209 protein-coding genes, 7 tRNA genes and 1 riboswitch (2 of these 217 cut by a window edge) are annotated in these 222,341 nt (G+C 67.6%); of the genes, 82 read left to right on the top strand and 134 right to left on the bottom strand.

The annotated features are described in order from the left end of the window. Positions 1-158, top strand: partial view of a DUF3309 family protein gene (locus ACSQ89_RS13145; RefSeq protein WP_093107595.1) — the 3' portion only. It extends 1 nt beyond the left edge of the window; 158 of the gene's 159 nt are visible here — the last part of the coding sequence; the start codon is cut by the window's left edge — 2 of its three bases fall inside, at positions 1-2; it ends in the stop codon at positions 156-158. Between the two features lie 58 nt (positions 159-216). On the opposite strand, the gene hrpA is transcribed toward ACSQ89_RS13145, so the two are convergent. Further along, positions 217-4,092: an ATP-dependent RNA helicase HrpA gene (hrpA, locus tag ACSQ89_RS13140; protein ID WP_436290551.1), complete on the bottom strand. Its 3,876-nt coding sequence runs from the start codon at positions 4,090-4,092 to the stop codon at positions 217-219. Positions 4,093-4,228: 136 nt separating this feature from the next. Here hrpA and argA point away from each other — a divergent pair, with 136 nt between their 5' ends. Further along, a complete protein-coding gene (argA, locus tag ACSQ89_RS13135; RefSeq protein WP_436290474.1) occupies positions 4,229-5,575 on the top strand; it encodes an amino-acid N-acetyltransferase in 1,347 nt (448 codons plus the stop codon). On the opposite strand, the gene ACSQ89_RS13130 is transcribed toward argA, so the two are convergent. The 9 genes from ACSQ89_RS13130 to ACSQ89_RS13090 are packed head-to-tail and all read right to left on the bottom strand — an operon-like array spanning position 5,562 to position 16,192. Then, positions 5,562-7,058, bottom strand: a complete 1,497-nt coding sequence (locus ACSQ89_RS13130; RefSeq protein WP_436290475.1) for a M81 family metallopeptidase — start codon at positions 7,056-7,058, stop codon at positions 5,562-5,564. The genes argA and ACSQ89_RS13130 overlap by 14 nt on opposite strands. 10 nt (positions 7,059-7,068) lie before the next feature. Next, complete coding sequence (locus ACSQ89_RS13125; RefSeq protein WP_436290476.1) at positions 7,069-8,577, bottom strand: M81 family metallopeptidase; 1,509 nt, start codon at positions 8,575-8,577, stop codon at positions 7,069-7,071. A gap of 20 nt (positions 8,578-8,597) precedes the next feature. Continuing rightward, complete coding sequence (locus ACSQ89_RS13120; protein ID WP_093107605.1) at positions 8,598-8,927, bottom strand: AzlD domain-containing protein; 330 nt, start codon at positions 8,925-8,927, stop codon at positions 8,598-8,600. Next, positions 8,924-9,616, bottom strand: a complete 693-nt coding sequence (locus tag ACSQ89_RS13115; protein WP_093107607.1) for an AzlC family ABC transporter permease — start codon at positions 9,614-9,616, stop codon at positions 8,924-8,926. Before ACSQ89_RS13115 ends, ACSQ89_RS13120 begins: the two co-directional genes overlap by 4 nt. Then, on the bottom strand, positions 9,616-11,025 hold the full coding sequence (locus ACSQ89_RS13110) for an amidase (protein ID WP_436290477.1): 1,410 nt from the start codon (positions 11,023-11,025) through the stop codon (positions 9,616-9,618). The genes ACSQ89_RS13115 and ACSQ89_RS13110 overlap by 1 nt, the downstream gene beginning before the upstream one ends. A gap of 37 nt (positions 11,026-11,062) precedes the next feature. Then, positions 11,063-12,718: a dipeptide ABC transporter ATP-binding protein gene (locus tag ACSQ89_RS13105; protein ID WP_436290478.1), complete on the bottom strand. Its 1,656-nt coding sequence runs from the start codon at positions 12,716-12,718 to the stop codon at positions 11,063-11,065. Between the two features lie 10 nt (positions 12,719-12,728). Continuing rightward, the gene (locus tag ACSQ89_RS13100) at positions 12,729-13,601 is read right to left on the bottom strand and encodes an ABC transporter permease (RefSeq protein WP_436290479.1); all 873 of its coding nucleotides are present in this window, start codon (positions 13,599-13,601) and stop codon (positions 12,729-12,731) included. 5 nt (positions 13,602-13,606) lie between these two features. Continuing rightward, positions 13,607-14,548, bottom strand: a complete 942-nt coding sequence (locus tag ACSQ89_RS13095; protein ID WP_093107615.1) for an ABC transporter permease — start codon at positions 14,546-14,548, stop codon at positions 13,607-13,609. Positions 14,549-14,566: 18 nt separating this feature from the next. Next, the gene (locus ACSQ89_RS13090; protein WP_436290480.1) at positions 14,567-16,192 is read right to left on the bottom strand and encodes an ABC transporter substrate-binding protein; all 1,626 of its coding nucleotides are present in this window, start codon (positions 16,190-16,192) and stop codon (positions 14,567-14,569) included. 176 nt (positions 16,193-16,368) lie between these two features. On the opposite strand from ACSQ89_RS13090, the gene ACSQ89_RS13085 reads away from it, so the two are divergent. The 9 genes from ACSQ89_RS13085 to ACSQ89_RS13045 all read left to right on the top strand — a co-directional run bounded on the left by ACSQ89_RS13085 (position 16,369) and on the right by ACSQ89_RS13045 (position 26,037). Beyond that, complete coding sequence (locus tag ACSQ89_RS13085; RefSeq protein WP_436290481.1) at positions 16,369-17,784, top strand: PLP-dependent aminotransferase family protein; 1,416 nt, start codon at positions 16,369-16,371, stop codon at positions 17,782-17,784. Positions 17,785-17,792: 8 nt separating this feature from the next. Then, on the top strand, positions 17,793-18,998 hold the full coding sequence (dapC, locus tag ACSQ89_RS13080; protein WP_093107621.1) for a succinyldiaminopimelate transaminase: 1,206 nt from the start codon (positions 17,793-17,795) through the stop codon (positions 18,996-18,998). A gap of 21 nt (positions 18,999-19,019) precedes the next feature. After that, the gene (dapD, locus tag ACSQ89_RS13075) at positions 19,020-19,844 is read left to right on the top strand and encodes a 2,3,4,5-tetrahydropyridine-2,6-dicarboxylate N-succinyltransferase (RefSeq protein ID WP_093107623.1); all 825 of its coding nucleotides are present in this window, start codon (positions 19,020-19,022) and stop codon (positions 19,842-19,844) included. Positions 19,845-19,889: 45 nt separating this feature from the next. Beyond that, entirely contained in the window at positions 19,890-21,038 is a 1,149-nt protein-coding gene (locus ACSQ89_RS13070) for a PilT/PilU family type 4a pilus ATPase (protein ID WP_093107625.1), read from the top strand. A gap of 15 nt (positions 21,039-21,053) precedes the next feature. Next, positions 21,054-22,235, top strand: coding sequence for a succinyl-diaminopimelate desuccinylase (gene dapE / locus ACSQ89_RS13065; protein WP_436290482.1), 1,182 nt, complete (start codon positions 21,054-21,056; stop codon positions 22,233-22,235). After that, positions 22,232-23,098, top strand: coding sequence for a 50S ribosomal protein L3 N(5)-glutamine methyltransferase (prmB, locus tag ACSQ89_RS13060; protein ID WP_093107629.1), 867 nt, complete (start codon positions 22,232-22,234; stop codon positions 23,096-23,098). Before dapE ends, prmB begins: the two co-directional genes overlap by 4 nt. Next, positions 23,095-25,056 carry an ABC-F family ATP-binding cassette domain-containing protein gene (locus tag ACSQ89_RS13055; RefSeq protein WP_093107631.1) on the top strand — a complete coding sequence of 654 codons (1,962 nt, stop codon included), beginning with the start codon at positions 23,095-23,097 and terminating at the stop codon, positions 25,054-25,056. The genes prmB and ACSQ89_RS13055 overlap by 4 nt, the downstream gene beginning before the upstream one ends. A 25-nt stretch (positions 25,057-25,081) precedes the next feature. Then, positions 25,082-25,648, top strand: coding sequence for a hypothetical protein (locus tag ACSQ89_RS13050; protein WP_436290483.1), 567 nt, complete (start codon positions 25,082-25,084; stop codon positions 25,646-25,648). Positions 25,649-25,812: 164 nt separating this feature from the next. Beyond that, entirely contained in the window at positions 25,813-26,037 is a 225-nt protein-coding gene (locus ACSQ89_RS13045) for a hypothetical protein (RefSeq protein ID WP_139191693.1), read from the top strand. 100 nt (positions 26,038-26,137) lie between these two features. On the opposite strand, the gene ACSQ89_RS13040 is transcribed toward ACSQ89_RS13045, so the two are convergent. The 6 genes from ACSQ89_RS13040 to tolB all read right to left on the bottom strand — a co-directional run bounded on the left by ACSQ89_RS13040 (position 26,138) and on the right by tolB (position 30,240). After that, entirely contained in the window at positions 26,138-26,440 is a 303-nt protein-coding gene (locus tag ACSQ89_RS13040; protein WP_139191694.1) for a hypothetical protein, read from the bottom strand. A gap of 245 nt (positions 26,441-26,685) precedes the next feature. Then, positions 26,686-26,761 (bottom strand) — tRNA-Lys (locus ACSQ89_RS13035). A 48-nt stretch (positions 26,762-26,809) separates the two neighbouring features. Further along, on the bottom strand, positions 26,810-27,613 hold the full coding sequence (locus tag ACSQ89_RS13030) for a tRNA threonylcarbamoyladenosine dehydratase (RefSeq protein ID WP_436290484.1): 804 nt from the start codon (positions 27,611-27,613) through the stop codon (positions 26,810-26,812). Between the two features lie 23 nt (positions 27,614-27,636). Next, entirely contained in the window at positions 27,637-28,386 is a 750-nt protein-coding gene (gene ybgF, locus ACSQ89_RS13025) for a tol-pal system protein YbgF (protein ID WP_093107641.1), read from the bottom strand. A 2-nt stretch (positions 28,387-28,388) separates the two neighbouring features. Beyond that, entirely contained in the window at positions 28,389-28,904 is a 516-nt protein-coding gene (pal, locus tag ACSQ89_RS13020) for a peptidoglycan-associated lipoprotein Pal (RefSeq protein WP_093107643.1), read from the bottom strand. Between the two features lie 19 nt (positions 28,905-28,923). Then, positions 28,924-30,240, bottom strand: coding sequence for a Tol-Pal system beta propeller repeat protein TolB (gene tolB, locus ACSQ89_RS13015; protein ID WP_436290485.1), 1,317 nt, complete (start codon positions 30,238-30,240; stop codon positions 28,924-28,926). A 155-nt stretch (positions 30,241-30,395) separates the two neighbouring features. Between tolB and msbA the strand changes: the two genes are divergently transcribed. Continuing rightward, positions 30,396-32,180: a lipid A export permease/ATP-binding protein MsbA gene (gene msbA, locus ACSQ89_RS13010; protein ID WP_093107645.1), complete on the top strand. Its 1,785-nt coding sequence runs from the start codon at positions 30,396-30,398 to the stop codon at positions 32,178-32,180. Positions 32,181-32,189: 9 nt separating this feature from the next. Here the strand turns inward: msbA and rng are convergent, their stop codons facing one another. The 8 genes from rng to ACSQ89_RS12970 are packed head-to-tail and all read right to left on the bottom strand — an operon-like array spanning position 32,190 to position 39,005. Further along, complete coding sequence (gene rng, locus ACSQ89_RS13005) at positions 32,190-33,716, bottom strand: ribonuclease G (protein ID WP_093107647.1); 1,527 nt, start codon at positions 33,714-33,716, stop codon at positions 32,190-32,192. Positions 33,717-33,720: 4 nt separating this feature from the next. Continuing rightward, positions 33,721-34,326: a Maf family protein gene (locus tag ACSQ89_RS13000; RefSeq protein ID WP_436290486.1), complete on the bottom strand. Its 606-nt coding sequence runs from the start codon at positions 34,324-34,326 to the stop codon at positions 33,721-33,723. Further along, entirely contained in the window at positions 34,323-34,790 is a 468-nt protein-coding gene (gene rlmH / locus ACSQ89_RS12995; protein WP_093107651.1) for a 23S rRNA (pseudouridine(1915)-N(3))-methyltransferase RlmH, read from the bottom strand. Before rlmH ends, ACSQ89_RS13000 begins: the two co-directional genes overlap by 4 nt. Continuing rightward, positions 34,787-35,434, bottom strand: a complete 648-nt coding sequence (gene rsfS / locus ACSQ89_RS12990; protein WP_093107653.1) for a ribosome silencing factor — start codon at positions 35,432-35,434, stop codon at positions 34,787-34,789. Before rsfS ends, rlmH begins: the two co-directional genes overlap by 4 nt. Further along, complete coding sequence (gene nadD, locus ACSQ89_RS12985) at positions 35,434-36,054, bottom strand: nicotinate (nicotinamide) nucleotide adenylyltransferase (RefSeq protein ID WP_436290487.1); 621 nt, start codon at positions 36,052-36,054, stop codon at positions 35,434-35,436. The genes rsfS and nadD overlap by 1 nt, the downstream gene beginning before the upstream one ends. Continuing rightward, complete coding sequence (gene hemF / locus ACSQ89_RS12980; protein ID WP_170855610.1) at positions 36,045-36,959, bottom strand: oxygen-dependent coproporphyrinogen oxidase; 915 nt, start codon at positions 36,957-36,959, stop codon at positions 36,045-36,047. The genes nadD and hemF overlap by 10 nt, the downstream gene beginning before the upstream one ends. Beyond that, the gene (purD, locus tag ACSQ89_RS12975) at positions 36,959-38,254 is read right to left on the bottom strand and encodes a phosphoribosylamine--glycine ligase (RefSeq protein WP_436290488.1); all 1,296 of its coding nucleotides are present in this window, start codon (positions 38,252-38,254) and stop codon (positions 36,959-36,961) included. Before purD ends, hemF begins: the two co-directional genes overlap by 1 nt. Before the next feature lie 25 nt (positions 38,255-38,279). Further along, complete coding sequence (locus ACSQ89_RS12970; RefSeq protein ID WP_093107661.1) at positions 38,280-39,005, bottom strand: YebC/PmpR family DNA-binding transcriptional regulator; 726 nt, start codon at positions 39,003-39,005, stop codon at positions 38,280-38,282. Between the two features lie 171 nt (positions 39,006-39,176). Here ACSQ89_RS12970 and ACSQ89_RS12965 point away from each other — a divergent pair, with 171 nt between their 5' ends. The 4 genes from ACSQ89_RS12965 to ACSQ89_RS12950 are packed head-to-tail and all read left to right on the top strand — an operon-like array spanning position 39,177 to position 43,122. Beyond that, entirely contained in the window at positions 39,177-40,535 is a 1,359-nt protein-coding gene (locus ACSQ89_RS12965; protein WP_436290489.1) for an FAD-dependent oxidoreductase, read from the top strand. Next, complete coding sequence (locus tag ACSQ89_RS12960; protein ID WP_436290490.1) at positions 40,532-41,563, top strand: hypothetical protein; 1,032 nt, start codon at positions 40,532-40,534, stop codon at positions 41,561-41,563. The genes ACSQ89_RS12965 and ACSQ89_RS12960 overlap by 4 nt, the downstream gene beginning before the upstream one ends. Positions 41,564-41,578: 15 nt before the next feature. Next, positions 41,579-42,379, top strand: a complete 801-nt coding sequence (locus ACSQ89_RS12955) for a lysophospholipid acyltransferase family protein (protein WP_436290491.1) — start codon at positions 41,579-41,581, stop codon at positions 42,377-42,379. After that, positions 42,346-43,122, top strand: coding sequence for a glycosyltransferase family 2 protein (locus ACSQ89_RS12950; protein WP_436290492.1), 777 nt, complete (start codon positions 42,346-42,348; stop codon positions 43,120-43,122). Before ACSQ89_RS12955 ends, ACSQ89_RS12950 begins: the two co-directional genes overlap by 34 nt. Here ACSQ89_RS12950 and fabG read toward each other — a convergent pair whose 3' ends face one another. Genes fabG through ACSQ89_RS12900 form a run of 10 tightly spaced genes read right to left on the bottom strand, consistent with a single transcriptional unit; the run spans position 43,123 to position 52,476 of the window. After that, the gene (fabG, locus tag ACSQ89_RS12945; protein ID WP_093107669.1) at positions 43,123-43,854 is read right to left on the bottom strand and encodes a 3-oxoacyl-ACP reductase FabG; all 732 of its coding nucleotides are present in this window, start codon (positions 43,852-43,854) and stop codon (positions 43,123-43,125) included. After that, positions 43,851-44,321: a hydroxymyristoyl-ACP dehydratase gene (locus tag ACSQ89_RS12940; RefSeq protein WP_436296197.1), complete on the bottom strand. Its 471-nt coding sequence runs from the start codon at positions 44,319-44,321 to the stop codon at positions 43,851-43,853. Before ACSQ89_RS12940 ends, fabG begins: the two co-directional genes overlap by 4 nt. Next, positions 44,318-45,073, bottom strand: a complete 756-nt coding sequence (locus ACSQ89_RS12935) for a class I SAM-dependent methyltransferase (RefSeq protein ID WP_093107673.1) — start codon at positions 45,071-45,073, stop codon at positions 44,318-44,320. The genes ACSQ89_RS12940 and ACSQ89_RS12935 overlap by 4 nt, the downstream gene beginning before the upstream one ends. Beyond that, positions 45,070-45,909, bottom strand: a complete 840-nt coding sequence (locus ACSQ89_RS12930; RefSeq protein ID WP_093107675.1) for a polysaccharide deacetylase family protein — start codon at positions 45,907-45,909, stop codon at positions 45,070-45,072. The genes ACSQ89_RS12935 and ACSQ89_RS12930 overlap by 4 nt, the downstream gene beginning before the upstream one ends. Next, entirely contained in the window at positions 45,909-48,299 is a 2,391-nt protein-coding gene (locus ACSQ89_RS12925; protein ID WP_436290495.1) for an MMPL family transporter, read from the bottom strand. The genes ACSQ89_RS12930 and ACSQ89_RS12925 overlap by 1 nt, the downstream gene beginning before the upstream one ends. Next, a complete protein-coding gene (locus ACSQ89_RS12920) occupies positions 48,296-48,892 on the bottom strand; it encodes a LolA-related protein (protein WP_093107679.1) in 597 nt (198 codons plus the stop codon). The genes ACSQ89_RS12925 and ACSQ89_RS12920 overlap by 4 nt, the downstream gene beginning before the upstream one ends. Continuing rightward, positions 48,864-49,844: an acyl-CoA synthetase gene (locus tag ACSQ89_RS12915; protein ID WP_436290496.1), complete on the bottom strand. Its 981-nt coding sequence runs from the start codon at positions 49,842-49,844 to the stop codon at positions 48,864-48,866. Before ACSQ89_RS12915 ends, ACSQ89_RS12920 begins: the two co-directional genes overlap by 29 nt. Then, positions 49,841-51,529: an AMP-binding protein gene (locus ACSQ89_RS12910; RefSeq protein ID WP_436290497.1), complete on the bottom strand. Its 1,689-nt coding sequence runs from the start codon at positions 51,527-51,529 to the stop codon at positions 49,841-49,843. Before ACSQ89_RS12910 ends, ACSQ89_RS12915 begins: the two co-directional genes overlap by 4 nt. Continuing rightward, complete coding sequence (locus ACSQ89_RS12905; protein WP_436290498.1) at positions 51,526-52,164, bottom strand: hypothetical protein; 639 nt, start codon at positions 52,162-52,164, stop codon at positions 51,526-51,528. The genes ACSQ89_RS12910 and ACSQ89_RS12905 overlap by 4 nt, the downstream gene beginning before the upstream one ends. A gap of 3 nt (positions 52,165-52,167) precedes the next feature. Beyond that, on the bottom strand, positions 52,168-52,476 hold the full coding sequence (locus ACSQ89_RS12900) for a phosphopantetheine-binding protein (protein ID WP_093107687.1): 309 nt from the start codon (positions 52,474-52,476) through the stop codon (positions 52,168-52,170). Between the two features lie 100 nt (positions 52,477-52,576). Here ACSQ89_RS12900 and ACSQ89_RS12895 point away from each other — a divergent pair, with 100 nt between their 5' ends. Next, complete coding sequence (locus ACSQ89_RS12895; protein ID WP_436290499.1) at positions 52,577-54,094, top strand: helicase HerA-like domain-containing protein; 1,518 nt, start codon at positions 52,577-52,579, stop codon at positions 54,092-54,094. A 90-nt stretch (positions 54,095-54,184) separates the two neighbouring features. On the opposite strand, the gene ACSQ89_RS12890 is transcribed toward ACSQ89_RS12895, so the two are convergent. Together ACSQ89_RS12890 and ACSQ89_RS12885 are read right to left on the bottom strand one after the other, a co-directional pair. Continuing rightward, positions 54,185-54,880: a hypothetical protein gene (locus ACSQ89_RS12890; RefSeq protein WP_436290500.1), complete on the bottom strand. Its 696-nt coding sequence runs from the start codon at positions 54,878-54,880 to the stop codon at positions 54,185-54,187. A gap of 100 nt (positions 54,881-54,980) precedes the next feature. After that, positions 54,981-55,157 (bottom strand): hypothetical protein, encoded by a 177-nt coding sequence (locus ACSQ89_RS12885; RefSeq protein WP_436290501.1) that lies wholly within the window; start codon positions 55,155-55,157, stop codon positions 54,981-54,983. Positions 55,158-55,342: 185 nt separating this feature from the next. On the opposite strand from ACSQ89_RS12885, the gene ACSQ89_RS12880 reads away from it, so the two are divergent. The 3 genes from ACSQ89_RS12880 to ACSQ89_RS12870 all read left to right on the top strand — a co-directional run bounded on the left by ACSQ89_RS12880 (position 55,343) and on the right by ACSQ89_RS12870 (position 58,792). After that, entirely contained in the window at positions 55,343-56,872 is a 1,530-nt protein-coding gene (locus ACSQ89_RS12880; RefSeq protein ID WP_436290502.1) for a hypothetical protein, read from the top strand. Continuing rightward, positions 56,869-57,645 carry a hypothetical protein gene (locus ACSQ89_RS12875; RefSeq protein ID WP_436290503.1) on the top strand — a complete coding sequence of 259 codons (777 nt, stop codon included), beginning with the start codon at positions 56,869-56,871 and terminating at the stop codon, positions 57,643-57,645. Before ACSQ89_RS12880 ends, ACSQ89_RS12875 begins: the two co-directional genes overlap by 4 nt. A 73-nt stretch (positions 57,646-57,718) precedes the next feature. Then, positions 57,719-58,792 carry a TAXI family TRAP transporter solute-binding subunit gene (locus tag ACSQ89_RS12870; RefSeq protein ID WP_093107701.1) on the top strand — a complete coding sequence of 358 codons (1,074 nt, stop codon included), beginning with the start codon at positions 57,719-57,721 and terminating at the stop codon, positions 58,790-58,792. Between the two features lie 2 nt (positions 58,793-58,794). Here the strand turns inward: ACSQ89_RS12870 and ACSQ89_RS12865 are convergent, their stop codons facing one another. Both ACSQ89_RS12865 and ACSQ89_RS12860 read right to left on the bottom strand, forming a co-directional pair. Next, positions 58,795-59,436: an NrsF family protein gene (locus ACSQ89_RS12865; RefSeq protein ID WP_093107703.1), complete on the bottom strand. Its 642-nt coding sequence runs from the start codon at positions 59,434-59,436 to the stop codon at positions 58,795-58,797. Then, positions 59,433-59,987: a sigma-70 family RNA polymerase sigma factor gene (locus ACSQ89_RS12860; RefSeq protein ID WP_436290504.1), complete on the bottom strand. Its 555-nt coding sequence runs from the start codon at positions 59,985-59,987 to the stop codon at positions 59,433-59,435. Before ACSQ89_RS12860 ends, ACSQ89_RS12865 begins: the two co-directional genes overlap by 4 nt. 175 nt (positions 59,988-60,162) lie before the next feature. Between ACSQ89_RS12860 and ACSQ89_RS12855 the strand changes: the two genes are divergently transcribed. The 12 genes from ACSQ89_RS12855 (at position 60,163) to ACSQ89_RS12800 (ending at position 72,105) form a co-directional block, all read left to right on the top strand. Next, entirely contained in the window at positions 60,163-60,450 is a 288-nt protein-coding gene (locus ACSQ89_RS12855; protein WP_436290505.1) for a BufA1 family periplasmic bufferin-type metallophore, read from the top strand. A 20-nt stretch (positions 60,451-60,470) separates the two neighbouring features. Next, entirely contained in the window at positions 60,471-61,313 is an 843-nt protein-coding gene (gene bufB / locus ACSQ89_RS12850; RefSeq protein ID WP_436290506.1) for an MNIO family bufferin maturase, read from the top strand. Further along, a complete protein-coding gene (locus tag ACSQ89_RS12845; RefSeq protein WP_436290507.1) occupies positions 61,310-62,071 on the top strand; it encodes an HvfC/BufC family peptide modification chaperone in 762 nt (253 codons plus the stop codon). Before bufB ends, ACSQ89_RS12845 begins: the two co-directional genes overlap by 4 nt. Further along, positions 62,068-62,553 carry a DoxX family protein gene (locus ACSQ89_RS12840; RefSeq protein WP_436290508.1) on the top strand — a complete coding sequence of 162 codons (486 nt, stop codon included), beginning with the start codon at positions 62,068-62,070 and terminating at the stop codon, positions 62,551-62,553. Before ACSQ89_RS12845 ends, ACSQ89_RS12840 begins: the two co-directional genes overlap by 4 nt. Before the next feature lie 135 nt (positions 62,554-62,688). Beyond that, on the top strand, positions 62,689-63,999 hold the full coding sequence (locus ACSQ89_RS12835) for a GTP cyclohydrolase II (protein ID WP_244503887.1): 1,311 nt from the start codon (positions 62,689-62,691) through the stop codon (positions 63,997-63,999). After that, complete coding sequence (locus ACSQ89_RS12830; RefSeq protein ID WP_093107715.1) at positions 63,996-65,405, top strand: URC4/urg3 family protein; 1,410 nt, start codon at positions 63,996-63,998, stop codon at positions 65,403-65,405. Before ACSQ89_RS12835 ends, ACSQ89_RS12830 begins: the two co-directional genes overlap by 4 nt. Positions 65,406-65,433: 28 nt before the next feature. After that, positions 65,434-66,063 (top strand): uracil phosphoribosyltransferase, encoded by a 630-nt coding sequence (gene upp / locus ACSQ89_RS12825; RefSeq protein WP_093107717.1) that lies wholly within the window; start codon positions 65,434-65,436, stop codon positions 66,061-66,063. Between the two features lie 26 nt (positions 66,064-66,089). Then, the gene (locus tag ACSQ89_RS12820; protein WP_093107719.1) at positions 66,090-67,091 is read left to right on the top strand and encodes a BMP family protein; all 1,002 of its coding nucleotides are present in this window, start codon (positions 66,090-66,092) and stop codon (positions 67,089-67,091) included. A 146-nt stretch (positions 67,092-67,237) separates the two neighbouring features. Then, complete coding sequence (locus ACSQ89_RS12815) at positions 67,238-68,764, top strand: ABC transporter ATP-binding protein (protein ID WP_436290509.1); 1,527 nt, start codon at positions 67,238-67,240, stop codon at positions 68,762-68,764. Between the two features lie 85 nt (positions 68,765-68,849). Then, a complete protein-coding gene (locus ACSQ89_RS12810) occupies positions 68,850-69,911 on the top strand; it encodes an ABC transporter permease (protein WP_093107723.1) in 1,062 nt (353 codons plus the stop codon). After that, entirely contained in the window at positions 69,902-70,822 is a 921-nt protein-coding gene (locus tag ACSQ89_RS12805; protein WP_436290510.1) for an ABC transporter permease, read from the top strand. The genes ACSQ89_RS12810 and ACSQ89_RS12805 overlap by 10 nt, the downstream gene beginning before the upstream one ends. A gap of 2 nt (positions 70,823-70,824) precedes the next feature. Next, positions 70,825-72,105, top strand: a complete 1,281-nt coding sequence (locus tag ACSQ89_RS12800; protein WP_436290511.1) for an amidohydrolase family protein — start codon at positions 70,825-70,827, stop codon at positions 72,103-72,105. A gap of 2 nt (positions 72,106-72,107) precedes the next feature. On the opposite strand, the gene ACSQ89_RS12795 is transcribed toward ACSQ89_RS12800, so the two are convergent. From ACSQ89_RS12795 to icd, 8 genes are all read right to left on the bottom strand, one after another. Beyond that, positions 72,108-72,629 (bottom strand): N-acetyltransferase family protein, encoded by a 522-nt coding sequence (locus tag ACSQ89_RS12795; protein WP_436290512.1) that lies wholly within the window; start codon positions 72,627-72,629, stop codon positions 72,108-72,110. A gap of 4 nt (positions 72,630-72,633) precedes the next feature. After that, entirely contained in the window at positions 72,634-72,930 is a 297-nt protein-coding gene (locus ACSQ89_RS12790; RefSeq protein WP_436290513.1) for a putative quinol monooxygenase, read from the bottom strand. Positions 72,931-72,945: 15 nt separating this feature from the next. After that, on the bottom strand, positions 72,946-73,350 hold the full coding sequence (locus ACSQ89_RS12785) for a DUF3224 domain-containing protein (protein WP_436290514.1): 405 nt from the start codon (positions 73,348-73,350) through the stop codon (positions 72,946-72,948). Positions 73,351-73,368: 18 nt separating this feature from the next. Then, complete coding sequence (gene sbcB / locus ACSQ89_RS12780; protein WP_436290515.1) at positions 73,369-74,808, bottom strand: exodeoxyribonuclease I; 1,440 nt, start codon at positions 74,806-74,808, stop codon at positions 73,369-73,371. A 2-nt stretch (positions 74,809-74,810) separates the two neighbouring features. Beyond that, positions 74,811-76,268: a cardiolipin synthase gene (gene cls / locus ACSQ89_RS12775; protein ID WP_436290516.1), complete on the bottom strand. Its 1,458-nt coding sequence runs from the start codon at positions 76,266-76,268 to the stop codon at positions 74,811-74,813. Between the two features lie 91 nt (positions 76,269-76,359). Next, positions 76,360-78,681, bottom strand: coding sequence for an ATP-dependent Clp protease ATP-binding subunit ClpA (clpA, locus tag ACSQ89_RS12770; protein ID WP_093107739.1), 2,322 nt, complete (start codon positions 78,679-78,681; stop codon positions 76,360-76,362). Positions 78,682-78,735: 54 nt separating this feature from the next. Beyond that, entirely contained in the window at positions 78,736-79,095 is a 360-nt protein-coding gene (gene clpS / locus ACSQ89_RS12765; RefSeq protein WP_093107850.1) for an ATP-dependent Clp protease adapter ClpS, read from the bottom strand. A 210-nt stretch (positions 79,096-79,305) separates the two neighbouring features. Then, the gene (icd, locus tag ACSQ89_RS12760) at positions 79,306-80,565 is read right to left on the bottom strand and encodes an NADP-dependent isocitrate dehydrogenase (RefSeq protein ID WP_093107741.1); all 1,260 of its coding nucleotides are present in this window, start codon (positions 80,563-80,565) and stop codon (positions 79,306-79,308) included. Positions 80,566-80,757: 192 nt separating this feature from the next. Between icd and ACSQ89_RS12755 the strand changes: the two genes are divergently transcribed. Continuing rightward, positions 80,758-81,075, top strand: a complete 318-nt coding sequence (locus tag ACSQ89_RS12755) for a cell envelope biogenesis protein TolA (protein WP_436290517.1) — start codon at positions 80,758-80,760, stop codon at positions 81,073-81,075. Positions 81,076-81,227: 152 nt separating this feature from the next. Further along, positions 81,228-81,680, top strand: coding sequence for a DUF192 domain-containing protein (locus ACSQ89_RS12750; protein ID WP_436290518.1), 453 nt, complete (start codon positions 81,228-81,230; stop codon positions 81,678-81,680). A gap of 59 nt (positions 81,681-81,739) precedes the next feature. Here ACSQ89_RS12750 and ACSQ89_RS12745 read toward each other — a convergent pair whose 3' ends face one another. Both ACSQ89_RS12745 and xseA read right to left on the bottom strand, forming a co-directional pair. Next, entirely contained in the window at positions 81,740-82,321 is a 582-nt protein-coding gene (locus tag ACSQ89_RS12745) for a superoxide dismutase (protein ID WP_093107747.1), read from the bottom strand. 47 nt (positions 82,322-82,368) lie between these two features. Then, positions 82,369-83,679 (bottom strand): exodeoxyribonuclease VII large subunit, encoded by a 1,311-nt coding sequence (xseA, locus tag ACSQ89_RS12740; protein WP_436290519.1) that lies wholly within the window; start codon positions 83,677-83,679, stop codon positions 82,369-82,371. A gap of 313 nt (positions 83,680-83,992) precedes the next feature. On the opposite strand from xseA, the gene ACSQ89_RS12735 reads away from it, so the two are divergent. The 6 genes from ACSQ89_RS12735 (at position 83,993) to adk (ending at position 87,743) form a co-directional block, all read left to right on the top strand. Next, the gene (locus tag ACSQ89_RS12735; protein WP_093107751.1) at positions 83,993-84,625 is read left to right on the top strand and encodes a MotA/TolQ/ExbB proton channel family protein; all 633 of its coding nucleotides are present in this window, start codon (positions 83,993-83,995) and stop codon (positions 84,623-84,625) included. A gap of 5 nt (positions 84,626-84,630) precedes the next feature. Further along, a complete protein-coding gene (locus ACSQ89_RS12730) occupies positions 84,631-85,056 on the top strand; it encodes an ExbD/TolR family protein (RefSeq protein WP_436290552.1) in 426 nt (141 codons plus the stop codon). A 29-nt stretch (positions 85,057-85,085) separates the two neighbouring features. Continuing rightward, on the top strand, positions 85,086-86,033 hold the full coding sequence (gene lpxK, locus ACSQ89_RS12725) for a tetraacyldisaccharide 4'-kinase (RefSeq protein ID WP_093107851.1): 948 nt from the start codon (positions 85,086-85,088) through the stop codon (positions 86,031-86,033). After that, positions 86,014-86,196, top strand: a complete 183-nt coding sequence (locus ACSQ89_RS12720) for a Trm112 family protein (protein WP_093107755.1) — start codon at positions 86,014-86,016, stop codon at positions 86,194-86,196. The genes lpxK and ACSQ89_RS12720 overlap by 20 nt, the downstream gene beginning before the upstream one ends. A gap of 2 nt (positions 86,197-86,198) precedes the next feature. Then, complete coding sequence (kdsB, locus tag ACSQ89_RS12715) at positions 86,199-86,963, top strand: 3-deoxy-manno-octulosonate cytidylyltransferase (RefSeq protein WP_093107757.1); 765 nt, start codon at positions 86,199-86,201, stop codon at positions 86,961-86,963. A gap of 123 nt (positions 86,964-87,086) precedes the next feature. Next, the gene (gene adk / locus ACSQ89_RS12710) at positions 87,087-87,743 is read left to right on the top strand and encodes an adenylate kinase (protein WP_093107759.1); all 657 of its coding nucleotides are present in this window, start codon (positions 87,087-87,089) and stop codon (positions 87,741-87,743) included. Here adk and ACSQ89_RS12705 read toward each other — a convergent pair whose 3' ends face one another. The 3 genes from ACSQ89_RS12705 to ACSQ89_RS12695 are packed head-to-tail and all read right to left on the bottom strand — an operon-like array spanning position 87,744 to position 89,655. Further along, positions 87,744-88,217, bottom strand: a complete 474-nt coding sequence (locus ACSQ89_RS12705; RefSeq protein WP_436290520.1) for a DUF6152 family protein — start codon at positions 88,215-88,217, stop codon at positions 87,744-87,746. Positions 88,218-88,238: 21 nt separating this feature from the next. Further along, positions 88,239-88,655: a hypothetical protein gene (locus tag ACSQ89_RS12700; protein WP_436290521.1), complete on the bottom strand. Its 417-nt coding sequence runs from the start codon at positions 88,653-88,655 to the stop codon at positions 88,239-88,241. A 4-nt stretch (positions 88,656-88,659) separates the two neighbouring features. Continuing rightward, positions 88,660-89,655, bottom strand: a complete 996-nt coding sequence (locus ACSQ89_RS12695; RefSeq protein ID WP_093107765.1) for an asparaginase — start codon at positions 89,653-89,655, stop codon at positions 88,660-88,662. Between the two features lie 74 nt (positions 89,656-89,729). On the opposite strand from ACSQ89_RS12695, the gene lexA reads away from it, so the two are divergent. From lexA to ACSQ89_RS12675, 4 genes are all read left to right on the top strand, one after another. After that, entirely contained in the window at positions 89,730-90,404 is a 675-nt protein-coding gene (lexA, locus tag ACSQ89_RS12690; RefSeq protein ID WP_436290522.1) for a transcriptional repressor LexA, read from the top strand. Between the two features lie 116 nt (positions 90,405-90,520). Beyond that, entirely contained in the window at positions 90,521-90,829 is a 309-nt protein-coding gene (locus ACSQ89_RS12685) for a hypothetical protein (RefSeq protein WP_436290523.1), read from the top strand. 119 nt (positions 90,830-90,948) lie between these two features. After that, positions 90,949-91,956 (top strand): D-2-hydroxyacid dehydrogenase family protein, encoded by a 1,008-nt coding sequence (locus ACSQ89_RS12680; RefSeq protein WP_436290524.1) that lies wholly within the window; start codon positions 90,949-90,951, stop codon positions 91,954-91,956. Next, entirely contained in the window at positions 91,953-93,125 is a 1,173-nt protein-coding gene (locus tag ACSQ89_RS12675; RefSeq protein WP_093107773.1) for an MFS transporter, read from the top strand. Before ACSQ89_RS12680 ends, ACSQ89_RS12675 begins: the two co-directional genes overlap by 4 nt. Here ACSQ89_RS12675 and ACSQ89_RS12670 read toward each other — a convergent pair. Together ACSQ89_RS12670 and ACSQ89_RS12665 are read right to left on the bottom strand one after the other, a co-directional pair. Then, positions 93,115-94,425, bottom strand: a complete 1,311-nt coding sequence (locus ACSQ89_RS12670) for a type IV pilus assembly protein FimV (RefSeq protein ID WP_436296196.1) — start codon at positions 94,423-94,425, stop codon at positions 93,115-93,117. The genes ACSQ89_RS12675 and ACSQ89_RS12670 overlap by 11 nt on opposite strands. Before the next feature lie 101 nt (positions 94,426-94,526). Continuing rightward, positions 94,527-95,315: a type IV pilus assembly protein FimV gene (locus tag ACSQ89_RS12665; RefSeq protein WP_436296195.1), complete on the bottom strand. Its 789-nt coding sequence runs from the start codon at positions 95,313-95,315 to the stop codon at positions 94,527-94,529. Between the two features lie 83 nt (positions 95,316-95,398). Here ACSQ89_RS12665 and ACSQ89_RS12660 point away from each other — a divergent pair, with 83 nt between their 5' ends. Genes ACSQ89_RS12660 through ACSQ89_RS12640 form a run of 5 tightly spaced genes read left to right on the top strand, consistent with a single transcriptional unit; the run spans position 95,399 to position 100,887 of the window. Beyond that, positions 95,399-96,919 (top strand): 3-hydroxyacyl-CoA dehydrogenase, encoded by a 1,521-nt coding sequence (locus ACSQ89_RS12660; protein ID WP_093107777.1) that lies wholly within the window; start codon positions 95,399-95,401, stop codon positions 96,917-96,919. A 12-nt stretch (positions 96,920-96,931) separates the two neighbouring features. Beyond that, entirely contained in the window at positions 96,932-97,711 is a 780-nt protein-coding gene (locus ACSQ89_RS12655; protein WP_093107779.1) for an oxepin-CoA hydrolase, alternative type, read from the top strand. 55 nt (positions 97,712-97,766) lie between these two features. Continuing rightward, positions 97,767-98,486, top strand: a complete 720-nt coding sequence (locus tag ACSQ89_RS12650) for a Crp/Fnr family transcriptional regulator (RefSeq protein ID WP_093107781.1) — start codon at positions 97,767-97,769, stop codon at positions 98,484-98,486. Between the two features lie 14 nt (positions 98,487-98,500). Continuing rightward, positions 98,501-99,589: a phosphotransferase gene (locus ACSQ89_RS12645; protein WP_093107782.1), complete on the top strand. Its 1,089-nt coding sequence runs from the start codon at positions 98,501-98,503 to the stop codon at positions 99,587-99,589. Positions 99,590-99,615: 26 nt separating this feature from the next. Beyond that, on the top strand, positions 99,616-100,887 hold the full coding sequence (locus ACSQ89_RS12640; protein WP_436290526.1) for an acyl-CoA dehydrogenase family protein: 1,272 nt from the start codon (positions 99,616-99,618) through the stop codon (positions 100,885-100,887). On the opposite strand, the gene ACSQ89_RS12635 is transcribed toward ACSQ89_RS12640, so the two are convergent. From ACSQ89_RS12635 to ACSQ89_RS12615, 5 genes are all read right to left on the bottom strand, one after another. Then, the gene (locus ACSQ89_RS12635; protein WP_436290527.1) at positions 100,888-101,367 is read right to left on the bottom strand and encodes a GNAT family N-acetyltransferase; all 480 of its coding nucleotides are present in this window, start codon (positions 101,365-101,367) and stop codon (positions 100,888-100,890) included. Positions 101,368-101,371: 4 nt separating this feature from the next. Next, positions 101,372-102,706: a phosphoglucosamine mutase gene (gene glmM / locus ACSQ89_RS12630; protein WP_093107788.1), complete on the bottom strand. Its 1,335-nt coding sequence runs from the start codon at positions 102,704-102,706 to the stop codon at positions 101,372-101,374. Then, positions 102,703-103,563, bottom strand: a complete 861-nt coding sequence (folP, locus tag ACSQ89_RS12625) for a dihydropteroate synthase (RefSeq protein WP_436290528.1) — start codon at positions 103,561-103,563, stop codon at positions 102,703-102,705. The genes glmM and folP overlap by 4 nt, the downstream gene beginning before the upstream one ends. A 58-nt stretch (positions 103,564-103,621) precedes the next feature. Further along, positions 103,622-105,535 (bottom strand): ATP-dependent zinc metalloprotease FtsH, encoded by a 1,914-nt coding sequence (gene ftsH, locus ACSQ89_RS12620; protein ID WP_093107792.1) that lies wholly within the window; start codon positions 105,533-105,535, stop codon positions 103,622-103,624. Positions 105,536-105,700: 165 nt separating this feature from the next. Continuing rightward, a complete protein-coding gene (locus ACSQ89_RS12615) occupies positions 105,701-106,369 on the bottom strand; it encodes an RlmE family RNA methyltransferase (RefSeq protein WP_093107794.1) in 669 nt (222 codons plus the stop codon). Positions 106,370-106,389: 20 nt separating this feature from the next. On the opposite strand from ACSQ89_RS12615, the gene ACSQ89_RS12610 reads away from it, so the two are divergent. Together ACSQ89_RS12610 and ACSQ89_RS12605 are read left to right on the top strand one after the other, a co-directional pair. Further along, complete coding sequence (locus ACSQ89_RS12610) at positions 106,390-106,869, top strand: YhbY family RNA-binding protein (protein WP_093107796.1); 480 nt, start codon at positions 106,390-106,392, stop codon at positions 106,867-106,869. Between the two features lie 2 nt (positions 106,870-106,871). After that, positions 106,872-107,636 carry a glycosyltransferase gene (locus ACSQ89_RS12605; RefSeq protein WP_436290529.1) on the top strand — a complete coding sequence of 255 codons (765 nt, stop codon included), beginning with the start codon at positions 106,872-106,874 and terminating at the stop codon, positions 107,634-107,636. Here ACSQ89_RS12605 and ACSQ89_RS12600 read toward each other — a convergent pair whose 3' ends face one another. The 21 genes from ACSQ89_RS12600 to rpsB all read right to left on the bottom strand — a co-directional run bounded on the left by ACSQ89_RS12600 (position 107,637) and on the right by rpsB (position 129,217). Next, complete coding sequence (locus ACSQ89_RS12600; RefSeq protein ID WP_436290530.1) at positions 107,637-108,050, bottom strand: DUF4149 domain-containing protein; 414 nt, start codon at positions 108,048-108,050, stop codon at positions 107,637-107,639. Positions 108,051-108,058: 8 nt separating this feature from the next. After that, positions 108,059-108,538 (bottom strand): transcription elongation factor GreA, encoded by a 480-nt coding sequence (gene greA, locus ACSQ89_RS12595; protein ID WP_093107802.1) that lies wholly within the window; start codon positions 108,536-108,538, stop codon positions 108,059-108,061. A gap of 66 nt (positions 108,539-108,604) precedes the next feature. Continuing rightward, positions 108,605-109,474: a Kdo hydroxylase family protein gene (locus ACSQ89_RS12590; protein ID WP_093107804.1), complete on the bottom strand. Its 870-nt coding sequence runs from the start codon at positions 109,472-109,474 to the stop codon at positions 108,605-108,607. A gap of 10 nt (positions 109,475-109,484) precedes the next feature. Beyond that, entirely contained in the window at positions 109,485-112,721 is a 3,237-nt protein-coding gene (carB, locus tag ACSQ89_RS12585; RefSeq protein ID WP_436290531.1) for a carbamoyl-phosphate synthase large subunit, read from the bottom strand. Continuing rightward, entirely contained in the window at positions 112,714-113,898 is a 1,185-nt protein-coding gene (gene carA, locus ACSQ89_RS12580) for a glutamine-hydrolyzing carbamoyl-phosphate synthase small subunit (RefSeq protein ID WP_093107852.1), read from the bottom strand. Before carA ends, carB begins: the two co-directional genes overlap by 8 nt. Before the next feature lie 136 nt (positions 113,899-114,034). Next, on the bottom strand, positions 114,035-114,814 hold the full coding sequence (locus ACSQ89_RS12575; RefSeq protein WP_093107808.1) for a TrmH family RNA methyltransferase: 780 nt from the start codon (positions 114,812-114,814) through the stop codon (positions 114,035-114,037). Beyond that, entirely contained in the window at positions 114,811-115,518 is a 708-nt protein-coding gene (rnhB, locus tag ACSQ89_RS12570) for a ribonuclease HII (RefSeq protein ID WP_093107810.1), read from the bottom strand. The genes ACSQ89_RS12575 and rnhB overlap by 4 nt, the downstream gene beginning before the upstream one ends. After that, the gene (lpxB, locus tag ACSQ89_RS12565) at positions 115,490-116,635 is read right to left on the bottom strand and encodes a lipid-A-disaccharide synthase (RefSeq protein WP_093107812.1); all 1,146 of its coding nucleotides are present in this window, start codon (positions 116,633-116,635) and stop codon (positions 115,490-115,492) included. The genes rnhB and lpxB overlap by 29 nt, the downstream gene beginning before the upstream one ends. A gap of 8 nt (positions 116,636-116,643) precedes the next feature. Next, entirely contained in the window at positions 116,644-117,432 is a 789-nt protein-coding gene (gene lpxA, locus ACSQ89_RS12560; RefSeq protein ID WP_093107814.1) for an acyl-ACP--UDP-N-acetylglucosamine O-acyltransferase, read from the bottom strand. A 13-nt stretch (positions 117,433-117,445) separates the two neighbouring features. Continuing rightward, the gene (gene fabZ, locus ACSQ89_RS12555; RefSeq protein ID WP_093107816.1) at positions 117,446-117,889 is read right to left on the bottom strand and encodes a 3-hydroxyacyl-ACP dehydratase FabZ; all 444 of its coding nucleotides are present in this window, start codon (positions 117,887-117,889) and stop codon (positions 117,446-117,448) included. Continuing rightward, positions 117,886-118,872 (bottom strand): UDP-3-O-(3-hydroxymyristoyl)glucosamine N-acyltransferase, encoded by a 987-nt coding sequence (gene lpxD / locus ACSQ89_RS12550; protein WP_436290532.1) that lies wholly within the window; start codon positions 118,870-118,872, stop codon positions 117,886-117,888. Before lpxD ends, fabZ begins: the two co-directional genes overlap by 4 nt. Before the next feature lie 14 nt (positions 118,873-118,886). Next, positions 118,887-119,417, bottom strand: a complete 531-nt coding sequence (locus ACSQ89_RS12545; protein ID WP_093107820.1) for an OmpH family outer membrane protein — start codon at positions 119,415-119,417, stop codon at positions 118,887-118,889. Further along, positions 119,417-121,831 (bottom strand): outer membrane protein assembly factor BamA, encoded by a 2,415-nt coding sequence (gene bamA / locus ACSQ89_RS12540; protein ID WP_436296194.1) that lies wholly within the window; start codon positions 121,829-121,831, stop codon positions 119,417-119,419. Before bamA ends, ACSQ89_RS12545 begins: the two co-directional genes overlap by 1 nt. 38 nt (positions 121,832-121,869) lie before the next feature. Continuing rightward, positions 121,870-123,240, bottom strand: coding sequence for an RIP metalloprotease RseP (gene rseP / locus ACSQ89_RS12535; RefSeq protein ID WP_093109253.1), 1,371 nt, complete (start codon positions 123,238-123,240; stop codon positions 121,870-121,872). Between the two features lie 23 nt (positions 123,241-123,263). Next, a complete protein-coding gene (gene ispC / locus ACSQ89_RS12530; RefSeq protein ID WP_093109252.1) occupies positions 123,264-124,451 on the bottom strand; it encodes a 1-deoxy-D-xylulose-5-phosphate reductoisomerase in 1,188 nt (395 codons plus the stop codon). Then, positions 124,451-125,296, bottom strand: coding sequence for a phosphatidate cytidylyltransferase (locus ACSQ89_RS12525; RefSeq protein WP_436292549.1), 846 nt, complete (start codon positions 125,294-125,296; stop codon positions 124,451-124,453). Before ACSQ89_RS12525 ends, ispC begins: the two co-directional genes overlap by 1 nt. Positions 125,297-125,300: 4 nt before the next feature. Further along, the gene (gene uppS / locus ACSQ89_RS12520) at positions 125,301-126,035 is read right to left on the bottom strand and encodes a polyprenyl diphosphate synthase (RefSeq protein ID WP_436292548.1); all 735 of its coding nucleotides are present in this window, start codon (positions 126,033-126,035) and stop codon (positions 125,301-125,303) included. Further along, positions 126,035-126,595 carry a ribosome recycling factor gene (gene frr, locus ACSQ89_RS12515; RefSeq protein ID WP_093109249.1) on the bottom strand — a complete coding sequence of 187 codons (561 nt, stop codon included), beginning with the start codon at positions 126,593-126,595 and terminating at the stop codon, positions 126,035-126,037. Before frr ends, uppS begins: the two co-directional genes overlap by 1 nt. A 14-nt stretch (positions 126,596-126,609) precedes the next feature. Next, positions 126,610-127,332 (bottom strand): UMP kinase, encoded by a 723-nt coding sequence (gene pyrH / locus ACSQ89_RS12510; RefSeq protein ID WP_093109248.1) that lies wholly within the window; start codon positions 127,330-127,332, stop codon positions 126,610-126,612. Positions 127,333-127,425: 93 nt separating this feature from the next. Continuing rightward, the gene (gene tsf, locus ACSQ89_RS12505; RefSeq protein ID WP_093109247.1) at positions 127,426-128,349 is read right to left on the bottom strand and encodes a translation elongation factor Ts; all 924 of its coding nucleotides are present in this window, start codon (positions 128,347-128,349) and stop codon (positions 127,426-127,428) included. A 112-nt stretch (positions 128,350-128,461) separates the two neighbouring features. Continuing rightward, positions 128,462-129,217 (bottom strand): 30S ribosomal protein S2, encoded by a 756-nt coding sequence (gene rpsB, locus ACSQ89_RS12500; protein WP_436292547.1) that lies wholly within the window; start codon positions 129,215-129,217, stop codon positions 128,462-128,464. A gap of 183 nt (positions 129,218-129,400) precedes the next feature. Here rpsB and ACSQ89_RS12495 point away from each other — a divergent pair, with 183 nt between their 5' ends. Genes ACSQ89_RS12495 through ACSQ89_RS12485 form a run of 3 tightly spaced genes read left to right on the top strand, consistent with a single transcriptional unit; the run spans position 129,401 to position 133,511 of the window. Then, a complete protein-coding gene (locus ACSQ89_RS12495) occupies positions 129,401-130,732 on the top strand; it encodes an amidase (protein WP_436296193.1) in 1,332 nt (443 codons plus the stop codon). A 54-nt stretch (positions 130,733-130,786) separates the two neighbouring features. Then, entirely contained in the window at positions 130,787-132,043 is a 1,257-nt protein-coding gene (locus ACSQ89_RS12490; protein WP_093109244.1) for a D-amino acid dehydrogenase, read from the top strand. Positions 132,044-132,062: 19 nt separating this feature from the next. Beyond that, positions 132,063-133,511: an NAD(P)H-hydrate dehydratase gene (locus tag ACSQ89_RS12485; protein ID WP_436292545.1), complete on the top strand. Its 1,449-nt coding sequence runs from the start codon at positions 132,063-132,065 to the stop codon at positions 133,509-133,511. A 6-nt stretch (positions 133,512-133,517) separates the two neighbouring features. Here the strand turns inward: ACSQ89_RS12485 and ACSQ89_RS12480 are convergent, their stop codons facing one another. Both ACSQ89_RS12480 and rnr read right to left on the bottom strand, forming a co-directional pair. After that, positions 133,518-134,279 carry an SDR family oxidoreductase gene (locus tag ACSQ89_RS12480; protein ID WP_093109242.1) on the bottom strand — a complete coding sequence of 254 codons (762 nt, stop codon included), beginning with the start codon at positions 134,277-134,279 and terminating at the stop codon, positions 133,518-133,520. Between the two features lie 13 nt (positions 134,280-134,292). Next, complete coding sequence (rnr, locus tag ACSQ89_RS12475; RefSeq protein ID WP_170855681.1) at positions 134,293-136,548, bottom strand: ribonuclease R; 2,256 nt, start codon at positions 136,546-136,548, stop codon at positions 134,293-134,295. Positions 136,549-136,640: 92 nt separating this feature from the next. Between rnr and ACSQ89_RS12470 the strand changes: the two genes are divergently transcribed. Next, positions 136,641-136,725, top strand: a tRNA-Leu gene (locus tag ACSQ89_RS12470). A gap of 82 nt (positions 136,726-136,807) precedes the next feature. On the opposite strand, the gene rimO is transcribed toward ACSQ89_RS12470, so the two are convergent. The 5 genes from rimO to ACSQ89_RS12445 all read right to left on the bottom strand — a co-directional run bounded on the left by rimO (position 136,808) and on the right by ACSQ89_RS12445 (position 141,792). After that, positions 136,808-138,214, bottom strand: coding sequence for a 30S ribosomal protein S12 methylthiotransferase RimO (gene rimO, locus ACSQ89_RS12465; RefSeq protein WP_436292544.1), 1,407 nt, complete (start codon positions 138,212-138,214; stop codon positions 136,808-136,810). 39 nt (positions 138,215-138,253) lie between these two features. Beyond that, positions 138,254-138,790 carry a polyhydroxyalkanoate synthesis repressor PhaR gene (gene phaR, locus ACSQ89_RS12460; protein WP_436292543.1) on the bottom strand — a complete coding sequence of 179 codons (537 nt, stop codon included), beginning with the start codon at positions 138,788-138,790 and terminating at the stop codon, positions 138,254-138,256. Between the two features lie 95 nt (positions 138,791-138,885). Further along, positions 138,886-139,254 (bottom strand): hypothetical protein, encoded by a 369-nt coding sequence (locus ACSQ89_RS12455; RefSeq protein ID WP_093109239.1) that lies wholly within the window; start codon positions 139,252-139,254, stop codon positions 138,886-138,888. A 179-nt stretch (positions 139,255-139,433) separates the two neighbouring features. Then, a tRNA-Val gene (locus ACSQ89_RS12450) sits at positions 139,434-139,510 on the bottom strand. Between the two features lie 50 nt (positions 139,511-139,560). Further along, positions 139,561-141,792, bottom strand: coding sequence for a RelA/SpoT family protein (locus ACSQ89_RS12445; protein WP_436292542.1), 2,232 nt, complete (start codon positions 141,790-141,792; stop codon positions 139,561-139,563). Positions 141,793-141,907: 115 nt separating this feature from the next. On the opposite strand from ACSQ89_RS12445, the gene ACSQ89_RS12440 reads away from it, so the two are divergent. Further along, positions 141,908-142,678: a 3-hydroxybutyrate dehydrogenase gene (locus ACSQ89_RS12440; protein WP_093109237.1), complete on the top strand. Its 771-nt coding sequence runs from the start codon at positions 141,908-141,910 to the stop codon at positions 142,676-142,678. A gap of 96 nt (positions 142,679-142,774) precedes the next feature. Here the strand turns inward: ACSQ89_RS12440 and ACSQ89_RS12435 are convergent, their stop codons facing one another. Both ACSQ89_RS12435 and ACSQ89_RS12430 read right to left on the bottom strand, forming a co-directional pair. Further along, the gene (locus ACSQ89_RS12435) at positions 142,775-143,446 is read right to left on the bottom strand and encodes an SIMPL domain-containing protein (protein ID WP_436292554.1); all 672 of its coding nucleotides are present in this window, start codon (positions 143,444-143,446) and stop codon (positions 142,775-142,777) included. 104 nt (positions 143,447-143,550) lie between these two features. Beyond that, positions 143,551-143,895, bottom strand: a complete 345-nt coding sequence (locus tag ACSQ89_RS12430; RefSeq protein ID WP_093109236.1) for a hypothetical protein — start codon at positions 143,893-143,895, stop codon at positions 143,551-143,553. Between the two features lie 171 nt (positions 143,896-144,066). Here ACSQ89_RS12430 and ompR point away from each other — a divergent pair, with 171 nt between their 5' ends. Both ompR and ACSQ89_RS12420 read left to right on the top strand, forming a co-directional pair. After that, positions 144,067-144,798, top strand: coding sequence for an osmolarity response regulator transcription factor OmpR (ompR, locus tag ACSQ89_RS12425; protein ID WP_028250078.1), 732 nt, complete (start codon positions 144,067-144,069; stop codon positions 144,796-144,798). 82 nt (positions 144,799-144,880) lie between these two features. Beyond that, positions 144,881-146,353 (top strand): ATP-binding protein, encoded by a 1,473-nt coding sequence (locus ACSQ89_RS12420; RefSeq protein WP_436296618.1) that lies wholly within the window; start codon positions 144,881-144,883, stop codon positions 146,351-146,353. Here the strand turns inward: ACSQ89_RS12420 and ispF are convergent. Continuing rightward, positions 146,344-146,829, bottom strand: coding sequence for a 2-C-methyl-D-erythritol 2,4-cyclodiphosphate synthase (ispF, locus tag ACSQ89_RS12415; protein ID WP_093109235.1), 486 nt, complete (start codon positions 146,827-146,829; stop codon positions 146,344-146,346). The genes ACSQ89_RS12420 and ispF overlap by 10 nt on opposite strands. Beyond that, entirely contained in the window at positions 146,826-147,539 is a 714-nt protein-coding gene (ispD, locus tag ACSQ89_RS12410) for a 2-C-methyl-D-erythritol 4-phosphate cytidylyltransferase (protein ID WP_436292541.1), read from the bottom strand. Before ispD ends, ispF begins: the two co-directional genes overlap by 4 nt. Positions 147,540-147,641: 102 nt before the next feature. Between ispD and mfd the strand changes: the two genes are divergently transcribed. The 6 genes from mfd to ACSQ89_RS12380 all read left to right on the top strand — a co-directional run bounded on the left by mfd (position 147,642) and on the right by ACSQ89_RS12380 (position 156,050). After that, complete coding sequence (mfd, locus tag ACSQ89_RS12405) at positions 147,642-151,172, top strand: transcription-repair coupling factor (RefSeq protein WP_436292540.1); 3,531 nt, start codon at positions 147,642-147,644, stop codon at positions 151,170-151,172. Further along, complete coding sequence (serB, locus tag ACSQ89_RS12400) at positions 151,169-151,882, top strand: phosphoserine phosphatase SerB (protein ID WP_093109232.1); 714 nt, start codon at positions 151,169-151,171, stop codon at positions 151,880-151,882. Before mfd ends, serB begins: the two co-directional genes overlap by 4 nt. 123 nt (positions 151,883-152,005) lie before the next feature. Next, entirely contained in the window at positions 152,006-152,977 is a 972-nt protein-coding gene (locus tag ACSQ89_RS12395) for a tripartite tricarboxylate transporter substrate binding protein (protein ID WP_436292539.1), read from the top strand. A gap of 22 nt (positions 152,978-152,999) precedes the next feature. Beyond that, positions 153,000-153,467 carry a tripartite tricarboxylate transporter TctB family protein gene (locus ACSQ89_RS12390; protein WP_436292538.1) on the top strand — a complete coding sequence of 156 codons (468 nt, stop codon included), beginning with the start codon at positions 153,000-153,002 and terminating at the stop codon, positions 153,465-153,467. Between the two features lie 7 nt (positions 153,468-153,474). Beyond that, on the top strand, positions 153,475-154,980 hold the full coding sequence (locus tag ACSQ89_RS12385) for a tripartite tricarboxylate transporter permease (protein ID WP_436292553.1): 1,506 nt from the start codon (positions 153,475-153,477) through the stop codon (positions 154,978-154,980). Positions 154,981-154,985: 5 nt separating this feature from the next. Beyond that, on the top strand, positions 154,986-156,050 hold the full coding sequence (locus ACSQ89_RS12380; RefSeq protein WP_436292537.1) for an Ldh family oxidoreductase: 1,065 nt from the start codon (positions 154,986-154,988) through the stop codon (positions 156,048-156,050). Positions 156,051-156,054: 4 nt separating this feature from the next. Here the strand turns inward: ACSQ89_RS12380 and ACSQ89_RS12375 are convergent, their stop codons facing one another. Next, a complete protein-coding gene (locus ACSQ89_RS12375; protein WP_093109227.1) occupies positions 156,055-157,242 on the bottom strand; it encodes a PLP-dependent aminotransferase family protein in 1,188 nt (395 codons plus the stop codon). A 75-nt stretch (positions 157,243-157,317) separates the two neighbouring features. On the opposite strand from ACSQ89_RS12375, the gene nth reads away from it, so the two are divergent. Further along, positions 157,318-157,956, top strand: coding sequence for an endonuclease III (gene nth, locus ACSQ89_RS12370; protein ID WP_093109226.1), 639 nt, complete (start codon positions 157,318-157,320; stop codon positions 157,954-157,956). On the opposite strand, the gene ACSQ89_RS12365 is transcribed toward nth, so the two are convergent. From ACSQ89_RS12365 to ACSQ89_RS12350, 4 genes are read right to left on the bottom strand one after another with little or no spacing between them, the layout of a single operon-like run. After that, positions 157,957-158,508: a histidine phosphatase family protein gene (locus ACSQ89_RS12365; RefSeq protein ID WP_093109225.1), complete on the bottom strand. Its 552-nt coding sequence runs from the start codon at positions 158,506-158,508 to the stop codon at positions 157,957-157,959. Then, positions 158,505-159,299 carry an adenosylcobinamide-GDP ribazoletransferase gene (locus ACSQ89_RS12360; protein WP_093109224.1) on the bottom strand — a complete coding sequence of 265 codons (795 nt, stop codon included), beginning with the start codon at positions 159,297-159,299 and terminating at the stop codon, positions 158,505-158,507. Before ACSQ89_RS12360 ends, ACSQ89_RS12365 begins: the two co-directional genes overlap by 4 nt. Beyond that, on the bottom strand, positions 159,296-160,339 hold the full coding sequence (gene cobT, locus ACSQ89_RS12355) for a nicotinate-nucleotide--dimethylbenzimidazole phosphoribosyltransferase (protein WP_436292536.1): 1,044 nt from the start codon (positions 160,337-160,339) through the stop codon (positions 159,296-159,298). The genes ACSQ89_RS12360 and cobT overlap by 4 nt, the downstream gene beginning before the upstream one ends. Beyond that, positions 160,336-161,808: a cobyric acid synthase gene (locus tag ACSQ89_RS12350; RefSeq protein WP_436292535.1), complete on the bottom strand. Its 1,473-nt coding sequence runs from the start codon at positions 161,806-161,808 to the stop codon at positions 160,336-160,338. The genes cobT and ACSQ89_RS12350 overlap by 4 nt, the downstream gene beginning before the upstream one ends. A gap of 144 nt (positions 161,809-161,952) precedes the next feature. On the opposite strand from ACSQ89_RS12350, the gene ACSQ89_RS12345 reads away from it, so the two are divergent. After that, positions 161,953-162,186, top strand: a complete 234-nt coding sequence (locus tag ACSQ89_RS12345; protein WP_093109221.1) for a hypothetical protein — start codon at positions 161,953-161,955, stop codon at positions 162,184-162,186. A gap of 2 nt (positions 162,187-162,188) precedes the next feature. Here the strand turns inward: ACSQ89_RS12345 and ACSQ89_RS12340 are convergent, their stop codons facing one another. The 4 genes from ACSQ89_RS12340 to ACSQ89_RS12325 form a co-directional block, all read right to left on the bottom strand. Beyond that, positions 162,189-163,673, bottom strand: a complete 1,485-nt coding sequence (locus ACSQ89_RS12340; protein WP_436292534.1) for an efflux transporter outer membrane subunit — start codon at positions 163,671-163,673, stop codon at positions 162,189-162,191. 42 nt (positions 163,674-163,715) lie between these two features. Further along, complete coding sequence (locus ACSQ89_RS12335) at positions 163,716-166,985, bottom strand: efflux RND transporter permease subunit (RefSeq protein ID WP_436292533.1); 3,270 nt, start codon at positions 166,983-166,985, stop codon at positions 163,716-163,718. A gap of 27 nt (positions 166,986-167,012) precedes the next feature. Continuing rightward, on the bottom strand, positions 167,013-168,251 hold the full coding sequence (locus tag ACSQ89_RS12330; RefSeq protein WP_093109218.1) for an efflux RND transporter periplasmic adaptor subunit: 1,239 nt from the start codon (positions 168,249-168,251) through the stop codon (positions 167,013-167,015). Positions 168,252-168,392: 141 nt separating this feature from the next. Then, positions 168,393-169,265: an alpha/beta hydrolase fold domain-containing protein gene (locus ACSQ89_RS12325; protein ID WP_436292532.1), complete on the bottom strand. Its 873-nt coding sequence runs from the start codon at positions 169,263-169,265 to the stop codon at positions 168,393-168,395. 168 nt (positions 169,266-169,433) lie between these two features. On the opposite strand from ACSQ89_RS12325, the gene ACSQ89_RS12320 reads away from it, so the two are divergent. Further along, positions 169,434-170,348, top strand: coding sequence for a LysR family transcriptional regulator (locus ACSQ89_RS12320; protein ID WP_093109216.1), 915 nt, complete (start codon positions 169,434-169,436; stop codon positions 170,346-170,348). A gap of 3 nt (positions 170,349-170,351) precedes the next feature. Here ACSQ89_RS12320 and ACSQ89_RS12315 read toward each other — a convergent pair whose 3' ends face one another. The 8 genes from ACSQ89_RS12315 to ACSQ89_RS12280 are packed head-to-tail and all read right to left on the bottom strand — an operon-like array spanning position 170,352 to position 177,992. Further along, the gene (locus ACSQ89_RS12315; RefSeq protein WP_436292531.1) at positions 170,352-171,347 is read right to left on the bottom strand and encodes an aminotransferase class I/II-fold pyridoxal phosphate-dependent enzyme; all 996 of its coding nucleotides are present in this window, start codon (positions 171,345-171,347) and stop codon (positions 170,352-170,354) included. Beyond that, the gene (gene cbiB, locus ACSQ89_RS12310) at positions 171,344-172,300 is read right to left on the bottom strand and encodes an adenosylcobinamide-phosphate synthase CbiB (RefSeq protein ID WP_436292552.1); all 957 of its coding nucleotides are present in this window, start codon (positions 172,298-172,300) and stop codon (positions 171,344-171,346) included. The genes ACSQ89_RS12315 and cbiB overlap by 4 nt, the downstream gene beginning before the upstream one ends. Before the next feature lie 9 nt (positions 172,301-172,309). Continuing rightward, positions 172,310-172,879, bottom strand: coding sequence for a cob(I)yrinic acid a,c-diamide adenosyltransferase (cobO, locus tag ACSQ89_RS12305; protein ID WP_436292530.1), 570 nt, complete (start codon positions 172,877-172,879; stop codon positions 172,310-172,312). 20 nt (positions 172,880-172,899) lie between these two features. Then, positions 172,900-173,688: an ABC transporter ATP-binding protein gene (locus ACSQ89_RS12300; RefSeq protein WP_093109212.1), complete on the bottom strand. Its 789-nt coding sequence runs from the start codon at positions 173,686-173,688 to the stop codon at positions 172,900-172,902. Further along, positions 173,688-174,647, bottom strand: coding sequence for a FecCD family ABC transporter permease (locus ACSQ89_RS12295; protein WP_244503956.1), 960 nt, complete (start codon positions 174,645-174,647; stop codon positions 173,688-173,690). Before ACSQ89_RS12295 ends, ACSQ89_RS12300 begins: the two co-directional genes overlap by 1 nt. A 41-nt stretch (positions 174,648-174,688) precedes the next feature. Beyond that, the gene (locus ACSQ89_RS12290; protein ID WP_093109210.1) at positions 174,689-175,549 is read right to left on the bottom strand and encodes an ABC transporter substrate-binding protein; all 861 of its coding nucleotides are present in this window, start codon (positions 175,547-175,549) and stop codon (positions 174,689-174,691) included. After that, on the bottom strand, positions 175,546-176,118 hold the full coding sequence (locus ACSQ89_RS12285) for a bifunctional adenosylcobinamide kinase/adenosylcobinamide-phosphate guanylyltransferase (RefSeq protein ID WP_436292529.1): 573 nt from the start codon (positions 176,116-176,118) through the stop codon (positions 175,546-175,548). The genes ACSQ89_RS12290 and ACSQ89_RS12285 overlap by 4 nt, the downstream gene beginning before the upstream one ends. Beyond that, the gene (locus ACSQ89_RS12280) at positions 176,115-177,992 is read right to left on the bottom strand and encodes a TonB-dependent receptor domain-containing protein (RefSeq protein WP_436292528.1); all 1,878 of its coding nucleotides are present in this window, start codon (positions 177,990-177,992) and stop codon (positions 176,115-176,117) included. The genes ACSQ89_RS12285 and ACSQ89_RS12280 overlap by 4 nt, the downstream gene beginning before the upstream one ends. 80 nt (positions 177,993-178,072) lie before the next feature. Then, positions 178,073-178,310, bottom strand: a riboswitch (cobalamin riboswitch). Positions 178,311-178,349: 39 nt separating this feature from the next. Here ACSQ89_RS12280 and ACSQ89_RS12275 point away from each other — a divergent pair. The 5 genes from ACSQ89_RS12275 (at position 178,350) to ACSQ89_RS12255 (ending at position 182,397) form a co-directional block, all read left to right on the top strand. Next, positions 178,350-178,574 (top strand): DUF904 domain-containing protein, encoded by a 225-nt coding sequence (locus ACSQ89_RS12275; RefSeq protein WP_093109208.1) that lies wholly within the window; start codon positions 178,350-178,352, stop codon positions 178,572-178,574. After that, positions 178,574-178,909: a cell division protein ZapA gene (locus ACSQ89_RS12270; RefSeq protein WP_093109207.1), complete on the top strand. Its 336-nt coding sequence runs from the start codon at positions 178,574-178,576 to the stop codon at positions 178,907-178,909. Before ACSQ89_RS12275 ends, ACSQ89_RS12270 begins: the two co-directional genes overlap by 1 nt. Positions 178,910-179,185: 276 nt before the next feature. After that, positions 179,186-180,001: a sulfite exporter TauE/SafE family protein gene (locus ACSQ89_RS12265; protein ID WP_093109206.1), complete on the top strand. Its 816-nt coding sequence runs from the start codon at positions 179,186-179,188 to the stop codon at positions 179,999-180,001. Between the two features lie 123 nt (positions 180,002-180,124). Continuing rightward, on the top strand, positions 180,125-180,550 hold the full coding sequence (locus ACSQ89_RS12260) for a universal stress protein (protein WP_093109205.1): 426 nt from the start codon (positions 180,125-180,127) through the stop codon (positions 180,548-180,550). A gap of 155 nt (positions 180,551-180,705) precedes the next feature. Beyond that, a complete protein-coding gene (locus tag ACSQ89_RS12255; protein ID WP_093109204.1) occupies positions 180,706-182,397 on the top strand; it encodes an esterase/lipase family protein in 1,692 nt (563 codons plus the stop codon). Between the two features lie 13 nt (positions 182,398-182,410). Here ACSQ89_RS12255 and ACSQ89_RS12250 read toward each other — a convergent pair whose 3' ends face one another. Next, positions 182,411-183,376, bottom strand: a complete 966-nt coding sequence (locus ACSQ89_RS12250) for a helix-turn-helix domain-containing protein (RefSeq protein ID WP_093109203.1) — start codon at positions 183,374-183,376, stop codon at positions 182,411-182,413. Between the two features lie 97 nt (positions 183,377-183,473). Here ACSQ89_RS12250 and ACSQ89_RS12245 point away from each other — a divergent pair, with 97 nt between their 5' ends. Further along, positions 183,474-183,857, top strand: coding sequence for a VOC family protein (locus ACSQ89_RS12245; RefSeq protein WP_093109202.1), 384 nt, complete (start codon positions 183,474-183,476; stop codon positions 183,855-183,857). Here the strand turns inward: ACSQ89_RS12245 and ACSQ89_RS12240 are convergent. From ACSQ89_RS12240 to ACSQ89_RS12210, 7 genes are all read right to left on the bottom strand, one after another. Continuing rightward, positions 183,854-185,404 (bottom strand): malonate--CoA ligase, encoded by a 1,551-nt coding sequence (locus ACSQ89_RS12240; RefSeq protein WP_436292527.1) that lies wholly within the window; start codon positions 185,402-185,404, stop codon positions 183,854-183,856. The genes ACSQ89_RS12245 and ACSQ89_RS12240 overlap by 4 nt on opposite strands. 2 nt (positions 185,405-185,406) lie before the next feature. Continuing rightward, positions 185,407-186,165 (bottom strand): enoyl-CoA hydratase/isomerase family protein, encoded by a 759-nt coding sequence (locus ACSQ89_RS12235; RefSeq protein WP_436292526.1) that lies wholly within the window; start codon positions 186,163-186,165, stop codon positions 185,407-185,409. After that, on the bottom strand, positions 186,162-187,148 hold the full coding sequence (locus ACSQ89_RS12230) for a Bug family tripartite tricarboxylate transporter substrate binding protein (RefSeq protein WP_436292525.1): 987 nt from the start codon (positions 187,146-187,148) through the stop codon (positions 186,162-186,164). The genes ACSQ89_RS12235 and ACSQ89_RS12230 overlap by 4 nt, the downstream gene beginning before the upstream one ends. 36 nt (positions 187,149-187,184) lie before the next feature. Further along, positions 187,185-188,663, bottom strand: coding sequence for a malonyl-CoA decarboxylase (locus tag ACSQ89_RS12225; RefSeq protein WP_436292524.1), 1,479 nt, complete (start codon positions 188,661-188,663; stop codon positions 187,185-187,187). After that, on the bottom strand, positions 188,660-189,328 hold the full coding sequence (locus tag ACSQ89_RS12220) for a GntR family transcriptional regulator (protein ID WP_093109197.1): 669 nt from the start codon (positions 189,326-189,328) through the stop codon (positions 188,660-188,662). Before ACSQ89_RS12220 ends, ACSQ89_RS12225 begins: the two co-directional genes overlap by 4 nt. A 122-nt stretch (positions 189,329-189,450) precedes the next feature. Next, positions 189,451-190,281, bottom strand: coding sequence for a prolipoprotein diacylglyceryl transferase (lgt, locus tag ACSQ89_RS12215; protein WP_093109196.1), 831 nt, complete (start codon positions 190,279-190,281; stop codon positions 189,451-189,453). A 4-nt stretch (positions 190,282-190,285) separates the two neighbouring features. Then, positions 190,286-191,236 (bottom strand): LysR family transcriptional regulator, encoded by a 951-nt coding sequence (locus tag ACSQ89_RS12210; protein WP_436292523.1) that lies wholly within the window; start codon positions 191,234-191,236, stop codon positions 190,286-190,288. A gap of 95 nt (positions 191,237-191,331) precedes the next feature. Between ACSQ89_RS12210 and ilvD the strand changes: the two genes are divergently transcribed. Then, on the top strand, positions 191,332-193,026 hold the full coding sequence (gene ilvD, locus ACSQ89_RS12205) for a dihydroxy-acid dehydratase (protein ID WP_436292522.1): 1,695 nt from the start codon (positions 191,332-191,334) through the stop codon (positions 193,024-193,026). A 70-nt stretch (positions 193,027-193,096) separates the two neighbouring features. On the opposite strand, the gene ACSQ89_RS12200 is transcribed toward ilvD, so the two are convergent. Then, positions 193,097-193,360, bottom strand: a complete 264-nt coding sequence (locus ACSQ89_RS12200) for a TIGR04438 family Trp-rich protein (protein WP_093109193.1) — start codon at positions 193,358-193,360, stop codon at positions 193,097-193,099. A gap of 105 nt (positions 193,361-193,465) precedes the next feature. Between ACSQ89_RS12200 and ACSQ89_RS12195 the strand changes: the two genes are divergently transcribed. After that, complete coding sequence (locus ACSQ89_RS12195) at positions 193,466-193,771, top strand: c-type cytochrome (protein WP_093109192.1); 306 nt, start codon at positions 193,466-193,468, stop codon at positions 193,769-193,771. An 8-nt stretch (positions 193,772-193,779) separates the two neighbouring features. Here the strand turns inward: ACSQ89_RS12195 and ACSQ89_RS12190 are convergent, their stop codons facing one another. Further along, entirely contained in the window at positions 193,780-194,298 is a 519-nt protein-coding gene (locus ACSQ89_RS12190) for a LapA family protein (protein WP_436292521.1), read from the bottom strand. 169 nt (positions 194,299-194,467) lie between these two features. Beyond that, entirely contained in the window at positions 194,468-196,465 is a 1,998-nt protein-coding gene (gene acs, locus ACSQ89_RS12185; RefSeq protein ID WP_436292520.1) for an acetate--CoA ligase, read from the bottom strand. A gap of 149 nt (positions 196,466-196,614) precedes the next feature. On the opposite strand from acs, the gene ACSQ89_RS12180 reads away from it, so the two are divergent. Beyond that, positions 196,615-197,232 (top strand): TIGR00645 family protein, encoded by a 618-nt coding sequence (locus ACSQ89_RS12180; RefSeq protein ID WP_093109189.1) that lies wholly within the window; start codon positions 196,615-196,617, stop codon positions 197,230-197,232. A 4-nt stretch (positions 197,233-197,236) separates the two neighbouring features. Here ACSQ89_RS12180 and fumC read toward each other — a convergent pair whose 3' ends face one another. Beyond that, positions 197,237-198,622 carry a class II fumarate hydratase gene (fumC, locus tag ACSQ89_RS12175; protein ID WP_436292519.1) on the bottom strand — a complete coding sequence of 462 codons (1,386 nt, stop codon included), beginning with the start codon at positions 198,620-198,622 and terminating at the stop codon, positions 197,237-197,239. Positions 198,623-198,682: 60 nt separating this feature from the next. Here fumC and ACSQ89_RS12170 point away from each other — a divergent pair, with 60 nt between their 5' ends. The 3 genes from ACSQ89_RS12170 to ACSQ89_RS12160 are packed head-to-tail and all read left to right on the top strand — an operon-like array spanning position 198,683 to position 201,827. Continuing rightward, positions 198,683-200,236: a fumarate hydratase gene (locus ACSQ89_RS12170; protein WP_093109187.1), complete on the top strand. Its 1,554-nt coding sequence runs from the start codon at positions 198,683-198,685 to the stop codon at positions 200,234-200,236. After that, complete coding sequence (murI, locus tag ACSQ89_RS12165) at positions 200,233-201,057, top strand: glutamate racemase (protein WP_093109186.1); 825 nt, start codon at positions 200,233-200,235, stop codon at positions 201,055-201,057. Before ACSQ89_RS12170 ends, murI begins: the two co-directional genes overlap by 4 nt. Positions 201,058-201,065: 8 nt before the next feature. Further along, positions 201,066-201,827 carry a hypothetical protein gene (locus tag ACSQ89_RS12160; protein ID WP_436292518.1) on the top strand — a complete coding sequence of 254 codons (762 nt, stop codon included), beginning with the start codon at positions 201,066-201,068 and terminating at the stop codon, positions 201,825-201,827. Here ACSQ89_RS12160 and ACSQ89_RS12155 read toward each other — a convergent pair. From ACSQ89_RS12155 to ACSQ89_RS12095, 13 genes are all read right to left on the bottom strand, one after another. Continuing rightward, a complete protein-coding gene (locus ACSQ89_RS12155) occupies positions 201,794-203,128 on the bottom strand; it encodes an MFS transporter (RefSeq protein WP_093109263.1) in 1,335 nt (444 codons plus the stop codon). The two genes, ACSQ89_RS12160 and ACSQ89_RS12155, sit on opposite strands and share 34 nt — an antisense overlap. A 69-nt stretch (positions 203,129-203,197) precedes the next feature. Beyond that, positions 203,198-203,830, bottom strand: coding sequence for a DUF6806 family protein (locus ACSQ89_RS12150; RefSeq protein ID WP_093109184.1), 633 nt, complete (start codon positions 203,828-203,830; stop codon positions 203,198-203,200). Positions 203,831-203,852: 22 nt separating this feature from the next. Continuing rightward, positions 203,853-203,945 (bottom strand) — tRNA-Leu (locus ACSQ89_RS12145). A gap of 86 nt (positions 203,946-204,031) precedes the next feature. Next, a tRNA-Cys gene (locus ACSQ89_RS12140) sits at positions 204,032-204,105 on the bottom strand. Positions 204,106-204,160: 55 nt separating this feature from the next. Continuing rightward, positions 204,161-204,236: transfer RNA gene (locus ACSQ89_RS12135), tRNA-Gly, on the bottom strand. A gap of 54 nt (positions 204,237-204,290) precedes the next feature. Beyond that, a complete protein-coding gene (gene lon / locus ACSQ89_RS12130) occupies positions 204,291-206,732 on the bottom strand; it encodes an endopeptidase La (RefSeq protein WP_093109183.1) in 2,442 nt (813 codons plus the stop codon). Between the two features lie 123 nt (positions 206,733-206,855). Further along, positions 206,856-208,121, bottom strand: coding sequence for an ATP-dependent Clp protease ATP-binding subunit ClpX (gene clpX / locus ACSQ89_RS12125; RefSeq protein WP_093109182.1), 1,266 nt, complete (start codon positions 208,119-208,121; stop codon positions 206,856-206,858). 138 nt (positions 208,122-208,259) lie between these two features. After that, entirely contained in the window at positions 208,260-208,868 is a 609-nt protein-coding gene (clpP, locus tag ACSQ89_RS12120; RefSeq protein WP_093109181.1) for an ATP-dependent Clp endopeptidase proteolytic subunit ClpP, read from the bottom strand. Positions 208,869-208,962: 94 nt separating this feature from the next. Further along, on the bottom strand, positions 208,963-210,276 hold the full coding sequence (tig, locus tag ACSQ89_RS12115) for a trigger factor (protein ID WP_093109180.1): 1,314 nt from the start codon (positions 210,274-210,276) through the stop codon (positions 208,963-208,965). Positions 210,277-210,304: 28 nt separating this feature from the next. Beyond that, positions 210,305-210,391 (bottom strand) — tRNA-Leu (locus tag ACSQ89_RS12110). Positions 210,392-210,502: 111 nt separating this feature from the next. Next, complete coding sequence (locus ACSQ89_RS12105; protein ID WP_436292517.1) at positions 210,503-213,697, bottom strand: efflux RND transporter permease subunit; 3,195 nt, start codon at positions 213,695-213,697, stop codon at positions 210,503-210,505. A 10-nt stretch (positions 213,698-213,707) separates the two neighbouring features. Next, entirely contained in the window at positions 213,708-214,874 is a 1,167-nt protein-coding gene (locus ACSQ89_RS12100; RefSeq protein ID WP_436292516.1) for an efflux RND transporter periplasmic adaptor subunit, read from the bottom strand. A gap of 103 nt (positions 214,875-214,977) precedes the next feature. Next, complete coding sequence (locus ACSQ89_RS12095; protein ID WP_436292515.1) at positions 214,978-216,891, bottom strand: potassium transporter Kup; 1,914 nt, start codon at positions 216,889-216,891, stop codon at positions 214,978-214,980. 60 nt (positions 216,892-216,951) lie between these two features. Here ACSQ89_RS12095 and hpnC point away from each other — a divergent pair, with 60 nt between their 5' ends. From hpnC to hpnE, 3 genes are read left to right on the top strand one after another with little or no spacing between them, the layout of a single operon-like run. Then, on the top strand, positions 216,952-217,866 hold the full coding sequence (gene hpnC, locus ACSQ89_RS12090) for a squalene synthase HpnC (protein WP_170855674.1): 915 nt from the start codon (positions 216,952-216,954) through the stop codon (positions 217,864-217,866). After that, a complete protein-coding gene (gene hpnD / locus ACSQ89_RS12085; protein WP_093109177.1) occupies positions 217,863-218,702 on the top strand; it encodes a presqualene diphosphate synthase HpnD in 840 nt (279 codons plus the stop codon). Before hpnC ends, hpnD begins: the two co-directional genes overlap by 4 nt. After that, positions 218,699-219,973 carry a hydroxysqualene dehydroxylase HpnE gene (gene hpnE / locus ACSQ89_RS12080; protein WP_436292514.1) on the top strand — a complete coding sequence of 425 codons (1,275 nt, stop codon included), beginning with the start codon at positions 218,699-218,701 and terminating at the stop codon, positions 219,971-219,973. Before hpnD ends, hpnE begins: the two co-directional genes overlap by 4 nt. Here hpnE and ACSQ89_RS12075 read toward each other — a convergent pair. Next, positions 219,889-221,319: a sigma-54 interaction domain-containing protein gene (locus ACSQ89_RS12075; protein ID WP_436292513.1), complete on the bottom strand. Its 1,431-nt coding sequence runs from the start codon at positions 221,317-221,319 to the stop codon at positions 219,889-219,891. The two genes, hpnE and ACSQ89_RS12075, sit on opposite strands and share 85 nt — an antisense overlap. 11 nt (positions 221,320-221,330) lie before the next feature. Then, positions 221,331-222,341: the 3' portion of a SlyX family protein gene (locus ACSQ89_RS12070; RefSeq protein ID WP_436292512.1), read on the bottom strand. The gene runs 288 nt beyond the window's last position; only the last 1,011 of its 1,299 coding nucleotides appear in the window; the start codon falls outside the window, past its right edge; it ends in the stop codon at positions 221,331-221,333.

The raw sequence follows: 222,341 nt of genomic DNA, 5'->3' as shown, positions 1-222,341 counted from the left end.
TGTCGCTCTCAATGATCCTGCTGATCGTTCTGATCCTGCTCCTGGTCGGCGCGTTGCCGAGCTGGGGCTACAGCCGCAGCTGGGGCTATGGCCCGAGCGGCGGCCTGGGTCTGGTGCTGCTGGTGGTGATCGTGCTGCTCCTCATGGGGCGCATATAGGTGGCACGAACGCTTGAAAGCAAAGCCCGCTTCGGCGGGCTTTTTTTGGGGTCCGCGCTCAGCTTTCGAGTTGCACCCACAGCTTGTCGAGCCGCTTGACGCTGACCGGCTGGGGCGTGCGCAGCTCCTGCGCGAAGAAGCTCACGCGCAACTCCTCGAGCAGCCAGCGGAACTCGCTCATGCGTTCGTCGAGCGCGCCCTTGCGCTCGGCCAGGAGGCGCCAGTAGCGCTGCTCCTGCGGCCGCAGCTCCGCGAGCCGCTCTGCATCCCGCGCCGGGTCGGCCCGCAGCTTGTCGAGCCTCAGGGTGATGGCCTTGAGGTAGCGCGCGAAGTGCGCAAGCCGCGGCCAGGGCGTGTCGGCGATGAAGCGCTTGCCGACCAGGCGCTGCAATTGCTGCGCCGCGTCGGCCGTGGCGGCGGGCTGGATCTTCGTGTCCTTGATCTTGCGCACGGCGAGCGTGTACTCGGCAAGGATGGTGCCAGCCAGCCGCGCGACCTCGTTGGCGATCAGCGTGAGCCGCCCGCGGCCCTCGTCCACGCGCTGCTTGAACGCCGCCTCGTCGGCCGGCAGCGGCTCCTGCAGAAAGGCCCGCTCGAGCGCCACGTCGACGATCTGGGCGCGCAGTTCCTCCGCCGTGCCGAGCGGCATGTAGGCGACCGCCATCTTCTGCAGGTCGGGGATGTTCTTCTCGAGGTACTTGAGCGCATCCTTCTGCTGCAGTGCGAACAGGCGGCGCAGGCCGGCACGATGCTTCGCGGCGGCCACCGCCGGTTCGTCGAAGACCTCGATCGTCACCGCGTCGCCGCCGTCGACCAGGGCCGGAAAGCCGATCAGCGACTGCGCGCCGCGCCGCACTTCCATCAGCTCCGGCAGCTCGCCGAAGGTCCATGCCGTGTAGCGCTGGCCTGCCGGCAGCGCGGGCGCCGCCGGCGCCTTGGCCGCGGCCTTGTTCTCGGCCGGCGCAGGTGCATCGGGCTTCTCGACGGACGCCTTGACGTTGAGTCCCGCCAGCGCCTGGAACGCGCCGCGCGCCTGCGCGCCCAGCTCCGCCTTCAGCGCGCCGAGGCTGCGCCCCATGCCGAGCTGGCGGCCGTGCTCGTCGACCACGCGCAGGTTCATGAACAGGTGCGGCGGCAGCATGTCGAGCTTGAAGTCGGTCCGCTTCACGTCGAGGCTGGTCTGTTCGCGCACGCGTTTCAGCAGCGCATCGGTCAGCGAACCGTGGCCGAAGACCTCGGGTGCGGCCAGCTGCTCCGCGAGGCGCGCGGCCGAATCGGGCAAGGGCACTAGGCGGGCGCGCGGCTTCTGCGGCAGGCTCTTCAGCAGCGCCTGCACCTTGTCCTTCAGCATGCCGCTCACCAGCCATTCGCAGCGTTCCTCGCTGACCTGGTTCAACACGAAGAGCGGCACGGTGACCGTCAATCCATCCTTGGCATCGCCGGGCTCGTGCAGGTAGGTCGCGGCGCAATCGACGCCGCCCAGCCGGATCGTCGGCGGAAAGGACTGGGTCGTGATGCCGGCGGCCGTGTGCCGCATCAGCTCCTCGCGCGTCAGGAACAGCAGCCGCGGCTGCTCCCTCGACGCTTGCCGGTACCAGCTCTCGAAAACGAGGCCGCTCGACACATCGGGCGGCAGCTGGGCGTCGTAGAAGGCGTAGATCAGCTCGTCGTCGACCAGCACGTCCTGCCGGCGCGACTTGTGCTCGAGGCCCTCGACCTCGCGCACCAGCTTGCGGTTGGCGGCGAGAAAAGGCAGCTTGCTTTCCCACTGCCCGCCGACCAGCGCCTCGCGGATGAAGATCTCGCGCGCGGCCACCGGGTCGACCTTGCTGAAGTCCACGCGCCGCCCGCTGTAGACCACCAGCCCGTAGAGCGTGGCGCGCTCCAGCGCCGCGACCTGCGCGCCCTTCTTCTCCCAGTGCGGGTCGAGCAGCTGCTTCTTGAGCAGGTGGCCCGCGACCTGTTCCAGCCACTGCGGCTCGATGTTCGCGATGCCGCGGCCGAAGAGGCGCGTGGTTTCGACCAGCTCGGCCACGACGATCCAGCGGCCGGGTTTCTTCTTCAGATGCGCGCCGGGATGGCGGTAGAACTTGATGCCGCGCGCGCCGAGGTACTCCGAAGCCTGTCCTGAGCCTGTCGAAGGGTCCTCCAGCTTCCAGCCGATGTTGCCGAGCAGGCCGGAGAGCATCGAAAGGTGGAGCGGTTCGTAGCCCGCCGGCTCGCTGTTGATGCGCCACTTGTGCTCGGTGACTACCGTGAGCAATTGCGAATGGATGTCGCGCCACTCGCGCACGCGGCGCACGTTGATGAAGTTTTGCCGGAGCAGCGATTCGTACTGGCGGTTGCTGAGCTTGTGGGTGTCGCCATGGCCGCCGCGCGCGTCGTTGATCCACTTCCATAACCGCAGATACCCGCTGAACTCGCTCTTCTCGTCGTCGAACTTCGCATGCGCCTGGTCGGCCTGCTGCTGCGCCTCCATCGGCCGATCGCGCACGTCCTGCACCGACAGCGCGCTCGCGATCACCAGCACCTCTTCGAGCGCGCCGCGCGTGCGTGCCTCCAGGATCATGCGGCCGACCCGCGGATCGAGCGGCAGCCTGGCCAATTCGGCCCCCATCGGCGTGAGCTCGTTCGCGTCGTCGACCGCGCCGAGCTCGTTGAGCAGCTGGTAGCCGTCGGCGATCGCGCGCCGCTGGGGCGCTTCGAGAAAAGGAAAGCGCTCGACGTCGCCCAGCCGCAGCGACTTCATGCGCAGGATCACGCCGGCCAGCGAGGAGCGCAGGATCTCCGGATCGGTGAAGCGCGGTCGGCCTACGAAATCCTTCTCGTCGTAGAGCCGGATGCAGATGCCGTCGGCGACCCGGCCGCAGCGCCCCGCACGCTGGTTGGCCGCGGCCTGGCTGATCGGCTCGACCAGCAGCTGTTCCACCTTGCTGCGGAAGCTGTAGCGCTTGACGCGCGCGGTACCGGCATCGATCACGTAGCGGATGCCCGGCACCGTCAGCGAGGTCTCGGCGACGTTGGTGGCCAGCACGATGCGGCGACCGGTGTGGCCGTCGAAGATGCGGTCCTGCTCGGCCTGCGACAGGCGTGCGAACAACGGCAGCACCTCGGCGCTGCGCATCAGCGGCTGATGGCTCAGATGCTTGCGCAGGTGGTCGGCGGCCTCGCGGATCTCGCGTTCGCCGGGCAGGAAGACCAGGATGTCGCCGGCGTTGTGCGGATCGCGCCAGAGCTCGTCGACGCCGTCGGCGATGGCATTGGTGAGGTCGTAGTCGCGCGACTCCTCGAAGGGGCGGTAGCGCTGCTCCACCGGGAACATCCGGCCCGAAACCATGATCGTGGGCGCAGGAGTCATTGGCCCCCACGCTCCGCGCTGCGCGTCGTCGCTGCCCCCCGAGGGGGCCGCGCCCGCCTTGGGGCGGCCCGGCGCCGGGCGGGCCGACGCGAAATGCTGCGCGAACCGGTCCGCATCGATGGTGGCCGAGGTCACGATGATCTTGAGATCCGGCCGCCGCGGCAGGATTTCGCGCAGGTAGCCGAGCAGGAAATCGATGTTCAGCGAGCGCTCGTGCGCCTCGTCGATGATCAGCGTGTCGTAGGCCTTGAGCAGCGGATCGGTCTGCGTCTCGGCCAGCAGGATGCCGTCGGTCATCAGCTTGACCGAGGCGTCGCGCGCCAGCCGGTCCTGGAAACGCACCTTGAAGCCGACCACCTCGCCCAGCGGCGTCTTGAGCTCCTCGGCGATGCGCTTGGCCACCGACGATGCGGCGATGCGCCGCGGCTGCGTGTGGCCGATCAGGCGGCCCTTGCCAGGGGGCGCATTGAGCTTGCCCCGACCCAGGGCCAGCGCGATCTTGGGCAACTGCGTGGTCTTGCCCGAACCCGTCTCGCCGCAGACGATCACGACCTGGTTCGCCTCGATGGCGGCCATGATTTCGTCGCGCCGGGCCGACACCGGCAGGGATTCTGGAAACTCGATTCGAAGTGGGGACGAAGACAAGGCTGGCAGTTCGGGGAAAATCGTCGATTATCTTGCGCCCGAACTTTTCGCCTGCCCTACCCCGCCAATGTCCACCGTCTTCAATTTCACCTTCGTCCCCTGGTTCCGCTCGGTGGCGCCCTACATCCACATGCACCGCGGCAAGACCTTCGTGGTCGCGATGGCGGGCGAGGCCATCGCGGCCGGCAAGCTGCCCAGCATCGCGCAGGACCTGGCGCTGATCCAGAGCATGGGCGTCAAGGTGGTGCTGGTGCACGGTTTCCGGCCGCAGGTCAACGAACAGCTGCGCGCCAAGGGCCACGAGGCCAAGTACTCGCACGGCATGCGCATCACCGACGAGGTGGCGCTCGACTGCGCGCAGGAGGCGGCCGGTCAGCTGCGCTACGAGATCGAGGCCGCCTTCAGCCAGGGCCTGCCGAACACGCCGATGGCCGGTTCCACCGTGCGCATGATCTCGGGCAACTTCATCACCGCGCGGCCGGTCGGCGTGGTCGACGGCGTCGACTTCCAGCATTCGGGCCTGGTGCGCAAGGTCGATGCCGCCGGCATCCGCCGCGGGCTCGACTTCGGCGCCATGGTGCTGATGTCGCCCTTCGGCTTCTCGCCCACCGGCGAGGCCTTCAACCTCACGATGGAAGAAGTCGCGACCAGCGTGGCGATCTCGATCCAGGCCGACAAGCTGATCTTCCTGACCGAGGTTCCAGGCATTCCGCAGGACGCCAGCCAGCCCGTCAGCGAGGACAACCCCATCGACACCGAGCTGCCGCTCGACAGCGCCAGGAAGCTGCTGGCCTTCTTGGCGCCGCCCCAGACCCCGACCGACACGGCCTTCTACCTGCAGCACTGCGTCAAGGCCTGCGAGGCGGGCGTGGAGCGCAACCACATCATCCCCTTCTCGGTGGACGGCTCGCTGCTGCTCGAGGTCTACGTGCACGACGGCATCGGCACCATGGTGATCGACGAGAAGCTTGAATCGCTGCGCGAGGCGACGGCGGACGACATCGGCGGCATCCTGCAGCTCATCGAACCCTTCGAGCGCGACGGCACGCTGGTCAAGCGCAGCCGCACCGAGATCGAGCGCGACGTCGGCCAGTACACGGTGATCGAGCACGACGGCGTGATCTTCGGCTGCGCGGCGCTCTACCCCTATCCTGAGGCGAAGACCGCGGAGATGGCGGCGCTGACAGTCTCGCCCCAGTCGCAGTCGCAAGGCGACGGCGAACGCATCCTCAAGCGCGTCGAGCAGCGCGCCAAGGCCAGCGGGCTGGAAAGCATCTTCGTGCTGACCACGCGCACCATGCACTGGTTCCTGAAGCGCGGCTTCCAGCAGGTCAACCCCGACTGGCTGCCCGAGGCGCGCAAGCGCAAGTACAACTGGGACCGCAAGAGCCAGGTGCTGGTCAAGAAGCTGTAGCCGAATAAGAAGGCTCGTCGAACGGATACAGCGGTCGCGCGAGCCGCTCGAACGGGAACAGCGAATAGTCCGAACTGGTGACACCCGGGCTGTCGCACTCCACCAGCCCGGCGGCGATGGGCACGAAGACCGGCCGGCAGTACATGCGCGACTTCAGCAGCAGGAAGCGCGCACGGCGCGGATCGAGGCCGACGCTTTCGAAGGTGCCCAGGTCCCAGGGCTCGTGCGTGCGCTCGGTGACGACGATCTGCGCCGCGCCGATGTCGAACACCGCCGAGCGGCCCATGCAGGCGCGCTGGCCGGTGTAGGTCGGCCCCGTGATCACGTACTCCCCGTCGGTGAGCGCGCGCACGGTGCCGCGCAGCCGCACCGGCGGCGTGCTGCGGCCGATCTGCACCAGCGGGCGCTTGTGGCCGAGCAGCAGCTCGATCTCGGCGCCGATGCCGGCCTCGGCGCATTGCGCGACCGCTTGCGGATCGCACAGCAGGCCGGCCTGGATGCCCTGCATGCCGGCCGCAAGCGCCGCCATCAGCACATCCATGGTGTCGCAGCTGCCGCCCGACATGCAGTTGTCGCCGTGGTCGAGCAGCAGCACCGGCCGATCGGCCTGCACCGCCAGCTTGCGGGCGCGCGCCAGCGATTGCGCCAAGGGCTCGGACCGATAGACGAAGTCCGCACGCGCCGCCCAGATGCGCTCCGCCAGCGCGGCCGCCACCCGGTCGGCCGCTGCGGCGTCGCCGTCGCCCACCACCACCACCACGCTGATGCAAGGGTTCGGGATGTCGGCCAGGCTGAAGCCGGCGAGGATCGAGACTGCGGCCATGCCATCGGCTTCCGCCGCGCGCGCCGCCGCGACCGCGTCGCGCATCGCGCCTTCGGCGGTGGCGCTGCGCAGCGTGTGCGTCATCAACGGCAGCCGGCGCCAGGCCAGCACGGGACGGCAAAGTCCGTCCAGCTTGGTGAACAGCAAGCGTCCTGCGTGCTCGCCGGTCTCGTACATGTCGACATGCGGATAGGTCTTGAAGCTCACGATCACGTCGGCGTGGTCGATCATCTTCTGCGTCACGTTGCCGTGCAGGTCGAGCGCCACGGCAACGGGCACGCCCGGCGCGGCAGCCCGAATGCGCGCCAGCAGATCGCCCTCGCCGTCGTCGCTGCCTTGGGCGACCATCGCGCCGTGCAGATCGAGCAGCACGGCATCGCAGCCGGGCAATGCGTCGACGATGCAGTCGCAGATCGCGGCGTACGCGGCCGCCTCCACTCGGCCGCTCGGATTGGCCGATGCCGAGATCGGCGTCACCATCTCCGCACCCCTTGCCCGCGCCAGGTCGATGAAAGCCGACATGGCGGTGCGCCCGCCCTCGGCCTCGCGCCGGGCGGCGATGCCATACAGCGGCCCCTTGTTGCCGAAGGCCGAAAGCGGCGTGGGCACCGGCGAGAAGGTGTTGGTCTCGTGATTCATCCGGGCGATGAGGACTTTCATGCTGCGCTCCTCAATCCGGCACCCGGGGCGATGTCGATGCCGCCAGCCGGGTCCATGGCAGGTCCGACGGATCGGCGGACATCGGGCCCGGCGCGCGCGCCACCAGGATCTCATGCGCGATCGGCGCGAAGTCGGCGCGGAAATGCACCGAGCTCTTGTTGACGAGAATCTTCATCTGCTCAGGCTCGATGCCCACGCAGCGGTACAGCGCGCGGTCGAGCATCTGCTTCTTGCCGCTGGCGACCACGACCAGCACGCCGTCCACGTCCAGGCAGGCGCAAGGGCCGAGCCGGACTCGCACGCCCGTCATCATCGGCCCCTGCAGCACGATGCCGCCTTCATGCAGCGCGCGCACCGTGCATTCGGCTTCCACCGGCGGGTCGCTCCATTGCCCCGACCAGGTGGGTACCGAGCGGCCCAGCGCCAGGCGCAGGCGCGCGCCCCGCCCCGCGGCATGCGCCGCCGCGGCGGACTCGGGGTCGTACAACAGCCCGAGCGCTACCTGCTGCGGAAAGCGCTGTCCTGCGCCCGCGCGACGCAGCGCATGCAGCATGCCGGTGGTGTTGCTGTCGGCGCCGGCGCCGGGGTTGTCCTGGGTGTCGGCGATGACCACCGGGCGTGCGGCCGGCCCCGCCAGTTCGATGGCCTGGGCCACGGCATCATCCGGCGTCCAGGTGGCTACGCGCCAGCGCGCTGCCGGCTCGCAGATGTCGGTGTACAGCGTGTCCACCACGGCTTGGGCCGCGTCGCCGTAGGCCCAGACCATCGGCCCGCACTCGGGGAAATCGGCCGCCGGAAAACCCATCGCCACGCTGGCGATGGTGGCGTGGCGTACGTCCAGCCCGGGCAGCTGACGGTAGACCGCACCGGCCGGCTCGATCATGGTGCAGCCGGCGTTGATCGGGATCAGGAAGGGGATGCGGCGCGCCGCGACAGGCTCGCGTGCGCCACGCGCGAGGCGCCGTTCCAGCAGCTGCGCGGCCAGCCGGCCGGTCGCTTCGGTGTCCACGTGCGGATAGGTCCGGTAGGCCACCAGCGCATCGGCCAGCTCGAGCATTTGCTGCGTCACGTTGGCATGCAGATCCAGGCTGGCGACGATCGGCATCTCGGGCCCGACCAGCGCGCGCAGGCGTGCCAGCAGCTCGCCCTCGGCGTCGTCGACGTGTTCGGCCACGGCGGCACCATGCAGGTCGAGGTAGATGGCATCCAGTCCCGGCCCGGCCAGCGCGCTGCGCGCCGCCTCGACGATGGTGCCCGCGATGCGCTCGAAAGCGTCGCGCGTCACCTGCGCCGAGGGCGTGGCGCCGGCCCAGCAGGACGGCAGCAGTTGCCAGCCGCGCGCCTGCGCCTCGGCGATGAAGCCGCCCGCCGGCAGGCTGGAGCCGGTGAAGCGCTCCAGCATCGCCGGCCCTTCCGCATAGGCCGGGAAGCTGTCGCCGCGCAGAAAGGCGGCCCAGTCGGCACGTGTCGGAGCGAAGGTGTTGGTCTCGTGCTGGAAGCCGGCGATCAGGATGTTCATGGGTGTCCTTGTGTGAAGTGCTACCAGCCCAACCCGAGCCGCAGTGCAAGCAGCACGGCGGCGCCGACGAAGATGGTACCGGTGATGTCGCGCCGCCATGCGTACCAGGCGGTCGCGGCGGCGACCGCAAACCAGCGCGCATCGCGCCAGTCGGTCGGCAGGTGGCCTTGCGACAGCAGCACCTCAGGCACGACCACGGCCACCAGCGCCGCGAGCGGCGCGTGCCGCAGGCTGCGCTGCAGCCAGGCCGGCAGGCGCGGCTCGCGGCGCGGCAGCAGGAACACGCCGCGCGTGAGCACCGTCACCGCCACCAGCGCAAAGACGGCGATCCAGGCGTGCAGGTTGCTCATGCGAGACGGCCCGCGCGTCGGTCGGCCCAAAGGCCCGCGGCCATTGCCGCAGCGATCGCGACGGCCACATTGAGGCCCAGCGGCAGCGGCCAGGCCAGCAGCGCCACCGCGCCGGCCACGGCGGCCGAGAGCCAGGCCGCGCGGTCAGACAGCATCGGCAGCGCCAACGCGAGCAGCGCCAGCACGCCGACGAAGCGCAGCCCCCACTCGACGGGAATCGCATCGGCCAAAAAGATGCCGGCGAGCGAGGACAACTGCCAGACGGCCCAGTTCGTCAGCGCAAGCCCGAGGAAGTACGGCAGCTGCCCGGCCGCGGGTCGCGGATGGCGCTGCACGAAGCGCGCATAGACCGGATCGCCCGCGAGATAGCCCAGCAGCAACCGGTGCCCGAGCGGCAGCCGGCCGAAGTAGTGCCGCCAATGCACGCTGAAGACCACGAAGCGCACATTCAGCATGCCGGCGGTCAGCACGATCACCCACAAGGGCGCGCCGGCCATGATGAGCGGCACGCAAGCCAGCTGCGAGGCGCTGGCGAACACGCCCAGCGACATCGCGAGCACCACCGGCAGCGCGAGCCCGCTCTTGGCCATCGCGACGCCGGTGGCCAGACCCATCGCGACGGTGCCCAGCGCAGGGCCGGCGATCGCGCGTGCGCCCTGCACGAACTCCGGCTGCCAGCGCACTGTCATCAGCGTTCGAGCGGGATGGCGGGCCAGGGGCGCTGGGCCGGACGCATCGATTCCCAGGCCCGCGCGATCTGCAGCACGCCGAGATCGTCGAAGCGGCGCCCCGCAATCTGCAGGCCGATCGGCACGCCGTTGCTGTCGTAGCCGCAGTTGACCGAGGCGGCCGGCTGCTCGCTCATGTTGTAGGGCAGCGTGAAGCCGATGTGGTCCATCGCGGTCGCGACATCGTTGGTCGGGTAGGCCCAATCGGCCGCGAAGCTGGTGTTGGGCGACACGGGCGAGATCACGTAGTCGTAGGGCTGCGTGGCTGCTACGGTTGCGGCGCGGGTCTTGAATGTTTGGGTGTAGCCATGGAAGGCGGTTTCGCCCGTCAGGCCCAGCCCGGCCTCGGCCCAGGCACGCACGATGGGCAGCAGCTTCGCGCGCTTGTCCGCCGCGAGCGCCTGCACGTCCATGCCCGAGCGGATGCGCCAGAAGGTATCGACGCCATGCAGCATCTCGTCGTTCATCCAGGGCGTCATGGGTTCGACGACGGCGCCGGCGGCTTCGAACAGCTTCGCCGCCGCCTCCACCGCCGCGCGCACCTGCGGGTCCACCGGCATGCCGCAGCCGGCGTCGAGCAAGAGGCCGATGCGCAGCCCGCGGATGTCGCGCTCCAGGTCCAGCCAATCGATCTGCGCCGGCGGCAGGCTCATGTGGTCGCGCGCGTCGGGCTGGGACAGCACGGCCATCATCAGCGCCGCGTCGGCGACGGTGCGCGTCATCGGGCCGGCGACGCGGCCCATGTAGGGCGGGTCGATCGGGATGCGGCCCAGGCTGGGCTTGAGCCCGGCCACGCCACACCAGGCGGCCGGCAGACGCACCGAGCCGCCGATGTCGGTGCCGATGTGCAGCGGCCCGTAGCCGGCGGCTGCGGCCGCACCGGCGCCGGCGCTCGAACCGCCGGGGTTCTTGTCAGTGTTCCACGGGTTGCGCGTCAGCGGATGGAAGCTCGACAGGCCCGAGGACAGCATGCCGTACTCCGGCATCGTGGTCTTGCCGAGGAACACCGCGCCGGCCTCGCGCATCCTGGCCGCCGGCGGCGCATCGGCCGCGGCGGGCACGAGTTCGGTCGCGGCCGTGCCCAGCGGCACCGGCACGCCGCGGGTCGCGATGTTCTCCTTGATGGTGGCCGGCACGCCGTCGAGCGTGACGCCGCCGCAGGCCAGCGGCGTGCCGGCTCGCCAGCGCGCTTCGGAGGCGCGGGCCATGGCCCGCGCGCCCTCGGGGTCGAGCGCATAGGTGGCCTGCAGCCGCGGCTCGCAGCGTGCGATCTGGTCGAGCACGGCCTGCGTGACTTCGACGGGCGAGAGCGTGCCGCTCTTGTAGGCAGCGATCATCTCGAGCGCCGGGAGTGCGTGGAGTTCTGTCATGAGAGGGTGGTTCTCTGTTTCTGAAGGAATGGATGGTTCAGGCCGCCAGCGGACTGCGCGCCAGCTCCGCGCGCGGCGCGGCGGCCAGCAGGCGCTGTGTGTAGTCGTGCTGCGGCCGGCGGAACACCTCGCCGGTGGCGCCCTGTTCCACGATGCTGCCCTGGCTCATCACGATCACGCGGTCGCACAGCTGCGCGGCCACGCGCAGGTCGTGCGTGATGAACAGGATGCCCAGGCCGAGGTCGCGCTGAATCTCGCGCAGCAATTCCAGGATCTGAGCCTGCACCGAGACGTCGAGCGCCGAGACGGCCTCGTCGGCCACCAGCACCTGCGGCTGGCAGGCAATGGCGCGCGCAATCGCCAGGCGCTGGCGCTGGCCGCCCGAGAACTGGTGGGGGTAGCGCTCGAGCCCGGCGCGCGGCAGCTGGATGCGGTCCATCAGCTCTTCGGCGCTGTGGCGCGCCTGCTGCCGGTCCATGCCGAAATTCATCGCGCCCTCGACGATCGAGGAGCCGACGGTGCGGCGCGGATTGAGCGAGCGGTTCGGGTCCTGGAACACCACCTGCACGCGCGAGCGCAGCGGGCGCAGGCGGCCCTCGGGAAGCTGCTGCACCTCGGCATCGCCCCAGTGCACGCTGCCTTCGCTCGGATCGATCAGGCGGATCATGCAGCGCGCGAAGGTCGACTTGCCCGAGCCGGACTCGCCCACCACGCCCACGGTCTCGCCGCGGTGCACGGCCACGCTGGCGTCGCGCAGTGCGGTGTTGTGCCTGGCACGGCCCATCCAGTCGCGCCGCGCGTAGGTCTTGCCCACGCCGCGGCCCGCGAGCATCGGTGCGCCGCCCGGCAGGTCGCGCGGCGGCGGCGGCGTCATGCCGGGCACCGCGTCCAGCAGCATGCGCGTGTAGGCCTCGCGCGGCGCGCGCAGCACCTGCTGGCAGAGGCCCTGCTCCACCACCTTGCCGCGGTGCATCACCATCACGTCGTCGGCGATCTCGGCCACCACGCCCATGTCGTGCGTGATGAAGAGCACCGCGCTGCCCTGCTCGGCCTGCAGTTCGGCGATGAGCTTGAGGATCTCGGCCTGCGTGGTCACGTCGAGCGCGGTGGTGGGCTCGTCGCAGATCAGGAGCCGCGGCTTCAGGATGATCGCCATCGCGATCACGATGCGCTGGCGCTGGCCGCCCGAGAGCTGGTGCGGATAGCTTGCGAACATGCGCGCCGGGTCCGGCAGGCGCACGCGCTCGAAGATGGCGAGGATGCGCGCCTTGCGCTCGGCCGCATTCCATGCCGTGTGGGTACGCAGCAGCTCGTCCACCTGCTCGCCGCAGCTGTGGACCGGATTCAGCGCGGTCATCGGCTCCTGGAACACCATGCCCATGCCCATGCCGGTGCCGCGCAGTTCGCGCAGCCGCTTGTCCGACACGTAGCGCCCGCCGGCCAGCAGCATCTCGCCGGCCAGCGAGATGCGGCCGGCCCCGACGCCGAGGCCCTTGGCAAGCAGGCCCATCACGGTGGTGGCGAGCACCGATTTGCCGGAGCCCGATTCGCCGACGATGCACAGCGTGCGGCCGGCCTCGATGCGCACGCTCACGCTCTCGATGGCATAGGGCCGGTCGGCATCGGCCGGCAGCGCCACCTGGAGGTTTTCGACCAGCAGCACGGGCACCGCGGCTTGGGGTTGGGTGGTCATGCGGCCGTCCTCAAACGCGCTTGGAGAACTTGGGGTCCAGCACGTCGCGCAGGCCGTCTCCCAGCAGATTGATGGCCAGCACCGTGGGCACCAGGAACAGGGCCGGGAACAGCACGTTGCCCGGCGCCTGCGAGAACAGCACGCGCCCCTCGGCCATGATGTTGCCCCAGGTCGGCACGTCGGCCGGCAGGCCCAGGCCGAGGAAGCTCAGGATGGCCTCGGTCAGCACCGCCGAGGCGGCGATGAAGGTGCCCTGCACGATCAGCGGCGCCAGCGCGTTGGGCAGGATGTCGCGCCAGAGGATCACGGCATTCGACGTGGCCAGCGCGCGCGCCGCCTCGACGAAGGGCTCGTCGCGCAACCCCATCACCAGCGCGCGCACCAGCCGCGTCACGCGCGGCACCTCGGGCATGGCGATGGCGAGGATCACCGTCGGCAGGCTGGCGCCGAGCACCGCCACCAGCGTGATCGCGAGCAGCACCGCGGGGATCGCCATCAGGCCGTCCATGATGCGCATCAGCACCGCATCCACCGCCCGGAAGTAGCCGGCCAGCATGCCCAGCAGGCAGCCGAATACGATCGCCGCCGCCGCGGTGAAGATGCCCACCACCAGCGAGATGCGGGTGCCGTAGAGCACGCGGCTCCAGATGTCGCGGCCGAAGTTGTCGCTGCCCATCCAGAAGGTGTGCTGCAGCTCGCGCCCGTCGGGCAGCGTGACCAGGCCGGCGCTGCCGGCCGGCACCGAAACGTAGCTCGGATCCATCGCGGCCGGATCGAAGGTGCCGAGCCAGGGCGCCGCAGCGGCCAGCACGACCAGCACCGCGAGCACGATGACGCCCCCGCGCACGGCGCCGTTGCGCCAGAGTTTGCCTAGAGTGCCCATGGTGGTCAGTAGCGGATACGGGGGTCGAGGAACAGGTAGCTCAAGTCGACCAGCAGGTTGACCAGCACATAGAGCAGCGCGAAGAACAGCACCACGCCCTGCAGCACCGGGAAGTCGCGGTTGAGCACCGCGTCGACCGTCAGCTGGCCCAGGCCCGGAATGGCGAACACGGTCTCGGTCACCACCACGCCGCCGAGCAGCAGCGCGGCGCTGACGCCGATCACCGTCACGACCGGCACCGCCGCGTTGCGCAGCGCGTGGTGCTTGAGCACCTGCAGTTCGGTGATGCCCTTGGCGCGGGCGGTGCGGATGTAGTCCTCGGTCAGCGCCTCGCTGACGGCCGCGCGCGTCACGCGCGCCAGCAGCGCCACGTAGGTCACGGCCAGCGTCAGGCAGGGCAGCACCAGTTGCTGCAGCCAGGGCCCGACGCCGCCCGCGAGGCGCCTGTAGCCCTGCACCGGAAACCACTGCAGCTTGAGCGCGAGCACATAGATCAGCAGGTAGCCGACCACGAACACCGGCACCGAGAAGCCGGCCACCGAGAAGGCCATCACCGCCTTGTCGAGCCAGCCGCCCATGCGCCAGGCCGCCAGCGTGCCCAGCGGCAGCGCGATCGCCACCGCCAGCAGCAGCGTGCCGCCGGCGAGCGAGAGCGTGGGCTCCATGCGTTGCGCGATCAGCGTCAGCACCGGCTTGTTGAGGAAGAAGGAGAAGCCCAGGTCGCCGCGCAGCACGCCCTCGCCCCAGAGCAGGAACTGCGTCCACAGCGGCCGGGTGAGGCCGAGCTGCTCGCGGATGCGATCGAGGTCTTCGCTGGTGGCGCTGTTGCCGCCGATGACCGCCGCCGGATCGCCGGGGGTGAGGCGCACGATCATGAAGACCGCGATCGCCACCACCAGCAGCACCGGCAGCGTGGCCAGCAGGCGCTTGGCAAGAAAGCTGAGCATGGATGGACGCCGGCGGCCTTATTGCTTCTTGATGTTCCAGTACACCTGCGCACCGGCCGGCACCAGGCCGCTCACGCCCTTGCGCACGGCGGCCGGCTGACTGTACTGGCCCACCGGGACGTGCGTCACCGTTTCGAAAGCGCGCAACTGCGCCTGCTCGGCCAGCTTCTTCTTGTCGGCCTCGGTCGCGGCCTTGGCGAACTGGGTCTTGATGTCCTGGAGCTTGGCGTCGTCCTGCCAGCCGAACCAGCCCTTGTCGCCGGCCGCGTTCATCATCGCCATGGTCAGCGGGTTGAGGATGTCGGACGAGGTCCACGAGGTCATGAACGCATTCCAGCCGCCGGCGGAAGGCAGGTCCTTCTTGGCGCGGCGCGCCACCAGGGTCTGCCAGTCCATGGTCTGCAGGTCGACCTTGAAGCCGGCCTGCTCCAGCTGCTGCTTGGCCACCAGCGGCAGCTTGGCGATGGCGGCGAGATCGGTCGGGCGCATCAGCACCACGGGCTCGCCCTTGTAGCCGGCCTCCTGCAGCAGCGCCTTGGCCTTCTGCGGATTCGCCACGCCGCTGTAGTCGCCCGTGTTCGTCGACTCGAAGGGCGTGCCGCAGGGGAACATGCTCTTGCAGTAGCGCGTGAGGCCGGGCGCGCCCACCTGCGTCTTGAGGAAGGCTTCCTGGCCCATCGCGATCATCGCGGCGCGGCGGATCTTCTCGTTGTCGAAGGGCGCGTGCAGGAAGTTGAAGCGGAAGATGAACTGGTTGCCGGCCGGCTGCGCATCGATCAGCTGGATGTCGGGGTTGGTGCGCAGCGAGGCGTACTGCTCGAAGGCCGGCTGCTCGAGGATGTCGGCCTCGCCGTTGATCAGCGCATTCATCTGCGTTTGCGCGTCGCGGATGATGAGCCACTCGACGCGATCGACGTAGACCTGCTTGCCGCCGGTGGTGCCCGAAGGTGCTTCGGCGCGCGGCTTGTACTTGGCGTTCTTGACGAACACTGCGCGTTCGCCGGGCCGGAACTCGTCGGCCTTGAAGACGAAGGGGCCGGAGCCGATCGTCTCCTTGATCTGCGTGTCGCCGGGCGTGTCGGCCACGCGCTTGGGCATGATGAAAGGCACGTTCGCCGAGGGCTTGCCCAGCGCTTCGAGCACCAGGCCGAAGGGCTCCTTCAGCACCAGGACGAAGGTCTTGGCGTCGGGCGTCTCGTACTTGTCGGTGACCTTGGCGAGCTGGCCGCCGAAGGTGTCGCGGCTCGCCCAGCGCTTGAGCGACGCGACCACGTCCTCGCTGGCGACGGGCTTGCCGTCGTGGAACTGCAGCCCGTCGCGCAGCGTGAAGGTCCAGGTCTTGCCGTCCTTCGAGACGCTCCACTTGTCGACCATCTGCGGCTTGATCTTGCCGTCGATGTCGGTGCCGAACAGCGTGTCGTAAATCATGTAGCCGAAGTTGCGCGAGATATAGGCCGTGGTCCAGATCGGGTCGAGCACCGTGATGTTCGAGTGCGGAATGATCTTGAGCGTCGAGGACTGCGCCAGCGCCGGCACGGCAGCGCTCGCGGCCAGCGCAGCGGCCACGCACCAGGCGGCCTGCCGGCGCGTGAAGGCGCCGGCGATGCCGCCGGCAAGGGAGCGCGTGAAATTCAGCTTCTGCATGTGCATTTCCCGATGGATGAGACGAGCCGCCGATTGAGTCAGGGAATGCGCAAAGTGGATATATACAGTTCGTGCGATGTGCGCTATATCAGCATGCACGATCACGAGACTGAGCAAGGCGGTGCACGCCCATATACAGTGCACCGACCCGTACCCCACCCTGGATGAACGCACCGATGATTTCCATTGACGGCACCCGGCCCGTACCGCTGGTGCGGCAGGTCTACGAGGCGCTGGTCGAGAAGATCGACAAGGGTGCGCTGCCCCAGGGCACGCGGCTCGCATCGGTGCGCGCGCTGGCCGGCGAATGCGGCATCAGCACCATGACCGTGACCAATGCCTACAGCCGGCTGGTGGCCGAGGGTTATGTGGAGGCGCGGCCAGGCAGCGGCTACTTCGTCGCCGCGAACCGCAGCCGCACCGCGATGCAGCAGCGCCGCAAGCCCTTCGTCGGCCATACCTCGGTCGATTCGCTGTGGCTGATACGGCGCGTCTATGAGGACGACAGCACGCTGCTCAATGCCGGCTGCGGCTGGCTGCCGCCCGACTGGCTGCACACCGACGGCGTGCGCCAGGCGCTGGCGGGCCTGGCGCGCAAGAAGTCCGCCGGCCTGGCGAACTACGGCACGCCCTACGGCTACCTGCCGCTGCGCCAGCAGATCCAGATCCTCTTGGCCGCGCGCGCCGTCGACGCCACGCCGCACCAGATCGTGCTCACCCATGGCGCCACGCAGGCCTTGGCACTCGCCGGCCGCTGCCTGCTGCAGCCGCGCGACACGGTGCTGGTGGACGACCCGGGTTCCACCAACTTCTTCGCCACCCTGCGATCGCTCGGCGTGCGCCTGATCGGCGTCGAGCGCAAGCTCGACGGCCCCGACCTCGCGGCCCTGCAGGCGCTGGCGCAGCGCCACCGGCCCAAGGCCTTCTTCATCAGCACCCACCTGCACAACCCCACGGGCAGCCAGTGTTCGCCGGCCGTGGCCTACCAGATCCTGCGGCTGGCCGAGCAGTACGACTTCCGCGTGGTGGAGAACGACGTCATGGCCGGCCTGGAACCGCCCGGCGCCACCAGCCTGGCGAGCCTGGATCAGCTGCGCCGCGTGATCTACGTCGGCAGCTTCTCCAAGACGATCTCCCCCAGCCTGCGGGTGGGCTTCGTCGCCAGCAGCGAGGAGTTCGCGGAAAAGCTCATCTACGAGAAGATGGTCAGCAGCCTCACCAGTTCCGAACTGGGCGAGAAGCTGGTGCATGCGGTGCTGGTCGAGGGGCGCTTTCGCGCCCATATCGCCCGGCTGGCCGCACGGCTCAGCGCCGCGCAGAACGCGGTGTGCGATGGCCTTGCGGCCGCGGGCCTGGAGGTGTTCACGCGGCCGGCGGGCGGTCCGTTCCTGTGGGCCCGTTTTCCCTCCGAGGACGTCGACGTGCTCGCCGTGGCCCAGCGCGCCGTGGCCGCAGGCATCATGCTGGCGCCCGGCTACCTGTTCCGGCCCGGCCAGCAGCCGACGCCATGGATGCGATTCAACGTCGGCTACGCCGACGATCCGCGTCTCTACGCCTTTCTTGCGGCTGAAACACAGGCGGGCCCGCGATAATCGCAGCCATGAACCCCCTGCTCGCCAAGCTGCAGCCCTACCCCTTCGCGCGATTGCGCGAACTGTTCGCCGGCGTCACGCCGAACCCCGCCTTCGAGCCGATCAGCCTCGGCATCGGCGAGCCCAAGCACGCGACGCCGTCCTTCATCAAGGATGCATTGAGCAACAGCCTCGATACGCTGGCGGTCTACCCCGCGACAGCGGGCGAGTTGCCCTTGCGCGAGGCCTTCACCGGCTGGGTGCGGCAGCGCTACGGCCTGGCGCTCGATCCGGCAACGCAGGTGTTGCCGGTCAATGGCTCCCGCGAGGCGCTGTTCTCTCTGGCGCAGACGGTGGTCGACCCCACGAAGACGCCGGCGCCGGTGGTGCTCTCCCCCAATCCGTTCTATCAAATCTACGAAGGCGCGGCCCTGCTGGCAGGCGCCGAGCCCTATTACGTGCCGAGCGTGGCGGCGCGCAACTTCGCCGTCGACTGGGACAGCGTGCCGGCCGAGGTCTGGGCCCGCGCGCAGCTGGTGTACGTCTGCTCGCCCGGCAACCCGACCGGCGCGGTGATGCCGCTTGAAGAATGGAAGAAGCTGTTCGCGCTGGCGGACCAGCACGGCTTCGTCATCGCCTCCGACGAGTGCTACAGCGAGATCTACTTCCGCGACGAGCCGCCGCTGGGCGGACTCGAAGCCGCAGCCAAGCTGGGCCGCGACGACTTCCGCAACCTGGTGGCGCTGACTTCGCTGTCCAAGCGCAGCAACGTGCCCGGCCTGCGCAGCGGCTTCGTCGCCGGCGACGCATCCATACTGAAGAAGTTCCTGCTGTACCGCACCTACCACGGCAGCGCGATGAGCGGCGCGGTGGCGGCGGCCAGCATCGCGGCCTGGAGCGACGAAAGCCATGTGGTCGACAACCGCGCGCAGTACCGCGCCAAGTTCGCAGCCGTGACGCCGCTGCTCGAGCCGGTGCTCGATGTGCGCCTGCCCGATGCCAGCTTCTACCTCTGGGCGGGCGTGCCGGCAGTGTGGAACGGCGACGACACCGCCTTCGCCCGCGAGCTCTACGCTCAATACAATGTGACGGTGTTGCCGGGCAGCTACCTGGCGCGCGATGCGCAAGGCGCCAACCCCGGCCGGGGCCGCATCCGCATGGCGCTCGTGGCCAGCACCAAGGAGTGCGTGGAGGCCGCGCAGCGCATCGTCCAGTTCGTTCAACGGGGCCGCTGAGCCCTCTTTCATCGATTCCACATGACCCAACAACTCCAGCAGACCATCGACGCCGCGTGGGAAGACCGCGCCAACATCTCCGCCACCAGCGCCCCGAAGGAAGTTCGCGATGCGGTCGAGCATGTGATCGCCGAGCTCAACAACGGCAAGCTGCGCGTCGCCACCCGCGAGGCCGTGGGCCAGTGGACGGTGCACCAGTGGATCAAGAAGGCCGTGCTGCTGTCCTTCCGCCTCAAGGACAACGAGCAGATGCAGGCCGGCTCGCTCGGCTTCTACGACAAGGTGCCGACCAAGTTCTCGCACCTCTCGGCCGGCGAGCTGAAGGAAGCCGGCGTGCGCATCGTGCCGCCGGCGGTGGCGCGCCGCGGCAGCTACATCGCCAAGGGCGCGATCCTGATGCCCTCCTACGTGAACATCGGCGCCTACGTCGGTGAAGGCACCATGGTCGACACCTGGGCCACGGTCGGCTCCTGCGCCCAGATCGGCGCCAACGTGCACCTCTCGGGCGGCGTCGGCATCGGCGGCGTGCTGGAGCCGCTGCAGGCCGGCCCGACCATCATCGAGGACAACTGCTTCATCGGCGCGCGCTCCGAAGTGGTCGAAGGCGTGGTGGTCGAAGAGAACTCGGTGCTGTCGATGGGCGTGTACATCGGCCAGAGCACGCCGATCTACGACCGCGCGACCGGCGAAGTGACTTACGGCCGCGTGCCGGCAGGCTCGGTGGTCATCAGCGGCACGCTGCCCAAGGACAACGGCAAGTACAGCCTGTACGCTGCGATCATCGTGAAGCGAGTGGACGCGCAAACCCGCGCCAAGACCTCGCTCAACGACCTGCTGCGCGACTGAACACTTCGTTCTTAACCAACCACACAACGCCGAGGAGAAATGCCGATGAAGACGATGGAGCGAATTCTTCGCCTGATGGCCGAACGCAAGGCGTCCGACATCTACCTCTCGGCGCACTCCCCGGCGCTGATCCGCATCAACGGCAACTGCCTGCCCATCAATGCGCAGGTGCTGCCGCCGGAGGCGCCGCTCGCCCTGCTCTCCGAGGTGGTGAATGCGGAGCGCATCGCCGAACTCGAACGCACCGGCGAGCTCAACACGGCGATCGCGCTCGAGGACGCGGGCAACTTCCGCATCAGCGCCATGCGCCAGCGCGGCAGCTATGCGGTGGTGGTGCGGCACATCGCCTCGGTCATCCCGTCCTTCGCCGAGCTGAACCTGCCCGAGATCCTGAAGACGCTGGTGATGGAGAAGCGCGGCCTGATCCTCATGGTGGGCTCCACCGGCGCCGGCAAAAGCACCACGCTCGCCTCGATGCTCGACTTCCGCAACGAGAACGCGACCGGCCACATCCTCACGGTCGAAGAGCCGATCGAATTCACCTTCACCAACAAGAAGTCGATGGTGAACCAGCGCGACGTCGGCAGCGACACGCAGTCGCTGCAGATCGCGCTCAAGAACGCGCTGCGCCAGGCGCCGGACGTGATCCAGATCGGCGAGATCCGCGATCGCGAGACCATGACGGCCGCAATCGCCTACGCCCAGTCGGGCCACCTGTGCGTGGCCACGCTGCATGCCAACAATAGCTACCGCGCGCTCAACCGCATCCTGAGCTTCTACCCGGTCGAGGTGCGCGCCACGCTGCTGGGCGATCTCGGCGGCGCCTTGCGCGCGATCGTCGCGCAGCGCCTGCTGCGCACGCCCGACGGCGCCCGCATGCCGGCGCTCGAAGTGCTGCTCAACACGGCGCTGGTGGCCGAGCTCATCGGCAAGGGCGACTTCTCGGGCGTCAAGGAAGCGATGGAGCAGTCGATGGCCGAAGGCTCGCAGACCTTCGAGGAAGACATCGCCCGGTTGATCACCGACGGCTTCATCACCCGCGAGGAAGGCCTCGCGCAAGCCGACTCCCCGACCAACCTGATGTGGCGCCTGCAGAACCGCGCCGCGCCGGCGGCACGCCGCGAAGACCGCGCGCTGCTCGACCAGGTCGACGAACCCACCTTCACGGACATCACGCTCGACGTCCGTCACTAGCCCTTTTCTCTTTCAATGTCCCGAACGCTCCAACTCGCCGAACAACTGATCTCCCGCCCCTCGGTCACCCCCGACGATGCGGGCTGCCAGCAGATCCTCGGCGAGCGGCTGGCGCGGCTCGGCTTCCGACTCGAAAGCATCGAAAGCGGCCCGGCCGACTTTCGCGTGACCAACCTCTGGGCCGTGCGCCCCGGCGCTGCCGAGCCGCAGGCCATGCGCACCGTGGCCTTCGCCGGCCACACCGACGTGGTGCCCACCGGCCCGCTCGAGCAGTGGAGCAGCCATCCGTTCACGCCCACGCACCGCGACGGCAAGCTCTACGGCCGCGGCGCCTGCGACATGAAAACCTCGCTGGCGGCCTTCGTCGTCGCGATCGAGGACTTCCTGGCCACGACGCCCGATCCGCGCCTCACGCTCGCCCTGCTGCTCACCAGCGACGAGGAAGGGCCGGCGCTCGACGGCACCGTGGTGGTCTGCAACACGCTGGCCGCGCGCGGCGAGCGCATCGACTACTGCATCGTCGGCGAGCCGACCGCGGTCGAGCGCTGCGGCGACATGATCAAGAACGGCCGGCGCGGCACGATGAGCGGCAAGCTCACCGTCAAGGGCGTGCAAGGACACATCGCCTATCCGCATCTGGCGAAGAACCCGGTCCACGCCTTTGCGCCGGCGCTGGCTGAACTGGTCGCGATCAACGCGGCCGGGGGTTGGGACGCCGCTGCCAATGCCTATTTCCAGCCGACCAGCTGGCAGATCAGCAACATCCACGCCGGCACCGGCGCCAGCAACATCATTCCCGGCGCGGCGGTGATCGATTTCAATTTCCGCTTCTCGACCGAATCGACGCCCGAATCGCTGCAACAGCGCGTGCGGGCCGTGCTCGATACGCACGGCCTCGACTACACGCTGGCCTGGACCATCGGCGGCCTGCCCTTCCTGACCACGCCGGGCGAACTGGTCGGCGCGGTGCAATGGGCCATCCGCGACGAGACCGGCATCGAGACCGAGCTGTCGACCAGCGGCGGCACCAGCGATGCGCGATTCATCGCCAAGATTTGCAAGCAGGTGGTCGAACTGGGCCCCGTCAACGCGAGCATCCACAAGATCGACGAGCACATCACCGTCGCCGAGATCGAGCAGCTCAAGAACATTTACAAGCGCACGCTGGACCGGCTCGAAACGCTGCAAGGCGTATGAGCAGCGTCATCGAATTGATCGAGGCCGGCGCCACGCAGCTGGCCGATGCGGGCGTGGCCTTCGGCCACGGCACCACCAACGCCTTCGACGAAGCCGCCTGGCTGGTGCTGTGGCGCCTGGGCCTGCCGCTGGACGACCTGGATGCGGTCGCCGATCGCGCGGTCGCGCCGGCGGATGCAGCGCGGGTGGCCGACGTGCTGGCGCAACGGATCGCGACGCGCAAGCCCGCGGCTTATCTGACCAAGGAGGCCTGGCTGCAAGGCGTGCCCTTCTACATCGACGAACGCGCCATCGTGCCGCGCAGCTTCATCGCGGAGCTGCTGGCCGATGGCAGCATCGATCCCTGGCTCGGCGAACACACCCGGCGCGTGCTGGACCTGTGCACCGGCAACGGCAGCCTCGCGGTGCTGGCGGCGATGACCTATCCGGAAATCAGCGTCGACGCGGCCGACCTGTCGACCGCGGCGCTCGAAGTGGCGGCCATCAACGTCACGCGCCACCAGCTCGATGCGCGCATCACGCTCGTCGAATCCGATGGCCTCGCAAAGGTGCGTGGCCCCTACGACCTGATTCTTTGCAACCCGCCCTACGTCAATGCGAAAAGCATGGCCGGGCTTCCCGCCGAATACCGCGCCGAGCCCGAACTCGCGCTGGCCGGCGGCGCCGACGGCATGGACTTCATCCGCCGGCTTTTCGCCGACGCACCGGCGCGCATGAGCGAATCCGCCGTGCTGGTGCTTGAAATCGGCAACGAGCGCTCGCACTTCGAGGCAGCGTTTCCGCAGCTCGAAGTGGTGTGGCTCGCCACCAGCGCGGGCGAAGACCAGGTATTGCTGGTCCCGCGCGAATCACTTCTTCAATGATCACTCTCAAAAACGTCATCCTGCGCCGCAGCGCCAAAGTGCTGCTCGACGGCGCCAGCGTCACCATCAACCCCGGCGAGAAGGTCGGGCTGGTGGGGCGCAACGGCGCCGGCAAGTCCACCTTGTTCGCGCTGTTCAACGGCACGCTGCACGAGGACGGCGGTGACTTCGCCTCCCCAAAGCAGTGGCGCCTGGCGCAGGTCGCGCAGAACATGCCCGAGACCGACGAGTCCGCCACCGACTTCGTGGTCGGCGGCGACACGCGGCTCACCGAGTTGCGCGAAGCCCTCGCCGTCACCGAAGCCGCCCATGCAGCCGACCCCGACGATCACGACATCGGCATGGACCTGGCGCATGCCTATACCGACCTGGCCGACGCCGGCGAGCACGATGCCGTGCCGCGCGCACAGGCGCTGATCCTCGGCCTCGGCTTCAAGGCGCACGAGCTCGACCAGCCGGTCAACAGCTTCTCCGGCGGCTGGCGCATGCGCCTGCAGCTGGCCCGCGCGCTGATGTGCCCAAGCGACCTGCTGCTGCTCGACGAACCGACCAACCACCTGGACCTGGACGCCCTGGTCTGGCTCGAAGCCTGGCTGCAGAAGTACGCCGGCACGATGATCGTGATCAGCCACGACCGCGAGTTCCTCGACGCCGTGACCGACGTGACGCTGCACATCGAGCACGCCAAGCTCACGCGCTACGGCGGCAACTACAGCGCCTTCGAGACCTTGCGTGCCCAGCAGATGGAGCTGCAGCAGTCCGCCTTCGCCAAGCAGCAGGACAAGATCGCCCATCTGCAGAAGTTCATCGACCGCTTCAAGGCCAAGGCCAGCAAGGCCAAGCAGGCCCAAAGCCGCGTCAAGGCGCTGGAGCGCATGGAAAAGGTCGCGCCGCTGCTGGCCGAGGCCGACTTCAGCTTCGAGTTCAAGGAGCCAGGGAACATCCCGAACCCGATGCTCTCGATCAGCGATGCGAGCTTTGGGTACCTGATTGAGGACGAGCCGCCCAAGACCATCCTGCGCGGCGTCAACCGCTCGGTGCTGGCCGGCCAGCGCATCGGCATCCTGGGCGCCAACGGCCAGGGCAAGTCGACCCTGGTCAAGACCATCGCGCGCGAAATGGGTGCGCTCGCCGGCACGGTGACCGAGGGCAAGGGCCTCAACATCGGCTACTTCGCGCAGCAGGAGCTCGACGTGCTGCGCCCGCAGGACACGCCGCTTGAACACATGGTGCGCATGGCACGCGAGCTTGGCTCGAGCGTCAAGGAGCGCACCGGCGAACAGGACCTGCGCGGCTACCTCGGCAGCTTCAACTTCAGCGGCGACATGGTGAAACAGGCGGTCGGCACCATGAGCGGCGGCGAGAAGGCGCGCCTGGTACTGGCGATGATGGTCTGGCAGCGTCCCAACCTGTTGCTGCTGGACGAGCCGACCAACCACCTCGACCTCGCCACCCGCGAGGCCCTGGCCGTGGCGCTCAACGAGTTCGAAGGCACGCTGATGCTGGTGAGCCACGACCGGGCGCTGCTGCGCTCGGTCTGCGACGAGTTCTGGCTGGTCGGCCGCGGCGTGGTGACGGATTTCGACGGCGACCTCGACGACTACCAGCGCTACCTGCTGGACGAGGCCAAGCGCCTGCGCGAAGAGGCCAAGTTGGCGACGCGCGAGGCTGCTGCCGTCGTCGAAAAGGCCGCACCCTCTCCCCAGGCAGCGGCCCAGGACCGCCAGCAGCGCAGCGAGCAGGCGAAGCCGCTCAAGCGCGAGCTGGCGCAGATCGACGAGCGGCTCGCCGCCGCCGGCACCGAAAAGGCCTCGCTCGAAGCGCGGCTGGCGAATCCGCTGCCCGCGCCTGAGATCGCCGAAGCCGGCAAGCGCCTGAAGACGCTGAACGACGAGATCGGACAGCTCGAGGAGCGCTGGCTGGCGCTGTCGGACCGGCTCGAGGCGCTCGCGGCCTGAGCTGGCGTGATAGGCTGCGCCGAATATGCCGTCGGCCATCGAACTCGCTCAGGGTGATCCGCAGCTGATCGCGGCGATCCGGCGCAGCCGGCGCCTGCTCGGCCGCAAGGCGCTGATCGCTGCCGCTGCGAGCGCGGTGCCGCTTCCCGGCGTCGATTGGGCCGCCGACGCGGCACTGCTCTCACGGGTGGTGCCCCAGATCAGTGCGGAATTCGGCCTCTCGGCGGCCCAGATCCAGCGCCTGGCGCCCCATCAGCGCGAGCGCGTGCAGCAGGCGGCCGCCGCCGTCGGCGCCCTGCTGGTGGGCAAGCTCGTGACCCGCGAACTGCTGATCAAGCTGGCCCGCCACGCCGGCATCCGCCTGACCGCGAAGCAGGCCACCAAGTACGTGCCCATCGCGGGCCAGGTCGTCTCGGCCGCGCTGGGCTACGCCGCCCTGCGCACGTTGGGCGAGCTGCACATCAAGGAGTGCGTGCAGGTGGCGCAATCGGTCCGGCACCTGCTCCCACCACCCGAAGGGGCGCCGCGGGCTGAAGAGCCGGCAGCCTCGTCCCGCATCCGCCAGACATGGAATCGCCTCCGGCTGCACTGAAAGGGGGCGTGCCTTTACCCCCACAGGGAGTTGGACTAACACGCCGCAGAATCCGGCGCAATCGTGCTGACGGGTGATAATGCGCCCAAAGCAACAGAGAGCCCCCGACCGATTTAGGGGCAAGCCCCAAAGGCCAAACAGGGACCAAGGTGGGAGATCGAAAGATGAATGAGACAGACCTCGCAGCATCGCTAGAGCGACTCATGGCCCGGGTCGACTACTACCTGCACTGCGAGTTGGACGAAGAGTACGACCACGACCGCCCGGACACGGCGCGCCGTCAGTTGGAGGCGGCCTTGCGGCAGGAGCTGCTGCGTGCGAGCGCCGTCGGCATCGTTTCAGCGATCTCGAGCACTCACCCGGCGCTCGGCGGCAACGAGGCGGCCTGAACCCCTGAAGTTCCCAAGGAAATCAAGCGCTTAGCCTAAGAACTGTTCCGCAATTCGCTTCCCAAAGAGGTCCGCAAGCCAACTGGCATGTGGGCCTTTCTTATTTGACCGGCTTTTGCAACGCGTCCGCGAACTTCAAGACGTTCTTCGATATGGTCTCCATGATCTGCCGGTCTTCAATAAGACTGCCGAGTTGCTGATGAAGCTGCAACAGCGCTGGGGTAGGCATCACGATGGTTTGAACCGGCTTCGGCACCTCACCAGATCGAGCCTCAGCCCCGAAAATGAGCTTGGAGACAAACGGTCCGACGGCAATTTGCGCGATCTGATCCACATACACGGTCGAAGGAGACTGCAGGACCGGTTCCGTCAGGGTGGGTTTCGGTGGCGTTGGTATGTTCATCTTGAGGGTCCTACTGGACTGGTTCGTCAACAAATGGCTGCGTAAAGAGCCGGGTGACTGAGATCCTCCGCGCTGTCAAGTGCGAGCGCGCTGAAGTTCTGCGAGAGCCTCGAGGGATTCGGGACGTGCGTCCTTCATGCTCATGAAAGGGTGCGCCCTCTATGCCAAGTTGCGGAACAACTTCAGGAATCGCGGAACAGCGCTATAAAAGCAATAGCGACGGTTCCACCAACAGAGCGGCTTGGTGGTAGGACGTACAAGATTCGAACTTGTGACCAACGGATTAAAAGTCCGCTGCTCTACCAACTGAGCTAACGTCCCACTCTTTGTTTTTCTTGGTGCCGGCGTCGAGGCCGGCAAAGCCCACAATTATAGCGTGGCGTTGCGCGCGATCCGGTCCAGAACCCAGCCCGCCGCACATTGCCCGAAAGTGGCCGTCACGCTCACCACCGAACCGTAGCCGTGGCAGTTGAGGGAGCCATCTCCCTCCTCGATCGCACAGGAAGCGTCGGGCGGCGCCACGCTTTCGCGGCTGAAGACGCAACTCACACCGATCTTGCGGCCCTCGCGCGGCGCGCCGTGCTCCTTGCGCAGGCGCTGGCGCAGTTGCGCAAGCAGCGGATCGTGGGTGACCAGCGCGAGGTCGTCGATGTCGACCTTGTGGGCCAGGCGCTTGCCGCCGGCCGCACCCACGGTGATGAAGCCGGTGCCGGTCTCGCGGGCCCAGGCCGCCATGGCCAGCTTGGCACGCACCTGGTCGCAGGCATCGACGACGGCGGCCACGGGTCCGTTCGCCGCCTGCGCGCTCGCCAGCAGCTCCTGCCAGTTGCCGGGTTCGACGAACTCGTCGATCGCCAGCACCTCGCAGGCGGGATGAATGTGCGCGATGCGCTCGCGCATGGCTTCGACCTTGGCCTGGCCCACGGTGGTGTCGAGCGCATGGATCTGCCGGTTGATGTTCGATTCGGCGATGTGGTCGAGGTCGATCAGCGTGAGCCGTCCGACGCCGCTACGCGCCAGTGCCTCGACCGCCCAGGAGCCGACGCCGCCGATGCCGGCGACCAGCACATGGGCATCGCGGATGCGGCCCGCACCCGGCACGCCATAGAGCCGCTCGAGCCCGCCGAAGCGGCGGGCCAGATCGGCGTCGTCCAGGGTGACGACGGGAGACATTGCGTTCAAGCCGCTACCCCGGTTTACCGGAGCCGCGAGAGGCGCTCACGCCCGGCCTGCGCGGCTTCGGACTGCGGATAAGCCTTGGTCAGGTCTTCGAGCGTGCGGCGTGCCGCGCGCGTGTCCTTCAGCTCGATCTGGCAGTTCGCGATCGACAGCACCGCCTCGGGCGCCTTCGCGTGATCGGGCGCCAGCGAGAGCATCGACCTGAAATTGGCGATGGCCTCGTTGTAGTTGCGCGTGGCGTACTGCGCGTTGCCGAGCCAGAACAGCGCCGAGGCGTTGTAGCCGCTCTGCGGGTAGCGCTTCACGAATTCGGCAAAGGCCGTCTGCGCTTGCGCGAACTGGCCGCCGCGGAAGATGCCCAGCGCCGCATCGAAGTCGGCCTTCTCTTTCGGGTCGGCCGTGAACTCGCGGCCGTCGACCGCGACCTTCGACGGCTCGTTCTTCTTGAGCCGGTCGTCGATCTCGGCCTGGCGCTGCTGCAGCTCCGTGATCGTGCGCGTGAGCTGCTCGTTCTGGCCCGTCATGCGCTGGAGATCGCCGCGCATCTGCTCGATCTGCGTCTGCAGGTCGAGCAGGCTGCGCCGCAACTGCGCGTTCTCGTCGTTCTGGCGCTGCTCGGCCTGCTGGCGCATGGCCTCGACGCGCTGGCGCAAGTCGAGGATCGCGCGGCGCGCCTCGTCGTCCTCAAACAGCGCGGCCTGTGCACCCAGCGAGGCACACAACAAGGCGGCAGCGAGTGCCGCGCTACGCAAGGAAACTCGTCGCATCATCAACGGTAGGTGATCTCGGCGCGGCGGTTCTGCGCCCAGGCGTCTTCGGTGCTGCCCGGCGCCGCCGGCTTTTCCTTGCCGAAGCTCACGGCCTCGATCTGGCTGTCCGGCACGCCCAGGAGGCCGAGCGAACGGCGCACGGCTTCGGAGCGCTTCTGGCCCAGCGCCAGGTTGTATTCGCGGCCGCCGCGCTCGTCGGTGTGGCCTTCGATCGAGATGCGACGCTGCGGGTTGGCCTTCAGGAAGCGGGCATGGCCATCGATCAGCGACTGGAACTCGGGCTTGATCGTGTAGCTGTCGAAGTCGAAATAAACGATCCGTGCCACGCCGACCGGGCCCTGTGCGGTCTGCGCGCGCGGGTCGATGCTGACCGGCGCGACGCCGCTGGCCGTTCCGCCGGCCCCCCCGGCGGTGCCTGAGCGGTCCACCACCGGCGTGTCGCTCACCTTGGTCCCGGACGAGCAACCGGCGATCAGCGCCACGATGGCCAGCGAATAAATCGTACGTTTCAACATTTCGAACTCCTCAAGTTAATCATTGCTTTTGAAACGGACCCCAGTCCGGTTCCCGGATGTCTCCCGCCTGTCCTGCCAGTCGAGCTTTTATTTTTCCGTCGAGTGTTGTTGTCATCAGCGCTTCGCGGCCTTGCAGCCGGGTGGCATAGACGATCAGCTTGCTGTTCGGGGCGAAACTGGGATTCTCGTCGGCCGTGGTGTCGGTGAGCGCCGTCACGTTGCCCGTCGCCAGTTCCATCACATGGAGTTTGAAGGCACCGCCCACCCGCGAGATGTAGGCCAACCACCGGCCATCGCCGCTGACCGACGGAGAAATGTTGTAGGTGCCGCTGAAGGTCACGCGTGTCGGGTTGCCGCCGTTGGCGCCCATCTTGTAGATCTGGGGTGCGCCGCCGCGATCGCTCACGAAGTAGATGGTGCCGCCGTCGGCGGAGTACACCGGCTCGGTGTCGATGCTGTTGCTCTGCGTGAGCCGGCGCGGTTCGCCGCCGTTCGACGAGATGGTGTAGAGCTGCGAACCGCCGTCGCGGCTCAGCGTGACGGCCAGCGTGCTGCCGTCGGGCGACCAGGCCGGCGCACTGTTGGAGCCCTTGAAGTTGGCCACCAGCCGCCGCTGGCCGTTGGCGACGCTGTGCACGTACACCACCGGCTTGCGCGATTCGAAGGACACGTAGGCGAGCTGCGCGCCGTTGGACGACCAGACCGGCGAGATGACCGGCTCGGGGCTGGCGAGCGCGGCCTGCGCGTTCTCGCCGTCGGCATCGGCGACCCACAGGTTGTAGCGGGTGCCGCCCTTGGTCACGTAGGCGATGCGGGTCGAGAAGATGCCTTTCTCGCCTGTAAGCTTTTCGTAGACATAGTCCGCGATGCGGTGCGAGGCCAGGCGCAGATCGCCTTGCGGCACGGTGTAGCTCTGGCCGCCGAGGTCTTGTCCGCGCACCACGTCCCAGAGGCGGAAGCGCACGTCGTAACGGCCGTCTGCGAGCCGCGTCACGCTGCCCACGACCAGCGAATCGGCCGTGCGTTGCCGCCACAGGCTCAGGTCGGGACGCGAGGTCTCGTCGAGCGACTGGCCCGAGGCGTCGACGCCGCGGAACTGGCCGCTGCGTTCGAGGTCGGCCTGGACGATGGCCGCGGGCTTCTGCGGCGATGCGTCTTCGCCCTTGAAAGGCGCAAGCGCGATCGGCAGCTGCGTCAAACCGACGCCCGACACCTCGACCCTGAACTGGGCGAGCACGGGAAGTACGGGGGAGGCAGCCAATGCCGCGATCAGTGTGCGGCGGACGGAGAACGATGAAGAAGGGGTTGGGGAGAATTCTTGCAACGGCTTTTTCATGCAGTTCGGAGAGGTTTCCGGGATTTAAGTTTCATGCCCGGACGAAACGAGGCCACATGGTACACAAGGCGATGCACGCAAGGTCACAAAACGTGTATGTGCAGGCGTGGTCCTACAGCGGGGGCCGATCGTACGCAACCGTAGAATGCGCCGCCATGCAGCCTTCCCCCGACGCCGAGTCCGCGCGCCCTCCTCTCACGCGCCGGCTTGCGCGACTCATGACCTGGTTCGGAGGCTCGCGCCGCTGGTGGGCGCTCGGGCTCGCCACGGCCCTCGTCGCCGCCTTGACCGAGCCCCTGATGCCCGCGCTGCTCAAGCCGCTGCTCGACCGCGGCTTCACGCGCGGACAACTTGCGCTCTGGATGGTACCGGCGGCCATCATCCTGCTCTTCGCGGTGCGCGGCCTCGCGCAGTTCGTCTCGCAGTACGCGCTGGCACGCATCGCCAACGAAGGCATGCAGCGGCTGCGACGCGTGATGTTCGAAAGGTTGCTTGCGGCCGAGCTCGCCCTCTTCTCGCGCCAGTCGGCGAGCGCGCTGTCGAACACCGTGGTCTACGAGGTCCAGACCGGCGCCATGCTGCTGGTGCAGGCGCTCCTGGGCCTGTCGCGCGACGGCTTCACGCTCATTGCGCTCCTGGCCTACCTGATCTACCTGAACTGGAAGCTGACCTTGATCGTCGGCGTGCTGGCGCCCGGCGTGGCCTGGATCATGAAGGTGTTCTCGAAGCGCCTCTATCGCCTCACGCAACTCGGCCAGCAGGCCACCGACGAGCTGGCCTACGTGGTGGAGGAGAACGTGCTCGCGCACCGCATGGTGCGCTTGCACAACGCGGAGGCCAGCCAGACCGAGCGCTTCGACCGCCTCAGCCACAGCCTGAATCGCCTGGCCGTGAAGTCCACCATCGCCTCGGCCGCAATGACGCCGCTGACCCAGATCGTGGCTGCCGTCGCGCTGTCGGTGGTCGTGATGATCGCCCTCTGGCAAAGCGGCGAGCAGGGCCTGACGGTCGGCGGCTTCGTCGCCTACATCACGGCGATGCTGATGTTGATCGCGCCGATCCGCCGCCTCGCCGACATCGCCGGCCCGATCACGCGCGGGCTCGCGGCGCTCGAGCGCGGCCTGGCCTTGATCGACAGCGTCGCATCCGAGTCACAGGGCCGCTTCGAGACGCCGCGGGCCGAAGGCCGCATCGAGCTGCGCGCGGTGCGGGTCAACTACCGCGGAGAGGACGAGGCCCGGGCGCTCGACGGCGTGAGCCTTTCGATCGCGCCCGGCGAGGTGGTGGCCTTTGTCGGCCCCTCGGGATCGGGCAAGACCACGCTGGTCAACCTGCTGCCGCGCTTCGTGCTGCCGAGTGCCGGCCAGGTGCTGCTGGACGGCCACGACGTTGCCGAGTGGAAGCTGAAAAGCCTGCGCGCGCAGTTCGCGATGGTCAGCCAGGACGTGATCATGCTCAACGACACGCTGGCGGCCAACGTGGCGCTCGGCGCCGCGGTCGACCGCGAACGCGTGCTCGCCTGCGTGGCGGCCGCGAACCTGGCCGTGCACGTCCAGAGCCTGCCGCAGGGCATCGACACCGTGCTCGGCCACAACGCGACGCAGCTCTCGGGCGGACAGCGGCAGCGGCTCGCGATCGCACGCGCACTCTACAAGGACGCACCGGTGCTGCTGCTCGACGAGGCCACCTCGGCCCTCGACACCGAATCCGAGCGGCTGGTGCAGGAGGCGCTGCAGCGGCTGATGCAGAACCGCACCACCCTGATCGTCGCGCACCGGCTCTCGACCATCCAGCATGCCGACCGCATCATCGTGATGGAGCATGGCCGCATCGCCGAGCAGGGCAGCCATGCGCAGCTGATGGCGCTGGAAGGACTCTATGCGCGGCTGCAGACGCATGCAGTACGCAGCGCAACTGCCGGCCAAGACCCGACGCTGTAGCGCGGGCGGCTAGAGCAGCACGATGTCGTACTGCCCCTGCCCCATCGCCGGCTCCGCCTGCAGCGAGATCGGCTTGCCGATGAAATCGCTGAGGCCCGCCAGGTGCTGGCTCTCCTCGTCGAGAAAAAGCTCGATCACCTGCGGCGACGACACGATGCGGAACTCGCGCGGCGTGAACTGGCGCGCTTCGCGCAGGATCTCGCGCAGCACGTCGTAGGCCACGCTGCGCGCGGTCTTCACGATGCCCTGCCCGTTGCAGGCCAGGCAGGGTTCGCAGAGCATGTGGGCCAACGATTCGCGCGTGCGCTTGCGCGTCATCTCGACCAGGCCCAACTGCGAGAAGCCGCCGGCCGTGGTCTTGACGCGGTCGCGCGCGAGCTGCTTGCGAAACTCGGCCAACACCTGCTCACGATGGTCGTCGCGCGCCATGTCGATGAAGTCGACGATGATGATCCCACCCAGGTTGCGCAGCCGCAGCTGCCGCGCGATGGCCTGCGCGGCCTCGAGGTTGGTCTTGAAGATGGTGTCGTCGAAGTTGCGCGCGCCGACGAAGCCGCCGGTGTTCACGTCGACGGTGGTGAGCGCCTCGGTCTGGTCCACCACGAGGTAGCCGCCGGACTTCAGGTCGACGCGGCGGCCCAATGCCTTGGCAATTTCCTCGTCGATCGAATAGAGGTCGAAGATCGGCCGCTCGCCCTTGTAGAGCTGCAGCTTGCCGGCCGCCTGCGGCATGAATTCGAGCCCGAACTTGAGGAGCAGGTCGAACTGCTCGCGCGAGTCGATGCGAATAGTCTGCGTGTCCTCGCTGGTCATGTCGCGCAGCACGCGCTGCAGCAGGCTCAGGTCCTGGTGCAGCAGCGACATGGGCGGCATGCGCGACGAGAGCTCACGGATGCGCGACCAGGTCTTGCGCAGGTAGGCGATGTCTTCGGCCAGCTCGGCATCGCTCGAATCCTCGCCGTTGGTGCGCAGGATGAAGCCGCCGGTGTTCGCGGGCACCGCGCCGCCGCTGTCGGCCGCAGCGGCGGCCTCGATCAGCACCTGCATGCGCGTGCGCAAGGCATCGCGCAGATCCGGCGGAATCTTCTGCGAGACGCCGACATGGTTGTCCTGCGGCAGGAAGACGAGCAGCCGGCCGGCGATGCTGATCTGGGTCGACAGCCGCGCGCCCTTGGTGCCGATCGGGTCCTTGATCACCTGCACCAGCAGCGACTGCCCTTCGAACACCTGCTTCTCGATCGGCACCACGGCGCCGCCGTTGCGGCCGTCGCGCTCCGGCTGCGGCGCGCTCGGCCGCGAACCGGGCGTGAAAGGCGCCACGATGTCGGCCACATGCAGGAAGGCCGTGCGGTCGAGCCCGATGTCGATGAAGGCCGACTGCATGCCCGGCAGCACACGCGAGACCTTGCCGAGGTAGATGTTGCCGACCAGCCCGCGTTCGAGCGTGCGCTCCACGTGCAGCTCCTGGACGGCGCCATGTTCGACCAGGGCGACACGGGTTTCCTGGGGGGACCAGTTGATCAGGATGTCTTGCATGTTTTTAGAGCCTAAAGCCGGCCCGGCGCAGCAGCTGTGCCGTCTCGAACATCGGGAGGCCCATGATGCCCGAATGCGAGCCGCTGATGTGTTCGACGAAAGCCGCGGCCCGCCCCTGGATCGCATAGGCGCCGGCCTTGCCCATCGGTTCGCCGGTCGCGACGTAGTCGGCGATCCGCGACTTGGCGACGGCGGCAAAGCGCACGCGCGACACGCTGAGCGCCGCATGCCGGCGCCTGCCGTGCTGCAGCGCGATCGCCGTCAGCACGCGGTGGGTGCGCCCGGACAGCAGCGCGAGCATGCGCTCGGCATCCCGCGCGCCCTCCGGCTTGGCCAGGATGGCGCGGCCCAGGGCCACGGTGGTGTCGGCGCAAAGCACGGGCGCCGGCGGCAGGTCCAGCTGCTTGTGCCGCGCCACGGCCGCATCGAGCTTGAGCGCGGTGACCCGCTGCACATAGGCCGTCGGCGATTCGCCCGGCAGCTCGTGCTCCAGCGCCTCGGTGTCTTCATCCGGCCCGGCCAGCAGCAGTTCGTGGTGTACGCCGAGCAGTCCCAGCAGTTGCGCGCGCCGCGGACTTTGCGACGCAAGATAGATGAAAGACGGGTTCATTCGCGGTGATAAGGATGTCCTGCATTGACCGACCAGGCACGGTAGAGCTGCTCGACCAGCAGCACGCGCGCCATCGCATGCGGCAAGGTCAGATCCGACAGGCGGATGCGTTCGTGCGCGGCGGCCTTGAAGGCGGGATCCAGCCCGTCGGGGCCGCCGATCACCAGCGCGACGTCGTCACCCTCGCCTTGCCAGGCCTGCAACCGGGCAGCGAGCGCCTTGGTGGTGAGCGCGGTGCCGCGCTCGTCCAGCACCACGATGCGCATGCCCTTGGCGATCGCGGCCTCGATGCGCTCGCGCTCGGCCGCATAGAGCGTTTCGAGCGTCTTGGAGCCGCGCGGCTCGGTCTTGACCGCACGCAGTTCGAGCTTGAGTTCGGGCGGAAAACGCTTGGCGTAGTCGTCCCAGGCGGTCTGTGCCCAGTCGGGCATGCGCTGCCCGACTGCGACCACCAGCAGCTTCATGACCGGGACGAAGCGGTCTTGCGCGGCGCCTTCTTCGCCACCGGTGCGGCCTTCTTCGAGGCTGCGGCCTTTTTCGCGGGCGCCTTGTTCACGACCATGGTCTTGACCGGCGTCTTCCGGGCGGCCGTCTTCTTGGCCGCGGGCTTCTTCGGCTTGGCGGCCTGTTCGGCCGCGCGGATCGCGGTCTTGGCTGCGCTGGAACGGCGCAGCGAGGTGCTGTTCTTGGCCGCGGGCGCCTTTTCCTCGCTCGCTCTGGCGGGGGCTGCGGGCTTCGAAGCGCCCAGCTTGGTGCGCACCGGCTTGTCGCCCCAGATCTCTTCGAGGTGGTAGTACTGCCGGATCGCCGGCTGCATGATGTGCGCGACCGCCGCGCCGCAATCCACGATGATCCATTCGCCGTTGTCCTCGCCCTCCACGCGCGGCTTGCCGAAGCCGGCGTCCTTCACCGCATCGCGCACGCTGGCGGCGAGCGCCTTGGTCTGGCGGTTGGAGGTGCCCGAGGCGACGATCACGCGCTCGAAAAGCGGAGAGAGATGCTCGGTGTCGAATACCTGGATGTCCTGCGCCTTGACGTCCTCGAGGCCGTCGATGATGGCTCTCTGGAGTTTTTGGGTGTCTTTCTTGGCGGCGGCTTCAGTGTTCATCAGGCGGATCGATAGAGATGGTGTTGGTCAATATAGCGTGCAACCGCCGGCGGAACCAGACGAGAAAAGTCGACGCGCGTCGCAGCGCGGGTCCGGATGTCGGTCGCGCTGATGTCCATCGGCGCGAGTTCGAGGGTTTCGACGCGCGCACCGGACGGGAGGGGAGGCAGGATTCTAGGGCCAACAGGATCGGCAGAGCCCGTGGCGCCTGCGCGATACGCTACGGAAACGATAGCAAGAGCCAGAATCTCCTGCCAACCGTGCCATCGCGGCAACGAAGCGGCCTGGTCGGCACCCATGATCAGCACCAGCTGGGCGGCGGGCTGCTCCTGCTGCAGTTCGCGCAGAGTGTCGAGGGTGTAGGTGGGCCCCGCGCGCAGCGTTTCGCGCGCATCGACCACCGTGCGCTGGAATCCGCCAAAGGCCAGCCGCGCCATCGCGAGCCGATGCTCGGCCGCGCTCAGCGCCCGCTGCTTGTGCCAGGCGTCGCCGGTCGGGAAGATGCGCAGTTCGGCCAGGTTCAGCTGCGCCAGCGCGGCCTCGACCAATGCGACATGCGCGTTGTGCGGCGGATCGAAGGCGCCGCCGAAGACACCGACGCGGGGCGCGGTCAGAGCCATTCGCGTCGCACGATGAAGTCGCTGTAGAGCGCGGCCTCGGGCGTGCCGGGCTCCGGCTGCCGGCGATAGGCCCAGCTCGCCAGCGGCGGCATCGACAGCAGGATCGACTCGGTGCGCCCGCCCGACTGCAGGCCGAAGTGCGTGCCCCGGTCCCAGACCAGGTTGAACTCGACGTAGCGGCCGCGGCGATAGAGCTGGAACGCGCGTTCGCGCTCGCCGTGAGCCATGTCGCGGCGCCGCTCGACGATCGGCAGGTAGGCCGGAAGAAAGGCATCGCCGACCGCGCGCAGCATCGCAAAACTCTGCTCGAAACCGAGCTCGGCGAAATCGTCGAAGAAGATGCCGCCGATGCCGCGCTGCTCGTTGCGGTGCTTCAAGAAGAAATACTCGTCGCACCAAGTCTTGAAGCGCGGGTACTTATCCTCGCCGAAGGGCGCCAGCGCGTCGCGGCAAGTGCTGTGGAAATGCACCGCATCGTCTTCGAAACCGTAGTACGGCGTGAGGTCCATGCCGCCGCCGAACCAGCACACGGGCTCGCCGTCGGCCGGCAGCGCGGCCAGCATGCGCACGTTCATGTGCACGGTCGGCACATAGGGGTTGCGCGGATGGAACACCAGCGACACGCCCATCGCCTCGAAAGGCGCGCCGGCGAGCTCCGGCCGGTGCTGCGTAGCCGAGGGCGGCAGCTTGGGGCCGCGTACCTGCGAGAAGCCGCAGCCGGCGCGCTCGAACAGCAGGCCGTCTTCGAGGATGCAGGTCAGGCCGCTGCCCTGCAGCGGCTCGCCCGGTTCCTTCTTCCACTCGTCGCGAACGCAGGTACCGCCATCGGCCGCTTCGAGCGCGGCCACGATGCGTTGCTGCAAACCCCGCAGGTAGTCGCCGACCGCTTGTGGATCCTCGCGCATCAGCCTTGCGAACCGCGCGCGTGGACGGCGCGGTGCCCGATGTCCTTGCGGTATTGCGCGCCGTCGAAATGGATGCGCGCCGCGACCGCATAGGCGCGTTGCTGCGCCTGCTTGACGCTGTCGGCCAGCACGGTCACACAGAGCACGCGCCCGCCGCTGGACTTGAGTTCGCCGTTCTCGAGCGTGGTGCCGGCATGGAACACCACTGCATCCGGCGCTTCGGGCGGAATGCCCGTGATGCGGTCGCCCTTGCGCGGCGAAAGCGGATAGCCGTGGGCCGCCATCACCACGCCGAGCGCGACGCGGCGGTCCCAGTCGAGCTCGATCTGGTCAAGCGTGCCGTCGGTGGCGTGCCAGAACACCTCGAACAGGTCGGACTTGAGCCGCATCATGATCGGCTGGGTCTCGGGGTCGCCCATGCGGCAGTTGAATTCGAGCGTCTTCGGATGGCCCGCGGCATCGATCATGAGACCCGCGTAGAGGAAACCGGTGAAGGGGATGCCGTCTTTTTCCATGCCGCGGATGGTCGGCAGGATGATCTCGCGCATGGCGCGCGCATGCACCTCGGCCGTGACCACCGGCGCCGGCGAATAGGCGCCCATGCCGCCGGTGTTGGGGCCCTGGTCGTCGTCCTGCAGGCGCTTGTGGTCCTGGCTGGTGGCCAGCGCGGTCACGTTGCGGCCGTCGCACAGCACGATGAAGCTGGCCTCCTCGCCTTGCAGGAACTCCTCGATGACGACGCGCGCACCACCCTCGTTGTGCGAAATGCCGAGCTTGTTGTCGACCAGCATGAAGTCGATGGCCTCGTGCGCTTCCTCGAGCGTCATCGCCACCACCACGCCCTTGCCGGCGGCCAGGCCGTCGGCCTTGACCACGATCGGCGCGCCCTTGGCATCCACGTAGGCGTGGGCCTCAGCGGCATCGGTGAAGGCCTCGTACTCGGCCGTCGGGATCTTGTGGCGCTTCATGAAGGCCTTGGAAAAAGCCTTAGAGCTCTCCAGCTGCGCCGCCGCCTTGGTGGGCCCGAAGATGCGCAGGCCGTGCGCGCGGAATTCGTCGACCACGCCGGCCGCCAGCGGCGCTTCGGGGCCGACCACGGTCAATGCGATTTTTTTCTTCAGCGCCCAGGCCCGCAATGCGGCGGGCTCAGAAATATCGATGCACTCGTAGCGCGAATCCGCGCGCGTACCGCCGTTGCCCGGCGCCACATAGACCCGGCTGACCCGAGCGGCCTGCGCCAGCCGCCACGCCAGCGCGTGCTCGCGGCCCCCTCCCCCAATCACCAGTACCTTCATTCGCAGGCTTTCATTGGCGCTTTCCTCATTCGGAGAGCGCTGCGTTGTGATAGACATCCTGCACGTCGTCCAGGTCCTCGAGCACGTCGAGCAGCTTCTGCATCTTCGCGGCGTCCTCGCCCGTGAGCTCGATGGTGTTCTCGGCCCGCATCGTGACTTCGGCCACCTCCGGCTTGAGGCCTGCCGCCTCGAGCGCGTTCTTGACCGTCTCGAAGTCGCCGACTGCGGTCAGCACCTCGATGGCGCCGTCGTCGTCGGTCACCACGTCCTCCGCGCCCGCTTCGAGCGCCACTTCCATCACCTTGTCCTCGCTGGTGCCGGGCGCAAAGACGAACTGGCCGCAGTGCTTGAACTGGAAGGCGACCGAGCCTTCGGTGCCCATGTTGCCGCCGTGCTTGGAGAAGGCATGGCGCACCTCGGCGACGGTGCGCACGCGGTTGTCGGTCATGGTGTCGACGATGATCGCGGCGCCGCCGATGCCGTAGCCCTCGTAGCGGATTTCCTCGTAGTTGACGCCTTCGAGGTTGCCGGTGGCCTTGTCGATGTTGCGCTTGACGGTGTCGGCCGGCAGGTTGACCGCCTTGGCCTTCTCGACCGCCAGCCTGAGCCGCGGATTGCCGCTCAGATCGCCGCCGCCGGCGCGTGCCGCGACCATGATTTCACGGATCGCACGGGTCCAGAGCTTGCCGCGCTTCTCGTCCTGCCGGCCCTTCCTGTGCTGAATGTTCGCCCATTTGCTGTGTCCGGCCATGGCTTTCTATCTCGCTATCTCGTGTTTTCAAAGCAGGTAGCGAGTTTACTGTCCGGCGCGCGCAACGCCCCGTGTCCTACAGCGAGACCATAGATGCTTTTTGGGATAATCCGCCGCTGATGCGCCACGTCCGATCGGGCATCTTCTTGGAATCCATCCCAGTCAAAGCGCATGAACATCCCTACAACAACAGCCGAACCCGCCGCGCTTTCGCCGCAGACTTGCGACGTGCTCGTGATCGGCGGCGGCCCGGCCGGCTCCACGGCCGCCGCCCTGCTGGCGCGGCAGGGCCGCAAGGTCGTGCTGCTCGAGAAGGCGCGCCATCCGCGCTTCCACATCGGCGAATCGCTCCTGCCGGCCAACGTGGCACTGTTCGACAAGCTGGGCCTGCGCGACGAGCTCGAGCGCATCGGCATGCCCAAGTGGGGCGTCGAATTCGTTTCGCCCGATCACGATCACGCGCAAATGGTCGAATTCGCCGAGGCCTGGGACAAGTCGATGCCCTATGCCTGGCAGGTGCGGCGCTCCGAGATGGACGAGATCCTGTTCCGCAACGCCACCACCCAGGGCGCGCAGGCCATCGAAGGCTGCCGGGTGCGCGACGTACGCTTCGACGACGACGGCGCCACCGTCCAGGCCACGCTGGACGACGGCGCCTCCTGCAACTGGCGCGCACGCTTCGTCATCGACGCCTCCGGCCGAGACACCTTCCTGTCGAACAAGTTCAAGGCCAAGCAGAAGAACCCAAAGCACAACAGCTCGGCCCTCTTCGGCCACTTCACGAATGCCGAGCGCCTGCCGGGCAAGCTCGAGGGCAACATCACGATCTTCTGGTTTGCGCACGGCTGGTTCTGGTACATCCCGTTGGCCGACGGCACGACCAGCGTCGGCGCCGTGTGCTGGCCGCACTACCTGAAGTCGCGCAGCAAGCCGCTCAAGGATTTCTTCACCGACACCATTGCGAGCTGCCCGCAGCTGGCCGCGCGCCTCAAGAACGCCGCGCTGGTCGGCGACGCGGTCTACGCCACCGGTAACTATTCGTACACCAGCACCCATTGCAGCGGCGAGCGCTACCTGATGCTGGGCGATGCCTTCACCTTCGTCGACCCGGTGTTCTCCTCGGGCGTCTACCTCGCGATGCACAGCGCCTTCGAAGGCGCGGAGGTGGTGGCCACCGCACTCGACCGACCCGCGCAGGCCGCCCCTGCGCGGCAGCGCTTCGAGCGCTACATGCGCAAGGGTCCGCGCGAGTTCTCGTGGTTCATCTTCCGCGTCACGAACCCGACCATTCGCGAGTTCTTCATGTACCCGCAAAACCCGTTCCGCGTAAAGGAAGCACTCATGTCGCTGCTGGCCGGCGACATCTACGGCAAGACGCCGATCTGGCGCTCGCTGCGAGTGCTCAAGGCAATCTACTACCTGGTGTCGGCCGGGCATCCGCGCCGCACCTGGGAGGCCTGGCGCAGGCGACGCAGCAACATCCGCGACCTCGGGCCGCTTGCCGGCGAAAACATCGTCGAGGCCCAGTGAGCGCGCGCGATTTCAACGGGGTGCCGCCCCTGCGCGTCCAGCGCTTGTCCTTGTCGCAAAGCCTGGCCCTGCTGTCTGCCGGCAACCCGCCCTTCGGCGCGCTGGGCTACGGCACACCGGACGACCTAGCCTGGATGCCCACGGTCAATGCGCGCGTTCTTTCGGGAGCGGGCGCCATGGCCGACGTGTGGCATGCCAGCGAACGCATCGAATCCGGCACCACCGGCGTGGTGCGCTGGCGCTGCGACGGCCACTGGATGCTGGGCGCCATCGATCTCGACGAGGCCACTGAAAAGGTGGGCCTGGCCGCCCTCGCCCAGCGGGCCTATCGCGACCTGTTCGAGTCGCTCGAGCAGACGGGCTGCGCCCACCTGCTGCGCGTGTGGAACTACCTGCCGCAGATCAATGGCGACGGCGGCGGCCTCGAGCGCTACCGGCAGTTCAACCTGGGCCGCCAGCAGGCCTTCTTCGACGCCGGCCAAGCCGCTTTCGAAGGAGCGCCGGCCGCCTGCGCGCTCGGCATCCACCAGGGCGCGCTGTGCATCCGCTTCCTGGCGGGACGCATCGCGCCGCTGCCGGTCGAGAACCCGCGGCAGGTCTCGGCCTACCGCTATCCGCCGACCTACGGCCCGCGCTCGCCGACCTTCTCGCGCGCGGCGCTGGCCGAGATCGGTGGCGGCGACGTGGCGCTCTTCATCTCGGGCACGGCGAGCATCGTCGGCCATGAAACCGTGCACCTGGGCGACGTGGTGGCGCAGACCCAGGAAACGCTGCGCAATCTCGGCGCGGTGATCGCGGCGGCCAACGAGCGCGCGACCACGCGCTTCGATCTCGCGGCCCTCGATTGCGTGGTGTACGTGCGCCATGTCGCCGATGCGCCGATCGTGCGCCGGGTGCTCGAAGAAACGCTGGGTGCAGAGGCTCACACCGTGAGCCATGCGGTCTACCTGGAGGCGGACATCTGCCGCCAGGACTTGCTGGTGGAGATCGAGGCCCATGCGGTTGCCAACGGCTCATTGCGCGCCTGAAAGCGCGAGCACGCCATGATGAACCGGCTGCTGCGCTGGATCCTCTTCATTCCGCTCGCCTTGCTACTCTACGCCCTGCTCCTGCTGCTGGGCAGCATCTCGCTGGCCTGGAACCTGGTCGCGATGCTGCTCTACCCGGTGCTGCCGGCGCGCGTGGGCCGCTCGCTCGGCCGCAGCGTCATCGCCTTCGCCTACCGCTCGTTCTGGGCCACGGCCTCGGCCATCGGCATGATGCGCATCGACGCGAGCTGCCTCGACGCCTTGCGCGACGAACGCGGCGTGATCTTCGTCGCCAACCATCCGACCATGCTCGACGCCCTGCTGCTGGTGGCGCGCCTGCCGCGCAGCGCCTGCATCATGAAGGCCGACCTGATGCGCAACATCTTCCTCGGGGCAGGCGCGCGGCTGGCGCGCTACATCCGCAACGACTCGGCGCGCACCATGGTGCGGCTCGCGGTCGAAGATCTCAAGAACGGCGGCCAGTTGGTGATCTTCCCCGAGGGCACGCGCACCGTGATACCGCCGCTCAATGCCTTTCGCCCCGGCGTCACGCTGATCGCCAAGCTCGCACAGGCGCCGATCCAAACCGTCTTCATCGACACCGATTCGCCCTACCTCGGCAAAGGCTGGCCGCTGTGGCGCGTGCCGCCGCTGCCGATCGTCTTCAGGCTCCGGCTCGGGCAACGCTTTGCGCCGCAGCAGGACAGTGACGCGCTGCTGCACGAGATCGAACAATACTTTCGCCACCCCATGGAACAGCGCGCCTCCGACGCGCAGCCCGCATGCCAGACGTCTCGCGCACCCACCTTGTCCTGATTCCCAGCTACAACACGGGCGAGCGCCTGTTCTCGACGGTCAGCGCGGCCCGCGCGCAATGGAGCCCGGTCTGGGTGGTGGTCGACGGCAGCACCGACGGTACCGGCGAACGCCTGCAGCAGATGGCCGCCTCCGACCCCGGCTTGCGCGTGTGGGTGCTGCCACAGAACCAGGGCAAGGGCGCGGCCGTGCTGCATGGCTTGCGCGCGGCCCAGGAGGCCGGCTACACGCATGCGCTCACCATGGACTCCGACGGGCAGCACCCGGCCGACCTGATCCCGGCCTTCATGCAAGCCTCACAGGCCCGGCCCGAGACCATGGTGCTGGGCCGCCCGGTCTTCGATGCCTCGGCGCCGCTGCTGCGCGTGCGCGGCCGGCGCGTCTCGAACGGCTGGACCCAGCTCGAAACCCTGTTCGCCGGCATCGGCGATTCGCTCTACGGCTTTCGCGTCTATCCGGTGCCGGAGCTGATCGCAGTGATGGCGCGCCAGCCTTGGATGCGCCGCTTCGACTTCGACACCGAGGCCGTGGTGCGCCTCGCGTGGCGCGGCGTCAAGCCGGTCAACATCGATGCGCCGGTCAAGTACCTCACGGCCGAGGAAGGCGGCATCTCGCACTTCAACTACGTGCGAGACAACCTGCTGCTGAGCTGGATGCACACGCGGCTGATGCTGGAGTTCGTGCTGCGCTTGCCCGCTCTCCTGCTGCGCCGGCTGCGGCGAGCGCCGCCGTTTCAGCGTTGATCAGATCATCCCGCCATTGATCGAGATGATCTGCCCCGTGATGTAGGCCGCCTCATCGCTGGCCAGAAACCCCGCCAGCGCAGCCACCTCTTCCGGCCTGCCCGCCCGCTTCACCGGCACCAGCTGATCGATCATCGCCTTGTCGAACACGCCGTCGGCCATCGGCGAAGCGATGATGCCTGGCGCGATGGCGTTGACGGTCACGCCGCGCGCTGCCACTTCGAGCGACAGCGCCTTGGTCGCGCTGTTGAGCGCGCCCTTGGCGGCCGCGTAGTTGACCTGGCCGCGGTTGCCGGTCAGCGAGGCCACCGACGAGATGTTGAGGATGCGGCCCCAGCGCGTGCGCAGCATCGGCAGCAGCAAGGGCTGCGTGACGCGGAAGAAGCCGTTGAGCGAGACGTCGATCACCTTGTGCCACTGCGCGGCGCTCATGCCCGGCAGCACCGCATCGTCGTGCACGCCGGCGTTGTTGACGATCACCTGCACCGGCCCGCCGGCCAGCATGCGTTCGCACGCGGCGCGCGAGGCCTCGTCGCTCTGCAGGTCGAACACATGGCATTCGGCCTGGCCGCCCGCGGCGATGATAGTGGCCGCGAGCTGCTCGACCGCCTCGGGCCGCGAGTTGGCATGCAGCAGCACGGTGGCGCCGTCGCGCGCCAAGCGCTCGGCGATGGCCGCACCGAGAGCGCCGCTGGCGCCGGTGATCAGTGCGCGTCTACCGGTAAGGCTCATGAGGATGCTCCCGTTGCAAGCGGCGTATTGAGCACAACCACCGCGCGGCCTTCTGCCAGCGGCCTGCCCTGCGCGTCCCTCACCGCGAATTCGTAGAGGATCTGGCTGGCGTCGCCCGAGGCGCGCTGCGCATGCACGTGCAGTTCGCCTTCGACCTCGTCGAGGCGCTGCGCGGCAAAGCGCACATTGCGCGCGCTGGCCAAAAAGCCGGCCGAGGGCTCGCTGCCCTCCTCCGCGATCAGGCCGCCATGCAAGGCCATGGCCTGCGCCGCATATTCGATCGCATTCGGCGACAACAGCCCGCTGGCCGTGCGCAAGGGGTTGTCCTCGCGCCGATGCGTCGTGGTGGTGCAGTGGATGGCCTGCGCCTCCCAGGACACCAGGCGCTCCAGCAGGCACATGCTGCCGCTGTGCGGAATGCGCCTCACGATGCCGGCCTGGTCGAGCTGCTGCGGTGCGGTGGTCACGCAGCCTCCCTGCGGTCGGCCACCAGCAGCACGTTGGCGAAGGGCGTGCCTTCGCTCATCGGCATGCTCTGCACCGAGAAGCCCAGGCGCTGCAGCAGCGCCGTCCAGTCCGCCAGCGGCCGGCCCCAGGTCGGCGAGACGCGATGGCCGCGGATGCGCGTGACGGTGCGGTCCACCCATTGGCTGATGGCGAAACCGCGCCGGCTGGCCATGTCGCCGACGCGCAGCAGCAATCGCCCGCCCGGCTGCAGCGCGGCGTGCACGCGCCGCAGCACGCCCTCCTGCGCGGCGTGGTCGACGTAGTGCAGCACGTCGAGGATCACGACCAGGTCGCAGGCCGGCATGGCGGCCGTGCACATGTCGGCGCAGACGAAGCGCGGCGCCGGCTGCAGATGGCCGATGGAGTTTTCGGCGCGCGCCACGTCCTTGGGCATCAGCTCGATGCCGGTGTACTCCGCGGCGGCCGGTGTCGTAGGCCATGCAGGCGGCCAATGGCCCGCTCGAGACTGCATCGCGGCCATCGCCGACAGCAGGCTCGCGAACAGTCCCTGGCCGCAGCCGATGTCGACCACGCGCTGGTGGCTCTCGCCGATCAGGCCGCGTTCGACGAGGCCGCGGAACACCGGATCGCGCTCCAGCTTGCCGCGCGCGAAATGCCAGGCGAAGTTGCCGGCCTTCCTGTACGGCGCAGTGGCCGCTTCATGCAGTCGGCGCCATGCGGCGTCGGTGGTGGTCGATACCTGTGAACTCATGCGGCCAATGCTTCCGGCAAGGTGACTGCGCGCAAGCCGTTCGCATGAATGCGCGCCAACAGGGGGGGCAATACCTCGAGCACGATAGGCCGTCCGGCCGCCGTGCGCGCCGCATGGCCGTCGTGGAGCAGCAGGATGTCGCCTGCCTGCAGATCGCGCGTGAGCCGCGCCAGCACGGTGGCCGCGTTGCGCTCGCGCGTGTCGAAGCCGCGGCGCGTCCAGCTCACGAGCGAAAGGCCCATGCGATGCAGCACCGGCGCAAGAAAAGGATTGCGAAGGCCCGCGGGCGCGCGAAAGCAGGTCGGCCGCTCGCCGGTCACTTCCTGCAGCACCTGTTGCGCGCGCGATATCTCGGCCGCGAAACCGCGCGGCCCGAGAAAGGAGAAGTTGTGCCGATGCCGCGCCGTGTGGTTCTGGATGCTGTGGCCGCGCGCCACGATCTCGCGCGCCAGCGCCGGGTGTTCGAGCACGCGCTCGGCAATGCAGAAGAAAGTGGCGCGCTGGCCATGAGCGTCGAGCTGGTCCAGCACCTGCGGCGTGACCTCCGGGTCAGGCCCGTCGTCGATGGTGATCGCGACTTCGCGGCGCGCGACGGCCGGCTGCGGCAGCCGCGTCACGTTCGGGCCCAGCAGGCTGCTGCGCGGCGTGAGCCCTGCGGCGGTGATCAGCACATGGTTGAGCACGATCGCGCCGATGGCCCACGGCGCCGCCCCCGGCACCAGCACACCGGCCGCGATGGCGAGCAGATGCCAGCCGACGCTGGCGCGAATGATCGGCGGCCAGGGCCAGGACTCGGGAGCAGAAAGAGTTTGGGGCATCGGGAAGGATTTTCCCATCACTGACGGGCCGCCGAAGCCCCGGCAGGCCCGCGCGCAAACGCGGCCGACAGCAGCAGCGCGAGCAGCGCGCCAGGCGCTACCACGCGGCCGATCGCCGACAGCGCGGGAATGTCCGAGATCGCGATCAGCGTGAAGGAAACCACGGTCGTGAGGTTGGCCAGCATCAGCGAAGCCAGCGTGTCTTCGTCGGCGCGGCCGGTCTCGCGCAGCTGGTCGAAGAAGAGCGCGTAGTTCGAGCCCACGGCCACCACCAGCAGCAGGCCCACGAGATGCAGGATGCCCAGCGGCACCTGCAGCACCGCCAGGCCGCCGAGCGTGAGCAGCACCGCGACCAGCAGCGGCTCGCACACGGCCAGCAGCCGGCGCCCGGAGCGCAGGTAGACGCCCAGCAGCACCACCACCGCCAGCGCACCGAGCATCACCTGCACGAAGGCCTCGTGCAGGTAGCGCCGATAGAGACCGCGCAGCTCGTCGCCGACGTTGACCACCTGCACCTTGGGCACATCCGCCAGCGCCGCCGCGAGGCGCCCTGCATCGAAGCGCTCGCCGGGGTGCAGCGAGATCAGCGCCGACCAGTCGCCGCCCGGCCGCTGGAACATCAGTGCATTGACCACGGCGCCCAGCGGCCCGTTCTCGAGATCGGCACGCCGGATCATGGGTTGCGAGCGCGCCTTCTCGACATCGGCGAGGAAAGGCGTGAGCCGGCTCGCCGGCAGCGGCAGGCCCTGGGTCGCTTCGGCCAGCCGCGTCTTCAGCGTCGCGGCATCGGGCAGGCTGGCGATGCGCGCGGCCTGCGCGGCCTCGCTGGGCAGCAGGCGCGTGACGCTCTCGAAGCCAGCCAGTTCGCCCTGGTCCACCAGCGCTTCGAGCTTCGCGGCAGCGGCCTCGGCGTTGCGCAAGGTGGCCTGCTCGTCGGCGCCGCGGACCACGACCAGCGTGCCGCCGTCGCTGGCGCCGATGTCGGCACGCAGTTCCTCGTCGAGCTGCTGCGCCGCCTTGGGCACCGGGCTCATGGCGCTGAGTTCAGCCCGCCACAGATGGCCGCCCTGCCACAGCACCAGCGCCAGTGCGGCCGCGCCCAGGCCCGCGAACAGGTAGCGCAGGCGCGGCAACGCACGGACGATGACGCCTGCGACCTGGGCCATCTGGCGCCGCATGCCCATGCCGGTCGCACCGTCGGGCGCCAGCACCGGCAGCACGTGGCGCGCGACGAGCGCTGCGGCGATCAGGCCGGCCAGCGAGAACACGCCGAGCTGTGCGAGCCCGGGGAAGCCCGAGAACACCAGCGCCGCGAAGCCGCAGACCGACGTCAGCAGGCCCAGCCGCACGGTGGGCCAATGGATGTCGCGCCAGCGTTGCCAGCCGGTGCCCGGCACTGCCGCGCCGCGCGCCTGGATCAGGTAGTAGATCGCGTAGTCGACGGTCTCGCCGATCAGCGTGCTGCCGAAGCCCATCGTGAGCCCGTGCACTTCGCCGAACCACAGGCTGACCGCCGCCGTGCCGCCCACCACGCCGGTCGCGACCGGCAGTACCGCGATCACCAGCGCGCGCGGCGAGGCAAAGGCCAGCAACAGCAACACGCCCATGACGATGCCGCCGACGGTGGCGAGCTTGATCGCCTCGCCCTTGATCTGGTCGCGGCTCTGCACCGAGAACACCGGCGCGCCGCTCATCTGCAGCCGCGGGCCGGCACTGCCCATTTCGCGCGTGGCGGCCTCGAAGGCGCTGCGCACGCGCTCGACCGCGAGCGCCTGCGCGTCCAGGTCGCTGCCGGCCGCATGCGTGGTCGCCAGGATCAGTGCGCGCGGCGCGCGGCGCGAGGCCCAGACGCCGTGTTCGCTGCGCGGCGAGCTCGCGGGGATCAGGCCTTCGGCGATGCGCTGCGTCTCGCCCGTGGGGTCGCGCTCCAGCAACGGCTTGGTGATGTTGCCGGCCGGCGTGCCGAGCAGCGACAAGGTGTCGACGATCGCATCGCGCAAGCCGGCGGCGGTGAAGCGCTCGGGCCTCACGTCGGGCGCCAGCCGGTAGCGGTTGTCGAAGAGCCAGGTGCCGGACTCCTTCCAGTCGCTGGTGTCGCCGTTCTGCACCTGGTCGAAGAGCTTGCTCTCGCGCATCGCCGCGGCCACGGCGCGCGACACCTCGGCGCGTTGCGCGGCATCCTTGCCGCCCTCGATGCCGATGAAGAGCGTGCGCGATGCGATCCCGCTTTGCACCTGCTCGATCAAGACGCGCTGCCGCTCGTCGGGGCTTTCGGGCAGGAAGGCCGAGAGGTCGGCGCTGAAATGCGTGCGCGCGATCAGCGCGACGCCCGCCGCGAGCGCCAGCAGCCAGATGCCGAGCACCAGCGCGATGCGCCGCCGGCCGGGTGCGGCAGCGTGGCGCGTCACGGCGCGGTGCGCGTGGGTGTGATGCTCATCACCGAGCGGTCGCCGCCGATGAACTCCATCTCGATGCCGAGCACTTCGCCCGCGCGCCCGCTCAGGCGCAGCGTGCGCACCTGGGCCGCGAGCTTCTCATCGATGGGCACGAGGTCCAGCGTCCACTTGTCGGGGGTGCCGGAGACCGAGGTGCGGAAGTAGCGCGCGAGGCTTTGGGTATTGCCGTTCAAGGTGCCGCGCATGGCTTCGACCATGCCGAGCAGCTCGGGCATGCTGTCGAGCGTCATGGTGCGCGTGCGTCCGCCGCGCGACAAGGTCAGCGTGTTGCCGTCGACCGCCATGGTCTCGGGGCGTGGCGTGAGCGTGCGCCGCGTCAGCCGGTCGGGCGCCTGGAAGCTCAGCGTGCCGCTGGCGTCCAGCGGGCCTTCGAGGCCGCGCACGAAGCGCTGCTCGGTGAAGCGCGCCTCGCCGCTCTTCTGCTTGGCGAGGAGGCCCATCAGTTCAGGAAGGTCGAGGGCCCAGGCGGATGATGCGGAAAAAGCCAGCACCGCCAGCAGTCCCCTGCCCCAGCGCTCAAGCCGAATCTTCGAGCCAGAAGTCATGAAAATTGAACCAGTTGTAGGGATAGGCACGGCACAAGGCCTCGAGCCGTGCCACATAAGTTTCGAGCGCGGCGTGGATGCGGCGTTCCCGCTCCGCCGGGTCGGATATGCGCTCGCTGAAGTCGGCCAGCGGCTCGAAGCGGACATCGTAGCGCGCCCCTCCGACATAGAGCCCGGCCATGAAGAACACCTTGCGACGCAGCAGCGCGGCCAGCCGGAACGGGCCATCGTTGATGAGCGCCGGCTGCCCGAGAAAAGGCAGCTCGATGCTGTTGCCGCGTTGCTGGCCCGCCTCGTCCGGACCCGCCAGCGTGCGATCGGCCAGGAGGCCCGCGAGGCCGCCGCCGTCGAGCCAGTCGCGCAGCGCGAGCATCGAATGCGGCCGGCCCAGGGCGATGATGTGGGGCCGCAGACCGGGCAGGCTGATCGCGTCGAGCACCGTGGTGATCTGCTGTGCGTTGTCTTGGTACATCAACATCGCGAGCCGCAGGTCTTCGGGGTTTTGGCTCTGCTGCTTGCAGGCGCCCATCGCCTCGAAGCTGCCGATGTGCGCCCCCAGCAGGAAGGCGCCCCGCCCCGCGTGCGCTTCGGCTTCGACCGGCAGATTGCCATAGACCCGGATGTCGAACAGGTCCAGGCGGCCGCGCAGCAAATAGATGCGATCGAGCACCGTCGAAGCAAAGGCATGGAGCAGCCGATAGCCATCGACCCAACCGGCATTCGGGCCGATCGCCCGGAACAAGTAGCGCTTGATGTGGCGCCGCTGCGCCGGCGAAAACAGCAGGAAGTAGAGGCTGATCGGATGCAGGATGAGACGCGCCAACGGCCGCCCGCATTTGATGGCGATCCAGCAGATCACGCGCAACGCCAGCATGTTGCTGCGCTCGGGCATGCGTGACCAGTCGGCCTGGCGCGGCTTCGCGTCGCCGGCCTCGGGCGGAATGCTGCTCATGCCGTGCTGCCCGGCGTCCAGCGCCCGCTCGCCACCGTCACCCCGGAAGAGTGCACCTCGAAGCGCAGCCCGCGCGAGGCGCCGGTTTCGGGAATGAGGTCGATCACGAGCGTGCTGCCCGGGCGCACCGGCGCGAGGAACTTGGCCGCCGCCAGCGTCGGCTGTGCACCGAGCCGGGCCGCCAGCGCGGGCACGCCCTGCACTGCTTCGAGCACTTCCGACAGCAGCAGCGCACCGGGCAGCAAGGGCTGGCCCGGGAAATGACCCGCAAAAGCCGGATGGTCCGCCGGCACCTCGTGCGTAAGCTGCACCGGCGTGCCGTCGGATGCGAGCTGCGCCAGCGCGAACTCGCGCAGTGCCCTGGCGGTGAGCTTGCCCGTCCCCTCGCGCGGAAAGGCCGTGACGTGCACCACGCGGCGCGGCACGAACACCGCCTCCAGCCGCTCGCGCAGCGCCGCGATGATCGCGTGCGCATCGAGCGCCGGCGCCACCACGAAAGCCACCGGCCGCACCACGCCGTCGGTCACGTCGTCGGGCAGCCAGAAGGCACCGTCCACGACGCCCGGGATGCTGTTGAGATGGTGGTTGAGGTAGCCCAGCGAGCTGCGCCGGCCAGCCACGTGGATCAGGTCGTTGGCGCGGCCCAGCAGGCGGAAGCGGCGATCGTCGACCAGCTCCAGCACGTCGGCCAGCGGCGTTGGCTCGGGGATGAAATCGCCTTCGAAGATGAAGCGCTCTCCGCCCTCGGCGTCGTGCTCGGAATGCACGCGGATCTGGCCGAAGGTCTCCCAGACCTCGCTCTGGGTGGGCCGCCGCGTCGCGACCTGGCCCGATTCGGTGCTGCCGTAGATCTCGATCAGCATGCCGCCCGTGGCCTCTTCGGCCTGGGCCGCGAGCTGCGGCGAGAGCGGCGCGGTGGCCGAGAGAATCAGGTCCACCGGCGGCAGCGCCACGCCCGAGAGCAGCAGGGTCTTGAGATGGAAAGGCGTGGTCACCAGCGCGCGCGGCTGCGGCACCGAGGCCAGCGCCGCCGCGACATCGGCCGGGAAGAAGGGCCGTCCGCTGTCGAAAGCGGCACCGCCCAGCATGGCCAGCAGCACCGAGGATTCGAGGCCGTAGCTGTGCTGCACCGGCACCGTCGCCACCAGCGTGAGGCCGGCCAGCGAGGGGCGCCCGAGCAGGCCGGACAAGCGATCGACCGCCGCGGCCACGTCGCCCACCAGCGTCTGCCACGACTTGGCATGCGGCTGTGGCGTGCCGGTCGAGCCGGAGGTCAGCAGTCTGACGGCATGCAGGTCGCTCGCGATCTCGGGCACAGGCCGATCGCCCGCGTCGGCGACGGGCGCGCGGTTCTCGATCAGGATGCGCGGCATGCCCGGCGTCTCGGCCTGTTCCGCGTCCACGATGGCGAAGGTGTGGCCGCCGGCCTCGACGAGGCGCGCCAGCGTGTCGGGCCGTGCATCGGGCGGCAGCAGGCTGGTCTCGCCGCGCACCAGTGCGGCCGCCAGGCTGACCGCGAAGGCATAGCGGTCGACACAGAGGTTGATCACCGGGCCGCCGGCCTCCAGCTCGGGTGCAAAGCGCGCGACGTCGGCCAGGAACTGGCGCGCGCTCACCGGCACGCCGTGACGCCAAGCGAGCGGCGCTTCAGGATCGCGATCGGAAAGAAGCGGAATCGGATTCATCGCCGGGTGTGGGTATCGACCGGCGCACCGTAGAACGCGCGCACCGTGTCGATCAGGCGGGTGCGCTCGAATTCGGGATGCAGCCGATAGCGCAGAAGGTACTCGCCCAGGAACAGCCCCGCCACCATCAGAGGGGTGAGCAGATTGGCCAGCACCGACCAGGCGGCGAAGGACAGGAAGGCATAGACCGCGATCGAGGCCACGGTCATGAGCGCGAAATAGGCGGTCCAGACACAGGTCACGCGAGCGGTGTAGGCACGCATGGCCGGCGACAGCGGATGGATGCGCTCGGCGAACTGGCCGATCAGCGACAGGCGGTCGCCGCGCAGCGTGCTGCCGAACCATCCGCACAGCAAGGCGTTGATGCCCGCGTGCTGCAACACATAGAGCCGATTGGGGTCCCCCGCCTCGCCGCGCAGCACCAGCGCGAAGCCGATCACACCGGCCGCGCCGGCCACTGCCAGGCCCCAGGCGCCGAAGCGGCTACCGGCCAGGCCCAGCGCTGCCAGCCACAGCGGTGCGAGCAGCACCCCCACCGCCCAGGGCGCGGCGGCGTGGTACAGCATCATCCAATGGGAAACGCCGGCATAGGCCACCCCCGCGAGCAGCAGGAGCGCCATGCGCCATCGAGACATGGATCAGGAAGCGCCGCGATTCTGCGCGACGTGGGCCGCAAGACTGCGCAGCGACTGGAAGATTTGCTGATTGCGCTCGTCATCGGAGCGCAGCTGGAAGCCGTACTTGCGCGAGACCTCGAGCGCGACTTCGAGGATGTCGATCGAATCGAGCCCCAGGCCTTCCCCGTACAGCGGCGCCGTGGGCACGATCTCGGAGGGTGCGATCTCGAGATTGAGCGACTCCACAAGAAGAACAGCCAGCTCGTTCTCGAGGGCTGACTGTTCGGGCGCATCGCCGACGGCGGAAATAGGGGGCTGGGTCGATGACAAATCAAACTCCGAGAACTTTTGAATGAACTATCGCACGGGGTGCGAATTATAGGAGGCCGCTTCGATAGACTCCGCTGCGTACCACTGACCGGGAGCACCCATGGCCGACCCCCTTCTGATCGCCCGCCACGACACCATCGAATGCGCCCTGCTGCCGGGCCTGACCAATCGCCACGGCCTGATCACCGGCGCCACCGGCACCGGCAAAACCGTCACCTTGCAGACCATTGCCGAACAGCTTTCGAACATCGGCGTGCCGGTGTTCATGGCCGACGTCAAGGGCGACCTGACCGGCGCCAGCCAGCAAGGCAGCATCGGCGAGAAGATGGCCGCCGCCCTCAAGGAACGCGGCATCGAGCTGCCCCAGCCCCTCGCCTGCCCCGTCACGCTGTGGGACGTGTTTGGCGAACAGGGCCACCCGGTGCGCGCCACCGTCTCCGACATGGGCCCGCTGCTCTTGGGTCGCATGCTCAACCTCAACGAAACCCAGGCCGGCGTGCTGAACCTGGTGTTCAAGATCGCGGACGACAACGGCCTGCTGCTGCTCGACCTGAAGGACCTGCGCGCCATGCTGCAGCACGTGGGCGAGAACGCGAGCCAGTTCACCACCGAATATGGCAACATCAGCGCCGCCAGCGTGGGCGCGATCCAGCGCGGCCTACTGCAGATCGAGAGCCAGGGCGGCGACAAGTTCTTCGGCGAGCCGATGCTCAACATCGCGGACTTCATGCAGACCGCGGACGGCAAGGGCGTGGTCAACATTCTCGCCGCCGACAAGCTGATGAACTCGCCGCGGCTCTACGCCACCTTCCTCTTGTGGCTGCTGTCGGAGCTGTTCGAGCAACTGCCCGAGATCGGCGACCCGGAGCAGCCCAAGCTGGTGTTCTTCTTCGACGAGGCCCATTTGCTCTTCAACGAGGCGCCCAAGGCCCTGGTCGAACGCATCGAGCTCGTGGTGCGACTGGTGCGCTCCAAGGGCGTGGGCGTGTTCTTCGTGACGCAGAATCCGCTGGACATTCCGGATACGGTGCTGGCGCAGTTGGGCAATCGCGTGCAGCACGCGCTGCGGGCCTTTACGCCGCGGGATCAGAAGGCCGTGAAGGCGACAGCCACGACGATGCGGCAGAAGCCGGGGTTGGATATCGAGACGGCGATCACGGAGCTGGCGGTTGGGGAGGCGCTGGTGAGTTTTCTCGACGGCAAGGGGCGGCCGACGATCACCGAGCGTGTGTATGTGCTGCCGCCGGGAAGCCAGATCGGGCCGATCACTGCTGCGCAGCGGCAGGCGTTGATTGCGAACTCGCTGGTGGCCGGGGTTTATGAGAAGGCCGTAGACCGCGAGTCGGCGTACGAAAAGCTCAAGGGACGGGCCGAGACGGCGCCTGACGCGCCGGCTATCAAAGGCAAGCCTGGCGCTGCAGCCGCGGAGGAATCGGGTGGGCTGATGGGTGGGCTGAACGAGATCCTGTTCGGCTCCACGGGCCCGCGCGGCGGCAAGCGCGATGGGCTTGCGCAGACGATGGCCAAGTCGGCGGTGCGGACCATGGGCACCACCGTGGGCAAGGAGATCCTGCGCGGGGTACTGGGTGGGATCTTTGGAGCTAAGACGCGGCGCTGAAGGGCCCAGTCCTGATCGCCCTTTTTGCCCCGGCATGTGGGTGTCGCCCACGAGCTTCTCGACATCGCATTGCCCAAATGAGCCTCCGGGTCACGGCAGGCGCCAGCCCTGGAAGCCGGCGTCCGGATCGAGCGGCGAAGGCGGCGCCATGCCGCTTTCTGCAGTGAAGCCGGCGTAGTCCACGAGCCTGACCACGGTCGAGAAAGGCTCGGACTCGACCGCAAGGATGGCGGCGCGAAACACAAGGCGAACGCAGCCATTGATGTCCTCGCCGCCACCACGCGCGAAGGCGCGCAGGCCCGACCCCGCATGGGTGAAACCACCGACGTGACGTGTGGGCGGGACCGTGAGGGCGCTCGATGGTGCGGCGCCGAGGGCATCCAGCACATCGCCGCTGCGCAGTTCCACCGACAGCCGCAGCGTGATCGGCTGGGCGGCTCGCGCCAACTCCAGTCCGACCCAGAAGGCTTCGTTGTCGGCCGTCGGCACGATGAGGTCGCCCTGCCGGCCGAGCCCGACCGGCAGCGCACCCAGGCTAGAGGGCAGGCTGCCGGAGGCGATGCGCGACGTCGGGCGCAGGAAGCGCTGGAACGACAGGCGCAACCCCGGCGGGATGCATGCGCCCGCAAGGTCGATCCAGTCGGCGGTCGGCGTGGCGATGGACGTGGCTGGCCTCCTGGCGACTATTCCATTCCCGCCTTCAAGGCCTCGAGCGCGCAGGGCGGCAGGTTCAGCGAGGCCGCGCGGCCTGGTTCGCGCCGCCGACAGCGTCCAGATATCGATCACATTGCAAGTCCAGCATCGCGCGGCCCGAGCGAAATGCCTTGAGGGCCGGGGCCGATTGATCCGACGCCAACGCGCTGGCTTGCAGGTCCTTGGCGAAGGTCTAGGCCGCAAGGTTGAAGACGGTGATGCCTTCCTTGAAGGCAGTGTCGGCGATCGGCTTGCCGGGCGAGGTCTGGTAGGTCGAGCAGCCGGCGATGGCCGCCAGCCCGGCGAGCGCCAGCGCCAGGGCGCAACCAGTAGGTGGCTTCGCTTCGACCGGGGCTTTGCCAGTGTGCATGGATGTCCTCCATCGCGACCACCGGCGACTCTTCTGAGTCTCGACCGGCCCCCGGAGTGTTCGGGAAACGGCATGCAGCGTCATCCACCATAAAAGGTACGACTCGACGGCCGAGGGGGAGGTCTCACCACCAGGGCGGGGATTCCCCCATCAGGAACGGCCATATCCGGCCGCACACTGGATGAATGTCCACGTCGCTGACGACGTCTCATCAAAACGAGCGTTGGGAGCTGGGCGATCAGGTCTGGTCGCGCAATCCGACGACGGGGGCTTTTGACCTCGCGGACTACCGCGGGCTGGGTGCAGCCCCGGCGACGTTCAACCCGCTCGACCTGGCGACGCTGGTCGGGGCGCGCGTCAGCTTCGATGAGGCGGATCGGGGGGCCAAGCCGGTCGCACTCTACCCCGGGGCGTTCAAGTTTTCTCCCATCACCGGTAGAGCGCTGCCTGAACCGCCTATCGCCCATCTGGATACGTGGCTGCCGCCTTTCGGCGGCGATGGTTCCGCTGCCGACCAGCCGCAAGGGCTGGGACGGACAGCCGTTCGCCTGGCGCTGCGGCCAACGCTGAGCGTCGAGTCTCTGCCGGACCGCCATCTGGGGATGCCGCCTGCGGGAAACTACCAGTTCCTTGTGAGCACGTGCCATGCGTGCGAGTCCGGATTGTTCGCCCTCGACGCTTCGCGGGGACTCATCTATCACTGGCTGCCGCACTCGGAGTGCTGGCTGGAGGTCTACCCCAGAGGAGCGGAGATACTCGTCGAGAGCTCTCTCGACGACCACGCCTGGGGCATGGTGGTGCAGAACCCGCAAGGATCCACCAAGCTGTTCATGCCTACCGAGGACGGGCTGGCCATCGTGACCGTCAATCCTGTGGCCCGGACCTACGAATCGCAGCTCGTGGGCAGACGCTGCGCAGGCGCGCCGGTCATGTGGCAAGGCAGGGTCTATGTGCCCATGCTGGAAGAAGACAGAAAACTCGGCGTTTACGCGTTGAATCCAAAGGGCAGTGCTCTTCGCCGTGTCCATGGGCCGAAAGTCGCTGCCGCGACCGCGACCGCGACCGCGACCGCGACAGCGGCATGGTTTCGCCCGCTGGCTGATCACCGGCAGATCATCTGGATGACCTCGATGGGCCAACTGATCGTCAAGCGCGGCAGCGGCACCGCGCTCGAAACGTCCTTTCTGCCATGGGCGTCTGGCATCACGCCCCGCTTCGATCTGGGCAGCCCCTACCTTTCCGACAGCGGCCATCTATGGCAGCAGTGCTTGCTGCAGGACGAGCAGGGAGGGCAAATCGTCTTTGTTCAACTGGGACTGGGCGAACCGGAAATCAGACCGGCAAGCTCTCCGCGGCTCTGCACCGGGGCCGCGTGTTTTCAGCTTGAGACACGCCTGCGGGGCGATCCCTGGTTGGATCCCGATGACGACAGTCCTGTTGCCAGCGCCGACGAAGTGATCTTCCCGTTGCTGGCATCGACTTCAGCATCGACCCTGCTGTGCGCGCGCGTGTCGAATGCCCGCTCGGTGGATGACCTTTTCGCATCGAACGAGACGTACACCACCACCTTCGAATTGCGCGGCGAGCATGACGTGCAGTTCTGGGTCGACAGAATGCCCAGGCCGTGGGCGACGCGACCGTTCGTCTATTCGGGCCACCTGTATCTCTATCACCCCGACAAGCGCCGCTCGCCGGGCTGGCGGATCGACTCATGAGCCGTCTCGTCCAACCGGGCTTGGCCAAATCGGACCTGGACTTCTCGGCGCCTTGCCAGCGCTGCGCTGCGCTGTTGCATGGGCGGGTCAAGTTTTGTCCGTACTGCGGCGAGGATGCGTCCGTCACGTTTGGCGCCGATGCGGCAGAGGCCGCCCTCGAGCCTGAGCTTGAAACCCCTGTCAATGAGACCCAAGAGGATGTGAGCTCCGAGCTTGCGCGCATCGTCCCCGCCCGGCTTGGATGGCAAGAGGAGCTGCCCGCGCAGATTGCCGTGGCGCCGCCTTCCGGCGCTGCCCTCAAGCGCTCGGCAACGGGCAAGGTAGCGGCGCTGGTTCTGGCTGTGCTCGCCCTGGCTCTGGGTTATCTCTATTTCGACAAGCAGAACGAGACGGACAGGTTGCAAGAGTTCACGGCGAAACTGGCGCAAGCGCAGAGCGCCTTGAGCCGCGGCGACCTCACAGCCGCGGAGCGCGCGCTGGTCCCCCTGGCCGCCGCGCATCCGGATCATCCGGACGTGCGGGCGTTGAAGGACGAGCTCGATCAGCGCGTGCGGGAGCAAACGGCCAAGCGTGAACAGCTGCGCGATGCCACCCTTAGGGCGGCCAAGGCGCTCGGGCTTAGCGACCCGGCCCCTGCTCCGGCCCCTGACCCAGCGCCGCCGGCAGCTGAAGTGCCGGCAATCGCCGTCCCTGCGCCGGTGAGCGGCGTGACGGCCCCCCAGAAGACCGAGTGCGATGCCGCGCTTGCGGCACTGGCTCTGTGCGAGAGATGAGATGCGCGGGCAGCGCGGAGTACCGCTAATCGCCCGACAGGACTACCATGACGACTCTTCACTGGAGCCAGCAATGCCAATCAGATCAATCCTGACGGGCCTGATAGCAATGGCCCTCCTGTCCTCGGCCGCCGCGCAGCCCAGGGCGCAGTACAAGATAGTCACCGCATCAAAAACCGGCACTTACATCCAGATCGGCCGCGACCTTGCCAAGTGGGTCGCCGAGCCCGCCGGCATCGAGCTCGAGGTCATGGAGTCCAAGGGTTCGGCGGAGAACGTTCAGCGCATGCGCTTCGAGCCGGGGGTCAAGCTGGCCCTGGTGCAGTCCGACGTCTACCAGGCCTTCCTGGACGAGGCGAAGGCCGGAAACGCCGACGCGGGCAACATCATCCGTCCGCTGCGGCTCATCATGCCGCTCTACGATGAGGAGATCTATTTCGTCGCCCGTGCCGATTCGCCGCTGAGCTCCATCCACGAGATCAAGAACAAGAAGATTGCAGTCGGAGCGCTCGGCAGCGGTACGGCGCTCACCTCGAGAACGCTATACCAGCTGATGTTCGGCGAGCAGATACCGGCTGCCAACGCGCAGTATCTGAGCAACGAGGAGGCGCTCGCCAAGCTCACCGTCGACAAATCGATCGACGTCGCCATCATCGTTGCCGGACAGCCGGCCAAGCTGTTCTCGGACATGAAGCCCGAGGCGCGCAACTACATCAAGATCCTGAAGCTGGACGACGCGGCGCCGGAAACAGCGCGTGCGAAGAAGACCTACTTTCCCGCGACCATACGCGCCGCGAGCTACTCCACATGGCTCACGGCCGACATTCCCACCCTCACCGTGAAGGCCTACCTGGTCACCTATGACTACGGCTTGCAGTCGACGGTCGGAAACCTCGGCCGTTTTGCCGAGTCGCTTTGCAAGAACTTCGACAAGCTCCAGGCCAATGGGCATCCCAAGTGGAAGCAAGTGCGCCTGGAGCTTCCTGCCCTCAGCCAGGGATGGCGCTACTACGCGCCGATGGAAAAGCGCATGCGCGCCTGCATCGCCGGTCAGGCAGCGGCCGGTGCGCCGGCCTGGGCCGTGCAGCAACCCCAAGGGCGTGTCTGCACGGAGCAGGAGTGGGTGCTCGGCCTATGCAAGAGGTGAGTTCACCATCGCAGCAACCGATGCCCAACAGCCGCCCCCGCCACCACAGGCAACACCATCCCCGCCACATACCAGATCGCCAGGAACGGCGCCGCCAGTTCCTGGCAGTGCAAGGCATAGATCGCCGCCCCCACTCCCGCTGACATGGCGCCGGCCGCAGCACCGGCCAGTGCCGGTTGCGTCGGTGCCAGGCTCTTCAGTGCGACCAGCGAGGCCACGAACACCGGCACCGAGATCACGGCGATATTGAAGGCGCAAGTGCGCCAGGTCTGGCCCCAGAGCAAGGCCGTGCGCTCGTCCGCAGGCGCTAGAAACCAGGCCGCGAACCCCATCACCCACAGCGCCAGCACCGGCAGCGCCAGGCCCAGCCATGCGGCGCGGACCCGCGCACCGGGGCGCGCAAGGCGCTGCACCACCACGAAGCCCGCAATGGCGATGCACAGCGGAAAAGCCAGCTTGACCCAGAACATCGGCCAGAACATGGTCTGCACCAGGTCGCGCCGCACGCCGTACTCGATGACCATCCACGCGATCGACAGCGGCACGCCGGCCAAGAGCGCAATCGTGAGGCGCCGTGCGGCCGCATGCCGCGGCACCGGTGGTGCTTCGCGCGCCAGCAGGGCAACGAGCTCGTCTGTTTTCATGATGAGGACTTTCCGATCTTCAGCGCCAGCGCCTTGAGCCCGCGGTGGATGCCGACCTTGACCGCCGATTCCGACATGCCGGTCTTGCGCGCCGCCTCGGCCACCGACAGGCCTTCGAGCTTGACGTGCACGATCGGCAGGCGATGCCGGTCGGGCAAGGTGTCGAGCAGGCCCGCCAGGTCGCGGCGCGCGTCGCTGGCCTCGGTGGCCGATTCGGCGAAGACGGCCAGCTCGTCGTCCAGCGGATCGTTGAGCGCCTCGCGGCTGGCCTTGGCGCGCAGCAGGTCGATCATCTTGTAGCGCGCGATCGCATGCACCCAGGCCGTCAGCGGCTGGTCGCTCTGGTAGGTGTGGCGCTGGTTGTGCATGGCGAGCAGGCATTCCTGGACAAGGTCTTCCACTTCGTCGGGCCAGCCGAACAGCCGCCTGCCCAGGAACGCGCGCAGGTGTGCACTGAGCTTCTGCAGAAACGCGTGATAGGCCTGGGCGTCGCCGTCCAGGCCGCGCACGAACAGGTCGTGCAGCACCGTCTCCGCTTCGCTCTTTGCCATCGGGCTCCCACTTGTCATTCGTGCTTTCGCTCAAGCCGGTTACAGGCGCAGCCAAAAAAAGAAATCCGGCGGATTGTGCCGCGCGCTGTAACCCCGGGCGCGCAGGCCACGAAGTAGAAACGACTGCGCCGAGCGGCGCGGTTGAAAATCTTCACTCACCACTGGAGCTCATTCCATGATCACTCGCCCTCTCGCCATCGCCGCCCTCGCCCTGGGCGCCCTCGCCGCCGGCTCCGCCATGGCGCAAGACAAACCGATGGCCGACAAGACGGCCGCGATGGAGAAGTGCTACGGCGTCTCGATGGCCGGCAAGAACGACTGCGCCGCCGGCCCCGGCACCACCTGTGCAGGCACCTCCAAGGTCGACTACCAGGGCAACGCCTGGAAGAACGTGCCGGCCGGCACCTGCGTGACCATCAAGACGCCGAAGGGCACGGGCTCGCTGACGCCGATCAAGTCCTGATCGATTGCCCTGCCGCCATCATGTCCAGCTCGCTCACCGCAGGCCTCGGCCTCAAGCCCGAGCACTATGACGCCGCGCTGTCGTCGCAGGTCGAAGGGCTGTGGTTCGAGGTGCACCCCGAGAACTACATGGTGGCAGGCGGGCCGCGGCTGCAATGGCTGGAAGCGATCCGCGAGCGCCATCCGGTGTCGCTGCACGGGGTCTCGCTCTCGCTCGCGGGCGATGCCGAGCCCGATGCCGCGCACCTTCAGCGGCTGGCGGCGCTGGCACAGCGCATCCAGCCTGCATTGATCTCCGAACACCTCGCATGGTCGGCCTGGAAGGGCCGGCACTTTCCCGACCTGCTGCCCTTTCCGCGCAGCACCGAAGCGCTGCATCGCATTGCCGCCAACATCGCGCGCACGCAGGACGCGCTGAACACCGCCATCGCGATCGAGAACCCGTCTCACTATCTGCGCTTCGAAGGGCACGCGTGGGACGAGATCGACTTCCTTGCCGAACTCGCGCGGCGCACCGGCTGCACGCTGCTGCTCGACATCAACAACGTGCACGTGTCGGCGTGCAACCTGGGCTTCTCGGCCGCGGACTGGCTGGACCATTTTCCGCACGAGCTGGTCAGCGAGATCCATCTCGCGGGCCATGCGCTCGATCCGACGCTGGGCGAGGCGCTCTTGATCGACTCGCACGATGCACCGATCGCGCCGGAGGTCTGGGGCCTCTATCGCCGTTTCATCGAGCGCGCGGGCGCCCGCCCCACGCTGATCGAACGCGACGGCAATGTGCCGGCCTTCGATGAACTGATGGGCGAGCGGTCGCAAGCCGACGCCGAACTGCGCCGCATCGCGCAGGAGACCGTGACATGAGCACCTCACTCGCACAGTTCCAGGACGCCTTCGCCAAGGCCTTGTTCGCGCCGCAGGACGTCGCGGATCCGGTGGTGCAACAGCTCGCGGCGCAACCTGCCTTCGCGGTCTATCGCAACACCGTGATGAAGGGCTGCATCGACGCGCTCGAAGCCAACTTGCCCGTGGTGGCGCGGCTGGTGGGCAGCGAATGGTTTCGTGCCGCCGCGGCGCTGCATGTGGCGGCCGAGGCGCCGCGCGACGGCCGGTTGCTGAACTACGGAAGCGGCTTCGCCGCCTTCCTGCAGGGCTTCGAGCCGGCCGCCGAACTGACCTATCTGCCCGGCGCGGCACGGCTCGACGCCTTGTGGTGCGAAGCCCATGCCGCGCAGGATGCGCCCGTGCTCGATGCCGCATGGCTTGCCCGCTGCACACCGGAACTGCTCGCGACCCTGGTGCTCAAGCCCCATCCGGCGGCGCGCTGGGCCTGGTTCGACGAGCAGCCGGTCTACAGCATCTGGGCGCGCAACCGCACTCCCGCCGACGATGAAGAAGAGCTCGTCTGGCAAGGCGAAGGCGCGTTGCTCACGCGTCCCGCCGACACCGTGGTCTGGCGCGCGATTCCCCAAGCAGGCTGCGCCTTTCTCGATGCCTGCGCCGCCGGTCTGCCGCTGGCCGAGGCGGCCGAACGCGCCCTGGCCATCGATCCCGATGCCGACCTTGCCGCCCTGCTCGAAAGCCTGCTGCGCGCGGGCGCCTTCATCGAAAGAACACCATGAACTCGAACGCTACAGCCTCCAACGCCCTGGCCTCGAGCGACGGGCACGGCCTTCGCGCACACTGGAATCTGCTGGCCTCGTGGCTCACGCGCATCGTGCCGCACGACCTGCTGGCACTGGCCGCGCGCATGAGCATCGCCGCGATCTTCTTTCTGTCGGGCCGCACCAAGGTCACGGGCTTCCTCACGCTGACCGACAGCGCCTACGAACTGTTCCGCACCGAGTACAAGCTGCCGCTGGTGCCGCCCGAGATCGCGGCGCACCTCGCGGCCTATGCGGAGCATCTGTTTCCGGTGCTGCTGGTGCTGGGCCTGTTCACGCGGCTGTCGGCCCTGGCGTTGCTGGGCATGACGCTGGTGATCCAGGTCTTCGTCTATCCGGACGCCTGGCCCACGCATCTTTCGTGGGCCGCGCTGCTGCTCTACCTGCTCGGTCGCGGAGGCGGCGCCCTCTCAATCGACCGCCTGCTGCGCATCAGCTAAGCCCCCACGCTCCCTCACTTCGTGTGGTCGCTGCCCCCCAAGGGGGTGCAGCGCGGCTTGGGGCGGCCCGGCGCCGGGCCAGCGGCTTGCCAGTCGCAGAAGCCCTCGCTACATTGTGTTTTTTGAGGGCCTGCAATGTCCGTTGACACCGTTCCGACTCCTTCCACGCCGTCTCTTTCCGCGAATCCCGAGCCCTCTTCCGTACCGTCCCAGCGGCCCCACATCCGCCTGACCTCGCACGCGGGCGGCTTCGGCGCCCTGCCGATCCAGTGGGGCGCCGCCACCGCTGCCGAGCGCGGCCCGGTGGTCGGCACCACGACCAAGCGCGCGCATCGCAACGTGATCGGCACGCACAGCGGCTCCTACAGCGTCTACCGCGCGCTGGCCGTCGCGGCCGGTGCGCTCAAGCGAGAGCACAAGGCCGACCTGACCAATACAGCGCCGACCGACGTGATCGGCCCCTATCCGCAGTGGAGCGAGCCCGGCCGCATCGTCTCGCTCGATCCCTGGGGCGCGGTGGTGGCCGAGGCCTTTGCCACCGAGCTGGCGGCCGGCTACGACATCCGCCCCACCATCGCCATCACCAAGGCGCACGTGATCCTGCCCGAGGTGATCGAGGCGCTGCAGACCGGCCGCCTGAAGGCCGACGGCAAGTTCCTCACACCCGGCGGCGCGGCGATGGTCACCAAGGCGGCGATCGAGCCGGTCTGGTACCTGCCCGAGGTGGCCAGACGCTTCGGCTGCTCCGAGACCGACCTGCGCCGCGTGCTCTTCGAAGAAACCGGCGGCATGTACCCCGAGCTGGTGACGCGCTCCGACCTCGAGGTGTTCCTGCCGCCCATCGGCGGCCAGACCATCTACATCTTCGGCAATGCGCGCGACCTGGCCAACCCGGATGTCGAACTCACGGCGCGCATCCACGACGAGTGCAACGGCTCCGACGTGTTCGGCTCCGACATCTGCACCTGCCGGCCCTACCTCACGCATGCGATCGAGGAGTGCATACGCGGCGCACAGCGCGGCGGCGTCGGGCTGATCGCCTACTCGCGCAAGGAAGGCCGAGCTCTCGGCGAAGTGACCAAGTTCCTGGTCTACAACGCACGCAAGCGCCAGGTGGGCGGCGACACCGCCGACCAGTATTTCGCGCGCACCGAGTGCGTGGCCGGCGTACAGGACATGCGCTTCCAGGAGCTGATGCCCGACGTGTTCCACTGGCTCGGCATCCGCAAGATCCATCGGCTGGTATCGATGAGCAACATGAAGTTCGACGCCATCACCGGCTCTGGCATCGAGATCGGCACGCGCGTGAACATCCCCGACGAACTGATCCCGGCCGACGCCCGCGTCGAGATGGACGCCAAGATGGCGGCCGGCTACTTCACGCCTGGCGTGGTGCCGGACGCCGAGGAACTCAAGAAGGCCAAGGGCCGGAAGCTGGATCAATGAGCAAGGACAACTACGGGCTCGATCCCGATCGCCCCACCTCGAACGCGGCCGTGCGCCATGCCGATGCCGACGGCCACGTGGACCCGGCGCTCGAATTCGTGACCGACACCACTCATCCGGCGGGCGCTGCGGCGTTTCTGCGCACGACCCGCGCGGTGCGCATACGCGCGGCCGCATTGCTGACCCGCGCGCGCCGCGGCGAATCGCAGTGGTTCACCATCGGCGACGAGGCCGCGCTCGAAGACACGGCCCGCACGGTGGCGGAGGTGACGCGCGAACGCTATCCCTGGGACACCATTCCTTACCACAGCCGCTGGCGCCATTTCGAAGCGGGCGACGTGAACCGGCTGAAAGAACTCGATCGGCTGCTGGGCCACCTGGACGCGCCCCAGCGGGCCCGCGCCCACATCGACCTGGTGCTGGTGAGCGTGCTGCTCGATGCCGGCGCCGGCCCCGATTGGCACTACATCGAAGCCGCCACCGGCAAGCGCTTCACGCGCTCCGAAGGCCTGGGCGTCGCCAGCTTCCATGCCTTCACGAGCGGCCTGTTCTCCTCGAATCCCGACCACCCGCTGCAAGCCGATGCCGCCGGCCTGCGCGCGCTGGTGACCGACCGGCTGGGTGATGCCTTCCAGGTCAGCGAGGTCAATCCGCTCGTGGGCCTCGCGGGCCGCGCGATGCTGCTGCGGCGGCTCGGCGAGGCGATGAGCGAGCAGCCCGAGACCTTCGGCGACGAGGGGCGGCCAGGTGGCCTGTTCGATGCGCTGGTCGGCCCCTATGGACCCGGCGCCGCGCCGACGGCCGAGATCACGGCGCACGAGATCCTCTCGCTGCTGCTCGAATCGTTGTCGCGGATCTGGCCCGCCGCCAACGCGATCGACAGCCTCGCGGCCGACGGCAGCGATGCGGCCGGCGGCATCGGCTCGGGCGACCCGGCGCTCGCGCTGGGCGACTGCTGGCGCCACAGCGCGGTGCGCGGGCCGGGGCTTACCAACGGCTGGATGCCCTTCCACAAGCTCTCGCAGTGGCTGACCTACTCGCTGCTCGAGCCCTTCGAGTGGGCCGGCGTCAAGGTGCGCCATCTCGATGCGCTGACCGCCCTGCCCGAGTACCGCAACGGCGGCCTGCTGCTCGACAGCGGCGTGATCGTGCCCAAGGACCCGGCCCTGCTCGAGCGCAGTTGGAAGGTGGGCGACGAGTTCATCGTCGAATGGCGCGCGCTGACCATCGCGCTGCTCGACGAGCTCGTGCCCCGGGTGCGCAAGGTGCTCGACCGCAGCGAGGAAGAGCTGCCGCTGGCCCGCGTGCTGGAAGGCGGCACCTGGGCCGCCGGCCGGGCGCTGGCACAGCGCTTGCGTGGCGGTGCGCCACCCTTGCGCATCGAGAGCGACGGCACTGTCTTCTAGACTTCTCCTTTTTCTCACAACAACTCTCATGAGCAACGTCCACCTCGTCGACCACCCCCTCGTCCAGCACAAACTCACGCTGATGCGCCGCAAGGAGGCCAGCACCAACAGCTTCCGGCGCCTGCTCAACGAGATCAGCATGCTGATGGCCTACGAGGTCACGCGCGACATGCCGATGCAGGACATCGAGATCGAGACCCCGCTCGAGACGATGAACGCCAAGGTGATCGACGGCAAGAAGGTGGTGCTGGTCTCCATCCTGCGCGCCGGCACCGGCATCCTCGACGGCATGCTGAGCGTGGTGCCGGGTGCGCGCGTGGGCCACATCGGCCTGTACCGCGACCCCAAGACGCTGACCGCGGTCGAGTACTACTTCAAGATGCCCGGCGGCATGGAAGAGCGCGACGCGATCGTGGTCGATCCGATGCTGGCCACCGGCAACTCGGCGGTCGCCGCGGTGGAGCGGCTCAAGGAACTGAACCCGAAGTCGATCAAGTTCGTCTGCCTGCTCACCTGCCCGGAAGGCATCAAGACCTTCCAGGCCGCGCACCCGGACGTGCCGATCTACACCGCGGCCATCGACCGCGAGCTCAACAGCCATGGCTACATCCTGCCGGGCCTCGGTGACGCGGGCGACCGCATCTTCGGCACCAAATAAATTTCCATATCAACGAGGAGAAGTCCGTGTCCCTACGCCGTCATCTGATCGTCCGTTCGGTCGCCATTGCCGCGGCGCTCGCGGCCGGGGCGCCCAGCCTCGCGCTCGCGCAGGCCAAGCTCAAGGTGGCGGCGGTCTACACCGTGCCCTTCGAGCAGCAATGGGTGGGCCGCATCCACAAGGCGCTCAAGGCGGCGGAGGCGCGCGGCGAGATCGAATACAAGGCCACCGAGAACGTCGCCAACGCCGACTACGAGCGCGTGATGCGCGAGTACGCACAGGCCGGCAACCAGCTGATCCTCGGCGAGGTCTTCGGCGTCGAAGCGGCCGCGCGCAAGGTCGCGAAGGACTTTCCGAAGACGGCCTTCCTGATGGGTTCCTCGCTCAAGCCGCAGGCGCCCAACTTCTCGGTCTTCGACAACTACATCCAGGAGCCCGCCTACCTCTCCGGCATGGTGGCCGGCGGCATGACCAAGACGAACAAGATCGGCATGGTCGGCGGCTTCCCGATTCCCGAAGTCAATCGCCTGATGAACGCCTTCATGGCCGGCGCCAAGGAAACCAACCCGAAGGTGGAGTTCAGCGTGAGCTTCATCAACAGCTGGTTCGATCCGCCCAAGGCCAAGGAAGCCGCCTTCGCGATGATCGACAAGGGCGCCGACCTCATGTACGCCGAGCGCTTCGGCGTCAGCGACGCGGCCAAGGAAAAGGGCAAGCTCGCGATCGGCAACGTGATCAACACGCAGGACAAGTACCCCGACACCGTGGTCGCATCTGCGCTCTGGAACTTCGAGCCCTCGGCCGACCGCGCGATCAAGCTGGTGAAGGAAGGCAAGTTCGCGGCCGAGGACTACGGCCCCTATTCGATGATGAAGCACAAGGGCTCCGAGCTGGCGCCGCTCGGTACTTTCGAGAAGAAGGTGCCGGCCGACATCGTCGCCAAGGTCAAGGCCAGGGAGGCCGACATCCTTTCCGGCAAGTTCACGGTGAAAGTGGACGACGGCCAACCGAAGTCCACGGCCAAGTGAAGCTCTCCCCCAGGCTTCGCGCACTGCTTGTCGCTGCGCCAACCCCCTCACCGGGGGCAACACCAGCGGCCCGGCAAGGCCGGTTCCGCGGTGTTTCCCGAACGAAGGCCGCCGCTGCGCGGGGCCTTTGTCCCAACTGAAAATAATTGTTGGCGACCGTCCTCTCGCTTCGCGGCATCACCAAGCGCTTCGGCACGCTGGTGGCGAACGACGCGGTCTCGCTCGAACTGCAGGCCGGCGAGGTGCTGGCGCTCCTGGGCGAGAACGGCGCCGGCAAGTCGACGCTGATGTCGATCCTGTTCGGCCACTACACGGCCGACGCGGGCGAGATCGAGGTCTTCGGCCGGCCCCTCGCGCCCGGCAATCCGAAAGCGGCGCTGGCCGCGGGCGTGGGCATGGTGCACCAGCACTTCACGCTGGCGGACAACCTCAGCGTGCTCGACAACGTGATGATGGGCACCGAGCCGCTGTGGCAGGGCTTCTCGCGGCGCAGCGCGGCACGCGCCAGGCTGCTGGAAGTTTCGCAGCGCTTCGGCCTGCCGGTGCACCCGGACGCAACGGTCGGCAACCTCTCGGTCGGCGAACGGCAGCGGGTGGAGATCCTCAAGGCGCTGTACCGCGGTGCGCGCATCCTGATCCTCGACGAACCCACCGCCGTGCTCACGCCGCAAGAGAGCGAGGCGCTGTTCCACACCCTGGCGCAGATGGTGGCGCAGGGCCTGTCGATCATCTTCATCAGCCACAAGCTGGCCGAGGTGCTGCGCGTGTCGCATCGTATCGCGGTGCTGCGCGGCGGCAAGCTGGTGGCTGAAGCGCGCACCCCCGAGACCACGCAGGCTCAGCTCGCGCTGTGGATGGTCGGCCATGCGATCGAAGGCGTGGTGCGCAGCCCCGCGCGGCGGGTCGGCGACGCGGTCTGCGTGCTGGACCATGTGCAAACGGCCGGCAGCGGTCAGGACCGGCTGGCGGATGTGACGCTCACGCTCAGGGCCGGCGAGATCACGGCGATCGCGGGCGTTTCCGGCAATGGCCAGGTCGCGCTGGCGGAGCTGCTCTGCGGCACGCGCCGCGCGATCGGCGGCACGGTACAGCTGATGGGGCGGGCCTTGCCGGCCTCGCCTGCGCGGCTGGTCCAGCGCGGCGTGGCGCGCATTCCCGAAGACCGGCACGCGGTCGGCGTGGTGGGCGACCTGCCGGTGTGGGAGAACGCGGTGTCGGAGCGACTGCGCAGCACGGCCTTCTCGCGCTGGCTGTGGGTGCGGCGCGCAGCCGCACGCGCCCATGCGCGGCGCATCGAGAAAGCCTATGACGTGCGCGGCGCCGGACTCGAATTGCCTGCGCGCACGCTCTCGGGCGGCAATATGCAGAAGCTGATCCTCGGGCGGGCGCTGCTGGCGCCCGATGCGACCAAAGGCCACGGCAAGGCGACGCGGCTGATCGTCGCGCACCAGCCGAGCTGGGGACTGGACATCGGCGCCGTCGCCTATGTGCAGCAGCAGCTGATCGCGGCGCGCGATGCGGGCGCCGCGGTGCTCTTGATCTCCGACGATCTGGACGAGGTGCTCGCGCTGGGCGATCGGGTTGCCGTCATGCACGGAGGCCAGCTCGGCGAGCCGCGACCGGCCTCGGCCTGGACGCGCGAAGCCATCGGGCTCGCGATGGCGGGCTCATGAGCGCAGCGCCGGGCCGCCTCAAGCAAGCTCGCGCCCCCTCGGGGGGCAGCGAGGACACGCAGTGCCGAGCGTGGGGGCCACATACATGAGGCTGGAGCGCCGCCATGAGACCTCGCGCGCGGCACTGGTGCTGGCACCCTTCGGCGCCGTCGTCTTCACCCTGCTGGTCAGCGCGCTGCTAGTGCTCTGGGCCGGCGCGCCGGTGGGCCGCACTTATGCGCTGCTGCTGCAGGGTGGCTTCGGCTCGGTGTTCGCCTGGAGCGAGACGCTGGCGCGCGCGATTCCGCTGATCCTGACCGGGCTGGCCGCCACCGTGGCTTTCAAGGCCCGGCTCTTCAACATCGGCGCCGAGGGCCAGCTCTACGGCGGCGCGCTGGCGGCCGTGGCCGTGGGCGGGCTGCATGGCGGCACGGGCTTCGCGCTGCCGGTCTGGCTGCTGTTCACGCTGATGATGCTAGCCGCCGCAGTCGCCGGCGCTCTGCTGCTGCTCGGCCCGGCGCTGATGAAGAACAAGCTCGGCGTCGACGAGGTGGTGACCACGCTGCTCTTCAATTTCATCGTGCTGCTCGGCGTCTCGGCGATGCTCGACGGGCCGATGAAGGACCCGACCGCGATGGGCTGGCCGCAGAGCGTGTCGCTGCAGCCCGAGCTCGAACTGGGCCGGCTGATCGCGCAGACCCGCGTGCACACCGGCCTGCTGTGGGCCGGCGCGCTGTCGGTGCTGGTCTGGGTGTTGTTCAAGTACACGGTGATCGGCTTCGACATCCGCGCGGTCGGCGCGAATGCGCGCGCCGCGGCCTTTGCGGGCGTGCCGGTCACGCGCACCGTCGTGCTGGTGGCGTTGCTCTCGGGTGCGCTGGCCGGGTTGGCGGGCGCGATCGAGGTGGCGGGCCGCACCAGCTACGTCACGCTCGACATGTCGCCCGGCTACGGCTACAGCGGCATCGTGATCGCGATGCTGGCCGGCCTGCATCCGCTGGGCGTGCTGGCGGCGGGCGTGTTCGTCGCCGGCGTGCTGGTCGGTGCCGACACGATGAGCCGGGCGATCGGCGTGCCGACCTATGTCGCGGACGTGATCGTGGCTGCCTCGCTGATTGCGGTGCTGGTGGCGACCTTGCTCACACAGTATCGAGTGCGATGGAAGTAGTCGACATCCTCGGCAATGCCTCTTTCTGGGTCGCGGTGCTGCGCATCGCCACGCCGCTGATCTTCGGCACCCTGGGCGTGCTGCTGTGCGAGCGCGCGGGCGTGCTGAACCTCGGCATCGAAGGCATCATGGTCGCCGGCGCTTTTGCCGGCTGGCTCTCGGTCTATGCGGGGGCGCCGCTGTGGGTGGGCGTCGCGGTGGCGGCGTTGACGGGCGCGGTCTTCGGCCTGCTGCACGCCTTCCTGACCGTGGGCCTCGCGCTCTCGCAGCATGTCTCGGGCCTGGGCATCACGCTGCTGGCGACGGCGCTCAGCTACTACGGCTACCGCGTGAGCTTTCCGAAGGTCAACACGCCGCCGACCGTCACGCCCTTCGCGCCGATGGAATGGTTGCACATCCCGGTGCTCGATGCGCAGACGCCGCTCACGCTGTTCGCGCTGCTGCTGGTGCCGGTGCTCGCGTACATCCTCTACCGCACGCCGCTGGGCCTGGCGCTGCGCATGGTCGGCGAGAACCCGCAGGCGGCCGAGGGCCAGGGCGTCTCGGTCGCAGCCACGCGCAGCGGCGCCATCGTCGCCGGTTCGGCGCTGATGGGCGTGGCGGGCTCCTTCCTCACGCTGTCGGCCTTCAACGCCTTCTTCTTCAACATGGTCAACGGCCGCGGGTGGATCTGCGTCGCGCTGGTGGTGTTTGCCTCCTGGCGGCCCGGCAAGGCCCTGCTGGGCGCCCTGCTGTTCGCTTTTTTCGACGCGCTGCAGCTGCGGCTGCAACAATCCGGCGATGCCGTGCTGCCCTACCAGCTCTACCTGATGCTGCCCTATGTGCTGTCGATCGTGGCGCTGGTGCTGGTGGCGCGCAAGGCCAGCTATCCGCAAGCCCTCATGAAGCCCTATCGCAAAGGCGAACGTTAGCCATGCTCGATCTGCTCGTCCACAACGCCACGCTACCCGACGGTCGCAGCGGCATGTCGATCGCGGTGCAGGGCGGCCGCATCATCGAAGTCACCGCAGGGCTCGATGCGCCGGCTGCTGAAAAACTCGACGCCCAGGGCCTGCTGGTCGCGCCCCATTTCGTCGACCCGCACTTCCACATGGACGCCACGCTGAGCTACGGCCTGCCGCGCGTCAACCAGAGCGGCACGCTGCTCGAAGGCATTGCGTTGTGGGGCGAGCTCAAGCCGCTGCTCACGGCCGAGGCACTGATCGAGCGCGCACTCGCCTACTGCGATTGGGCAGTCGCCAAGGGCCTGCTCGCGATCCGCAGCCATGTCGACACCAGCGACCCCAGCCTGCTCGCGGTGGATGCGCTGCTCGAAGTCAAGCGGCGCGTGGCGCCTTACCTGGACCTGCAGCTGGTCGCTTTCCCGCAGGACGGTGTGCTGCGTTCGCCCGGTGGCGTCGACAACCTGAAGCGCGCGCTCGACTTGGGGCTAGACGTGGTCGGCGGCATTCCGCACTTCGAACGCACCATGGCCGACGGCGCCGCGAGCGTGAAACTGCTGTGCGAGCTGGCCGCCGAGCGCGGCCTGCCGGTGGACATGCACTGCGACGAATCGGACGACCCGCTTTCGCGCCACATCGAGACGCTGGCCTTCGAGGCGCAGCGCCTGGGCTTGCAGGGCCGGGTCACGGGCTCGCACTGCACCTCGATGCATTCGATGGACAACTACTACGTGAGCAAGCTGCTGCCGCTCATTGCCGAGGCCGGCGTCAGCGTGATCGCGAATCCGCTGATCAACATCACCCTGCAGGGCCGCCACGACAGCTACCCCAAGCGGCGCGGCATGACGCGCGTGCCCGAGCTGATGGCCCAGGGCGTGAACGTCGCCTTCGGCCACGACTGCGTGATGGACCCCTGGTACGGCATGGGTTCGGGCGACATGCTCGAGGTCGCGCACATGGGCCTGCACGTGGCGCAGATGACCAGCCAGCGCGGCATCCGGCAGTGCTTCGATGCAGTCACGGTCAATGCCGCCAAGGTCTTCGGGCTCGACGGCTATGGCCTCGAAACGGGTTGCGATGCCAGCTTCGTGCTGCTGCAGGCGCGCGATCCGGTCGAGGCGATCCGGCTGCGCGCGACGCGGCTCAAGGTGTATCGCAAGGGCCGGCTGCTGGCCGAGACGCCGGCTGCGACGGCGGCCCTGCACCTGGCGGACCGGCCGGCGGCCACCGCCTGGATGCATCCGAAGAACTGATCTCAGGCCGGCGCAGCGACCGCGCGCCACATGTGGACCTTCGACAGGAAGGTGCCGCCCTGCGCGATGGCGAACGGTTCGACGCCGAAGGCGGCAAAGCCGCAGCGCTCGTAGAGGGCCTGCGCGGCATCGTTGCCCTGGGTCACCGTCAACTGGACCAGCCTGACGCCCTCGCGCGCCGAGGCCTCCGCGAGCAGGCCCAACACCAGCTCACGGCCGAAGCCGCCTTGCCGGGCGGCCGGCGCGACATACATGCCGAACAGGCTCGCCTTGTGCCGCGACTTCTCGCGCGACTCGAACAGGATGCCCGCTGCGCCCGCAAGAAGGCCCTTGTGGTCGAACGCACCCAGCACGATCTGCGGTGCCGTCGGTGAAACATCGAGCCGCGACGTCCACCACGACAGCGGCAAGGCCTCGCGCTCGGCCACCGTGGAGGTGAAGGCATCGGGATGGCGCCCGTAGGCTTCGAGCATCAACGCCCGGTAGGCCTCGGCGTCGTCGGGGGTCAGGCGGCGAAGGCTCACGGTCTCACAGCTTGACGGGCTCGGCCTCGTAGATCTGGATCGTGGGCGCCGCCGCAGCAAGCCCGCCGGCCGCCTTGGCGAAGGCACGCGAGGCCGGGACCGCAAAGTGGGCCAGGAGTGCCGCGCGATCTACCCATTGCTCGACGAAGACCAGGCGCAGCGCGTTTTCCGCGTCGCGGTGCACGGCATGCGAGATGCAGCCCGGCTCGGCGCGCGAACGGCGCACGTGTTCGAGGCTCAGCGCGAGGACTTCGTCCACGGTGTCGCTCTTGGCGAGGATGTCGCCGGTCACAAGAATCATGAGACTCTCCTTGGGTCACGCGCCTTCGGGCAGGCTGTAGTCGAAATCGTAGAAATGCTTGCCGTCGGCGATGCGGATCGCCAGCCTGCCTGCAAGGCCGGCGAGCTGGCCGGTGGCCGAATCCGGCACGACGGTGATCGACAGCTGCTGCTCGCCGCGCGTCATGGTGCCCGTGTGCTGCAGGACGAAGCTGCCCTCGCGGCCGTGCAGCGTCGCCGCCACGCGCTCGATGGCCACGTAGCCGGCCGATCCCTGCGTCGTCGTGACGGCGCTCAGCATCTCGCCCTGGCCGGTGCCCGCGAGGTCGCCGCTGAACTGCTTGTCGAGCGACATCCTGCCGAGCGTCGCGCCTTCGGTCTGCTCGCTCTGCCAGAGCGGCTGCATCTTCACTTCGAAGGTGCCGCTTGCCTTTTTGTTCATGGGTGCTCCCTCTCTTCCTCAAACCGCGGGCGCGATCGCCTCGGCGTATTCGTAGAGTGCGCCGAGGATCTCTTCGCCGCGCTCATCGGCCGTCTCGGCCAGCACATCGATCTCGGCAAAGAGCTGGTCGACGTTGCGCACCCCGCCCTCGCCTTCGAGCAGGCGCGCGACGCGATGCGCCTCCCAGCGTTCGGTTTCGTCTTCGTCGAGGGTATCGGGAAAGTTGCGGGCCCGGTAGCGGAACAGCAGCTCTTCGAGCCGTGGATCGTCGAAGCCGGTGCGCGAATGTGCGAGCTCCGCCGGCGACAGGCTGCGCAGCTGGGTCAGCCGCCGGCGATCGCCATTGCCGACGAAGCCGCCGTAGAGGTCTTCGTCGACGTCCGGCGCTGCTTCGCGCGGCCGCTCGTAGACCTGGGGCCAGATCGCGCTCATGTCGGGCAAGGCGGCCGCCAGCGCGGCGTTGCGCAGCGCCGCTTCGAGGTCGATGCTCCAGCGCGTGGCCATGGCCGGCGCCAAGGTCTTCAGGTTGCCGACCACCATCGGCGACTTGTTCAGGTGCACGCTCTTCACCGGCAGGCGCAGCACGCCTTCGGGCAGATCGGCGCTTCGCGTGAAAAGGCGTTGGCGCAGCGTCGCCACGTCGAGGTCGCGCAGCTCGCTCGGGTCGTGCGCCAGGTCCCAGGCGATCAGCTCGTTCTTGTTGGTCGGATGGCTCGCGAGCGGCCACATCACGGCCAGGCAGCCGCGCTCGGCCGGGAACATGCCGGAGACATGCAGGAAAGGCCGTGCCGACTCGCGCGTGGCCGGCAGGCCCAGTTCGCTCGCGACCCGGTCTTTCCTGTGCAGCGCGAAGGCGAAGTCGAAGAGCTTGGGCTGCTTGTCGCGGATCAGCCGCGCCAGCGCAATCGTGGCGCGCACGTCCGACAGCGCATCGTGGGCCGATTCGTGGAGCAAGCCGTTGGCGCGCGCCAGGTCTTCGAGCTTGAAGCTCTGCGTGCCGTCGTCCTTTTTCGGCCATTCGATGCCGTCGGGACGCAAGGCATAGGTGAGCCGCACGACGTCGAGCAGGTCCCAACGGCCGCAGTCGTTCTGCCACTCGCGCGCATAGGGATCGATGAGGTTGCGCCAGAACAGGAAGCGCGTCACCTCGTCGTCGAAGCGGATGGTGTTGTAGCCGACGCCGATGGTGCCGGGCTGCGAGAACGCGCGTTCGATCTGCGCGGCGAACTCATGCTCCGGAATGCCGCGCTCGAGGCAGATCTGCGGCGTGATGCCGGTGATCAGGCAGGCCCCCGGGCTCGGCAGGTAGTCCGGCGCGGGCTTGCAGTAGATCATCATGGGCTCGCCGATCTCGTTGAGCGCGGCGTCGGTGCGGATGGCGGCGAACTGCGAGGGCCGGTCGCGACGCGGCACGGTGCCGAAGGTTTCGTAGTCGTGCCAGAGGAAGGTTTGGGACATCGTCAGAGCAAAGGTGAGAAAAGGCGTGCCGTCGCGTCGCCGAGCTGGGGAAGGAAGCTGCGCTTCCGGTTGGCGCGCACGGCCGCGGCGCTGTGAAGGTCGGTTTCGAACTGCGCGGCGAGCGGCTTGGCCAGCGCCGGACCATAGATCACGGCGCACACCTCGAAGTTGAGCCGGAAGCTGCGGTTGTCGAAATTGGCGGTGCCGATCATCGCGCAGTTGTCGTCCACCACCAGCGTCTTGGAATGCAGCATGCGCGCCTTGTATTCCCAGATCTTGACGCCGGCCGCGATGAGCTCGTCGTAGTAGGAGCGCGCCGCGGCGCTCACGATCAGCGAGTCGCTGCGCCGCGGCACCAGGAGGCGCACGTCGACGCCGCGCAGCGCCGCGCTGGTAAGCGCCATCAAGGCCGGTTCGCCGGGCACGAAATACGGCGTGGTGAGCCATGCGCGCTGCGCCGCCGAGTGGATGGCCGCGACATGCATGCGGTGGATGGCTTCGAGGCCGCTGTCGGGACCGCTGGTGACGATCTGCACCGGAATGTCACCCGCGCCCTCCTCGGCCGGCAGGCGCGGCAGCAGCCTGTCGATGGCTTCGTCCATCCGGCGCGGATCCTCGCCGGTGGCGTAGGCCCAGTCTTCGAGAAAGGTGGTCTGCAGCCAGCGCACCGCGCTGCCTTCGATGCGCAGGTGGACGTCGTGATACGCGTCGGGCCGCACCCGCCGGTCTTCCTCGTCGGTGATGTTGACGCCGCCGGTGAAGCCCACGCGCCCGTCGCACACCACGATCTTGCGGTGGGTGCGGTAGTTGGTCACGGGCCGCAGCCGCCGGCCGATGCGGGTGTCGTGAAACAGCGCCACCTGGATGCCGGCGGCCTGCATCGGCGCCATGAACTTGCGGCCGATGCGCTTGGAGCCGAGGGCATCGAGCAGCAGGCGCACGGTGACGCCCTCTCGCGCGCGTTCGATCAGCAGGTCGCGCAGCGCGGTGCCGATCGTGTCGGGCTCGAAGATGTAGTACTCGAGGTGCACGTGGTCGCGCGCGCTGCCGATCGCTTCGAAGATGGCGTCGAAGGTGCTGGCACCGCCGGACAACAGGCGGGCCGCCGTCGCGCTCGACACCGGCAGGCCGCAGGCGGCGGTGCCCAGCGCGGCCATCTGCCGCAGGGCGGGCGGCGCACGTTCCGCGGCCTCGCGCAGCGTGGCGACGTCGGCCGGCGCCTGGGCGATCGCGCGGCTGCGCAGCCGCTTCAGGCGCTGCTTCTTCAAGCGCTGCGGCCCGAGGAAGTAGTAGATGACGAAGCCGGCGAAGGGCAGCAGCGCCAGCGAGAGGATCCAGCTCATCGTCGACACCGGCGCGCGCTTCTGCATCACGATCCAGACGGACAACACCGCAATGTAGCCGCTCCATGCCAGGGAGAGGCCGGTCTTCCATTCGTGGCTGAGCTCGGGGACGATCAAGGGCGAAAGAGGTCGGTGAATGAAAAAAGGCCGGTAGCGCAATGCTACCGGCCTTGGGAGTGGACTCCGGATGAGCGGACCAGCCCGTTGATCAGCCCGTTGCAGCCTCTTCCGCTTCGGGCTTGGCGCGCCCTTCCTTCTTGGGCAGCGGCTGGATGTCGAGCTGGACCTCTTCCTTGTCGTCGAGGTCCACCGTCAGGCGGCCACCTTCCTGCAGGCGGCCGAACAGCAGCTCGTCGGCCAGGGCGCGGCGGATCGTGTCCTGGATCAGGCGCTGCATCGGCCGTGCGCCCATCAGCGGATCGAAGCCCTTCTTCGCCAGGTGCTTGCGCAGCACGTCGGTGAAGGTGACGTCGACCTTCTTCTCGGCCAGCTGGGTCTCGAGCTGCAGCAGGAACTTGTCGACCACGCGCAGGATGATCTGCTCGTCGAGGGCCTTGAAGCTCACGGTCGCATCCAGGCGGTTGCGGAACTCCGGCGTGAACAGGCGCTTGATGTCGGCCATCTCGTCGCCCGCCTGGCGCGGGTTGGTGAAACCGATGGTCGCCTTGTTCATGGTCTCGGCGCCTGCATTGGTCGTCATGACGATGATGACGTTGCGGAAGTCGGCCTTGCGCCCGTTGTTGTCCGTCAGCGTGCCGTGGTCCATGACCTGCAGCAGCACGTTGAAGATGTCCGGATGCGCCTTCTCGATCTCGTCGAGCAGGAGCACGGCGTGCGGCTTCTTCGTGATCGCTTCGGTCAAGAGGCCGCCCTGGTCGAAACCGACGTAGCCCGGAGGCGCACCGATCAGCCGGCTCACCGCGTGGCGTTCCATGTACTCGGACATGTCGAAGCGGATCAGCTCGATGCCCATGATGTAGGCCAGCTGCTTCGCCGCTTCGGTCTTGCCGACGCCGGTGGGGCCGCTGAACAGGAAGGAGCCGATCGGCTTGTCTTCGCGGCCCAGGCCCGAACGCGCCATCTTGACCGCCGAAGCCAGCACCTCGAGGGCCTTGTCCTGGCCGAACACCACGCTCTTCAGGTCGCGCTCGATGGTCTGCAGCTTGCCGCGGTCGTCGTTCGAGACGTTGGCCGGGGGAATGCGCGCGATCTTGGCGACGATTTCCTCGACCTCGGCCTTGCTGATGGTCTTCTTGCGCTTGTTCGCGGGCAGGATGCGCTGGGCGGCGCCGGCCTCATCGATGACGTCGATCGCCTTGTCGGGCAAGTGACGGTCGTTGATGTACTTGGCACTCAGCTCAGCCGCGGCCTGCAGTGCAGCCACGCCGTATTTCACGCCGTGGTGCTCCTCGAAGCGCGACTTCAGCCCTTTCAGGATGTCGATGGTTTCCTGCACCGTCGGCTCGACCACATCGACCTTCTGGAAACGACGCGACAGGGCCGCATCCTTCTCGAAGATGCCGCGGTACTCGGTGAAGGTGGTAGCGCCGATGCACTTGAGCTGGCCGCTGGACAGCGCCGGCTTGAGCAGGTTCGAGGCATCGAGCGTGCCGCCCGAGGCCGCGCCGGCGCCGATCAGCGTGTGGATCTCGTCGATGAAGAGGATCGCGTTCGGCTTGTCCTTGAGCGACTTGAGCACGCCCTTCAGGCGTTGTTCGAAATCGCCGCGGTACTTGGTGCCGGCCAGGAGCGCGCCCATGTCGAGCGAGTAGACATGGGACTCCGCCAGGATCTCGGGCACGTCGTTCTGCGTGATGCGCCAGGCCAGGCCCTCGGCGATCGCCGTCTTGCCGACGCCGGCCTCACCCACCAGCAGCGGGTTGTTCTTGCGCCGGCGGCACAGGATCTGGATCACGCGCTCGACCTCGTACTCGCGGCCGATCAGCGGATCGATCTTGCCTTCCTTGGCAAGCTGGTTGAGGTTTTGCGTGAACTGCTCGAGCGGGGACGACTTCTCGTTCTTCTCGCCGCCGCCCTCCTCGCCTTCGCCGGAGGACGATTCGCTGCTGCCCTTGGCAGCTTCCGGCGGATCGCTCTTCTTGATGCCGTGGGCGATGAAGTTCACCACATCGAGGCGCGTCACGCCCTGCTGATGCAGGTAGTAGACCGCATGCGAATCCTTTTCGCCGAAGATCGCGACCAGCACGTTCGCGCCGGTGACTTCCTTCTTGCCGTTGCCGGTGGATTGCACATGCATGATGGCGCGCTGGATCACGCGCTGGAAACCGAGCGTGGGCTGGGTGTCCACATCGTCGGTACCCGCCACCTGGGGCGTGTTGTCCTTGATGAAATTGGTGAGCGACGCCCTGAGGTCGTCGACGTTGGCCGAGCAGGCGCGCAGAACCTCTGCGGCACTCGGGTTGTCCAGCAAAGCGAGCAGCAGGTGCTCCACCGTGATGAACTCATGGCGCTGCTGCCTGGCTTCGACAAAAGCCATGTGCAAGCTGACTTCCAGTTCCTGGGCAATCATGTGATTTCCTTTTGCCTTGCTGTAAATAAATTCTCAGATGGGTTGGAGCGCGATTTATTCAACCGGTTCACTGACGCACTGCAACGGATGCCCGGCCTGGTGGGCCGCTTCCATCACCTGATTGACCTTGGTGGCCGCCATGTCGCGGGAATACACCCCGCAGACGCCGCGCCCGTCGAGATGGATCTTGAGCATGATCTGGGTGGCGGTTTCCCGGTCCTTGTTGAAGAACTCCTGGATCACGACGATCACGAACTCCATCGGCGTGTAGTCGTCGTTGAGCATCACCACCTGATACATCTGCGGCGGCGCAGTTTTTTGCGGCCGCCGCTCGATCACGACCGCATCGCCGTCGTCCTGCCCCGGCTTCACGGCCGGCGGCGTAGGGGGAGTCGAGGGGATTTTGGTAGCCATGAAAATCATTTTATAGAGCCGCCGCCGGTTGTACTTGCGCAAGGGACACAACTGGTGGCGGCTTTGTGACATTCAAGACGGATGCCTGTGGAACTGCCGCCTCGGCGCATGCAAGCTGCGTGCCGCCAGCCCCAACGAAAAAGCCCCGGCGCCTTGCGGTGCCGGGGCTTTACACACCAGGGCGTCAGCCGGCGCTTCGGACGCCGGGATTTACATGTTGTCGATCATCACCTGACCGAAACCCGAGCAGCTGACCTGCGTGGCGCCGTCCATCAGGCGGGCGAAGTCGTAGGTCACCTTCTTGCTGGCGATCGATTTTTCCATCGAGCGGATGATCAGGTCGGCCGCCTCGGTCCAGCCCATGTGCCGCAACATCATCTCGGCCGAGAGGATTTCGGAACCGGGGTTCACGTAGTCCTTACCGGCGTACTTCGGCGCCGTGCCGTGGGTGGCTTCGAACATCGCGACGGTGTCGCTCAGATTGGCACCCGGGGCGATGCCGATGCCGCCGACCTGCGCCGCCAGCGCGTCGGACACGTAGTCGCCGTTCAGGTTCAGCGTGGCGATCACGCTGTATTCGGCCGGGCGCAGCAGGATCTGCTGCAGGAAGGCGTCGGCGATCGAGTCCTTGACGGTGATTTCCTTGCCGGTCTTGGGATTCTTGAACTTCATCCAGGGGCCGCCGTCGATCAGCTCGGCGCCAAATTCCTTGGCGGCCAGGCCATAGGCCCAGTCACGGAAGCCGCCTTCGGTGAACTTCATGATGTTGCCCTTGTGCACGATCGTCACGCTGGGCTTGTCGTTGTCGATCGCGTACTGGATCGCCTTGCGCACCAGACGCTCGGTGCCCTCGCGCGACACCGGCTTGATGCCGATGCCCGAGGTGTTCGGGAAACGGATCTTCTTGACGCCGAACTCGTCCTGCAGGATCTTGATGAGCTTCTTGGCCTTCTCGCTTTCGGCTTCGAATTCGATGCCGGCGTAGATGTCTTCCGAGTTCTCGCGGAAGATCACCATGTTGGTCTTGTGCGGCTCCTTGACCGGGCTGGGCACGCCCTCGAAGTACTGGATGGGGCGCAGGCAGACGTACAGGTCGAGCTCCTGGCGCAGCGCGACGTTGAGCGAGCGGATGCCGCCGCCGACTGGCGTGGTCAGCGGGCCCTTGATCGAGACCACGTAGTCGCGCACCGCATGCAGCGTTTCTTCGGGCAGCCAGACGTCGGGACCGTAGACCTTGGTCGACTTCTCGCCGGCGTAGACCTCCATCCACTGGATCTTTTTCTTGCCGCCGTAGGTCTTGGCCACTGCCGCGTCGACCACCTTGATCATCACGGGCGTGATGTCGAGGCCGGTACCGTCGCCCTCGATAAAGGGAATGATCGGCTGATCAGGCACATTGAGCGAGTTGTCGGCATTGACCGTGATCTTCTGGCCTTCGGCCGGGACTTTGATGTGCTGATAGCTGGACATGAGGCAAGGGCTCCGGGATGAATTGAAGGCTGGAAGACACTAGGTTTCCAGCCGGCTGAATAGCCGTAGAATTTTAGACGCAACCGGAGGAGTCCGAAGGTTCTGTCAACCGAGTCCATATGGGTCTCGTTGTTGGCTGACCTTCTGCTGGCCGGGAGGCATTTTCAATCCATCTCCACAGAGGAACCCGTAATGAGCAAAGTTCTCGCAGTCATGATCGCCGGCCTGTTCGCCGTTGGCGCATATGCCCAGACGAAGCCCGCCGAAGTCGACCCCACAGGCAAGGGCAAGGCGGCCGAACGCGCCGAAGCCAAGAAGGACGCGAAGCCTGCCGGCCAAGTCAAAGCTCCGGGCGGCGACCAGAGCAAGGTGTCAGAGGGTAGCGGCGGCGTGACCGCCACTGGCGCCGACAAGGCCGCCCAGGCACGCCGTGACTCGCGCGACACGCGCCGCCCTGCCAAGGGTGGCGGCAAGAAGCCGGTTCCCGCGCAAGGCACCACGCCCCAGTAAGCTGGTTGGCACCATTAAAAAAGAAAGCGTTCTTCGGAACGCTTTCTTTTCGTCTGCACTCAAGAAGATGTAAGCTTCAAGGCAAATAGTCATGCCCGCATCAGCGGGCATTTTTTGTTTGTATTGCCGCCCGCTTTATTGAAAGTCGACCCATGTTCCAGCGTTTTGTGGCCCTGCTTGCGCTGTCAGCTTCATTGATGACCTTTGCACACGGTCAGGAAGCTCAAATCAATCTCCAGCGCGTGAAGCTGTCCGCGGGCATGTACCAGATCGATGCGCAAGTCGCGCAAACCCCTGAACAGCGGCAGATCGGTCTCATGTTCCGCAAGGAAATGCCGCAAACCGAGGGCATGATCTTCGTGTTCGAGCAGCCCGCGACCCAGTGTTTCTGGATGAAGAACACCCTGCTGCCGCTGACCGCAGCCTTCGTGGCCGACGACGGCCGCATCGTCAACCTGGCCGACATGAAGCCCCTGACCGAGGAGTCGCATTGTTCCGAGGAGCCGGTTCGCTTCGTGCTCGAGATGAACCAAGGCTGGTTCGCCAAGAAGAACATCAAGAAGGGGACGAAGCTCGGCGGCGAACTGTTTGCGGCCAGGCGCTGAGCATCGCCCGCCCATTAAAAAGCCGACCCGCGGGTCGGCTTTTTTTGGCAAGCCTCGACTCAGCCGAAGTTCTTGGCCGCGAAGTCCCAGTTCACCAGCTTGGCCAGGAAGGTCTCCACATACTTGGGCCGCAGGTTGCGGTAGTCGATGTAGTAGGCGTGCTCCCAGACGTCCACCGTCAACAGTGCCGTGTCGCCCGTGGTCAGCGGCGTGCCCGCGGCACCCATGTTCACGATGTCCACCGAGCCGTCGGCCTTCTTCACCAGCCAGGTCCAGCCCGAGCCGAAGTTGCCCACCGCCGACTTCACGAAGGCCTCCTTGAAGGCCGCGTAGCTGCCCCACTTGGCATCGATCGCCTTGGCCAGCGCGCCGGTGGGCTCGCCGCCGCCCGCGGGCTTCATGCAGTTCCAGAAGAAGGTGTGGTTCCAGATCTGGGCGGCGTTGTTGTAGATGCCGCCGCTGGACTTCTTGACGATCTCCTCCAGCGGCAGGCTCTCGAACTCGGTGCCCTTTTGCAGGTTGTTCAGGTTCACCACATAGGCGTTGTGGTGCTTGCCGTAGTGGTACTCCAGCGTTTCCTTCGAATACTCCGGCGCCAGGGCGTCCAGCGCGTACGGCAGGGGTGGGAGGACGTGTTCCATGTCTTTTCTCGCGGGTTGGTTGTGAGACGAAGCATTCTAGAAAGGAATCACGTGGCTCGCGTCGGACGCCGTCCCGTCGTACCCGTTCGATTGACTGTCATGTCGACCGTGCCGTCGGCGAGGCGCGCGCGCACCGCGTCGCCGGGTGTCAGGCCTCGCACGCTGGTGACGGCCTGTCCCTGTTCGTTCGTGAGCCATGCGTAGCCGCGCTGCAAGACCAGCGCCGGATCCAGCAGTTGCAGGCGCAGAGCAGCCCGTTCGAGCCGTTCCTTGCGCTGAACCAGGGCACGCGTGAACTTGAGCGGCAACTCGGCCTGCAACGCCTGCTGCGCTTGCGCGAGCCGCTGCGTCCTCGAGAGCACGGCGTAGTGCAGTCGTTGCGCATGGTGAGCCAGGCGCAGTTGCTGGCGCGTCACCAGCGTCGAGGGGCGCCCCAGCCGACCCGCGGCCAGATCGAGGCGCTGGCTCAAGACATCGAGGCGCGCGGAAATCGCGTCGCGCAGCCGCTCTTCGAGCAGATCGAGCGCGCCGAGCCACAGATCGCGCGGCGCAGCGACGAGTTCGGCCGCGGCGGTCGGCGTCGGTGCGCGCAGGTCGGCACAGAAGTCGGCGATGGTGAAGTCGGTTTCGTGGCCGACGCCGCTGATCACCGGCACCGGGCTCTGCACGATCGTGCGCGCCAGCGACTCGTCGTTGAAGGCCCAGAGATCCTCGATCGAGCCGCCGCCGCGCACCAGCAGGATCAAGTCGACCGTCGGCTGCAGCGCGTAGAGCGACTGCAGCGAGCGCACCAGCTCCGCCGGCGCACCGGCGCCCTGCACCGCGGCCGGCGCCAGCACCACAGGAATGTGCGGCACGCGGCGGCGCAATGCGCTGACGACGTCGTGCAAGGCTGCCGCGCCGAGCGAGGTCACGACACCGATCGCGCGTGGCATGGCCGGAAGCGGCCGCTTGCGGGCAGGATCGAAAAGGCCCTCGGCCTCCAGCTTCGCCTTGCGCTGCAGGAACTGCTCGAACAGCGCGCCCTGCCCGGCTCGACGCAGGCTTTCGACCACCAGTTGAAGGTCGCCGCGCGGCTCGTACACCGCCAATCGGCCGCGCACCTCGACCTGGTCGCCATCGCGCGGCGAGAAATCGAGCAGGCCTGCGGCGCGCCGGAACATGGCGCACCGCAACTGGCCGGATTCGTCTTTCAGTGCAAAGTAGCAATGGCCGCTGGCCGCACGCGAGAAGCCGGAAATCTCGCCGCGCACCGCGACCGGATTGAAGCGCGCATCGAGCGCATCGGCCACGGCGCGACACAGTGCGCCCACGGCCCAGACCCGCGGTCCCGCCGGAATTGCTTCACGCTCGCTCATGTCGAGGCGGTGTTACAGATGAACAGTCGTCCACAAGCGCGGCGGCGGTCTCCCGGCCGCACGAGGCATCCGCACAACACCCACGACTCCACGTACAAGCCATTGATTTGATTGAAAAAAGTGCTGCTCAAAATTCAGTCGATCCAGCGGAAAGCCCGCCGCGTGTGGCTCCAGATGAGTTGCTCCGCGGGTTAGCCACAAAGTTATCCACAGAAACTGTGCGTCTGAACCTACAGCGAATACAAATCGGAACAATGCTTCGCGCCGGTGGATAATCGCCGCGCATTTGCAGTCCACGGGGCCGGAGGAATACTTGTTTTCGATCATAGTTGCTGCGGGCTGGCCGATCTGGCCGCTGCTCGCTTGTTCGGTGATTGCGCTCGCGCTCGTCATCGAGAGATTCACCAGCCTGAAGACCTCCAAGGTCCTGCCGCCCAAACTCCTCGACGAGGCCATCACGGTCTCGCGCGCTGCGGTCCCGGGCCCGGACGTGGTGACCAAGCTGGAAAGAAACTCGGGGCTCGGCGAGGTGCTGGCCGCCGGCTTCCGCACTTTGAACTCCAACCCCCTTTCGACCGAAGACGACCTGCGCGCGTCGATGGAATCGGCCGGACGCGTGGTCGCGCATCGACTCGAACGCTACCTGCCGGCGCTCGCAACCATCGCGTCGGCGGCCCCGCTGCTCGGGCTGCTGGGCACGGTGATCGGCATGATCGAGATCTTCGGCTCCCAGTCGCCCAGCAGCGGCGCGGTCGGCACCGGCAACCCGGCGCAGCTGGCGCACGGCATCTCCGTGGCGCTCTACAACACGGCCTTCGGGCTGATCGTGGCGATCCCGGCTCTGATCTTCTGGCGCTATTTCCGCAGCCGGGTCGACGAGTACCTGCTGAACCTGGAGCTCGCCGGCGAACGTTTTGCGCGTCACCTGAACACCCTGCGATCATGAAACGAATGCATTTCAGCCACGGCTCGCGCGAGGAGCCGGAGATCAACCTGATCCCGTTCATCGACGTGCTGCTGGTCGTGCTGATCTTCCTGATGCTCTCGACCACCTACAGCAAGTTCACCGAGATGCAGTTGCGCCTTCCGGTGGCCGACGTGGAGGCCCAGCGCGACTATCCGAAGGAAGTGATCGTCGCCGTCTCCGCCGACGGACGCTATTCGATCAACAAGACCCATTTGCCCGACCGCAGCGTGGAGACGGTGGCCGCAGCGCTGAGCGCCGCGGCGAACGGCGGCAAGGACAGCGTCGTGATCATCAGCGCCGACGCCAGCGCCGCCCATCAGTCTGTGATCACGGTGATGGAAGGCGCGCGGCGCGCGGGCCTCATGCAAATCACCTTCGCCACGCAGTCGGCCGCGCAGGCGGGACGCTAGTGCTGCAGCGGGCCTGGCTTCAGCGCGGAATGCTCGCGCGGCTGCTGTGGCCTCTCTCGCTGCTCTATGGCGCTTTGGCCGCAATCCGGCGCGCGCTCTATCGCCGAGGCATCCTTCAGACCGAGCGCGTCGGCGTGCCGGTGATCGTGGTCGGCAACGTCATCGCCGGCGGTTCCGGCAAGACGCCTGTCGTGATGGCGGTCGTGCGACACCTCCAAGCCCGCGGAATGAAGGTCGGCGTGGTATCGCGCGGCTACGGGCGAGCGACCGACGATTGCCGCGCGGTACAGGACGACAGCGATCCGCGCGAGGTCGGCGATGAGCCGGCGCTGATTCGCCGCTCGACCGCGGTGCCGGTCTTCGTGGCGCGGCGGCGTGCCGAAGCGGCGCGTGCCCTGCTCGCTCTTCACCCGGACACGCAGCTCATCGTGAGCGACGATGGCCTGCAGCACCTTGCGCTGGCGCGCGACCTCGAGATCTGCGTCTTCGACGACCGCGGAACGGGCAATGGCTGGCTGCTGCCGGCCGGCCCCCTGCGCGAGCATTGGCCGCGCCGCTGCGACCTGGTGATCCACACCGGCGCGCGACCCGCCTTCGCCGGCTTCACGGCACGACGTGCGCTGGCCGACCATGCGCTGCGCCTCGATGGCACGCCGGTCCCGCTCGCATCCCTGGCCGGCCGGGCGCTGGTCGCGGTTGCCGCGATTGCAAAGCCCGAGGCTTTCTTCCAGATGCTGCACGAACGCGCCCTGGTACCGCAGCAGTGCATTGCATTGCCGGATCACCACGATTTCAGCGACTGGACCCCGCCGCCCGGCAGCGCCTACACGCTGATCTGCACCGAGAAGGACGCGGTCAAGCTGTGGCGCCGAGCCCCCGACGCGCTGGCGCTGCCGCTGGTGTTCGAACCCGAGCCGTCCTTCTTCGAAGCGCTCGACGCAAAGCTATCATCGCTCGATGGACACCAAGCTGCTTGAACTGCTCGTCTGCCCCGTGACCAAGGGGCCGCTCACGTGGAATGCCGAGAAGCAGGAACTCGCCTCGCGCAGCGCCCGCCTCGCCTACCCGGTGCGCGATGGCATCCCGGTGCTGCTCGAAACCGAGGCGCGCACGCTTTCCGACGAAGAGCTGGGACTTTGACCTTGCCTTTCGCCGTCCTGATCCCGGCTCGGCTCGCGTCCACACGATTGCCCGACAAGCCCCTGGCCGACATTGCCGGCCTGCCGATGGTGGTGCGCGTCGCACAGCGCGCCCTGCAATCGAGCGCCGAGCGCGTGGTGGTGGCCGCCGACGACGCGCGCATCGTCGCCGCTTGCGAGGCACACGGTGTCCAGGCCCTGCTCACGCGCACCGACCACGCGAGCGGCAGCGATCGCCTCGCCGAGGCCTGCGCGCAGCTCGGTCTGGCCGACGATGCGATCGTGGTTAACGTCCAGGGCGACGAGCCGCTGATCGACCCGGCATTGATCGACGCCGTGGCCCACACGCTGGCCTCGCATCCCGACGCAGCGATGAGCACGGCCGCGCACGCGATCGAATCCCTCGAAGATTTCCTCAATCCGAACGTCGTGAAAGCCGTGCTCGACGCACAGGGCAACGCGCTCTACTTCAGTCGCGCACCGATTCCCTGGTGGCGCGACGGCTTCGCGAAAGGCGGCGTGACGGCGCTGCCGCAGTCACCCGCAGCGCTGCGCCATATCGGCATCTACGGCTACCGCGCCGGCTTCGTACGGCAGTTTCCCAGCCTGCCGCCGGCACCGGTCGAAGCCACGGAGGCACTGGAGCAGCTGCGCGCACTGTGGCACGGGCACCGCATCGCCGTGCACGTGAGCGCCCATGCGCCCGGGCCGGGCATCGACACGCCGGAAGATCTGGAACGCGTCCGCGCACTGCTCTCCAACGCCTGATTTCGTCCCCGCGCAGGCCAAGTCGGGCGCGGAGCGCGTGCTATCCTCGATGCAACTCCGCCCTGCGATCTCCCTCGTGAAACGCATGGCGCGACAGAAATCGAAGAACCGTCCGAGGACACCATGAGACTGATTTTGTTGGGCGCCCCCGGGGCAGGCAAAGGCACGCAGGCAGCCTTCATTTGCCAGAAATACGGCATTCCTCAAATCTCGACCGGCGACATGCTGCGCGCCGCCGTCAAGGCCGGCACACCGCTCGGGCTCCAGGCCAAGGCCGTGATGGATGCCGGCGCCCTGGTGAGCGACGACCTGATCATCAACCTCGTCAAGGAACGCATCGCGTTGCCGGACTGCACCCAGGGCTTTCTGTTCGACGGCTTCCCGCGCACCATTCCGCAAGCCGAGGCCATGCGCTCGGCGGGCGTCAAGATCGACTACGTGCTCGAGATCGACGTGCCTTTTGCCGACATCATCGAACGCATGAGCGGGCGCCGCTCGCATCCGGCGTCGGGGCGCATCTACCACGTCAAGTTCAACCCGCCGAAGACCGAAGGCAAGGACGACCTCACGGGCGAAGACCTGATCCAGCGCGAGGACGACAAGGAAGAAACCGTGCGCAAGCGGCTCGAGGTCTACAGCCAGCAGACCCGGCCGTTGGTCGACTACTACTCGGCCTGGGCCAAGGCGGACCCGGCCGCAGCGCCGAAGTACCGCGCCATCAGCGGCGTCGGCACGGTCGACGAGATCACTCAGCGCGCGCTGGGCGCCCTCGGCAGCTGATCAGGCCGGGCTGGAGCGCAGCCCGTAGACCTTGCCGTCGGCGAACAGGTATTCGACGCGCATCACCGGCTCGCCCTTTTCTTCCTTGAAGGTGAAGCCCACTGCCGAGATGGTCGCGCCGGACTTGATCTCCGAAACCTTCCAGGCCTCCATTCGCGTCAGCGGCGCGAGTTCGAGCGTCCACTGGCGATCGGCGCGGCGCGGCGCGGTCGCCTTGGCAAGAAGCCCGGGGCCATCGATCGGCGCGCTCTGCGCGGGCGGCTGTCGCGTTGCGAGGTCTGCCGGCACCTTGAGACCCGGCGGAACCTCGATCACCAGCTCGGCATGCGGGTTCTGCCAACGCGCGCGCACGACCTTTCCTTCCAGGTAGAGCGGACGCTCCTGGTCGAAGCTGCTCCAGCCGTGGTGTGCCCAGGCGAACGGGGTGGCGACGGGAAGGGATGCGGCGGCGACGACGATGCTGCGACGTTTCATCGGAAGAACTCCTTCTTCTCTTCAGTACGCGATCCAGCGGCCGCAGAACACGACGGCCAGCCAGATCGCAGTGGACAACAACATCTGTACCCGCGCCAGCGCATCGAGTTTGCGCAAGGACCTTCGCGCGTGGAACCAGCCCGCGTTGCATCCGGCGGCCAGCAACAATCCCATCTTGATCACGAAGGCCCGGTTGGCGAGCAGTTCGGCCGGCTGGGTCGCGAACATCAGCGAGCCGCTGGCCGCCGCCAGCGTGAAGCCGCAGAGCGCGATCGACAGCGACAGCCTGGCCATCGCCCGCACCGGCAAGGCAGCCGCACGTCCGAACACCCGCAGCTCGAGCGCCACGAGATTGCCGAGCAGGAGTGCGATGCCGATGATGTGCACCGCCTCCAGCGCCGGATAGGCCCACGAGTGCGATTGCAGAGCGCCGAACATGGCCTCAATCGGCGGCCGGCTGATCTGCCATCAGCTCCAGCACCAGCGCGATGCGCGCCTTGACGGGAGTCAGTGCGCCCGCGTCACGCAAGAGTGCATTCGGCGCCGGCAGGATGCGGCCCTGCGTGCATCGCGTGGCGCGCACGACCGCGATGCCGGCAGCCTGCGCCCGCAGCGCGGCTTCTTCCAGCGCAAGGTGCAAGGTGCCGTTGCCGGTGGCCGCGAGCACCAGGCCCTCTACCGGCTCGGCGGCGCCGGACTGGCGCTCGCGAATCAGTGTGTCGATCAGGCTGCCGCGCGCCTCCGCATGACTCATCACGATTTCCACATGGGGCCATCGGGCGGCATTCGTCATCCGTTCGAAGAGCTCGCGCGCATCTTGTTGCGGCGATACCGGCCAGCTTCGGAGGCCGCGCACCGCGCCCTCCTCCACATAGGCCACCGGTCCCGCATCGCCGGAGTCGAAGGCGTCGAGCCGGTAGGTGTGGACCTTCTGGACGTCGAAGGCGCTGTGCACCGTGCCCGCGCAGACGGCCACCACGCCCAGCGCGCCGGGGCTGGACGCGACCGCAATCGCATCGCGCACGTTCTGCGGGCCGTCTGGCGACAGCGCGGTCGCGGGCCGCATCGCGCAGGTCAGGACCACCGGCTTCGACGGAGCCAGCACCGACTGCAGGAAGAAGGCTGTTTCCTCCAGCGTGTCGGTGCCATGGGTGATGACGAGGCCCGCTACGTCGGGCTCGGCGAGCCAATGGGCGCAGCGCTCGGCCAGCGTACGCCAGATCGCAAAGCTCATGTCCTTGCTGTCAATCTGCGCCACTTGCTCGGCCGCGAGTGCGATGCCTTCGGGCGCCTCGATGCCGCCCAGCAGTTCCGTCACGCCTACTTGCCCGGCCGTGTAGCCGATGTTGTCGCCGGCCGCCGTAGCGCGGCCGGCGATGGTGCCGCCGGTGCCCAGAACGATCACGCGGCGCTTGCCTTCTCGAAGGGTATCGACCATGTCTTGCCAAACTCCCGGAAACTGGTTAAAAATACAGGTACTGGATATTCAGCCAGTGCCGCAAGGAGTCATCAATGCAGTTCGCCGTCAAGCTTACCGCCCGCCAGCAGCAGATTCTGGACTTGATCCAGAGCGCCATCGCACACACCGGCGCCCCGCCCACGCGTGCCGAGATCGCCGCCGAACTGGGCTTCAAGTCGGCCAATGCGGCCGAAGAACATTTGCAGGCCCTGGCACGCAAAGGCGTGATCGAACTCGTGAGCGGCACCTCGCGCGGCATCCGCCTCAAGGGCGACGCACTGCGCTCGCTGAACGAATCGCGCAACAACCAATTCTCCCTGTCGCTGCCCGGCATGGCCCAGCTCGCGCTGCCGCTGATCGGCCGTGTGGCTGCAGGCTCGCCCATCCTCGCGCAGGAGCACGTCGACCAGACCTACTACGTCGAGAACACCCTGTTCCAGCGCCAGCCCGACTACCTGCTCAAGGTGCGTGGCATGTCCATGCGCGACGCCGGCATCATGGATGGCGACCTGCTGGCGGTGCAAGCCACCAAGGAAGCCCGCAACGGCCAGATCGTGGTGGCCCGGCTGGGCGACGAAGTCACGGTCAAGCGCCTCAAGCGCAACAAGCAGGTCATCGAGCTGCATGCCGAAAACCCCGACTACCCCACCATCGTCGTTCAGCCCGGCGAGCCTTTCGAGATCGAAGGCTTGGCCGTAGGCCTGATCCGCAACACGATGCTCATGTAGGGGGTCCAAACCCCGGCCGCGACAGGTGGCGGGCGTATGGCCGAGGGCCATCACCCTGTAGCAGCCGATGAAAGCAATCCTGCCTGTGTTCAACCTCTGACTTTTCTGGAGTTCACATGGGAATCGCTCTTCTCAGCCTTGCTGATCTGTTCATGCCGCTGCAATCGCTGGCCGATCGCTGGATGCCTTCGCGCCGCAGGCGTTCGTCCGGCCTTCGCTATGTCGGCATTCGGCCCAGCTGTGCCTCTGCACCCGCGCCGACGCGTCCCCTGCGCGTGGTGCGCACGGTCGATGCGCAGCGCCCCGGCCAGAACGCGGGCCGCGTCGTGATCTCGGGCCGCATGGCGGACGTCTGCGCCGAACTCGATCGGCTGGCCGCCCTGGAAGCGGCGGACACCGTGCCGCGCGCCAGCCGCCTGCATTGAGCGAGGCGATGCCGATCGGCAATTGAAGCCGAACCGAGCCTGGGTTATCCCCGGGCAGCGTGCGCCTGTGGAACGCAGGGCACGGAGTACGCGGATGGTGCGAGGCACAATGGCATGCCATGAACATTGTGATCCTCGACGACTACCAGGACGCGGTGCGCAAGCTGCGCTGCGCTTCCAAGCTCGACGCGTACGCGGCCAAGGTCTACACCAACACGGTCAAAGGCATCGGGCAGCTCTCGGTGCGGCTCAAGGATGCCGACGTGATCGTGCTGATCCGTGAACGCACACAGATCTCTCGCCAGCTGATCGAGAAGCTCCCCAAGCTCAAGCTCATCTCGCAGACCGGCCGGGTCGGCAGCCACATCGACGTGCATGCGTGCACCGAGCAAGGCATCGCGGTGGCCGAAGGCACGGGCTCGCCGCTGGCGCCGGCCGAACTCACCTGGGCACTGATCATGACGGCGATGCGCCGCTTGCCGCAGTACATCAGCAACCTCAAGCATGGCGCTTGGCAGCAGTCGGGGCTCAAGTCGGCTTCGATGCCTCCCAATTTCGGGCTCGGCTCGGTGCTCAAGGGCAAGACGCTTTGCATCTGGGGCTATGGGCGCATCGGCCAGCTGGTCGCACGCTATGGGCAGGCCTTCGGCATGCAGGTGGTGATCTGGGGCCGCGAAGAGAGCTGCGCCAGGGCACGGTCCGACGGCTTTCAGGTGGCACCGAACCGGGACGTCTTTTTCAGCGTGGCCGACGTGCTGTCGATCCATCTGCGGCTGACGGAGGAAACACGGGGCCTGGTCACCCTCGAGGATCTGTCGCGCATGAAGCCCACCGCACTGTTCGTCAACACCTCGCGCGCCGAGCTGGTCGAACAGGACGCGCTGCTCGCGGCCCTCAACCGCGGCCGGCCCGGGCTGGCAGCCGTCGACGTGTTCGAGAGCGAGCCGCCGCTGCAAGGCCATGCGCTGCTGCGCCTGGAGAACTGCATCTGCACCCCGCACATCGGCTACGTCGAGCAGGACAGCTACGAGATGTACTTCGGCCAGGCCTTCGACAACGTCGTCAGCTTCATCAAGGGCAACCCGACCAACATCGTGAATCCGGGCGCACTGCAGGTCCGCCGTTGAAGCAGCCTGCTCTGCCGGCAGCTTTGTGGGCCCTGCTGGCGGGCAACTTCGTGATCGGGACGGGCGTGATGGTGGTGCCCGGCACGCTCAACGAACTCAGCACCTCGCTGCAAGTCAGCGCGGCTACCGCCGGCCAGTTGATCACCGCGGCGGCCGTCGTGATGTGCCTCGGCGCTCCCTTGCTGGCGGCCGTGGTCGCGGGCTGGGACCGCCGGGTGCTGCTCGCCTGCACCATGCTGTGGTATGCGGCAGGGCATCTTCTCGCGACGCTGATGCCGAACTTCGGCGGGCTGCTGGTGGTGCGCATGCTGACGGTCGTCGCGCCCGCGATCTTCACGCCGCAGGCGGCCGCCTGCGTGGGTCTGCTGGTGCCGCTCGAGCAGCGGGGCCGCGCCGTCACCTTCGTTTTTCTGGGATGGTCCATGGCCTCGGTGCTGGGCCTTCCGCTCGGCACGCTGATCGGCGGTCATTTCGGCTGGCGCACCGCGTTCGCGACGATCGCGCTCCTGTCGATCCTCAGCGCAGCCTGGATCTGGCGCAAGCTCCCATCGGGCATCCGGCCGGCCGCGCTGTCGCGCGCGGCCTGGGCCCAGGTGCTCAAGAGTCCGCTGCTGATGGGCGTCGTCTCCGTCACCGCGCTGCAAGGCGCGGGCCAGTTCGTTCTGTTCAGCTACTTCGCACCCGTCCTCAAGCAAGTGCTGGGCGCGGACGCCACGGCACTGGGCCTGATGTGGGGCTGGTTCGGCGTCTGCGGCCTGCTCGGCAACATGCTCGTGAGCCGGTACATCGACCGCATGGGCGCCTCGCAGACGGTGCTGCTCACGACCTCGCTGATCGCGCTGAGCCTTCTTCTGTGGCCCCTGGGCGTGACGCTCGCGGGGCTGGCGCTGATCATCGTGCCCTGGGGCTTCGGCTGCTTCGCCACCAACTCGGCTCAGCAGGCACGCCTGGTCTCGATGGCGCCCGCGCTCGCGCCGGGCTCGGTGGCGCTCAACAGTTCCGGCATCTACGTGGGGCAAGCGGTGGGTGCCGCAGCCGGAGGCTGGCTGCTGGCCCATGACGCGATCGCCTGGATGAGCTGGGCGGGCCTGGCGATGGTGCTCTGCGCGCTGGCGCTCAGCCTGGCCGTCGACCGGGCGCAACGCCGCGCCCCGGCGTTCAGCGCTTGACCGGCTTGGGAGCTATCTCCGCCTCGGTGGCCGGATCGAAGAGCTCGAAATCGATCACGTGGGGATCGCTGGACGGTGCGGGCGGCGGCTTCGGCGTTTCGATCGGCGCTCGCATGGTTTCGAAGGCCGTCTTGTCGAATTCGGCGAGGTCCAGGTCGATGTCGGGCTTGGCGCGCGGCAACGGTGCGGCGCCTGCGGGAGGCGCCGGAAGCGGCGCATCCGGCACCAGCACAGTCTCATGGTGCAGGTGATCGTCGATGGCGCCGTAGATCGAGGGGGGCAGCGTCGGGGCGTACTCGACGGCCTCGGGCGCGCTCTCGCGATCGAGCGGCGCAGGCGTCGTGGCCAGCTGGTCGTGGCCGAAGGTATCGACGAAGGAGTGCGGCGTGACGGGCGCAGGCGGTGCGCTGTTCGGATCGATCACTTCCTTGGCCACGGAATAGAGCAGCAGCAGCTCCTGGTAGGCCGCCAGGTCGAAGGCCTCGTCCTCGTGCGCGCCGGGCTTGCGGAATATCAGCTCCTCGATCAGCGCCAGGGTGCCCGGCGCAGGCCACTGCGATTCGATGCGCGCGAGGGTGCTGCGATAGTGTTCGAGACCCTTGCCCGTCTCGTTGAAATTCTCGAACGCCGGGACGTCGGCGTTGAAGGCCCGTTCGAATTCCTCCGCCAGGCGCGCATAGTCCTCCTTGCGCCCCAGCGAATGAAAAATCCGCAGCAGGTCCAGGTAGGCCAACGCGCTGGTGCCGGGATTGGTGGCGATGTGTTCGCGCAGCACCGCGATTGCCTGGTCGTGCTGGCCGAGCGAAAGGAAGAAGTCCGACTGCTGCTGCACGTCGAACAGCTCTTCGGTGTTGACCGGCCGCACCGGCGCGCCATCGGGCGTGCGTGCCGGCTGGGGTTCGGATTCGCCGAAGCCGCTGTCGTCGTCGGGCTCCAGGGCTGCAAAGGTCGCCGCGCCGAAGCTGGTGGCGTTCGCGCTGCGCCGCGGCGGCGGTACGGAGTCGACGTCCGGCTCCTCGTCGAGCAGTGCGCGCAAGGAACTCGGCCGCGTGGGACCGCCCTCGCCCTTCGACGGCGTCTCGCCCCACCAGGCCGGCGCTGCGGCTCGGCGCGCCATGCGCCACAGCAGCACGATCGCCACCAGCGCGATCAGCAACAGGGCGATCAGCGCGTAGACCAGTGGATTGCGATAGCGGCTGTCGTGCGCCTGCGCGAGCTCGCTGCGCATCTCGAGCAAGGTGCGCTGGTTCTGCGCCGTCTGCTCGCGCAGCGCGGCCAGCGTGGCTTCCAGCGCTTGCATGCGTTGGGCCTCGCGCTGCGCCGCTTCGGGGTCGATGTTGAGCGCGCGCCACTCGGCGGCGGCCGCGGCGCGGCGCGCGAGGTCTTCGCTGGCCGGCAGCGTCAGTTGCGGGCTTGTCTTGAGGCCGGGCTGCGCGACGGGAACCGGCTCCAGCGTTTCGAGTTGGAGCCGGGATCCACCGGCGACGGCCCCGCGCCTCGGCTCAGTGGCTGCGACCGTCGGGACGGTGCGCGGCGCGGCCGCACGCGGTGTGGCAGGCGGTTGCGCCGCGGCGGGCCGGCGCGGCGCGGGCGCAGAGGCAGCGCTGGGACGCGGCGACGACCCGTCGGCGTCGCGCGCGTGCGCGCGGCGGGCGCCGCTGCGGTGCTGCGCCGCGCCGGCGCTGCGGTCGGGCCTTCGAGGCCGGACGATGCGCCCCCTGCCGCAGCACGCGATGGCGCGCGCGCGGGCGCTCGCGCCGGGGTCTCGGACGATGCCCTTGCACCCGAAGGCGCCGCAAGGACGGGCAGCGCGGGTTCGGACGGAACGTCGGCCAGCAGCACATAGCTGCGCGTCGACTTCGTATCGCAGCCGGCACGCACGTTCACATTGACCACGGGTTCGTCCACGGCGACGGTGGAACGGATATGGATGCGCGGGCTGCTGGCCTTCGGCCCCGGCTCCAGCGATACAGTCAGGCTCCGATCGGCAATGCGGGTGTCCCCCTGCACGACCTCGGCGTCGAGGCACAACGCGCCCCCATCTTCGGCAGCATCCAGCGAAAGCGGAATCACCACATCCAGCGGCTTGCCGATCCAGACAGCCCCTTGGGGCCGCCCGATCGTCAAGGCAGGCGAGTCAAGTGCGAGCCCGAATAGAAAGAGGGCCGCCGCCAGGCGTGGGAGTTGCAAAATAGTTCGAAAAAAGTAATCGAAAGTAGACACATTCTGGCATGGGCATCCGTGCCAGCCATCCTCAGAGAGACAATTATCAAATGACTGTGAACTTTTCCAATGTGGGCATCATCGGTGCCGGCGCCATGGGGCGCGGCATCGCGCAGATCGCCGCGCAGGCCGGGAGCGAGGTCCTGCTGCTCGACAGCTTCGAGGGCGCCGCGGTCCGCGGACGCGATGCCATCCTCGCCCAGTGGCAGAAGCAGCACGAGAAGGGAAAACTGGACGAGGCGCAGCGCGATGCACTGTCCGCTCGTGTCCGCGCCGTCGAATCGGTCCAGGCGCTCGCTGGCTGCGAGCTGGTGATCGAAGCCGTGGTCGAAGACCTCGAGGTCAAGCGCAAGCTGTTCAGCGAACTCGAAGCGGTGGTCGCGCCCTCGGCCGTGCTGGCGACCAACACCTCATCGCTCTCGGTCACCGCCATCGCCGCGGTGATGGCGCATCCGCAGCGCATGGCGGGCTTTCATTTCTTCAACCCGGTGCCCCTGATGAAGGTGGTCGAGGTCGTGGCCGGCTTCAAGACCGAGGCCGAGGTCTGCCGCCGGCTCGCGGGCTACGCCGCGCAGATGGGCCACAGCGCTGTGCAGGCCAAGGACACGCCCGGCTTCATCGTCAACCACGCGGGACGCGGCTACGGCACCGAGGCGCTGCGCATCGCCGGGGAAGGCGTGGCGGACTTCGCCACCATCGACCGCATCCTCAAGGACCAGGCGGGCTTTCGCCTCGGGCCTTTCGAGCTGCTCGATCTGACGGCGCTCGATGTTTCCCATCCCGTGATGGAGTCGATCTACCGCCAGTACTACGAGGAGCCGCGCTTTCGGCCCAGCGTGATCACCGCGCAACGGCTCGCAGCGGGTGCGCTCGGTCGCAAGACCGGCGAAGGCTTCTATCGCTATGTCGACGGTGCGGCGCAGTTGCCCACCGAAGCGCCGGTGCCGACGGTCGACGCCGCCCCGGCCGTCTGGGTTTCGCCCCGCGCAGCACGGCGGCCCGATTTGCTGCGGCTCGTGCATGCGCTGGGCGCGCAGCTCGAAAGCGGCGCCACGCCCTCGCCCGCCGCATTGATCCTGGTCGCACCGCTGGGCTTCGACGTCACGACCGTCGCCGCCGTCGAACGGCTCGATGCGACGCGCACGGTCGGCATCGACCTGATGGTGGACGATGCAGCCACCAAGCGCCGCGTGCTGGCCACCAATCCCGCGACGCGGCGCGACGTGCGCGATGCGGCCCATGCGCTTTTCGCGCGCGACGGCAAGGCGGTAAGCGTGATCCGCGACAGCGGCGGCTTCGTCACCCAGCGCGTGATAGGCACCATCGTGAACATCGCCGCCGACATGTGCCAGCAGCGCGTCTGTTCGCCCGCCGACCTCGACGTCGCCGTTCGGTTGGGCCTCGGCTACCCTCAGGGTCCGCTGGCGATGGGCGACCTGTACGGGCCGACGAATGTGCTGGAAGTGCTCTTCAACCTCCAGACCGTGTATGGCGATCCCCGTTACCGCCCGAGCCCGTGGCTGCGCCGCCGTGGCGCACTGGGCCTGAGCCTCACGCATGAAGAAGAGTAAGAGACACCGACCATGACCGCAGAACTGAAAAGCACGAGCGAAGGACAGACCTTGGTGCTCACGCTCTCCAACCCCTCGCAGCGCAATGCGCTGGGCCCCGAGATGTACGCGGCCGGCATCGAGGCGCTCAGCGGCGCCGAGAACAGCGACGAGATCCGAAGTGTCGTGCTCGTGGGCGAAGGCGCATGGTTCTGCGCCGGCGGCTCCTTGCAGCGCCTTTCGGCCAATCGCGAGCGCGAGCCCGCAGTGCAGGCCGAGAGCATCGAGTCGCTGCACAACTGGATCGATTCGATCCGCACCTTTCCCAAGCCGGTGATCGCGGCCGTCGAGGGCGCCGCGGCCGGCGCCGGCTTCTCGCTCGCCGCGGCCTGCGACTTCATCGTCGCCGCGCGCGATGCAGTATTCGCCGCCTCGTACAGCACCGTCGCGTTGTCGCCGGACGGCGGCTTGAGCTGGCATCTCGCGCAGGCACTGCCTCGGCAGCTCGCGAGCGAATGGCTCATGCTCGGAGGGCGCATCGAGGCACAGCGCCTGCATGCGCTCGGCCTGGTGAATGAAATCACCGAGAGCGGCCAGGCCTTGAGTGCGGCGCTCGCGCTGGCGAACCGCCTCAACGCACGCGCGCCCAACGCGCTGGCCAGCATCAAGGAGCTGCTGAGCGAGGCGCGAGGCGCAACACTGGCTTCGCAGCTGTCGCAGGAACGCGACCACTTCGTGCGCAACCTGCACCACCGCAACGCCGGCATCGGGATCGCCGCTTTCCTCGCCAAGGAAACGCCGCGCTACGAGTAGCGGCACGTCGCTCTCGCGACAACCCTCAGCTTTTCAGTCACACACAGGACAGTCCATGGACGACCCCATTCTTACCATCGAAGAACGTGAAGCGATCAATGGTGGTCGCTGGTTCTCTTCTCTTTCTCCATCGCTTCGTCACGACATCCTCCGATGTGCTTTCGTCAAACGCTACAAGGACGGCGAGCTGATCGCTGCACGCGGCGACCCGCCCGAGCAGTGGATCGCTTGCGCCAAGGGCGCGGTGCGCGTGAGTTCGACGGCGGTCTCGGGCAAGCAGGTCACGCTGACCTATGTGGAGCCGGGCATCTGGTTCGGCGACGTGGCGATGTTCGACGGCGACCGTCGAACCCACGACGCCTACGCGCATGGCGAGACCACGATCCTTTGCGTGGCGCGCGCCGATTTCCAGAAGATCCTGTCGAATCATGTCGAGCTTTACGAGGCACTGATGCGCCTGCAAGCGCGCCGCATCCGCCAGCTCTTCGGGCTGGTCGAGGATCTCAACACGCTGCCCTTGCGCGCCAGGCTCGCCAAGCAGCTCATCCACCTGGTTCGCAGCTACGGCGTGCCGAACCTGGCGGACGGCAGCCAGATGCGCATCGGGCTGCACCTGGCTCAGGAAGAGCTGGCGCAGCTGCTCGGTGCCTCACGCCAGCGCGTGAACCAGGAGCTCAAGGCCATGGAGCGCGAGGATGCGATCCGCATCGAACCGGGCGGCCTGGTGGTGCTGGACCGCGCGGCGCTGATGCGCATTTCCGAAGCCGATCAATAAAAGACCGCAGAGACATGACCCAGGACTTCGACAACTTCGTCGGCACCCGCGCCGTATCCAAGCAGCACGTCTTCGACGTCGATGCGCTGACCGCCTGGCTCGACAAGAACCTGGACGGCTTCAAGGGGCCGCTCACGGTCGAAATGTTCAAGGGCGGCCAGTCCAACCCGACCTACAAGCTGGTCACGCCGACGCAAAGCTACGTGATGCGCGCCAAGCCCGGCCCGGTCGCCAAGCTGCTGCCTTCGGCCCATGCGGTCGAGCGCGAGTTCAAGGTCATGAGCGGCCTGGCCGGCACCGGCGTGCCGGTGCCGCGGATGTACTGCCTGTGCGAAGACGAAGCCGTTATCGGCCGCGCCTTCTACGTCATGGAATTCATGGCCGGGCGCGTGCTGTGGGACCAGTCGCTGCCGGGCATGAGCAATGCCGAGCGGGCCGCCGTCTACGACGAGATGAACCGCGTCATCGCGGCGCTCCACACCGTGAAGTTCGCCGAGCGCGGCCTGGCCGACTACGGCAAGCCCGGCAACTATTTCGAGCGCCAGATCGGCCGCTGGAGCAAACAGTACGTGGCCTCGATCACGCAGCCCATCCCCGAAATGGACCGCCTGATGGAATGGCTGCCCGCCCACATCCCGGCCAGCGCGCGCGACGAGAAGATGACCTCGATCGTGCACGGCGACTACCGGCTCGACAACCTGATGTTCCACGCCACCGAGCCGCGTGCGATCGCCGTGCTCGACTGGGAACTGTCGACGCTGGGCCATCCGCTGGCCGATTTCAGCTACCACTGCATGTCGTGGCACATCGCGCCGGGTTCGTTCCGCGGCATCGGCGGCCTCGACCTGAAGAGCCTGGGCATCCCGACCGAGAGCGAATACATCCGCAAGTACTGCGACCGCACCGGCATCACGACGCCCGAGGCGCTCGCGACCGACTGGAATTTCTACCAGGCCTACAACCTGTTCCGCATGGCCGCGATCCTGCAGGGCATCGCCAAGCGGGTCGAGGCCGGTACCGCGTCGAGCGAGCAAGCCGTGGCCTCGGGCCGCGGTGCGCGACCGATGGCCGAGATGGCCTGGCAATTCGCACAACGGGCCTGAGCCTTCCCCATTTCAAAGGAGACCCCATGGATTTCGAATATTCGGCCAAGACCAAGGACTTGCAGAAGCGCGTCACCGCTTTCATGGAAGACCACATCTACCCGGCGGAAGCCGAGTACGCGGCCGAATTGGCCGCCAACACCGCGGCCGGCAAGCGCTGGACCGCGCTCAAGACGGTCGAGAAGCTCAAGCAGAAGGCGAAGACCCAGGGCCTTTGGAACCTGTTCCTGCCGGTCGACAGCGCCGCTGCCTCGGGCTACGAAGGCGCCGGCCTCACCAACCAGGAATACGCGCCGCTGGCCGAGATCATGGGCCGCGTGCCATGGGCCAGCGAGGCCTTCAATTGCTCGGCGCCCGACACCGGCAACATGGAAACCATTGCGCGCTACGGCTCGGACGAGATCAAGGCGCGCTGGCTCAAGCCGCTGCTGGAAGGCGAGATCCGCTCGGCCTTCGCGATGACCGAACCGGAGGTCGCGTCGAGCGACGCCACCAACATCGCCACGCGCGTCGAACGGCAGGGCGACGAGTACGTCATCAACGGCCACAAGTGGTGGATCTCGGGCGCGGCCGATCCGCGCTGCGCGGTCTTCATCACCATGGGCAAGAGCGACCCGGAGGCGCCGCGCCACTCGCAGCAAAGCATGATCGTGGTGCCGGCCGATGCCAAGGGCATCCGCATCGTGCGCCCGCTCAACGTGATGGGCTACGACGACGCGCCGCACGGCCACGTCGAGATGTACTTCGAGAACGTTCGCGTGCCGGCCGGCAACATGCTGCTCGGCGAAGGCCGCGGCTTCGAGATCGCGCAGGGCCGCCTCGGCCCGGGACGCATCCACCACTGCATGCGCCTGATCGGCCTGGCCGAACGCGCCCTGGAGTTGATGTGCAAGCGCGCCTCGTCCCGCATCGCCTTCGGCAAGGCCGTCGCCTCGCAGACCGTGACGCAGGAACGCATCGCCGAGGCGCGCTGCAAGATCGACATGGCGCGCCTGCTCACGCTGAAGGCCGCATGGCTGATGGACGTGGCCGGCAACAAGGTCGCCAAGAACGAGATCGCGATGATCAAGGTGGTCGCGCCGAGCATGGCTTGCCAGGTGATCGACTGGGCCATGCAGGTGCACGGCGGCGGCGGCATGTCCGACGACTTCCCGCTCGCCTACGCCTATGTCGGCGCGCGCGCCCTGCGCTTCGCCGACGGTCCGGACGAAGTGCACCGCAATGCGATCGCCAAGTGGGAGCTGGGCAAGTACGCCCCCGGCAAGGGTGACAGCGACATGCCCGTCACGCGCTTCTGATCAGAGCTTCTTCTGCAGGAACATGGCCGAGCCGAAGGCCGGGTCGAGCTGGTAGCCGGCAAAGCCTTCACGCTCGTAGGCGCGCAGCGCGCTGCGGTTGCCGGAGAGCACCTCGAGCGTGAGCTTGCAGGCGCCACGCACGCGAGCCTCTTCCTCGACACGCGCCAGCATGCGCTGCGTGACCCGCTGGCCGCGGTGGCTGGCCAGCACGATCACATCGTGCACATTGACCAGCGGCTTGCAGGCAAAGGTCGAGAAGCCTTCGATGCAGTTGACGAGGCCGATCGGCTGCGCTGCGTCGTAGGCCAGCACGCTGAAGGCCTGCGGCCGCGCGGCCAGCGCCTCGGGCAGTTCATCCAGCACCTGGGACGCCAGCGGCGTGCCGCCGCCGGCGGGATCGCGCGCATAGCTGTCCAGCAGCTCGACCAGCGCACGCGCATGCGCCGGGTTGTGGTAATCGGCGAGCAGGACGTCGATCACGCGTTCAACCCGCTTCGACGGCCGCCACCAGGCGTCTTGCGCAGGCCTCGGCCTGCGCTGCGTCGCGCGCCTCGACCATCACGCGCAGCAGCGGCTCGGTGCCGCTGGGGCGGATCAGCACGCGGCCTGCATCGCCCAGTTCGGCCTCGGCGCGCCGGGTTTCGGCCGCCAGCGCCTGGTTGGCTTTCCAGTCCTGCCCCTCGGCCAATCGGACATTGATGAGCGTCTGCGGAAAGAGCGTGACATCGGCCAGCAGCTCGTCCACGCGTTTGCCGCTGCGCTGGCAGGCCTGCAGCACCTGCAGCGCACTCACGATGCCATCGCCCGTCGTGTGGCGATCGAGCGCGAGCAGGTGGCCGGAGCCCTCGCCTCCGAGCAGCCAACGGCGCTTTTCCAGCTCTTCCAGCACATAGCGGTCGCCCACGCGCGTGCGCACGAACTCGATGCCCTGCTTGCGCAGCGCAACTTCGACCGCCTTGTTGGTCATCAGCGTCCCGACCACGCCAGAAGGTTTCTCACCGCGCGCGATGCGCTCCATCACCATCAGGTAGAGCAGTTCGTCGCCGTTGAACAGGCGCCCGCTCGCGTCCACCAGCTGCAGGCGGTCGGCATCGCCGTCGAGCGCAATGCCGTAGTGCGCGCCCTGCGCCCGGACCGCATCGATCAGCGCCTGGGGATGCGTGGCGCCGAAGCCCTTGTTGATGTTCAGGCCGTCGGGCGCGCAGCCGATGCTGATCACGTCCGCACCGAGCTCATGGAACACTTGCGGTGCCACCTGGTAGGCAGCGCCGTGGGCACCGTCGACCACCAGCTTCAGACCGCGCAGCGTCAGGTCGTTGGCAAAGGTGCTCTTGCAGAACTCGATGTAGCGGCCCGGCGCATCGTTGAGCCGGCGCGCCTTGCCGAGCTGTGCCGAATCGGCCCAGACGGGCGGCTCTTCGAGCGCGGCTTCGACCGCCAGCTCCCATTCGTCGCTGAGCTTGGTGCCATGTGCGCTGAAGAACTTGATGCCGTTGTCCGGATAGGCGTTGTGGCTGGCGCTGATCACGACACCCAGGCTGGCCCGCTGTGCGCGCGTCAGGTAGGCCACGCCCGGTGTCGGCAGCGGCCCCAGCAGCATCACGTCGACGCCGGCCGAGTTGAAGCCCGATTCGAGCGCCGACTCCAGCATGTAGCCCGAGATGCGCGTGTCCTTGCCGATCAGCACGGTCGGGCGCGCCTCCGTCTTCTTGAGCACGCGGCCGACGGCATGCGCGAGCCGCAGCACGAAGTCGGGCGTGATCGGCGCCTGGCCGACCGTGCCGCGGATGCCGTCGGTGCCGAAGTATTTTCTTGTCATGGATGTGGCTCCTGCAGTGCTTGTTGTTGTCGTTTCATCGCGCGCCATACGGCCAGCGCGGCGACCGTTTCGCGCACATCATGCACGCGCAGGATCGATGCGCCGCGCTCGACGGCCAAGACCGCCGCCGCCACGCTGGGCACCATGCGCTCGGCCGCCGATTCGATGCCGGTGACGGCGCCGAGCGAAGACTTGCGCGACCAACCGATCAAGAGCGGCCAGCCGGCGGCGAGCAGCTCCTGCTGGCGTGCGAGCAAGGCGAAATTCTGCGCCACGGTCTTGCCGAAACCGATGCCCGGGTCGAGCACGATGCGATCCGAACCGACGCCCAACGCCAGCAGTTCCTTCGCACCCTGCGTCAGGAAGGCACGCACTGCGGGGAGCACGTCGCCCTCCATGGGGGCCGCCTGCATGGTCTGCGGGTCGCGGTGCATGTGCATCAGGCAGACACCGCACGAGGGATGCGCCGCCACGGCCTGCCGTGCGCCGAGTTGCCGCAGCGCCCACACGTCGTTGACGATGTCGGCACCGAGCTCCAGCACCGCGCGCATCACCTCGGGTTTGTAGGTATCGACCGAGACCGGCACGCCCAACTTCACCGCCTCGCTCACCACCGGCAGCACGCGATCCAGTTCCTCCGCCAGCGGTACGGCAGGACTTCCGGGCCTCGTGGACTCGCCGCCGATGTCGAGGATGTCGGCGCCCTCTTCCACCAGTTGAACGCAATGCCGCACCGCAGCTTCGGTCGAGGCATGGGCGCCGCCGTCGGAAAAGGAATCGGGCGTGACGTTGACGATGCCCATCACGCGCGGCTGCGCGAGGTCGATGGCAAAGCGCGTCGTGCGCCAGATCGTCATACGCCCTTCCAAAGAAAAAACGGGGCCAGAGGCCCCGTCGATAGCCAAAGCATCATGCTCAAGCCGCTGTCGGCGCCGGATCCGGGTTCACCGCCGGCGTACCGCCGCTGCCGCCGCCCGAGGGCGGGATGCGCGGCGTCCAGTCCTTGGGCGGACGCGGTGCGCGGCCGGCCATGATGTCGTCGAGCTGCTCGGTGTCGATGGTTTCCCATTCGAGCAGCGCCTTGGCCATGGCGTGCATCTTGTCGCTGTTCTCCTCGATCAGGCGGCGCGCCAGGGCGTACTGCTCGTCGATGATGCGGCGCACCTCGGCATCGACCTTCTGCATGGTCGACTCGCTCATGTTGGTGGTCTTGGTGACCGAGCGGCCGAGGAAGACTTCGCCCTCGTTCTCGGCGTAGACCATCGGGCCCAGCGATTCGGTCATGCCGTAGCGCATCACCATGTCGCGCGCGATCTGCGTGGCACGCTCGAAGTCGTTGCTGGCCCCGGTGGTCATCTGGTGCATGAACACTTCTTCGGCGATACGGCCGCCAAACAGCATGCTGATCTGGTTCAGCATGTACTCGCGGTCGTAGCTGTAGCGGTCCTGCGCCGGCAGGCTCATCGTCACGCCCAGCGCGCGGCCGCGCGGAATGATCGTGACCTTGTGGACCGGGTCGCACTTGGGCAGCAGCTTGCCGATCAGCGCGTGGCCGGACTCGTGGTAGGCCGTGTTGCGACGCTCTTCCTCGGGCATGACCATGCTCTTGCGCTCGGGGCCCATGAAGATCTTGTCCTTGGCCTTCTCGAAGTCCTGCATCTCGACCACGCGCGCATTGCGGCGCGCAGCCATCAGCGCGGCCTCGTTGCACAGGTTGGCCAAGTCGGCGCCCGACATGCCCGGGGTGCCGCGCGCGATGATGCTCGGGTTCACGTCCTGGCCGAGCGGCACCTTGCGCATGTGCACGTTGAGGATCTGCTCGCGGCCGCGGATGTCCGGCAGCGTCACGTAGACCTGGCGGTCGAAACGGCCCGGGCGCAGCAGCGCGGCGTCCAGGATGTCAGGGCGGTTGGTCGCAGCGACCACGATCACGCCGAGATTGGTTTCGAAACCGTCCATCTCGACCAGCATCTGGTTGAGCGTCTGCTCGCGCTCGTCGTTGCCGCCGCCCAGGCCCGCACCGCGCTGGCGACCGACGGCGTCAATTTCGTCGATGAAGATGATGCAGGGGGCGTTCTTCTTGGCGTTCTCGAACATGTCGCGCACACGGGCCGCGCCCACGCCGACGAACATCTCGACAAAGTCCGAACCGGAAATCGAGAAAAACGGCACCTTGGCCTCGCCGGCGATGCCCTTGGCCAGCAAGGTCTTGCCGGTGCCGGGCGGCCCGACCAGCAGCAGCCCGCGCGGGATGCGGCCGCCGAGCTTCTGGAACTTGGCCGGGTCCTTCAGGAAGTCGACGACCTCCTTCACTTCCTCCTTGGCCTCGTCGCAGCCTGCGACGTCGGCGAAGGTGACCTGGTTGTTGTTTTCGTCGAGCATGCGCGCCTTGCTCTTGCCGAAGCTGAAGGCGCCGCCCTTGCCGCCGCCCTGCATCTGGCGCATGAAATAGACCCAAACGCCGATCAGCAGCAGCATCGGACCCCAGCTCACCAGCAGCGTCATGAGGAGCGAGCCCTCTTCGCGCGGCTTGACGTCGAACTTGACGTTGTTGGCGATCAGGTCGCCGACCAGGCCGCGGTCGAGGTAGGTGGCCGTCGTGCGGATCTTGCGGTCGTCATTGGTGATCGCGACGATCTCGCTGCCGCCCTGGCCTTCCTGGATGGTCGCGCTCTTGATGCGGTTGCTGCGGACTTCCTCGAGGAAATCGGAGTAACCGACATTGCCGGCGCCGGCGACGCCGCGGGTGTCGAACTGCTTGAACACAGTGAACAACACCATCGCAATGACGAGCCAGACGGCAACTTTGGAAAACCACTGATTGTTCAAACGAAGCTCCAGTCGAAAGCGCGTGACACAAAAAACAAAAAACGCGCTAGGGCATGCAATTGGCACCCATTTTAGGCTTTTCAACCTGCGAAATGCCGGAATTTCCCTATAGCAGCCATAGGACGCGCACGGTTTTGGAGGCAAATGCCGGCCGGCGCCCCGGTATCAATTCGTATCGACGTTCTTGAGCCCGATGCCCACCATGAAGGTCTCCGACGATTTGTCGCGCGAAGCCTTGGGTTTCAAGGGCTTTACCACCCGGAAGTTGCTCTTGAACAGCTGCGTCAGCTCGCTGTAGCCGCTGCCGTGGAAAAGTTTAGCGACCAGTGCGCCTTCAGGCTTCATGTGGTGGCGCGCGAAGTCGATTGCAAGCTCGATCAGATGCGCGACGCGGGCTGCGTCGGCCGAGGCGATGCCAGACAGGTTGGGCGCCATGTCGGACACGACGACGTCGGCGAGCCGGCCGTCCATGGCCTGCGCAAGCCGCTCCAGCACTTCGGCCTCGCGGAAGTCGCCCTGCAGGAAGGTCACGCCCTCGATCGGCTCCATCGGCAGGATGTCGAGCGCGATGATGATGCCGTCCAGCTCACCGGCCGCTGCCCCGCTCGGCGACAGCCTGCGCCGCACATACTGGCTCCAGGCGCCGGGCGTCGAGCCCAGGTCGACCACCAGTTGCCCCGGCCGGATCAGGCCCAGCGTCTCGTCGATTTCCTTGAGCTTGTAGGCCGCGCGGGCCCGGTATCCCTCCCGCGTGGCCAGCTTCACGTAGGGGTCGTTGATGTGGTCATGCAGCCACGCCTTGTTGAGCTTCTTGGCTTTGGGTTTGGGATTCATTGACGCTCGATAATACGGGGATGCCCGCCATTCAACTTACCCCTGCGCAGCGCAAGGTGCACCGCTCCGAAGCGCACCATCTGGACCCGATCGTCATGATCGGCGGCGACGGGCTGACGCCGGCCGTCAAGAAGGAAGCCGATGCCGCGCTCAAGGCCCACGGCCTGATCAAGGTGCGCGTTTTCTCCGACGACCGCCCGGCCCGCGAAGCCATGCTGCAAACCCTGGCCGAGGACCTGAACGCGGCGCCGATCCAGCACATCGGCAAGCTGCTCGTGCTCTGGCGCCCCATCCCCGAAAAAGCGCGCGAGATCGACGAGGACCGCATGCCGGGTCCGCGCGACGTCAAGGTGATCAAGTACAGCAAGCGCGGAGGACAGCGCCCGGAGATCAAGACGCTTCGGGTGCTCGGCAACCAGCGGCTGACGCCCGGCGGCACCATCAAGCGTGCCAAGGCCAAGAAGCCGCTGTCGGTCAAGAAGCGTCGCCAGGCGGACTGAGGATGCCGATCGAGCCAACGGCAGGGCCGCAGCGTCACATCCTCTGCATGAAATGGGGCACGAAATACGGGCCCGACTACGTCAACCGCCTCTACGCGATGGTGCGTCGCCACCTGAGCGGCGACTTCAACTTCGTCTGCCTGACCGACGACAGCCAGGGCATCCGAAGCGAGGTGCAGTGCTTTCCGATCCCGCCATTGGACCTCGAGCTCAAGCCGGGACAGGTCGACCGCGCCTGGAAGAAGCTGACCACCTTCGAACGGGACCTCTACGGCCTGCGCGGCCGGGCGCTGTTCATCGATCTCGACGTGGTCGTCGTGGGCAGCCTGGACGCCTTTTTCGAGCATCCCGGCGAGTTCCTGATCATTCACGACTACGCCCGTCCCTGGCGGCGCCGGCGCATCACGGGCAATTCGTCGGTGTACCGCTTCGAGCTCGGCGCACATCCCGACGTGCTGGCGCATTTCCGCGAGAACATGGATGCGGTGCAGGCCGAGTACCGCAACGAGCAGACCTACCTGTCGGATTTTCTCTACCACCATGGCAAGCTGGCCTACTGGCCGGCCGAGTGGTGTCCGAGCTTCAAGTACCACGGCATTCCGACCTGGCCCACCAACTACTGGCGCGAGCCCTTCGTGCCCGAAGGCGCGCGCATCATGGTCTTCCACGGGGAATGCAATCCGCCCGATGCGCTGGCCGGGCGGCGCAACCGGCGCTTCCGCTTCATCCGGCCGGCGCGCTGGATCACCAGCTTCTGGAAGGCCTGATCAGTCGGGGCGGCGCCCCATGCGCCAGAGCAGCACTCCGGCGCAGAGCCACTGGCCGAGGTACATGGCACTGCCGAGCGAGTGCCAGAGCCAGAGGTTCTCCCGCGCCAGGATGCGGGGCGCGACGGCGTATTCCTGCAGCAGCGCCAGCAGCAGTGCCACGACGATCCAGGCAACGGCAACGCGTGACGATCGATCCACGCGCTCTTGGATCTTCGACCTGAAATAGGTCAGGAGCGCCAGTCCGCAGACCAACGCAACCCAGCTCTGGGCCGCGAACAGCCGTCCCGCGAAATTGCCCGCCATGGCCGGATTCCCGAGCTTGGCGAACAGCATCGGCACGACCAGGAAGCCGATCGTCGTCAGGCTGCCCCACCAGAGGGCTGCCAACAGCAGCGCGACGCGGTCCTTCACCCGTGAATTCAGAGGTAGCTGACGCCGACGATCTCGTAGCGCTTCACCCCGCCCGGTGCCTGCACCTCGGCGGTATCGCCCTCTTCCTTGCCGATCAGCGCGCGCGCGATCGGGCTGGAGACGTTGATGAGGCCGAGCTTCAGGTCGGCTTCGTCCTCGCCGACGATCTGGTACTTGACCGCGTCGCCGCTGTCTTCATCTTCCAGTTCGACTGTCGAACCGAAAACGACCTTGCCGCCCGCGTCGAGGTCGGAGGGATCGATGATCTGGGCGTTCGAGAGCATGCCCTCGATCTGCTTGATGCGGCCTTCGATCCAGCCTTGGCGCTCCTTGGCGGCGTCGTAGTCTGCGTTCTCGCTGAGGTCGCCCTGGGCGCGGGCCTCGGCGATCGCCGTGATGATGGCGGGCCGCTCGACGGACTTCAGGCGTTGCAGCTCGTCACGAAGTTTCTCCGCACCGCGCTTGGTAATCGGAATGGTGGTGGCCATGTTTTGTCTCTCCAGAAAGCGAAACCGCCGAACGCTGCCGTTCGGCGGTTCATGGAAGGAAAAGGATCAGACGAGTTGACGTCCGGTCAGCCGGCTCAGGATGGCGAGCGGGCTCGAATCGGGATTGTATTGCCTCGCGGCGGGCAGGTGCAGCGTCTGCTCGAGCATGTACTGGCCGGACATCACGGCATGCGAGGTCTGGTCCGAGAAGCACACCCATACCGATCCGGCCGGGAACGGCACGGTTTGCTGCTGCGCGTTCTTCTGGTACTCCAGGTCGGATTTCATGCCGTCGTGCAGTTGCAGCATCAGATGGTCGTATTCGCTGCGCAAGGACTTGGTGACGCGCAGCGCCCGCAGCATGCGGGCCTGCCAGCGCGAGTAAGGCTTGGCACGCGGCAGGAAGCGCTTGGCCACGGTCTCGAAGGGCTCACCGACCCGCCAGACGCGCGGCGCGCCCTCGGGATTGACATTGGTGAACACACGCAGGATGCGCTCGCCGTAATTGGGGCGCGACGGGAACGAGTCGATGTGCAGCCGCCGGTCGTCGGCCCGCCACGACTGGACGCGTGTTTCCACCTGCGCCGGGCGGTAGCTGGTCGGCGCCAGCCGCAGGGCCGGCGTGTAGTGCGGCAGCAATCCGTGGATCAGCTGCTGCGACTGCGCACGAAAACGCCCGACCATTGCCGCCACGGCCTGCTGCACGCCCTCGTCGCCCGCCACGCCCTTCAGGCGCCCTTCGGCATCCAGACTGATGTTGCGGACGCCTGGCGACAGCACCGCGGGCGAGAACAAGGCCCGTTCTTCAGGCCGCAGCTCGAAGGGGAGCCGCGGGAAATACAGCACCTTGCCAGCCTCGAGCGCGGCGATCCACGCTTCGTTCGGCGCAGCGCCGTTCCAGTCGGCCAGGTCGAGCTCGACGAGCTGCGTTTCCATGGACAACTCTTCAGGCGAGCGCGAACTGCGCGAGTTGCGCGTGCATTTCCTGGATCGAGATCACGTCGAGTTCGTCCATGTGCCGCATGCCTTCGACCGCGGCTTCGGCGCCGAAGATGGTGGTGAAGGTGGTCACGCGGGCCAGCAGCGCCGAGGTGCGGATCTGGCGCGAGTCGGTGATCGCGTTGCGGCGCTCTTCCACCGTGTTGATGACCAGCGCGATCTCGTTGTTCTTGATCATGTCGACGATGTGCGGCCGGCCCTCGGTCACCTTGTTCACCACGGCGCAGGCGATGCCCGCCGCGTTGATGGCGGCGGCGGTGCCCTTGGTCGCGATCAGTTCGAAGCCCAGCGCAGCCAGGCCACGCGCCACTTCCACCGCGCGTGCCTTGTCGTTGTTCTTGACCGAGATGAACACCTTGCCCGACTTCGGCAGATGGGTGCCGGCGCCGAGTTGCGACTTCACGAACGCCTCGCCGAAGGTCTTGCCCACGCCCATCACTTCGCCGGTCGACTTCATCTCCGGGCCGAGGATGGTGTCCACGCCGGGGAACTTGACGAAGGGGAACACCGCCTCCTTGACGCTGAAGTACGGCGGCGTGACTTCGCGCGTGACGCCCTGCGAAACCAGCGACTGGCCCGCCATGCAGCGCGCCGCCACCTTGGCCAGCTGGATGCCAGTGGCCTTGCTCACGTAGGGCACCGTGCGCGAGGCGCGCGGATTCACTTCGAGCACGTAGATGACGTCCCGTCCGTCCTTTTCCTGGATCGCGAACTGCACGTTCATGAGGCCGACGACATTGAGCGCCTTGGCCATGGCGGCGCTTTGCCGCTTGAGCTCGGCCACGGTATCGGCCTTGAGGCTGTAGGGCGGCAGCGAGCAGGCGGAGTCGCCGGAGTGCACACCGGCCTGTTCGATGTGCTCCATCACGCCGCCGATCAGGGTGTTGCCCTCGGCATCGCGCAAGCAGTCGACATCGCATTCGACGGCGTCGTTCAGGAAGCGGTCCAGCAGCACCGGCGAATCGTTGCTGACCTTGACGGCTTCGCGCATGTAGCGTTCGAGGTCGCGCTGCTCGTGCACGATCTCCATCGCGCGGCCGCCGAGCACATAGCTGGGGCGCACCACCAGCGGATAGCCCAGCTGGGCGGCTTTCTCGAGCGCTTCCGCCTCGGTGCGCGCGGTCGCGTTCGGCGGCTGGCGCAGCTGGAGCTCATTCAGCAGCTTCTGGAAACGCTCGCGATCTTCGGCCGCGTCGATCATGTCGGGGCTGGTGCCGATGATCGGCACGCCGTTGGCTTCGAGGTCGAGCGCGAGCTTGAGCGGCGTCTGGCCGCCGTACTGCACGATCACGCCGGTCGGCTTTTCCTTGTCGACGATCTCGAGCACGTCCTCGAGCGTGAGCGGCTCGAAGTAGAGGCGGTCGCTGGTGTCGTAGTCGGTCGAGACGGTCTCAGGATTGCAGTTGACCATGATGGTCTCGTAGCCGTCCTCGCGCATCGCGAGTGCCGCATGCACGCAGCAGTAGTCGAACTCGATGCCCTGGCCGATGCGGTTGGGGCCGCCGCCGAGCACCATGATCTTCTTCTTGTCCGTCGGCGCGGCCTCGCACTCGTCCTCGTAGGTCGAGTACATGTAGGCGGTGTTGGTCGCGAACTCGGCCGCACAGGTGTCCACGCGCTTGTAGACCGGGCGCACGCCGAGCGCGCGGCGCTTCTCGCGGACCGCGGTGTCGGTGGTCTTGAGCTGCCTGGCGAGGCGACGGTCGGAGAAACCCTTCTTCTTCAGCGCGAGCAGGGTGCTCTTGTCGATGTCGTCCAGCGACTTGGTTTCGAGCTCGAGCTCGATCTTCACGATCTCCTCGATCTGCACCAGGAACCAGGGGTCGATCTTGGTCAGCGCGAACACTTCGTCGACGGAGAGGCCCATGGCGAAGGCATCGCCGACGTACCAGATGCGGTCGGGGCCGGGCTCGCCCAGCTCTTTTTCGAGCACTTCGCGGTCCTGCGTCTTCTCGTTGAGGCCGTCGACGCCGACCTCCAGGCCGCGCAGCGCCTTCTGGAACGATTCCTGGAAGGTGCGGCCCATGGCCATCACCTCGCCCACCGATTTCATCTGCGTGGTCAGGCGCGAGTCGGCCTGCGGGAATTTCTCGAAGGCGAAACGCGGGATCTTCGTGACCACGTAGTCGATGCTGGGCTCGAAGCTCGCCGGCGTGGCGCCGCCGGTGATCTCGTTGCGCAGCTCGTCGAGCGTATAGCCCACGGCCAACTTGGCCGCGACCTTGGCGATCGGGAAGCCGGTGGCCTTGGAGGCCAATGCCGAGGAGCGCGAGACGCGCGGGTTCATCTCGATCACGACCATACGGCCGTCCTTCGGATTGATCGAGAACTGCACGTTGGAGCCGCCGGTGTCGACGCCGATCTCGCGCAGAACGGCCAGCGAGGCGTTGCGCAGGATCTGGTATTCCTTGTCCGACAGGGTCTGGGCAGGGGCGACCGTGATCGAGTCGCCGGTGTGCACGCCCATCGGGTCCAGGTTTTCGATCGAGCAGACGATGATGCAGTTGTCCGCCTTGTCGCGCACAACCTCCATCTCGTACTCTTTCCAGCCGAGCAGCGACTCCTCGATCAGCAGCTCGTTGGTCGGCGAGGCTTCGAGGCCGCGCTTGCAGATGGTCTCGAACTCTTCCGGGTTGTAGGCGATGCCGCCGCCGGTGCCGCCGAGCGTGAAGCTGGGGCGGATCACCACCGGGAAGCCGACCGTCTTCTGGACTGCCCAGGCTTCGTCGAGCGAGTGGGCGATGCCCGAGCGCGCCGAGCCCAGGCCGATCTTGGTCATCGCGTCCTTGAACTTCAGCCGGTCTTCGGCTTTGTCGATCGCCTCGGGCGTGGCGCCGATCAGCTCCACCTTGTACTTGTCGAGCACGCCGTTGCGCCAGAGGTCGAGCGCGCAGTTGAGCGCGGTCTGCCCGCCCATGGTCGGCAGGATGGCGTCGGGGCGTTCCTTGACGATGATTTTTTCGACCGTCTGCCAGGTGATCGGCTCGATGTAGATCACGTCGGCCGTGGCCGGGTCGGTCATGATCGTCGCGGGGTTGCTGTTGATCAGGATGACCTTGTAGCCCTCCTCGCGCAGTGCCTTGCAGGCCTGCACGCCGGAGTAGTCGAACTCGCAGGCCTGGCCGATGATGATCGGGCCGGCGCCGATGATGAGAACGCTCTGGAGGTCGGTGCGCTTAGGCATTCTTCTGTCCTTCTTTGTGACTTTGCATGAGTGCCGTGAAGCGGTCGAAAAGGTAGCCGATGTCGTGAGGCCCGGGCGAGGCCTCCGGATGGCCCTGGAAGCAGAAGGCCGGCTTGTCGGTGCGTGCCAGGCCTTGCAGCGTGTTGTCGAACAGGCTGATGTGGGTGGGCCGCAGGTTGGCGGGCAGCGTCTTCTCGTCTACCGCGAAGCCGTGGTTCTGGCTCGTGATGCTCACGCGGCCGTTGTCCAGGTCTTTCACGGGATGGTTGGCGCCGTGATGGCCGAACTTCATCTTGAAGGTCTTCGCGCCGGAGGCGAGCGCCATGATCTGGTGGCCCAGGCAGATGCCGAAGACCGGAATGCCGGTTTCGATCAGTTCGCGCGTGGCCTCGATGGCGTAGTCGCAGGGCTCGGGGTCGCCCGGGCCGTTGGCCAGGAAGATGCCGTCCGGACGCAGCTTGAGCACGTCGGCCGCCGGCGTCTGTGCCGGCACTACCGTGATGCGTGCGCCGCGCTGGGCGATCATGCGCAGGATGTTCTTCTTGACGCCGTAGTCGAAGGCCACGACGTGGAACTTGGGCGTGATCTGCACGCCGTATCCGGCACCGAGTTTCCACTCGGTCTGCGTCCACTCGTAGGTCTCCTTGACCGACACCACCTTGGCCAGGTCGAGCCCGGACATGCTGGGTACGGCCCGGGCAGCGGCCACGGCCTTGTCGATCAGCGCCTGCGTCACGGCCTCGCCCGCAGCGAGGCCGAGGATGCAGCCGTTCTGGGCGCCGTTCGTGCGCAGATGGCGCGTGAGCTTGCGCGTGTCGATGTTCGCGATGGCGACCGTGTTGCCGCGCACCAGGTAGTCGGTCAGCGTGGCCGTCTTGCGGAAGTTGGACGCGACCAGCGGCAGGTCCTTGATGATCAGGCCAGCGGCATGGATCTTGTCGGACTCGATGTCTTCCTCGTTGACGCCGTAGTTGCCGATGTGCGGATACGTGAGCGTCACGATCTGCTGGCAATAGCTCGGGTCGGTCAGGATTTCCTGGTAACCGGTCATGGCGGTGTTGAACACCACTTCGCCAGTGGTGGCGCCTTGGGCGCCGATCGAGTTGCCGAGAAAGACCGTGCCGTCTGCAAGCGCCAGGATGGCGGGCGGGAAATTTCCCTTGAGAGACAAAAGCACTGGGATCTCCGGATGGATGACGCCCAAAGCGAACCCAAGAAGTGACTTTGGGCTGCGACTTTCGTCGAGGAGTTGGCTTGCGTGCGCTGTGGGCGGGGTGTGAGCGGGAAAGCCCTTGATTATAGCCGGCGCGGGCTTATCCCTTGGCCGCGGCGGCACTCGCATGCAGGCAGATCGCCGCCGCCGCCGCGACGTTGAGCGACTCCTCGCCGCCCGGCTGCGCAATGCGCACATGCCGGGCGGCGCGCGTCTCCAGGATGGCGGAAACGCCCTGCCCTTCGTGCCCCATCAACCAGGCGCACGGGTACGGCAGCTGCGTGCGATGCAGCCAGTCGCCGCGGTGCGAACTGGTGGCGATCCAGGGCACAGTCAGCGCATCCAGCATCTGGATGTCCGCGCCCTCGATCAGCTGCAGCCCGAAATGCGCACCCATGCCGGCACGCAGCACCTTGGGCGCCCATAGCGCGGCGGTGCCCTTGAGCGCGATCACCTGGCCGAAGCCGAAGGCCGCCGCGCTGCGCAGGATGGAGCCGACATTGCCGGCATCCTGGAGGCGATCGAGCACCACGGTGGGCGCATCGGGGGTGACCGCCGGCGGCGCCGGCAGTTCGAGTACGAAGCCCATCGGAGCGGGCGACTCCAGACCGCTCACGCCGGCGAGCAAGGCATCGGCCAGCACCACGGTCTTGGCCGCCACCCCGCTCCATTCGGAGCGCGCCGAAGGCCACAGCGACTCGGCAAAGACCGCCACGGCCGGCCGGACGCCGCGCTCGCGCGCGGCGCGGCACAGGTGATCGCCTTCGAGCCAGACCCGGCCCGCCTTGCGGTAGGCACCCGGGTCGTGCGCCAGCTTGCGCAATTCCTTCAGGAGCGGGTTGTCCCGCGACGTGATGTGGCTGACCTCGTCCGCGGTCATGGGGCGATCCGCACCTCGATCTGGGTCGTTTCCGCGACCATTTCGCTCAACATCGCCGCCGTCATGGGCTCCGTCTGCCCCGTCGCGCGTGCGAGTACGGCAGCGACCGGGCTGAAGGATCTGCGGTGGTGCACGCAAGCGCCGTGGCGCAACAGCGCCTCCAGGTGCTCTGGTGTGCCATAGCCCTTGTGGCCCGCGAAGCCATAGTGCGGGAATTCGGCGTGCAGTTCCTGGCAGAGCCGGTCACGGTGCACCTTGGCCAGGATCGAGGCGGCCGAGATCGCCTTCACGCGCGCGTCGCCGCCGACGACGGCCTCGGCCAGCACGTCCAGCCTGGGCAGCCGGTTGCCGTCGACCAGCACCTTTGCCGGCTTCAGCCGCAGGCCCTCGACCGCGCGCCGCATGGCCAGCATCGTCGCCTGGAGGATGTTGTGGGTGTCGATCTCCTCCACGCTGGCCTGCGCCACCGAGCAGCACAGTGCCTTGGCCAGGATCTGGTCGTTCAGGCGCTCGCGCTGCAGCGCGGTCAGGGTCTTCGAATCGGCCAGGCCACGGATCGGCCGCTCGTCGTCGAGGATCACGGCCGCGGCAACGACCGGGCCGGCCAGCGGGCCGCGGCCGGCCTCGTCGACGCCGGCCAGGAGCCCGGGAGCGTCCCAAGCGAGCGTGGCCTGCTCAGCCTTCAAGAACTTTCTGGATCGCATCGGCGCACAGTGTCGGCGTATCGCGCTGCAATTCGGCATGCAGCGTGCAAAAACGTTGTTGCAAGGCGTGAACCTTGTCCGGCGAGGCAAGCCAGGCGAGCGTCGCGTCGGCCATCGCCTGGGGCGTCGCCGCCTCCTGCAGCAGTTCGGGCACGACGAATTCGCCGCACAGGATGTTCGGCAGACCCACCCAGGGCTGCAGCTGCTTGCGGCGCATGAGCGCCCACGAAAGCTTGTTCATGTTGTAGGCGATCACCATCGGCCGCTTGAACAGCGCGGCTTCGAGCGTCGCGGTCCCGCTGGCGATCAGGGTGGCGTCGCAGGCCGCGAGCGCGGCGTGCGAACGGCCGTCGAGCAGTTTCACGCGGCCGGCCATGCCGCTGGCCTGCAGCAGTTGCTCGACCTCGTCCCGGAGGCCCGGCAGCACGGGCGCGATGAACTGAAGTTCAGGCCGCTCGCGCAGCATCAGCGTGGCCGCTTCGAAAAAGCCTGCGGCGAGGTAGCGGATCTCCGAGCGCCGGCTGCCCGGCAGCAAGGCGACGACCGGCGCTTCCGCGTCCAATCCCAACGCGGCGCGTGCGCCCGCCTGGTCGGGCGCCATCGGGATCACGTTGGCGATCGGATGGCCAACGTAGCTTGCTGCGATCCCGTGTTCGGCCAGCAGCGCGGGCTCGAACGGAAAGATGCACAGCACATGATCGGCCGCTGTGCGCAGCTTCTCCGCGCGTTCCGGGCGCCAGGCCCAGATCGAGGGGCAGACGAAATGCGCCGTCTTCATGCCGCTGGCCCGCAACGCGGCTTCGAGGTCCAGATTGAAGTCCGGCGCATCGACGCCAATGAAGAGTTCGGGCCGGTCAAGCAGCAGCCGGGCACGGAGCCGGCGCCGGATGCCGGCGATTTCGGCGTAGTGGCGCAGCACCTCGACATAGCCGCGCACCGCCAGTTTTTCCTGCGGCCACCAGCTCTCGAAGCCGCGCGCCAACATCTGCGGGCCGCCGATGCCGACGGCCTTCATGGCCGGCCAGCGCGAGAGCAAGCCGTCGAGCAGCAGCCCGGCCAGCAGGTCGCCCGAGGGCTCGCCCGCGACCAGCGCAAACTGTCGCTGTACCTCCGACATGCGGTGCCCTAGCGCGCGATGCCGCGCGTGGCGCTGGACAGGAAGCCGCTCATCATCGCGACATCGGCGGCCGATTCGGGTACTTCGATGGCCAGGGCCTCGATGGCGGCGCGGGCCTCCTCGAGCGTCTTGCCCTGACGGTACAGCAGCCGGTGCATCTGCTTGACGGCCGCGATCCGTGCCGCGGAGAAATCGCGGCGGCGCAAGCCGACCACATTGAAGCCGCGCACCGCCAGCGGATTGCCGTCGACCAGCATGAAAGGCGGCACGTCCTGCGCCACCGCGCTGGCAAAGCCGATCATCGCGTGGGCACCGACCGAGACGAACTGGTGAATGCCGGTCAGCCCGCCCACCGTCACCCAGTCCGCCAGGTGCACGTGGCCCGCCAGCGTCGTGTTGTTGGCGAGCGTGGCGTGGTCGTCGACGCGGCAGTCGTGCGCGATGTGCGTGTAGGCCATGATCCAGTTGTCGCTGCCCACGCGCGTCACGCCGCCGGCCCCCGGCACGCCGATGTTGAAGGTGCAGAACTCGCGGATCGTGTTGCGCTCGCCGATCACGAGTTCGGTCGGTTCGCCCGCGTACTTCTTGTCCTGCGGAACGGCGCCCAGCGATGCGAACTGGAAGATGCGATTGTCGCGGCCGATGGTGGTGCGCCCCTCGATCACGCAATGCGCGCCGATCGTGGTGCCGGCGCCGACCCGCACATGCGGACCGATCACGGCATAGGGGCCGACGCTGACCGTCGGGTCGAGTTCGGCCTTGGGGTCGACGATGGCCGTCGGATGAACCTGCGTCATGCCTCGAGCACGATCAATTGATCTGGCGCATGGCGCACATCAAGGTGGCCTCGCAAGCCAGCTCGCTGCCGACCAGCGCGCGCCCTTTGAACTTCGAGATGCCGGCCTTCATGCGCTCGATCTCGACCTCGAGCGTCAGCTGGTCGCCCGGCTCCACCGGACGCTTGAAGCGCGCGCCGTCGATGGCCGCGAAGTAGTACACGGTGTTGTCGTCCGGCACGATGTCCAGCGAATGGAAGGACAGCAGGGCCGCGGCCTGCGCCATCGCCTCGAGCATCAGTACGCCGGGCATCACCGGCCGGTGCGGGAAGTGGCCGTTGAAGAACGGCTCGTTCATGGTCACGTTCTTGAGCGCGGTGATGCGCTTGCCCTTTTCCATCGCGAGCACGCGGTCTACCAGCAGGAAGGGGTAGCGGTGCGGCAGCAGTTTGAGGATCTGATGGATGTCGAGCGTCATGATTTTCTGTCTTGCACCACCGGTTTTTCAAGCGCCTTCAGGCGCTCGCGCAGAGCGTGCAGTTGTTTGAGCGTGGCGGCGTTTTTCTCCCAGGCGGCATTGTCGTCGATGGGAAACACGCCGGTGTACTGGCCGGGCTTGAGAATGGACCGGGTCACCACCGTCGCGGCCGAAATGTGCACCCCATCGGCCAGCTTCAGGTGGCCGAGCACGATCGCGCCGCCGCCGATGGTGCAGTTCGCACCGATGTCCGCGCTGCCCGCCACGCCGACGCAGCCCGCCATGGCGGTGTGCTTGCCGACGCGGACGTTGTGGCCGATCTGGATCAGGTTGTCGAGCTTGACGCCGTCTTCGATCACGGTGTCTTCGAGCGCACCGCGATCGATGCAGGTGTTGGCGCCTATCTCCACGTCGTCGCCGATGCGTACCGCGCCGAGCTGCTCGATCTTGACCCAGGCGCCCTCGTGCGGCGCGAGCCCGAAGCCGTCGGCCCCGATCACGACGCCCGGATGCAGCAGGCAACGCGCGCCGATGACGCAGTCCTCGCTCACCGTCACCCTGGACTTCAGCACCGTTTCTGCGCCGATGCGCGCGCCACGCTCGACGACGCACAGCGCGCCGATACGCGCGCTGGGGTCGATCTGCGCGCCGGGGTCGATCACCGCGCTGGGATGGATGCGCGCGCTGTCTGGCCTGGCATGAGATTGCTTCCAGAGCTGGGTCAGACGCGCGAAATAGAGGTAGGGGTCGGCCGTCACGATGAACGACCCGCGCTGGGCCGCCAGCTCCCGCATGGCAGGCGACACGATGACGCAGCCTGCTTGCGAGGCAGTGAGCTCTTTACGGTACTTGGGATGGCTCAGGAAACTGAGCGCGTCGTCCTGCGCCGTCGCCAACGGCGCAAGCCGCTCGATCGACAGCGCGGGGTCACCCTGCAGTTCGCCCCCGAGGGCCTCAACGATTGCGCCTAGCCGCAGTGCCACGCCGGTTCGCGGCGCTATTTGCCGCCGGCAGAAGTGGACGCATTCAGCGCCTTGATCACCTTCTCGGTGATGTCGTGCTTCGGATTGATGTAGATCGCTTCCTGCAGGATCGCGTCGTACTTCTCGGCCTCTGCCACCTGCTTGACCACGCGGTTGGCGCGTTCGTAGACCTGCTGCAGCTCTTCGTTCTTGCGCGCGTTGAGGTCTTCCTGGAATTCGCGGCGGCGGCGCTGGAAGTCACGGTCCTGGTCGACCAGGGCGCGCTGACGGGCCACGCGCTGGCTCTCGGACAGGGTCGGCGCCTCGCGCTCGAACTTTTCGGAAGCAGCCTTGAGGGCTTCGCCCTGCCCCGTCAGGTCCTTCTCGCGCTTCAGGAACTCGGACTCGAGCTTCGCCTGCGCGGCCTTGGCAGGCTGCGCTTCACGCAACACGCGATCGGGATTGACGAAACCGATGCGGAAAGTTTCCTGCGCGTGCGCGAGCCCGCCCGCGAGGGCGAAAGCGGGGATCAGCAGCGCACCGGCGGCGCGAAGCAATGGATTCATTAGAAAGAGGTTCCGATCTGGAATTGCAGGCGTTGAATTCTATCCTTCGGGATCGGATGCAGCGGGTCGGTCAGGTCTTCATCCTGCTGCCTGACCGGGATGGCGTAAGCCAGGCGCAGCGGCCCCAGCGGCGAGATCCAGCTGATGCCCAGGCCCACCGAGGCGCGGAGCTTCTTCGCCGCCTTCCACTGGGCGTCGGTCGAGAAGGCATCGCGCGTGCCGAACACGTTGCCGATGTCGAAGAAGCCGTAGAGGCGCAGCGTGCGGTCGTTGCCGGCGCCCGGGAACGGCGTGCTGAGTTCGGCGTTGAAGATCGCCTTCTTGGTGCCGCCCAGCGCCGCGCCTTCGGTCTGCCCCAGCAGCGGCACGTCGCGGGGCCCCAGCGAGTTCTGCTCGAAGCCGCGGACCGACCCCAGGCCGCCCGCGTAGAAGTTCTTGAAGATCGGGTACGGCTTGCCGCCGTATTCCTTGCCGTAGCCGAGCTCGCCGTTGATCGCAAAGGTGTACTGCTTGCTGATCGGAAAGAACTGCTGATACTGGTAGTTGGTCTTCAGGTACTTCATGTCGCCGCCCACGCCCACCTCGAGGTTGGCGCGCTGCAGGCGTCCGCGGGTCGGCAGCAGCGCGCTGTCGCGGTCGTCGCGCGACCAGCCGATGGTCAACGGCACGCCCCAGACGCTGTCGTTGGTACAGCCGGTGACAAGGCCCGACGCGCTGGTGCTGCAGCCGAAGTAGCGCCGGTACGACTGCGGTGTCAGGAAAGCGACGTTGCCGCCCGGGTCGAAGCGGTAGCGCTCCAATCCGGCGCCGAAGAAGACCGTGTCGACTTCGCTGAACGGCACGCCGAAGCGGATGCTGCCGCCTTCATTGACCAGCCGGTAGTCGCCGTCGACGCTGTAGTAAGGCCGCGTGGTCGTGTGGTAGATGCCAAAGGTGCGCGAGATGCCGTCCTTCGTGAAGTAGGGGTCCGTGGTCGTCAGCGAGAGCGCCCGGTTGTATTTGCTGGTGTTGACCTGAAGGCCGAGGTGGTTGCCGGAACCGAAAACATTCTCCTGCGCGATACCGAAGGTGAACGACACCTTCTCGGCACTGGAAAAACCTGCGCCCAGTTGCAGCGTACCGGTCGGTTTTTCGGCCACGTTGATCGTCAGGTCGACCTGGTCCGGCGAGCCCGGCACCTCCTGCGTCTCCACATTCACCTCGGTGAAGAAGCCCAGGCGGTCCACCCGGTCGCGCGACAGCTTGATCTTGTCGCCGTCGTACCAGGACGCCTCGTACTGGCGGAACTCGCGCCGGATCACCTCGTCGCGCGTGCGGTTGTTGCCCCCGATGGCCACCCGCCGCACGTACACCCGCCGCGAGGGCTCCGCCTTCAGCGTCAGCGACACGCGGTTGTTGGTGCGGTCGATCTCGGGCTCGGCCTGCACCCGCGCGAACGCGTAGCCGAAGGTGCCGAAGTAGTCGGTGAAGGCCTTGGTGGTCTCCGTCACCTGCTCGCCGTTGTAGGGCTCCCCGGGCTGGATCGTCACCAGCGACTTGAACTCCTCCTCGCGCCCGAGGTAGTTGCCCTCCATCTTGACCCCGGCCACCACGAACTTCTCGCCCTCGGTGAGGTTCACCGTGATCGCGAGGTCCTGGCGGTCCGGCGAGATCGCCACCTGCGTGGAGTCGATGCGGAACTCCAGGTAGCCGCGCGTGATGTAGTAGGAGCGCAGCGTCTCCAGGTCGGCGTTGAGCTTGGCGCGCGAGTACTGGTTGCTCTTGGTGTACCAGCTCATCCAGCCGCCCGCGTCCTGGTCGAAGAGATCCAGCAGCGTGCCTTCGCTGAAGGCCTTGTTGCCAACGATGCGCACTTCGCGGATGCGCGCGGCCTCGCCTTCGGTGACGGTGAAGGTCAGGTTGACGCGGTTGCGCTCGATCGGCGTGACGGTGGTGACGACCTGGGCGTTGTACAGGCTGCGGCTGACGTACTGGCGCTTGAGCTCCTGCTCGGCGCGGTCGGCCAGGGCCTTGTCGTAGGGGCGGCCGTCGGCCAGGCCGACCTCGCGCAGCGCCTTCTGCAGCACGGCTTTGTCGAACTCCTTGGTGCCCACGAAGTCGACGTCGGCGATGGTGGGGCGCTCCTCGACGATCACCACCAGCACGTTGCCGCTGACGTCGATGCGCACGTCCTTGAACAGGCCCAGGTCGAACAGCGCGCGGATGGCAGCCGTGCCGCGCTCGTCGCTGTAGGTGTCGCCCACGCGCAGCGGCAGCGAGGCGAAGATGGTGCCGGGCTCCACGCGTTGCAGGCCTTCGACCCGGATGTCGCGTACCGTGAAGGGCTCGACGGCCCAGGCGGCCGTGGCGGCGAGTGCACTGGCGACCACCGCGGCAACGCTGCGCAGGCGAAAGCGACTGAATTTATTGTTCATCTGTGAATTGAGCCGGCGCGGAAAGGGCCAGCAGAAAGTTAACCAAAGAGTCGAGTCACATCGTTGAAGAGTGCGATCGACATCATGACCAGCAGCAACGCGACACCCCCGCGTTGGAACCGTTCCATCCATGCATCGGAGACGCTCTTGCCGGTCAGGCCCTCCCAAAGATAATACATCAGGTGCCCCCCATCGAGGACCGGCAGCGGCATGAGGTTCAACACGCCGAGACTCACGCTGATGAGGGCGAGGAACACCAGGTATTGCGTGAGACCCATGCTGGCGGACTTGCCCGCGTAGTCGGCGATCGTCAGCGGTCCGCTCAGGTTCTTGATCGAGGCTTCGCCGATCAGCATCTTGCCCATCATGCGCACGGTGAGCGTCGACACCTCCCAGGTGCGGACCACGCCGCGCCAGACGCCGTCGACCACGCCCAGCCGCACCGTCACCATCTCGGGTGGCGCACCCACATAGGCACCGACACGGCCGACCTTGGCCGCAGCTTCGTCGCGCACCTCCGGCGTGACTTCGACGCGGAGCATCTGACCGTCGCGCTCGATCTCCCAGGTCTGCGTGCGCGGCTGGCCACCCTCGACCGAGGCGCGGATCACGTCGCGCAATTGCTGGCCGTCGACGATGGCCGTGCTGCCGACCGAGCGCACCACATCGCCGCGGCGCAGGCCCGAGCGCTCCGCCGCGCCGCCTGCCATCACCTCGCCGATCTCGGGGCGCGTCAGCGGTGCGACGACGCCGATCTTGCGGAACATCTGCGCATCGGCATCCTTGGCCTCGATGCGGCTCAACGGCAGCACGATCTCGCGCGCAGGCCGCGCGCCCTCCCCTGCGATCTCGAGCGTCAGATCGCGGCCGTCGAGCGCTCCGCGCGTCATGCGCCAGCGCAGGTCTTCAAAGGACTGCACAGGCTCCAGGTCGCCGTCGAAGCCGGCGCGCGCGACGTGCTCGCCGCCGCGCAAACCGGCCTGCTCGGCCAGCGAAGCGGCCACCGGCTGGCCCAGCTTCGCGACAGGCTCTTCGACGCCGATCCAGTTGACCGCGGTGTAGAGCACGACGGCCAGCAGGAGATTGGCGATCGGACCGGCGGCGACGATGGCAGCGCGCGAACGCAGCGGCTGGGTGTTGAAGGCGCGGTGCCGCTCTTCGGGCGCCACGGGCCCTTCGCGTTCGTCGAGCATCTTCACGTAGCCGCCGAGCGGGAACGCGGCGATCACGAACTCCGTGTCCTGCCCCGGGTGCTGGCGCTTGGGCTGCCAGCGATACAGCGTCTTGCCGAAGCCGACCGAAAAGCGCAGCACCTTGACCCCGCATGCAACCGCCACCCGATAGTGGCCGTACTCGTGCACCGCGATCAGCAAGCCGAGCGCGACGATGAAGGCAACGACTGTGAGCATGGAGACCCCCGGGTATGGAAAAGTCAGGCTGCGAAGCGTAGCGCTGCGGCGTTGGCAGCAGCCCGGGCGCTGGCATCCAGTGCCAGCAGGTCGGCCAGCGATGCTGGGTTGGAGGGCTGCACCGCATCCAAAGTTTCCAGGTTCACCGCATGGATACGATCGAAGCGCAAGCGGTGATGCAGGAATGCTTCGACCGCCACCTCGTTGGCCGCATTGAGCACAGCGGTCGTGCCCGGCGCTGCCCGCAACGCCTGCCATGCGAGTCCCAGGCCGGGAAAGAGCTGGACATCGGGCGCATCGAAAGTCAGCGCCGCCATCTGCCGGAAATCGAGCCGGGCGGCACCGCTTTGGATGCGCTCGGGCCAGGCCAGCCCGACGGCGATGGGCACCCGCATGTCTGGCGTGCCGAGCTGCGCGATCACCGAGGCGTCGGTGAATTGCACCATCGAATGCACCACGCTCTGCGGGTGGATCACGACCTCGATCTGCTCGGGCGCCACGCCAAACAGGTGGCGCGCCTCGATCACCTCGAGGGCCTTGTTCATCATGGTGGCGGAATCCACCGAGATCTTGCGGCCCATGACCCAGTTTGGGTGCGCGCAGGCCTGCTCGGGCGTCACGGCACCGAGCGTGTCCGGCGAGCGCGTGCGGAACGGGCCGCCGGAGGCGGTCAGGATGATCTTGTCAATGCGCCGCGGCCAGGTGGCCGGGTCTTCCGGCAGCGACTGGAAGATCGCCGAGTGCTCGCTGTCGATGGGCAGCAGCGTCGCCCCGCCCTCGCGCACCGTGCGCATGAACAGCTCGCCACCGACCACCAGGGCCTCCTTGTTGGCGAGCAGCAGCCGCTTGCCGGCGCGAGCGGCTGCGAGGCAGGGCCCGAGCCCGGCCGCGCCGACGATGGCGGCCATCACGGCATCGCATTCCTCGTGCGAGGCGATCGTCTCGATGGCGTCCGCTCCCTGGAGCACGCGCGTGGACAGGCCGCTCTGTTTCAGCTTTTCAGCCAGCAGCCGGGCATGCGGCGGGCTCGCCATGACCGCAAACTTCGGCGAGAACTGCACGCACTGGGCCAGCAGCTCGTCGACCTTGGTTGCAGCCGACAGCGCGAACACCTCGAAGCGCTCGGGATGCCGGGCGATCACGTCGAGCGTACTGACGCCGACCGAGCCGGTCGAACCGAGCACCGTGATGCGTTGCCTAGGGTATGTCATCACAAGAAGGCCAACATCATGGCAATAGGAAGCGTCGGCAGCAAGGCATCGACGCGGTCGAGCACGCCGCCGTGGCCCGGCAGCAAGGTGCTGCTGTCCTTGGCGCCCGCGCTGCGCTTGATCAGCGACTCGACCAGATCGCCCACCACGCTCATCGCCGCCAGAAAGACCACACCGACCAGCAGCAGCCACCATCCGCGCTCGGCCAGCCGCGTGTAGAGGCTGGCCACCGCAGGCTGGGCGGCCGCGTCGGCCCAGACCCAGGCCAGGGCCAGAACCAGGACGCCCGCCATGCCGCCCCAGACACCCTCCCAGCTCTTGCCGGGACTGATGGCCGGCGCGAGCTTGTTGCGCGTGAACCTGAGTCCGAATGCGCGCCCCGCGAAGTACGCAAAGATGTCGGCCACCCACACCAGCACGAGGATCGACAGCAGGAAGTTGATGCCGACCATCCGTGCCTTGACCGCGGCCAGCCACGCGACCCAAAGCACCAGCAGCCCGCCGACCAGGCGCAGACCCCTCGGCACGCGCGGCCAGCCGGGCACTGCGACGCGCAGCAGCGCAGCCCCGCCGAGCACCCAGGCGGCGCTGGCGAAGATCCAGACAGGCAGCAGCGACTGACCGAGCAGCCCCAACCACCAGGACAGCGCGCAAAGCACGAGCGTCTCCAGCCCCAGGAACAGCGACACACTCGACCCGTAGCCGTTGAGCCGCCCCCACTCCCAGGCCGCGGCTGCGATCAGCGCCAGCATCACGCAGGCAAAGGGCACATGCGACGGATAGAAAAGCGCCGGCAGCAGGATCGCCAGCAGGACGATCGCAGTGATGATGCGTTGTTTGAGCATTCGCTCAGGCTGCCTGCGGATCGCGCCATGCGTTGCCCGCGACCTGCGCGGAAGTCTGGCCGAAGCGGCGCTCGCGGCGCTGGAAGGCAGCGATGGCTTCGTCGAGGGCGGCCTCGTCGAACTCGGGCCAGAGGCGGTCGCTGAAGAACAGCTCGGCATAGGCGCTCTGCCACAGCAGGAAATTCGACAGCCGCTGCTCGCCGCCGGTACGGATGAACAGATCGGGGTCGGGCACGTGCGACAGCGCCATCGCCGCATCGAGGTTGGCCTCGGTCAGCGGCTCGCCGCGCGCGGCAAGCTGGGCCGCTGCGCGGGCGATATCCCAGCGGCCGCCGTAGTTGAAGCAGACGTTGAGCACCAGCCGGGTATTGTGGGCCGTCGCTGCCTCCGCCTGCAACAGGCCGGCGGCGATTTTCTCGGACAGGCCGCCGCGCTCGCCGATGAAATGCAGCCGTACGCCGTCATGGCTCAACTTCGGTACTTCGCGGCCAAGCGCACCGACCATCAGGTCCATCAGCCCGGACACTTCCTCGACGGGACGGTTCCAGTTCTCGGAGGAGAAGGCGAACACGGTGAGAACCGCGACGCCGCGGTCGACGCAGGCCTTGACGCAACGGCGCAAGGATTCGACGCCCTGCTTGTGCCCCGCGACGCGCGGCAGAAAGCGGCGCGTGGCCCAGCGGCCATTGCCATCCATGACGATGGCAATGTGGTGGGGCATGGCAGGTGATGTCGCCATCAGACGGCCATGATCTCCGCTTCCTTGGCCGCCACCAGCCGGTCGATCTCGCCGATGTGGCGATCGGTCACCTTCTGGATCTCGGCCTCGGCCCGCTTCTGATCGTCTTCGGATGCCAGCTTGTCCTTGACCAGCTTCTTGATCGCATCATTGGCGTCCCGGCGCAGGTTGCGGGTCGCGATCTTGGCGGTCTCGCCCTCGTTGCGCACCAGCTTGGTCATTTCCTTGCGGCGCTCTTCGCTCATCGGCGGCAGCGGCACGCGGATCAGGTCACCCATCGACGCGGGATTCAGGCCCAGATCGCTTTCGCGAATGGCCTTTTCGATCTTGGCGCCCATGCCCTTTTCCCAGGGCTGGACGCTGATGGTGCGCGAATCGAGCAGCGAAACGTTCGCTACCTGAGACAGCGGCACCGAGGAGCCGTAGTAATCGACGTGGACCGAGTCCAGCAGCGCGGGATTGGCGCGGCCGGTGCGGATCTTGGTCAGGTTGTTCTGGAAGGCGGCGAGCGACTGATTCATCTTGGCGTCGGTCGCATCGCGGATTTCGGCAATGGTCATCTTCTTGGTCCTCTTCAGGCATGCACCAGCGTGCCTTCGTCCTCGCCCATCACGACGCGCTTGAGCGCACCGTTCTTGAAGATCGAGAACACCTTGATCGGCAGGTTCTGGTCGCGGCACAGCGCGAAGGCCGTGGCGTCCATGATGCCGAGATTCTGCGCGATGGCTTCGTCGAAGCTCAAGCGGGCGTAGCGTGTCGCGCTCAGGTCCTTCTTGGGGTCTGCGGTATAGACGCCGTCGACCTTGGTTGCCTTGAGCACCAGCTCCGCGCCGATCTCGGCGCCGCGCAGCGCCGCAGCCGTGTCGGTCGTGAAGAAGGGGTTGCCGGTGCCGGCCGCAAAAATCACGACCTTGCCCTCTTCGAGGTACTGCAGCGCCTTGGGGCGAACGTAGGGCTCCACGACCTGCTCGATCGCGATGGCCGACATCACGCGGGCGATCAAGCCCTGCTTGTTCATCGCGTCGGCCAGCGCCAGCGCGTTCATGACGGTCGCCAGCATGCCCATGTAGTCGGCCGTGGCGCGATCCATGCCCACCGAGCCGCCGGCGACGCCGCGGAAGATGTTGCCGCCGCCGATCACGACGGCAACCTCGACGCCCATGTTCACCACCTCGGCCACTTCGCCGACCATGCGCACGATGGTCGCCCGGTTGATGCCGAAGGCGTCGTCACCCATCAATGCCTCGCCCGACAGCTTCAACAAGATTCGCTTGTGGGCTGGTCGGGCGTCGGACATGGGTGGGTTCCTTTGGAGTTGGCGGGGCGAGTGTAAAACGTGATTGCGAAAAAGCGGCAGCGCGCGGTGCGCGCCGTCGCCTGGGGGCGGCACTCAGGCTGCCGCTTTGGCCGCAGCGACCTGCGCCGCCACTTCGGCCGCGAAGTCGTCGACCTTCTTCTCGATGCCTTCGCCGACCACATAGAGCGTGAAGCCCTTGATCGAGGTGTTCGCCGCCTTGAGCATCTGCTCCACGGTCTGCTTGTCGTTCTTCACGAAAGCCTGGTTGTGCAGCGAGACTTCCTTCAGGTACTTCTGAACCCCGCCTTCGATGCGCTTGGTCACGATGTCGGCCGGCTGCGGCTTCTTGCCTTCGGCTTCGGCGGCCTTGCGGTCTTCCTCGGCCTTGCCGGCGGCGACCGCACGCTCTTTCTCGATCAGATCGGCCGGCACGTCGGCGCTGGAGATGGCCACCGGCTTCATCGCGGCGATGTGCATCGCAACGTCCTTGGCCGAGGTGTCGTCGCCCTCGAACTCGACCATCACGCCGATGCGCGTGCCGTGCAGGTACGAGGCCAGCTTGCCGTTGCCGGCGAAGCGCTTGAAGCGGCGGAAGCTCATGTTCTCGCCGATCTTGCCGACCAGGCCCTTGCGCACGTCTTCCAGCGTCGGGCCGAAGCCGTCCTGCTCGTAGGGCAGCGCACCCAGCGCAGCCAGGTCGGCCGGGTTGTGCTTGGCGACCAGCATCGCCGCGGCATTGGCCATGGCCAGGAAGCTGTCGTTCTTGGTGACGAAGTCGGTTTCGCAGTTGATCTCGATCATGGCGCCGGCGTCGCCTTCGACGAAAGCCGTGACCACGCCTTCGGCGGTGATGCGGCCTGAGGCCTTGCCGGCCTTGTTGCCGAGCTTGATGCGCAGCAGCTCTTCGGCCTTATCCATGTTGCCGTCGGCCTCGGTCAGCGCCTTCTTGCACTCCATCATCGGGGCGTCGGTCTTTGCGCGCAGTTCGCCGACCATGCTTGCGGTGATTGTTGCCATGTCGTTTCTCCGTTCGGTTTGTCAGTTGCGGCGGCCCGCACCGGGCGCCGCGAAAATCAAGTTAAAAAAAAGGGGCAACAAAGCCCCTTCTTCAGGCTCGGGCGAGCGCCGATCAGGCGGAAGCACCCTCTTCGACTTCGACGAATTCATCGCCGCTGCCTTCGGCCACGGCCTTCACCACGTCGCTGACCGCGCTGGCGCGGCCTTCGATGATCGCGTCGGCGATGCCGCGGGCGTACAGCGTGACGGCCTTGGACGAGTCGTCATTGCCCGGGATCACGTAGTCGATGCCTTCAGGCGAGTGGTTGGAATCGACCACGCCGATCAGCGGGATGCCGAGCTTCTTGGCTTCGGCCACGGCGATCTTGTGGAAGCCCACGTCGATCACGAAGATGGCGTCGGGGAGCGCAGCCATGTCCTGGATGCCGCCGATGTCCTTCTCGAGCTTCTCGATCTCGCGGGTGAAGGTGAGCTGTTCTTTCTTGCTCAGGCTGTCGAGGCCGGCTTCCTGCTGGGCCTTCATGTCCTTCAGGCGCTTGATCGAGGTCTTGACGGTCTTGAAGTTGGTCAGCATGCCGCCGAGCCAGCGGGTGTCGACAAAGGGCACGCCGGCGCGGCGCGCTTCGGCCGCCACGATCTCGCGGGCCTGGCGCTTGGTGCCGACCATCAGGATGGTGCCGCGGTTGGCGGTGAGCTGTTTGGCGTACTTCATCGCTTCCTGGAACATCGGAAGCGACTTTTCCAGGTTGATGATGTGAATCTTGTTGCGATGGCCGAAGATGTACGGGGCCATCTTGGGGTTCCAGAAGCGCGTTTGGTGACCGAAATGGACACCGGCTTCCAGCATTTCGCGCATGGTCGTCGACATAGAAATAACTCCAAAGGTTGGGTCTAAAATCCAGCCCGTTTTGCGCTCCTCCGAAAGAGGCTCACAACACCTTGAATGGGCTGGTTTGCGGATACATCTCGCCTCGGGAAAATGCCCATGGCGAAACCCAAAGAGTATAGCACGCACCTCCCCATCGCCCTCTCTCTATAGCCACCCTCACCCATGCGCCCTGACCTGCACGCCACCCGCCTCGCCCTGCTGGCGGGCGCTTCCGATGCGCGCACCGAAATGGAGCATTCGATTGCGCAGGCCCAGTCTCCGGGCTGCCGGCACGTTTTCACGCGCACCCTGTTCGACGAGGCGCGCCACGCCGCCGCGTCCGCGAGCCCGCAGCAACGCCTGGCCGGCCTGGCCTTTTCCGTCAAGGACTTGTTCGACCTGGCTGGCCAGCCGACGCCGGCCGGCTCGATCGTGCTGTCCCATGCGGTGGCAGCCAAGGCGGATGCCCCCGCGGTCGCGCGCCTGCGCGCCGCCAGCGGCGCACTCGTCGGGCGAACCAACATGACCGAGTTCGCCTTCTCGGGCGTGGGCATCAATCCGCACCATGGCACGCCCGCCAACGCGAGCGATGCCGCCACGCCGCGTATTCCAGGCGGCTCGTCCTCGGGAGCGGCGGTTTCGGTGGCGAGCGGCGCGGTCTTCATCGGGCTGGGCTCCGACACCGGCGGCTCGATCCGCATCCCGGCCGCGCTCAACGGCATCGTCGGCTTCAAGAACACGGCGCGGCTGGTGCCAGCAGACGGCGCCCTGCCGCTGTCGACCACGCTCGACACCGTCTGCGCCATGACGCGCTCGGTGCGAGACGCGATCACCGCGCATGAGATCCTCGCTGCCCGGCGCGTCACCGCCGGCGCGGCACCGCTGTCCGCCTACCGGCTGGCGGTGGTCAAGGATCTCTTCTTCGACGAGATCGAGCCCGCGGTGGCAAGCGCCTTCGAACGGACGCTGCGGACGCTGCGCGCAGCCGGCGCCCGCATCGACGAGATCGCGCTGCCCGAACTGGCCGATCTGCGCTCGATCAATGCCACCGGCGGCTTCTCTGCGGCCGAAGCCTATGCCTGGCACCGCCTGCTGCTGGAGCGCAGCGGCGCCGGCTACGACCCTCGGGTGGCGCAGCGCATCCTCAAGGGCGCGACCATGAAGGCGCACGAGTACATCGACCTGGTCCACGCGCGCCGGGACTGGATCGCCCGCATGGAACGGGCGCTCGCGCCCTTCGACGCACTGCTCTCGCCCACCGTGCCGATCACCGCGCCGGCCATCGCCAGCGTGGCGCCCGGCGAAGAACGCGACGAGGCCTTTTTCCGCATCAACGCGCTGCTGCTGCGCAACCCGTCGGTCGTCAACATGCTCGACGGCTGCGCGATCTCGCTGCCTTGCCACGTCGAGGGCGAACTGCCCGTCGGCCTCATGCTTTGGCATGGCGCCCTACACGACGACGCGCTGCTCGCGATCGCGTTGCAGACCGAACGCGAGTTACAACAGCAGCACTAGCGGCCGCGCGCCTCGCAGGCAGGCACCGGCACATACTTCACCGCAAAGAATCGAATGAAAATCGCGATCGTGGGCGCCGGAATCATTGGCGTCACCACAGCCTGGGAGCTGGCGTCGGACGGGCACGAAGTGGTCGTGTTCGAGCGCCGCGGCGCCGCCGCGGAGGAATCCAGTTTTGCCAATGCCGGCGTAGTCGCACCCGGCTATGTCACGCCCTGGGCCGGCCCGGGCATGCGCGGCAAGGTGCTTCGCTCGCTGCTCTCCACGCACGGCGCCATCAAGCTGCGCTGGCCGCTGTCGCGGCGCGACCTGTCCTGGATGGCGCACTGGCAGCGCGCCTGCAAGCTCGAAACCTACTTGAGCAACCGCGCGCGCATGCAGCGCCTGGCCTTCTACAGTCGCACGCGGCTGCACGAGATCACCGAGGCCCGCGAGCTCAGCTACGAGCGCGCCGACGGCTACCTGGTGCTGCTGCGTTCCAAGCGCGAGAAGAAGCTCGTGCAGGCCGGCCTGGAGGTGCTGCGCGCGGCGGGCAGCAGCTTCCGCGAGGTGGATGCGGACGAGGCCCGCAAGATCGAGCCCGCGCTCAGCGCCGACACCCCGCTCGCCGGCGCCATTCACCTGCCCGAGGACGAGGTCGCCAATTGCCGGCAGTTCGCACTGCTGCTCAAGTGGGAGGCCGAGGCGCTGGGCGCCCAGTTTCATTTCAACTGCGACCTCGCGCCGCTGAAGCGCGCGGCGCCGACCGAACTCTCGCTGGCGAGCGGCTCGGAGGGCCATCGCTTCGACGCGGTCGTGGTGTGCGCCGGCGTGGCTTCGGCCAACCTGCTGCGGCCGCTAGGCCTGCGCATTCCGCTCGCGCCGGTCTACGGCCATTCGATCAGCGCCAACATCCGCGAACCGCTCAACGCTCCGCGCAGCGCCGTGATGGACGAGCGCTACAAGGTGGCGATCTCCCGCCTCGGCCTGCGCGTGCGGGTGGCCGGAAGCGCCGAACTCGGCGGTTCGCTCGACGCGATGCACCCCACCGCACTGCAGACGCTCTACAAGGTGCTGCAGGACTGGTTTCCGGGTGCCGTCACCCTGCAGGCCGGCGTCCAGCAATGGAAAGGGGCACGGCCGATGCTGCCGGACGGTCCGCCCATCATCGGCCCGAGCGGTATACCCGGCGTGTGGCTCAATCTCGGCCATGGTTCGAGCGGCTGGGCCTTGTCGTGCGGCAGCGCGCGCGTTCTGGCGGACATGATGGGCGGCCGGGACGCTGGTGTCGACCTCGAAGGCTTGGGAATCGAACGCCTGCTGCAACACTGAAGGCGAAGCGTCCACGGCCATGCAGCGCATTACCGCCGCCACCACCGCCGACCTGTTCGACGTCGCCGCCTCGCGCCGGATCGAACAAGCGGCCGCGGCTGTGCTGCCGCCGCACACGCTGATGCAGCGCGCGGGGTTGGCGGTCGCACGCCTGGCCATGGCGATGGCGCCCCACGCGCGCACGATCTGGGTCGCCTGCGGGCCTGGCAACAACGGCGGCGATGGCTTCGAAGCGGCAGCGCAGCTGCAGCAACGCGGCTTCACGGCGGTCGTTACACGGATCGGCGACGACAGCCGGCTGCCGGGCGACGCGCGCGCTTCGCTGCAACGTGCGCGCGATGCCGGCGTGCGCTTCGCGGATGCGCCGCCGCAGCACGCCGAGCTCGCCATCGATGCGCTGCTGGGGATCGGGGCCGCGCGCCCGCCCAAAGGCTTGATGGCCGACTGGCTGCGGCGCATGCACACCGGCCCCGCGGCCGTGCTCAGCGTCGATACGCCCTCTGGCCTGAATGCAGACACCGGCATGCTGTCGATGGATTTCCCCGTGCCTTCCACTGCCGTCCGGCGCGCCTGCCTGAGCCTGCTGACGCTCAAGCCAGGCCCCTTCACGGCCCAGGGTCGCGATGCAGCCGGCGATGTGTGGTTCGACGACCTGGGCATCGCGCCGGCTGCCGAGCGCGCCACCGCCCGCTTGGCCGGCGCGCCGCCCGAACAGCCGCGACGGCACGCTTCACACAAGGGAAGCTACGGCGACGTGGCGGTGATCGGCGGCGCGCCCGGCATGGCCGGTGCCGCACTGCTGGCGGCTTCCGCAGCCTTGAACGCCGGCGCCGGACGCGTGTTCGTCGCCCCACTCGACACCCAGCTCGCCATGCTCGACGCCGTGCAGCCCGAGCTGATGTTCCGGCGTCCTGAAGCGCTGGATCTGAGCGCCATGACGGTCGTTTGCGGCTGCGGCGGCGGCTCGGCGGTACGCGATCTTCTAGCGCGAGTGATGGAGACGGCCCATGCGCTGGTGCTCGATGCCGACGCGCTCAATGCCATCGCAGTCGAAGACGCCTTGCAGACCCTGCTCGTTGCACGCACGCAGGCAGCCCGTGCGACGGTGCTCACGCCGCATCCCCTGGAGGCCGCGCGACTGTTGAATGTGAACGCGATCGAGGTGCAAGGCGACCGACTGCGTGCAGCGCATCGGCTCGTGGAGCGCTTCGGCGCGACGGTCGTCCTCAAGGGCTCGGGCACCATCGTGGCCGCAGCGGGCATCACGCCCGTGATCAACACCACCGGCAATGCCCGGCTCGCCACCGCGGGCACGGGCGACGTGCTGGCCGGCATGATCGGCGCCGCGCTGGCTGCAGGTCGGCCGGCGATGGCTGCGGCCTGCGAGGCGGTATGGCGGCACGGCCACATCGCCGATCGATGGCCTGCCGAAAGCCCCCTCACCGCCAGCGCACTGGCGCGCGGTTGAGCGCGTCTATCCGCGCCCCACGAAAGGCATCTTGGTAGCCATCACCGTGTGGAACAGCACGTTGGCCTCCAAGGGCAGGTTCGCCATGTAGAGCACCGACTGGCCGACGATGGACACGTCCATCACCGGCTCGATCGCGATCTCGCCGTTGGCCTGCGGAACGCCCTTGGCCATGCGCGCGGCCAGCTCGGTCAGCGCATTGCCGACATCGATCTGTCCGACCGCAATGTCGTGCTTGCGCCCGTCGAGCGATGCCGTCTTGGTGAGGCCTTCCACCGCGTGCTTGGTCGCGGTATAGGCGATCGAGTTGGGCCGCGGCGAGGTGGCGGAGATCGAGCCGTTGTTGATGATGCGGCCGCCCCGCGGCGTCTGCGCCTTCATCGTGCGGAAGGCCTGCTGGATGCAATAGAACATCCCGTTCAGGTTGATGTCGACCACGCCTCGCCACTGCTCCGGCGTCCAGTCCTCGAAGGGGCCGGGCGGATTGCCGACGCCCGCGTTGTTGAACAGCAGGTCGACGCGGCCGAAGCGCTCCACCGCGGCAGCGAACAAGGCCTGCACCGACTCCGGATTGGCCACGTCGGTGGGCACCGGGAACGCGCGCGCGCCGGCGCCAGAAGCATCGGCCACATCCTCAAGCGGCTCGAGCCGGCGGCCGGCCAGCACCACGCTCCAGCCGTCGGCCAGCAACGCGAGTGCGGCGGCGCGGCCGATGCCGGTGCCTGCGCCCGTGACGACCGCGATGCGGTTCTTCTTCTCTGTGCTCATCTTCGTTTCTCCTTCAGCGGCGCGGCTTGCGCCCTTTCATCTTGTTGGCCGCCTTCTTGACGGCCGACCGGAAGGCCTGCATGGCCGATTGCGGCGCGGCTGCAGCGACCCGGTCGCCGCGTTCGACGGCGGCCTCGGGCTTCTTGCTGCGCGCACTGCGCTTGGCCGATGCCTTGGCCGGCACGCCGCCGGTGGCGACGCCCTTGTCCTTCATGGCACGCGTGCCCAACTCCTCGCCTTCGCGCACCAGGCGGAAATCGATCTTGCGGCCGTCGAGATCGACGCGGCTCACCTGCACCCGCACCCGCGTGCCGATCGCATAGCGGATGCCCGTGCGCTCGCCGCGCAATTCCTGCCTCTGCTCGTCGAACTTGAAGTATTCGCCGCCGAGTTCGGTGATGTGAACCAGGCCTTCGACGTACATTGCGTCGAGCGTGACGAAGATGCCGAAGGTGGTGGCCGCCGTGACCACGCCGCCGTATTCCTCGCCGAGGTGTTCGCGCATGTACTTGCACTTGAGCCAGGCTTCCACGTCGCGGCTGGCTTCGTCGGCGCGCCGCTCGTTGGCGCTGCAGTGCAGGCCCGCAGCTTCCCACGCCAACACCTCCTTGCTGGGCGCCACAGTGGCCTTCTGCGGTTTGGCCGTGGGCGCCTTCACGCGCAACGCCAGCCGCTTGGCGAGCTTGGCATGCGCCTCGCCCGGCGTCGGCAGCATCGGCAGCTGGTACTTGGTCTTGCCGAGGATGGCCTTGATCACGCGATGCACCAGCAGATCGGGATAACGCCGGATCGGGCTCGTGAAGTGCGTGTAGGCCTCGTAGGCCAAACCGAAATGGCCGCTGTTGATTGGCGTGTAGATGGCCTGCTGCATCGAACGCAGCAGCATGGTGTGGATCTGCTGCGCGTCAGGACGCTCCTTCGTCGCCTCGGCGATGGCCTGGAACTCGCCGGGCTTCGGATCGTCCGTGATCGAAAGCCCGACGCCCATCGCCTTCAGGTAGCCGCGCAGGATCTCCTTCTTCTCGGGGGTGGGTCCTTCGTGCACGCGGTACAGGCCCGGATGCTTGCCTTCGGCGATGAAGTCCGCGCTGCAGACATTGGCGGCCAGCATGGCCTCCTCGATCAGGCGGTGCGCTTCGTTGCGCGTGCGCGGCACGATCTTCTCGATGCGGCCGGCATCGTCGCAAATGATCTGCGTCTCGGTGGTCTCGAAGTCGACCGCGCCGCGCTTCGAACGCTGGTTGAGCAGCGCGCGATAGACGTCGTGCAGGTTCAGCAAGTCCTTCACGCGATCCTTGCGCTTCGCCGCTTCCGGGCCGCGCGTGTTGCCGAGGATGGCGGCCACCTCGGTGTAGGTGAAGCGCGCATGGCTCCACATCACCGCCGGGTAGAACTGATAGGCGTAGATCTCGCCGTCGGCCGCGACCAGCATGTCGCAGACCATGCACAGGCGCTCGACCTCGGGGTTGAGCGAGCACAGCCCGTTCGACAGCTTCTCGGGCAGCATCGGGATCACGCGGCGCGGGAAGTAGACGCTGGTGGCGCGGTCGTAGGCATCGATGTCGATCGCGGAGCCGGTCTGCACATAGGAACTGACATCGGCGATCGCGACCAGCAGGCGCCAGCCCTTGCCGCGGCCCACCTTGGCCGGCTCGCAGTACACCGCATCGTCGAAGTCGCGCGCATCCTCGCCGTCGATGGTGACCAGGGGCACGTCGGTCAGGTCGATGCGGCCCTTCTTGTCGGCCGCTCGCACCTTGTCGGGCAACGCCTTGGCTTCGGCCAGGCAGGCTTCAGAAAACTCGTGCGGCACGCCGTACTTGCGCACCGCGATCTCGATCTCCATGCCGGGGTCGTCGATCTCGCCCAGCACTTCCTTCACGCGGCCGACGGGTTGGCCGAACAACGCCGGCGGCTCGGTCAGTTGCACGACAACCACCTGGCCGACCTTGGCCGTGCCGGTGGCGCCCTTGGGAATCAGAACGTCCTGGCCGTAGCGCTTGTCTTCCGGCGCGACGAGCCAGATGCCGCCTTCATGCAGTAGGCGCCCGATGATCGGCTGCTCGGGCCGCTCGATGATCTCGACCACGCGCCCCTCGGGACGACCGCGGCGGTCCTGGCGCACGACGCGCGCCTTGACGCGGTCCTTGTGCAGCACCGCGCGCATCTCGTTGGGGGGCAGATAGATGTCGGCTTCGCCGTCGTCGCGCTGCACAAAACCGTGGCCATCGCGATGGCCTTGCACCGTGCCTTCAACCTCGTCCAGCAGTCCGCTGGGGTGGCTTAAATTTTTGATATGATCTCTCTCTTTCCTGAAATTCAAAACCTGTTGCGAAGGACTAGTTCCCAAGCAGCATGTGGGCCCAGATGGCGGAATTGGTAGACGCACTAGTTTCAGGTACTAGCGAGTAACATCGTGGAGGTTCGAGTCCTCTTCTGGGCACCAAGTTTAGATAATCCCTCTCGGGGTTCCTCGATTCAAGCCACCGGTTTCCGGTGGCTTTTTTCTTGTCCGTCTGCGGCATCTATTAGACAGGCAGCGCGATCAGGTCGTGGCCCTCGGCGCCGACGATGCGGGCCCGGGTGAATTCGCCGACCTTCAAGGTCTTGCTGATCTTCTCGGGCGGCAGCAGCCGCACGATGCCGTCGATCTCGGGCGCGTCGGCGTAGCTCCGACCCACGCCACCTTTGCGCCCCATGCCGGGCGCCGAATCCACCAGCACCTGCATCGTCGCGCCGATGCGCCTTTGCAGCTTCGCGATCGACACCGCTTCGGCCACTTCCATGAAGCGTGCACGCCGTGCCTCGCGCTCGGCCTCGGGCAGCATGCCCGGAATCTCGTTGGCGGCTGCGCCCTGCACCGGGCTGTAGGCAAAGCAGCCGGCGCGGTCGATCTCCGCCTCGCGGATGAAGGCGAGCAGGTGCTCGAACTCCTTTTCCGTCTCGCCGGGAAAGCCCGCGATGAAGGTGCTGCGGATCACGAGCTCGGGACACACCTCGCGCCAGCGCGCGATGCGCTCCAGGTTCTTCTCGCCGCTCGCAGGCCGCTTCATGCGCTTGAGCACGTCGGGATGGCTGTGCTGCAGCGGCACGTCGAGGTAGGGCAGCACCTGGCCGCTCGCCATCAGCGGGATGACTTCGTCGACGCCGGGATACGGATACACATAGTGCAGCCGCACCCAGGCGCCATAGGGCTCGGCGATTTCGCCCAAGGTACGCACCAGTTCGAGCATGCGCGTCTTGACCGGCTTGCCGTCCCAGAAGCCGGTACGGTACTTCACGTCCACGCCATAGGCCGAGGTGTCCTGGCTGATCACCAGCAGTTCCTTGACGCCGCCTTCGAACAACGCCTTGGCTTCGCCCAACACGTCGCCGACCGGCCGCGAGACGAGATCGCCGCGCATCGAGGGAATGATGCAGAAGGTACAGCGGTGATTGCAGCCCTCGCTGATCTTCAGGTATGCATAGTGCCTCGGCGTCAGCTTCAGCCCTGCGATGCCAAAGGCCTGCGGCACCAAGTCGACAAAGGGGTCGTGCGGCTTCGGCAGATTCGCGTGCACCGCATCCATCACCTCCTGCGTCGCATGCGGGCCGGTGACGGCCAGCACACTGGGATGCATCTGGCGCACCAGGTTGCCGCCCTCCTCGCCCGTCTTGGCGCCCAGGCATCCCGTCACGATCACGCGGCCGTTGCCGGCCAGCGCCTCGCCGATGGTGTCGAGGCTCTCCTTGACCGCGTCGTCGATGAAGCCGCAGGTGTTGACGATCACGAGGTCGGCGCCCTCGAAAGTCTTGGAGGTCTGATAGCCCTCGGCGCTCAGTTGGGTGAGGATCAGTTCGGAATCGGTCAGCGCCTTGGGGCAGCCGAGGCTCACGAAGCCGACTTTGGGGGCGGCCGGCGCGGCAATTCGTTCAGGGGAGGCAACTTCGCTCATATCCCCCTATTGTCCCAGCTATCAGGCTCCGCGCCCGATCTAGGGCCGCTTGATGCCAAAGGCGCCCAGAACCTGCTCCGTGTTCTTCTGCATCTGGTCCTGTATCTGCAGGAACACGTGCTTCGATTGTTCGACGTAACTGCCCATCAGGCCCTGCAGCATCGGGGACTGCATGGTCATGAACCGGGCCCACATCTCGGGCGTCAGGTTCTGCGCCTTTTCGGCCAATTGCGCCTGCACCTCCGTCATGGCCTGGATGTTCTTCTCGAGATAGGGACCCATGTAGCTCTGCATGGCCTGGCCGTAGAAGCGGATGATGGTGGCCAGCACCTGTTCGGTGAACATCGGCGCGCCGCCGGCCTCTTCTTCGAGAATGATCTGCAAGAGGATGCTGCGCGTGAGGTCGTCGCCGCTCTTGGCGTCGCGCACCACGAAGGGCGCCTTGTCCATCACCAGTTGCTTGACTTCGGCGAGCGTGATGTAGGTGGAGGTTTCCGTGTCGTAGAGCCTTCGGTTCGGATACTTCTTGATCACCCGCTGTACCGGTTTGGCACCGGCGGATTTCTTGCTCTGCACTACGGACTCCTTCAAGTTTTCACGCCAGGGGCGCGCGAACAAATTCTAGGGAGCGGTTTTGCTGCACCGCGCCAAGGTTTACCCTGACGGGAGCGTCAGTCCAGCGAAGTGGTGTATTCCGCGCCGCACACCTTGCAGACGGCCGATTCGGGGCGCTCTTCGTTACTTTCGCGAAAGTGCAAGGGGCTCTTGACGCCGTTGAAAACCCAGCAACGCGGGCAATGCTCCTGGCCGGCCAGCGGCAGATAGCCTCGGGCCCGCTGTTCGGCACGCTCCCGCGTGACCGGAGCGCCCTGCCGCACCGTGCGCGCAACGTCTTCCGCAGCCATGGTGCCGGCCCGGCCGTTGGCGCGATCATTGAGTCCGTAGACCACGCGTGCGAATTCGAGCGGAGCCTGCCGCAACAGGGCGGCGAGACGAAGCTCCTCGAGTGCCGGGTCGCTCTCAGCCGCTGGCGTGTTCATCGGTTCCCTGAGTCAAGTGCTTTGGAGATGGCGGACGGCCAAGTTACCACAACTGACGGCGTATCCGCCAGTCGACGAAGGCAGTAGGCCTTGTGTTGAGGACGCAGGAAACCGGGGGATGCGAGACCTGAAAGCGCAGGCAACCGTTGGTTGAGCGGATGCTGCGATCAGGAAAAAATTGGTAGGCGCGATTGGACTCGAACCAACGACCCCCACCATGTCAAGGTGGTGCTCTAACCAGCTGAGCTACGCGCCTAAGGATGTGTCCGAGAAGCCGAGATTGTAGCAGGCCGCGAGGCCGCTTTTTCAGCGACGACGGGCAGAACGCACACCGGCCACCGCGGCCACCACGTTGAGCACCTGTGCGAGCCGCGCGGCATCGGCGATCTCGATCGTGAAAGTCATCCATGCGGTGCCCTTGACGGACTGGGTCTGCACGCCGATCACGTTCATCTTCTCGCGCGCGAACACATCGGAAATATCGCGCAGCAAGCCCTGGCGATCAGCGGCTTCGACCGCCACGTCGACCGCGTAGACCGAGCCCGCATCGGCCTTCTGCTCGCCCCACTCGACGTCGATCACGCGCTCGGCATCGCGCATGGCCATCATGCGGAAGCTGCTGCAGTCCGCACGGTGGATGCTGACGCCGTGGCCTCGGGTCACGAAGCCGCGGATCGCATCGGGCGGCGCCGGCTTGCAGCACTTGGCAAGCTGCGTCATCAGCGAGGAGACGCCGACCACCAGCACGCCGCCCTTGCCCGCGTTGCCACCGGCGCGTGCCTTCTTGATGATCACGCCGTCGTCCGGACCGGGCGCGGGCTCCGGAGGACGCAGCAGCATCTCGATGTTGCGCAGCGAGAACTCGTCCTTGCCCACCACTTCGAACAGGTTGTCGGCCGACTTGAAGCCCAGCTGCGAAGCGAGGTCGTCGAGCTTCAGCGCGGTCTTGCCTTCGCGCTGCAGCACCTTCTCGACCGCCTCGCGGCCGCGCGCCACCGTCTCGTGCGTGATCTGCGCGTTGAACCAGGCCCGCACCTTTGCGCGTGCGCGATGGCTCGCGAGGTAGCCCAGCTCCGCATTGAGCCAGTCGCGCGAGGGGCCGCCTTCCTTGGCCGCGATGATCTCCACCGTCTGCCCGTTCTGCAGCGGCGTGTTGAGCGGCACCATCGCGCCGTCGACGCGCGCGCCGCGGCAGCGGTGGCCCAGGCTCGTGTGCACCGTGTAGGCGAAGTCGACCGCTGTCGCGCCCTGTGGCAATTCGACGATCGCCGCGTCGGGCGTCAGCACGTAGATGCGGTCGTCGAACAGGCCCTGCCCCTGCGAGCCACCGGACAGGTCGCGCTCCCAGGCCAGCAGTTGGCGCAGCACCGCGATCTTGGCGTCGTACTCGCCGCTCGCCCAGACGCCGGCATAGCCCTTGTGGCCCGCTTCCTTGTAGGCCCAGTGCGCAGCCACGCCGTGCTCGGCGTGGTCGTGCATCTCCTCGGTGCGGATCTGGATCTCGATCGGCTTGCCGGCCTGGCCGTCGACCACTTCGCGCACCACCGTGTGCAGCGACTGGTAGCCGTTGGGCTTGGGCCGCGCGATGTAGTCGTCGAACTCCTCGTCGATCGGCTGGAAGTGCGAATGCACCCAGGCCAGCGCCGCATAGCAATCCTTGACGTCCGCCACCACCACGCGCAGCGCCATGATGTCGAAGACCTGCGCGAAGTCGAGCGACTTGCCGCGCATCTTCTTCACGATGCTGTAGATGTTCTTCGGCCGGCCCTGCACGGTCGCCTTGACGCCCTCCTCGGCCAGCTCCCGTTCGAGGCGCGCACGCAACTGTTCGACGTAGCCTTCGCGCTCGACGCGCTTCTCGTCGAGCAGCCGCGCGATGACCTTGTAGGTCTCGGGCTCGAGAAAACGGAAGGACAGGTCCTCGATCTCCCACTTGACCTGCCAGATGCCGAGCCGGTTCGCGAGCGGCGCGAATACCTGCAGGGATTCGCGCGCCACGCCTTCCGGCACGGGCTGCTTGACTGAAGCCGCGTGGCGCAGCGTCTGCAGGCGCGAAGCCAGCCGCAGCATCACGACCCGCAGATCACGAGAGAACGCAAGCAGCATCTTGCGCACGTTCTCCGTCTGCGTGCCCGCGCCATCCGCCAGGTGCGCGCTGGCCGTCGCCGAACGCGCCTGCTTCTGCACATGCACGAGCTTGGTGGTTTCCACCGCGAGCGCCGCGAAGTTGTCGCCGAACACCTTGGCGATCACTTCCTGCGGCCGGTTCAGGTGCTGGCACGAGTAGACCAGGTAGCTGGCCGCCTGCATCGCCTCCGATCCGCCCATGGCCGCGACGATCGCGGCCACCGCATCGGCATGCGCGAGCGTGTTCTCGCCGGTGTCCAGCGTTTCGTCGGCGATCAGCGGCTCGGCGAAGGCGCGTGCGCGCGCGAGCATGTTCTCGACCACCGGCGTGCGATCGGCCGTCGCTGCCGACAGCGGATAGTCGACCACCGCGGAGCCGGACAACGAGAGATTGGGCTGTTCGCGCTTCACTCGGTCGCTCCCTCCCGGGCAGCGTATTGGAGAGCAGGCTCGGTCATGAAACAGAAGAAGTCGCGATGAAGATAATTGTCTCGTTGCATCCTAATTCATCCGGAGATTGACCATCATGCTCAAAGGCAAAACCGCGCTTGTCACGGGGTCCACCAGTGGCATCGGCCTCGGTATCGCGAAGGCGCTGGCGCAACAGGGCGCCAACATCGTGCTCAATGGTTTCGGCGATGCCGACAAGCCCAAGGCCGAGGTCGAAGCGCTCGGCGTGAGGGTCGACTATCACGGCGCCGACATGAGCCAGCCGGCACAGATCGAAGAGATGATGAAGTTCGCGGCTGAAAAGTTCGGCCGCGTCGACATCCTCGTCAATAACGCCGGCATCCAGCATGTCGCGAAGGTCGAGGACTTCCCGGTGGAGCGCTGGGATGCCGTGATCGCGATCAACCTTACAAGCGCCTTCCACACCACCCGCCTCGCCGTGCCCGCCATGCGCGAAGCCAACTGGGGCCGCATCATCAACATCGCCTCGGCGCACGGCCTCGTGGCCTCGGCCCAGAAATCCGCATACGTGGCCGCCAAGCACGGCATCGTCGGCCTCACCAAGGCCGTGGCGCTCGAAACCGCGACCACCGGCATCACGAGCAATGCGATCTGCCCGGGCTGGGTGCTGACGCCGCTGGTTCAGAAGCAGATCGACGACCGTTCTGCGCGCGAAGGCATTTCGGTCACGCAGGCGCAGAACGATCTGCTGGGCGAAAAGCAGCCTTCGCTGCAGTTCACCACGGTGGAACAACTGGGCGGGCTCGCGGTATTTCTTTGCTCGCCCGCTGCCGACCAGGTGCGCGGTGTCGCGTGGCAAGTCGACGGCGGCTGGACCGCGCAGTAGCACAGCCCCCCGGCTTTTTACTTCGCTTCGCTGCGTGTAAATCCCCCCCCCCGAGGGGGAGGCTCGGCCGCCTTGGGGCGGCCCGGCGGCGGCCGACTATTTCAACTGCACCGAGCCCGAAACGTTGACGACGACGCTGGTCTTGCCGGCCTCGACCGGCACCGCCGCGTCGTAGTTCATCTTCGACGAAGCCTCCACGGCCATCATGCGCGGCCGGATCGGCCCGCCCTGATTGGCGTTGACCGACACTTCGCGCAAGGTGTAGCCGCCGAAGCCGAAGCCCTTGGCCAGCTCGCCGGCCTTCTGCTTGAAGTTCTCGATCGCGATCGTTTGCGCCTCGGCCTCCACCTTGGCGCGCTGCTCGCGGCTCAGGCCGAAACCGATGCCGCCCACCGTGAGCGTGGAGACGCGACCCGCGGTCTGCGTGATGCGCGGAAAGTCCTTGCCTTCCAGCACCAGCTCGGTGGTGCCCTGCCAGCCGGTGATCTTGCCGTCGCGCGTGTAGCGCGGCACGAGGCTGAAATTGCCGGTACGCACATCGAGCTGGCCGGGTTGCGCATTCTTGCGCGCCTCCGCCAGCGCCGCGTCGAGCGCAGTCTTCAGCTGTGCCTGCACCGTTGCGGCGTCAGCCGCATCGCGCGTGGTGCTGAGCGTCATGCTCAGCAGGTCCTGCTGCACTTCGACCGTTCCCGTGGCCGACAGCTGCAGCACGTTCTGCGGCGGCGCCCAGGGCGCGCTCTGGGCCAAGGCGGCGCCGGCGCTCGTCATCAACACGGCACAGGCCGCGATCCGTCTGACATTCTTATTGTTCAAAGCAAGAAAACCCGAGTGGAGAAAAAGAGGAAAAGCGTCGCGCCCCCGAGGGGCTCCGCTCACGGGCGCTGGCTGCGCGGCGCCACCCTGCTGGCCGACGAGGGTGTGGGCGCCATCCGCTCAGCCGGCTGCGATTCTGCCGAGTGGACGATCTCCTGTCGCGGCGTCCATTGCTGGCGCACTTGCTGCCGCAACTCGGCCAGTTCGGCGGCGGTCAGGCGGCGTCCGGCCGCCGCTTCCTGACGCCGCACCTCCTCGCGCTTGGCGGCCCGGTGCGCCTCCACCGCATCACGCACCTCGTTGCGCCGCAGGTCGCTCACCCGCAGGAATCCCCAGGGTTCGGCCGCGGCGGGAACCGAAAGGCAGGCGAGCAAGACAGACAACGGAAGAACAGTCGATTTCATGATGCTGAGTCGGGGACCAAAGTCACTGTGCCACCGCTGCGCATGGCATAGATATCTGGAAGGCGAGCGCCCGCAAGTTTTGTAACTTAGTGTCAAAGCATTGTGAAAAGCGGCTCAATGGGGTCTCAACGGCTTCAGAATTGGCGTTGTTACAAATTCAGCGTTGTAGAAATGAATCAAGCTCCCGCCCGCACAGACAAGATCGTCATCGTCGACGACGACGCCCGCATCCGCGACCTGCTGCGCCGCTACCTGACCCAGGAAGGTTTCGAGGTCATCGTTGCGGAAGACGGCAAGGCCCTCAACCGCATACTTTTGCGCGACACGGTCGACCTGATCGTGCTCGATCTGATGATGCCCGGCGAGGACGGCCTCTCGGTCTGCCGCCGCCTTCGCGCCGCCAACGACCGCACCCCGATCATCATGCTGACCGCCAAGGGCGAGGACGTGGACCGCATCGTCGGCCTCGAGGTCGGCGCCGACGACTACCTGGGCAAGCCCTTCAATCCGCGCGAACTGCTGGCACGTGTGCATGCGGTGCTGCGCCGCCGGCCGCCGCTCGAGGCGCCTGGCGCGCCCTCGACCGACAACGAAACTGTGAATTTCGGCCCCTTCAGCTTCGACCTCGGCTCGCGCACGCTCAAGAAGGACGGCGAGGAACTCTCGCTGACCACCGGCGAGTTCGCCATGCTCAAGGCGCTGGTGCGGCATCCGCGGCAGCCGCTGTCGCGCGAAAAACTGGCCCAGCTGGCGCGCGGCCGCGAGTTCGAACCCTTCGACCGCAGCCTGGACGTGCAGATCTCGCGCCTGCGCAAGCTGGTCGAATCCGATGCCGCGGCGCCGCGCTACATCCAGACGGTATGGGGCGTCGGCTACGTGTTCGTGCCGGACGGCACGACCTGAAGCGCTGACGCTCGTGGCCGCCACCATCGGCCCCAAGACGACACAGCCGAGCCCTTTCGGCGAAGACGGTCCCCAGGTCACCTTGCCGAGCCCGCTGGAGGGCCTTGGCCAGTCCAGGCGCCGCCCCAGGCTGCAGCTCGGCCTCAGCCTCTTCTGGCGCACCTTCTTCCTGCTGGTGCTGCTCCTGATCGGCTGCACGGTCGCCTGGCTGCAGACCTTCCGCGCGCTCGAGTACGAGCCGCGCGCCATCCAGACCGCGCACCAGATCGCCTCGCTGGTGAACCTGACGCGGGCGGCGCTGGTGTATTCCGACGCCATCACGCGCGTGTCGCTGATCAAGACCCTGGCCGACCAGGAAGGCGTGCGCATCCTGCCGCGCGAGCCGAACGACCGTTTCGTCCCCTACACTACCGGCGCGCTCGACCAGCGCGTGACAGAAGAGCTGATCGACCGGCTCGGCGAAGGCACGACGGTGGCCAGCCGCGTCAACGACGAGCCCGGCCTCTGGATCGGCTTCACCATCGAGAGCGACATGTACTGGCTGCTGCTCGATCCCACGCGCTTCACGCGGCTGGGCGGGCGCACCTGGCTGGTCTGGCTGGTCACGACGATGATGCTGTCGCTGGCCGGCGCGGCGCTGATCACGCGCCTCATCAACCTGCCGCTCAAGCAGCTGTCGCGAGCCACGATGCAGGTGCGCGAGGGCGAATACGAGGCGCACCGGCTCGACGAACGCGCGCGCACCAACGAAATCCGGGCGGTCAACGTCGGCTTCAACCGCATGGCCGACCAGCTCGCCAAGATCGAGCAGGACCGCGCCGTGATGCTGGCCGGCATCTCGCACGACCTGCGCACGCCGCTGGCGCGCCTTCGGCTCGAAACCGAGATGAGCGTGACCGACGAGGACGCGCGCGACCACATGGCGGCCGACATCGCGCAGCTCGATGCCATCATCGACAAGTTCCTCGACTACGCGCGCCCCGACCACGTCGACTTCAAGCCAGTGCTGCTGCGCGACGTGATCGATGCCTGTACCTACGCGGTGCAGGACCACGAGGACATCCGCATCACGGTGGACGTGCCGGCCGACCTGCGCGTGATGGCCGACGAGGTCGAGCTCCAGCGCGTGATCTCGAACCTGATCGAGAACGCGCGGCGCTACGGCAAGACACCGTCCACCGGCGTCGCCGATGTCGCGATCCAGGCGCAAGCGCACAACGACGCCGTGCTCATCAAGGTGCGCGACCACGGCGCCGGCGTCGCGCCCGCCCTGCTGTCGCAGCTGAGCAAGCCCTTCTTCCGCGGCGACGTGGCACGCACCTCGGCTGCGGGCGCCGGACTGGGCCTGTCGATCGTGACAAAAAACATCGAGCGCATGGGCGGTACCTTCGCGCTGACCAGCACGCCGGGCCGCGGCCTCGCGGCCCACATCCGCATGCCGCGAGCCGCTGCGGTCAAGCCCGAAGCCTCGGCCGCGGCGGCCCACATCCGCATGCCGCGAGCCGCTGCGGTCAAGCCCGAAGCCTCGGCCGCGGCTAACAACCCTCAGCGGTGAAGCAGCGCGACGGCGCGCGCTTCCATCGCCCGGCCTTCACCCACCGGCCCGAGCTTCTCGGCGGTCTTCGCCTTGACATTGACCTGGTCGACCGAGATCTCGAGCGCGGCGGCGATGCGCGCGCACATGGCCGGGATGTGCGGCGCGAGCTTGGGCGCCTGCGCGATCACGGTGCTGTCGACGTTGCCGATCTGCCAGCCCGCCGCACGCACGCGGCGCGCGGCCTCGGCCAGCAGCGTGGCGGAATCGGCGCCGCGGAACTGCGGATCGGTGTCGGGAAAGTGCCGGCCGATGTCGCCGAGCCCAGCCGCGCCGAGCAGCGCATCGGTGATCGCGTGCAGCAGCACGTCGGCATCCGAATGGCCGAGCAGGCCGGTGCTGTGGGGTACCTCGACGCCGCCCAGGATCAGCTTGCGGCCTGCCACCAGCTGGTGGACGTCCCAGCCCTCGCCGACGCGAACATTGAAAGCAGTCATGGTTTTACGGAGCGCCGGCTGTGCAGAAGCGCCTCGGCCAGCGCGAAGTCCTCGGCATAGGTCAGCTTGAAATTCTGCGCGCTGCCCGGCACGAGGAGCGGCGTGAGCCCGACCGCCTCGATGGCGCCGGCCTCGTCGGTCACCGCATCGCCGGCGCGCTCCAGCGCATCGAGCAGCATGCCGATGCGGAACATCTGCGGCGTCTGGGCCAGCCACTTGTCGGCGCGGGTCAGGGTGCTCGCCACGCGGCCCTCGGGCGAAGCGACCTTGAGCGTGTCCGGCAGGCGGTGCGCCAGCAGGCCACCGACGGCGTCGTGTTCGCAGGCCGCAATCAGGGCCTCGATCTGCGTCGGCGTGACCAGACAGCGCGCGGCATCGTGCACCAACACCCAGTCGTGCGGGCCGGCGCCGAGCTGGCGCAAGGCCATGAGGCCATTGCGCACGGTGGCGGCGCGTGTCGCGCCGCCCACATGCAGCAGATGTTCTCCCTCGGCCGGGAAACGCGGCAGCGCCGCAGAAACCTCGCGATCTTCGGGCGACACCACCAGCGCAACGCCCGCAAAGCGCCCCGCAAGCGCGCGGAAGGCATCGAGGGTGTGGCGCACCATCGGCCGGCCGGCGATGCGCTGGTACTGCTTCGGGCCCGTGCCGCCCGCACGGCTGCCGGAGCCCGCACAGGGGATCAACACGAAAAGACGGGAAGCGATCATGGGGTCCGGCAACCTGCAACGGCAAAAAGGCAGCCATTCTAGAATCGGCCTTCACACCCCTCGCCGGCCGGCGCGGGGTGTTCTGCATTTCTCCAACACTTCATGGACCTCCCCCAACTCACCGCAGGCAAGCGCTTCACGCTGCCGCGCCCCCCGCTGTCGGCCGATGCGCTGCTGCTGGCACAACTGGCCGAACGCGAGAAGGCGGCAGGCCGCGCCACCGCCGTCTTCACCGCCGACGCAAACGACGCGCAGCGCCTGATCGACGAAATCGCCTTCTTCGCGCCCGAGTTGCGCTGCGCCCTCTTCCCGGACTGGGAGACGCTGCCCTACGACAACTTCTCGCCGCACCAGGACCTGATCAGCGAACGGCTCGCCACCCTCTGGCGCATCAGCCAGAAAGAGGCCGACGTGGTGCTGGTGCCCGCGACCACGGCGCTCTACCGGCTGGCGCCGCCCGCCTTCCTGGCCGGCTACACCTTCCATTTCAAGAGCGGGCAAAAGCTCGAGGAGTCCAAGCTCAAGGCCCAGCTCACGCTGGCCGGCTACAGCCACGTGACGCAGGTCGTGAGCCCCGGCGAGTACGCGGTGCGCGGCGGGCTGATCGACCTGTTCCCGATGGGTTCGCCAATGCCCTTCCGCGTCGACCTGTTCGACGACGAGATCGACTCGATCCGCAACTTCGACCCCGACACCCAGCGCAGCCTCTACCCGGTGCCCGAGGTGCGCCTGCTCCCGGGCCGCGAGTTCCCGATGGACGACGATGCCCGCGCGCGCTTTCGCAGCCGTTGGCGCGAACTGCTCGAGGGCGACCCGACGCGCAGCCGCATCTACAAGGACATGGGCAACGGCGTCGCCACTGCTGGCATCGAGTACTACCTGCCGCTCTTTTTCGAAGAGACGGCAACGGTGTTCGACTACCTCGGCGCAGACACCACGGTGGTGCTGCACGGCGAACTCGAACCCGCCTTTCAGCATTTCTGGCAGGACACAGGCGAGCGCTACCGGCTGGTGCGCGGCGATCCGGAACGGCCGGCGCTGCCACCGGAGGCGCTGTTCCTCAATGCGGAGCAGTTCTATCAACGGGCGAAACCGCTGGCGCAGCTGGCGATCAGATCCACCACCGTTCGCCCTGAGCTTGTCGAAGGGCTCGCCCCGGCTTCGACAAGCTCAGCCCGAACGGACTATGTCGAATTCGACCACTTGCCGCCCTTCGCCGTCGTCCGCGGCGCCGACGACCCGCTGGTCAAGCTCAAGGAGCACATCCGCACGACGCCGCACCGCGTGCTGCTGATCGCCGAGAGCGACGGCCGGCGCGAGAGTCTGCTCGACTTCCTGCGCGCCAGCGGCGTGAGCCCGCCCGCTTTCGACTCACTGGCCGAGTTCGAATCCTCGCCCGACGAGAAGATCGGCATCGCGACCGGAGCGCTGGTCGCCGGCTTCGCCTGGCGCGAACAGGGCATCGACTTCGTCACCGAGACCGAGCTCTTCGCCACCGCGCCGGCCACCCGTCGCCGCAACAAGAAGCAGGAGCAGGTCAGCGACGTCGAGGCCCTGATCAAGGACCTGAGCGAGCTCGCGATCGGCGACCCGGTGGTGCATTCGGCCCATGGCATCGGGCGCTACCGCGGCCTGATGCACATGGACCTGGGCCAGGGCACCGACGCCGACGGCAAGCCGCTGCTGCAGGAGATGCTGCACCTGGAGTACGCCGACAAGGCCACGCTCTACGTGCCGGTCTCGCAGCTGCACCTGATCAGCCGCTACACCGGCGTCAGCGCGGAAGAAGCGCCGCTGCACAAGCTGGGCTCCGGCCAATGGGAAAAGGCCAAGCGCAAGGCCGCCGAGCAGGTGCGCGACTCCGCCGCCGAGCTGCTCAACATCTACGCCCGCCGTGCGGCGCGCGAAGGCCATGCCTTCCGTTTCTCGGCCGCCGACTACGAGGTGTTCGCGAACGACTTCGGCTTCGACGAAACCGCCGACCAGAAGGCCGCGATCCATGCGGTCATCCACGACATGATCTCGCCGCAGCCGATGGACCGGCTGGTCTGCGGCGACGTCGGCTTCGGCAAGACCGAGGTCGCTTTGCGCGCCGCCTTCATCGCGGTCACCGGCGGCAAGCAGGTCGCCTTCCTCGCGCCCACCACGCTGCTCGCCGAGCAGCACTACCAGACGCTGATGGACCGCTTCGCCAAGTGGCCGGTCAAGGTGGCCGAGATGAGCCGCTTCCGCTCGACCAAGGAGATCAATGCGGCCGCCAAGGGCCTGGCCGACGGCAGCGTGGACATCGTGATCGGCACGCACAAGCTGCTCTCGCAATCGGTCAAGTTCAAGAACCTGGGCCTCTTGATCATCGACGAGGAACACCGCTTCGGCGTGCGCCACAAGGAGGCGATGAAGGCCATGCGCGCCGAGGTCGACGTGCTCACGCTCACGGCCACGCCGATCCCACGCACGCTGGGCATGGCGCTCGAGGGCCTGCGCGACTTGAGCGTGATCGCCACCGCGCCGCAGCGGCGGCTCGCGATCAAGACCTTCGTTCGCAACGAGGGCACGGGCGTGATCCGCGAGGCCGTGCTGCGCGAGCTCAAGCGCGGCGGGCAGGTCTACTTCCTGCACAACGAGGTCGAGACCATCGAGAACCGGCGCCAGAAGCTCGAACAGATCCTGCCCGAGGCGCGCATCGCCGTCGCCCACGGCCAGATGCCCGAGCGCGAACTGGAGCGCGTGATGCGCGACTTCGTGGCCCAGCGCTACAACCTGCTCTTGTGTTCGACCATCATCGAGACCGGCATCGACGTGCCGAGCGCCAACACCATCGTGATGAGCCGCGCCGACAAGTTCGGCCTGGCCCAGCTGCACCAGCTGCGCGGCCGGGTCGGCCGCAGCCATCACCAGGCGTACGCCTACCTGATGGTGCCCGACACCGAGGGCCTCACCAAGCAGGCGGCGCAGCGCCTCGACGCCATCCAGCAGATGGAAGAGCTCGGCTCCGGCTTCTATCTCGCGATGCACGACCTCGAGATCCGCGGTGCCGGCGAAGTGCTGGGCGAGAACCAGAGCGGCAACATGATGGAGATCGGCTTCCAGCTCTACAACGAGATGCTGGCCGAAGCGGTTCGCTCGCTCAAGGCCGGCCAGGAGCCCGACCTGCTCGCGCCGCTCTCGGTGATCACCGAGATCAACCTGCATGCGCCGGCGCTCCTGCCCGAGGACTACTGCGGCGACGTCCACCTGCGCCTATCCTTCTACAAGAAGCTCGCGACCGCGAGGACCTCCGACCAGATCGACACGCTGCTGGAAGAAATCGTCGACCGCTTCGGCAAACTGCCGCCGCAGGCGCAGACGCTGATCGACGTGCATCGGCTGCGCGTGCTGGCGCGGCCCTACGGCGTGGTCAAGGTCGACGCCGCGCCGGGCGTGATCCACATCACCTTCAAGAAGGACCCGCCGATCGACTCCATGAACATCATCGCCCTGATCCAGAAGAACAAGCACATCAAGCTCGCAGGCAACGAAAAGCTGCGCATCGAACGCGAGCTCAAGGAGCCCAAGGACCGTGCTCAGATGGTGCGCGACGTGCTGCGCAGCCTCGGACAACCTAAAACACAACAGGAAGCGGCAGTCGCATGAGCGCCATCAAGGAAATCTCCCCCGGCCTCCTCGTGCGCGGCATCACGCCGCCGCTCGCGCTGGCCGACTTCAAGCTGATTGCCTTCGACATGGACTCGACGCTGATCAACATCGAGTGCATCGACGAGATCGCCGACGCGGTGGGCAAGAAGGCCGAGGTCGCCGCCATCACCGAGGCCACGATGCGTGGCGAGATCAAGGACTTCAAGGAGAGCCTGCGTCGCCGCGTCGCACTGCTGCAAGGCGTGCCGGTCGATGCGCTGCAACAGGTGTACGACCAGCGCCTGCAGCTCAACCCCGGCGCGGCCGAGCTGGTCGCAGCCTGCAAGGCGGCGGGCCTCAAGGTGCTGCTGGTCTCGGGCGGCTTCACCTTCTTCGCCAACCGCGTGAAGGATCGGCTGGGCCTCGACTTCGCGCGCTCCAACCTGCTCGACGAGGCCGACGGCCGGCTCACCGGCCGCGTGGTGATGCAGTCGTGGGGCGACATCTGCGACGGCGCCGAGAAGCGCCGCACGCTGCTCGAGGTCGCTTCCCTGCTCGGCATCTCGCCGGGCGAAACCATCGCCGTCGGTGACGGCGCCAACGACCTGCCGATGATGGCCGAGGCCGGCCTTTCCGTGGCCTACCACGCCAAGCCCAAGGTGCGCGAGCAGGCCATGGTGGCCATCGACGACGGCGGACTCGACCGGCTCCTGGAAGTGCTGCGCTGAGGCGCTGCCGGAAACCGGTTTCCCCCTACGGCAAAAGCGGCTTGCGATGTCCTAGGGTTATCTTCAGTTTCGCGGCCGGCGCCTTGGGTGCTTGAATGACCTTCCAACAACGAAGGAGACGAGATGAAGCGCCGCCAGTCCCTCGCTGCCATGGGTGCAGCCGTTGCCGCCGTGGTCTTTCCCGGGCTCGCCCACGCGGCCTATCCCGAGCGCCCGATCACGCTGATCGTGCCCTGGGGCGCCGGCGGCGGCACCGATGCCGTGGCCCGCATCATCGCGGCCGAGCTCGAGAAGGAGCTCAAGCAGCCGATCAACGTGGTCAACCGCACCGGCGGCAGCGGCGTGGTCGGCCACCAGGCGATCGCCTCGGCCGCGCCCGACGGCTACACCCTGGGCATCATCACGGTCGAGATCGGCATGATGCATCACGCGGGCCTGACCCAGCTCTCGGGCGCCGACTACACGCCGCTCGCGCTGATGAACTTCGATGCCAACGCGATCTTCGTGCGCACCGATTCGCCGATCAAGAGCGCCAAGGAACTGCTCGATGCCGCGCGCGCCGCCCCCGGCAAGCTGAAGGCCAGCGGCACCGGCCAGGGCGGCATCTGGCATCTGGGCCTGGCGCAATGGCTGGTCGACAACAAGCTGCCCGGCAATGCGATCGCCTGGGTGCCCAGCCAGGGCGCCGCACCGGGCCTGCAGGATCTGATGGCCGGCGGCGTCGACGTGGTGTCGTGTTCGCTGCCCGAGGCGCGCTCGCTGATCGACGCCGACAAGGTGCGGCCGCTGATCCTGCTGGGCTCCAAGCCCGACGGCATCTTTCCCAAGGTGCCGCTCTACACCGACGCTTCAGGGAAGATGTGGAACGCTGGCGCCTGGCGCGGCATCGCGGCACCCAAGGGGCTGCCCAAGGACATGACCGACCGCCTGGCCGGAACGCTCAAGAAGATCTTCGACGGCAAGGGCTACCAGGACTTCCTCGCCTCGCGCGGCTTCGGCGCGCTCTACGCCGACCGGGGCGAATTCGGCAAGTTCATGGCCGAGAAGGACGCCAGCTTCGGCGTCGCGATGAAGGCAGTGGGCATCGCCAAATAGACGCTAGACGCGACCCGGTCCGATGCGCATTCATGACAGCCTGATCGGCGGCGTGCTGCTGGCGCTGGCCCTGGCCGTGCTCTGGCACATCCAGGGCTTTCCGCCCGCCTCCGGCCAGAACTACGGCCCGGCCGTGTTTCCGGGACTCGTCGCCTGCGGCCTTGCGCTGTCGTCGGCGGTGCTGATGTGGCAAGGCCTGCGGGCGCACCAGCCGTGGCTTCGGCTCGGCGAGGGCATGCGTTCCCCGCGCCATCTGGCGGCCTTCGTGCTCGCCATCGCCGGCATGGTGTTCTACATCCTGCTGTCGGAGAAGCTGGGCTTCGTGCTGTGCAGCGTGCTGGTGCTCTTCGTGCTGCAGTGGGCATGCGGCGTGCGGCCGCGCATGGCCATACCCGTGGCCATCGTCGCGACGCTGGTCATCCACGCCTGTTTCTACAAGCTGCTCAAGGTGCCCTTGCCCTGGGGTCTGCTGCAGCGCTGGGCATGGTGAGGGGCGACTGATGGATTCCGTTCTGCTCGCCGTACAGATGGTCGCCACGCCGACCGTGCTGGTCGTGATGCTGCTGTCGGGCCTGTTCGGCATGTTCGTCGGCGCCGTGCCGGGGCTCACCGCCACCATGGCCACGGCCCTGCTTGTGCCCATCACCTTCTTCCTGCCGCCGGTGCCCGCCATCGCGGCGATCGTCACCGCCACCGCGATGGCGATCTTCGCGGGCGACATTCCCGGCGCGCTGCTGCGCATTCCGGGCACGCCGGCCTCGGCCGCCTACACCGACGAGTCCTACGCGATGACGCGCAAGGGCCAGGGCGAGACCGCGCTCGGCATCGGCCTGGTGTTCTCGTGCATCGGCGGCCTGTTCGGCACCGCGGTGCTGATCGTCGCCGCGCCGGCGCTGGCCGAGGTCGCGATCAAGTTCAGCTCCTTCGAATATTTCTGGCTCGTCGTGCTGGGCCTGACCTGCGCGGTCTTCATCACCAGCGACACGCCGCTCAAGGGCCTCATCACGCTCTTTCTCGGCCTGCTGATGGGCTGCGTCGGGCTGGAGAACCCCGCGGGCCATCCGCGCTTCACTTTCGGCAGTGCGGACCTGCTGGGCGGCCTGAGCCTGATCCCGGCCATGATCGGCATGTTCGCCATCTCCGAGATCCTGCGTTTCACAGTGACCACGGACCACATCGGCAGCTTCACCAAGCAGATCGGCTCGGTCTTCGCCGGCATGGGCGGCCTGATGAGGAAGTACGCCAAGCAGACCCTGCGCGGCAGCGCGCTGGGCACGGCCGTCGGCATCCTGCCCGGCGCCGGCGCCGACATCGCGGCCTGGATGTCCTTCGCGATGAGCAAGAAGCTCTCGAAGGAGCCCGAGAAGTTCGGCACCGGGCATCCCGAAGGGCTGGTCGAGGCCGGCGCCGCGAACAACAGCGCCCTCGCCGGCGCCTGGGTTCCGGCGCTGGTGTTCGGCATTCCGGGCGATTCGATCACGGCCATCGTGATCGGCGTGCTCTACATGAAGAACATGAACCCCGGGCCGATGATCTTCATGAACAACCCGCACAGCGTCTATGCGGTGTTCATTGTCTTCATCCTCGCCAACCTGCTCATGCTGCCGCTGGGCTGGGCCTGCATCAAGGCCTCGGCGCGCATCCTGCGCCTGCCGCGCAACGTGCTGATGCCGATCATCCTGGTGTTCTGCCTGGTGGGTTCCTTCGCGATCAACAACGCGCTCTTCGATCTCTGGATCCTGCTGGGCTTCGGCGTCGCGGCCTGGCTGCTGGAAGAAAACGGCTTCCCCGTCGCGCCGGCCATCCTCGGCATGTTGCTGGGCAAGATGCTCGAAGAAAACTTCATCACCTCGATGATCAAGTCCGACGGCAGCTGGCTGCCCTTCGTCGAGCGGCCGATCGCCGCCGGCCTGGCGATCTTCACGCTCTTCGTCTGGGTTGGTTCCGGCGCCATGGCCTGGCGGCGCCAGCGGCAACGGATGCAACTCGCCGCAGCCACCTGAAATCCATGAACGACACATCCATCCGCTACGACGCCGCCGCCCTCACCCGATTCGCCGCGCAACTGCTGCAGCATGCCGGCCTGGCGGAAGCCATGGCGCATACGGTGGCCGACACGCTGGTGCAAGGCGACCTGCTGGGCCACGACACGCACGGCCTCGCGCTCCTGGCCGGCTATGTGAAAGAACTCGAGGCCGGCAGGATGACGCGCGATGGCGCACCGGTCGTCGTTTCAGACCGTCCCGCTGCCGTCCTGTGGGACGGCCAGCGCCTGCCCGGCCCCTGGCTGGTGCACCAGGGCCTGGACCTGCTGGTGCCGCGCGCCCGCGAGCTGGGCACCGCCTCGCTCGTGATCCGCCGCAGCCACCACATCGCCTGCCTGGCGGTCTACCTGCTGCGCGCGCTCGAGGAAGACATGCTGCTGGTGCTCGCCTGCTCCGACCCGAACGCCGCCAGCGTCGCGCCCTTCGGCGGCACGCAGGCGGTGTTCACGCCCAATCCGCTGGCGCTGGGCTTTCCTCTCGGCGAAGGCGGCGTGATGGTCGACATCTCGGCCTCCATCACCACCAACGGCATGAGCAACCGCAAGCACAAGGCCGGCGAGCTGTTCGACGAGGAATGGCTGATCGATGCGCAGGGCCGCCCGAGCAGGGACCCCGCGGTGCTGTTCGCCCAGCCGCCCGGCACGCTGCTGCCGGTGGGCGGCCTGAGCCACGGCCACAAGGGCTATGGGCTGGCGCTGCTGGTGGAGGCGCTGACCGCCGGCCTCGCAGGCCATGGCCGCGCCGACGCGCGCGAAGGCTGGGGCGCGACCGTGCACCTCACGCTGCACGATCTGCAGGCCTTCGGCGGCAAGGCGGAGTTCCTCCGGCAGATGGACCATCTGGCCATGCAGTGCCGCGGCAATGCACCGATCGATGCGACCAGGCGGGTGCGCGTGCCCGGAGAACGCGGGCTGCAGCGGCGCGCCGAGCAGCTCGACCAGGGCGTTCGCCTGCACCCGTCGATCGCGCCCTCGCTCGAGGACGCCGGGCAGCGCTACGGCCTGAAGCTCGCCGACGCGCTGCGGTGAGGGCTCAGAGCGCGGCGCCGAGGCGCGCGATGCCCTCTTCGATCTTCTCGACGTTGGCAGTCGCAAAGCTCAGGCGCAGCGTCGCCACATCGGGCTTCTCGGCAAAGAACGGCGCGCCCGGCACGAAGGCCACCAGCTTCTCGATCGCGCGCTGGGCCAGCACATTGGCATCGGCCAGCTTGCCGTTGGCGCCCGTGAGCCGGGCCCAGAAGAACAGGCCGCCGCCCGGCTGCTCGAAGGCGATCGCGTCGCCGAGTTCGCGTTTCAGTGCCGCGCCCATGGCCTGGGCGCGCTCGCCATAGACCTTGCGCACGTGCGCCAGCGTGTCCGGCATGCGGCCGCTCTTCAGATACTGCGCGGCCGTCGCCTGCGCGAAGGTGCTGGTGTGCGCATCGCTGAACTGCTTGCACATGGTGGCCTTCGCGAGCAGCTCCGCCGGCGCGATCATCCAGCCGATGCGCAAGCCCGGGCTCAGTACCTTGCTGAGGCTGCCGCAATGCGCCACGAGTTCGCGGCTGCCCGGCACTTCCTTGGTGAGCGACATGATCGAAGGCGGCGGCGCCTTGCCGAAGTACAGGTCGCCGTACGGGTCGTCCTCCACCATCAGCGTCTGGTACTTCACCGCCAGCTCCAGCACTTTCTTGCGCCGCGCCAGGCTCAGCATCGCGCCGCTCGGGTTGCCGAAGGTCGGAATCAGGTAAACGAACTTGGGCTTGTGCTCGGCGATCAGCTGCTCGAGCTTGTCGACGTCGACGCCGTCGGCATCGATGGGTGCGCTGATCAGTTGCGCACCGTAGAGGCGGAAGCACTGGATGGTGGCCAGGAAGGTCGGGCCTTCGACGATCACCTTGTCGCCGGGCGAGATCAGGGTCTTGCCGAGCAGGTCCAGCGCCTGCTGGCTGCCGGTGGTCACGATCAGGCCTTCGGGCGCGACCTCGACGCCCTTGCCCTTCATGAAGGCGCTCAACTGCGTGCGCATCGGCTCGTAGCCCTCGGTCGCGCCGTACTGCAAGGCACCGCCCGGCTCCTCGGCCAGCGCCCTGGCACTCGCATCCTTCAAGCCCTCGACGTCGAACATCGCGCTGTCGGGAAAACCGCCCGCGAAGCTGATGATGCCGGGCTTGCCCAGGAGCTTGAAGAGTTCGCGGATGGCGGAGGTTTCGACGTTGTCGAGGCGGGTGGCGAATTGCATGAGAACCTTCTGCGGATGAGGTGACGCCCGCCATTGTCGCAAGTTCACCGGCCCCGGCCTACACTGCCCGCCACGATGAAAAAAAACGAGATCGAGCCCTTCTTCGCCACCCTGCAGGCAGCCAACCCCGAGCCCGAAACCGAACTCGAATACGCGACCCCCTTCGAGCTGCTGGCCGCCGTGCTGCTGTCGGCGCAGGCCACCGATGTCGGCGTCAACAAGGCGACGCGCAAGCTGTTCCCGGTCGCGAACACGCCGCAGGCGATCCTCGACCTCGGCATCGAAGGCCTTGAGGGCTACATTAAGACCATCGGCCTCTACCGCAGCAAGGCCAAGCACCTGATGGAGGCCTGCCGCATGCTGGTCGACCTGCATGGCGGCGAAGTGCCGAAGACGCGTGCCGAGCTGGAGGCGCTGCCGGGCGTGGGCCGCAAGACCGCCAACGTCGTGCTCAACGTGGCCTTCGGCGAGCCGACGATGGCGGTGGACACGCACATCTTTCGCGTCGGCAACCGCACCGGGCTGGCGCCGGGCAAGACGCCGCTCGAAGTCGAACAGAAGCTCATGAAGCGGGTCCCGGCCGAGTTCCGGCTGCATGCGCATCACTGGCTGATCCTGCACGGACGCTATGTCTGCGTGGCGCGCAAGCCGATGTGCTGGAAGTGCGCGGTCGCGCCGTACTGCGACTACAAGCCGAAGACGCCGGCGCCCTGATCAGGGCAGCTCGACGGTCAGGTATTCGCCGAAGGCGATGCTCTGCGCGGGCCACTGGTCGGCGCGCTCAGCGCAGCGCACGCCTTCTCGCAGCAGCCAGACGGCGCGGATCACGCCGGCATGCGTGATCCACAGCGCGTCGCGGCCGGCGCCGCGCCAGGCGTCGAAGGCTTCGCCGACCCGCTGCATGAACGCGCGCGTGCTTTCGCCGCTGCCGCCCGCGCGCGCATCGGCGAAGCTGCGGGTCCAGGCCTCGAACTCGGCGCGCTCGATGCTCGACCAGCTGCGGCCTTCCCACGAACCGAAGTCCATCTCGGCGATGCGCGCATCTGTGCGAAGCGCGAGGCCGGGTCGAAGCGCGGCAATCGCCTGCGCCAATCCGGCGCAGCGCTGCAAGGGAGAGCAGACGATGTCGATGCCTTCGGCGAGCTGCGGTGCAATGCGTTCGGCCAGCGTGCGCATCGCTTCGGGCGGCACCGCCACGTCGGTGCGGCCATAGCACAGGCCGGCCGCGGCGTCGGTCTGCGCGTGGCGCACGAGCCCGAGCTTCATGCCTGCCAGGCGAGCGCCAGGTAGATCGCGAGCTCGCAGACTTGCTGCGTCGCGCCGAGGCCGTCGCCGGTGAAGCCCTGCAGCCGGCGCCGCAGCAGCGCAGCCATGTACAGCGCGCCGAGCAGGCACGCGAGCAGGCTTGCGACGCCCTGCAGCGGCGGATATGCGAGCAACAGCAGTGCTATGGCCGGCAACGCATACAGCACGCCCACCAGCAAGGCCCCGCCGCCGATCGCATCGGCCAGGGGCTTGGCCTTGCTCGCGCCTTGGTCGCCGACATAGGGGAGCCCGCGGATCAGGAACAGGGGCGCCAGCCGCGACAGCACATGCGCGCCGAGCAGCGCGGTGGCGACCGCCATCGCGCCCTGCCCCGCCAGCACGACGAGCAGCGCGATCTTCAAGCCCAGCGCCAGCACCAGTGCAATGGCACCGAAGGCGCCGATGCGCGAGTCCTTCATGATCTCCAGGGCTCGCGCGCGATCGGCCGAGCCGCCGAGGCCGTCGGCCACGTCGGCAAGGCCGTCCTCGTGAAAGGCGCCGGTCATCCATACCGTCGCAGCCGTGGACAGCAGCGCCGCAACGGCAGCACCTGCCACGCCGGGCAGCCCCGCCTGCGCGAGCAGGAACACGCCGGCGCCCACCGCGCCGACCAGCCAGCCCACGCCCGGAAAATGCGCGGCGCTCGCGCGCAGCATCGCCGGGCTGAAGCCCACCCACCCGGCCAACCGCCCGGTGACCGGCACGCGCGTGAAGAACTGCAAGGCCAGCAGGAAGTGGCGCACGCCGTTCATCCCTTGTCCTGCTGCGAAACGCCGGCCGACTCGAAGCTCGCCATGTCGCGCAGGATGCGGCACGCGGATTCGAGCAAGGGCCAGGCGAGCGCTGCGCCGGAGCCTTCGCCGAGGCGCAGGTCCAGGCGCAGCAGCGCGTCGAGGCCCATCGAATTCAAGAGCAGCCGATGACCCGGTTCGGCCGATTCATGCGCCGCCACGCAGCGCTGCACGACGTGGGGCTGCAGCGCCTGCGCCACCAGCACCGCGGTGCTCGCGATGAAGCCGTCGACCACGATCACGCGCCGTTCGTGCGCGGCCTGCAGCACGGCGCCGACCAGGGTGGCGATCTCGAAGCCACCGAAGGCCGCGAGCGCGGCCAGCGGCGTGCCGGCATCGGCATGCAGCGCGAGCACTTCGCGCAGCAGCCGGCGCTTGCGCGCCAGGCCGTCGGCATCGAGGCCCGTGCCGCTGCCGGTGCAGGCATCGATGTCCAGGCCCGTGAGCCGCGCCAGCAGCAGCGATGCAGCCGAGGTATTGCCGATGCCCATCTCGCCCAGCAGCAGCGCATTGCCCGGCAGCTCGCGCACGAGCGCGATGCCATTGGCGATCGCCTCGTCGCGCTGCGCCGCGCTCATCGCCGGGCCGGTCGATGCATCGGCGGTGCCCGGTGCGACCTTGCGGATCGACAAGCCTGCGCGCGGCGCAAAGTCATGCCGCACACCGCAATCCACCACAGTCAGCGCCAGGCTGTGCTGGCGCGCGAGCACGCTGACCGCCGCGCCGCCGGCCAGGAAGTTCTCGACCATCTGCCAGGTCACGTCGCTCGGATAGGCCGACACGCCGCGCGCCGCCAAGCCGTGGTCGCCCGCGCAGACCAGCATCTGCGGCGCCTGGAGCACCGGCGATTCGCTGCCGAGGATCAGGCCCAGCCGCAAGGCCAGCGCCTCCAGCCGGCCCAAGGCGCCGAGCGGCTTGGTCTTGTTGTCGATCCGATGTTGAAGTCGCGCAGCAAGCGCGGCGTCGTCGAGTTTCGGGGCGGTGGGGAGTTCAAGCGTCATTCGATCAGGGAGCGCAGCACGCCCGCTTCAAAGTGGGAATCGATGTGGTCGGCCAGTCCGTCGAACACGCTGTCCAGCGTGCGCGCGGTCGCGCCGAAGAGCGCATGCAGCGCGGCCGGGTCTTCGAACAGGCCGTGCAGGTAGAGCCCGAGCACGTTGCCCGCGGCGTTCTGCCAGGCCAGCTCGTCGGGCATCACTGGCATCGCGTGATCGCCGGCGGCAGCCATCGCGGCATGGGGCGCGGTTTGGCCATGATGGATTTCGTAGCCACGCACCGCGACATCGGAGAGCGCGGCCCAGGGGCCGGTCAGTTCGGCAAAGCGGGCCTCGCGCGGTTGCACGGTCTTGTCAGCCGCGAACACGGTGACCAGCGGCAGCAAGCCGAGGCCGGGGCCATTGCCGTCGACGCCATGCGGATCGATCAGCGCCTCGCCCAGCATCTGCAGCCCGCCGCAGATGCCGAGCACCGCGCCGCCACGTCCTGCATGCGCAACCACCGCGCGGTCCAGGCCCTGCGCCCGCAGCCAGGCCAGGTCGCCGCTGGTGTTCTTGGAGCCGGGCAGCACGATCCAGTCGGCGCCGGCCACGTCGGCCGGGCTGCGCGCCCAGCGCAGTCGCACGCCGGCGATGTTCTTCAGCGGCTGGAATTCGTCGAGGTTGCTGATGCGCGGATAGGCGATGACGGCGATGGTGCGCGTGACTTCGCCGCTGGCCGTGCTGCGGTCGTCAAAAACGCCGTCCTCCTCGGGCAGGCCATGCTGCCACCACATCGGCAAGGTCGCCACGGTCTGTATGCCGGTGAGCTCTTCGAGCTGCTGCGGCGCGGGCGCGAGCAGCGTCGCATCGCCGCGGAACTTGTTGAGCACGAAGCCCTTGATCAAGGCCCTGTCGGCCTCCGGCATCAGCGCCCAGGTGCCGTAGAGATGGGCGAAGGCGCCGCCGCGGTCGATGTCGGTCACCAGCAGGCAGCGCGCATCGGCATGCCGCGCCACGCGCAGGTTGACGATGTCGCTCGCCATCAGGTTGATCTCGGCCGGCGAACCGGCGCCTTCGATCACCACCACCTCGTTCTCGGCCCGCAGTTCGTCGAGCGCGTGTGCGATCTGCGGCCAGACGCGTTCGCTGCGCCCGCGCCAGGGCAGCAACGACAGCTCGGCACTCACGCGGCCCATCAGCACCACCTGGCTGTGCGTGTCGCGCTCGGGCTTGAGCAGCAGCGGGTTCATGCGCACATCGGGCTCGGCGCGCGCCGCCAGTGCCTGGAAATATTGCGCACTGCCGATCTCGCCGCCGGCGACCACACGTGCGTTATTGCTCATGTTCTGCGCCTTGAACGGCGCCACCTCGAGGCCTTGGCGCGCATACCAGCGGCACAGCGCGGTCGCCAGCCAGCTCTTGCCGGCACCGCTGGTGGTGCCGAGGACCATGACGCAGCGGGCTTGGCCGCTTCGTCCCACACTTGTAATCATCTGTGGATTGTCCGCTACGGCCCGAGCCATTCGGAGCGCTCGCGAAGTCTTTCACGCTTCGGCGCATTGCATTCGGACGTGCCTGCGTCAAACACCTCGTTTGCTCCGTAGCCTCCTCCCATCAACAAATGAGGGAGTGGATTGATGCCCGCGATACGCGACATGGCGCTCACGGTGGAGGAGCGCGAGAAAGGAAAATTCTTCTGGGTGCTGATCGAAGCTTTTGACAACGACACGGGCGACGCGCTGCACTATCGGCACTTCAAGTCGGCCGCGACGCCGCAAGCAAGCTATTCGAGCGCATTGGCGCTGGGGGCCACCGCGCTGCGCCGGCTGGCAGATGCGCAGCCGGCGTCCGCACCGGACGCCGGCTCCTAGACTCAGCGCGTCGCAATTTGCGCCGGTGCTTCCGGCGTCGCAGCGCCCGTGGTCTGCGGCGTTTCCCAGCTGCCGCCCAGCGCACGCACCAACCCGACCGTGGCCTGGTACTGAGCCGAGCGCACCTGCAGCGCCTGGCGGCGGTTCTGCAGTTCCTGGCGGCGCGCATCGAGCAGGTCGAGCTGGCTGACCAGCCCGTTGCGGTAGCGTGAATCGGACAGCGTGGTGGCCCGGCTCGCCGAAGCGACCGCCCTTCCCTGCACGCTCGACTGCTGCTCGAGGATGCGCAGCGACGAGAGCTGGTCCTCCACGTCCTTGAAGGCACCCAGCACCTGCGCGCGGTAGTTGGCGAGCGCGCCGTCCAGCTGTGCGTTCGCGCTCTGCACGCCGGCTTCGCGGCGTCCACCGTCGAACAAGGGCAGCGAAAGCAATGCCCCGATGCCCCAGGACCGCGCCGACCACTTGAACAGGTCGCTGACGTCCGAGGAGGCGTAGCCGCCGCCTCCCGTGAGCGAAATGCTCGGGAACCACGCGGTCTGCGCGACGCCGACGCGGGACTGTGCAGCGAACACGGCCTTCTGCGCGGCCGAGATGTCGGGCCGGCGCGTCAGCACCGTCGCCGGCACGCCGGCCGGAATGGTGGGCAAGGCGGTCGACCAGTCCTGCGTCTCCAGCGCGAAGCTCGACGCCGTCTCGCCGGTCAGCACCGCCAGCGCATGCTCCAGTTCCGCGCGGCGCCGGTCCAGCGTCAGCGCTTCGGATTCGGTGGCTGCCACTTCGGTTTCGACACGCACCACGTCGAGTTCGGCGAGATCGCCGGCCTGGTTGCGGCGCTGCACCAGCCGCAGGGTGTCGCGGTAGGCGCCGACGGTTTCGCGCACCAGCGCGCGCTCGGCATCGAGCGCGCGCAGCGAGAGGTAGGTCTGGGCCGTCTCGGCCTGGACCAGCAGGCGCGTGCTTTGCAGCAGGCCTTCGCGCGATTCGGCATCGAGCCGCGCCGCGTCGCTGGCACGCGAGAGGCGGCCGAAGAGATCGATCTCGTAGGAGAAATCGACGCCGGCCGTGATCAGCGTGGAGGGCCTGTTGCTCTGGTTGCGATCCAGGCCGGCCTGCCGGCTGGCACCCGCGCCCAAACCGATCTGCGGTGCGCGGTCGGCATCGGTGCTGCGCAGCACGGCGCGCGCCTCGGCCAGGCGCGCGGCGGCGGACTGGATGCTGGTGTTGTTGGCAGCGGCCCGCTCGACGAGCTTGTCGAGCACCGGGTCGTTGAAGGCGCGCCACCATTCGCCGCGCGGCTGCGACTCGGCCGGCTGCGCGCGCGTCCACGTGCCCTCGGCCTGCGGCGCGGCCTGCTCCTTGAACTGGGCCGGCGTGTTGAAGGCCGGCAGCTCCGCCGGCGCGGTCGCGCAGCCGACCAGGACCAGTGCGGCGACCAGCGGCAGCAGCGCGGCGCGCCAGGGGCGGAAGAGTTTCGAATCGGATTTCATGATCGACTTTCTTGAAGGAGGCCGTGAGGGCCTTGATCCCGTTTACTCATGCAACTTGAGCGGCGAAGCCGGTGCAGGCTGCAGGCCCCCGCCGCCGCCCGCCGCATGCGGTGCCGCCGCCGGGTGGTCGGCCGAGACGAAGCTGTCGTCCAGATGCGGCACCTCGCCATGCAGCTTGAGCGGCCTGTTGCCCGTCAGGCGACGCAGCACGACGTAGAACACCGGCGTCAGGAACAGGCCGAAGGCGGTCACGCCGATCATTCCGGCGAACACCGCCACGCCCATGGCCGAGCGCATCTCCGAACCGGCGCCGGTCGCCAGCACCAGCGGCAGCACACCCATCACGAAGGCCAGCGAGGTCATCAGGATCGGGCGCAGGCGCAGCCGGCTGGCTTCGATCGCGGCCTGGAGCGGAGTGCGCCCGGCGAACTCGAGCTCGCGCGCGAACTCCACGATCAGGATCGCGTTCTTCGCACTTAAGCCCACCAGCACGATCAGCCCGATCTGCGTGAAGACGTTGTTGTCACCCCCCGAGATCCATACGCCGGTCATCGCCGCGAGCAGGCCCATCGGCACGATCAGGATGATCGACAGCGGCAGCGTGAGGCTTTCATACTGCGCGGCCAGCACCAGGAACACCAGCAGGATGGCGAGCGGGAACACCAGCACCGCCGAATTGCCCGCCAGGATTTCCTGGTAGGTCAGCTCGGTCCACTCGTAGCTGACGCCCTTGGGCAGCGTCTCGGCCGCGATGCGTTCGATCACGTCCTGCGCCTGGCCCGAGGAGAAGCCGGGCGCCGGGCCGCCGTTGATGTCGGCCGAGAGATAGCCGTTGTAGCGCATCGCGCGTTCCGGTCCGAAGCTGGAATTCACCTTCATCAGCGCCGAGAGCGGCACCATCTCGCCCGAGTTCGAGCGCACCTTCAGCAGGCCCACGTCTTCGGCACGTGCGCGGTACGGCGCATCGGCCTGCACCCGCACCGAGTACGTGCGGCCGAACTTGTTGAAGTCGTTCGCGTACAGGCTGCCGAGGTAGATCTGCATGGTGTCGAAGATGTCCGTCACCGGCACGCCGAGCTGGCGCGCCTTGGTGCGGTCGATGTCGGCATAGAGCTGCGGCACGTTGACCTGCCAGCTGGTGAACATGCCGGTGAGCTCGGGCGCCTGCCGCGCCTTCGTCATGAAGGCCTTCACCGCCGCGTCCATCTGCTCGTAGCCGATCGAGCCGCGATCCTCCAGCTGCAGCTTGAAGCCGCCGGTGGTGCCCAGGCCCGCCACCGGCGGCGGCGGGAACATCACGATGAAGGCGTCCTGGATGCCTGCGAACTGCTGGTTGAGCTGGCCCGCCACCGCGCCGCCGCTCTGGTCGGCGCGCTGGCGCTCGGCAAAGGGCTTGAGCGTCGCGAACACGATGCCCGAGTTCGAACTGTTGGTGAAGCCGTTGATCGACAGGCCGGGGAACGCAATCGCGTCTTCGACGTTCGGGTTCTTCTTGGTGATCTCGCCCATGCGATGGATCACTTCTTCGGTGCGGTCCAGCGTGGCGCCGTCGGGCAGCTGCGCGAAGCCGATCAGGTACTGCTTGTCCTGCGCCGGCACGAAGCCGCTCGGCACCGCCTTGAAGAGGCCGAAGGTCACGCCGACGAGCGCGAGGTAGATCACCAGCATCAGCGTCTTGCGCGAGATGACGTTCTTGACGCCGCCGCTGTAGGCTTCCGCGCCGCGGTGGAAGAAGCGGTTGAAGCCGCGGAACAGCCAGCCGAAGACCCGGTCCATGCCGCGCGTGAGCGCGTCCTTGGGCTGGTCGTGACCGCGCAGCAGCAGCGCGGCGAGCGCCGGCGACAGCGTCAGCGAGTTGATCGCGGAGATCACGGTCGAGATCGCGATGGTCACCGCGAACTGGCGATAGAACTGCCCGGTGAGGCCGCTGATGAAGGCCAGCGGCACGAACACGGCCACCAGCACCAGCGCGATCGCGATGATCGGCCCGGACACCTCGCGCATGGCTCGATACGTCGCCTCGCGCGGCGTGAGCCCGGCCTCGATGTTGCGCTCCACGTTCTCGACCACCACGATCGCGTCGTCGACCACGATGCCGATCGCCAGCACCAGCCCGAAGAGCGACAGCGCGTTGATCGAGAAGCCCAGCACATGCAGCACGGCGAAGGTGCCGATCACCGACACCGGCACCGCGAGCAGCGGAATGATGGAGGCGCGCCAGGTCTGCAGGAACAGGATCACCACCAGCACCACCAGCGCGATGGCTTCGAGCAGCGTGTGCACCACCGATTCGATGGAGGCGCGCACGAACTGCGTCGGGTCGTAGGCGATGCGGTATTCCACGCCCTCGGGCATGGTCTTGTTGATCTCTGCCATCGTCTTGCGGACGTTGGAAGAGATGTCGAGCGCGTTGGAGCCCGGCGCCTGGAACACGCCCATGCCGACCGCCGCGTCGTTGTTGAGCAGCGAGCGCAGCGAATAGTCGGCCGCGCCGAGTTCGAGCCGGCCGATGTCGCGCAGCCGGGTCACGGCACCGTCGGCGCCGCTCTTGACGATGATGTCGCCGAACTCCTCTTCGCTCTGCAGCCGCCCCTGGGCGTTGATGGACAACTGCATGTCCACGCCCGGCAGGCCAGGCGATGCGCCGACCACGCCGGCCGCCGCCTGGATGTTCTGGCCGCGGATCGCAGCCACCACGTCGCTGGCGGAGAGGCCGCGCTGCGCGACCTTCTGCGGGTCAAGCCAGACGCGCATCGAGTAGTCGCCGCCGCCGAAGATCTGCACCTGGCCCACGCCCTCGATGCGCGCCAGCCGGTCCTTGACGTTGAGCACCGCGTAGTTGCGCAGGTAGGTCATGTCATAGCGGTCGTTGGGCGACACCAGGTGCACCACCATCGTGAGGTCGGGCGCGCTCTTGACCGTGGTCACGCCGAGACGGCGCACTTCCTCGGGCAGCCGCGGCTCGGCCTGCGAGACGCGGTTCTGCACCAGTTGCTGCGCCTTGTCGGGGTCGGTGCCGAGCTTGAAGGTGACGGTCAGCGTCATCACGCCGTCGGTGGTCGCCTGGCTGCCCATGTAGAGCATGCCCTCGACGCCGTTGATCTGCTCCTCGATCGGCGTCGCCACCGTCTCGGCGATCACCTTCGGATTGGCGCCCGGGTACTGGGCGCGCACCACCACCGAGGGCGGTGCGACCTCGGGGTACTCGGAGATCGGCAGCCCGCGCAGCGCGATCAGGCCGGCGATCAGCATCAGGAGCGACAGCACCCCCGCGAAGATCGGCCGGTCGATGAAGAACTTGGATAGATTCATGATGATTCTCTAGAGAGCGCCCTGTGCTCAGGACTTCGCGGCAGCCGCCACGCGCTGCGGCTGCACCTCGGCCTTGGCGTCCATGGTGACTGCCTGCGGTGCCACCAGCGCGCCGGGGCGCACGTGCTGCAAGCCGTTGACCACGACGCGTTCGCCGGCCTTCAGGCCCTTGGTGACGACACGCAGGCCGTTGACCGATGCGCCCAGCGTGACTTCGCGATACACGGTCTTGTTGTCGGCGTCGACGACCATCACGAACTTCTTGTTCTGGTCGGTGCCGACCGCGCGTTCGTTGACCAGCACCGCGCTCTCGCTGCGGGCCTGGCCCATGCGGATGCGGGCGAACTGGCCGGGGATCAGTGCACCGTCCTTGTTGTCGAAGGCGGCACGCACGCGCACCGTGCCGCTCCTGGCGTCGACCTGGTTGTCGATCAGCTGCAGCTTGCCTTCGTAGGGGGTGCCTTCGAGGCCGGCGGTGCCCATCTGCACCGGGATGCCTTCGATCTTGTTGCGCGCACTGGCGCCGCCGGGCAGATCCTTCAGCGCCTTGACCACGACCTGCTCGTCGGCATCGAAGCTCGCGTAGATCGGGCTCACCGACACCAGCGTGGTGAGCACCGGCGCGCCGGGGCCGGCCGCGACCAGGTTGCCCACCGTCACTTCGATCTTGCCGATGCGCCCGGCCACCGGCGCGCGCACCTGGGTGTAGCCCAGGTTCAGGCGTGCGCTTTGCAGCGAAGCCTGCGCCGCGCGCAGGTTGGCCTCGGCCTCGCGGCCGGCGTTGACGCGCTCGTCGAGCTCGCGCTGGGCAATGGCCTTCTCTTCCCACAGGCGGCGTGCGCGCTCCTGCTCGCTGCGCGTGAAGGACACGCGCGCCTGGGCCGAGGCCACCTGCGCTTCGGCGCGCTCCACTTCCGCCGCATAGGGCGCGGGGTCGATCGTGATCAGCAGGTCGCCCTGCTTGACCAGCGAGCCTTCGCGGAAATGGGCCGCCTGCACGGCGCCGGCCACGCGGGAGCGCACGTCGACCCGCTCGACCGCCTCGAGCCGGCCCGAGAACTCGTCCCAGGTGTTGACGTCGGTCGCGGCCACCGTGGCCACCGACACCGGCGTGGCGCGCGGGGCGTCGGCCGCGGGCGCATTGTTGGCCTCGGCCTTGAAGCTCGGCAAGCCGAGCGCGGCGCAGGCGATCGCGACCGCTGCGGTAATGCCGGTCACGGCGGGCCAGAGGCGGCGGCGGTTCTGGTTAGACAGCTTGCTTTGCATGATGAACGTCCTTTTGAATGACTTTGGGAATGCAACGGCCCAACCGGCGTCGTGACACAGGAGGGCGATATCCGGCACCGCCGGCAAGGCCTGCGGACCGAGGAGATTCGAAAAACGGGTTACCGGCGTGGCCGGCTGGGCCTAGACCGGGGGAGGCACCGGCGGCGCCGTGGCAGCGAAAAATGCGCGCATGTGCTCACCGACTGTCTCCGGACACGCGCAATCGCCATAGGCGGGGTCGTACAACTCGTCCGGACACTTCGCGGCCGAGGGCAGCACGCCCCGGGTCACCGAAATGCCCGCATCCTGCAGCCGCTGCGCGAAGCGCAGGGCTTCGTCGCGCATCGCATCGTCCTCGCCGACCAGCACCAGCGTGGGCGCCAATTCGGCCAGCCGCAGCGAGGCGCCCGGCACCGCATAGGGGTGCGTCGCGTTCATCGGGCGGCTCAGGTACTCCTGCCAGCCGGTCGCCCAGCGGCACTTCACGGCGTCGCTCGTCGCCTTGCGCAGCGATTGCGTACCGGCGCAGGGGTCCAGCATCGGCGACAGCAGGATCTGGCCCGCCAGCGGCGGATGCGCGCGATCCCGCGCCATCAGCGCCACTGCGGCCGCCACGTTGCCACCGGCTTCCTCGCCGGCCAGGTAGACGCGGGCGCCCTTGCCTGCCAGCTTGACGCGCTGCTTGTAGAGCCACTCCAGCGCCGCGAAGCCGACCTCGATGGGTTCGGGGAAAGGTGCCAGCGGATAGGCCAGCGAGACCACCACCGCACCGGCGCCGGCCAGCAGGCGGGCCACGTTGCGGCCGAAGTCCAGATCGCCGCTGATGAAAGTGCCGCCATGGAAGTGCAGCACCAGCGGCACCGCCGCACCCTTGGCCCGTTGGCCATAGAGGCGCGCCTCGACCGGCGCGCGGCCGGGCAGCGGGATGCTGATGTCGGTTTCGGCGCCTTGCACAACGGCTCCCGCCGGGGCCTTGGCGGCTTCAGCAGAACGCGGAGTGGGACGGGATGACATGAGCGGCCTCGGTGAGTGGACGATGGGTTGAATATTACGACCCGGATTGGCTGCTGCAACGAGCTGTTGGCCCCTACTCTGTTTCCAATTGGCTAACAATCAGCTAAGAAGCGGCATGTGAGAATCCGCACCCCGGTGGAAACACCGGGTTTTCCAGGAGCAGCATAAATGGACCAGATCCAGGCCATGCGGATCTTTGTCCGCGTCGTAGAAGCCGGCACCTTCACAAGAGCAGCAGACTCCCTTGGCCTGCCCAAGGGCACGGTCACCAAGCAGATCCAGGCGCTGGAATCGCGCCTGCACGTCAAACTGCTCAACCGCACCACGCGCCGGGTGACGGTCACGCCCGACGGCGCGGCCTACTTCGAGCGCACCGCGCGCCTCCTGAACGACTTCGACGAGATCGAGGCCAGCATGACCAATGCGCAGGCCAACCCGACCGGGCGGCTGCGCATCGACGTGGGCACTTCGACGGCGCGGATGATCATCCTGCCGGCGCTGGCGAGCTTCTGCGACCGCTATCCCGACATCCAGGTCGACCTGGGCGTGAGCGACCGCCCGGTCGACCTGATCAGCGACAACGTGGACTGCGTGATCCGGGCCGGCGACCTGACCGACCAGTCCCTGGTGGCGCGGCGCATCGGCACGCTGGAATTCGTGACCGTGGCCTCGCCGGCCTACCTCAAGCGCTACGGCGTGCCGCAGCATCCGACGGACATCGAGAAGCGCCATCATCTCGTGAGCTTTTTCGCCGGCGGCACGCGCCGCGTCTACCCGCACGAGTTCCACAGGGGCGACGAGCACATCGAGATGTCGGGTCCCTACCGGGTCTCGGTCAACGAAAGCAACGCCCACCTGGCGGCGGTGCTCGGCGGCTTCGGCATCTCGCAGTGCATCACCTTCATGACGGAATCCCACCTGGCCAACGGCGAGCTGATCGAGATCCTGCCGGACTGGACGCGGCCGCCGCTGCCGGTGCACGTGGTCTATCCGCCGAACCGCCACCTGAGCGCCAAGGTGCGGGTCTTCGTCGACTGGGCGGCCGATCTGTTCCAGAAGAATCCGCGGCTGCAGCGGCGCTGAGCCTCAGGGTCGCGCCGCCGGCCATGCGCGTTGCAGCGCCGACTGGCTGGCCGGCGGCAGCACGCCGAGCCGCACGTGGTCCGGCAGGCCGAAGGAGCGGGTGTCGCGCAGCTGGATGCCTGCATCACGGAGCGCTGCGGCACGCGGCGCATAAGGCACATCCGGCCGCGCGCAGAAATAGTTGGCGACGCTGGGCAGGCAGGTCCAGCCCAGCGCGGCGCACAGGGCCTCTTGCTCGCGTTTCCACGCGCGCAATGTGTCCAGGCTGTGCCGGAGCCAGTCCTGCGCTTCGGCGCCGGTCCAGGCGGTGAGCAGCGCGGCACCGTGCGCTCCCAGCGGCCAGGATGGCGCGAGGCGGCCGAGGCGCGCGATCATCGCGCCCGCATCCCGGGGCGCGATCGCGTAGGCGGCGCGGATGCCGGTGAGGCCCAGCGCCTTGTTCGGCGTCCACAGTTGCCAGACGCGATCCTTCTGCGCCGGGCTCAGCCCCAGGCTGCCTTCGAGCCGCAAGGGCTCATAGGCGAGGTCGAGCACGCAGGCGCCTTTCGAGGGCAGCGGCGCATCGATCAGGGCCTGCAAGCCGTTCTGGGCTTGGCCGAATGGGCTGGACGGATCGCAGCACCAGGCCAGGTCGGCACCGGCTGCCGGCGCGGGCTCGAAGCCCCACGCGCCGGCGGTCCGCTGGTAATCGCCATAGCTGTGCGGCGGCATCCAGACGCCGCGGCCGCCTTGCTGCGCCACCGCGGCCGTGATGCGCCCGATGAATTCGCTCGCGCTCGCGGCGATCACGATGCGCTCGGCGTCAACGCCATGGAAGCGGGCGAGCCCTTCACACAGCGCGGTGTAGCGCGGATCGGGATAGCGGCGGGCGTCCGCTTGCTGCAGCGCGGCCAGCGCCGATGGACAAGGGCCGCAGGCATTGGCGTTGGTGGAGAAATCGTGCGGCGCCGCGCCGCGGGCGTCCGGGCCGCCGTGCAGGGGTTCGTCGAAGGAAGTCATAAAGCCAGCCCGAGGATCGATGCCGATGCGACAAGGGCCAGCAGCACGACGACCCTGGCCGCCAACGATGCGGCGCGTTGCGTGTCCGCCGCGCTGGCCGCGCGTCCCGCTTCGTTCAAGGTGTAGACGCCGCGCTTGGCGAGCCGTACGCCGAGGCAGAGCGCCATCGCGGCCATGGGCCAGCCGCTGTTGGGGGATGGGGTATGGCGGGCTTCGCGGGCGGTGGCGGGCAGAGCCCTCACCCCAGCCCTCCCCCGCTCGCGGGAGAGGGAGCAAGACGAGAGGAGCAGAAAGGCGGTGAAGCGCGCAGGCAGCCACGACAGCACATCGTCGGCGCGCGCGGCCCACTTGCCGGCCCATTCCCAGACGCGGCCTTGGCGCACGCCGCGATAGCCCCACATCGCATCGGCGGTGTTGGCGAAACGATAGAGCGCGGCCCCGGGCAGGCCGAAGAGCACGAACCAGAACACCGGCGCGACCACCGAGTCGTTGAGGTTCTCGGCCAACGATTCGATCGCGCTCTCGCGCACCTCGGCTTCGTTCAGCGCTTGAGCATCGCGGCTGACCAAATGCGCCAGTCGGTCGCGGCCGGCATCGAGCGAGCCGGCCAGCGCCGCTTCGACGGCCAGGACCTCGTCGCGCAGCATGCGCCAGGCGAACAGCGGCTTGAGCGCCAGGCCCAGAAACAGTACCTCCGCCCAGCCCGGGAGGCGCGCGGCGGCGACCGCGACCGCCCACGCGGCCAGCAGGACCGTGGCAGCGCCGGCCCACCAAGCGAGCGCTCCCGCGGCGAAGCGCGCGAGATCCGGTGAGCGCGCTGCTTCGGCCGGCGGTGCGATGCGCCGCCCCGCCCAGCCCAGGTAGCGGCCGATCCACACCACCGGATGCCAGCGCGCGGCCGGTTCGCCCAACCATCGATCGATGGCGAGCGCGACCCAAAGCGCGGCCACCATCGTCAAGCTCTAGTCCTCGATGCCTCGTTGCGCCGGAATACCGGCCTTGAACGCATGCTTGACCATCTGCATCTCGGTCACCGTATCGGCCAACTCGACAATCTCGGGCGGGCAGCGGCGCCCGGTCAGCACCACGTGGACTTCGCGCGGCCGCGTGCGCAGCGTCTCCAGCACGCCTTCGAGCGGCAGCCAGCCGTAGATCAGCGGATAGGTGATCTCGTCGAGCACAACGAGGAAATGCTCGCCCGAGAGGATCGCCGCCCTCGCCTTCTCCCAGCCGTCGCGCGCAAGCTGCGCCGAGCGTTCGAGATCCTGGCTCTTCCAGCTGAAGCCGTCGCCCAGCCCTTCGATCGTGATGCCGATCTGCTCGAACATCCGGTGCTCGCCGAAGCGCGCGCTCGGCACCTTCATGAACTGGAAGATCTTCACGGCCTTGCCGCGGCCGTGCGCGCGCAGCGCGAGGCCGAAGGCCGCGGTGCTCTTGCCCTTGCCGTCGCCGGTGTTGACGATCACGAGGCCGCGGCGCTCGCCCTCGGGCTTCTCGTAGGGCTTGTCGCTGGGTGGGGTTTCGATCTGCATGGGAGTTCCCGGTTGAGTGTTCAGTGCGGTACGGCCAGCCACTGGTTGGCCACGCGATGCACGGTGACGCGGCCGTCGAACACCGCTTCGAGCGCCTGGTGCGTCGCTGCATCGTCGCAGCGGCCATGGTGCAGCACGCGGCCCTTGGCCATCACCACCATCGCATCGGCCGCCAGCGCGGCATTGAGTTCGTGCAGCACGCTGACCACCGTCCTGCCTTCGGCCACCAGCGCACGGGCGCTCGCCATCCAGTCGGCCTGGTGCGGCGGATCGAGGTTGGCGAGCGGTTCGTCCATCAGCAGCAGTTCGGCTTCGACGGCCAGCGCACGCGCCAGCAGCACGCGCTGGCGTTCGCCGCCCGACAGCTGGCCGAGCGGCCGCCCGCCCCACTCCCAGGCCTGGGTGCTGCGCAGCGCGCGCTCGACGGCCGCGCGATCGGCATCGCTGGGCGCGGCGAGCCAGCGCTGGTGCGGCAGGCGCCCGAGCATGGCGACGTCGTAGACCATCAGGTCGTCGGCAGAGCCTTCGCCCGCGCCGCCCTGGCCGAGCCACGACAGCCGCCGCGCGCGCGCACGGCCGGAGATGGCATCGAGCGGCTGCCCGAACAGGCGCACCTCGCCGCGATGGGCCAGCAGGCCGGCCAGCACCTTGAGCAAGGTGGACTTGCCCGCGCCATTGGGACCGACGATGCTAGTCCAGCGGCCGGCCGCGAGCGCGAGATCGATGCCATGCAGCACCTCGGTCTGGCCCAGCGTCGCGCTGACCTGCCTTGCCTCGAGCGCGATGCCGCGCGCGACCACCCGCTCCATCAGAAGCCTCCCCGCGCGCTGCGCCGATGCATGAGCCACAGCAGATAGCTGCCTCCGAGCACTGCGGTCAGCACGCCGACCGGCAGCTCCTGCGGCGCGATCAGCCAGCGCGCCAGCAGGTCGGCCGCCATCAGCAGCAGGCCGCCCATCGCGGTCGACAGCACGATCAGGCGCGCATGCGTGGTCTTCACGGCCGAGCGCACCAGGTGCGGCGCCGCCAGGCCGACGAAAGCGATGAGCCCGGTCTGCGCCACCGCGGTGCCGGTGGCAAGCGCGAGCACCGCCACCAGCGCGGCGCGCATCGCGCCCAGCGGCAAGCCCAGGCTGCTGGCCGTGGCCTCGCCGAGCGCCAGCCCGTCGAGCACCGGCGCCAGCGCCCAGCCGAGCAGCAGGCAGACGAGGCCGAGCGCGCCCATCACGCCGCAGGCGCTCCAGCCGACCAGGCCCGTGCTGCCGAGCATGAACCCCTGGATCGCCTGCAGGATGTCGGCCGATGCGATGGTGATCAGGTCCTTGGCGGCGCCGAGCACCACGCCGACGATCACGCCGGCCAGCAGCAGCCGGAGCGTCTGCTGCACGCCGCGCGCCAGCATCAGGGTGAGCAGCACCGCCAGCACGGCCCCCAGAAAGGCCGCGCCGGTCAGGCCCAGGCGCACCACCCATTGCGTGCTGGCCGCCGAGACGCCGAACAGCGACAGCGCCACGGCCATGCCGAGCGAGGCGCCCGAAGCACTGCCCAGCAGATAAGGGTCGGCCAGGGGATTGCGAAACAGGCCCTGCGCCACCGCACCCGCGAGGCCGAGCAGCGCGCCGGCGAGCCAGGCGCCCAGCGTGCGCGGCAGGCGGATGTCCCACACGATCTGCAGCGCGACCGGATCGCGGTGCGCCGCGAACACGCTCTCGAAGCCGGTGCTGCCGATGCCTGCGCCCAGCACGATCAGCGCGGCGCTCAGCACCATCAGCCCGATGCCGAGCGAGAGGGCGCGGCGATGCTCGCTCTTCACGCCTTGTCCTGCAGGCACTTCGCCATGAGCTGTGCAGCCTCGCCCATGCGCGGGCCAGGCCGTACCAGCACATCGGATTCGGCAGCCTTGAAGCGGCAGATGCGGCCTTCGCGCACCGCCCGGATGGAAGCCCAGCCCGGCCGCTGCTCGAGTCCCTGCGCGCTGCGCTCGCCGACCATGATCAGGTCGGGATCGGCGCGCACCACGTATTCGGGATTGAGCTTGGGAAAGGGCCCGAGCGAAGCCGGCACGATGTTCTTCACGCCGAGCCGCGCGAGCGTCTCGCCGATGAAAGAGACTTCGCTCGCCGCGTAGGGCGCGCTGTTGATCTCGAAGTACACGCGCCTGTTCTTCGCGCGCGCCGGCAGCGCCTCTGCCGCCGCCGTCACGCTGGCATCGATGGCGCGCCACACGCGTTGCGCATCGCCGATGCCCAGCACCTGGCCGAGCGCGTCGAGCACGCGCTGCACGTCGGCATGGCTCTTCGGTTCGAGCACGATCACTTTGAGACCCAGCGCCTCGAGCCGCTCGGTGACGCGCGAGGACTTGGCCAGGAGCACCACGTCGGGCTTGAGCGCCACGATGGCCTCGACGTTCGGATCGATGCCGCCGCCCAGCTGCGGCAGTGCGCGCACGGCATCGGGCCAGTTGGAGTAGCGGTCGACGCCGATCAGCCGCTCGCAGGCGCCCAGCGTGCAGACCGATTCTGTCAGCGAGGGCAGCAGGCTCACGATGCGCTGCGGCGGCCGCGGCAGGTCGACGCGCACGCCGCGCTCGTCGGTCACGACCACGGCATGGGCCGCGACCGTCAGCGCCGCCGCGGCCAGCGCGAGCGCCCACCTGCAAAGCGGATTCATTCGGGTTCTTTCAAACTGAGCGGCAGGCCTGCGGCCATCAGCGTGACGCGCTCGCAGGCCGCCGCCACCTCCTGGTTGAGGCGTCCCAGCGCATCGACGAAGGCGCGCACCTCGCTGCCCATCGGGATCACGCCGAGACCGATCTCGTTGGCGACCAGCACCACCGGGCCGCGCGCTTCGCGCAGGGCACGCAGCAGCGAAGCCTGCACCATCTCCAGCGAGGCGCTGCTTCCGTGAGACGCGGACGCCGCCGGCATCAGCAAGTTGGTGAGCCACAGCGTGAGGCAATCGACCACCACCAGGACATGCGGCGCGCTCAGCCGGGCCAGCGCGGGACCGAGCGCGATCGGCTCCTCGACGGTGGCGAGGCCCGGCACGCGCAGCGCGCGGTCCTCGCGATGCCGGGCGATGCGTTCGCGCATCTCGTCGTCGTGCGCCATCGCGGTCGCGATCAGCACCGCGTGGTGCGCGGGAGAACGCGCAAGCCACTCGGCCGCGCACCCTTCGGCGCGCCGCGACTTGCCGCTGCGCTGACCGCCGAGGATCAGTTCGCGGTGTGCGATGTTCATTTCGGCTGCCACCGCACCGTCAGGTAGGCAGCGCGCCCGCGCTGGTTGTAGCCGTAGGCTGTTTCATACGTGACGTCGTTGAGGTTCGTGATGCGCCCCTGCACCGACCAGTCCTTCGCCACCTGGTACTCGGCATAGAGATCGACGGTCGTGTAGTTGCCGAGTCTGCGCGTATTGGCCACGTCGTCAAAGCGGCGCCCCACATGCAGCGCCGAGCCGCCGAACTTCCAGGGGCCGACGGCGTAGTCGATGCCCAGTGAAACGGTGTTCTTCGCGCGGCGCGGCAGCAGCTTGCCGGTACCCTCGTTGCGCGGGTCCAGCGAGTCCAGGTTCGCATGCACACCCCAGGGGCCGAACTGGCCGTCGTAGCCCAGCGTCCAGCCCTCGATGCGTGCGCGGAGTATGTTCTCGGGCCGGGTGGTGTTGGTGATGAAGCCGCGGATCTTGTTGTCATAGCGCACCAGCTTCACGCTCTGGCCGTCCTGGCTCCAGGTGATGCCGACGTCGGTGTTCTTGCCCTCTTCCGGCTGCAGCGCCGCGTTGCCGAAGTTGGGGAAGTAGAGCTGGTTGAACGAAGGCGCGACGAAGCTGGTGCCGTGCGACGCGTTGACGCGCCAGTTCGGCGTGATCCGGTAGCCGTAGCCGGCGAACCAGGTGTTGCTGTCGCCGAACTGCGAATTGCGGTCGTGCCGCGCGTCGACCTGCCAGCTGTGGGCGCCCGCGCTGCCGTTGAGGCCGACGAAGGCCGAGTCGATGTCACGCTTAGTCACTGTGTACGCGGTGTCGCTGTTGACCTCCTGCACGCGGCGTTCCAGGCCGGCGACCACGGTGCCGATCGGCGTCGCGATGTCGTTCTGCCACAGGTACTGGTCCTGCGTGGTCTCGAACAGGCCCGGCAGCGTGGCGGCGACGATGGAGCGCGTGTAGTCGCGGCTCTGTGCGTAGCGCAGCTGCGTCGACCAGTTCTGCATCACCTTGCCGCGCGCGCCGATGTACGCGGTCTGGGTGCGCACAACGGCGCGGGTATCGCGATTGGGGCCGTCGTCGAAATGGTTCAGGCCTTCCGAGTACAGCAGGCCGCTGTCGATCTTCCAGTCTGGATTGATCTGGTAGCCCAGCGACGCGTTGAGGGCGCTCTGCATGAAAGGATCGCGGTCCGGGTTGAAGTTGCCGAACTGCACCTTGCGGTTGGTCGCGGAGAAGCTCTTGTCGATCGTGCGCTGCGCGTCGAGCGAGTACGTGAAGGGCCCCGAGGCGCCGGTGAAGCCGCCGGTGATCTGCTTGTAGCCTTCGCTGCCGATGGTGCTCGACGCGCGCGGGCTGAACGAGTCCTCGCCCGGCTTGGCCTTGCGCGTGAAGATCTGCACCACACCGCCCACGCCGTCGCTGCCGTAGAGCGCCGAGGCCGGCCCCTTGACCACTTCGATACGTTCGATCATCTCGACCGGGATGTTGTCCCACGAGGGCGTGCCGGCTGTGGCGGAGCCATAGCGCACGCCGTCGATCAGCAGGATCGTGTGGCGGGCTTCGGTGCCGCGGATGAATACGCTGCTGACCTTGCCCGCACCGCCGTTGGCGGACATCTGAACCCCCGCGACACGCGCCAGCAGTTCGGGCAGCGTGCGGCTGGCCTGGCGTTCGATCTGCGCGCGATCGATGACCACCGTGTCCGACACCAGTTCGTCGGCACGTGTTGGCGTGCGGGTCGCGGTCACCACCGTTTCGGGCAATGCCGGGGCTGCAGCTTGTGCGAAGGCGAGCGCGGGCATGCCCAGCAACGCGGCAACCGAAAGGGAAATGGCGCTGGGGCGTGCCAGCGGACGCGACGAAGCACGCCCGGCGGCGCGTGCGGAAGAAACGCAGGTTGTCATCATGGGAAACACAAGAGATCAATGTCCGTCACCGGCTTCCCCGCCGGTGCTTGGACGTCATGACCGCCTCATGCTTCACGCATGCGGCAGCCGCCTCGTTGGCCGGTATCCGGGCTGGCAGCGCGCCCCCGTCGCCTTCCCAGGCGCCTGTTTCAGGGCGCCCAGTGGCTTCTTGACGAGGGTGGCATCGGAAAGACGCCGTCTGCTTGACCGTTGCGGGGGCAGCGCAGGCTGGCTCGGCCCGAGGGGGCTTCGACTCCTGCTTCCCGTTGAACTGCGCCGCGTGAACCGCGGCGCAAGCACCAACGCGCGGGATTTTAAGTGCGAAAGCGCGCTCGCCGGAAACTACAATCGCCCCCCATGCCTGCACCGAGCCGTATTGAACAGATCGCCGAGCGCGTCGAACGTTTGCTTGTGCGCCACGAAGAAGTGCAGCGCACCAATGCGTTGCTGCAAGACCAGGTGAACGCGCTCACGCGCGAACGCGATGCGCTCAAGTCGCGGCTGGCCGCGGCGCGCACGCGGCTCGATGCGCTGCTCGAACAGCTGCCGGCAGAACCCTCTCAAGACGCTCCCTCTTCCTGATGAAACAAGTCGAAGTCCAGATCATGGGCCAGAGCTACCTGCTCGGCTGCCCCGAAGGCGGCGAGCCGCAGCTGCGCGAAGCCGTCGAGCGCGTCGATGCCGCGATGTGCAAGATCCGCGATGCGGGCAAGGTCAAGGCGCGCGACCGCATCGCAGTGCTGGCCTCGCTGAACCTCGCCTTCGACCTGGCCCAGCGCGAAGCGACGATCGCGGCGCCTGCCGCGCCGGCGGCCGCCCCTGCGGCGGGTCCCGATGCAGCGGCCGACGATGCCCGTGCCGCACAACTGATCCAGCGCCTCGACCAGGCCCTCGCCGGCGACGACCATTTGCTGTGACGGACTACATGCGCTCGTCATTGCGGGCGTAAAATCCACTCCGTCTGCGGTGCGTGTCGGGCTTAATATTTCCTTGTTCCAATGCTCTACGGAGCAGGGCTTGGTATATCGCTTGGCGGGTGTGATCATCTCGCGTCAGATGAACCCGAAGCCTTGCTGCCCTCGCCCACCTGAACCCTGGTTCAGGATGCGAGTCCGGCCTCACTCGCAGACACCTTTTTTGGACGGCCACGGCCCCGTATTCGGGGCCGTGGCTTTTTTCAGAGGCCTCCTTTCATGACGATCGCCCCCCTGCTGGTCGCCGAACTCGCCGTGCTCGGCGTCGGTACCGGTTTTCTCGCCGGCCTGCTCGGCATCGGCGGCGGCATGTTGATGGTGCCTTTCATCACGATCATCCTGGGCCATCGCGGCGTGCCGGCCGACCTGGCGGTGAAGATGGCGATCGCAACCTCCATGTCGACCATCATGTTCACGTCCATCTCGAGCGTGCTCGCGCACCACAGGCGCGGCGCCGTGCGCTGGGACATCGTGAAAAGGCTGTCGCCCGGCATCGTGATCGGCAGCCTGGTCGGCAGTCTCGGCGTGTTCGCTCTGCTCAAGGGCTCGGCGCTCGCCGTCTTCTTTGCGCTCTTCGTCGGCTTCTCGGCAACGCAGATGTTCCTGAACCGCAAGCCCAAGCCGACGCGACAGATGCCCGGCACCGCGGGCCAGCTCGCGGGCGGCGGCGCGATCGGCTTCCTCTCGGGCCTGGTCGGCGCCGGCGGCGGCTTCATCAGCGTCCCCTTCATGACCTGGTGCAACGTCGCAATCCACAACGCGGTCGCCACCAGCGCCGCTTTGGGCTTTCCGATCGCGGTGGCCAACGTGCTCGGCTACGTGGCCAGCGGCCAATCGGTGCAGGACCTGCCGGCCGGCTCGATCGGCTACATCTGGCTGCCTGCGCTGGCCGTGATCGCGGTCTGCAGCTTCCTCACTGCGCCGCTCGGCGCGAAAGCCGCGCACAGCCTGCCGGTGTCGAAGCTCAAGCGCGTGTTCGCAAGCATCCTCTACGTGCTGGCGGCCTACATGCTCTGGAAGGGCTTGCGCGGCTGAGCGCAAGGCCCCCTGCATCCACTCGGCTTCTACTCGGCTTCTCTGTACGTGCGCGGCACCTCGCCGTATAACCTTGTCATGCGGCGCTTTCGCCGCAGGTTGCAAGAGAACGAGAGGCAGTGCATGAAGATCCTGATCGCCGTCGACGGCAGTTCCCATACGCAGAAAGCGCTCGACTACCTGGCCGCCCATCGCGGCATGTTCGTCGACGGCCATGCGCTGATCGTGGTGCACGTGTGCAGCGGCCTGCCCGGCCATGCGGTCCGCCATCTCAGCAAGGATGTGGTGCAGGACTACTACACGGAAGAAAACGCCAAGGTGCTCGAGCCCGTCAAGGCTTTCTTCGCGAAGCACGACATCGGCAACTACCGCGCCGAGCCGCGCCACGGCCACGCCGCCGAAGAGATCCTGAAGGCCGCGACCGCGGGCGGCGCCGAGCTGATCGTGATGGGCACCCACGGCCACGGCATCTTCGGCCGCGCCCTCATGGGCTCGGTGGCGACCAAGGTCGTTTCGGAGACCGACATTTCGGTGCTGCTCGTGCAGTAGGGCCGCGCCGCTGCGCCGGCAACCGGCGCCCGGCGCATATCCATCGCTCTACACCAAACGAGTGATGTCGCGCACGAGGTGACGGGCATATAAACGCTCGGTATCGCGGCGCCGGTGAAGAACTCGTACGGACTGCCCGCGCCAGGAGAAATCGCATGGCCAATCCGCACGCGCCGTACCACCCCATCATCTATGTTCGCGGCTTCGCCGGCACGCAGAGCGAGATCGAGGCCACGGTGGCAGACCCTTTCATGGGTTTCAACATCGGCAGCACGAAGTCTCGCCGTATCTGGGACGGCACCATGCGCCGGTACTTCTTCGAGTCGCCGCTCGTCCGCCTGAAGGACGAGATCATCTGGCGACGCACCGCCACCGGCCGAGAGCGCTCGGACCAGTGGTACGACGATGTCTACGTGAACGGCGAAGACCTGACCGCACCGGATCCCGACGACAAGACCAAGCCGCTGCGCTCCGACATCACGCTGCCCTACCAGTCGATCGCGATCCTGCGCTACTACGATGACGCCTCCAACGAGTTCGGCGACGGGCAGCCGCATCCGATCACCCATTTCGCGCAGAACCTCGGCGAGCTCATCCTGCGCATGCGCACCCTCGTCTGCAGGAAGAACGGCAAGCATCCGATCCTGGGCGACCCGCTCGACAACGGCGTGGAGGAAAAGGACTTCAAGATCTACCTGGTCGCGCATTCGATGGGCGGCCTGGTATGCCGCGCCTTCCTGCAGAACGACACGCTGGGCACTCAGGAGGCCCGGGACGCCGTCGACAAGCTGTTCACCTACGCCACGCCGCACAACGGCATCGACCTCAGGGTGGTGCGCAATGTGCCCGGCTGGGGCGCACTCGGCGATGCCACCAACTTCAACCGGGACACCATGAAGTCCTACTTGAAGCTCGCCCCGACTGCGACGGACGTCTCGGAACTCACGCACTTTCCTGCCGAACGCGTGTTCAATCTGGTCGGCTCGAATCCCGCCGACTATCTGGCGCTCCAGGGACTTTCATCGTGGGCCGTGGGCGACGCGAGCGACGGCCTCGTCCGGATGGACAACGCAACGACCTTCGGCATGGTCGGGCCTGAAGAAGGTCCCCGGCTGCGCGTCGACTCTCCGCGCGCGTTCGTGTTCCGCAGTCATTCGGGCCACTACGGCATCGTCAATTCCGAGGAGGGTTACCAGAACCTCACGCGCTTTCTCTTCGGCTCGGTGCGGACCGACGGAATACTCGACATCGAAGAAGTCGCCCTGCCCGAAGAGGTGGAGGCGAAGAGAAAAAGCGGCCACGCGGTCCGCGCCTCCTACCGCTTCGAGATCGTCGCGACCCTGCGCAGAAGCCAGTGGCAGCTGCACCGCAGGGTGGTGCGCGAGAACTCCGCGATTCAGCGAAAGTTCGACGACCTCTTTCCCGATCAAGGCCCCGGCATCGCGCGCAAGGCAGCCCAGGCGGCGAGCCCCCACCTGTTCTCGATCTTCCTCGATCCGACCCGGGCCAGCCCCGACCTGGGCAATTCGATCGCGTTCGCATTCGACCTCAACGTGCTGGTGCCCGACTACGAAGTCGACGGCGTGCTCTGGCTGAACAAGCACTTCGAGGGCGGCTTTCTCTATCGCGACCAGATCCTCGTGGAGGCCGTTCCGGATCCTGCAGCGGCCGGAGGCTGGCGGCTGCAGTACGGCTTTCAGAGCCAGACACCCAATGTGGCCGCAATTCCGGCGCCTGTCAGCCCGCAGGCCGGCGCGCTGACATTCAAGATTCCCGTCGTCTCGCCGCCCGGAACCACCCCCGGCATCAAGGCTCAGCTGAGGATCGAGATGCGCACCTGGGCATGACGGCGGGGCGCCGTCACTGCCGGCCGCCGCCCAGCCGCCATTCGCGCGGCGCGCAACCGAAGCGTTCGCGGAATGCGCGGCTGAAATGCGCCGCATCGTTGAAGCCGCGGCCATAGGCGATCTCGCTCACGGTGCGGCCGGCCAGGCGGGGTTCCAGCAGGTCGCGGCTGCAGGCCTCGAGGCGACGCTCCCAGATGTACTGCGCAGGCGTGAGCGGCTCGCTCTTGAACACGCGGTGGATCTGGCTCGCCGACAGGCCGAGTTCGGCCGCGAGGCTGCCGACCGAGAGCCCGGCATCGCCAAGTTGTGCGTCGATGCGGCGCTTGATGCGCGCGAGATGGAAGGCGGCCAGGTTGCTGAGGCTCGGCGAGCGGGCCGCGGGCAGCGTCTGCAGGCCGGCCACGAGGATGCTGAGCACGCCGTTCGCAACCGCCAGCGCAGAGGCCGGTTGCAGCGCATCGATGTCCTCGCGCAGCGTGCCGATCATGTTGATCAGCAGGTGGCCCGCGCCCTCGCGGCCGGACACCGCCGTGGCCGTCAGCGCTTCTGTGTCGCGCAGCTCGCTGCGCAGGCGCTCGCCGGGGAGCTTGAGCACGATCTGCTCGAAGGCGTCGTCGAAGAAGAGCTGGTAGGGCCGCGTGCTGTCGTAGAGCGCGAAGTCGCCCACCGCCAGCACGGCATCGCGCCCGTCCTGCCGCACCACGCCATGGCCGCGGGTCTGGATACCGACCAGGAAATAGTCGTCGGAAGAGCGCGCGATGTGGCCCGGCGTGCGCATGACGCTTTGCGCGCCCGAGCGCACCACCGAGACGTCGAGGGCCGGCAGCGTGTGCTGGCGGATGCTGCCTTCGAAGTCGCCCGGCGGGCCGTTGCGCACCGGATCGCAACCGAGCTGCACATAGATGTTGCAGATCATGTCGGTCCAGTACGCGAGCCGCTGATCGCGCGGCACGGCGTCGGTGCTGAGCAGGCGGTTCACGAGTCCTCCGAGGATGCGGGGCGAGAGGCGAAAACTTACGTCGAAAGCAGCTTGCATGCCACAGCGCTAACCCGCGCCCGGCGCTACCATCCACCGCATGGCCATCCAGCTCAATCACACGATCGTCCGGGCCCGCGATCCACGGGCCTCCGCGGTGTTCCTGGCAGAGATCCTCGGCCGCGGTGCGCCCGTTCCCTTCGGCCCCTTCCAGGGCGTCGAGGTCGACAACGGCGTCACCCTCGACTACATGCAGGTCGAGGGCGATATCCCATGGCAGCACCTGGCCTTTCTTGTGAGCGAGGCCGAGTTCGACCAGATCTTCGGCCGTATCCGCGAACGCGGCCTGCCCTACTGGGCCGACCCGGGCCACCGCCATGCCGGCGAGATCAACCACGGCGACGGCGGCCGCGGCGTCTACTGGAACGATCCCGACGGCCACAACCTCGAGATCCTCACGCGGCCCTACGGCAGCGGCAGCTAGACGAACAAGCCCTTGTGCTGCTCGCGCAACAGGGCCTTCTGCACCTTGCCCATCGCATTGCGCGGCAGCTCGGAGACGACGAAGCAGCGCTTGGGGATCTTGAAGTTGGCCAGCTTCTTCTTGAGCGCTCCGATGATCGCGTCGCCGTCGAGCGCCGCACCGGGCTTGGGCGTGACGATGGCGACGCCGACCTCGCCGAAATCCGGATGCGGCACGCCCACGAGCGCGCTCTCGGCCACGCCGGCCATTTCGTTGATGTAGCCCTCGATCTCGGCCGGATAGACGTTGTAGCCGCCGCTGATGATCAGGTCCTTGCTGCGGCCCACGATGCTGACGTAGCCGAGCCCGTCGATCTTGCCGACGTCGCCGGTCTTGAAATAGCCGTCGGCGGTGAACTCTTCCTTGGTCTTCTCGGGCATGCGCCAGTAGCCGGCGAACACGTTGGGGCCGGCCACCTCGATGTGGCCGATCTCGTCCGTCGGGCAGGGCTCGCCCGCATCGTCACGCACGCGCAGCTGGACGCCGGGCAGCGGGAAGCCCACCGTCCCGCCGCGCCGCTGGCCCTGCACCGCGCTGTAGGGGTTGGAGCTGAGCATGACGGTCTCGCTCATGCCGTAGCGCTCCAGAATGGTGTGGCCGGTGCGCTCGCGCCAGGCCTCAAAGGTCTCGATCAGCAGTGGCGCCGAGCCCGCGATGAAAAGACGCATGCCGTTGCAGGCCTCGCGCGTCAGCCCCGGCTCGGCCAGCATGCGCACGTAGAGCGTGGGCACGCCCATGAACACGGTCGCCTCGGGCAGCCGGGCCACCACGCGCTTCGGATCGAACTTGTTGAGCCAGATCATCTTGCTGCCGCTGATCAGCGCGCCGTGGATGGCGACGAAGAGGCCGTGCACGTGGAAGGTCGGCAGTGCATGGATCAGCACATCGCCCTCCCCCTGCGCGCCGCTGTGCCAGCCCCAGTAGTCCTTCAGCACCTCGGCGTTGGAACGCAGGTTGCGGTGCGTGAGCATCGCGCCCTTGCTGCGGCCGGTGGTGCCGCTGGTGTAGAGGATGGCGGCGAGGTCGTCGTCCTTCTTCTGCGCGACGGTGTGGCGGTCGCTGCACTGCGCCGCCACTTCGAGCAGCGTGCCGGTGCGGTCGTCATCGAGCGTGAACACGTGGCGGGTACCGGCCGCGGTCGCGATCGGCGCCACCCACGATGCATTCGCGCTGCTGCAGACCACCACCGCCGGCTCGGCGTTGCCGATGAAGTACTCGATCTCGGCGCCGCGGTAGGCGGTGTTGAGCGGCAGGAACACGTAGCCCGCGCGCAGCGTCGCGAGGTAGAGCAGCATGGCCTCGACCGACTTCTCGACCTGCACCGCGATGCGGGCGCCCTTGTCGAGCTTCAGTGCGTCGAGCAGGTTCGCGATCATCGCGCTCGCGCGCTCCAGGTCGCGCCAGGAATAGAACAGGCCGTCGTCGGTCTCGACCGCGATGGCATCGAGATCGGCGGGGAAGGCCGCACGCAGCGCGGCGTAGAGGTTGGCGTTGGTCGTTTCGGTCATGGTCAGAAGACGGGGTTGCGCTTGGCGAGGAAGGCGGCGATGCCCTCGCGGTGTTCGGGCGAATCGGCGTAATCGTAGGCGCTGGCGAGCAGCCGGTCGACCGTGCCGGCGAAGAAGGTCCGCTTGTTGAGGCGCGCAGCCTCCGGCGCCAGCGCGGCGATGCGCTGCGCATGCGCCTGCGCTCCCGCAGCGACCTGCGCATCCGGCAGCACGCTCAGCACAAAGCCAGCGTCGTAGAGGCGGCGCGCATCGTGCACGCCGGCGGCCAGCAGCATGTCGCGCGCCAGCGTGTCGCCGATGGCGACACGCACCAGGGCCGCCTCGCGCGGCGCCATCGGAAAGCCCAGCTTCGCGATCGGCGCGCCGAATTTCGATGATTCGCCGGCCAGGCGGATGTCGCAGCAGCTCGCGATCTCCAGGCCGGCGCCCATGCAGGCGCCCTCGATCTGCGCGACCAGCGGCAGCTCGCAGGCCAGCATGGCGGCCAGCGCGCCCCAGACCTCGTTCTCGTGGAAGTCGCGCAGGCTGGCTTCATCGAAGCGGAAGGAGGGGTACTCGGAGATGTCGCCGCCGGCGCAGAAGGCAGCGCCCTCCCCGCGCACGACGACGCAGCGCGTGGCGTCATCTTGCGCGAGCTCCTGCTCGAACGCGGCGCGCAGTTCGCGCCACATCGCGCGCGACATGGCATTGAGCCGTCCGGGATGGGCCAGCGTCACGAAGGCGAGCGCGCCCTCGCGCTCGAGCCTGACCGAGGCCGTCATTCCAGCTTGGCGCCAGAAGCTTTCACGACGCCGGCCCAGCGCCTGATCTCGGAGTTGACGAAGCTGCCATAGGGCGCCATCACGAGGTTCGGGATCTCGGCGCCGTTGTTGGCCCAGATGGCCTTCAGCTCGTCGGTGGCGAGCGCCTTCTTCATCTCGTCGACGATCTTCGCCTGCACCTCGGCCGGCGTGCCCTTCGGCGTCCACAGGCCGTACCAGGTGGTCACGGTGTAGTCCGGCAGGCCGACCTCGGCTGCGCTGGGCACGTCGGGAAACGCCGGGTTGCGCTTGGCGCCGGACATCATCAGCGCCTTGATGCGGCCGGCCTTGATGTGCTGCGAGGACGAGCCCAGGCCGTCGAACATGCAGTCGACATTGCCGGCGATCAGGTCCTGCAGCGCCGGACCCGCGCCGCGGTAGGGAATGTGGGTGATGAAGGTGCCGGTCTGCAGCTTGAAGAGCTCGCCCGCCAGGTGGTGCGAGGTGCCGGCGCCGGCCGAAGCGTAGTTGAGCTTGCCGGGATTCCTCTTGGCCTCGGCGACGAAGTCCTTGAGCGTGGTCGCGCTCACCCGCTTCGGGTTGATCACCACCACCTGCGGCACGCTGGCCAGCAGCATCAGCGGCACGAAATCCTTCTCGATGTCGTAGTCGAGCTTGGGATAGACCGAGGGCGCGATCGCATGGTGCACCGCCCCCATGAAGAGCGTGTAGCCGTCCGGCTGCGCCCTGGCCGCGATACTCGCGCCCAGGGTGCCGCCGGCGCCGCCGCGGTTGTCGATCACCAGCGTCTGGCCGGCGACCTTGGCGAACTGCGCCGACAAGGGCCGCGCGAAGGCGTCGGTGCCGCCGCCGGCCGGGAAGGGCACCACCATCGTCACCGGCTTGGCGGGCCAGCTGGCCTGGGCGCGTGCGCCGCCGCCCAGAACGGCGGCCGCGGCCGCGGCCAGGCGCAATATGTCGCGCCGCTGGAAGCTTGGGGTCATTGCCTTGTCTCCTTTTGTGATGAACCGTCGGGGGCCTCAGCCCTTGAGAAAAAGATCGTCGACATCGCCCGACACCGCCACCTTGCCCTGTGCGAGCAGGGCGCGGTGCTTGTCGAGCCGTTTCAGATCGTAGAGGTAGTTGACCATGAGTCCGTAGGATTGCTTCAGCCCCTTGGGCGAGGGATCGCCGGCCCAGTTGAGCCGCTCCACCCGCGCGCCGTTGCCCAGGTGGAAGCGCGCCACAGGATCGACCGGCTTGCCCTCGGCGGTGGCCCGCCCGAGGTACTCGGCGGCGGCATTCATCAGCAGCTGGCGCACCGGCGATTTGGCATCGAGCGCACTCGCCTCCTCGGCCGCCGCCAGCACGCGCTCGGCGGTGGGCGGCAGGGACCCGATCACGCGGCCCAGCTCGGTCGCGCGCTTCTCGTCGAGCCGCTCCAGCAGGGAGCCCGCGTTCTTCGCCAGCCAGCCGCGAAAGCCCGGGACCGGCGACAGCGTCGCGAAGATCTTCAGGCGCGGCATCTCTTTTTGCAATTCCTCGACCACGCGCTTGATCAGCGAATCGCCAAAGCTCACGCCGCGCAGGCCGTTCTGGGTGTTGCTGATTGAATAGAAGATCGCAGTCGTCGCGCGGTCGTGCTTGACCGGCGCGGCGGCTTCGTCGAGCAGCGGCACGATGCCTTCGCTGATGTGGTCGACCAGCGCGACCTCGACGAAGATCAGCGGCGTGTTGGGCAGGCGCGGGTGGAAGAAGCCGTAGCAGCGGCGATCGCTGTCGAGCCGGTTCTTGACGTCGGCCCAGCTCTTGATGTCGTGCACCGCCTCGTACTGGATCAGCTTCTCGATCAGCGAGGCCGGCGAATCCCAGCTGATGCGGCGCAGGTCCAGAAAGGCGACGTCGAACCAGGTGGAGAACAGGTGCTCGAGCTCGGCATCGAGCGGCAGGAGGCGCCGGTCGCCCTTCAGGTGCGGCAGCAACTCGGCACGCAGATCGACCAGGAAGCGCATGCCGTCGGGGTCGATGGCGAAGCGCTGCAGCAGCCGCGCGCGCGGCGAGACCAGCGCGCGGCGCAGGTGCACCTCGGCCTGGGCCTCGTCGGGCGTACCCATCGCGGCCCCGTGCCGGTCGCGCGCGCTGCTGACCTTCTGCAGATCGGGCGCGAAGCGTTCGCTCATGAGCAGCCAGACGTCGCGCCGCTCGTCGAGCTCGCGCCCGGCGTACCACTTCACGACCGCATGGGCGCGGCGTCCTGCTTCCACCTCGCTCACTCTCGAGTCGACCACCGCCTGCAACTCGGTGAGCGCGCGCCGCAAGGCACGCGGCGCCAGCGCCTCGCCATGGCGGCGCAGCGTGGCCTCCAGCCGTTCGGCCAGCGGGCGCGGGCCGACGGTGGCGGCCGCCTTGGGCGCCGGCTTCGGCTTCGCTTCGGACGCTGCGGGCTTCTTGACTTCGGCGGCATCGCTGCCGGGACGCAGGCGCGAGACGCTGCGGGTGATCCAGCCGCTGGCATTCATGAGATCAGCTTCGCTTTCTGTTGGAGCGCGATGGCCCGCAGGGCTTCGCGCTGGCGGTTCAGGTGGGTGCGCATCGCGGCCTCGGCGCCGTCGCTGTCGCGCGCCTTCAGCGCGGCGAACACCGCGAGATGTTCGGACAGGCTCTGTTCGAGTCGCCCCGGCGCATGCAGTTGCTGCAGGCGCGCGAGCTTGAGGATCTTGCGCAGATCGCCGATCACCTGCGCCAGCCAGCGATTGTCGGCCAGCATGATGATTGCCTCGTGGATCGCGAAATTGGTCGCGTAGTACTCGTTGATGCGCTTGGCGCGTGCGTGCTTCGCGAGCTTGTCGTGCATGGTTTCGAGTGCCAGCAGCTCGGCATCGCTGGCGTTGCGCGCCGCCTGCCAGGCGCAGCGCCCTTCGAGCAGCGCGATGACGGGAAAGATGTCGTCCAGGTCGCGCTGCGTGACCTCGGCCACGAAGCAGCCGCGCCGCGGCTCGTGCCGCAGCAGGCCCTCGGCCGTCAGCACCTTGAGCGCCTCGCGCAGCGGCGTGCGCGAGATCGCAAGCCGCTCGCACACTGCCGCCTCGTCGACGAAGCCGCCCGGCGCCAGCGTGCCGGCGAAGATCTCCTCGCGCAGCGTGGCGGCGACTTCGTGGTGCAGCGAGTTGTGGACCAGGCGCATGGCGGATGAAAGATCGGGAGCTTCGTCGGTGATTTTCGGTAATTACGCGTAATTATGAGAACTCGGGCGCAAGAAGGCAAAGCATCTCTGCCTCCGGAGATACCCTGGCGCCCGCGGCGCGCTCAGCCGCGTGCCACTGCTGCGGCTGAGCGCGCCGCGGGTGCACTGGCATAGAGCCAGATGCCGAACACGATCATCGGCACGCAAAGCCACTGCCCCATGCTCATGTTGAGCGCCAGGAGGCCCAGGAAGTCGTCGGGCTCGCGGAAGTATTCGGCGATGAAGCGCATCAGCCCGTAGCCGATCAGGAACACCGCCGACACGCGCCGCTCGCGCCGTTCCTTGCGTGCATAGAGCCAGAGGATCGCGAACAGCAGCAGGCCTTCGAGCAGGAACTGGTAGACCTGCGAGGGGTGGCGCGGCAGCATCGATCCGCTCTGCGGAAACACCATGCCCCATGGGAGGTCGGGGCTGCTGAAGCGCCCCCACAGCTCGCCGTTGATGAAATTGCCCACCCGCCCGGCCGCCAGCCCGGTAGGCACGCAGGGCGCCACGAAATCCATCACCTGCCAGTACGGCCGCGCACGCGAACGTGCGAACCACAGCATCGAGGCGATCACGCCGAGCAGCCCGCCGTGGAAGCTCATGCCGCCCTGCCAGACGAAGAAGATCTCCAGCGGGTGCGTGAGGTAGTAGCCGGGCTTGTAGAACAGGCAATAGCCGAGCCGGCCGCCGACGATCACGCCCATGACGCCGAGGAAGAGGATGTCCTCCAGGTCCTTGCGGGTCCAGGCGCCCGGTCCGGTGATGGAACGGAAGGGCTCGTGCCGCAGCCGGCGCGTACCGAGGAAGTAGAACAGCGCGAAGGCGGCCAGATAGGTCAGGCCATACCAATGGATGGCGATCGGCCCGAGCTGCAGGGCGACGGGATTGATCTGCGGGTACGTGAGCATCGGCCTATTGTGCCCACGGATGTGACAGTCCCTGCTCCTGGACGAATCGCACGAAGCGGGCGAGCGCCGGGTTGTCGGTGTGGCCGGGCCAGACCAGGCTGGTCTCGCAGCCGGGCAAGACGGCGGTCTTTCGCCGTCCAGTGGGCGCGAACTCGGTCGCAGCGCGGTAGACCACGCCGACGCGCCGGAACTGCGTCACGCTCTCCGGCACCCAGGCCACGCCGAGTCCGCCCCACACCAGGTTCACGATGGTCTGCATCTGGATCGCTTCCTGCGCAACCCGCGGCGCCAGGCCGGCCGCGTGGTAGAGCCCGAAGATCGCGTCGTGCAGCGAGGGCACGATGCGGCGCGGAAAGATCACCAGCGGCTCGGCCAGCACCTCGGCCAGCGGCAGCTTCGGCATCCGGGCCAGGGGATGCTTCGCCGGCAGCGCCAGCACCAGCGGCTCCTCGGACACCGCGAGCCGCTCCAGGCCTGGCGGCGCGAAACCGGGCGAATGCAGCATCAGGCCGGCATCGATCTCGCCGCGGGCGAAGGCTTCGAGCTGCACGTCGCCGGTGGCCTCGACCAGTTCCAGCGCGACCTCGGGGCAGCTCACGCGGAATTCGCGCACCCAGGCCGGCAGCCGCTCGAACCCGATGGTCGAGACGAAGGCGAGCCGCACGCGCCCCACTTCACCGGCCGCCGCCGCCTTCGCCCGCACCGGCAGCGCCTGCGCGCGCGCCAGCAGCTCGCGCACCTCGGGCAAGAGCGCCTCGCCGGCGGGCGTGAGCGCGACCCGGCGCCGGGTGCGGTCGAACAGCCGCACGCCCAGCGTTTTTTCGAGCTGCGCGATGGCCTGCGTGACGGGCGGCTGCGTCATGTGCAGGCGCGCGGCGGCGCGGCCGAAATGCAGCTCCTCGGCCACCGCGAGGAACTGGCGCCAGGCGCGTAGGTCGATCCAGGCTTCTTTCATATGCCGAGCATATCAATCGGGCTTGAAATTCGGATTGGAACCAATCAGTCAATCGTCCGATACTTGCCTTCCCCCGATTCAAGACCAGAGACACCATGGCCACCCAGACGATCAAGATCAACGCCCGCAGCGCCAACATCACCGAAGGCAAGTCGCGCGCGCCCAACCGCTCGATGTTCTACGCGATGGGCTACGAGGAAGGCGATTTCAAGAAGCCGATGGTCGGCGTGGCCAACGGCCACAGCACCATCACGCCGTGCAACTCGGGCCTGCAGAAGCTGGCCGACGCCGCGATTGCCGGCATCGAGGAAGCCGGCGGCAACGCGCAGGTCTTCGGCACGCCGACCATTTCCGACGGCATGGCCATGGGCACCGAAGGCATGAAGTACTCGCTGGTGAGCCGCGAGGTCATCTCCGACTGCATCGAGACCTGCGTCGGCGGCCAGTGGATGGACGGCGTGCTGGTGGTCGGCGGTTGCGACAAGAACATGCCCGGCGGCCTGATGGGCATGCTGCGCGCCAACGTGCCGGCGATCTATGTCTACGGCGGCACCATCCTGCCGGGCCGCTACAAGGGCCAGGACCTCAACATCGTGAGCGTGTTCGAGGCGGTCGGCCAGAACGCCGCCGGCAACATGAGCGACGAGGACCTGAAGGAAATCGAGAAGCGCGCGATCCCCGGCACCGGCTCCTGCGGCGGCATGTACACGGCCAACACCATGAGTTCGGCCTTCGAGGCGCTCGGCATCTCGCTGCCCTACTCCTCGACCATGGCCAACCCGCACGACGAGAAGGCCAACTCGGCCAAGGAATCGGCCAAGGTGCTGATCGAGGCCATCAAGAAGGACATCAAGCCGCGCGACATCGTGACCAAGAAGGCGATCGAGAACGCGGTGGCCGTGATCATGGCCACCGGCGGCTCCACCAACGCGGTGCTGCACTTCCTCGCCATCGCGCACGCGGCGGGCGTGGAATGGTCGATCGACGACTTCGAGCGCATCCGCAAGAAGGTGCCGGTGCTGTGCGACCTCAAGCCCAGCGGCAAGTACCTCGCGGTCGACCTGCACCAGGCCGGCGGCATCCCGCAGGTGATGAAGATCCTGCTGAACGCGGGTTTGCTGCACGGCGACTGCATCACGATCACCGGCCAGACCATCGCCGAGGTGCTGAAGGACGTGCCCGACCAGCCGCGTGCCGACCAAGACGTGATCCGCCCGATCACGAATCCGATGTACGCCGAGGGCCACCTGGCCATCCTCAAGGGCAACCTCTCGCCCGAGGGCGCGGTGGCCAAGATCACCGGCCTCAAGAACCCGGTCATCACCGGCCCGGCGCGCGTGTTCGACGACGAGCAGTCGGCGCTCCAGGCCATCCTCGACGGCAAAATCAAGGCCGGCGACGTGATGGTGCTGCGCTACCTCGGCCCCAAGGGCGGCCCCGGCATGCCGGAGATGCTGGCGCCCACCGGCGCGCTGATCGGCGCCGGCCTCGGCGAAAGCGTGGGCCTCATCACGGACGGCCGCTTCTCGGGCGGCACCTGGGGCATGGTGGTCGGCCACGTGGCGCCCGAGGCCGCGGCCGGCGGCACCATCGCCTTCGTCAACGAGGGCGACTCGATCACCATCGACGCGCACCAGCTCAAGCTCGAACTCAACGTGTCCGACGCCGAACTCGCGAAGCGCCGGGAAGGATGGAAGGCCCCTGCCCCGCGCTACACGCGCGGCGTGCAGGCCAAGTTCGCGTTCAATGCATCGAGCGCGAGCTCGGGTGCGGTGCTCGACAAGTACTGATCACCCCGCCAACACCCACGCGCTGGCGCCGAACACGACAAAGCCCAGGCCGACGACGCTGTGCCGGGCTCTAGCGTCCGCCGCGGCGGCGGCGGTTGGAACGGCTGGTCAGAAGGCCCAGATTGCTGCGCTGCCGGTCGATGCGGTCCTGCCGGCGCGCGTTTTCGCGTTCGACCACCTTGCGCTTGGTGTAGCCTGACCAGTCGGCCCAGGCCCACCAGGCCGCGGCCAGCGCGAAGGGGATGAGCACGATCCACCAGTCCCACTGGGCCACGAAGCCGACTTCGAAGTATTTGAGGGCCACGCCAAGAAGGCCCAGCAACAGAAACCACATAGAGAATCCCTCCGGTTTTCCAGGCCCGCATCGCGGCGGACCGTGCACCGCGCTACCTACAATCGCGTTGGATCGACTTTAACGCACCCACGCGACAAGGACTTCATGAAAAGAGCGCTTCTGCTGGCCGCCCTGGGCCTGGCTTCCGCCGCACCCGCCCTTGCCGACCTGGCCCTGGCCACCTCGAAGAACTGCATGAGCTGCCACGCGGTCGAGCGCAAGATCCTCGGCCCTTCGTTCAAGGAAGTCGCGGCCAAGTACAAGGACAACAAGGGCGCGGCCGACATGCTCGCCGGCAAGATCATCAAGGGCGGATCGGGCGTCTGGGGACAGGTGCCGATGCCGGCCAACAACCAGGTCAGCGAAGCGGACGCGAAAAAGCTGGCGGCCTGGATCCTGTTGACGAAGTAGCGTGGGCCTCAGACCGGCGGTGGCATGCCCACGGGCGGCGAAGACGCCACCGTCGCCGGCCGGCGGTCGACGCGATCTTCGAGCTGGCCGATGTGGGCTGCCAGCGTGTTGTCGGTCCGGTCGGAGCGCAGCTTGATCATCGTCTCCACCTGCTCCACGCGCGCCAGCAGCGCCGCATGCCGCTCGGCGTTGCGCGCCATGTGGACGTTCTCCTGGGTCTCGAGGAAACTGCGCAGCTCGGTGAAACGAGAAGCCTCGGCCCGGTCGGCCAGGCTGCGCTGGGCCTGCATTTCCTTCGTGTGGCGCCGCGTTTCGAGCAGCACCGTGGTCTGCAGGTAGACGATGTAGGCCACGAAGAAGATGCTCAGAAGCACCGTGAGGCCCAGCATGATCAACCCGAAGGGCGCCGTGATCTGCATGAAGCCGACCGACATGGCGGTGGGCGTGACGAGCAGGCCCCAGTTCAAGGCCGCGAGCGCCGCGATCAGCAGCACGACCACCAGCAGCACGCCTGTTCTCAATCCCATGGATGTCTCCTCAACAATCGATGGGCTGTTGTAACGCATCCGGCGCCAATGCCCTGTCGGACAGGGGCGCGGCTGCGAATTCCCAGGCCGGCGCCGGGCCGCCCCAAGGCGGCCTGCGGGGCCCCCTCGGGGGGCAGCGAGTACACGCAGTGACGGAGCGTGGGGGCCGTTAGTAAGCCTGGCCGAGCTGTTCGAGGATGGCGGGGTTCTCGAGCGTCGAGGTGTCCTGCGTGATCGCTTCGCCCTTGGCGATGCTGCGCAAGAGGCGCCGCATGATCTTGCCGCTGCGCGTCTTCGGCAGGTTCTCGCCGAAGCGGATGTCCTTCGGCTTGGCGATCGGGCCGATCTCCTTGGCCACCCAGTTGCGCAGCTCGGCGGCGATCTGCTTCGCCTCGTCGCCGCTCGGGCGGCCGCGCTTCAGCACGACGAAGGCGCAGACCGCCTCGCCGGTCACGTCGTCGGGCCGGCCGACCACGGCGGCTTCGGCCACGAGGTCGGTCTTGGCGACCAGCGCGGATTCGATTTCCATCGTGCCGAGCCGGTGGCCCGACACGTTGAGCACGTCGTCGATGCGTCCCGTGATGCGGAAGTAGCCGCGGTCGGCGCTGCGCACCGCGCCGTCGCCGGCCAGGTAGATGGTCCCGCCCATTTCCTCGGGGAAATAGCTCTTCTTGAAGCGCTCGGGGTCGTTCCAGATGGTGCGGATCATCGAGGGCCAGGGCCGCTTGATGACCAGCATGCCGCCGGCGCCGTGCGGGATGTCCTTGCCGGTCTCGTCGACGATCGCGGCCATGATGCCCGGCAGCGGCAAGGTGCAGGAGCCCGGCACAAGCGGCGTGGCGCCCGGCAGCGGCGTGATGACGTGGCCGCCGGTCTCGGTCTGCCAGAAGGTGTCGACGATCGGACATTTCTCGCCGCCGACGTTCCGGTAGTACCACATCCAGGCTTCGGGATTGATCGGCTCGCCCACGGTGCCGAGGATGCGCAGCGACGACAGGTCCCAGTTCTTGGGATGCACCTTCTCGTCGCTGTCGGCCGCTTTGATCAGCGAGCGGATCGCGGTCGGGGCGGTGTAGAAGATCGTGACCCTGTGCTCCTCGATCATCTGCCAGAAGCGGCCCGCATGCGGGAAAGTCGGGACGCCCTCGAACACCACCTGCGTTGCGCCCGCGGCGAGCGGGCCGTAGGCCACGTAGGTGTGGCCGGTGATCCAGCCGATGTCGGCGGTGCACCAGAACACGTCTTCGGGGCGCACGTCGAAGGTCCAGTCCATCGTGAGCTTGGCCCACAGCAGGTAGCCGCCGGTCGAATGCTGCACGCCCTTGGGCTTGCCGGTCGAGCCCGAGGTGTAGAGGATGAAAAGCGGATGCTCGGCGCCGACCGGCACCGGCGCGCATTCGGTGCTCTGGCCCTGGAGCGCCTCGTCGAAGGTCTTGTCGCGGCCGGCCACCATGTTGCAGGCGGTCGCGGTGCGCTGATAAACCAGCACGGTCTTGATCGATTCGCAGCCGCCGAGCGCGATGCCGTCGTCGACGATGGCCTTGAGCGGCAGTTCCTTGCCGCCGCGCAGCTGGTAGTTGGCCGTGATGACCGCCACGGCGCCGGCATCGATGATGCGTTCCTGCAGCGCCTTCGCGGAGAAACCGCCGAACACCACGCTGTGGGTGGCGCCGATGCGGGCGCAGGCCTGCATCGCAATCACGCCCTCGATGGCCATCGGCATGTAGACGATGACGCGGTCGCCCTTCTGGATGCCTTGCGCCTTCAGCGCATTGGCGAACTGCGAAACGCGAGCCAGCAGCTCCTTGTAGGTGATCTTGGTGACAGCGCCGTCGTCGGCCTCGAAAACGATCGCGGTCTTGTTCTCGACCGCGGTGCCGATGTGCTTGTCGAGGCAGTTGGCCGAGGCGTTGAGCTCGCCGTCGTCGAACCATTTGTAGAAAGGCACGTTCGATTCGTCGAGCGTGCGGGTGAAGGGCTTGGTCCACACCACGTTGCTTCGCGCCTGGCGGGCCCAGAAGCCCTCGAAGTCGTCGGCGGCTTCCTTGCATAGCGCGTCGTACGCGGCCATGCTCGCGATGCGCGCGCCCTGCGTGGCACGGGCATCCGGCGGAAACACGCGGTTCTCGACCAGGGTGGACTCGATCGTCGTCGGTGCACTGCTCATTCTTCGTCTCCTGTACCTGTCAATTGACCGGCGTTAATGTCGGCGGCCGCACTTACGGATGACTGACGCTCCATGTTAACGACAGGAGCGTGACACCGGGGCGCTCGCGCACACCCTAGAATCGCGCGTTTCCCGCCCACAACGACCCGATGTCCACCCTCGACCCCACCACCTCGAACAGCGGCAAGGTCTCGCCCCTGCGCCCGCTGCCCAACCTGATCTTCGCCAGCCGCTGGCTGCAGCTGCCGCTGTACCTGGGCCTGATCGTCGCACAGGGCGTGTACGTGCTGCACTTCCTGGTCGAACTCTTCCACCTGGTCGAGGCCGCGTTCGGCAGCCAGGATGCGCTGCAACTGCTCATCACCAGCATCGGGTACAAGACCGCCGCGCCGATCACGACGCTCAACGAAACCGTGATCATGCTGGTGGTGCTGGCGCTGATCGACGTGGTCATGATCTCCAACCTGCTGATCATGGTGATCGTCGGCGGCTACGAGACCTTCGTGAGCCGCATGAACCTCGAAGGCCATCGTGACCAGCCCGAGTGGCTGAGCCATGTGAACGCCTCGGTGCTGAAGGTCAAGCTGGCCACCGCGATCATCGGCATCAGCTCGATCCACCTGCTCAAGACCTTCATCAACGCCGACAACTACACCGACCGGGTGCTGATCGCGCAGACCGCGATCCACATCACCTTCCTGCTGTCGGCGATGGCGATCGCGGTGACCGACAAGCTGATGGCACCCTCGCCCTCCGCCAATCACTGAGCGTCTATCGCCCGGTCATGTTCTCCGGCACCACCCAGGCATCGAACTGCTCCCCGGTCAGGTGACCTGAGGCCACCGCCGCCTCGCGCAGGCTCGTGCCTTCCTTGTGCGCCTTCTTCGCGATGAAGGCCGCCTTGTCGTAGCCGATGTGCGTGTTGAGTGCCGTCACCAGCATCAGCGAGCGCTGTACGAGTTCGGCGATGCGCTCGCGGTTGGGCTCGATGCCCACCGCGCAGTGGTCGTTGAAGCTCACCATGCCGTCGGCCAAAAGGCGCACGCTCTGCAGGAAGTTGTGCGCCACCATCGGGCGAAATACGTTGAGCTCGAAGTTGCCCGAGGCACCACCGATGTTGATCGCGACGTCGTTGCCCATCACCTGCGCCGCCAGCATCGTGACCGCCTCGCTCTGCGTCGGATTCACCTTGCCGGGCATGATCGACGAGCCCGGCTCGTTTTCGGGAATGCTCAGTTCGCCGATACCGCTGCGCGGGCCGCTCGCGAGCCAGCGCACGTCGTTGGCGATCTTCGTCATGCTCGCGGCCAGGGTCTTGAGCGCGCCGTGCGCATGCACCAGCCCATCGACCGAGGCCATGGCCTCGAACTTGTTCGGCGCGGTGACGAAAGGCAGGCCGGTGAGCCTGGCAAGCTCGGCCGCCACCTGCTCGGCATAGCCCCTGGGCGCGTTGAGCCCGGTGCCGACCGCGGTGCCGCCCAGCGCCAGCTCGCACAGGTGCGGCAACGCGGCGCGCACGTGGGCTTCGCCGTGCGCGAGCTGCGCCACGTAGCCCGAGAATTCCTGGCCCAGCGTGAGCGGCGTCGCATCCTGCAGATGGGTGCGGCCGATCTTCACGATGTCGGCGAAGTCCTGCGATTTCTTTTCCAGCGTTCCGCGCAGCCTGGCGATGGCGGGCAACAGCCGGTTGGTGATCGCGTCGACCGCCGCCACGTGCATCGCGGTCGGGAACACGTCGTTCGAGGACTGGCTGCGGTTCACATCGTCGTTCGGATGCACGAGACGTCCTTCCCCGCGTTCGCCGCCCAGCAGCTCGCTCGCGCGGTTGGCCAGCACCTCGTTGACGTTCATGTTGGTCTGCGTGCCGGATCCGGTCTGCCACACGACCAGCGGAAACTCCTCGGGATGCGTGCCGGCGATGACTTCGTCGGCCGCAGCGACGATGAACTTCGTCTTCTTCTCGTCCTGCAGGCCGAGCGCATGGTTGACCACTGCCGAGGCGCGCTTGACCTGCGCCAGGGCTTTGATGATCTCGCGCGGCTGCTGCTCGCCCGAGATGTCGAAGTTCTGCAGCGAGCGCTGGGTCTGCGCGCCCCAGAGCCTGTCTGCCGGTACTTCGATGGGGCCAAAGGTGTCGCGTTCGGTGCGTGTCTTCATGGGCGGGCCTGAGCTGTCAAAATGGAGGACCCGCCAGTATCCGTCCAAGCAAAAACCCCCATGACCACCACGATTCAACAAGCCGACCTGATCGAGTCGGTTGCCGCCGCGCTGCAATACATCAGCTACTACCACCCGACCGACTACATCGCCCACCTGGCCCGTGCCTACGAGCGCGAGCAAAGCCCGGCGGCCAAGGACGCGATGGCGCAGATCCTCACCAACAGCAAGATGAGCGCCACCGGCCAGCGCCCGATCTGCCAGGACACCGGCATCGTCAACGTCTTCCTCAAGGTCGGCATGGACGTGCGCTGGGGCGGCTTCACCGGCAGCCTCGACGACGCCATCAACGAAGGCGTGCGCCGCGGCTACAACCATCCCGACAACACGCTGCGCGCCTCGGTCGTGGCCGACCCGCAGTTCGATCGCAAGAACACGAAGGACAACACGCCGGCCGTGATCTTCACCGAGATCGTGCCGGGCAACACCGTCGAGGTGACAGTGGCCGCCAAGGGCGGCGGCAGCGAGAACAAGAGCAAGCTGGTGATGCTGAACCCCGGCGACAGCGTGGTCGACTGGGTGCTCAAGACCGTGCCCACCATGGGCGCCGGCTGGTGCCCGCCGGGCATGCTGGGCATCGGCATCGGCGGCACCGCCGAGAAGGCCGCCCTGCTCGCCAAGGAAAGCCTGATGGACGACCTCGACATGCACGAGCTGCTGGCCAAGAAGCGCTCCGGGGCCGAACTCAGCAAGGTGGAGGCGCTGCGCGTCGAGCTTTACGAGAAGGTCAATGCGCTCGGCATCGGCGCGCAGGGCCTGGGCGGCCTGGCCACCGTGCTAGACGTCAAGATCAAGATGTACCCCACGCACGCGGCGAGCAAGCCGGTGGCGATGATCCCGAACTGCGCGGCCACGCGCCATGCGCACTTCGTGCTCGACGGCTCGGGACCGGTGTACCTCGAAGCGCCCTCGCTGGACCTGTGGCCCAAGATCGAGTGGGCGCCCGACTACAACAAGAGCAAGCGCGTCGATCTCGACAAGCTCACGCCGGCCGAGGTCGCTAGCTGGAAGCCGGGCGACACCCTGCTGCTCAACGGCAAGATGCTCACCGGCCGCGATGCCGCACACAAGCGCATCGCCGACATGCTGGCCAAGGGCGAGAAGCTGCCGGTGGACTTCACCAACCGGGTGATCTACTACGTCGGCCCGGTCGATCCGGTCAAGGACGAGGCGGTGGGCCCGGCCGGCCCGACCACCGCCACGCGCATGGACGGCTTCACCGAGATGATGCTGGCGAAGACCGGCTTGATCGCAATGATCGGCAAGGCCGAGCGCGGGCCGGTCGCGATCGAGGCGATCAAGAAGCACCAGAGCGCCTACCTGATGGCGGTGGGCGGTGCCGCCTACCTGGTGAGCAAGGCGATCAAGACGGCCAAGGTGGTGGGCTTCGCCGATCTCGGCATGGAGGCGATCTACGAGTTCGACGTGGTGGACATGCCGGTCACGGTGGCAGTGGACGCCGGAGGCACCAGCGCCCACATCACCGGCCCGGCCGAGTGGCAGAAGCGCATCGCCAGCGGCGAGTTCAAGACCATCATGATGGAAGCCGCTTGAGCCACTTTCCGATCGGCGTGTTCGACAGCGGCGTCGGGGGGCTCTCGGTCCTCAACGCGCTGCGCGAGGAGCTGCCGCACGAGCGCTTCGTCTACTTCGCCGACACGGGCCATGCGCCCTATGGTGAGCGCGGCGATGCCTACGTGGCCGAGCGGACCCGCACGGTCGCGCGCTACCTGCTCGATCGGCATCGGATCAAGGCGCTGGTCGTCGCTTGCAATACCGCGACGGCGGCTGCCATCCATGAACTGCGGTCTTATCATCCGGCGCTGCCGCTGGTCGGTGTCGAACCGGCCCTCAAACCCGCGGTAGCGACGAGCCGCACCGGCCATATCGCGGTGATCGCGACCCGCGTGACCCTGGAAAGCCGCAAGTTCGAGACCTTGCACGCGTCGCTGGCCACACAAGCGGTCTTCCGCATCGTTCCCTGCGACGGCCTGGCGGGCGCCATCGAGCGTTCCGACAGCGCCGAGATCGCGGCACTGAGCCAACGCTATCTGAGCGCGGCGGGCACGTTCGGCAGCGCACCGGGACAGATCGACACGCTGGTGCTGGGCTGCACCCATTACCCCTTCATCGCGGCCGAGTTGCGCCGCCATACCGGCGACACGGTGCACTTCATCGATACCGGCGCGCCGGTCGCGCAGCAGACGCGGCGGCTGCTGTCCCAGGCCGGGCAACTCGCCGAAGCAGACGACGGCGCCGTCGCACTCGTCAGCAGCGCTGCACCCGATGCGCTCGATGCCGCGGCCGCACGCTGGCTCACGCGCCCAGCCGGCCCTGCGACGACCGCCGGCGCATCGACGGCAACAAGCACCTGATCCTGTCCATGCGCGGCCGCCTGCTTCTCGCCCCGCTGCTGGCCGCCTTCTGCGTTGCCGGCCACGCCGCCTGCGATACCGGCCTTGCGGAGCGCATGCATGCCAAGCTGCATCCGAAGCGCCTGCTCGACCATGAACGCGCCGTGTGCCAGCCCTGGCGCGGCTTCGCGGGCCGCTTCATCGTGGTGCTGCCGATGCCGCGCCCATCGTCCGAACCGAACTTCACCGAGTTCGATCTTGACGTGCTCGTGGTGCAGCAGGCCGACAACGGCAACACCGAGCGTGCAACGGTCGTCAGCCGCTTGTTCCAGCCCGCAGCGCTGACCGAAGACGCGATCCGCATCGGCGAGATCAAGGTCGACACCGCGCGCTACGCGCTGGCCGGCGACGCGCGCGCATTCGGCGTGCGGGTCGTCCACCAGGGCTCGTCGCGTGCGAACCCGTACTCGAACGAAACGCTCACGCTCTACGTGCCGCAGGGCCCGAAGCTCGCCAAGGTGCTCGACGGGCTCGAGACGGCACTCGAGCGCGGCGAGTGGGACACCAACTGCGCCGGCAACTTCGAGACCGTGCGCGGCAGCCTGTCGATCGCGCGCAGCACGAGCAACGGCTATGCCGACCTGCTGCTGCGCCAGACCCGCACTCTGAGCCGCTCCAGCCCGCAGGGCGAAGAGTGCGTGACGCAGGAACGGCCGGCGAAGTTCACGTCGATGACGCTGCACTACGACGGGACGATCTACCGTGCCTCCAAGGGCACGGCTTCCGACTGAGACACTTCGCGCAACGCAGCGGCGCGGCCGCGCCGCATGTCGATCGGTATCAACAGCAAGAGGCCGCCGACAAACAGCGCGGCGGTCGAGAGGATGGCGATGCGCTGGTTGCCCCCGGTCATCCACGTAATGGCGCCGTAGCTCAGCGGCCCGATGATGCCGGCCAGCCGCGTCGCGAAGGTCCAGAGCCCGAAGAATTCGGCGAGTTGGCGCGGCGGGGCCAGCACACCGGTCATGGCGCGGCCGGCCGACTGGCTCGAACCCATCGCCAGGCCGGCGATGGATGCAGCCCACCAGAAGCCGCCCTTGGTCGTGACCGAGGCGGCGATCACGCACACGGCGATCCAGGCCACGAGCGCACCCGACAGCGCCCGCCGGTGGCCGATGCGATCCTGCAGGTAGCCGAAGCCAAAGGCGCCGAGCGCGGCCGCGACGTTGAGCACGAAGATCAGCACCATGGTCTCGCTCGGGACGAAGCCAATCACCTGCTCGGCATAGATCGCCGCGAGCGTGATCGCCACCGCCACCCCACCCTGGTAGCAGACGGTACAGGCCAGGAGCCACATGAAGTCGCTGTAGGCGCGCGCCTCGCGGAAAGTGTGGCGCAGCTGCCGCCAGGCGCTCTGCCGCGCGCCGGCCGGCTGCGGCAGCGCACGCTCGGGCAGCAGCGCGAAGGTGGCGCAGGCCGCCACGCCATAGAGCGCAGCCGTGATCAGCATCGTGACCGGCACGAAATGCGCGGCAGGCAAACCCTTGGCCTGCGCCGAGAGCACATAGGCCAGGCACAGGCCGAGCGAGAGCATGCCGCCGATGTAGCCGAAGGCCCAGCCCCAGCCGCTGACCTTGCCCATGCCCTCCGCCGTGGCGAGTTCCGGCAGGAAGGCGCCGGTCAGCGATTCGCCGTAAGAGTAGAAGGTGTTGGAGAAGATCACCAGGCCCATCGCCAAGGCCACCGCATACGGACCGCCGAGCTTCGGCGTGAGCGCAAGGGCCGCGGTGCCGAGCACACAGCCGGCAGTGACGATGGCCAGCAACCTCTTCTTGGCCGCATGCAGATCGGCCCAGGCGCCGATCGCCGGCATCGACAGCATCACGATCGCATAGGAAATGCTCAGGGCCGCCGTCCACGCGAAGGTGGCCCAGGGCTCGCCCTTGGCGATGCCGCCGACGAAGTAGGCAGCGAACACCGCCGTGATGACCACCGTGGTGTAGCCCGAGTTGGCGAAGTCGTACATCGCCCAGCCGAAGACTTCGCGCTTGCGCACGCCGGGACGGAGGGCAGATTGTGAAAACAAGGCCAAGCGACTCTCCTCGAACAGAAGGTCGCCGAGCATAGCGGAGCGGCTTGACCGCTCCGTGGCACGCTCTTGCTAGTGCAGGTGGCGCGGGCGGCGTCCGCCACCGTGGCCGCCCGTACCCGGACCACCGGTGCCGCCGCGGGGGCGCTTGCCGATCTCGAGCGAGTTCACGAGCGCATCGAAGCGGTCGCCGAAGAGCTTGTCGATTTCCGCCACCACGCCGCCGAGTTCGGAACCGTCGAAGTGGCGCTCCATGAGGTTGACCACGTCTTCCACCAGGAGGTCGCGCTGCACCTGCATGATCGCGGCCGGGTTCGGCCCCACGAAGAGCATGAGGAAGTCGTCGCGCGACTCTTCGTCGGGGTCGCCCTCTTCCTCGTCGAAATCGGTGTCGTAGAAAGTGACTTCGAGCGCAGCGCCTTGTTCGGCGAGCTCGTTGAGTGCCATGCACATCTCGTCGAGTGCCTGGCGGAAATCCTCGTCGCCGGCGACCGTCCAGCAGATCTGGAGCATGTGCTCCTTCTGCTCGAAACGGATGCCCGGCTCTTCTTCGTAGACGCTGGTCGCGCCATCGGCCAGCGACTTGGCGCCGGCATATTTCCAGAGTGGCCTGAGCGCTTCCTGGATCTGCTCGAAGCTCACATCGGAGCGCAGCGGCACATCGCCGTGCACATGGATTTCGAACGGAGCGTTGTAGCGAGGCATGTCATTGCTCCCTTGTATGTGATGGTGCCCGGAACCGGGGTCGAACCGGTACGCCCCTTATGCAGGAAGCGGCGGATTTTAAGTCCGATGTGTCTACCAATTTCACCATCCGGGCGGCCGGGCAGATATGCACGATACCCGAAACGAAAACAGCCCCGGCAACGATGGTTGGTGGGGCTGTCGGATCGATATCGATATGGATGGAGGCGCGACCCGGAGTCGAACCGGGCTAGACGGATTTGCAATCCGTTGCATAACCGCTTTGCTATCGCGCCCTGCTGTTTGAACTCGCGAAAAAAAGGGAAGCCCGAAGCTTCCCTTTTTCAAAACTGGAGCGGGAAAAGAGTCTCGAACTCTCGACCTCAACCTTGGCAAGGTTGCGCTCTACCAACTGAGCTATTCCCGCGTTTCGAGCCTCGAATTATATAGTATTTTTTCGAGGTCCCGCAAGTCTCGCGACTCAATGTTTGACTGAACCTTCCGCGGGTTGCGAGCCGCGCTGTTTCGCGAGCTCGGCCACGGCCGCTGCAGAGGCTGCGACCTCTTCATCGGACAAGGGCGTGGGCGTCTTTTCGAGCGCGATCTCGAGCACCTTGTCGATCCACTTCACGGGCACGATCTCGAGGCCGTTCTTCACGTTCTCCGGAATGTCTTGCAGGTCCTTCGCGTTCTCTTCGGGAATCAGCACGGTCTTGATGCCGCCGCGCAATGCGGCCAAGAGCTTTTCCTTCAGGCCGCCGATGGCCGTGACCTCGCCGCGCAGCGTGATCTCGCCGGTCATCGCGACGTCGCCGCGCACCGGGATGCCGGTGAGCGCCGAAACGAAGGCCGTCGTCATCGCGGCGCCTGCGCTGGGGCCGTCCTTCGGCGTTGCGCCATCGGGCACGTGGATATGGATGTCGCGCTTCTCGAAGACCTCGTCCTTGATGCCGAGGCGCCGTGCGCGGCTGCGCACCACCGTGCGCGCGGCCTCGACCGATTCCTTCATCACGTCGCCGAGCGAACCGGTGCGGCTGATGACGCCCTTGCCGGGCATCGTGACCGCTTCGATCGTCAGCAGATCGCCGCCCACTTCGGTCCACGCAAGGCCGACCACCTGGCCCACCTGGTTCTGCTTTTCGGCCAGGCCGAAGCTGTACTTGCGCACGCCGAGGAAGTCATTCAGGTTCTTGCCTTCGACAACGACCTTGGGCGTCATCTTCTTGAGCAGCAGCCCCTTGACCACCTTGCGGCAGATCTTCGAGAGCTCGCGCTCGAGCGAGCGCACGCCGGCTTCGCGCGTGTAGTAGCGCACGATGTCGCGCACGGCTTCTTCGGTGATCAGGAGTTCTTCTTCCTTCACGCCGTTGTTCTTCATCTGCTTGGGCAGCAGGTACTTCAGCGCGATGTGCGTCTTCTCGTCTTCGGTGTAGCCCGCGAGGCGGATGACTTCCATCCGGTCGAGCAGCGCCGGCGGGATGTTCATCGAATTCGAAGTCGCGACGAACATCACGTCGGAGAGGTCGAAGTCGACCTCCACGTAGTGGTCGCCGAAGGTATGGTTCTGCTCGGGGTCGAGCACTTCCAACAGCGCGCTCGACGGGTCGCCGCGAAAGTCGGTGCCCAGCTTGTCGATCTCGTCGAGCAGGAACAGCGGATTGCGCGTGCCGACCTTGTTCAAGCTCGACAGCACCTTGCCCGGCAGCGCGCCGATGTAGGTGCGGCGATGGCCGCGGATCTCGGCCTCGTCACGCATGCCGCCCAGCGCCATGCGCGTGTACTTGCGGCCGGTCGCCTTGGCGATCGACTGCCCGAGCGAGGTCTTGCCCACGCCCGGCGGGCCGACCAGGCACAGGATCGGGGCCTTCACCTTGTCGACGCGTTGCTGGACCGCGAGATATTCGAGGATGCGGTCCTTGACCTTCTCGAGCCCGTAGTGGTCTTCGTTGAGCACCTCTTCGGCGTGCGCGAGGTCGTGCTTGATCTTGGTCTTCTTGCTCCACGGCAGGCCGATCAGCACGTCGATGTAGTTGCGCACCACGGTCGCCTCGGCCGACATCGGCGACATCAGCTTGAGCTTCTTGAGTTCGCCCTCGGCCTTCTTGAGCGCTTCCTTGGGCATCTTGGCGAGCTTGATCTTCTTCTCGATCTCCTCGATGTCCGCGCCCTCCTCGCCTTCGCCGAGCTCCTTCTGGATCGCCTTGACCTGCTCGTTGAGGTAGAAGTCGCGCTGGTTCTTCTCCATCTGGCGCTTCACGCGGCCGCGGATCTTCTTGTCGACGTTGAGGATGTCGACCTCGCGCTCCAGCTGCCCGTACAGGTTCTCGAGCCGCGACTTGATGTCGGCCAGGTCGAGCACCGCCTGCTTGTTGTCGAGCTTGAGCGGCAGGTGGGCGGCGATGGTGTCGGCCAGGCGGCCCGGATCGTCGATGCTCGAGATCGAAGTCAGGATCTCGGGCGGGATCTTCTTGTTGAGCTTCACGTACTGGTCGAACTGCTGCATCACCGCGCGGCGCAGCGCCTCGACCTCGGTGCCCTTCTGAGCGGCGGCCTCGACCACTTCCACCGGCGTCACGTTGGCCGAGAAGTGGGTTTCGCCGTCGTCGATGCGGTTGACGCGCGCGCGCTGCTGGCCTTCGACCAGCACTTTGACCGTGCCATCGGGCAGCTTCAGCATCTGCAGGATGGTCGAGATGCAGCCGACCTCGAACATGTCCTCGACCGAGGGCTCGTCCTTGGCGGCGGCCTTTTGCGCCACCAGCATGATGCGGCGCTCCGCTTCCATCGCGAGCTCGAGCGCCTTGATGCTTTTCGGGCGACCGACGAACAGCGGAATCACCATGTGGGGGAAGACGACCACATCGCGCAACGGAAGCAGCGGCAGGTCGAGTTCGGTGGCAGGCAGGGGGGTATGACCGGACATGGGAATCCTTTACTTGATCATGGAAAGATGGTCGGCCACGCGCGCTTTTCAAGCCCGCGGGCACGGTAATCGCCGAAGACGCCGGTCGCCTGTATCGGAGGAGCCGGCCAGGAAGTCACTCAGTCAGGCCTTCTTGGCCGCCTCGCGGTACACGAGGAGCGGTGGCTTGTTTTCGTCGATTGTCGATTCTTCGACCACGACCTTGTCGACGTTGGTGGCATTCGGCAGTTCGAACATGGTGTCGATCAACGACTGCTCCAGGATCGAGCGCAATCCACGCGCGCCGGTCTTGCGGGCCAGCGCCTTGCGAGCGATGGCCTTGAGCGCCGTCGGACGAATCTCGAGGTCGACGCCTTCCATCTGCAGCAGCTTGGTGAACTGCTTGACCACGGCGTTCTTCGGCTCGGTCAGGATCTGCACCAGCGCGTCTTCGCTGAGCTCGGCCAGCGAGGCCACGACCGGCATGCGGCCGACGAGCTCGGGAATCAGGCCGAACTTGATCAGGTCTTCGGGTTCGACCTCGCGGAACACCTCGGTGATGCTGCGCTGCTTCTTGCTCTTGACCGAGGCGCCGAAGCCGATGCCCGAGGCCTCGGTGCGGTTCTCGATCACTTTTTCGAGCCCGGCGAAAGCGCCGCCGCAGATGAACAGGATGTTGGTCGTGTCGATCTGCAGGAAATCCTGATTGGGATGCTTGCGGCCGCCCTGCGGCGGTACGCTGGCCATGGTGCCTTCGATCAGCTTGAGCAAGGCCTGCTGCACGCCCTCGCCCGACACGTCGCGCGTGATCGAGGGGTTGTCGGACTTGCGCGAGATCTTGTCGATCTCGTCGATGTAGACGATGCCGCGCTGGGCGCGCTCGACCTCGTAGTTGCAGCTCTGCAGCAGCTTCTGGATGATGTTCTCGACGTCTTCGCCCACGTAGCCGGCCTCGGTCAGCGTGGTGGCGTCGGCCATCACGAAGGGCACGTCGAGCATGCGCGCGAGGGTCTGGGCCAGCAGGGTCTTGCCCGAGCCCGTGGGGCCGATCAGAAGGATGTTGCTCTTGCTGAGCTCGACGTCGTCGCCCTTGGCCTTGTCCTTGTGACGCAGGCGCTTGTAGTGGTTGTAGACCGCGACCGACAACATGCGCTTGGCCGGCTCCTGGCCGATCACGTAGTTGTCGAGGTTGGCCTTGATCTCCGACGGTGTCGGCAGGTCGCTGCGCGCCTCGCGCGCCTCTTCGCCGGCGGGCAGCTCGTCGCGGATGATCTCGTTGCAGAGATCGATGCACTCGTCGCAGATGAAAACCGACGGTCCTGCGATCAGCTTCTTGACCTCGTGCTGACTCTTCCCGCAGAACGAGCAATAAAGCGTTTTTTCGCTGGAGGAGCCTTTTTTCTCGGCCATGGACAGATGCCTCGTAACAGGGGTTTAACAATGATAGCGAAGATGAAAGCCCCCCGAACCGGCGAACACCGGAACAAAAACGGCGCTTTCCGTGTGGAAAGCGCCGTTTTTTCCTGGGCGCCTCGGCGCCGGGGTACCTTAACTGCGCTTGGCGATCACCTGATCGATCAGTCCGTATTCCTTGGATTCGTCGGCCGTCAGGAAGTAGTCGCGCTCGGTGTCGCGGGCGATCTTCTCGAACGACTGGCCGGTGCGCTCGGCCAGGATGCGGTTCATCTGCTCGCGCGTCTTCAGGATGTCGCGGGCATGGATCTCGATGTCGGTGGCCTGGCCGCGGGCGCCGCCCAGCACCTGGTGGATCATGATCTTGGAGTTGGGCAGCGAGAAACGCTTGCCCTTCTCGCCGGCTGCCAGCAGGAAGGCGCCCATGCTGGCCGCGAAGCCGATGCACAGGGTGGACACGTCGGGTTTGATGAACTGCATGGTGTCGTAGATCGCCATGCCGGCGCTCACGCTGCCACCCGGGGAATTGATGTAGAACGAAATGTCCTTGTCCGGGTTTTCACTCTCGAGGAACAGCAGCTGCGCCACCACCAGGTTGGCGGTCTGATCGTTGACCTCGCCGACCAGGAAGATCACCCGCTCCTTGAGCAACCGCGAATAGATGTCGTAGGACCGCTCGCCGCGACCCGATTGCTCGATGACCATCGGAATCATGCCGAGGCCCTGAATTTCCTGTGCGCTCATGTTTTGCTCTCCAGAGAGGGGTTGTACTGTATCCAGACGAAATGGGGCTCGCGCATCAAAGCACAAGCCCCATGGGAACGCAGCGAACCGGCGTTCAGCCTTGCTGGGCCATCAGTTCGTCGAAGGACACCGGCTTGGCGTTGACCTTGGCCTTGCCGAGCACGAAATCCGTGACATTGTTCTCGATCACCACCGCCTCGACCTCCGCCAGGCGGCGGTTGTCGCTGAAGTACCAGCGCACCACGTCGGCCGGCTTCTCGTAGCTGGCGGCCAGCTCGTCGATGTGGGCCTTGATCTGCTCGGGCTTGGCCTGCAGGTTGTTGGCGCGCACGAGTTCGGCCACCACCAGGCCCAGGCGCACGCGGCGCTCGGCCTGCGGGCGGAACATGTCGTCGGGGATCGGGGCCTTGTCGGCATCCTTGATGCCGCGCTGCTTGAGCTCGGCGCGGGCGCCTTCGACCATGCGGTCGACTTCGGCCTGCACGCTGGACTTGGGCAGATCGAGTTCGGCGTTGGCGATCAGCGCGTCCATTACCGCGGTCTTGTTGCGGGCCAGCAGGCGGAACTTGACCTCGCGCTCGAGGTTGCGCTTGATGTCGGCGCGCAGGCCTTCGACCGTGGCATCGGCGATGCCGAGCGACTTGGCGAGCTGCTCGTTGACTTCGGGCAGGTGCGAAGCCTCGACCTTCTTCACGGTGACCATGAAGTCGGCCTGCTTGCCGGCCACGTCCTTGCCGTGGTAGTCAGCCGGGAAGGAGAGCGGGAAGGTGCGGCTGTCGCCGGCCTTCAGGCCGCGCACGGCATCTTCGAACTCCTTGAGCATCTGGCCTTCGCCGACGATGAACTGGAAGTCCTCGGCCTTGCCGCCCTGGAAGGTCTCGCCGTCGATCTTGCCTTCGAAGTCGACCGTCACGCGGTCGCCGTCCTGCACGGCCGCGTCCTGCGCGCGCTGCGCGAAGGTGCGGCGCTGCTTGCGCAGAATCTCGAGCGTCTTGTCGATCGCGTCGTCACCCACTTCGGCGCTGAGCTTTTCGACTTCGGCATTGGCCAGGTCGTTGATCTTGACGTCCGGGAAGACCTCGAACACCGCGTCGAAGGCGAGCTGGCCTTCGGGCGACTCTTCCTTCTCGGTGATGCGCGGCTGGCCGGCCACGCGCAGCTTGGCCTCGTTGGCCGCCTGCGAGAAGGCCTCGCCGACCTTGTCGTTCATGACTTCGTAGTGGACCGAGTAGCCGTAGCGCTGGGCCACGACGTTCATCGGCACCTTGCCCGGACGGAAGCCGTCCATCTTGACGGTGCGGGCCAGCTTCTTGAGGCGCGAATCGACCTCGGACTGGATGGTGCCGACAGGCAAGGTCAGCGTGATCTTGCGTTCGAGCTTGTCGAGGGTTTCAACGTTCACGGTCATTTGAATCTTCCTTGAGAGGGTCTTGTGCTGGTGCGCGGGGCCGGACTCGAACCGGCACGTTCTTGCGAACGTCAGGACCTAAACCTGGTGCGTCTACCAATTTCGCCACCCGCGCGGTTCCAGTTTTTCAGGTGATGAATACCGAAGGCGGCCCGGAGGCCGCCTTCGGTCATTCGCGGCGGGCGGTCTGTGAGGCCTCCCGCCTGAAATCGGTCAACCGCGTATTTTAAGCGCGAACCAAGGCCTCTTCGGCCTCGTCGGCCGGCCTGGGCTCGTCGCGCTTGACGCGGAACCAGGCCGCGTACATCGCCGGCAGCGCCAGCAGGGTGAGCACGGTGGCCACGATGAGCCCGCCCATGATCGCCACCGCCATCGGCCCCCAGAACACGCTGCGCGACAGCGGGATCATCGCCAGCACGGCCGCCGCGGCGGTCAGCACGATCGGCCGCAGGCGCCTGACTGCCGATTCGACGATCGCGTCCCAGGTCGGCACGCCGGCTTCCCGATCGCTTTCGATCTGGTCGATCAGGATCACGGCGTTGCGCTGGATCATCCCCATCAGCGCGATCACGCCCAGAAGCGCCACGAAGCCGAAAGGCCGGTTCAGCACCAGCAGCGCACCCGCCACGCCGGCGATGCCGAGCGGGCCGGTGATGAACACCAGCATCGAGCGGCTGAAGCTGTGCAGCTGCAGCATCAGGAGCGTGAAGACCAGGAACAGCATGATCGGCACGCCCGTCACGATCGAGGCCGAACCCTTGCTGCTCTCCTCCACCGCGCCCGCCACCTCGATGCGGTAGGCGCCTTGGCCGTCGGCGTGCCATTTGGCTTCGAGCTTGCGCAGCGCCGGCAGCAGTTGCTCGGTGACGGTCGCGCCCTGCAGGCCTTCGATGATGTCGCCCTGGACGGTGATCGCGTAGTCGCGGTTCTCGCGCCACATCACGCCGGGCTCCCAGCTGAACACCGGCCGCGCGATCTGCGTCAGCGGGATCGAGCGGCCCGAGCTCGTGGGCAGGTAGGCGTTGCCGATGTCCGAGATCGCCTCGCGCTCGTCCGGCGACTGGCGCAGCACAATGTCGATCAAGAGGTCGTTCTCACGGTACTGGCCGACATTCGTGCCGCTGAACATGGTGCGCGAAGCCTGCGCGATGGCCTGGCTGGTGACGCCGAGCGCACGCGCCTTGTCCTGGTCGATCTCGAGCTTGATCACCTTGACCGATTCGTTCCAGTTGTCGTTGACGCCGCGCATGTTGGCGTTCTCGCGCATCACGGCTTTGACCTCGTCGGCATGGATGCGCAATTGCTGCGGCTCGGTTCCGACCACGCGGAACTGGACCGGGTACGCCACCGGCGGCCCGTTGGGCAGCAGCTTCACGCGGCCGCGCACCTCGGGGAACTCCTCGGCCAGCAAGGCCGGCAGCTTGAGGCGCAGCGTCTCGCGGTATTTCAGGTCCTTGGCCAGCAGGATCAGCTGCGAGACGTTGGTCTGCGGGAACACCTGGTCGAGCGGCAGGTAGAAGCGCGGCACGCCGGAGCCGACCCAGGTGCTGACGGTGGTGACGCCCTCTTCCTTCAGCAGGCGCTGTTCGACCCGCCTGGCCACCTCTTCGTTGGCCGCGAAAGACGTGCCTTCGGGGAACCACAGGTCGACCATGATCTCGGGCCGGCTGGAATCGGGAAAGAACTGCTGCTGCACCTTGCCCATGCCGACAATGCCGAGCGCGAAGATCAGCAAGGTGGCGCCGATGGTCAGCCAGCGATGCTTCACGCACCAGTTCACGGTGTGCCGGAAGGTGTTGTAGAAGGGCGTGTCGAAGAGCTCGTGCGGCCCTTCGCCAAGCTCAGGATGACCGGATGATGGGTGCGGCTTCACGTTGAGCAGCAGCGTGCCGAGATAGGGCACGAAGTACACCGAGACGATCCAGCTCAGCACCAGCGCGATCACCGTCACCGCGAAGATCGCAAAGGTGTATTCGCCGGTCACCGACTTCGCAATGCCGATCGGCAGGAAGCCCGCGGCCGTGATCAGGGTGCCGGTCAGCATCGGCTTGGCCGTGACGTCGTAGGCGAAGGTGGCGGCACGCACCTTGTCGTAGCCCTCCTCCATCTTCCGCACCATCATCTCGACCGCGATGATCGCGTCGTCCACCAGCAGGCCGAGCGCGATGATCAGCGAGCCGAGCGAGATCTTGTGCAACCCGATGCCGAAGTAGTTCATCGCCAGGAAGGTCACGGCCAGCACCAGCGGAATGGTGATCGCCACCACCAGCCCGGGCCGGATGTCGATGTACCAGCCGAAGCGCCCGCCCTTGTGCAGGCCGAGCGCGACGAAGCTGACGGCCAGCACGATCGCCACCGCCTCGATCAGCACGCTCACGAATTCGTTGACCGATCTGGAGACCGCCACCGGCTGGTTCTGCACCTGCGCCAGCGTCACGCCGGCCGGCAGCCGCCTGTCGATCTCGGCGGTGGCGACGCGCAGCGCCTTGCCGAGCGCGATGATGTCGCCGCCCTTGCCCATCGAGACGCCGAGCGCGATCACCTCTTTGCCCTGGTGCCGCACCTTGACCGCCGGCGGATCGACGTAGGCCCGGTGGATCTCCGCAATGTCGCCGAGCCGCATCTGGTTGCCCGAGCTGCCACGGATCGGCATCGCGCGCAGCTGCTCCACGCTCGTGAACTGGCCGCCCACGCGCACCTGCACCACATCCTGCGGCGACTGGATCGTGCCGGCGCTCTCAATCGCGTTCTGCGATCCGATCTGCGCCAGCACCGCGTTGAAATCGAGCCCCAGCTGCGCCACGCGCTTCTGCGAGACCTCGATGAAGACCTTCTCGTCCTGGACGCCGAACTGCTCGACCTTGGCCACGTCCTGCACGCGCAGGAGTTGCTGGCGCACGTCGTCGGCAAAAGTCTTGAGCTCGGCGTAGCTGAAGCCATCGCTCTCCAGCGCGTAGATCACGCCGTACACGTCGCCGAAGTCGTCGTTGAAGAAGGGCCCCTGGATGCCGGCCGGCAGGGTGCCGCGCATGTCGGCGATCTTCTTGCGCACCGTGTACCAGACGTTCGCGACATCGCCCGGCCGCGACGAATCCTTGATCTGGAAAATGATCTGCGACTCGCCCGGCTTCGAATAGCTGCGGATCTTGTCGGCGTAGGGCGCTTCCTGCAGCGTGCGCTCGAGCTTGTCGGTCACCTGCTCGGCCACCTGCTGCGCGGTCGCGCCCGGCCAGTAGGTGCGCACCACCATCGCGCGGAAGGTGAAGGGCGGGTCCTCGTCCTGGCCGAGCTGGAAGTAGGCCGCGAAGCCCAGCACCATCAGCACCAGCATCAGGTAGCGCGTGAGCGCGGCGTGCTCGAGCGCCCATTTCGAGAGATTGAAGCCGGCCTTGCCGGCAGCTGCGGTCTGCTGCGACGTCATGGCGGCGTCCTCAGCGGGTGGCAACCGGAGCCGCCGCTGGCGCCTGCACGTTGACGGCCTCACGCAGCGGATTGGCCGGCGCGGCCGTCTTCTCCCTGTAGATCGAGACCTTCTGGCCCGGCGACAGCACGTGCACGCCCGCGACCACCACCGTCGTGCCCGGCGTGATGCCGGCGGCGATCACCGCTTCGTTGCCGTCCGCCGTGGCCACCTGCACCGGCTGCGAGCGCACCGTCATGCTGCTCTTGTCGAGCACCCAGACCGCGCTGCCCTGCCCTTCCTGGCGCAAGGCGCTGGTCGGCAGCTTGAGCACCGGGGTGCCGGTGCGCGACAGCGCCTGCGGCCGCGCATAGACGGTGGCACCCAGCGCGGGCGCGGTGGCGGCATCGATCGCGACCTTGACGCTGTAGGTGCGGGTCACCGCGTCGGCACTGGCCGCCACTTCGCGCACCTTGCCTTCCATCTCGGCGCCGCCCGCCCAGCCGCGCACCGTGACGGGCGACCCCGGCTTGACCAGCGCGGCGCGGTCTTCCGGCACCGCGAACACCACATCGCGCGCGCCGTCCTGCGCGATGCGCACGACCGGCGTGCCGGCCGACACCACCTGGCCCGGCTCGGCCTCGATCGCCGTGATGATGCCCGGCACGTCGGCCACCAGCGTCGTGTAGTTGGCCTGGTTGCCTTGCGATGCGAGCTGGGCCTGCGCCTGCTCGAGCTGCGCCTGGGCGGCCTTGTAGGTGGTTTCGCGCCGCTCCAGTTCCGCCGCGCTGATGAAGTTCTGCTCGCGCAAGCCGCGGTAGCGCTTGAGGTCCGCCTCGGCCAGGTCGCGGTTGGTCAGGGCCCCGGCCTGCTGCGCGCGGGCGGCATCGGCGGCCAGCCGGTAGTCCTGCGGATCGAGCTGCGCCAGCACCTGTCCGGCCTGCACATGCTGGCCGAGCTCGGCCTGGCGGCGCGTGATCTTGCCGGCCACCCGGAAGCCGAGCCGGGAGTCGACGCGGGCCCGCACCTCGGCCGAGAACTCGGGCTCGGTGCCATAGGCGCTGGTGCCCACCGTCATCACCTTGACGGCGCGCAGGGGCTCCTCAGCGGCCGGCGGGCGGGAACAGCCGGCGAGCGCCAGGGCGGCGAGCAACAAGAGGCTGGCGGAACGAAAAACGGGGGAGGCGGACGCGGTCATGGAACACCCTAGAAAAGACAAACGGGGTCATTAATGACCAGCCGGTTAGTAATCTAGGGTAAACGAGAACCCGTGTCAATCACGGCCGCCGTCGGGGGCCCATTTACGTTCGTTGTCCCAGCTCGACCAATCTGTTGCCGGGGATTTCGAAATAGTCCGACGCACGCCCCGCATTGCGCTGCAGCCAACCGAACAAAGCCCGGCGCACCGGATTCATGCCCGGCAGCGGCTTGTCGCCCAGCGAGGCGCGCGAGACGAAGTACGAGGTGCTCATCGATTCGCAGGCCAGCCCCTGCTGGTACGCCAGGATGCGGATGAATTCGGGCACGTCGGGCCGCTCCATGAAGCCATGGCGCGCGGTCACGACCCACACGCCATGCCCGAGCGAGCGGGCCTCGATGCGCTGCCGCGCGTCGACCCGCGGCGTGTGGCAGGCCAGCACGCGCAGCACGATCACCTGCTCGTGCAGCACCTGGTTGTGCTTGAGGTTGTGCAGCAGCGCATGCGGCACCGCGTCTGCGTCCGAATTCAGGAACACCGCGGTGCCTCGCACCCGATGCGGCATGTTGGCTGCAAGCGATTCGACGAAGGGCTCGAGCGGCATGCTCTGCGCCGCGGCAGCCTCGAGCCCCAGGCGCCGCCCCTTGGCCCAGGTGGTGAACAACACCATCACGAGCACCGCCACCGCCAGCGTGAGCCAGCCGCCGTCGAAGACCTTGAGGCTGTTGGCGACGACGAAGGTGATGTCGATCACCGCGAAGGCCAGCACGCCGACCACGACCGCGACACGGTTCCAGCGCCAGAGCCGGTAGGCGACCACGCCGGCCAGCAGCGTGGTCGTCACCATCGTGATCGAGACCGCGATGCCGTAGGCCGCCGACAACGCGCTCGATGTGCGAAAGCCCAGCACCAGCAGCAGCACGCCCGCCATCAGCAGCCAGTTGACAACGGGCACATAGACCTGGCCGATTGACTCTCCGGATGTCTGCACCACGCGCATGCGCGGCAGGTAGCCCATGCGCATCGCCTGGGTGGTGAGCGAGAAGGCGCCCGAGATCACGGCCTGCGATGCGATCACCGTCGCCATCGCGGCCAGCACCACCATCGGCAGCACGCCCCACGCGGGGAACAGCCGGAAGAAAGGGTTGTCGATCGCGGCCGGATTCGCGAGCACCAGCGCCCCCTGCCCGAAGTAGTTGAGCACCAGCCCGGGCATGGCGATGAAGAGCCAGGCCAGCCGGATCGGCCGGGCGCCGAAATGCCCCATGTCGGCATAGAGCGCTTCGCCACCGGTGAAAGCCAGGAACACCGCGCCCAACACCGCCAGCGACTGCGCGCGGTGCGAGACGAGAAAGCCGATGGCATGGCGCGGATCGAGCGCCGCCAGCACCTGCGGCTGCTGCAGCACCTGCCACAGACCCGCCACCGCGAGCACCGCGAACCACAGCAGCATCACCGGCCCGAAGACCTTGCCGACCGCGCCCGTGCCCTTGCGCTGCACCCAGAACAGACCGACGAGGATCGCGATCGTGATCGGGATCACGAAGGGCTTGAGCCCGTGCGCCTGCACCTCCAGGCCCTCGACCGCCGACAGCACCGAGATGGCCGGCGTGATCAGGCAATCGCCGTAGAACATCGCGGCGCCCACGAGGCCCAGCAGGCCGACCATCTGCCAGACCCAGGGCCGCGTGGCCGGGCCGGCGACCGCGTTGCGCGCCAGCGCCTGCAGCGCGAGGATGCCGCCTTCGCCGTCGTGGTCGGCGCGCAGCACGAACACCACGTACTTCAGCGTCACCACGAAGGTCAGGCCCCAGAACACCAGCGACAGCAGGCCCAGCACCGCGTCCGGCGTCAGCGGCACGCCATGGTCGGGGTTCAGCGTCTCCTTGAAGGCATAGAGCGGCGAGGTCCCAATGTCGCCGAAGACCACGCCCAGCGCGGCGATCAGAAGAACAGGCCCACCCTTGGCATAGGCGGCAGGCTCCGTGGGACTCAAGGTCTGCGCGGAAGAGGTCATGGTGCGGTGTGCGAGCGGTGGCGCGACGATGGTACTGCGCGGTACACGACAATCCGGCGCGTGTCCTCCTCGCCCCACCCGGTCGCCGCGCCTGCGCCGACGCACTACGAGAATTTCCCGGTCGCCTCCTGGCTGTGCCCGCCACGGCTGCGGCCGCCGATCGCCGCGATCTACGGCTTTGCGCGCACGGCCGACGACATCGCCGACGAAGGCGAGGCCGGCGCGGCCGAGCGGCTCGACGATCTGCGCGCCTTTCGCGCCGATCTCGCCGCCGCCGCCCGCGGCGCGGCGCCATCGGCGCGCTGGCCCGAGGTCTTCGGTCCGCTCGCGCATGCCATGCGCAGCTTCGCGCTGCCCGAGCCGCTCCTAGCCGACCTGCTCTCCGCCTTCATGCAGGACATCGAGAAGACGCGCGACGGCCAGGGCTACGCCGATCGCGCTGAACTGCTCGACTACTGCCGCCGCTCGGCCAACCCGATCGGCCGCCTGCTGCTGCACCTCTACGGCGTGGACGATGCACGCGCCCTCGCGCAGAGCGACGCCATCTGCAGCGCGCTGCAGCTCATCAACTTCTGGCAGGACCTGAGCGTGGACCTGCCGCGCGGCCGCTTCTACCTGCCGCACGCCGACAGCGCCGTGCATGGCCTCGCAGCGAAGGACTTCGAAGGCTTCCGGCCGCTGGCCCCCGCCGCACCGCCACCCGCCGCCATTGCATTGATCGCCGGCGAGGTGGCCTGGGCGCGTGCGCTGATGAACGAAGGCGCGCCGCTGGTGCACCGCCTGCCGGGCCGGGCCGGCTGGGAACTGCGCTTCGTGGTGCAGGGCGGACTTCGCATCCTCGACAAGATCGAGGCGCTGGGTTGCGACAGCTTTTCGCAGCGTCCGACCATCGGCAAGGCGGATGCGACGCTTCTGGCCTGGCGCGCCTTCTGGATGCGGAGACAATCCCCCGCGATGAAGAGTTTTCCACGATGACGCCCGAGCAGTACGTCCAGGACAAGGCTGCCGCTTCGGGCAGCAGTTTCTATTACGCCTTCCTGTTCCTGCCGAAGCCGCGGCGCGCCGCGATCACGGCCTTCTATGCCTTCTGCCGCGAGATCGACGACGTGGTCGACGAGGTCAGCGACCCCGGCGTCGCGGCGACCAAGCTGGCCTGGTGGCGCACCGAGGTCGCCCAGTCCTTCGCGGGCCGGCCGCAGCATCCGGCGATGCAGGCGCTGATGCCGCACGCCACGGTCTACGGTATCGAGGAGCGCCAGCTGCACGAAGTGATCGACGGCTGCCAGATGGACCTGGACCAGACCCGCTACCTCGACTTCCAGGCCCTGAAGCGCTATTGCCACCTGGTGGCCGGCGTGGTGGGCGAAGGCGCGGCGCGCATCTTCGGCCAGACCGACGCGCAGACCACCGCCTACGCCCACAAGCTGGGCCTGGCGCTGCAGCTGACCAACATCATCCGCGACGTCGGGGAGGACGCGCTGCGCGGACGCATCTACCTGCCGGTCAGCGAGCTGCAGCAGTTCGACGTCAAGGCGCACGAAATCCTGAACCGCCTGTACTCCGAGCGCTTCGTCGCGCTCATGAAGTTCCAGGCCGAGCGCGCGCATGCGGCCTACGACGAGGCGCTCGCCCTGCTCCCGGCTGCCGACCGGCGCACCCAGAAGCCGGGCCTGATGATGGCCAGCATCTACCGCACGCTGCTGCGCGAGATCGAACGCGACGACTTCCAGGTGCTGCAGCAGCGCGTGAGCCTGACTCCGGTGCGCAAGCTGTGGCTCGCGTGGCGAGTCCAAGCGCTAGGGAAACTTTGAGTCAGGTTGCCGTCATCGGCGCCGGCTGGGCCGGCCTGGCCTGCGCCATCGAAGCGACGCGCGCCGGTCATGCGATCACCGTGTTCGAAGCCGCCCGCACCCTCGGCGGCCGTGCGCGCGCGCTGCCGGCGCAGATGCCCGACGGGCAACCGGTGCTGCTGGACAACGGCCAGCACATCATGATCGGCGCCTACAGCGCCACGCTGGCGCTGATGCGCGAGCTCGGCGTCGATCCCGGTGCCGTGCTGCATCGCATGCCGCTCACGCTGCGATTTGCCGACGGCGGCGGGCTGCAGGTGCCGCATTGGCCGCCGCCGCTGGACCTGCTGGCCGGCATCCTGGGGGCGCGCGGCTGGTCCTGGCGCGACAAGGCCGCACTGATGCGCGCCGCATTGCGCTGGCGCTGGAATGGCTTTCGCTGCGACCCCGGTGCATCGGTGGCCGCGCTCTGCGCAACGCTGACGCCGCGCGTCATGGCCGAGCTGATCGAGCCGCTGTGCGTCTCGGCCCTCAACACGCCGACCGGATACGCGAGCGGCGAGGTCTTCCTGCGCGTGCTGCACGACGCCCTGTTCGTCGAGCGCGGCGGCGCCGACCTGCTGCTGCCGCGCGTCGACCTCGGCGCGCTGTTCCCGGATGCCGCGGCGCGCTGGCTCGCGCAGCAGGGCGCCCAGGTGCGCAGCGGCACGCGCGTGCAGGCCATCGCCCACGAACCAGCGGGCTGGCAGGTCGACGGCGAAAGCTTCGACCGCGTGGTGCTCGCCTGCGCGCCGTGGGAAGCCGCCCGCCTGGCCGCTGGCGTGACGCTGCCCGCCGCAGCGGCCTGGTCGCAGACGGCCGAGGTGCTGCAACACGAAAGCATCGCGACCCTCTACATGGCAGGCGGCGCTGCATTGAGTGCGCCGATGCTGGCGCTGCGTGCGAGTGCCGGCGCGCCGGCGCAGTTCGTCTTCGATCGCGGACAACTCGGCGGACCGCAAGGCCTGCTGGCCTTCGTGGTCAGCGCCAGCGGCGACGAGCGCGAAACGCTGCAACACCAGGTGCTCGCGCAAGCCCGCGAGCAACTCGGCTTGACCGGTTTGCAGCCGGTGCAGACCGTCGTGGAACGCCGCGCCACCTTCGCCTGCACACCGGCGCTGGTGCGCCCCGCGGCCCAGGTGGCGCCGGGCCTGCTGGCCTGCGGAGACTATGTCGAAGGTCCGTATCCCGCGACGATCGAAGGCGCCGTGCGCAGCGGCCGCACGGCGGCCGCCGGTTGCGGCTCCGCGTAAGGGCTCTGCAGCGCACTCAACGCGATGCTGTGCTTGCCCATCAGGCGGTACAGCGTCATGCGCGAAACGCCGAGCTCGCGCGCCGCGTGCGTGACGTTGCGCCCGACCCGGGTCAGCGTGAGGCAGATCGCATCGCGCTCGGCCATCGTGCGCGCCGTGTCAAGGCCCATCCCCACCGGCGTCTCGACCGCGGCAAGACCGAGGTCGGCCGGCCCGATCAGCCGCTGCTCGCTCATCACGACCGCACGCTGCACGCGGTTGTACAGCTCGCGCACATTGCCCGGCCAGCCGTGCGCCATCAGGGCCGCCAGCGCCTGCCGGCTGAAGCCCTTCACGCGGGTCTTGCTCTTGCCCGCGCAGCGCTGGAAGAAGTATTCCGCCAGTATCGGCACGTCCTCCATGCGGCGGCGCAGCGGCATCACGTCGATCGACAGCACGTTCAAGCGGTAGAACAGGTCGTCGCGAAACTGGCCCACCGCCACGGCTTCGGCCAGGTCCACATGCGAAGCCGCCAGCACGCGCACGTCGACCTGCAGGCTGCGCACGCCGCCCACGCGCTGAATCGTCTTTTCCTGCAGGAAGCGCAGCAGGTTGGTCTGCAGCTCCAGCGGCAGATCGCCGACCTCGTCGAGGAACACCGTGCCGCCGTTGGCAGCCTCGATCAGCCCGCGCCGCTCGGACGACGCGCCGGTGAACGCGCCTTTTTCATGACCGAACAGCTCGGACTGGATCAGCGACGGCGAGATGGCGCCGCAATTGACGGCCACGAAGGGGCCGGCCGAACGCAGCGAGCACTGGTGAATGGCGCGCGCAGCGAGCTCCTTGCCGCTGCCGCTCTCGCCGCCGATCAGCACCGGAGCATCCGTCGCCGCCACCCTGCGGATCTGCTGGCGCAGCCGCGTGATGGCGGGCCCCTGCCCCACCATGCCCATTGCATCCACCACATGCGTGTGGGTCTTGTGCCGGCGCCGCAGCATGGCGCGCTGGCAGGCATGGTCCAGCACCAGTTCGAGCTCGCGCCAGTCGAGCGGCAGGACCTGATGGTGGAAGAAGCAGCCGAGAACCAGTTCGCGGAAACCGGGCGACTCCAGCGCCTGCGCCTCGCACACGCTCACCCACTCCATGCCATGCGATGCATTGACGCAGGCCTCGATCGCCGCCTCCGGCACCGTCAGCGCGGCGCCGACCACCAACAGGCCGACCGGCAGATGACGATGCGCCTGGATGCGATTCGCCGCCGCCAGGTCGGTCGCATGCATGAGCTCCCAGCCGCGGGCGAGCAACTGCTCCTTGACACCGCCCGCGTCGCCGCCCAGCGCCACGTACAGAAGGGTTCGCAGTTGCATGAGAGACCCGGCTAGAAAGACATCGGCACCCTGACCGTCAATGTGAGGTCGGGCGTATCCCGCGTCAGCCCTGCACCCACGGTCACGTTCACCGCGGTCTTGTCGCTGATCCGGTACGAGTAGCCCAGATTGAGCGATCCCAGCTGCGTGCGTACCGAGGTCACCACCGGTATGCCGTTCTGCCTGGTCTTGCCGATGGAATTGAGCTCCACGCCGACGCTGAATGACGAGCGCTCGTTGAGCGCCAGCCCCATGCCGAAGTTGATGCCGAAGATATTGCCAGGCTTGACCGAACCGATGAACTCGCGCTCGCCGTTCAGCACCAGGCGGCTCAGGTTGTCGCGGCCGAAGTTGTGCGTATAGGTGAAGCTGCCGAAGAACACCGCCGGATCGGTGGGCAGCAGCCAGGTGAGCCCGGTCTGCAGCGAATAGAAGCCCGAGCCCGTCGGCAGGTCCAGTGGCAGGCCGCTGCCCGTCGTGTTGCCGATGCAGCGCGTGATGCAGTCGGTGACCACCTCGAAGGGGTCCTTGCCGGTGCGGGTCTTGAAGCGCAGCGAGCCGATCATGTAGGGCCAGTTGCCCTTGCCTTCGTTCAACTGGTAGCGCGCCGCAAGCTCGATGTCGCCGATCGACCGGCCGCTGGTGTCGAACACCCGTTCGTTCGCGGAGCCGGTGAAGATCTCGCGGCTGATGGTGGAGTCGGAACGATAGACATAGGGAACCTTCGCTTCCAGTTCCAGCCGGTTGGTGATGCCCCAGCGGCCGGCGACCGCGGCGGTCAGGGTGTTGCGCTTGACCTCGCGCACGTCGACCAGGCCGATCAGCAACGCGGGGATCACCGTGTAGCCCACCAGCGCGACGCGGTTGTTCGACGAATAGGCGTATTGCAGCGAGGGCTCGATCACATATTTGCCGCGCGGCGTGAGGATGCCGGGCTGATCGAAGATCGGCGCCACCTCCGGCATCTGAAGCGCATCGCCGCTGGGCGCCACGCCTACCCGCACCGGTCGCGGGCCGGTGTC

It is taken from the genome of Variovorax sp. LjRoot175 (assembly GCF_964253805.1).
Taxonomy (GTDB): Bacteria; Pseudomonadota; Gammaproteobacteria; order Burkholderiales; family Burkholderiaceae_C; genus Variovorax.
The sequence above is the reverse complement of the archived record's forward strand: the minus strand, read 5'-3'. Positions and strand labels throughout refer to the sequence as shown.

Excerpts from the sequence above, each read along its gene's own strand:
- hrpA (WP_436290551.1), bottom strand. The coding sequence starts at position 4,092 with ATGGCCGCCATCGAGGCGAACCAGGTCGTGATCGTCTGCGGCGAGACG.
- argA (WP_436290474.1), top strand. The coding sequence starts at position 4,229 with ATGTCCACCGTCTTCAATTTCACCTTCGTCCCCTGGTTCCGCTCGGTG.
- ACSQ89_RS13130 (WP_436290475.1), bottom strand. The coding sequence starts at position 7,058 with ATGAAAGTCCTCATCGCCCGGATGAATCACGAGACCAACACCTTCTCG.
- ACSQ89_RS13125 (WP_436290476.1), bottom strand. The coding sequence starts at position 8,577 with ATGAACATCCTGATCGCCGGCTTCCAGCACGAGACCAACACCTTCGCT.
- ACSQ89_RS13120 (WP_093107605.1), bottom strand. The coding sequence starts at position 8,927 with ATGAGCAACCTGCACGCCTGGATCGCCGTCTTTGCGCTGGTGGCGGTG.
- ACSQ89_RS13115 (WP_093107607.1), bottom strand. The coding sequence starts at position 9,616 with ATGACAGTGCGCTGGCAGCCGGAGTTCGTGCAGGGCGCACGCGCGATC.
- ACSQ89_RS13110 (WP_436290477.1), bottom strand. The coding sequence starts at position 11,025 with ATGACAGAACTCCACGCACTCCCGGCGCTCGAGATGATCGCTGCCTAC.
- ACSQ89_RS13105 (WP_436290478.1), bottom strand. The coding sequence starts at position 12,718 with ATGACCACCCAACCCCAAGCCGCGGTGCCCGTGCTGCTGGTCGAAAAC.
- ACSQ89_RS13100 (WP_436290479.1), bottom strand. The coding sequence starts at position 13,601 with ATGGGCACTCTAGGCAAACTCTGGCGCAACGGCGCCGTGCGCGGGGGC.
- ACSQ89_RS13095 (WP_093107615.1), bottom strand. The coding sequence starts at position 14,548 with ATGCTCAGCTTTCTTGCCAAGCGCCTGCTGGCCACGCTGCCGGTGCTG.
- ACSQ89_RS13090 (WP_436290480.1), bottom strand. The coding sequence starts at position 16,192 with ATGCAGAAGCTGAATTTCACGCGCTCCCTTGCCGGCGGCATCGCCGGC.
- ACSQ89_RS13085 (WP_436290481.1), top strand. The coding sequence starts at position 16,369 with ATGATTTCCATTGACGGCACCCGGCCCGTACCGCTGGTGCGGCAGGTC.
- dapC (WP_093107621.1), top strand. The coding sequence starts at position 17,793 with ATGAACCCCCTGCTCGCCAAGCTGCAGCCCTACCCCTTCGCGCGATTG.
- dapD (WP_093107623.1), top strand. The coding sequence starts at position 19,020 with ATGACCCAACAACTCCAGCAGACCATCGACGCCGCGTGGGAAGACCGC.
- ACSQ89_RS13070 (WP_093107625.1), top strand. The coding sequence starts at position 19,890 with ATGAAGACGATGGAGCGAATTCTTCGCCTGATGGCCGAACGCAAGGCG.
- dapE (WP_436290482.1), top strand. The coding sequence starts at position 21,054 with ATGTCCCGAACGCTCCAACTCGCCGAACAACTGATCTCCCGCCCCTCG.
- prmB (WP_093107629.1), top strand. The coding sequence starts at position 22,232 with ATGAGCAGCGTCATCGAATTGATCGAGGCCGGCGCCACGCAGCTGGCC.
- ACSQ89_RS13055 (WP_093107631.1), top strand. The coding sequence starts at position 23,095 with ATGATCACTCTCAAAAACGTCATCCTGCGCCGCAGCGCCAAAGTGCTG.
- ACSQ89_RS13050 (WP_436290483.1), top strand. The coding sequence starts at position 25,082 with ATGCCGTCGGCCATCGAACTCGCTCAGGGTGATCCGCAGCTGATCGCG.
- ACSQ89_RS13045 (WP_139191693.1), top strand. The coding sequence starts at position 25,813 with ATGAATGAGACAGACCTCGCAGCATCGCTAGAGCGACTCATGGCCCGG.
- ACSQ89_RS13040 (WP_139191694.1), bottom strand. The coding sequence starts at position 26,440 with ATGAACATACCAACGCCACCGAAACCCACCCTGACGGAACCGGTCCTG.
- ACSQ89_RS13030 (WP_436290484.1), bottom strand. The coding sequence starts at position 27,613 with ATGTCTCCCGTCGTCACCCTGGACGACGCCGATCTGGCCCGCCGCTTC.
- ybgF (WP_093107641.1), bottom strand. The coding sequence starts at position 28,386 with ATGCGACGAGTTTCCTTGCGTAGCGCGGCACTCGCTGCCGCCTTGTTG.
- pal (WP_093107643.1), bottom strand. The coding sequence starts at position 28,904 with ATGTTGAAACGTACGATTTATTCGCTGGCCATCGTGGCGCTGATCGCC.
- tolB (WP_436290485.1), bottom strand. The coding sequence starts at position 30,240 with ATGAAAAAGCCGTTGCAAGAATTCTCCCCAACCCCTTCTTCATCGTTC.
- msbA (WP_093107645.1), top strand. The coding sequence starts at position 30,396 with ATGCAGCCTTCCCCCGACGCCGAGTCCGCGCGCCCTCCTCTCACGCGC.
- rng (WP_093107647.1), bottom strand. The coding sequence starts at position 33,716 with ATGCAAGACATCCTGATCAACTGGTCCCCCCAGGAAACCCGTGTCGCC.
- ACSQ89_RS13000 (WP_436290486.1), bottom strand. The coding sequence starts at position 34,326 with ATGAACCCGTCTTTCATCTATCTTGCGTCGCAAAGTCCGCGGCGCGCG.
- rlmH (WP_093107651.1), bottom strand. The coding sequence starts at position 34,790 with ATGAAGCTGCTGGTGGTCGCAGTCGGGCAGCGCATGCCCGACTGGGCA.
- rsfS (WP_093107653.1), bottom strand. The coding sequence starts at position 35,434 with ATGAACACTGAAGCCGCCGCCAAGAAAGACACCCAAAAACTCCAGAGA.
- nadD (WP_436290487.1), bottom strand. The coding sequence starts at position 36,054 with ATGGCTCTGACCGCGCCCCGCGTCGGTGTCTTCGGCGGCGCCTTCGAT.
- hemF (WP_170855610.1), bottom strand. The coding sequence starts at position 36,959 with ATGCGCGAGGATCCACAAGCGGTCGGCGACTACCTGCGGGGTTTGCAG.
- purD (WP_436290488.1), bottom strand. The coding sequence starts at position 38,254 with ATGAAGGTACTGGTGATTGGGGGAGGGGGCCGCGAGCACGCGCTGGCG.
- ACSQ89_RS12970 (WP_093107661.1), bottom strand. The coding sequence starts at position 39,005 with ATGGCCGGACACAGCAAATGGGCGAACATTCAGCACAGGAAGGGCCGG.
- ACSQ89_RS12965 (WP_436290489.1), top strand. The coding sequence starts at position 39,177 with ATGAACATCCCTACAACAACAGCCGAACCCGCCGCGCTTTCGCCGCAG.
- ACSQ89_RS12955 (WP_436290491.1), top strand. The coding sequence starts at position 41,579 with ATGATGAACCGGCTGCTGCGCTGGATCCTCTTCATTCCGCTCGCCTTG.
- ACSQ89_RS12950 (WP_436290492.1), top strand. The coding sequence starts at position 42,346 with ATGCCAGACGTCTCGCGCACCCACCTTGTCCTGATTCCCAGCTACAAC.
- fabG (WP_093107669.1), bottom strand. The coding sequence starts at position 43,854 with ATGAGCCTTACCGGTAGACGCGCACTGATCACCGGCGCCAGCGGCGCT.
- ACSQ89_RS12935 (WP_093107673.1), bottom strand. The coding sequence starts at position 45,073 with ATGAGTTCACAGGTATCGACCACCACCGACGCCGCATGGCGCCGACTG.
- ACSQ89_RS12930 (WP_093107675.1), bottom strand. The coding sequence starts at position 45,909 with ATGGGAAAATCCTTCCCGATGCCCCAAACTCTTTCTGCTCCCGAGTCC.
- ACSQ89_RS12920 (WP_093107679.1), bottom strand. The coding sequence starts at position 48,892 with ATGACTTCTGGCTCGAAGATTCGGCTTGAGCGCTGGGGCAGGGGACTG.
- ACSQ89_RS12915 (WP_436290496.1), bottom strand. The coding sequence starts at position 49,844 with ATGAGCAGCATTCCGCCCGAGGCCGGCGACGCGAAGCCGCGCCAGGCC.
- ACSQ89_RS12910 (WP_436290497.1), bottom strand. The coding sequence starts at position 51,529 with ATGAATCCGATTCCGCTTCTTTCCGATCGCGATCCTGAAGCGCCGCTC.
- ACSQ89_RS12905 (WP_436290498.1), bottom strand. The coding sequence starts at position 52,164 with ATGTCTCGATGGCGCATGGCGCTCCTGCTGCTCGCGGGGGTGGCCTAT.
- ACSQ89_RS12895 (WP_436290499.1), top strand. The coding sequence starts at position 52,577 with ATGGCCGACCCCCTTCTGATCGCCCGCCACGACACCATCGAATGCGCC.
- ACSQ89_RS12885 (WP_436290501.1), bottom strand. The coding sequence starts at position 55,157 with ATGCACACTGGCAAAGCCCCGGTCGAAGCGAAGCCACCTACTGGTTGC.
- ACSQ89_RS12880 (WP_436290502.1), top strand. The coding sequence starts at position 55,343 with ATGTCCACGTCGCTGACGACGTCTCATCAAAACGAGCGTTGGGAGCTG.
- ACSQ89_RS12875 (WP_436290503.1), top strand. The coding sequence starts at position 56,869 with ATGAGCCGTCTCGTCCAACCGGGCTTGGCCAAATCGGACCTGGACTTC.
- ACSQ89_RS12870 (WP_093107701.1), top strand. The coding sequence starts at position 57,719 with ATGCCAATCAGATCAATCCTGACGGGCCTGATAGCAATGGCCCTCCTG.
- ACSQ89_RS12865 (WP_093107703.1), bottom strand. The coding sequence starts at position 59,436 with ATGAAAACAGACGAGCTCGTTGCCCTGCTGGCGCGCGAAGCACCACCG.
- ACSQ89_RS12860 (WP_436290504.1), bottom strand. The coding sequence starts at position 59,987 with ATGGCAAAGAGCGAAGCGGAGACGGTGCTGCACGACCTGTTCGTGCGC.
- ACSQ89_RS12855 (WP_436290505.1), top strand. The coding sequence starts at position 60,163 with ATGATCACTCGCCCTCTCGCCATCGCCGCCCTCGCCCTGGGCGCCCTC.
- bufB (WP_436290506.1), top strand. The coding sequence starts at position 60,471 with ATGTCCAGCTCGCTCACCGCAGGCCTCGGCCTCAAGCCCGAGCACTAT.
- ACSQ89_RS12845 (WP_436290507.1), top strand. The coding sequence starts at position 61,310 with ATGAGCACCTCACTCGCACAGTTCCAGGACGCCTTCGCCAAGGCCTTG.
- ACSQ89_RS12840 (WP_436290508.1), top strand. The coding sequence starts at position 62,068 with ATGAACTCGAACGCTACAGCCTCCAACGCCCTGGCCTCGAGCGACGGG.
- ACSQ89_RS12835 (WP_244503887.1), top strand. The coding sequence starts at position 62,689 with ATGTCCGTTGACACCGTTCCGACTCCTTCCACGCCGTCTCTTTCCGCG.
- ACSQ89_RS12830 (WP_093107715.1), top strand. The coding sequence starts at position 63,996 with ATGAGCAAGGACAACTACGGGCTCGATCCCGATCGCCCCACCTCGAAC.
- upp (WP_093107717.1), top strand. The coding sequence starts at position 65,434 with ATGAGCAACGTCCACCTCGTCGACCACCCCCTCGTCCAGCACAAACTC.
- ACSQ89_RS12810 (WP_093107723.1), top strand. The coding sequence starts at position 68,850 with ATGAGGCTGGAGCGCCGCCATGAGACCTCGCGCGCGGCACTGGTGCTG.
- ACSQ89_RS12805 (WP_436290510.1), top strand. The coding sequence starts at position 69,902 with ATGGAAGTAGTCGACATCCTCGGCAATGCCTCTTTCTGGGTCGCGGTG.
- ACSQ89_RS12800 (WP_436290511.1), top strand. The coding sequence starts at position 70,825 with ATGCTCGATCTGCTCGTCCACAACGCCACGCTACCCGACGGTCGCAGC.
- ACSQ89_RS12790 (WP_436290513.1), bottom strand. The coding sequence starts at position 72,930 with ATGATTCTTGTGACCGGCGACATCCTCGCCAAGAGCGACACCGTGGAC.
- ACSQ89_RS12785 (WP_436290514.1), bottom strand. The coding sequence starts at position 73,350 with ATGAACAAAAAGGCAAGCGGCACCTTCGAAGTGAAGATGCAGCCGCTC.
- sbcB (WP_436290515.1), bottom strand. The coding sequence starts at position 74,808 with ATGTCCCAAACCTTCCTCTGGCACGACTACGAAACCTTCGGCACCGTG.
- clpA (WP_093107739.1), bottom strand. The coding sequence starts at position 78,681 with ATGATTGCCCAGGAACTGGAAGTCAGCTTGCACATGGCTTTTGTCGAA.
- clpS (WP_093107850.1), bottom strand. The coding sequence starts at position 79,095 with ATGGCTACCAAAATCCCCTCGACTCCCCCTACGCCGCCGGCCGTGAAG.
- icd (WP_093107741.1), bottom strand. The coding sequence starts at position 80,565 with ATGTCCAGCTATCAGCACATCAAAGTCCCGGCCGAAGGCCAGAAGATC.
- ACSQ89_RS12755 (WP_436290517.1), top strand. The coding sequence starts at position 80,758 with ATGAGCAAAGTTCTCGCAGTCATGATCGCCGGCCTGTTCGCCGTTGGC.
- ACSQ89_RS12750 (WP_436290518.1), top strand. The coding sequence starts at position 81,228 with ATGTTCCAGCGTTTTGTGGCCCTGCTTGCGCTGTCAGCTTCATTGATG.
- ACSQ89_RS12745 (WP_093107747.1), bottom strand. The coding sequence starts at position 82,321 with ATGGAACACGTCCTCCCACCCCTGCCGTACGCGCTGGACGCCCTGGCG.
- xseA (WP_436290519.1), bottom strand. The coding sequence starts at position 83,679 with ATGAGCGAGCGTGAAGCAATTCCGGCGGGACCGCGGGTCTGGGCCGTG.
- ACSQ89_RS12730 (WP_436290552.1), top strand. The coding sequence starts at position 84,631 with ATGCATTTCAGCCACGGCTCGCGCGAGGAGCCGGAGATCAACCTGATC.
- lpxK (WP_093107851.1), top strand. The coding sequence starts at position 85,086 with ATGCTCGCGCGGCTGCTGTGGCCTCTCTCGCTGCTCTATGGCGCTTTG.
- ACSQ89_RS12720 (WP_093107755.1), top strand. The coding sequence starts at position 86,014 with ATGGACACCAAGCTGCTTGAACTGCTCGTCTGCCCCGTGACCAAGGGG.
- adk (WP_093107759.1), top strand. The coding sequence starts at position 87,087 with ATGAGACTGATTTTGTTGGGCGCCCCCGGGGCAGGCAAAGGCACGCAG.
- ACSQ89_RS12705 (WP_436290520.1), bottom strand. The coding sequence starts at position 88,217 with ATGAAACGTCGCAGCATCGTCGTCGCCGCCGCATCCCTTCCCGTCGCC.
- ACSQ89_RS12700 (WP_436290521.1), bottom strand. The coding sequence starts at position 88,655 with ATGTTCGGCGCTCTGCAATCGCACTCGTGGGCCTATCCGGCGCTGGAG.
- ACSQ89_RS12695 (WP_093107765.1), bottom strand. The coding sequence starts at position 89,655 with ATGGTCGATACCCTTCGAGAAGGCAAGCGCCGCGTGATCGTTCTGGGC.
- lexA (WP_436290522.1), top strand. The coding sequence starts at position 89,730 with ATGCAGTTCGCCGTCAAGCTTACCGCCCGCCAGCAGCAGATTCTGGAC.
- ACSQ89_RS12685 (WP_436290523.1), top strand. The coding sequence starts at position 90,521 with ATGGGAATCGCTCTTCTCAGCCTTGCTGATCTGTTCATGCCGCTGCAA.
- ACSQ89_RS12680 (WP_436290524.1), top strand. The coding sequence starts at position 90,949 with ATGAACATTGTGATCCTCGACGACTACCAGGACGCGGTGCGCAAGCTG.
- ACSQ89_RS12670 (WP_436296196.1), bottom strand. The coding sequence starts at position 94,425 with ATGCAAGCGCTGGAAGCCACGCTGGCCGCGCTGCGCGAGCAGACGGCG.
- ACSQ89_RS12660 (WP_093107777.1), top strand. The coding sequence starts at position 95,399 with ATGACTGTGAACTTTTCCAATGTGGGCATCATCGGTGCCGGCGCCATG.
- ACSQ89_RS12655 (WP_093107779.1), top strand. The coding sequence starts at position 96,932 with ATGACCGCAGAACTGAAAAGCACGAGCGAAGGACAGACCTTGGTGCTC.
- ACSQ89_RS12650 (WP_093107781.1), top strand. The coding sequence starts at position 97,767 with ATGGACGACCCCATTCTTACCATCGAAGAACGTGAAGCGATCAATGGT.
- ACSQ89_RS12645 (WP_093107782.1), top strand. The coding sequence starts at position 98,501 with ATGACCCAGGACTTCGACAACTTCGTCGGCACCCGCGCCGTATCCAAG.
- ACSQ89_RS12640 (WP_436290526.1), top strand. The coding sequence starts at position 99,616 with ATGGATTTCGAATATTCGGCCAAGACCAAGGACTTGCAGAAGCGCGTC.
- glmM (WP_093107788.1), bottom strand. The coding sequence starts at position 102,706 with ATGACAAGAAAATACTTCGGCACCGACGGCATCCGCGGCACGGTCGGC.
- folP (WP_436290528.1), bottom strand. The coding sequence starts at position 103,563 with ATGACGATCTGGCGCACGACGCGCTTTGCCATCGACCTCGCGCAGCCG.
- ACSQ89_RS12615 (WP_093107794.1), bottom strand. The coding sequence starts at position 106,369 with ATGAATCCCAAACCCAAAGCCAAGAAGCTCAACAAGGCGTGGCTGCAT.
- ACSQ89_RS12610 (WP_093107796.1), top strand. The coding sequence starts at position 106,390 with ATGCCCGCCATTCAACTTACCCCTGCGCAGCGCAAGGTGCACCGCTCC.
- ACSQ89_RS12605 (WP_436290529.1), top strand. The coding sequence starts at position 106,872 with ATGCCGATCGAGCCAACGGCAGGGCCGCAGCGTCACATCCTCTGCATG.
- greA (WP_093107802.1), bottom strand. The coding sequence starts at position 108,538 with ATGGCCACCACCATTCCGATTACCAAGCGCGGTGCGGAGAAACTTCGT.
- ACSQ89_RS12590 (WP_093107804.1), bottom strand. The coding sequence starts at position 109,474 with ATGGAAACGCAGCTCGTCGAGCTCGACCTGGCCGACTGGAACGGCGCT.
- carB (WP_436290531.1), bottom strand. The coding sequence starts at position 112,721 with ATGCCTAAGCGCACCGACCTCCAGAGCGTTCTCATCATCGGCGCCGGC.
- ACSQ89_RS12575 (WP_093107808.1), bottom strand. The coding sequence starts at position 114,814 with ATGACCGCGGACGAGGTCAGCCACATCACGTCGCGGGACAACCCGCTC.
- rnhB (WP_093107810.1), bottom strand. The coding sequence starts at position 115,518 with ATGCGATCCAGAAAGTTCTTGAAGGCTGAGCAGGCCACGCTCGCTTGG.
- lpxB (WP_093107812.1), bottom strand. The coding sequence starts at position 116,635 with ATGTCGGAGGTACAGCGACAGTTTGCGCTGGTCGCGGGCGAGCCCTCG.
- lpxA (WP_093107814.1), bottom strand. The coding sequence starts at position 117,432 with ATGACGCAGGTTCATCCGACGGCCATCGTCGACCCCAAGGCCGAACTC.
- fabZ (WP_093107816.1), bottom strand. The coding sequence starts at position 117,889 with ATGACGCTCGACATCCATCAGATCCTCAAACTGCTGCCGCACCGCTAC.
- ACSQ89_RS12545 (WP_093107820.1), bottom strand. The coding sequence starts at position 119,417 with ATGAATCCATTGCTTCGCGCCGCCGGTGCGCTGCTGATCCCCGCTTTC.
- bamA (WP_436296194.1), bottom strand. The coding sequence starts at position 121,831 with ATGAACAATAAATTCAGTCGCTTTCGCCTGCGCAGCGTTGCCGCGGTG.
- rseP (WP_093109253.1), bottom strand. The coding sequence starts at position 123,240 with ATGCTCACAGTCGTTGCCTTCATCGTCGCGCTCGGCTTGCTGATCGCG.
- ispC (WP_093109252.1), bottom strand. The coding sequence starts at position 124,451 with ATGACATACCCTAGGCAACGCATCACGGTGCTCGGTTCGACCGGCTCG.
- ACSQ89_RS12525 (WP_436292549.1), bottom strand. The coding sequence starts at position 125,296 with ATGCTCAAACAACGCATCATCACTGCGATCGTCCTGCTGGCGATCCTG.
- uppS (WP_436292548.1), bottom strand. The coding sequence starts at position 126,035 with ATGGCGACATCACCTGCCATGCCCCACCACATTGCCATCGTCATGGAT.
- frr (WP_093109249.1), bottom strand. The coding sequence starts at position 126,595 with ATGACCATTGCCGAAATCCGCGATGCGACCGACGCCAAGATGAATCAG.
- pyrH (WP_093109248.1), bottom strand. The coding sequence starts at position 127,332 with ATGTCCGACGCCCGACCAGCCCACAAGCGAATCTTGTTGAAGCTGTCG.
- tsf (WP_093109247.1), bottom strand. The coding sequence starts at position 128,349 with ATGGCAACAATCACCGCAAGCATGGTCGGCGAACTGCGCGCAAAGACC.
- rpsB (WP_436292547.1), bottom strand. The coding sequence starts at position 129,217 with ATGTCGACGACCATGCGCGAAATGCTGGAAGCCGGTGTCCATTTCGGT.
- ACSQ89_RS12495 (WP_436296193.1), top strand. The coding sequence starts at position 129,401 with ATGCGCCCTGACCTGCACGCCACCCGCCTCGCCCTGCTGGCGGGCGCT.
- ACSQ89_RS12490 (WP_093109244.1), top strand. The coding sequence starts at position 130,787 with ATGAAAATCGCGATCGTGGGCGCCGGAATCATTGGCGTCACCACAGCC.
- ACSQ89_RS12485 (WP_436292545.1), top strand. The coding sequence starts at position 132,063 with ATGCAGCGCATTACCGCCGCCACCACCGCCGACCTGTTCGACGTCGCC.
- ACSQ89_RS12480 (WP_093109242.1), bottom strand. The coding sequence starts at position 134,279 with ATGAGCACAGAGAAGAAGAACCGCATCGCGGTCGTCACGGGCGCAGGC.
- rimO (WP_436292544.1), bottom strand. The coding sequence starts at position 138,214 with ATGAGCGAAGTTGCCTCCCCTGAACGAATTGCCGCGCCGGCCGCCCCC.
- ACSQ89_RS12455 (WP_093109239.1), bottom strand. The coding sequence starts at position 139,254 with ATGAACACGCCAGCGGCTGAGAGCGACCCGGCACTCGAGGAGCTTCGT.
- ACSQ89_RS12440 (WP_093109237.1), top strand. The coding sequence starts at position 141,908 with ATGCTCAAAGGCAAAACCGCGCTTGTCACGGGGTCCACCAGTGGCATC.
- ACSQ89_RS12435 (WP_436292554.1), bottom strand. The coding sequence starts at position 143,446 with ATGACGAGCGCCGGCGCCGCCTTGGCCCAGAGCGCGCCCTGGGCGCCG.
- ACSQ89_RS12430 (WP_093109236.1), bottom strand. The coding sequence starts at position 143,895 with ATGAAATCGACTGTTCTTCCGTTGTCTGTCTTGCTCGCCTGCCTTTCG.
- ompR (WP_028250078.1), top strand. The coding sequence starts at position 144,067 with ATGAATCAAGCTCCCGCCCGCACAGACAAGATCGTCATCGTCGACGAC.
- ispF (WP_093109235.1), bottom strand. The coding sequence starts at position 146,829 with ATGACTGCTTTCAATGTTCGCGTCGGCGAGGGCTGGGACGTCCACCAG.
- ispD (WP_436292541.1), bottom strand. The coding sequence starts at position 147,539 with ATGATCGCTTCCCGTCTTTTCGTGTTGATCCCCTGTGCGGGCTCCGGC.
- mfd (WP_436292540.1), top strand. The coding sequence starts at position 147,642 with ATGGACCTCCCCCAACTCACCGCAGGCAAGCGCTTCACGCTGCCGCGC.
- serB (WP_093109232.1), top strand. The coding sequence starts at position 151,169 with ATGAGCGCCATCAAGGAAATCTCCCCCGGCCTCCTCGTGCGCGGCATC.
- ACSQ89_RS12395 (WP_436292539.1), top strand. The coding sequence starts at position 152,006 with ATGAAGCGCCGCCAGTCCCTCGCTGCCATGGGTGCAGCCGTTGCCGCC.
- ACSQ89_RS12390 (WP_436292538.1), top strand. The coding sequence starts at position 153,000 with ATGCGCATTCATGACAGCCTGATCGGCGGCGTGCTGCTGGCGCTGGCC.
- ACSQ89_RS12380 (WP_436292537.1), top strand. The coding sequence starts at position 154,986 with ATGAACGACACATCCATCCGCTACGACGCCGCCGCCCTCACCCGATTC.
- ACSQ89_RS12375 (WP_093109227.1), bottom strand. The coding sequence starts at position 157,242 with ATGCAATTCGCCACCCGCCTCGACAACGTCGAAACCTCCGCCATCCGC.
- nth (WP_093109226.1), top strand. The coding sequence starts at position 157,318 with ATGAAAAAAAACGAGATCGAGCCCTTCTTCGCCACCCTGCAGGCAGCC.
- ACSQ89_RS12365 (WP_093109225.1), bottom strand. The coding sequence starts at position 158,508 with ATGAAGCTCGGGCTCGTGCGCCACGCGCAGACCGACGCCGCGGCCGGC.
- ACSQ89_RS12360 (WP_093109224.1), bottom strand. The coding sequence starts at position 159,299 with ATGAACGGCGTGCGCCACTTCCTGCTGGCCTTGCAGTTCTTCACGCGC.
- cobT (WP_436292536.1), bottom strand. The coding sequence starts at position 160,339 with ATGACGCTTGAACTCCCCACCGCCCCGAAACTCGACGACGCCGCGCTT.
- ACSQ89_RS12350 (WP_436292535.1), bottom strand. The coding sequence starts at position 161,808 with ATGATTACAAGTGTGGGACGAAGCGGCCAAGCCCGCTGCGTCATGGTC.
- ACSQ89_RS12345 (WP_093109221.1), top strand. The coding sequence starts at position 161,953 with ATGCCCGCGATACGCGACATGGCGCTCACGGTGGAGGAGCGCGAGAAA.
- ACSQ89_RS12340 (WP_436292534.1), bottom strand. The coding sequence starts at position 163,673 with ATGAAATCCGATTCGAAACTCTTCCGCCCCTGGCGCGCCGCGCTGCTG.
- ACSQ89_RS12335 (WP_436292533.1), bottom strand. The coding sequence starts at position 166,985 with ATGAATCTATCCAAGTTCTTCATCGACCGGCCGATCTTCGCGGGGGTG.
- ACSQ89_RS12330 (WP_093109218.1), bottom strand. The coding sequence starts at position 168,251 with ATGCAAAGCAAGCTGTCTAACCAGAACCGCCGCCGCCTCTGGCCCGCC.
- ACSQ89_RS12325 (WP_436292532.1), bottom strand. The coding sequence starts at position 169,265 with ATGTCATCCCGTCCCACTCCGCGTTCTGCTGAAGCCGCCAAGGCCCCG.
- ACSQ89_RS12320 (WP_093109216.1), top strand. The coding sequence starts at position 169,434 with ATGGACCAGATCCAGGCCATGCGGATCTTTGTCCGCGTCGTAGAAGCC.
- ACSQ89_RS12315 (WP_436292531.1), bottom strand. The coding sequence starts at position 171,347 with ATGACTTCCTTCGACGAACCCCTGCACGGCGGCCCGGACGCCCGCGGC.
- cbiB (WP_436292552.1), bottom strand. The coding sequence starts at position 172,300 with ATGGTGGCCGCGCTTTGGGTCGCGCTCGCCATCGATCGATGGTTGGGC.
- cobO (WP_436292530.1), bottom strand. The coding sequence starts at position 172,879 with ATGCAGATCGAAACCCCACCCAGCGACAAGCCCTACGAGAAGCCCGAG.
- ACSQ89_RS12300 (WP_093109212.1), bottom strand. The coding sequence starts at position 173,688 with ATGGAGCGGGTGGTCGCGCGCGGCATCGCGCTCGAGGCAAGGCAGGTC.
- ACSQ89_RS12295 (WP_244503956.1), bottom strand. The coding sequence starts at position 174,647 with ATGGTGCTGAGCGCCGCGCTGATCGTGCTGGGCGCAGGCATCGGCAGC.
- ACSQ89_RS12290 (WP_093109210.1), bottom strand. The coding sequence starts at position 175,549 with ATGAATCCGCTTTGCAGGTGGGCGCTCGCGCTGGCCGCGGCGGCGCTG.
- ACSQ89_RS12285 (WP_436292529.1), bottom strand. The coding sequence starts at position 176,118 with ATGAACATCGCACACCGCGAACTGATCCTCGGCGGTCAGCGCAGCGGC.
- ACSQ89_RS12280 (WP_436292528.1), bottom strand. The coding sequence starts at position 177,992 with ATGATGACAACCTGCGTTTCTTCCGCACGCGCCGCCGGGCGTGCTTCG.
- ACSQ89_RS12275 (WP_093109208.1), top strand. The coding sequence starts at position 178,350 with ATGCCTGCACCGAGCCGTATTGAACAGATCGCCGAGCGCGTCGAACGT.
- ACSQ89_RS12270 (WP_093109207.1), top strand. The coding sequence starts at position 178,574 with ATGAAACAAGTCGAAGTCCAGATCATGGGCCAGAGCTACCTGCTCGGC.
- ACSQ89_RS12265 (WP_093109206.1), top strand. The coding sequence starts at position 179,186 with ATGACGATCGCCCCCCTGCTGGTCGCCGAACTCGCCGTGCTCGGCGTC.
- ACSQ89_RS12260 (WP_093109205.1), top strand. The coding sequence starts at position 180,125 with ATGAAGATCCTGATCGCCGTCGACGGCAGTTCCCATACGCAGAAAGCG.
- ACSQ89_RS12255 (WP_093109204.1), top strand. The coding sequence starts at position 180,706 with ATGGCCAATCCGCACGCGCCGTACCACCCCATCATCTATGTTCGCGGC.
- ACSQ89_RS12245 (WP_093109202.1), top strand. The coding sequence starts at position 183,474 with ATGGCCATCCAGCTCAATCACACGATCGTCCGGGCCCGCGATCCACGG.
- ACSQ89_RS12240 (WP_436292527.1), bottom strand. The coding sequence starts at position 185,404 with ATGACCGAAACGACCAACGCCAACCTCTACGCCGCGCTGCGTGCGGCC.
- ACSQ89_RS12235 (WP_436292526.1), bottom strand. The coding sequence starts at position 186,165 with ATGACGGCCTCGGTCAGGCTCGAGCGCGAGGGCGCGCTCGCCTTCGTG.
- ACSQ89_RS12230 (WP_436292525.1), bottom strand. The coding sequence starts at position 187,148 with ATGACCCCAAGCTTCCAGCGGCGCGACATATTGCGCCTGGCCGCGGCC.
- ACSQ89_RS12225 (WP_436292524.1), bottom strand. The coding sequence starts at position 188,663 with ATGAATGCCAGCGGCTGGATCACCCGCAGCGTCTCGCGCCTGCGTCCC.
- ACSQ89_RS12220 (WP_093109197.1), bottom strand. The coding sequence starts at position 189,328 with ATGCGCCTGGTCCACAACTCGCTGCACCACGAAGTCGCCGCCACGCTG.
- lgt (WP_093109196.1), bottom strand. The coding sequence starts at position 190,281 with ATGCTCACGTACCCGCAGATCAATCCCGTCGCCCTGCAGCTCGGGCCG.
- ACSQ89_RS12210 (WP_436292523.1), bottom strand. The coding sequence starts at position 191,236 with ATGAAAGAAGCCTGGATCGACCTACGCGCCTGGCGCCAGTTCCTCGCG.
- ilvD (WP_436292522.1), top strand. The coding sequence starts at position 191,332 with ATGGCCACCCAGACGATCAAGATCAACGCCCGCAGCGCCAACATCACC.
- ACSQ89_RS12200 (WP_093109193.1), bottom strand. The coding sequence starts at position 193,360 with ATGTGGTTTCTGTTGCTGGGCCTTCTTGGCGTGGCCCTCAAATACTTC.
- ACSQ89_RS12195 (WP_093109192.1), top strand. The coding sequence starts at position 193,466 with ATGAAAAGAGCGCTTCTGCTGGCCGCCCTGGGCCTGGCTTCCGCCGCA.
- ACSQ89_RS12190 (WP_436292521.1), bottom strand. The coding sequence starts at position 194,298 with ATGGGATTGAGAACAGGCGTGCTGCTGGTGGTCGTGCTGCTGATCGCG.
- acs (WP_436292520.1), bottom strand. The coding sequence starts at position 196,465 with ATGAGCAGTGCACCGACGACGATCGAGTCCACCCTGGTCGAGAACCGC.
- ACSQ89_RS12180 (WP_093109189.1), top strand. The coding sequence starts at position 196,615 with ATGTCCACCCTCGACCCCACCACCTCGAACAGCGGCAAGGTCTCGCCC.
- fumC (WP_436292519.1), bottom strand. The coding sequence starts at position 198,622 with ATGAAGACACGCACCGAACGCGACACCTTTGGCCCCATCGAAGTACCG.
- ACSQ89_RS12170 (WP_093109187.1), top strand. The coding sequence starts at position 198,683 with ATGACCACCACGATTCAACAAGCCGACCTGATCGAGTCGGTTGCCGCC.
- ACSQ89_RS12160 (WP_436292518.1), top strand. The coding sequence starts at position 201,066 with ATGCGCGGCCGCCTGCTTCTCGCCCCGCTGCTGGCCGCCTTCTGCGTT.
- ACSQ89_RS12150 (WP_093109184.1), bottom strand. The coding sequence starts at position 203,830 with ATGCCTCGCTACAACGCTCCGTTCGAAATCCATGTGCACGGCGATGTG.
- lon (WP_093109183.1), bottom strand. The coding sequence starts at position 206,732 with ATGTCCGGTCATACCCCCCTGCCTGCCACCGAACTCGACCTGCCGCTG.
- clpX (WP_093109182.1), bottom strand. The coding sequence starts at position 208,121 with ATGGCCGAGAAAAAAGGCTCCTCCAGCGAAAAAACGCTTTATTGCTCG.
- clpP (WP_093109181.1), bottom strand. The coding sequence starts at position 208,868 with ATGAGCGCACAGGAAATTCAGGGCCTCGGCATGATTCCGATGGTCATC.
- tig (WP_093109180.1), bottom strand. The coding sequence starts at position 210,276 with ATGACCGTGAACGTTGAAACCCTCGACAAGCTCGAACGCAAGATCACG.
- ACSQ89_RS12105 (WP_436292517.1), bottom strand. The coding sequence starts at position 213,697 with ATGACGTCGCAGCAGACCGCAGCTGCCGGCAAGGCCGGCTTCAATCTC.
- ACSQ89_RS12100 (WP_436292516.1), bottom strand. The coding sequence starts at position 214,874 with ATGACCGCGTCCGCCTCCCCCGTTTTTCGTTCCGCCAGCCTCTTGTTG.
- ACSQ89_RS12095 (WP_436292515.1), bottom strand. The coding sequence starts at position 216,891 with ATGACCTCTTCCGCGCAGACCTTGAGTCCCACGGAGCCTGCCGCCTAT.
- hpnD (WP_093109177.1), top strand. The coding sequence starts at position 217,863 with ATGACGCCCGAGCAGTACGTCCAGGACAAGGCTGCCGCTTCGGGCAGC.
- ACSQ89_RS12075 (WP_436292513.1), bottom strand. The coding sequence starts at position 221,319 with ATGCAACTGCGAACCCTTCTGTACGTGGCGCTGGGCGGCGACGCGGGC.